Source organism: Kitasatospora sp. NPDC088264 (assembly GCF_040685715.1).
GTDB lineage: Bacteria > Actinomycetota > Actinomycetes > Streptomycetales > Streptomycetaceae > Kitasatospora.
The window spans coordinates 1-180,178 of record NZ_JBFBIR010000010.1 but is presented as its reverse complement, the minus strand read 5'-3'; the positions used below and the strand labels follow the sequence as shown (position 1 = coordinate 180,178).

The following is a 180,178-nucleotide window of genomic DNA, read 5'->3' as shown; positions in this document are numbered from 1 at the left end:
GGCCCAGAGGTGGTTCATCATGCCGGAGCGCTGGACCATCGCGCCCTTGGGCTTGCCGGTGGAGCCGGAGGTGAACATCACGTACGCCAGGTCCAATTCACCTCCGACAGAGGTGAGTTCGGCGCCGCTGCTGGAGTCGGACGGGTCGGTCAGCGGCAGGGCGGTGGCCGCCCCGGCGGTGAGCTCGGCGGCCTGCGCCTCGTACCCGGCGCCGACCAGCAGGTGGCGGGCGCCGCCGTCCTCCAGCAGCCCGGTGTTGCGGGCGGCCGGGGCGGCCGGGTCGAGCGGCAGGTAGGCGCCGCCGGCGGCCTGGACGGCCAGCACGCCGGTGACGAAGGGGACGCCGGGCTCGGCGAACATCGCGACCACCGAACCGGTGCCGACCCCGGAGGCGGTCAGCCGGGCGGCCAGGCCCGCCGCGCGGGCGACCAGTTCGCGGTAGTCGATCCGCTCGGCGCCGTCGGCCACGGCCACCGCGTCGGGCGTACCGGCCGCGACGGCGCGGACCCGCTCGACCAGGCCCTGGTCGGCGGCGGTGGCCGGATCCCAGGCGCCGAGCAGCCCGAGCGGTTCGCCGGTCGCGCCCAGGCCCACCTGGCCGAGCGGACGGTCCGCGGGCATGGTGGCGAGGGCGCCGAGGAAGGTCTCGAACCGGGCGAGGTGGGTGGCGAGTTCGGCCGGCTCGTACAGCTCGGGGTTGCCGTCGAGGTGGATCTCGACGGTGCCGTCGTCCGCGTTCAGGACCGTCATGATCAGGTCCTTGACGATGCCGGTGGACAGGTTGACCACGACCCCGCGGCAGTCGCCGAAGGCCAGTTCGGGGTCCTGGTTGAGCACGTTGATGAACGGGCCGAAGGCGCGCTGGTCGTCGATCCGCAGGCCGATGTCGCGGCGGACCCTGTCCCCGCGGTAGCGCTGGTGCTTCAGCGTGCCGGCGACCTCGACCCAGGCCGCGCGCAGCAGTTCGGTGCGGGTCATCTCCGGGCGCACCCGGACGGCCAGCGGCAGGTAGTTGGCGAGCATGCCGGGGATCTCGCGGCTGACCGCGCCGACCCGGCCGGTGACCGGCAGGGTGAGCAGCGGCGCCGGGACCCCGGTGACGCGCTGGGTGTAGGCGGCCATCGCGGCGACCATCAGGACCGGCATGGTGACCTTGCCGTCCTGGGCGAGGGCGTGCAGCGCGGCCGTGGTCGCGGGGGAGAGCCGGGCGGTCTCGCGCAGCGCGACCCGGCCGGGGGCCGGCTCCTGCTCGGAGAGCGAGACCAGCTCGGGCACCGCGCCGTGCCGGTCGGAGGTGAGGCGGTCCGTCCAGTAGGCGCGGTCCTTCTCGACCATCGACGAGTCGAGGTACTTGCGCTCGGCGTCCAGCAGCCGGTGGAAGGCCGGCATGGCGTCGGCGTCCAGCTCGGCCGGGCCCTCGCCGGCGGCCAGCCGGGTGTAGGCGCTGGACAGCTTGGGGTAGAGCAGCGAGCGGCTGAAGCCGTCCGCGAGGATGTGGTGCATGCACAGGTAGAGCAGGTGGTGCTCCGGGGCCAGCTTGATCAGCGCGCCGCGGAACAGCGGGAAGTCGGTGACCTTCATCGGGTCGGCGTGGTCGGCCCGCATCCACCGCTCGGCGGCCTCCGACGGCTCCGCCTCGCCGCTGAAGTCCAGCGTCTTGAGCGGGAGCTGGGCGAGCGGGCGGATGATCTGGCCGGGGGCGCCGTCCTCCTCGACGAACTGCACCCGCAGTCCCTCGGCCTCGTGGCCGAGGCGTTGCAGCGCCCGTCCGAGCAGCTCGGCGTCGAGCGGTCCGCGCAGATCGATGTAGTCCGCCATGTTGTAGGCCAGCGGCCCGGCGGCGAACTGCTCGTCGAACCAGATCTCGGCCTGTGCCGCGGTGAGCGGAAGGACAGCGTTCCGGTTTGTCGTCACTGCTTTGCTCTCCGTCATTCTCAGCCTCAGCCCCGCCTTGAAAACTCTCGACCCTCTGACCCCGCAGGCCCCGGCCCCGCAGGCCCCGACCCCGCCGGTCCGGTCAGCCGGACACCGTCTGGAGCCCGGCGGCGACGCCCGCCCCGAGGCCCCGGTGCTCGACCCCGGGCAGCAGGCCCTCCGGGCCGACCGAACCGCGCACCCACTCGTCGTGGTAGATGGTGTCCATGTAGCGCTCGCCCAGGTCCGGCGAGATGGTCACGGCGGTCACCCGCTCGCGCACGCCGCCCGCGCCGTCGCCGTAGTGCTCGTTCAGCCAGCGCAGCGCGCCGCTGACGGCCGTCCCGGTGGAGCCGCCGAACAGGAAGCCGCCGCGCATCAGTTCGCGGCAGGTCCGGACGGTGTCGGTCTCCTCGACGTGGACCGCCCGCTCCACCAGCGACTCGTCCAGCAGCGCGGGCCGCACGCTGGTGCCCAGGCCCGGGATGTGCCGGGTGGCCGGCGGGGCGCCGAAGGTGACCGAGCCGACGCTGTCGACCGGGACGACCCGCACCGAGGGGCGCCGCTCGCGGAAGTACCGGGCGCAGCCCATCAGCGTGCCGGTCGTGCCCGCGCCGATGAACAGCACGTTCAGGTCCGGGAACTGGCGGGCGATGGCCGGCGCGGTGGTCCGGTAGTGCGCCATCCAGTTGCCCGGGCTCAGGTACTGGTTGAGCCAGACCCGCTTCTCGTCGGCGGCGAGCAGCGCCTTGACGTGGCGGATCCGCGCACCGAGGAAGCCCTCGGTCTCGTGCGGCTCGGTGATCAGGTGCACCTCGGCGCCGTACGACTCCATGGTGCGGCGGGTGACCTCGTTGCAACGAGAGTCGGTGACGCAGATGAACTTGTAGCCGCGGCTGGCGGCGAGCACGCTCAGGGCGACGCCCATGTTCCCGGACGAGGATTCCACCAGGGTCGAGCCGGGGCCGAGGACGCCCGCCGCCTCGGCCTGCGCGACCATTTCCCGGGCCGCTTTCAGCTTGATGGACCCGGCGAAGTTGAACCCTTCGACTTTCAGGAAGAGACGGTGCCCGAAGAACGGCTGCAGATTCACGAAGAGGTCGCTGACCTCGAATTCGTGCGACGCGGAAATGACCGGCACTGGAGACTCCTGGCCTTCGGTAACGAATTAGCCTCGGCGGCAAGCCTCCCGCCGGGCGCTGACGAGGGGCTGACGGACTGCTGACGGGGTCGGCGACCAGGGTTTCGGACCCGCCCGGAGGCGCGCGTCAGCCGTCCGTCAGTTGCCGGTCAGTTGCTCGTCAGCGCCATCGGAAAGCGTTTGTTATTCCGCACTTGCAGGCCTTCCACGAGGAGCCCGGTTTGAATCGGCCGTCCGCCATCAGTGAAGTCCTTCCGCTCTCGCCGCTGCAACAGGGACTGCTCTTTCTCTCGGAGTACGACCGTGAGGGGACGGACGTCTACACCATTCAGCTGGTCCTCGACCTGGACGAGCTGACCGACGCCGATGCCGCCGCGCTGCGCACCGCGGCGGGCCTGCTCCTGGAACGGCACCCCAACCTGAAGGCCTGCTTCCGGCACCGCAGGAACGGCGAGGCGATCCAGGTGATCCCCACGTCGGTCGAACTGCCGTGGCGCGAGGTCGCGGTGGCGGTCGGCGCGGCCGGGCCGGAGGCGGAGTTCGACCGGCTCGCCGAGGAGGACCGGCTGCGCCGCTTCGACCTCGCCCGCCCGCCGCTCCAGCGGCTCACCCTGGCCCGCGCCGAGGGCGGGCGCTGCCGGCTGGTCTGGACCGTCCACCACATCCTGGTGGACGGCTGGTCGATGGTCTCGCTGATCGGCGAACTCGCCGCGCTCGCCGAGGAGCTGAAGGCCGGCGGCGCCCCCGCCAGGCAGCCGCAGGCCGGCGCGGCCCGCTACCAGGCGCACCTGGCCTGGCTGGGCGCGCAGGACAAGGAGGCCGCCCGGCAGGCCTGGACCGCCGCCCTGGCCGGGGTCGTCGACCCGACCCGGCTGGTGCCGGCCGGCCGCGACCGGGCCGCCGGCGCGGCCGCGCTGCCGCAGGCCGTCCCGCTGGAGCTGACCCCCGAGGTCTCCGCCGCGCTGACCGGCTTCGCCCGCTCGCGCGGCCTGACCGTCAACGCGGTGGTGCAGGGCTGCTGGGCGCTGCTGCTGTCCCGGCTGACCGGCCAGGACACCGTGCTGTTCGGCGCGGTCACCTCCGGCCGGCCGGCCGAGGTCCCGGACGTCGAGCGGATGGTGGGCCTGTTCGCCAACACGCTCCCGGTCCGGGTGGACGTCGACCCGGCCCGCACCCCGGCCGAGCTCTTCGCCGACGTGCAGCGGTCGCAGACCGCGCTGCTGGCGCACGAGCACCTGACCCTGGCGGAGGTCCAGCAGCTCACCGCCGTGCGCGGCGAACTCTTCGACACCGCCCTGATGTTCCAGAACTACCCGATGGGCGGCCTGCCGCTGGTCACCGGCACCGGCCCCCGGGTGACCGGCGCCGACGTCCGCTCCGCCACCCACTTCCCGGTCACCCTCACGGTCTTCCCCGGCACCCCGTTCGGCCTGGCCGTCAACCACGTGCCCGCGCTGGTCACCCGGGCCGAGGCCGAACTGGTCGGGCGGCGCTTCGCCCGGCTGCTGGCCGCCGCCGTCGCCCGGCCCGACGAGCCGTGCGGCCGGCTGGACGTCCTGGACGAGGCCGAGCGCGCCGAGATCACCGAGGCCCGCAACGCCACCGGGGCGCCGCTGCCCGGCGACTGGCTGGCCCCGCTGCTGGCCGCCCGGGCCGCCCGCACCCCGGACGCGCCCGCCGTGCGCTGCGGCGAGGAGCGCCTGACCTACCGCGAACTGCACGCCCGCGCCGACGCGCTGGCGCACGCCCTGCACGCCGCCGGGGCCGGCCCGGAGCAGGTGGTGGCGATCGCGCTGGACCGCTCCTGCGACCTGGTGGTGGCCGCCCTGGCCGTCCTCAAGTCCGGCGCGGCCTACCTGCCGCTGGACCCGGACTACCCGGCCGACCGGCTGCGCTACATGCTCGCCGACGCCGCCCCGGTGGTCACCCTCACCCACCGCCGGGTGCGCGAACTCCTCGCCGCCGAAGCCGCCGTAGCCGCCGAAGGCGAGATGAGCACCGGCGAGCTGTGGGTGCTGGACGGCCCGGACGCCGCGACCGGTGCGCCCGGGCAGCGCGTACCGGGCACGGCCCCGCGCGCCGACCACCCCGCGTACGTGATCTACACCTCGGGCTCCACCGGCCGCCCCAAGGGAGTCGTGGTGCCGCACCGGGCGCTGGTCAACCTGGTCGAGGACATGGTCGCCCGCTTCGAAGTGACCACCGAGGACCGCTTCCTCGCCGTCACCACCTTCGGCTTCGACATCGCCAACCTGGAGCTGTTCGTCCCGCTCGCCGCCGGCGCCGAACTGCTGGTCGCCGACCGCGAGACGGTCCGCGACCCGGCCGCCCTGGCGGACGCCGTCACCGGCCTGGACGCCACCCTGCTACAGGCCACCCCTAGCCTCTGGCAGTCGCTCGCCGCCGACCACGCCCCCCGGCTGGCCGGCCTGCGCGCCCTGGTCGGCGGCGAGGCGCTGCCCGAGCCGCTGGCCCGCACCCTCACCGCGCACTGCGCGTCCGTGACCAACGTGTACGGCCCGACCGAGACCACCATCTGGTCCACCGCCGCGCCGCTGACCGCCGCCGAGGCCGGGCCGCCGCCGATCGGCGGCCCGATCGCCAACACCCGGGTGTACGTCCTGGACGGCGCGCTGCGCCCCGTCCCCGACGGCACCTTCGGCGACCTCTACCTCGCCGGCACCGGCCTGGCCCGCGGCTACCTGGGCCGCCCCGGCCTGAGCGCCGAGCGCTTCGTCGCCGACCCGTACGGCCCGAGCGGCGCGCGGATGTACCGCACCGGCGACATCGTCCGCTGGGACGCCGCCGGCACCGCCCTGGAGTACGCGGGGCGCAGCGACCACCAGGTGAAGATCCGTGGCTACCGCATCGAGCTCGGCGAGATCGAGTCCGTGCTCGCGGCGCAGCCCGGAGTGACGCGGGCCGTCGTCACGGCCCGCACCGACCGGGCGGGGGACGCCCGCCTGGTCGCCTATGTCGTACCGGCAGGGATCGACCGCGACCGCTTGCGGGAGCGGGCGTCATCGGTGCTGCCCACGCACATGATCCCTGCCGTGTACGTTCCCCTGGACGACCTGCCGCTGACCCCCAACGGCAAGGTCGACCGCAAGGCCCTGCCCGCCCCGCCGGACGAGCGGGCGGGCACCGGACGCGAGCCCGCGGGGGAGCGCGAGGAACTGCTCTGCGCGGTCTTCGCGGAGGCCCTCGGGCTCGACCGGGTCGGCGCCGACGACGACTTCTTCGAACTCGGCGGCCACTCGCTGTCCGCGACCAGGGTCGCCAACCGGCTGCGTGCCGCGCTCGGCGTGGACGTCCCGGTGCGGACCCTGTTCGACGCCCGGACGGCCGAGGCGCTGGCCCGCGCCCTCGACCCGGACGCGGCGGCGGTCGCCGAGGCGGCGGAGCCGGCCCCCCGGCGCCCCGCGCTGCGCGCCGTCCCGAACCGGCCGTCCTCGGTGCCGCTCTCGCACGCCCAGGAGCGGCTCTGGTTCCTGGACAAGATGGACGGGCCCACCGGCAGCTACAACATCCCGCTGGCGGTCCGCCTCACCGGCCCGCTGGACGCCGCCGCGCTGGCCGCCGCCGTCCGGGACGTGGTGGCCCGGCACGAGAGCCTGCGCACCGTCTTCGCCGAGGCCGACGGGCTGCCGTCGCAACTGGTGCTCTCCGCCGAGGAGGCGGAGCGGGCCGGCGCCCCGCTGGTCGTCGTGGACCTCTCCGGGGCGGCGCCGGGCGCGCTGGAGGCGGCGCTGGCCGCCGAGGCCGTCCACCCCTTCGAGCTGTCCGCCCAGGTGCCGCTGCGGGCCCGGCTGTTCACCCTCGGCCGGGACAGCCACGCGCTGGCCCTGACGGTGCACCACATCGCCGCCGACGGCTGGTCGCTCGGCCCGCTCGCCCGCGACCTCTCCGACGCCTACCGGGCCCGGCTGGACGGCGCCGGGCCGCGCTGGGCGCCGCTGCCGGTGCAGTACGCCGACCACGCGCTCTGGCAGCGCGAACTGCTCGGCTCCAAGGACGACCCGGACAGCCTGGCCAGCGCCGAACTCGCGCACTGGCGCGAGGCGCTGGCGGGCATCCCGGAGGAGCTGGACCTGCCCACCGACTTCCCCCGCCCGGCCCGCGCCGGGCACCGCGGCGCCGAGGTCGAGTGCACGGTGCCCGCCGAGACCCACGCCCGGCTCGCCGAACTCGCCCGGCGCGGCGGCGCGAGCCTGTTCATGGCCGTCCAGGCGGGCCTGGCCGCACTGCTCACCCGGCTGGGCGCGGGCACCGACATCCCGCTCGGCAGCCCGGTGGCCGGGCGCACCGACGACGCGGTCCGCGACCTGGTCGGCTTCTTCGTCAACACCGTGGTGCTGCGCACCGACACCTCGGGCGACCCGGCGTTCACCGCCCTGCTCGGGCGGGTCCGGGAGACCGACCTGACCGCCTACGGGCACGCCGAACTGCCCTTCGAGCACCTGGTGGAGGAGCTCAACCCGGTCCGCTCGATGGGCCGGCAGCCGCTCTTCCAGGTGATCCTGGCCTTCGAGAACAGTTCCGACCCGCTGCCCGAGATGCCCGGCCTGAGCGCCGAGGTGCTGCCGATCGGCAGCACGACGGCCAAGTTCGACCTGTCCTTCCAGGTGCTGGAGCGGACCGGTCCGGACGGCGCCCCGGCCGGTCTGGACATCCGCCTGGAGTACCGCGAGGACCTGTTCACCGGGGCGACGGCGGCCCGCCTCGCCCGGGCCCTGGCCACCCTGCTCGACTCCGCAGCCCGCACCCCCGACGCGCCGCTCAGCGCCCTCGACCTGCTCACCGCCGAGGAGCGCCGCGTCCTGCTGGAGGAGTGGGCCGGCCCGACCGCCCCGTTCACCCCGGTCACCCTGACCGCCCTGTTCGAGGGCCTGGCGGCCGCCGACCCGGACCACCCCGCGCTGATCGGCCCGGACGGCGTGCCGGCCGGCCCGGCGACGATGCGGCTGTCCTACGCGGCGCTCAACGAGCGGGCCAACCGGCTCGCCCACCTGCTGCTGGAGCGCGGGGTCGGGCCGGGCGACGTGGTCGCGCTGGCGATGCCGCGCTCCGCGCCGCTGGTGGTCGCGCTGCTGGCGGTGCTCAAGACCGGCGCCGCCTACCTGCCGGTCGACCCGCAGTACCCGGCCGAGCGGATCGCCTACATGCTCGACGACGCGGCGCCCGCCCAGGTGCTGACCGTCGAGGCGGTCGCCGACCGGATCCCGGGGCTGCCCGAGGGTGTCGTCCCGCTGGTCCTGGACTCCCTGCGCACCCGGTCCGACCTGACCGGCCGGCCCGACCGCAACCCCGTCGACGCCGACCGCACCCGGCCGCTCCTCCCGCAGGACGTCGCCTACGTGATCTACACCTCGGGCTCCACCGGCCGCCCCAAGGGCGTCGCGGTGCCGCACCTGGGGGCGGCCAACCTGGCCGCCAACCACCAGGCGCGGATGGGCGCGGGGCCGGACACCCGGGTGCTCCAGTTCGCCTCGTTCAGCTTCGACGCCACCGTCTGGGAGCTCGGCGTCTCGCTGTACTCGGGCGGCACCCTGGTGGTCGCCACCGACGAGAGCCGGGTCTCCGGCGAGGTGCTGGGCGCGCTGCTCGCCGAGCACCAGGTCAACCACGTGGTGCTGCCGCCCACCGTGGTGGCCGGCCTGCCCGAGGACGTGGTGCTGCCCGAGGGCCTGCACCTGCTGGTCGGCGGCGAGGCCTGCTCGGCCGCGCTGGTCGACCGGTTCGCCCCGCTGACCGAGTTCCGCAACGCCTACGGCCCGACCGAGGCCTCGGTCTGCGCCACCTGGAGCGACCCGCTGCGCGCCGGCGGCGGCCGCCCGCCGATCGGCCGCCCGCTGGACAACCACCGGCTGTACGTCCTGGACGACGCCCTCGCGCCCGCGCCGGTCGGCGTCACCGGCGAGCTGTACATCGCCGGCACCGGCCTGGCGCACGGCTACCTGCGCCGCCCGGTCACCACCGCCGAGCGCTTCGTCGCCGACCCGTACGGTCCGGCCGGCACCCGGATGTACCGCACCGGCGACCTGGCCCGCTGGCGGGCCGACGGCACGCTCGACTACGTCGGCCGGGTGGACCACCAGGTGAAGCTGCGCGGCTTCCGGATCGAGCTCGGCGAGATCGAGGCCGCGCTGGTGCGCCACCCGGTGGTCGTGCAGGCCGCGGTGCAGGTCGCGCCCTCGCCCACCGGCGTGCCCCAGCTGACCGGGTACGTGGTGCCGCTGCCCGGCGTCGCCGCCGTCGACGTGCCGGTGCTGCGCGCGTTCGTCGCCGAGTCGCTGCCCGCGCACATGGTGCCCGCGGCGCTGGTGACGCTGTCCGCGCTGCCGCTGACCGCGAACGGCAAGCTCGACACCCGCGCCCTGCCGGCGCCCGGTGCCGCGCCCGCCGCCGCGCAGACCCCGGTGCGGCGCCCGGGCACGCCGGCCGAGGAGGTCATCGCCGGGGTCTTCGGCGAGATCCTCGGCCTCGACCAGGTCGGCGCCGACGGGGACTTCTTCGACCTCGGCGGCGACAGCCTGCGCTCGGTGCAGATCGTCAGCCGGGCCGCGAAGGCCGGGCTCACGCTCTCGCTGGCCGACGTCTTCACCCACAAGACGGTGGCGGCCCTCGCCGCCGCCGCCCGGCCCGCCACCTCGCAGCGGCTCCCCGCGACGGTGCTGGAGCCGGTGCTGCCGATCCGGCCGGGCGGCACCGCCGAGCCGCTGTTCTGCGTGCACGGCGGGGTCGGCTTCGGCCTGCCGTACGCGGAGCTGGCCCCGCACCTCGACCCGGCCCGGCCGGTGTACGCGCTGCAGTCCGACGGCGTCGCCGCGCCCGAGGGGGAGTGGGAACGGCCGCAGGGCGTACGGGAGCTGGCGGCCACGTACCTGGCGAGGATCCGCCGGGTGCAGCCGCACGGCCCGTACCACCTGCTGGGCTGGTCCTTCGGCGGGTTGGTCGCGCACGAGATGGCGGTGCAGCTCCAGGCGGCGGGCGAGCGGGTGGCCTTCCTGGCGGCGTTGGACGTCTTCCCGGTGCTGCCGGGCGACCACAACCCGACCGACGAGGAGATCCGCGGGGCCTTCCTCGCCCACCACGCCACCGGGGCGGGCATCGACGACGGGGAGCTGCGCCGGCTGATGGCGGTGATGCGCCACCACACGGACATCGCCCGGGAGTTCACCCCCGGCCGGTTCGACGGCTCGCTGCTGCTGTTCGCCGCTGCCGACGAGGTGCAGGGCGCCCCCGCCGCCGAGCTCGCCGACCGCTGGCGCGCGCACCTGACCGGCGCGCTGACGGTGTACGACGTCGCCTGCGGCCACGAGGAGATGCTCGGCCGGGAGGCGGCCGGCCGGATCGGCGCGGTGGCCGACGCCGCGCTGCGCCGGTCCTGAACGACCGGACGGCCGGGCCCGGAATCCGGGCCCGGCCGTCACGGGGCCGCCGGCGGCGCCCCAGGAGGGGAGCCGCCGGCGTGCCGGGGCGAACTGCCCTCGCCCCGACGGGACTTACAGCGAGGGGTCCTGCATCAGGATCGCCTGATAGAGGTGGTGGAGACGACGACTCGGTTTGAGCCCCAACTCGTCGTCGAGCCACTTCCGGGTGCGGTGGAAGATGTCGACGGCCTCCGACTGCCGGCCGCACCGGTAGAGGGCGATCATCAACTGCTCGCTGAACCGCTCGCGTTCCGGGTACTGGGCGAGCAACTGCTTCAGCTCGGCCACCACCGCCCCCGCCTCGCCCGCTTGCAGCTGCGCCGAGATGAGGTCCTCCCGCGCGGTCTTGCGCTGCTCGTCCAGACGCAGCGCGACGGCCCGGCACCAGGGCCCGTCGCTCGTGTCGAGCAGGGCCGGTCCGCGCCACATCGCGAGCGACTTGCGGAGCGTGTCCATCGCTTCGTACGGCCGGTCGCTGACCAGCCCCGCGCCTTTCTCCGCCGTCCGCAGGAATCGGTACGCGTCGACCGCGTCCTCCGAGACGTTGAGCATGTAACCGTTGTCAACCGTGCGGATGAGTTCCTGGTCCGGCCCCTCCAGACCAAGTTCCGCCAACGACTTGCGCATGCGTTTGACATTGGCCTGCAAGGCGTTGCGCGCGTTCTTGAGCGGCGCTTCCCCCCACAGCTCGTCGATCAGTTCGTCGAACGCGACCACCTGGCCGGCGTTGAGCGCCAGCATGGTGAGCATCACGCGATTCTTCTTCGCCCGTAGACCTACGGTGCGCTGACCGTCGCCGATCAATAGTGGGCCTAATATGGAGATGTACACCAAATTCCCCGTCCCTAGCGGTGAACTCCAGCCACAAGCCTTTCTCCTGTGACCTCGGCCCGGCCACCGCCAACAGTGGTCGACGTGTTTGGGGTGGCCTGACAAAGGGGAAAAGCCTGGGTATCATTCGCGCTGGTCAAGTATCGGACACGCCTGGGTCGTCCGGCCATGTACCTTCGTACATGAGTTGATGAACCTGCGCCACCAACCCCACCTGAAGCCGCGACTCCACTCCCAGTTTCGCGAGGATGTTGGCGACGTGCGCCTTCACCGTGCGCTCCGTGACGTGCAGTCGGGCGGCGATGCCGCGGTTGGAGTGTCCGGCACCGATCAGGTCGAAGACCTGCCGTTCCCGTCCGGACAGCGTCCCGACCCGGGTGAGTTCGTTGCGCCAGCGCGCCGAGGCGAGGCTGCCGTCACTGTGCATGGCCACCCCCCTGACCGCCCCCTGCTTCCCCGTGGTGCGTCCGGCGGCAGTTGCGCCCCCCCGTCACCGGGAAGGTCGTTCACGTGCCGACGAACGCGCATGCGATTCTACAACTCCCGTAACAAACCACCACGGGACAGTCGGCGTCAAACCCCTTGCCACGACTGGTTGTGGCCGGTGCCTGCACGAAACGCACACGAAAAGGGCCGGGGAAGGGGCTAAGCCCTTCCCCGGCCGTCGAGTTGGACGGGTCCCGTGTTACGGGAGGGTCGTGCGCGCCGCCGAGGCCGCCGCCGCCGCGGCCACGATGGCCGGCATCCGCGGGGTCCGGGTCGTGGTCTGGCGCGCGAGCCGCGAGGGCCAGAAGGTCTTCCAGCCGAGCAGGGTGACCACGGCCGGCAGGACGACGATCCGGATCACCGTCGCGTCGAGCAGCACCGCGCAGGCCATGCCCACCCCCATCTGCTTCATCTCGATGAAGTTCAGCGAGGCCAGCAGGGCGAACACGCAGACCATCACCACCGCGGCGCTGGTCACCACGCCCGCCGTGCGGGTGATGCCCTGCTCGACCGCCTCCTTCACGGAGAGCCCGCCGCGCGCCGCCTCCCGGATCCGGCTGACCACGAAGACGTGGTAGTCCATCGACAGGCCGAGCAGGATCACGAAGAGCATCAGCGGCAGCCAGGCCACCACCCGGCCGGTGGACTCGAAGTGCAGCAGGTCCTCCGCCCAGGTGTGCTGGAAGATCAGCGCGAGCAGGCCGAAGGAGGCCGCCGCGGACAGCAGGTTGAGCACCACGGTGATCAGCGCGAGCATCACCGAGCGGAACGCGACGGTCATCACCAGGAAGGTCAGGACCAGGGCCACCCCGAGCACCCAGGGCATCTTGTGCATGACGTTCGCCCGGTAGTCGACGTCGAACGCGACGTCGCTGCCGCCGACCGCGAACTCGGCGCCCGCGACCGTGCCGAGGGTCTGCGGGGCGAGGTCCTGGCGCAGCCGGGCCAGCGAGGCGCGGGCCTGCGGGGAGCCGCTGTCGAAGTGGGTGCCGATCGCGATGGTGGCGACCGTGCCGTCGGGGGAGGTGCGGACGGTCGGCGCCGGGTTGTGCACGAAGAGGGCGTCCTGCGAGGCGCGTTCGACCAGCGCCTCCACCGCGCCGCCCAGTTCCGCCGTCCGGTCGGCCGGGACCTTCACCGCGACGGTGTGGGTGTCGGCCTGGCTCGGGAAGGAGTCGGTCAGCCGCTCGTTGGCCTGCATCGCCGGGATCGACCGGGGCAGGTCGTCGATCCCGGTGGCCTTGAGCTTCAGGCCGAGGGCGGGCAGCGCGAGGACGAGCAGCGCGCCGACTGAGAGCACCAGCGCGATCACCGGGTGGCGCAGGGCGGGCTTGAGCATGGTCGACCACAGCCGCGGCTTGACCCCGCCCTTCTGGGTGAGCCGCCACACCAGCGGGACCCGCGGCGCGTCCAGGTAGCGGCCGAACCGGGACAGCATGGCCGGCAGCACGGTCAGCGAGGAGGTGATCGCGATGGCGACCACCAGCACCGCACCGGTGGCCATCGACTCGAAGGCGATGTGCCCGGCGAGGTAGAGCGCCCCCATCGAGATCATGACGACCACGCCGGACACCAGCACCGAGTGCCCGGAGGTGGCGGCCGCGATCTCGATGGCGTCGATGTTGTTGGCGCCCAACGCCCGCTCCTCGCGCTGGCGCTTGAGGTAGAACAGCGAGTAGTCGACCCCGATGGCCATGCCCATCAGCACGATGACGTGCGTCACCGGCCCCGGGTCGGGCACCAGTTGGGAGGCCACCCCCCACAGGCCCAGCCCGGCGAGCACCGAGGACAGGCCGAGGACGACCGGGACGCTCGCGGCGACGATCGCGCCGAAGACGAAGACCATCACGAGCAGCGTCACCGGCAGGCTCAGCACGGTCGCCTTGCCGAGGTCCTTGCTCAGCATCTCGTTGAGCCCGGCCTTGATCGAGCCGGCGCCGACGAGTTCCATCCGCAGCTCGGTGTGCGACGCGTGGGTCCTCGCCACGGTGTCGATGAGCGGCTGCACCCGGTCGGCGGAGGTCTCCGGATCGCCGTCGAGGGTCACCGGGACGAGCAGGGCCGAGCCGTCCGGTGCGGGCACCGGGGCGTCGATCGAGCTGATGCCGGGGAGGGCCTTCAGGTCGCGGGTGGCGTCCGAGGCCGCGGACTGCGCCTGGACGGGGTCGAGCCGGCCGCCGCCCCACGGGGTGATGAGGACGTTCTCCACCGCGCGCTCCTGGAGGCCGCCGCTGCGGGCGATCGCGGCCGCCCGGCCGGACTGGCCGATGGCGAGGTCGGAGGTGGTGGCCTGCCGGGTGCCCGTGACGCCGCCGACCACGAGGGCCGCCACGACGAACGCCACCCAGAGCGCGATCGCCCACCAGGGGTGGACGGCGCTCCACCGAGCGGCCCTGGTGATCACGTTCCTGCCTTCCACGATCACGTTCCCCTCCTCAAAAGAAATGCCCGGATCAAGACACGGGCCTGACTTATGAGTCCGGCCGGTGCGGTGCGGCGTTCGCCTGCATCACTGAATCTAGTGACGCTTCGACGCATGATCACGGGTACAACTTCGACGATTGGAGGGGGAGTTTCTTCTACTTGACAGCCGACCCGAGAGGGCTGCCGCCGGATTCCCCGGGCGGAATTTGATACCACATCCGCCGGGACACGTTAAAGGGCCCGTCGCCGATCAGTGCGACGGACCCCGCGTATTCCTCGGGCAGCGGCAGGTCGGTGACTCTCCACGGCCCGGGCAACGGCCCGGAGCGTGCGTACACGGTGGCTTCCGGTCCGTCGTGGGCGACCGGGATCCCCATGCCCTGGGTGAGTCTGGCGCCCGAGGCCTTCACGCACGCCTCCTTCCTGGTCCACAGCCGGGTGAAGGCGTCGGGCCCGTCCCGGGCGACCAGCTCCCGTTCGTCCGGGGGGAAGAAGCGACCGGCCAGCCGGGCGGTGTCCAGCTCGGCACGGGCCAGCTCGACGTCCACGCCGACCGGCCGTGATGCCAGGGCGAGCAGGGCGATCTCGCCCGAGTGGGACAGGTTGAAGTGCAGGCCCGGCGCGTCCTCGACGGCCGGCTTCCCCCACGGGCCGCGGCTGAAGCGCAGCCCGGCCGGGTGGCGGCCGAGACGCTCGCCGAGGACGATCCGGGTGGCGGCGTGCGCGAGCACGAAGCGGCGCCGCAGCCCGGGCAGCTGTCCGCTCCGGGCGCGGGCCCGCTCCTGCTCGTCGAGCAGTTCCTCCAGGTGCGGCGGGTACCCGTCCGGGGCGCCCCGGACGGCCTCGCCGCCCGGCCGGTCCGGGTGCTCGCCACCGGTCAGCGGAATCTGCCAGATCTCGACCGTGTCCCGACCGACCGGTTGTTCTGTCCCGTTCAGAACCGGCCCACCTTTCCGGTGTGCAGCCCCTGGAACAGATTCAGCTTCTGGATGTTCCGTGTCCCCTCCATGAACTCCACGCCCCGTGCGTCCCGGGCGAGTTTGTCGAGGAGCGGGTGGTCCAGCCGCGCGCCGGGCCCGAAGAAACCCGGCGCGCGCATCGTGACGTCCTCGGCGAGTTCGCAGGCGCGGGCCTTCGCGGCCGAGGAGAGGTGCCCGGCGGCCGGCCTGCGGTCCACCGCGAGGGCCGCCCGGTAGGTCAACTGGCGGGCCGCGTCGATGCGCTGGCCGAGCGACTCGAACAGCTCGCGCTCCGCGCCGCGCAGTTCCCGGCGGTTCTCGGCGACGTAGTCGTGGGCGGCCCGGGCGATACCGAGGGCGATCGCGGCCACGCTCGGGCGGAGCTGGTTGAAGACCGAGACGATGCTCCACATCCCCCGCCGGGTCGGCGGCAGGTGGGCGCCGAGCACCCGTTCGGCGGGCACGTGCACCCCGTCGAGGGTGATCCGGGTCAGCTGGACGCCGCGCAGGCCGAGGGTGGGCAGCGGCTCCGCCCGGAAGCCGGGGTCGGCGGTGTCCACCAGGACGGCCAGCACGCCGAGCCGCTCGGTGCCCGCGACCCGCGCGAACACGGCGCCCAGGTCGGCCCGGGCGGCGTTGCCGACGTAGCGCTTCTCGCCGTCCAGGACGTACGAGCCGTCGCCCACCGGGGTCAGCGTGGTGGTCATCTCGCCGATGGCCGAGCCGCGGTCGGGCTCGGTGAGGCCGAAGCAGGTCCAGCGGGGGCGTTCGGCGAGCCGGCCGTACACCCAGTCCTTCTGCGCCTGGCTGCCGAGCACGCTCAGCAGCACCCCGCACATCGAGGCGCCGGGCGCGCCCAGCATCATTCCGGCGTCGCCGCGCGCCAGTTCCTCGCTCACCAGGACCCGCTCCAGGGTGGCCAGGCCGTGCGCGGGGCCGGCACCGGCCTCGGCGGACGCCCGGTCCCACTCCGGCGGCACCTGGTGGCCGGCCAGGAAGCGCACGGCGGGCAGGTCCAGGAAGCGGTGGACGGCGTCCGGGTCCCGGTCGAGGTCGAGCGCGCCCGCCCGCAGGTCTTCGGCCCACCGCCGCACGTACCGGTGCGTGGTTTCCAGCGGGCCGGGCAGGCTGATCACACGTTCCCCTTCCGGGAGTCGACGTTCTGTGCCGTGTCCCCGGCCGGCCCCGGCCAGCCGCAGTACACGTCGGCGAGGAGCTCGGAGGCGTACGCCGCCCGGCCCGGCCCCTCGGCGGTGAAACCGTACGCCCCGAGCAGCCGCAGCAGCGCGCGGTCGGCCTGGGTGATCTGGGCCTGGAGGCGGGCGAGGGCCGGGCCGTCCAGGGGGTGGGCGGGGGCCGACGGGGAGTCGTCCGGCCCCTCGGCGAGGTCGTCGAGGACGCCCTCGATCTCCAGGTGGTCGATCAGCACGTCGGCGAGCGCGCCCTTGACCAGCTGTTGCAGCAGCAGCGAGGAACCCTCGACCTGGCGGCCCGCGAGGTAGGCCAGGCAGGCCTCCCGCAGCCGCTCGGACGCGCCGAGCCGCAGCCAGGCGAGGCCGGTGCCCCAGTCGTGGGCGTCGGGGCCGGCGGGGGCCCGATCGCCGCCGGCGGGGCCCAGGACGGCCAGGCCGGGCACCGGATCCCGGCCCCCGTCCCCGTCCTCGTCGTCGCCGAACTCGGAGTACTCGCCGAGGAGTTCGCGCGGGACCACGGCGTGCCCGCGCGGCCCGCGCGGTGCCACCCCGGGGGACAGCGCGCGGGAGAGCAGGGTCAGTGCGGGGACGAGGCCGTCGTTGCGCGCGCTCGTCCGGGCCTCCTGCCAGTGCTCGCGCACCTCGGCCGGAACCGTCATCGGACCCCCAACTCCCCCGTGTCGAGTGTGCAGTAGGCCAGGAATCCGCGTTCCCGGTCGTAGTCGGCCACCACCACCGGGCGGTCCCGGTCGGCGGCGGCGAGCAGGGCGGCCCAGCCGCCGGTGGCGGGCTGTCCGGCCGCCACCTTGGTCCACGGACCGCCGTGTGTCGGAAGTTCAGCACAGCCGTCGGACAGGCCGGAGCCGGTGACCAGCGCGGCCGAGGTGTCCCAGCCGGCGAACAGCCCCGGCTCCGGGAGGCCCTGGGCCGCGCCGCCCAGCGGCGCGTCGCCGCCGTCCCAGTGGATCAGCAGCGCGACCGCGGCGTCCGCGTGGACGGCGCTCTGCCCCGTCGCGGGCAGCGGGAACGGCTGGGTGCCCTGGTCCACGACCAGCAGCAGCAGCCGCGACCAGCCGCACCGCCGGGCGTACTCCACGGCGACCCGCAGCGCGCTGAACGGCGCCAGGACGCCCTGGTCGGACAGGGCGAAGGCGAGCGGCTCGCCCGGCAGCCGCCCCTTCACGCAGGAGGCGACCAGCTCGGCGTGGTCGAAGTCCGGTGCGGAGTAGGCGACCACCACCACCTCGGGGCACTCCGCGGCGGTCAGCGGGCCCAGCGCGTCGAGCGCGCCGTGGGCCAGCTCCACCGAGGTGCGCCGCCCCGAGGCGGCGAACTGCTCGCGGTCGAAGTCCGCGCCGTAGAGCGCCCCGAGCTCGCGGTAGAAGTCCTCCCGCGCGGCCTCCGGCCGGTACGGCGCGCCAGGCCCCGGCGGGGTGTGGGCGCCGGCCCGGATCAGCCGCGGCAGGACCGCCGCCGGGGCCGGGCCGGGCGTGCCGGGCGGGCCGTCCGCGCCGGCCGGGGCCGGACGCCGCACGGGCGCAGTCGCGCGGAACATGCTTAGGCGCTCGCTTCCGCGGCGACGAAGCCGGCCAGCGAGCCCACGGTCTCGAAGTGGGTCATGTCCAGCTCGTCGGCGTCGAACTGCACGTCGAGGATCTCCTCGATGGTGATGAGCAGTTCGAGCGCGCTGCTGGAGTCCAGGCCCAGCTCGTCGAAGAGGCGGACGCCCGGGTCGGCGCCGGAGACGTCCTTGTTGAGGACCTCCGACAGGCCCTTGCGGACGGCGTCGACGTACTTCACGTCGGCCACGGTGTTGGCGGTGTCGCTCATGGTGTTCTCCTCGGGCTGGTCCCGGCCGTGGGTCGGCCGGTCGGTGGTCAGTTCTGGTCGTCGCCGGGGGCCGCGTACAGCCGCTGGCGGCCGAGCATGGCCTCGACGTCGTCGCGCTCCCGGATCAGGTGCGCCCGCCCGTCCAGGACGAGCACCTCCGCCGGGTAGCCGTGGCTGAGGAAGTGCACCGGCGAGGCCGTCGGCCCGTACGCGCCGGAGCGCTGCACCCCGATCAGCTCGCCGGCCCGCAGCGCCGGCATCGGCACCTTCTTGCCGATGACGTCGTTGGGCGTGCAGAGCGGGCCGGTGATGTGCCAGGGCTCGGTGGCCGGCTCGTCCAGCCGCTCCAGCGCGGCCATCGGGAAGTTGCGCTTCACGTACGAGCCGATGCCGACGGCCGCCATGTGGTGGTTGGTGCCGCCGTCGGTGACCGCGAAGTTCTCGCCCATCGAGGTCTTGGTGTAGCGCACCCGGGTGACGTAGGTGCCGGACGCGGCGACCAGGAAGCGGCCCAGCTCCATGATCATGCGGGTGTCCGGGTGCCGGGTGCGGAAGTCCGCGATCAGCGGGTTGAGCCCGGCGGTCAGCTCGGCGACGTCGAGGTCCTTCTCGTTGTCGAAGTAGGCGATGCCGAGGCCGCCGCCGACGTCGACCGTCTCCAGCGGGAAGCCCAGCTCGGTGGAGAGGCGCTCGGCCAGCTCCAGGATCCGCCGGGTGTTCTCGACGACGGACTCCTCGATCAGGATGCGGGTGCCCAGGTACACCTGGACGCCCATCAGCCGGATGTTGGGGTAGCGGCCGGCGAGGTCCTTGCCCTCGGCCAGCAGCAGCTCCTCGTCGGTGCCGAACTGGCGCGGCTTGCCGCCCATGGTCAGGCCCGAACCCTTCACCGAGAAGCTCGGGTTGACCCGCAGCGCGACCCGGGCGGTGATCCCGCGCTCGCGGGCCACCTCGTCGATCAGGTCCAGCTCGCCGATCGACTCGCAGACGATCGCGTGGATGTCCTCGTCCAGGCAGGCCGCCACCTCGCCGCGGCTCTTGCCCGGGCCGAGGAAGATGATGTCGCGCGGCTCGACCCCGGCCCGGCGGGCGGTGACCAGCTCCGTCAGCGAGGACACCTCGGCGCGCGAGCCCAGGCTGTGCAGCAGCGCGCAGACGGAGATGTTGGGGTTCGCCTTGAGCGAGTAGAAGACCTCCAGCGCCGGGTGCAGCGCCTCGCGCAGCCCCTGGAAGCGGGTGGTGATCTCCTCGCCGTCGTACAGGTAGAGCGGGGTGCCGAACTCCTCGGCGAGCTCGGTGATCCCGAGGCCCTGCACCTCGAATGCGACGCTCACGGTCAGCTCCGTTCCGGGTAGGCCGCGAGGCGGCGGGTGATGTCGGTGTCGAGCGCCTCGATCTCCTCGTCGGAGGCACCGACGAGCACGCCGTACAGCCGGCCCTCGAAGCCGTCCGCTTCGGTGTCGGCGGCGGTGCCCGCGGCGGCGTTCACCGTGGCGTAGTTGTTCACGAACAGGCCGCGCGGGCGCGGTCCCCGCTCGGTCAGCAGCAGCCCGTCCAGCACCTCGGCCAGTTCGGCGAAGGGCAGCGGGCGGGTCAGCCGCAGCGGGAAGTGCCGGGCGACGGCGACCTCGTCGGCCCCGGCCAGGCCGCCCTCGTGCACCACGTTCTGGTACGTGGACATGTTGTTGCGGGCGTTGATCTCGATGACCGGGTACAGGCCCTCGTCCGGGTCGACCATCGCGTCGACGCCGACCACGCCGTAGTAGCCGTCGGCGGCGAGCCGCTCGCCGAGCCGCAGCGCCGTCGCCCCGATCTCGGCGACCTGCCCGTCGGTCAGCCGGGCCGGGATCCGGTGGCCCTTGTGGACGCCGCCCTCGGTCAGCAGCTCCTTGACGAAGTCGAAGTGCGTGGAGCCGTCCCGGCCCACCGTGAACTGGTAGTTGAGGTCGCAGCGCTTGGCGACCCACTCCTCGATCACCAGCGCGGTGCGCGGGGCCCCGCCCGCGGCCTTGGCGGCGCGCTCGGCCTGCTGGACCGCCATCCGGTGCAGCCGGCCCAGCCGGGCCTCGGAGTCCAGCACGACGATGCCCTTGCCGGACACGCCGAACGCGTCCTTCAGCACCACCTTGCGGCCCGCCGCCAGCAGTTCACCGGCCGCGGCCACCGCCTCGGCCAGCTCCTCCAGCGTCTCGCAGGCCCAGCCGCGGGCCTGGCGGATGCCCAGCTCGTCGGAGAGCCGGCGGCTGTACACCTTGCTGTTGACCCGCTTGCAGACCGCGGCGGTCGGCGCGCCCAGCCGCAGCCCGGTGCGCTCGGCCAGCTCCTCCTCGACGGTGGAGATGCCGTGCGCGGTCAGCCGGGCGCCCTCGGCGGCGACGGCGGACAGCGCGCGCAGCAGCTCGGGGTCGGCGAGGGCGTCCTCGCTGACGGTGCGCTGCGGGTCCTGGCCGGCCACCACGTGCACGGTGGGCAGCTCCAGGCCGAGGCCCTCCAGGTAGCCGCGGTAGCCCTCGTCCAGGGCGGTCTTCAGCACGACGTGGTCGTCCTTGCCGCCGAGCAGCAGCGCGAACTCGTCCATGCGGTTCACCACCGCACTGCCCGCGTGCGAGGCGACCCGGGGCAGCGCGGGCTCGCCGAGCGCCCAGTGGTTCTCCACCTCGAAGTTGCCCAGGAACACCAGCGGGGTGTCCGCGGACCCGGTCACGGCGCGCTTGAGGCGCGCGCTGAAGCCGGAGGACGGTAGATGCATGTCGACCTCGTCATTTCTCGTGTGCGCTCGGGCGCGGTGCGGCGGGTGCGCGGGTACTGCGGTGCTGCGGTGGTGCGGGTGCGCCGGTACTGCGGGGGCCGGCCGATCCGGTGGGCGGCCGTCAGTGCTCCAGGACCATCGCGGCGAAGGTCGCCCCGAGCCCCACGCTGGTCATCAGGTAGCGGTCGCCGGGGCGCAGCCGCCCCAGCTCGGTGGCCTTCTGCAGGTTGATGAAGGGGTCGGCGCAGAAGCAGTGCCCGGTCTCGCCGACCAGGTCGAGGAAGACCTTGTCGAGCGGCAGCCCGAGCGCCTTGCAGACGCCGATCCACGACAGCCGGTTGACGTTGTGCGGCAGCACGAGCGCCAGCTCGTCGAGGCCGCAGCCGGCCTCCTCCAGGGCGGCGCCGATCACCTCGCACAGGCCGGGCCCGTACAGGTCCTGGAACTCCTTGGCGGCGGCGTCGCCCATGATGAACTCGTCGCCGAACTGGGTGTGGGTGCGCGTCGCGTAGCCGAGCATCCGGTCGGAGCCGGCACGGTCCGCGCTCACCAGGAAGGCCACGGTGCCCTCGCCCATGACGGTGACGTCCGGGATGGACTGCGTCCGGGTGGTGCACGCCTTCTCCCCGGCCAGGACCAGGGCGAGCGCGTTCGGATCCGGGTCGGCGGCCAGCAGGGTGCCCGCCAGGTCCAGCGCGAGCAGCCCGGAGGCGCAGGCGTGGTGCGAGACGACGAAGCCGGCGGCGTGCTCCAGGCCGAGCTCGACCTGGATCGGTCGGAGCGAGGTCATCGGGTACGGCAGCGGCGACGGCATCGTGCGGGCCTGGAGGACGTACTTGACGCGCTGTTCCTGCCCGCGCAGCTCCACCAGCTTGGTCGCGGCGCGCAGCAGCAGCTCGGTCTCGGTGGCCGCGGGGTCGCGGCACACCTCGGAGAGCCCGTAGAAGCGCTGGTAGCGCCGGAGCTGCACATCCGTCAGCTGGAGTTCCTGTTGGAAGCGCGCGATCGGGATGGTGTCGGGAAGACAGCTGGAGACTGCCGTGATCGACGTCATGCCAACTACAGTCGCCTGGAGCGCTGACGCTTAGCTGACGCTGCGCTGACCACCGCCGGCGGGGCCGGGGCGCGCTCCCCGTGGACGCCGGGGAGGTCCGGCCCGCAGGCGTGGTCGACCGTCCCGTACCGCCGGGCGGAAACGACCGGAGGGGTGGGCCTTTCGGCACACCCCTCCGGATCGGATCAGGTCCTACTCGTCGTCGGCCCCGCCGAGGTCGCCGAGGTCGGTGCCGTCCGGGGTGCCGCTGATCGCGTACCCCTGGCGGCGTGCCTCGTAGCAGGCCACCGTCGCGGCCGCCGACACGTTCAGCGAGCCGACCCGGCCCAGCTGCGGCACGAACACCACCTGGTCGCAGAGCGCCAGCGCGTCGGGGGTGATCCCGCGGTCCTCGTGCCCCAGTACGAAGGCCACCGCCGGGGTCAGTTCGGCGGCGAACATCGGCACCGCCTCGTCCGCCAGCTCCAGGCCGACCACCTTGAAGCCGTCCGCCTTCGCCGCCGCGACCGCCTCCGCGACCGTCGGGAAGTGCTCCACCTTCAGGTACTTGTCGGTGCCCATCGCGGCCTTCTGCGCGCCCGAGGAGCGCACCGACGGGGTCTCCCCGGCCAGGTACAGCTTCTCGGCGCCCATCGCGGCCCCGGTCCGGACCACCGAGCCGACGTTGAACGGCGACTGCAGGTTCTCCAGGATCATCGCGAGCCGGAACTCGTTGCTGCGCCGCCACGAGCGGTGCAGTCGCTTCAGTTCGGTCCCGCGCAACTGCTTCACGACGACGTTCCCCGTCCACTCTCCGTGCCCTCGCCCGGCTCCGGGCGGGGTCGTGCTTCCAGAATCCGGAACCCGTTGACCGACGCGACCCGGGTGGTCGGGTAGCCCTGCTCGTTCAGCCACTTCTGCAGCGAGTCCGAGCCCAGGTGCTTCTGCACCACCAGGAACGCCGAGCCGTCCGGGGTCAGCCGGCCGAGCCAGTGCGTGAGCAGCCGGCGCAGCGCGGCCTTGCCGATCCGGATCGGCGGGTTGGAGTAGATGGTGGCGAACCGCACGTCCTGCGGGACGTCCTCGGGCAGCGCGGCCTGGACGTTGCCCAGCCGCAGCGCCTCGGCGTTCAGCCGCACCAGTTCCAGCGCGCGCTCGTTCACGTCCACCGCCCAGACCGGCAGCCGCCTGCGCCGGCTCGCCCAGGTCAGCGCGATCGGGCCGTAGCCGCAGCCGACGTCCAGGATCGGGCCGCGCACCCGCGGCTGCGGGGCGTGCTCCAGCAGGATCCGGGTGCCCGGGTCGAGCCGGCCGCGCGAGAACACTCCGGTGTCGGTGGTCAGTTCGAGGGTGAGGTCCGGCAGGGAGACCGTGATCGGCCGGCGCTCGCTGGCGACCTCGGGTGCACCGGTGAAGTAGTGCGAGCCGGACATGATTTCCCCGTCGTTCGTAAGGGCCTCGGGGCCACCGGGTGGGTGTGGGTAAGCCCTTGGTACGGCACCGATCGTACCCCCGGTGGCCTGCGGCGCGTTCCGTGCCGGCCGGCGGCCCGGGCGCCGCGGGGCCGCCGCGGCGCAATCGCGCCCGGCCGCCCGGCGACGGATACTGCCAGTACCGCCCCCGCGCCCGTGGGAGCCTCCGGACAGTGCCTCCGAACAGTGAGGACGGACGCCATGCCGCAGAATCACGAGGACTACCTGATCGACGAGGCCGTCGAGACCGTCGAACCCGACGACGAGGCACCCGAGGGCGACGAGTACGACGAGGTGGCCGAACGCCGGGCCGTCGGAGCCGACCCGGCCACCGATGTCGCCGACGCCGCCGAGCAGAGCCGCGTCGTCCAGCTCGACGAGGACGAGTACCGCGAGTAGCCGCCGCCGGGCCCGGTCCGGGGCGCCGTCCGGGGTGCGCGCGCTGTCCGGGGCCCTACAGCGCCCGGCGGCGCTGCAGCCAGGTCATCGCCGCCCAGCCCGGCAGCACCGGCAGGATCAGCGTCAGCAGGCGGTACGTCGCCACCGCCGCCAGCGCGCCGCCCTTCTCCATCGACGCGGTCTGCTGCAGCAGCGCGATCAGCGCCCCGTCCACCGCGCCGGCCCCGCCCGGGGTGGGCGCCACGTTGCCCGCCGCGTTGCCCACCAGGAACACCACCGCCACCGAGGCGAAGGACGGCTCCCGGCCGATCGCCCGGGTGCAGCAGTACAGGCAGCCGATCAGGCAGATCGACACCAGCAGCTGCCCGGTCAGTCCCACCGCCAGCCGGGCCGGGCTGCGCAGCAGGTCCAGCAGCCGCGGCAGCACCTCGGTGGTCAGCGGCCGCAGCCGCGCCGCCAGCCAGCGCCGGGCCGGCGGCACCGCCGACACCACCGCCAGCAGCGCCGCCGCCCCCGCCAGCCCGCCCACCACGGCGGGCAGCGCGTCCAGCTCCGAACCGCCCGGTTGCAGGTCCAGCAGGTAGACGAAGGCGCCCAGCTGGAGCAGGTGCAGCACCAGGCCGATCAACTGCCCCACCCCGACGCTGGACAGCGCCTGCGCGGTCGGGATCCCGGCCCGCTGCAACAGCCGGGTGTTCAGCGCGATCCCGCCGACGCCCCCGGGCGACACCAGCTTCACGAACGCCCCGGCCAGCTGCGCCAGCACCGCGTTGCGGAAGTCCAGCCGCTCCGGCACGAACCCGACGAACCCCATCGCCGCCGTCACGTGGCTCAGCGCCGCCGCCAGCAGCGCCAGCGCCAGCCACGCCGGATCGGCGTCGGCCACCGCCGAGATCGGGTTGTCCTCGGCCGCGAACAGCTGCGGGATCAGCAGCCACCCGGCCACCACCCCGCCCACCACCGCCAGCAGGGTCCGCGGCCGCAGCCGCTCCAACCGCACCGGCCGCACCTCCGCCTGCGGCCTGGTCCGCAGCACCTCCGCCCGGATCTCCTCCAGCAGCCCGCCCCCGCCGGCGGCGGCCTCGTCGGGCCCGGGGCCTGCCGGGCCGTCCGTGCGGGCGGCGGCGGTCGGGCGGGCGGTGTGCTTGAGGGCGTGGCGGGTGGTGCGGGCGAGCGCGATGGGCTGGAGGAGGGGGAGGGCGGCCTCGACGGTGTCGGCGCCGAGGACGGTGACAGCGGTGTGGACGGAGCGGGCCGCGCCGGCCCGCAGGGCGAGGGTGGTGAGCAGCTGGGCGATGTCGCAGCGCAGCACGAGTTCGCTGGCCGCGATGTCGCCGTCGGCGAAGTCGACCAGGTGCACCGCGCCGGTCGCGTCCACCAGCAGCGAGGACGGGACGAGCGCCCGGTGGGCGGTCTCCCGGCGCTGGAGGCGGGCGAGCTGCCGCCAGGCGTCGGCCAGCAGGTCGTCGGTGATCTCCTCGTCGGGGAGCCGGTCGAGGGTGCGTCCGGGGAGGTGTTCGTAGGCGATGAGGGCGGTGTCCTGGCCGAGGCCGGCGGTGGCGGCGATGCGGCGGGTGCGGACGCCGGCGGCGAGGGCCGCGTAGGTGACGAGCGCCTCGTGTTCGAGGCCGGCGCGGGGGGAGCGCAGGGCCCGGGGGTGGGGGGCGGTGCGCAGCCGCAGGCGGCGCCAGGCGCGCTGGACGGCGGCGGCGGTGACGGCTTGCCGGTCGAGGAGCTGGACGTCGAGGTCGGGCCGGTCGTCGGCTTGCCGGACCAGGTAGCGGTCGGGCCCGGCGGGGTGGGCCTCGGCCGGGTGCAGGCCGCTCTCGCGCAGGGCCCGGAGGATCTCGCCGGGCCTGGGCAGCGGGTCGGGGGTGCCGACGGCGTAGAGGGTGCCGTGGGCGCCGGTCCAGCCGATGAGCAGGCCGAGCAGCAGGGCGGTGGGGGTGGCGTACCCGCCGGCGAGTCCGGCGAGGCCGGAGAGGGCGAGGACGGCCCAGGGGGCCCGGTGTTCGCGGTTGCCGGAGGCGGTCATGAAGGCGAGGACGGGCGCGAGGTAGCCGTAGACGGGCTCGGTGTGGCCGAGGGCGCCGCCCGGTAGGGCCTGGGTGAGGGCGGCGAGCAGGGAGACGGGGGCTACGCCGTCGGCCCACAGGTCGAGGAGCAGGGTGGCGCCGTAGGCGAGGACGGCGGCGAGCAGGCCGTCGGAGACCTGCTGGAGGGCGCGTCGCCGGTCGGGGCCGAGGAGGCGGCGGGCGGCGAGGACGACGGGCACCAGCAGCACGGCGGCGGTGGTGAGGCCGCCGGCGAGGCCGGCGAGCGGCCGGGGCACCAGTTCGGCGGCCTCGGCCACGTCGGCGGCGATGCCGCCGGTGGTGGCCCGGGCGTAGTCGGCGAGCAGCAGGGTGAGGGCGATGGCGATGAGCCCGGTGAGCAGCCGGATCAGGGCGACGGGCTGCCGGATCCGGCCGGGTTCGGACACCGCCCGGGCCGGGCCCCGGCCGGCTCCGGCGCTCGCCGGTATGCCGGTGTCCGCCGGTGCGGGCGTGCCGGCGGTGTCGCCACCGCCGGTGTCGCCGTTCGTTCTCCCCGTCACGATCGCCACGGGTGGCATGCTCCCATGCCTCCCCCGATGGTGGAGCCGGAGCCCGGAAGCCGGCCCGGATCGGGGGAGTCCGAGGGAGGCCCTACGCCTGCCGGGTCGGCACGACGACCGTGTGGCTCAGGTTGACGTGCCGGGGGCGGCTGACGGTGTAGGCGATCAGGTCGGCGAGGTCCTCCGCGGTGAGTGCGGGGATGGCCGCGAACATCCCGCCGAGCTGTTCGCGCAGGGCGGGGTTGTCGATGTGGCCGCCGAGTTCGGTGTCGGTCAGGCCGGGCTCGATGGAGCTGACCCGGACGTCGCGGGGGCTGAGTTCGGAGCGCAGGGCGGCGGACAGCTGGGTGAGCGCGGCCTTGGTGGCGCTGTACACGGCGTAGTTGGGGAAGACGACGCGCGAGGCGATGGAGGAGACGTTGACCAGGTCGGCGGCCCGGCCGTCGGCGGCGGCCGCGGTGAGGTCGTCGGCGAAGGCGCGGATGATCCGCAGGGCGCCGGTGAGGTTGGTGTCGACCATGCGGGTCCACTCGTCGGTCCGGCCGTCGGCGAGGGGGTTGGGCAGCATCACGCCGGCGCTGTTGACCACCAGGTCGACCCGGCCGTAGGCGTCGTGGACGGCCTTGGCGGCGGCGTCGACGGAGGCCTGGTCGGTGATGTCGGCGGTGACGGCGAGGGCCTGGCCGCCGGCGGCGGTGAGCTCGGCCGCGAGGGTGTCGAGGCGGTCGGTGCGGCGGGCGAGCAGGGCGACCCGGGCGCCGTGGGCGGCGAGCAGGCGGGCGGTGGCCGCGCCCATGCCGCTGGCGGCTCCGGTGACGACGGCGGTGCGGGCGGCGAGGGCGGGGTAGCTCATCGGTGGCTCCTGGGCCTGGGAGGGTGGTGGGGCTGACGACGACAACTGTGTGCGGGCGGCGGAGGTTCGCCCAGGGCCGTGTGCGTCCCGGGTGCGGCCCTCCCGGGATCCGCGTTCCTGGGTACGGCGGTACCACCCTGGCGTCGGGAAGGCCGACCGGGCGCGCGGCGTGTCTTGAGGCCGGGGCCGGCCGGGCCGTCACTACCCTGCGGGCATGAGTGCCTGCGAAGACCTCGCCGCGGCCCCCCAGGACATCGAGCCCCTCCCCCCGGCCGACGGCTGCGCCGACTGCCTGGCCCAGGGGCGCCGGGACTGGGTGCACCTGCGGATCTGCCTGGACTGCGGCCACATCGGCTGCTGCGACTTCTCGCCGCAGCGGCACGCCACCGCGCACTTCCACAACACCTCGCATCCGGTGATCCGCTCGTACGAGCGGGGCGAGGACTGGCGCTGGTGCTTCGTCCACGAGGTCATGGGCTGAGGCCCGGCGCGGGGCGCGTCCCGCGGATCGGGCCGGTCCGGGGAAGCCGGGGCCCGTTTCCGGTGGCATCCGGGCGCAACCCGGATAAAATCCGGACATAACGCCCGCGCGGCCCCCGGCCCCTCCGGTCGACATCCGTCCCGCCGGTGACCGCCGAAGGGAGGCCGACGATGACCAGGCGAACACCGGGCAGCACTGCCCAGCTCCGCCGGGGCACCCAGGAACTGCTGGAGCGCCGCGGCATGGCGACCGCGCCCACCCGGCTGGTGCCGATGCTGCGCGCCGACGCCATGTCCTCCGCCACCGCCGGGTACGCCGCGCCCGACGCCTTCCGGCACGGCGGCCGCGATCAGGCGGCCTCGGCGGGGCACGCCGCCCCGTCGATGCACGCCGAGCTCAAGGGCCACCGGCACCGCGGAGCGGAGAAGCACTCCGCCCACTGAGCGGATCCGGGTCCGGGGGCGGGCGCCGCGTTCCGGCGCCCGCCCCCGACGCGTGCTCGGGGGGTGGTGTCCGGGGGTGGTGTCCGGGGGCGGTGTCCGGGGTGGTTCGCGGTCGGTGCGGGGGCGCGCCGGGGCGTTGTCAGTGGGCTGGAGTACCTTCGTGCCGTTCACCAGCACGGGGCGGGACGACGGGGGCGCACCATGGCCGACCTGATCACGGAGGAGCCGGTCGAGCTCCAGTTGGAGCGGTACCGGACGGAGCTGACGGGCTACTGCTACCGGATGCTCGGCTCGGTCTTCGAGGCCGAGGACGCGGTGCAGGAGACGATGGTCCGCGCCTGGCGCGGCCACCGCGGCTTCGAGGGCCGCGCCGCGCTGCGCTCCTGGCTGTACCGGATCGCCACCAACGTGTGCCTGGACGCGCTGAACGGCCGCAACAGCCGGGCCCGCCCGATGGACCTGGCCGGCCCGGTGACGGTGGCCACGGCGAGCGACACCCAGCTGCCCGAGGTGACGTGGATCGGCCCCGCGCCGGACGGCCGGGTGCTGCCCGAGACGGGTGACCCGGCCGAGGTGGCGGCCCAGCGCGAGTCGGTGAAGCTGGCCTTCGTCGCCGTGCTGCAGCGCCTCGCGCCCCGGCAGCGGGCCGTGCTGATCCTGCGCGAGGTGCTCGGCTGGAAGGCCGCCGAGGTGGCCGAACTGCTCGGCGTCACGGTGGCCTCGGTGAACAGCGCGCTGCAGCGGGCGCGCGCGGTGCTCGCCGGGGACGGCGCGGCCGCCCGCCCGGCCCCCGCGCTGGACGACGACCACCGCGCGCTGCTGGACCGCTACGTCCGCGCCTTCGAGGCGTACGACATGGACGGCCTCGCCGCGCTGCTGCACGAGGACGTCACGCTCAACATGCCGCCGTACGCGATGTGGCTGCGGGGGCGGGGCGAGATCCGGGCCTGGATGCTCGGCCCGGGCCACGGCTGCCGCGGCTCCCGGCTGGTCCCGGTGACGGCCAACGGCGCTCCGGCCTTCGCCCAGTACCGGCCGAGCCCGGCGGGCGGGCACGAGCCGTGGGCGCTGATCGTGCTGGAGGTGTCAGCGGGCCGGATCACCGGGTTCACCAACTTCCTGGACACCGACGTGCTCTTCCCGCTGTTCGGCCTCCCGCCCCGGCTGGCCGCCGACTAGGTCCTGTCCGGCCGCCGGAGGTCGAGGGGGTCCACGCCCCCCGGCAGCAGGGCCGCGAGCCCGCTGAACGCGAGCAGCTCCCGCAGCGGGCCGCTCGCGTTCACCAGCACCACGCCCACCCCGTGCCGCGCGGCGGCGAGCCGCAGCCGGGCGAGGGCGTCGACGACGGCCAGGTCGGGCGCGGTCAGCGCGTCCAGGTCGCAGGTCAGGGCGGGGGCGGGCGGGGGCTTCGGCGTGGTGTCCATACTGCTTGGACCGGCCCGGCGGCCCGGGCTCATCGGCTCCGGCGGAACTTCTCGGAACTTCCCGGAGCTCGACAGAACTCCGCAGAACTTCTCGAAAGAATTTCCGCGTGGAGCGATGAGTTTCGGTCGCGCCCTCGGTCTACTCCTGTGAAAGCGCCACCGTGGCGCCGCGATCACGAAGGACGACACCATGACCGAGAACCTGGGCGAGCTGACCATCACCCGCGAGCTGCCGGCCACCCCGGACGCCGTCTTCCGCGCCTACGTCGAGCCCGAGCAGTTCGTCCGCTTCTGGGGCCCGGTCGGCACCCACGTCGAGCTGGACACCGTGACCATCGAGCCGCGGGTGGGCGGGCGCTACGACAGCACCATGACCATCGACGCGACCGGCGACGCGTACCCGATGTGCGCCAAGATCACCGAGATCCGCCCGGGCGAGCTGATCGCCCTGGTCGAGGAGAGCGTGGGCCTGCGCTCCACGATGACCTTCAAGGACCTCGGCGACGGCCGCACCGAGGTGGTCCTGCACCAGACCGAGGTGCCGGCGATGTACTGCGGTCCGGAGGCCCGGGCGGGCCTCAACTCCAGCTTCGACCGCCTGGTCGAGCACCTCGCCGCCCAGCGCTGAACTGACGGTCCCGGGCGGGTCGGTGGCAGAGTGGGCGGTGCAGAACCACCGTGCCCCAGGAGGATCGCAGTGACGGCTGAGCCCTTGAAGTCCCGCGAGGAATGGTTGGCGTCCCTGCCCAGGATCTACGCGGCGGCGGGCTGCCTGCTGCGGGACGAGTCCGGCCGGATCCTGATCGTGAAGGCCGGGTACCGCGAGCACTGGCAGTTCCCGGGCGGCACGATCGACCTCGGCGAGGGCCCGGTGGAGTGCGCCTCGCGGGAGCTGCTGGAGGAGACCGGCATCGTCAGGGCGACCGGGGAGCTACTGGCCATCTCCTGGACCCACCCCTCGTCCGAACTCGACCACCCGGCGCAGCATTTGATGTTCGACTTCGGCACCGTCCCGGACGGCACCCCCGTGACCGTCCCGGCCGGCGAACTGGACCGGCACCAGTGGGCCACCGTCGAGGAGGCGCTGGAACTCCTCGGCCCGGCCCGCTCGCTCCGGCTGCGGGCGGCGCTGGAGTCGGCCGCCGACGGCCGGGTGCGGATCGTCGCCACGCCCGTCTCCGGCTTCTGAGTCCCGCCCGAGCCCAACCGACCGGCCCCGGGCGGGAGTTCCGCCCGGGGCCGGGCCCCGTCTCACGCCTGCTCGGCGTTCCGGGCGGCGATGATGGCCTTGACGGCCTCGGAGGTGAAGGTCTCCGCCTCGGACTTCTCGACGCCGAGCCCGGCGAGCACGCCCGAGCCGTTCTCCAGTTCCAGCAGGGCGAGCAGGATGTGCTCGGTGCCGACGAAGTTGTGCCCGAGCTTCAGCGCCTCACGGAAGGTCAGTTCCAGCGCCTTCTTGCCCTGCGCGTCGTACGGGATCAGCGCGGGCACCTGCTCGGCGGCGGCCGGCAGGACGGCGGCGGTCGCCTCCCGGACGGCCTCCGGGGTGACGCCCTGGGCGGCGAGCGCCTTGAGCCCGATGCCCTCCGGTTCGGCGAGCAGGCCGAGCAGGAGGTGTTCGGCGGTGATCTCGGCGTTGCCGGCCGCCCTGGCCTCCTCCTGCGAGGCCATCACGACGCTCCGGGCCCGGTCGGTGAACCGGGCGAAGCCCTGGCTGGGGTCGAGGTCGGCGGGGGTGCCCGGGTCCTTGGGGACGAACCGCTTCTGGGCGGCCTGCTTGCTGACGCCCATGCTGCGGCCGATGTCGGTCCAGGAGGCGCCGGAGCGGCGGGCCTGGTCGACGAAGTGGCCGATCAGGTGGTCGGCGAGGTCGCCGAGGTGGTCGGCGGCGATGACCGCGTCGGACAACTGGTCGAGCGCGTCGGGGTGGACCTTCTTGATCGCGGCGATCAGGTCGTCGAGGCGCAGCGGAGTGGTGTTGGGAACGACGGGATTCTCCATGCGTCAACCGTAGGTTGTCGATCCTGGGCCGTCAACCATCGGTTGACGATACGCGCGAGTAGTCTTCGGCGGCCCCTGCGGGACGGAGGCGTCCGATGGGCGGGTCGAGGATCCCGGCCCTGCCCGAGGCCGGGCTGTCTCGCGAACTCAAGCTCCAGGTGGTCGAGTTGCAGGAGCCGGCCTGGCCCGGTGGCCGCTACGCGGCGGGCAGCAGCCGGGCCCGGACGGCGGTGACCTCGGCGGGGGTGGCCCCGGCGGCGAGCAGGTAGCCCGCCGGGTCGAGGCCCTCCAGCGCGCCCGCGAGGACGGCTTCGGCGGTGGTGCCGGCCTCGGCGAGCACCGCGTCGATCCGGTGGTACTGGTCCGGCAGGCCCAGCATCCCGTACAGCGGGCGGACGTTGGGGCCGCTGAGCTGGTAGTCCTCGACGATCGCGGCCCGTTCGACGCCGGCCAGGGCGAGCAGCAGCAGGGCCGCCAGGCCGGTGCGGTCGCGGCCGGCGCCGCAGTGCACGACCAGGCCGCCGGGGCGGGCGCCGGCGATGGCGGCGATCAGTGCGGCGGCGGCGTGCGGGCAGTGGTCCAGGTAGGGGCGGAGCGCGAGCGGGGTGCCGTCCAGCCGGCCGTAGGCCTCCCACCAGGCGGGGCCGGCGAGTTCGTCCAGCGGGACGCGGATCAGCTCGACGCCCTCGGGGAGCGGGAGGAGCGGCTTGTACTCCTCGGCGTTGCGCAGGTCGACCACGGTGCGGACACCGTGGTCGAGGAGGGCGTCCCAGCCCTCGGCGGTGAGGCGGTCCAGGTTGTCCGCCCGGACTATCGCCCCGCGGGCGGTCGGTCGGCCGGAGGCGGTGGGCAGTCCGCCCAGGTCGCGGACGTTCAGGCAGCCGTCCCACACGAGGGTGCGGTCCTCGGTGGTGGTCAGCGCGTGCGTCCGGCTCATGGGGGCCCCGTTTCCTCGACCGGGGGTCCCGTTACCCCCTCGTTATGAAGGACTCCCGGGAGATCCGGATGGTTCCGTGCTGTTCGGATCGCCGACACCCGGCGTTGGGGCCGGTTCGGGCGCCGTCCGGGGGCGGTGATGCTCCCCCGGGCGGCAGGTGGACGGCAGGCGGTGTCAGACGGCGGTCGGGGCTTCGGTCTCGGCCGCGACCAGCTTCTCCATCGGATCGGCCGCGATCCGACCGAGCATCGCGCCGGCCGCGATCGCGCCGATCATGAACACGGTGGACAGCCAGGCCATGGTCGCCACCGGCAGGGTGAAGGCGCCGACCACCCGGGCGACGCACTCGGCCAGCAGCGCGGTGCCCCAGGCGCCCGCGAACACCCGCTCGTGGCGCTGGAAGGCCCGGGAGCCGGCCGCCCGGCCCTCGACCAGCCGCTGCCAGGCGGCGGCCCGGTCGCGCTTGCCCTTGGTGAGGAAGGGCATCAGCACCGGGGTCATCACCGACCGGCCGACCAGCGCCGAGAACAGGATGGCCAGCGCCACGGTGCCGCTCAGCCCGCCGTCCTTGGCGATCATCAGCCGGGCGTCGCCGGTGACGAAGGTGAGCGCCAGGCCCGCCAGGTTCACGGTCAGCATCAGCGCGGCCCACAGGTTGAGCCTGCGCTCGCGCAGCAGGCCGAGCACGGTCCGGGCGGCCGGGATGGCGCTGCTCCACGCCAGCGCGGCGAACACGCTCAGGCCGCCGGCCGAGTGCAGCAGGTAGTAGCCGGCCAGCGGGGCGACCACGTCGATGGCGAGCGGGCGGAGCCCGGAGGCCGACGGGTTCGGGGTCGTGTCGGTCCCGGTGGTGGCGGCGGCGGTGGCGGTGGTGACGGTTCGGCTCACGGCGGGTTCCTTCCCTGCTGGTGGCCGCGGGCCGCTGCCCGCGTCGTGCCTCCAGTGTTTCCGTCCGACCCTCCGTCAGAGCAGTGCCGTCCGTTGCGGGATCCGCGTGACAGCTGTCATGGTGCGGGCCGTGACAGCCGCTCCGACCTGCGACTTCTCCCGGCTCGCGGGGTCGCGTTCGCCCGGATGGCCCATGATGTGGCGGGTGCAGAGTGCAGAGCGCCCCGGAGCGGGCACCGGCAGCCCCGTCGGCCGGTCCGGACCAGTCCCTTCCGCCGGCCCGCCAGCGGGCCGGGCCCCCTCTCCCGCCGATCTGACCGAGGCCGTCCGGGCCGCCCAGGTCGGGGACGAGGAGGCGTTCCGGTTGCTGTTCCGGACCGTCCAGCCGGGCCTGCTGCGCTACCTGCGGGTCCTGGTCGGCGGTCGCCCCGAGGACGCCCAGGACGCCGAGGACATCGCCTCCGAGACCTGGCTTCAGATCGCCCGCGACCTGGGCGGCTTCTCCGGTGACGGGGACGGCTTCCGCGGCTGGGCCGCCACCGTCGCGCGCCACCGCGCGCTCGACCACCTGCGCGCCCGGCGCCGCCGCCCGGTCGCCGACCTGCCCTTCGAGTACCTGGCCGGGCTGGCTGCCGGGGACGACACCGCGGGCGCCGCGCTGGCCACCGTCGGCACCGCCGACGCGCTGGCGCTGATCTCCCGGCTGCCGCGCGACCAGGCCGAGGCCGTCCTGCTGCGGGTGGTCATGGAACTGGACGCCGAGAGCGCCGCCCGGGTGCTCGGCAAGCGGGCCGGCAGCGTCCGGATGGCCGCCCACCGGGGGCTGCGGAAACTGGCCACGCTGCTGGAGCAGTCCTTCGCGGCCGGGGTCGGGATCCCCGCCGCGCGCGAGGCCGAACCGGCGGTGCGACGGCCCGGCCGGACCGGCCGGCGCCGTACCGAGGAACCCGTCGAGGAACCCGTCGAAGAAACCGCGGGGAAGGCGGCCGGGAAGCCCACGGGGAAACCTGCGGGAAAGCCTGCGGGAAAAAGTTCTCCGCAAGGTGTGACAGAACGCCGGGCCGCGACGCTGAAGGACATGAGATGAGCACCAACCGATCCCGTCGGATCGACCGTGACGCTGCCGAGCATCTGCTCGGCGGTGCCGTGGGCGGCCCGCCGGCCGGGCAGGACGCCTCGCTCACCGGACCGGACGGCGGTCCCGGGCCGCTCGCCCGGATCCTCGCCGCGGCCGCCGCCCCGGCGACGGCCGACGAACTGGCCGGGGAGCAGGCCGCCCTGACCGCGTTCCGGGAGGCGCGTCTCACGTCCGACCTCGTAGTGACCACACCCGTCCGGAGACGATCGATGGCAACCGCCACGTTGGCCAGGGCCTTCAGCACGAAGGCCACTGCCGCCGTGCTCGGCGCCACCGCGCTGTGCGGGGTCGCGGTCGCCGCCGGCACCGGCAACCTGCCGTCCCCGCTGGGCGGCGGGTCCGGCGCGCCCGAGCACGCGCTCGCCGCCGCGGGCGGGCCCTCCGGCAGTGCGCCCGGCACCGCGTCCGCCGATGCGTCGGCCGGTTCGTCCGCCACCTCGCCCGACAGTGCCGCGCCCGGCACCCCGTCCGTCCGCCCGTCCGGCGGCGGCTCCGCCTCGGGCGGTCCGCAGTTGGTCGGACCGTCCACCGCCCCGAAGCCCGGCACCCCCTCCGCCGATACCGACGGCGACGGCGACGTCGAGGGGCACGGCGCCCGGCCGCTCGCGCCCGGACTGGTCGCCCTCTGCCACGGCTTCGCCGACTGGTCGGGCCGGGGCGAGCGCTCACCGGCCACCGAGCCGCGGTTCGGCCCGCTGGTCACGGCGGCCGGCGGGGCGGAGAAGGTGGCGGACTACTGCGCGGAGGTGCTCGGCGACGAGGACGACCACCCGGGTGCCGCCGCGCAGCCCCACGACCCCGGCCGGACCACCCCCGGCCCCGGTGCGGGCGCGGGCAAGGGGAACACCGAGGACGGCCGGGGCAACGGCCAGGACAAGAACAAGAACAAGGGCAACGGCCAGGAGAAGGGCCAGGACAAGGGCAACGGCGGCAACGGGGCCAGGCCCGGCCGGTCCGGCGTGACCGTCCCGGCGCCGCCGGCCGCGCCGCCCCTGCCCGACGTCCGTCCGAGCAGGACCGACCGTTCCGACGACAGCCAGTCGGGCCGGAGGTAACCCAGGAACTCCGGGTGGGCGGCGAGCGACTCCCCCCGGGCTCGCCGCCCACCCGGACCGCACCACCCGCAGGACCGCACCACCCGCAGGACCCGCAGGACCGCACCACCCGCAGTACCGCTCGTCAGTACCACCCGAAGACCCCGGGTGGCCGGTCGGCTCCCCGTGCCGTCCGGCCGCCCGGCCCCGGCCGGCCCGGCAGGCGCCCACCCCGGACGCGCCGCCGGCCCGGTCGGCCTGGAACGTGCGGCCCGCCCTCCCGCAGTCAGGGCGGGTCGCACCCCCGCGCCGGCGGCCGGGGGACCGCTGCCCGGTCCCCCGACCGCCTCCCCGCCCCAGGCGGTGCGGTCCGGCGGTGCGGCTATCGTGCACAGGTGCACGAGGCGGCCCGGAACACCGGGCACGGCACGTGAGGGGAGTTCCAGGTGATCGGACGGGCGCTGAACGGGCGTTACGAACTCGTCGAGATACTCGGCGTCGGCGGCATGGCCACCGTCTGGCGCGGGCTGGACCACGTGCTGGGCCGCCAGGTGGCCGTCAAGGTCCTCAACGGGGGACTCGCCGACGACCCCCGCTTCGCCGAGCGGTTCAGCCGCGAGGCGCAGCACGCGGCCATGCTGGTGCACCCGAGGATCGTCATGGTCTTCGACTCGGGCGTCGACCAGGGCACGCCGTTCATCGTCATGGAGCTCGTCCACGGCCGTTCGCTCGCCGCCGTGCTGGTGCAGCAGCCGGGCCTGCCGGTGGAACGCGCCGTCGGCATCGCGGCGGCGGTCTGCGAGGCGCTGGCCGTCGCGCACGCGGCCGGGCTGGTCCACCGGGACATCAAGCCCGGAAACATCATGATCACCGACGACGGCGGGGTGAAGGTCGTCGACTTCGGCATCGCCCGGGCCGGTTCGTCCAGCAACCTGACCCAGACGGCGAGCGTGCTCGGTACGGCCGCCTACCTGTCGCCCGAGCAGGCCACCGCCTCGCCCCTGGACGGCCGCACCGACCTCTACGCGGTCGGTTGCGTGCTCACCGAAATGCTCACCGGCGAGACCCCGTTCACCGCCGAGACCCCGGTGGCGATCGCCTTCAAGCACGTCAGCGAGCAGCCCCTGCCGCCGTCCTACCGCCGCCCCGGCCTGCCGCCCGCGCTGGACGCGGCCGTGCTGCGCCTGCTCGCCAAGAACCCCGCCGACCGGCCGGCGGACGCCGTCGCGGCGCGGGCCGAACTCCTCTCCACCATCCCCGGGTTGGCGGTCGGCGACCCGACGGCGGAACTCCTCGCCACCGCCGCCGCCACCCAACTGCTGCCGCCCGTAAGGCCGGTGAACCCCAACCAGCAGCACACCACCCTGCTCCCGCCGCAGGCCCCGGCCGCCACCTCGCTGATGGCACCCGTCCCGCAGGCCCCGCCGGCCACTTCGCTGATGGCGCCCGTCCGGCAGGGCCCGCCCGCGCCCGCGGGCCGCAGCCGCCGCCGCGGCAGGCCCCTCGTCCTCGGCGCACTGGGCGTGGCCGCACTCGCCGGCGTCACCGCCCTGGCCGTCGCCGCCCTGGACGAGCCCGCCGGCAACGCCGCCGCCCCCGCTCCCACCAAGCCGCCGGCGGCCACCGCCCCCAGCACCCCGGCTGCCGCGCCCAGCACCCCGGCCCGCGCGTCCACCCCCGCGGCGACCCCGACGCCCACCACCGCGGCCCCCACCACCCCGGCCGGCCTCCCCACGGCCCCCAACCCGGCCGTCCCCCGCAACCAGGGGCCGGCCCTCCAGCTCAACGCCTTCCGCCAGGCCGTCGTCCAGACCCAGGTCGGGGGCAAGGAGCACGACCGCCAGGCGGAGCTGCTGCGCATCCTCGACGACGCCTCCGCCCGCCTCAACGAGGGCAATCCGGACGACGCGGCCCAGGAGCTCAAGGACGCCCAGAAGGTGATCCGCGACCTGGCCAAGAAGCACGCCATCGACGGCCCCACCAACGCCAACTGGAACGCCCGCCTCGGCGCCCTGCTGATCACCCTGCACGCCACGGCCGCCGACAACCAGGACTGGTGACCGCGGGGCCTCAGGTCCGGTCCGACGGTGGTGCGGCGGTTCAGCGCGCGGCTGCGGGCCGCTCGGCCGCCCAGGCGAACCCGTCCGGGTCGGTGAAGGTTCCGGCGGTGCCGCCGATCACGAGCCGGTGCGATCCGCTGCCGTCGGGGGAGACGCCGGCGTCCTTGGCGAGGGCCCGGCGCTTGTACAGCGCGAGCTTGACCGGGCTCGACCCGGTGGCGAACTCGACGTACACCGGCCCGAAGCTCTTCGCCACGGTGAGGCCGCGGTCGACGTAGAACCGCTTGCTCGCGGAGACGTCCGCGACTCCCAGCAGGAGCACGAGCTGGTCGATCTGTCGGGTGGCCGGGCCGGTGTCCTTCTTCGCGGAGGTCGCGATCTTCCAGATCGTCCCGTCCGGGGCCTGGACGACGCCGCCGTAGCCCCAGAGCGACTTCGCGGCGGGTTTGAGGGCGGTGGCGCCGGCGTCGAGGGCGGCGTCGACGAAGCCGTTGACGGTGGCGGGCCGGGACACCGTGAGCGACAGCGTGAACCCGCGGAAGCCGGTGGTCGGTTCCTGCGAGGCCCGCAGGCGCAGCTGCGTGTCCAGGCCGAAGGCGGTGGTGTAGAAGCTGCGGGCGGCCGTGGGGTCGGCCACGTCGAGGATGAGGGAGTCGATGGAAGTCATGTCCTCCACGCTAGGTGCGGCCCGGCGGCCGGGGCTTCTCGAATTCTGACCGGTCCGGCGGCCCGTCGCGCGCGGCGCCGGTAGTCGTCGGGCGGCATGCCGACCAGTTCGGTGAAGCGGGTGCGGAAGGCGTCCGGCGAGGTGCAGCCGACCGCGCGGCGGACCGCGGTGACGCCGAGGCCGCCGCAGCGCAGGAACGCGGCCGCGCGCTCGACACGGCGCGCCGTCAGGTAGCCGTACGGCGAGTCGCCGTAGGCCAGCCGGAACTCGCGGCTGAGCTGCCCGGCCGCCAGGCCGGCGTCGCGCGCGAGCGCCAGGACGTCCAGTGGCCGCGCGTACTCGCGGTCGATCCGGTCCCGGACGCGGCGCAGCCGCGCGAGGTCTTTCAGGCGCTGCGCCGCCGCGCGGGCGCTGGCCCACGAGGGGTGACACACGGGAGGACTCCTCTCACCGGGCCCGACTCCGGCCGTCGCGGCCGTGGCGGCCGTGGCGGCCGTGGCGGCCGTCAGGGACCGCGCCGCCCGCACGGTCGGCGCTCGGCCGGTCGGCTCAGCGCAGCTCCTGGATGCGGATCAGGTTGCCGGCGGGGTCGCGGAAGGCGCAGTCGCGCATGCCGTACGGCTGCTCGGTCGGCTCCTGGACGACCTCGGCGCCGCCGGCCTGCACCGCCCGGAAGGTGCCGTCGAGGTCCCGGGTGGCCAGCAGGATCCAGCCGTAGGTGCCCTTGGCCATCATCTCGGCGATGGTGCGGCGCTCGTCCTCGGTGACCCCGGGGTCGACGGCCGGCGGCGCCAGGAGGATGGAGGTGTCGGGCCGGTCGGCGGGGCCGACGGTGATCCAGCGCATCTTGCCCTGCCCGACGTCGCCGCGGACCTCGAAGCCGAGGACGTCGCGGTAGAAGACCAGGGACGCGTCCGGGTCGTCGTGCGGGAGGACGCTGGTGTGAATGGTGATGTCCATGGCGCCGATGCTAGGTGTGGCCGCGCGGGCGTGCTTCTCGAATCCTGACCGATCGGGCGTGGCCGTCCACAGCCTGTGGACAACGTCACGGCTTGCGGTGGCTACGGGTCTCGACGTTCGCCCGGATCGCCCGCGACAGCGTCCCCGCCGCCGTGGCGAGGAAGACGAACGTGTACCCGATCTGCAGGATCACCACGAGGCGAGGGGCCTGACCGGTCGGGGTGATGTCGCCGTAGCCGACGGTGGCCAGGGTGACGACGGTGAAGTACAGGGCGTCGAGCCGGGTGACCAGCCCCTCGAAATCGCCCGGACGGGCGGCCATGACGTAGTAGGTCGCGGAGAAGATGGTCATCGCGAGGAAGATCAGGAACGACAGCCAGACCACCGGGCGCTTCGCGTCGCCCCGCAGCACGGCGGTGGTCTTCGCCAGCAGCAGGCCGCTCAGGCCGACCAGCGCGGCGGCGAACACGAGCCAGCTGAGGACGGGGTGCTGGTAGCCGAGCAGGCGCAGGGGGAGGGCCCAGTACGCGAGGATCAGCGCGGTGCAGGCGCTCAGCAGCCAGAGCGCGGACCGCGGGTCGACCCGGCCCTGCGGTGGTGGTGGCTGGCTTCCGGACATCGCGTCCAGCCTGCGGCCGCGCCGGGCCGGCCGCGTCCCGGGCTGGGCCGTTCGGGCCGGACCGTCCGCCGCCGTTCCACCGGCCGTAGCACCGGCCCCCGCTGACCGCCCCTCAGGCGGAGGCCGGGGTTCCTCCGTCCGGTCGGCCGGGTTCGTCCAGCAGCTCCAGCAGGGCCAGGACGGCGACCAGCGCGAGTGCCAGGCAGAGCGTCACCAGCACCGTCGGATAGCTCCACAGCACGAACGCCAGCGCCGCGCCCGCGACCGCCGCCCAGCCCAGCCAGGCCTTCCAGCGGTGGACGAACCGCCCGACCGGCCCGAGCCGCAGCCCGGCCCGTTCGGCGGTGCTCCGGGCCGCGCCGAGCCCGGCGTGCCAGCCGCTGCGCGCGGTGCGGGCCCAGCGACCGCCGCCGCTGATCCAGGCGCCGAGCGCGACGACCAGGCCGAGCGCGATCACCACCCGGACGGCGGAGCGCAGGTAGCGCACCAGCGCGTCGTACACCGCCTGGGCGGCCGCCTGGTCCACCCCGGCGGGGAGCCCGTCCAGGTAGACGGCTCGGAACACGCTCAGCCCGATGCCCAGCAGCAGCGCCCCGGCGGCCATCCCCAGCGCCGCCGTGACCGCCGCCCGGCGCCGCCGGACCGCGAGCAGCACCCCGCCGACCGCGCAGACCAGCGTGAGCACCGGCATCCAGAAGCCGGCCAGGTCCAACAGCCGCAGGCCGGTGCGGACCTTGGGGATGGCGTCGGACTGCACCAGCGTGAACGAGGTGTGGATCTCCGGGATCCTCGCGGCCGGCGCGAGCCCGTTGTCGACCAGCGCGGTCTTCACCCGGGCGATCACCGGGGCGAGGTCGAGCACCACGGTGTCGTTCCTGACCTCGACGGCGCCGCCGCCCTGCCCGGTCAGCATCCGGTCGATCGCGGTGTGCGCCTGCCGGTTGACGTCCGTCCAGAGGGTGGCGAAGGCGTCGCTGTCCACCACCCGCTGGACCTGGTCGCGGACGAAGCCGGTGAGCCCGTCGGTGAGGGCCTGGCCGATGCCGTTCAGCAGCGCGCCGAGCTTGGGCCGGTCGTCGGGGGCGATGTTGTTGAGCAGCGAGTCGACCGGGATCCGCGCCACGACCTCGTCGGTGACCCGGTTGGTGACGGCCGCCCTGACGGCCGGGTCCCGGGCCAGCGGCGCCATGGTCGCGACGTACCGGTCGGTGTCGCCGATCTCCGACCTCGCCCACACCGCGACGGCGCTCAGCGGGGTCAGCACGCAGGCCAGCAGGATCAGCAGGACGGCGACGAGGGAGCGCACCCGGTGGCGGTCCGGGCGGGTCGCCAACTGCCGGGTGAGCTGCGCCTGGTGGGCCTCGGCGGCGCTCAGGCGGGCCCGCAGGTCGGCCAGCTCGTCGGGCGACCCGGCGGGCGGTTCACCCGGGGGTCCGGCGGGGGGTCCGCCTGGCGGTCCGGCGGGTGTTCCGGCGGGCGGCTCGTCGCCCGGCTCGTCGGTGGGCATGCCGCGACTCCGTTCCTCCGTTGGGTGCATACCAGGAGATAACGGATCAGATCGGACGGCCAGCCGGGAGGGCCGTGAGCAGCCCGGATGCAGCAGAAGCCCCCGGCACCGTCATCGGACGGTACCGGGGGCTTCCGGAGGAGAGCGGGACTCAGACGGCCGTCTCGGGCCGCTTCGTCTCGGTGGCCTTGGTCACGTTGGTCGGCGTGACGGCCGGCGGGGTCGTGGCGGCCGGCTGCGGGGCGGCGGTGCTCTGCGCGGTGCCGGCGCTCTGCGCGGCGTCCGCCGGGGCTTCGTCCTCGCGCAGCGCCTTCGTCTCCGCCTTCAGGATGCGCATCGACTTGCCGAGGCCGCGGGCCATCTCCGGCAGCTTCTTCGACCCGAACAGCAGGATGACGATCGCCAGCACCACCAGGAGGTGCCAGGGCTCAAGACCGTTCCGCAGCATCCCTGGCCACCGGTCCCTTCTTGTCTAGAGTCAAGGGTGGGCGAGCGCCCGTGCTGGCCAGTATGCCTGGCGACGACGGCGAACGGATACACCGGCCGGGAAACGCTGGCCAAAAAGCAGGTGCCGTTCGAGCGGAACGCGAGCGCCCGCGGCGGCGGCCGGAGCCGGCCCGGTCCGGCTCGCGCACCCGTGACCAGCCCGCACGGCACCGCACCGCGCAGCACCTGCCTCTCCGACCCCTCCAGCCCCTTCGGTTCCGTCGCCGGGGTCCGCAGCCGGCAACCGCCCGATCGGCGGCGGCTCAGTACACGAAGGGCACGAGTCGCTTCGACGTCCGCCGGTATTCCGCGTACTCCGGCCCGAAGGCGGCCAGCAGCAGCCGCTCCTCGGCGGTGATCCGCCAGCCGTACGCGCCGAGCAGCAGCGCCGGCACCAGCAGGGCCGCCGGCCAGCTGCCCAGGCCGAGCGCGTAGCCCGTCCAGACCAGCAGACTGCCGGCGTAGCCGGGGTGGCGGATCTGCCGGTACGGGCCGCTGCGGACGACGCGCTGGGTGTCCACGGTGCGCAGGGTGCGGGTGTAGTAGCGGCCCAGGGTGCGCATGCCCCAGGCCCGCAGGGCCAGCCCGGCGGCGATCAGCGCGATCCCGAACCAGCGGGCCCAGAGCGGAAGTTCGCCGATCCCGGCGCGGCCGAACAGCACCACGACCAGCACCGCGGCGGCGTAGCAGGCGAGCAGCAGCCGGGTCGAGCCGCGGTCGCGGCCGTCCGCGCGCCAGGTGCCGGCGGCGGAGTCCTCGCGGCGGCGCAGCATCAGCTCGTAGCCGACCCAGCAGAGCATGCCGAGGAGGGAGAGCAGGGTCGTCAGGGACATGCGGCGGCTCCCGGCGGATAGGAGATGCGGGCCAAGTACCCCTTCACGGTCCTCCCCGGGGGCCGCCGACGCACGCCCCCGGGGGTGGACGCCCCGGCCTCCACCCCCAGGTGGACCGTCCGGCCCGCCCGTTGACGAGGCCCGTTCGTTGCCGCCTGCGATCTGCGGCCGTGCCGCCGACCCTGGCACGCCGATGGACGTTACAACCGCTACCTTGACGCCATGGGCGAGCCAGTGATCGAGTCGATGGCCGAGGTCCGGGGCCACCTCGCGGACGTGATCGACCGGGCACGACGTGACGGAACTCCGACGATCATCACGAGGCGCGGCCGGCAGGAGGCGGTGGTGATCGACATCGCCGAGTGCTGGCGCCTGCGGGAAGTCGCCGACCAGGCCGAGGACGAGTGGCTGAACCGCCTCGCGGCCGAGGCCGAGGCCGAGGCCGAGGGCCTCGAAGGCTCCGTCTCGCTGGAGGGGATGGCCGCCCTGCTCCGCGATCACCACGGCCGAGCCTGAGGGGCTGCTCCGTGCTCACCGGGTGCTGTACACCGTCGAGGGCGGGGTGCTGATCGTCTGGGTCATGGCGGTCGGCAACCGTCGTGAGGTCTACCGGCACCGGTAGGGGCCGGTGGGAACGGCGGAGAGCCCCCGTCCGAGGGGGCGGGGGCTCTCGATGACTCGCGTGGATCGGGCCGGGTGGGTCAGGCGGTGACGGCCTCGGGGGCCGGGGCGGCGGCGGGGAGGTGGCGCATCAGGCGGTAGGCCAGCAGGGCGGTGCCGAGGGCGAAGACCAGGCCGACCACCGCGGCGACGTGCAGGCCGTCGGTGAAGGCGGCCCGGGCGGTCTCCAACAGGTCCGTGCCGATCCGGCCGGGCAGGTGGCCGGCGACGGTGACCGCGCCGCCGAGGGTGTCCTGGGCGGCCCGGGCGGCCTCGCCGTCGACGCCCGTGGGGAGGGCGCCGTCCAGCTGGTGGCGGTAGACGGCGGCGCCGGCCGCGCCGAGCAGGGCGATGCCGAGCGAGCTGCCGAGTTCGACGGCGGTCTCGGAGGTGGCGGAGGCGGCCCCGGCCTGCTCGGCGGGGGCGGCGGAGACGACCATTTCGGCGGTCATGGTCATGGTGCCGACGGTGCCGGCGGCGAGGACGCCCGCCGCGACGAGGATGAGCGCCAGCGGGGAGTGCGCGCCGACCTGGGTCATCATTGCGAAGCCCGCCGCTCCGACCAGGAACCCGCCGCCCATCAGGGCCGCCGGGCGGACCTTGCCGGCCAGCGCGGAGCTGGTGCCGACGGCCGCGCCGACGCCGACGCTGGGCACCAGCGACCAGAGCGAGGCGGTGAGCGGGCTCATGCCCTTGACCAGTTGCAGGTACTGCGAGGTGAAGAGGGAGAAGCCCATCATCGCGAACATCGCGATGGTGTTGACGCTGATCGCGCCGCTGAAGGTGCGGATCCGGAACAGGCCGAGGTCGATCAGCGGGTCGGCGGCGGTGCGCTGGCGCCATACGAACGCGGCGGCCAGCAGCAGGCCGGCCGGGACGGCGAGGGCGGGCAGCGGGCTCCAGCCGTCCACGGCGAGGGTCTTGACGCCGTAGACCAGCGGCAGGATCGCGGCCATCGAGAGCGCGGCGCCTGGCAGGTCGAAGCGGCCGGTGCGGGCGGTGGAGCGGTACTCGGGGAGCAGGACGGGCGCGGCGAGCAGCACCAGGGCCATCACCGGGACGGCGAGCAGGAACGCGGAGCCCCACCAGAAGTGGTCGAGCAGCAGGCCGCCGGCGACCGGGCCGAGGGTGGCGCCGGCGGTGAGGACGCCGCCCCAGGCGCCGAGGGCGATCTGCCGCTGCTTGGGGTCGTGGAACATGTTGCGGACCAGCGCGAGCGTCGAGGGCATCACGGTGGCCCCGGCGACGCCGAGCAGGGCGCGGGCGGCGATCAGCTGGCCGGCGGTGTCGGCCCGGGCGGCCAGCAGCGAGGCGCCGATGAAGCCGGCGGCGCCGATCATCAGCAGCCGGCGGCGGCCGATCCGGTCGCCCAGCGAGCCCATGGTGATGAGCAGCCCGGCGAGCAGGAACGAGTACACGTCCATGATCCACAGCTGCTGGGTGCCGCTGGGCGCCAGCGTGGTGGAGATGAAGGGGACGGCGAAGAAGAGCACGCCCATGTCCATGGCGAGGACGAGGGTCGGGAGCAGGAGGACGGCCAGGCCGATCCATTCGCGACGGCCTGCGCGGCCGGTGGTTGCGGTCATGGGGAAGACGGTACGGACGTGTCAGACGCCTGTCTAGTACGTATGTGTAAATCGCTCGTGCGAGACGTCAGTGCGAGACATTCGTGCAAGACATCTGTGCAGCCCTTCCGTAGGATTCGGGGCATGGGAAACCGCGAAGACCTGATGGCCGGCGCCAAGCGCTGCCTGTACGAGAAGGGGTACGGGCGCACCACCGCCCGTGACGTCGCGACCGCCTCGGGCGTCAGCCTGGCCGCGATCGGCTACCACTTCGGTTCGAAGGACGCGCTGCTCAACGCGGCGATGATCGAGGCGATCGGGGAGATGGGGGCGGCCCTGGGCGCGGTGGTGGACGCCGCCAACCGGGTGTCCGGCGACCCGGAGGAGCGCTTCGCCGCGGTCTGGGACGGCCTCAGGACCGTCTTCACCGAGCACCGCGGGCTCTGGGCGGCCCAGTTCGAGGCGCTCGCCCAGGCCGCGCACGCGCCCGAGCTGGCGCACGCCTTCGCGGAGGCGCAGAAGGAGGGCCGGCTCGGTCTCGCCGCGCTGTTCCAGGGGCTGCCCGAAGTGCCGGACACCGAGGAGGAGGTCGTCCGCGGCTCCTTCTACCAGACCCTGCTGGCCGGGTACGCCGCCCAGTGGCTGGCCGCCCCCGAACTGGCGCCGAACGGGCGGGACTTCCTGCGCGGGCTGCGGCTGGTCAGCGGAAGCGTGTTCGGCCCCGCGGTGCCGTCACCGCCCGCCACCGCCCGCTGACGGCGGCCGGCCGTCGCCCGTCGCCCGCTACCGCTCGCTGACCGCTGCCGCCCGCGCCGCCCCGCTAGGCGGTGACCACCGTCAGCAGCACCACCGAGTCGACGTGGGCCAGCAGCCCGTGCCGTTCCTGGGGCACCGGCTCCAGGCGTCCGACCGGCAGCTCCTGGTGCCGGCCGGCGATGGTCAGCGAGACCCGGCCGCGCAGCACCTGGACGCTGCCGGCGGTCGGCGGGGTGTGCTCGTCCAGCGAGGTGCCCGCGGTCAGCGCGATCACGGTCTGCCGCAGGACGCCGTCGTGGAGCACCAGGTGGGCGCTGCGCCCGTGCGGGCTCTCGGCCGCCCGGGCGGCGTGCTCCACGGCGAGCTGTTCGAGATCGGGCATCGCGCGTCCTCCTGACCCGGCGTGCCGGGCCGACCCCGGGCGCCCGGACCGGCGCCGTGTGCCCAGGTTCGCGGACGCGCTCGGCTCGCGCACCCGGAGCCGTTCGACGTGCAGCCCCCGGCGAGTGCCCGCATCGTGGAGGCATGGCGATCAACGAGACAGTCTCCGGTGGGTTCCAGGTCAACCGCTCGCTGCTGGCCGGCGGCGCGCTGCTCACCGGTATCGGCGCCGTGCTCGGCGTGGCCGGGGCGGCGATGGTGTGCGCGGCGCTGGCCACGGCCGGCCGCAGCTGGGTGCGCAGCCTGGAGACCGCGCCGGCCGCGTTCGCCCAGCGGGCGCTGCGCGAGGCGAAGGTGGCGTCCAGCGCGGGCTGGGAGGCCTGGCGCGCGGAGCACGGTTCGCCCAACTGAGCGCACCCGTCGACCTGAGCCGCACCCGCGCCCGTCCGGGTGCGGCGGGCCGCCATGGGGGTGCGGCCCGCCGCGGCTGTGGACCCGCCTAGAGGCCGAGGGACTTGGCGATGATGCTGCGCATGACCTCGCTGGTGCCGCCGTAGATCCGGAACACCCGGTTGTCGGTGTAGAGCCGGGCGATCGGGTACTCCAGGATGTAGCCGTAACCGCCGTGCAGCTGAAGGCACTTGTCGATGACGGTGGAGGCCGACTCGGTGCAGAACAGCTTCGCGGCGGCCGCGTCGGCGACGGTCAGCTCCCCCTGCTGGTACAGCTCCAGCGCGCGGTCCACCATCGACTGCTGCGCCACCACCTGGGCCTCGCAGTCGGCCAGGGTGAACTTGGTGTTCTGGAACTCGGCCACCGCTTTGCCGAACACCTTGCGGTCCTTGACGTACTGGAGCGTGAACCGCACCGCCGCGGCCGCCGACGCGTACGCGCTGACGGCGATGGCCAGCCGCTCCTGCACCAGGTTGTGGGTCAGGTAGGAGAAGGCCCGGCCCTCCTCGCCGAGCAGGTTCTCCACCGGCACCCTGACGTCGCTGAACGCCAGTTCGGCGGTGTCCGAGGTGCGCAGGCCGATCTTCTGCAGCTTGCGGCCGACCGTGTAGCCGGGGGAGGTGGTGTCCACGCAGAGGATGGACAGGCCGGCCCGGCGGTTGTCCGGGTCGTACGGGGCGGTGCGGCAGACCACCAGGACGAGGTCGGCCAGCACGCCGCCGGTGATGAAGGTCTTGGCGCCGTTCAGGACGTAGTGGGTGCCGTCCTCGGAGAGCTTCGCGGTGGTGGCGATGCCCGCGAGGTCGGAGCCGGCGCCCGGCTCGGTCATCGCGATGGCGGTCATGATGTCGCCGGAGACGAAGCCGGGCAGCCAGCGCCGCTTCTGCTCCTCGGTGGCGTACTCCAGCAGGTAGGGCAGGACCAGCGCGGTGTGCACGCCCGAGGAGCCGAAGCTCACGCCCGCCCGGGCGGTCTCCTCGGTGATCACCGTCTGGTACTTGAAGCCGCTCTCGCCCGCGCCGCCGTACTCCTCCGGCACCTCGATGCCGTAGACGCCGAGCGCGCCGAGCTGCCGGTAGAAGTCGCGCGGCGGGTGGCCGTCGGCCTCCCAGCTCTCGTAGACCGGGACGACCTCGTTGGCGATGAAGTCCCGGATGGTCTCCCGGAAGGCCTCGTGGTCCTCGTTGAACACGGTGCGGCGCACGGCGGCGCTCCCTTCGGTGGTGACCGGCTGCGGGCGCCGGCGGGGGCTGAACGTGCCAGGTGATGGCCTCACAAGTTAATCCCGGGTAGCTTCGGCTGTCCAGGGTCGACGGCACCGGAAAAGGCTGGTGGCCACCGGCGGTCGGCGCCCTCAAGTGAATCCTTGCTAGCCTTCGGGCGGCAGTCCGGAGCGCGGGAGGGGGGCTCGCCATGGTGGTCCGACGACCTCCCGGGCGGCGCGCCCAGATCCTCGCCGTGGCGGCCGACCGGTTCCACCGCAGCGGCTACCACCAGGTCTCCATGACCGAGGTCGCCGCCGGGGTCGGCATCACCGCGCCCGCCCTCTACCGGCACTTCCGAGGCAAGCCCGAACTGCTCGACCGCGCCGTCCGGCTGGGGCTGGACGCGCTGGCCTGCGGGCTGCGCGGGGCCCGCACCGCCGGCGACCTCGGCGCCGCGCTGGCCGCCGTCGCGGTCGGACACCGCCCGCTCGGCACCCTGGTGCAGCGTGACGCCAGGCTGCTGCCGCCGGCCCGGCGGGCGGCGCTGCGCCGCGAACTGCGCGCCGACGTCGCGCTGATGACCGCCGTGCTGCGCGCCGGACGGCCGGAACTTCCGCTGCCGGACGCCGAGTTGCTCTGCTGGTCGGCGCTCTCGGCCTGCACCGGGCTCTCCTACCAGTCGGCCGCGCCGCAGCCGCGCCGCGCCGAGGCGGTGCTGCGCGAACTCGTCGCCGCCGTCCTCGCGGCCTCCCCGGGCGGTGCCGCCGCCCACCCGGATCCCGCTGTCCACCCAGGTCCCGCTGTCGCCCCCGCTCCCGTCCCCGCCGCCGATCCCGTCGCCCCGGGGTCGCCGGAGCCCAGGCCGCAGGCGCGCCGCGAGGAGCTGCTCGCGGCGGCCGTCCGGCTCTTCCACCAGCGCGGCTTCGACAACGTCAGCACCGACCAACTCGGCGCCGCCGTCGGCATCTCCGGCCCCAGTGTCTACCGGCACTTCGACAGCAAGGCCCAGTTGCTCGCCGCCTCGCTGGTGCGCAGCCGCGAACGGCTCTGGCAGGAGGTGGACGGCGCGTTCGCCGCCGCCGCCGGGCCGGAGGCGGCGCTGGCGGCCGGCCTGGGTGCGTACGTCGGCTTCGCGCTGCGCAACGGCGACTACCTGGGCGCGATGCTCAGCGAGACGGAGCGGCTGGCCCCGCCGGACCGCCGGGTCGCGGTGGACTTCCGGCGCGACTTCCTGCGCACCTGGGTCGGCCTGCTGCGGCGGGTCCGGCCCGAGTACGACGCGGTCGAGGCCCGGATCCGGGTCCACGCCCTGTTCGCGCTGGTCAACGACGGGGTGCGGAACCGCCCGCACAGCGCCCGCCCGGACCTCGGGAACTGCCTGCTGCACCTCGGCCGGGCCGTCCTCGGACTGCCCGGAACGGACGGCGGCCGGGTGCCCGCCCCGCGTTGACGGGGCGGGCACCCGGCCCGGAGGGTGTGGCTGCGCCCGGGGCCGGACAGGACCTAGCCGACGGCGCCCGGGAAGAAGGCCCGGGCGTCGAGGTTGCCGTTGCCCTGCAGAGCGCCGATGTTGCCGCCGTTGCCGGTCGCGGCGAGGCCGTTGTTCTGGTTGCTCGCGCCCGAGCCGGTGGCCGTCTGCTGGGTGACGACCACGTTGCCGTGGACGTTGCCGATGACGTTGGCGGAGCCGGTGTTGCTCACGACGCTGCTGTTGGAGTGGTCGATGGCACCGGCGCCGTTGTCGGCGTGGGCGCTGGCGGCGCCGAAGCCGACGAGGAGGAACGCCCCGAGGGCGGTGGCGGCGGCTGCGCGGATACGGGACACGGTGGTCTCCCTGAGCTGGGGGTGCGAAATGTGGCGCGATCCGGAGTGGCCGCTCCGTGGCGCCGTTGCCTGACGTCGCACGTTCAGCATTCACCAGCAGCGTGGACGAACTCCACCAAACAGGTGGCAATTCCCCCGATGGTGTCATGGTGACGCCGTATCCGGAGATAGCCCGACGGTTGCGACGGCGGCATCTCCACTCCTCAAAACTGCTGGTGGAGATGGAAGTTGACGTGCAAGGCGGCAAGGCCGGACAACCCTGAGCTGTCAACGCGGAGTTGACCGAGTTTTCTCAGGGAGAAAGAAATGGTGGCCGGATAGTCGCACTGGCACACTGGGGACCCATGTCTGAAGGTGCCCCGCCCGAGCCCGCCCCCGCCGAGGATCTGCGTACGACCGAGGTCGATCTCGGCGGACTGGTGAACGTCCTCGCCACCCACCTCTACTCCACCCCGCTGGTCGCTCTGCGCGAACTCGTCCAGAACGCCCACGACTCGCACACCCGCCGACTCCTGGAGGACCCGGACGGCGACCACCGCCCGCTGATCCGGGTGCGCGGCGACGCCGCCCGGCGGACCGTCTCCATCGAGGACACCGGCGCCGGCCTCACCGAGCCGGAGATCCACGCCTACCTCGCCACCGTCGGCACCGGCTACACCCGGATGCTGCGCGACCTCACCGGCAACCAGGAGCTGATCGGCGCCTTCGGCCTCGGCTTCCTCTCCGCCTTCTCGGTGGCCGACGAGGTCGCCGTCACCACCACCTCGCACCGCGAACCGCACCTCGGCCACCGCTACCGCAGCCGGGGCGGCGAGCAGTACCAGGTCGACCCGGTGCCCGCCCGGCCCCGCCCCGGCACGGTCGTCGAGCTGACCCTCAAGGCCGAACACGCCCACCTCGCCGACGAGGACGCGCTGCGCGACGTGCTCGGCCGGTACTGCGTGCTGCTGCCGATCCCGGTCCACGTCGGCGACGACGAGCAGCCCGTCAACAACGTCGAGGTGCCCTGGCGCCACAGCGTGCCGGGTGACCAGCACGCCGCCCGGATGCGCTTCGCCACCGCCTTCGGCCGCCGCTTCGAGCCGCTCACCGCCTTCCCCGTCCACCCGGCCGAGGGCGGCACCGGGGGAGGGGCCGCGGGCGGCACCGACGCGGTCGGCCTGCTCTGGGTCCAGGACGGCGGCACTTACGGCAGCAGCGACAACCGCGACCTCGCCGTCTACCTGCGCGGCATGCTGCTCGCCGAGGACGCCCGCGACCTGCTGCCCAGCTGGGCCGGGTTCATCGGCGGCGTGGTCGAGTCCAGCCGGCTCACCCCCACCGCCAGCCGCGAGGACCTCCAGCGCGACGACCACTACCGCGCACTCCAGCGCGCCCTCACCGACGCCATCGTCGACGGCCTGTACGAGACCGCCCGGCTGCGGCCCGCCGCCTGGCGCCGCATCCTCACCCGGCACGGCCAGGACCTGCTCGGCGCCGCGCTCTGCGACGAGCGGCTGTTCACCCTGCTCGCCGACGACGTCCCCGTCCCCACCTCCCAGGGCGACCTCACCGCCGGCGCGCTGCGGGCCGCGGGCGGGGGCGCGGTGCACGTCGCGCTCGGCAGCGGCGGCGGCTTCGAGGAGATGCTGTACCGGGCGATGCGGGTGCCGATCGCCCGCGGCGACCGCTACGCCGTCCTGCCCTTCCTGCGCCGCTACGCCCAGCTGCGCGGCTGCCGCCTGGTCGAGCTGGGCAGCGAGCACGGCGACCGCGAGCTGTTCCGCGACCCGGAGCGCCCGCTGCCGGCCGGCGAGGCGGCCTGGCTGGCCGGCGCCCTCGCGGACGAGGGCGAGCAGCTCGTCCCGGCCCGGTTCGACCCGCCCGGCCTGCCGCTGGTCCTGGTGCCGGACCGCGAGGCCGAGCTGAAGGCCCGGATCGAGGACGACCAGGCCGACGCCCGGATCCCGTCCGCGGCGCTGCGGCTGGCCCGGGCGTTCACCGCCCGCACCGACGGCGAGGTCAGGGCCCGCCTCTACCTCAACCTGTCCTGCCCGGCCGTGCTGGACCTGCTCGCCGCCTACCGCGCCGGGCACACCGGCAGCGCCACGGCGGCGGGGCTGCTCCGCTCGCTCAAGGTGATCATGGCAGCCGCCTCGGCGGGCCCGGCCGGCTCGTCCGGAGGCGACCTCACCGCCGCGCTGTCCGGCGTCGGCACCGCGGTCTCGGCGCTGACCGCCGCCGTCCCGGCCGGCCTGCCGGGCGTCCCGGACACCCTCGGCGCCCTCCCGGACGAGGCGTGACGGACGGATTGTCAGTGGTCCGCGGTAGACATCACATCAGCACCACGCAGGGGGACACCACATGAGTACCGACATCTGGGCCTGGGTCCACGACGCCCACCGCCAGCTGGCCGAGGCCGGCCACCGGCGGCTGGCCGACGCCATCTACGAGCTGCCCGGCCACGCCAACGAGGGCCGCAACGACCAGGTGGACGCCGTCTACCCGGAGGCGCTGGCCGCCTCCCGGGCGCTCGGCCTGCCCTGGGTCGAGGTCTACCTGCGGCACTGGCGGATGCAGAACCTGCTGAACAAGCGCCACCAGGGCGAGCAGGCCCTGCCCGAGGCGGTCGACCTGCTGGAGTTCGCCCACCGCGAGGAGACGGCGGGCTGCCCGCAGTCCGTCTGCGTGGTGCAGGACTTCGCGATCTGCCACGCCCGGGTCGACGGCCCCGGCTACGTGCCGGAGCGGCTGGCGGTGCTCGGCGAGACGCTGGAGCGGATCGAGCCCGGCCGCGCCTGCTTCGACTGCCTCTCCCGCGAGTACTCCGACGCGCTGGAGGACGACGGCCGCCACACCGAGGCGCTCGCCCACCTGGACACCGCCGCCACCCGGATCCAGGCGGCCGGCGAGCGGCTCTCGCTGCACTTCCACCACGCCAGGGCCGGCACCCTGCACCGGCTCGGCCGGCACCAGGAGGTGCTCGCGCTGCTCGACACCGCCGAGCAGGCCGAGCGCTCCCGCGGCCACGAGATCGACGAGAGCGACCGGCTCTGGGGCGGCCTGCTGCGGGCCCGCGCGCTGGCCTCGCTCGGTCGGACGGAGGAGGCGCTGGCGCTGCTGCCCGACCGGGAGGCCGCCGAGCGCCACGCCGACCTGCGGGACGGCTGGACGCACACGGTCGAGCTGCTGGTCGCGGCCGGCGCCTGGGAGAACGACGCCGAGCTGGGCGCCGCCGTGGCCGGCTGGGTCGGCTACCTGGACGGCACCGGCTCGCACCGCCCGTGCGTGGACCTGCTGCTGGCGGCGGGTCGGCTCGCCCTCGCCCGCGGCGCCCGGACGGTGGCGCTGACCCTCGCCGCGACCGGGGAGCGCAAGCTCGCCCAGCTGCGCCGCACCGACGGCGTGGCCGCGGAGGTCGCCGCGCTGCGGGCGGCCGCCGAGGCGCTGCCGGAGCCCGAGCTGCCCGTCCCGCCCGGCGAGCTGGCGGCGCACCTGGCCGAGGTCGGTGTGCCCTACGAGACCGGCGCCGACCTGCTCTCCGTCGCCCTGGACCAGTACCGGGGCGAGCCGGCCGGTGCCACCGAACTGGCCGTCAACCTGGCCGCGGTGCTCGGCAGCCTCGGCCACGCCCGGGCCGCCGGCGACCTGCTCTGGCACTGGCTCGACACCGCCCCGACCGACGAGGTGCTGATCGGCATGCTCGGCTCCGCCCTGATCGACGCGGGGGACGGCGAGGGCGTCCGCCGCCTCGCCGACCGGCTGGCCGACGACAGCCCGGAGGACGGGCACTGGATACGCGCCCGCTGGGCCGCCGCCGAGGGCCGCTGGGCCGAGGTGCTGGAGCAGTGCGAGGCGATCCTGGCCCTGGACGCCGGCCGGATCAACACCCGCCGGCTGGCCGCCGGCGCCGCCACCGAGCTGGGCGACCACGCCACCGCGCAGCGGCTGTACCAGGAGCTCCTGGAGCACGCGCTGCCCGCCGAGGCCGCCCCGGAGGAGGAGCGCCACCGCACCGTCCAGGAGTCCGACCTCTGGCACCTGATCACGGCGGCCACCGCCAACCGGGACTGGGCCGCGGTCCGTTCCGCCGGCGCGCTGCTCGGCATCGAGTTCGACGAGCCCGAGGGGCCGGTGGACGAGGAGTGGCAGCTGGTCACCGTCCGGGCCACCCGCACCAACGGCGCCACCGCCGACCTGCCCGCCGTCCGCACCGGTCCGGCCACCGCCCGGATCCTGCCGGTGCTCGGCGAAGACCTGACGCTCAACCACGGCGACGTGGTGGTCTTCGCCCCGGCGCTGCTGGAGCCGCCGCCGGCCGAGGACGCCCCCGAGGAGGAGCGGCGCGGCTGGCGCCCGGTGTTCGAGCTGCTCACCCTGCTCGACCCGGCGGGGTACACCACGTACTGGATCGACGGCGGCTGGCCCGGCGACGAGCCGTGGGCGGCGCTGCGCGAGAGCCTCCAGCAGGCCGGCTACGCGGTCTGGGCGTACAGCGGGGAGCAGTACCGCATCACCGACCCGGCCGACGAGGACGGCACGCTGCCCGGCGTGTACGCCGCCCTCGGGGTGCCGCCGACGGCCTCCGCCGCCGAGGCCGACGCGCTGCTGCACCGGCTCACCGGGGACTGGGCGCACCCGCTCGCCTGGCTCGACCTGGCCAAGGCGGCGGGCGCGGACGCCGCCCGGCACGAGGAGGTCGTCGAGCGCTACGGCCTCTGACCCGGTCTGGCCCCGGCCGCCGGCCGCCGGCCCCGGTCTGGTCCGGCCCCGGCCCGGTCCGGGCACGCGCGCCACGGGGGCGGGGCGCGCGTGCCCGGACCGGGAACCATCCCGGGATCTGTCGAGTCTTGGTAAATGCTTTACCATTTCATTGCCAAGACTCGACCCCCAGGAGTGTCCGCCCGTGACCAGCCTCGCCCTCGGCCCGTCCTGGCTCGATCCGACCAACCTGATCTCCGCCTTCGGTCTGATCGGCATCCTGGCCATCGTCTTCGCCGAGTCCGGCCTGCTGATCGGCTTCTTCCTGCCGGGGGACTCGCTGCTGTTCACCACCGGCCTGCTGGTGGCCGGCGGCACCTACCTGCACCAGCCGCTCTGGCTGGTCTGCGCGCTGATCGTGGCCGCCGCGGTGGCGGGGGACCAGGTCGGCTACCTGTTCGGCCGCAAGGTCGGGCCGAGCCTGTTCCGCCGCGCCGACTCCCGGCTCTTCAAGCAGGAGAACGTGGAGAAGGCCGCCGCCTTCTTCGACCGGCACGGTCCCAAGGCGATCGTGCTGGCCCGCTTCGTGCCGATCGTGCGCACCTTCACCCCGATCGTCGCTGGGGTGAGCAGGATGAACTACCGCACCTTCGTGGTCTTCAACCTCGTCGGCGGCGTGCTGTGGGGCGCCGGTGTCACCGTGCTCGGCTACTTCCTGGGCCAGATCCCGTTCGTCCGGGAGAACATCGAGGCGATCCTGGTCGGCATCGTGCTGGTCTCGGTGGTCCCGGTGGCGGTCGAACTGCTGCGGGCCCGCCGTTCCGGCGCGGCGTCCGCCGACCGCCACCGCGCCGGGTAGGCGTCCGCGGCCCCCGCCGGGGTACGCCACGTACATGTGCGTCCGGCAGTTCGATCAGGCAAGGTGTAACCCGAGATCGAACGGTGGCCGACGGCCACCAGGGGCGGCAAGGAGCGGAAGTGCCTAAGCGGGGCCGACCGGGCGCAGGCAAGCGGGCGAGGGGAGGCCGGGCGGTCCGTCAGACCCGGCGGACGCCGCCGGTACGGCCGGTGAACCCCGCCGAGGCGCCGCCCACCGAGGGCCTGCTGGGCCATCCGGCCCCGACCGTCGAGCCCGCCACCGTCGTCCCCTTCGTCCCGCCGATCACGGAGACCAGGGGCCTGCTGTCCCCGGAGCCGGAGCCGGAGCCGGCCCCCGAGTCCGGGGCGCCCGCCGGGTCCGGGCCGCACCCCGCGCTCGGGCCGCACCCCGTGCCCGGGCAGGCGCCCGGCCCGGAGGACGCGCGCCCGGCCCGCCGCCGATCGGTCGCCGAGGACACCCTCACCCCCGAGGAGTGGCGGGCCGCCGGCTACACCCCGCCGATGGGCATCCCGGTCCCGGAGCTGACCGCCGGTGCCCCCGGCGAGGCGCCCTGGCCGGACCGGATGCGCACCCTGCTGCGCATGCCGATGTCCGAGCGCCCCGCCTTCGAACGGACCGCCCGCGAGCTGCACCCCTCCGCGGGTGCGACCCGCAACGTCCCCCGCATCCTCGACCTGACGCTGCGCATCGGCGAGCTGCTGCTCGCCAGCGGCGAGGCCGCCGAGGACGTCGAGGCGGCGATGCTCGGCATCGCGCACGCCTACCGGCTGGACCGCTGCGAGCCGCAGGTGACCTTCACCCTGATCGGCATCTCGCACCAGCCCTCGCTGGTCGAGCCGCCGATCACCGCCGACCGGGTGGTGCGCCGCCGCACCTCCGACTACACCCGGCTGAACGCGGTCTACGAGCTGGTCGCGGACATCACCGCGGAGAAGGTCACGGTCAACGACGCCTACCGCCGGCTCGCCCTGATCCGCCGCAACCGGCACCCGTACCCGGGCTGGATGCTCGCGCTGACCACGGGTCTGCTGGCCGGCGCGGCCACCTTCCTGGTCGGCGGGCGGATCGACGACAAGGCCTGGCTGGTGTTCGCCAGCGCCTTCGTCGCGGCCGTCCTCGGCGACCGGCTGGCCTCCACGCTGGCCCGGCGCCGGCTGCCGGAGTTCTACCAGTTCGTGGCAGCCGCGATGCCGGCCGCCGCCTCCGGGATCATCCTGTCCTTCAACGACTGGGGCCTGCGCGGCTCGGTGGTGATCACCGGTGGCCTGTTCGCGCTGCTGCCCGGCCGGGCGCTGGTCGCCGCCGTCCAGGACGGCCTGACCGGCTTCTACATCACCGCCGCGGCCCGCCTGCTGGAGGTGATCTACCTGGTCGCGGGCATCGTGATCGGCGTGATGCTGATCCTCTACCTGGGGGTCGGCTTCGAGGCGAAGCTGCGGCCGGACGAGAGCCTGGCGGGCGTCACCTACCCGCCGGTCCAGATGATCGCCGCGATGCTGCTGACCCTGGCCTTCGCCACGCTGCTGCAGACCGACCGCCGCTCGCTCGCGCTGGTCACCCTGAACAGCGGCATCGGCTGGGCCAGCTACGGCGTGCTGGCGTACAACGCGGGCATCTCCCCGATCGTGGCGACGGGGGTGGCGGCCGGCCTGGTCGGCCTGTTCGGCCAGCTGATGGCGCGCTACCGCAACGGCTCCGCGCTGCCGTACGTGACCGCCGCGATCGGCCCGCTGATGCCCGGTTCGGCGCTCTACCTGGGGATGCTGTCCTTCGCCCAGGGCCACGCCAGCGCGGGCCTGGTGTCCGTCTCCCGGGCGGCGGCGATCGCGATGGCGCTGGCGATCGGGGTGAACCTCGGCGGTGAGATCGCCCGGATGTTCATGAAGCTGCCGGTCGGCGGCGAGCGCCCGTCGCTGTACCCGGTCGTGCCGCGCCGGGCGGCCAAACGCACTCGCGGGTTCTGACCGCGCGTTGGACCGGTGTTGGGCTCCGGGCCATGTCACGGCAGGCCGCACGCAGGACCAGGAACGAAGGTAAGACGCATGACCACACTGCTGGACGGCTACCGCGAGCACATCGTCGCCGCGCACAAACAGCCGTTGTTCCTGCTGCTGGTCGGCTTCATCACCTCCTTCGTGTGCATCCGGTTCAGCGTCCGGATGATCCGCGCCGAGGTGCGGTGGTGGTTCGGCAACGTCACCCCCGGCGGCCTGCACATCCATCACATGGTGTTCGGCCTGGGATTCCTGCTGGTCGGCGGCGTCGGGGTGTTCGCCACGTACGGCGGGCACCCGTGGATCGACTGGTTCGGGCTGGTCTTCGGCATCGGCTGCGGTCTGGTGCTGGACGAGTTCGCGCTGATCCTGCACCTGGACGACGTGTACTGGAGCGAGCAGGGCCGCAAGTCGGTGGACGCGGTGATCTTCGGGATCCTGTTCACCGCCCTCCTGCTGGTCGGGTACGTGCCGCTCGGCGTGGTGCCCAGCCAGGAGACCAGGTGGGGCCTGATCACGGTGATCTCGGTGAACGCCCTGGCCTCGGTGATCACCCTGATCAAGGGCAAGATGTGGACCGGCCTGCTCGGCATCATGGTCCCCGGCCTGTCCTGGATCGGGGCGATCCGGCTGGCCCGCCCGAGCAGCCCGTGGGCCCGCTGGCGGTATGCCACGCGCCCGCGCCGCCGGGCGCGTGCGCTCCGGCGCGAGCGCCTGCTGCACCGGCGTGCGGACCGGGCCCGTACCTGGCTTTTCGACCTGATCGCCGGCGCTCCCGACAAGGTGCCCGCGAACCACCCCGCCGCCCACCGGGTGGCCGAGCGGATGTCCGCCCGGGCCACCGCCCACCTCGACGCGCACGCCGCCCGGGCGCTGGCCCGGCGTCAGGCGCGGCTGGCGGACCGCCGCTCGGCGGCCGCCGCCGGGGCCGGGGCGGCGAACTCCCCGGCGGCGGGTGGGCCGTACGGCGCGGGCGGCCCCGGCGCGGGCCCGTCCCTCGGGGCGCAGCAGCGCCGTCGCGCGATCCGGGCGGGGCGCAATCGGACGTACGCGGTTCGTCCGACCGGGGTGGAGCACCGGTCCGGGCGACACCCCCACCTGCGGCCGCACACCCGCCGGATCCACCGGTAGTTCGCAGACCCTGTGCGCCCGGCTGAAGGTGACTTGTGGTCAGATCATCTGATGGTCACCCGCCCGGCGGAGTGCGTCCGAGGTGTGAAAAGCGCCGGAGTTGAGAACATGATCGGCGAGTGACCGTTCTGTCATGTGATGGGATGATTCGTCGGACCTGCTCCGCCCGGCCGCCCCGCCCGAGCGCCGCGGACCGTCCGCCGCCGTCCCCTCCGGACCCGTGAGAAGGGGATGTCTCGTGGCGCGCAGGCTCCTGCCGACCCTCCTGTTGTCCCTCACCGCCCTGCTCGGGTTGCTCCCCGCAGCCCAGGCGGCCCCGGCGGACCCCGAACCGGCCGCCGGCCCCGCCCGGACGGAGGACCCGTACCCGACCACCGGGGAGATCGACCGGGCCCGTGCCGAGGCCGAGCGCACCGCCGCCTCCGTCACCGCCATCGAAGCCGGCCTCGCCGCCGCCCGGACCGAACTCGACCAGGCCGGCCGCAGCGCCGAACAGGCCGTCGAGGCCTACAACGGCGCCCAGCTCGCCCTCGTCCGGGCCCGCGCCGACGAGACCGCTGCCGCCCGGAGCGCCACCGCCGCCGAGGCCGACCGCACCGCGGCCGCCGAGGACGCCGCCCAGCTCGCCGCCGAAACGTACCGCCAGGGCGCGGGCGCCGCACTCTCCGCCCTCAACGCCCTGCTCGGCGCCCACGGCCCGCGCGAAGCCGGCGACCGCGCCGCCGTGATCGGCGTCGCCAGCGAGCGCACCCGGCAGATCCTCGACGCCGCCACCTCCACCGCCGCCGCCGCGACCCGCGCCTCCGCCGCCGCCCGCGCCGCCACCGAGACCGCCGAGAAGGCCGCCGCCGAGGTCGGCGCCGCCAGGGCCAGGGCCGAGGCCCGGCTCGCGGCCCAGCAGGAGGCGGTCACCGCCGCCGACCGCCACCGCGAACAACTGCTCACCGACCTGGCCGCCGCCCGGCACACCACCGTCGACCTGGAACGCCGGCGCAGCGAGGCCCTGGAGGCGATCGCCGCCCGCGAGGCCGAGGCCGCCGCCCGCGCCGCCGCCGAGAAGGCCGCCGCCGAAGCGGCCGCCGCGGCCGAGGCCGCTGCCAAGGCCACCCCGGCCGCACCTCCCGCCGCCGGCGGCGCGTGGTCCGCCGAGGGCGCCGCCGCCGCCATCGCCTTCGCCCGCTCCAAGATCGGCCTGCCCTACATCTGGGGCGGCGAGGGCCCGGCCGGCTACGACTGCTCCGGGCTCACCATGATGGCCTGGCGCGAGGGCGGCAAACAGCTCAACCACTTCGCCGCCGACCAGTACGCCCAGAGCACCCCGGTCAGCTACCGCCAGCTGCGCCCCGGCGACCTCGTGTTCTGGACGGACACCGGCCGCGCCGTCGACATCCACCACGTCGGCCTCTACATCGGCGACGACCAGATGATCGAGGCCCCCCGCGTCGGCAGGCCGGTCAAACAGGCCAGCCTCTGGATCATGGGCACCCCCGACTTCTACGCCCGCCCGTAGCACCCGGCCCGCTTCTACGCCCGCCCGTAGCGCCCGGCCCGCTTCCGCGCCCGCCCGCAGGGCCCGATGTGCGCGTCCGGCTCGCGTCGGGGCTGTCGGCGGCGGGCGCTAGCGTGGCCGCGTCGATCACTCGGGAGGAGACGCGATGAGGCTGCGGGACGTCGAGGCGGGGGACGTCGGGGCGTACGTCCGGATGCGGTGCGACGCGGTGATGATGGCCCAGCTGGGCGGGCCGCTGCCGGAGGCGCGGGTGCGGGAGCGGCTGCGCAAGGACGTCGTGGAGGTCGCCGAGGACCGTTCGTGGATCAAGGTGATCGTCCCGGACGGCGCCGGGCCGGAGGTGGTGGCCGGCTCCGTCACGCTCTGGTCGCACGAGGAGGACGGCGCCGCCGTGGCCGAGATCGGCTGGATGGTGCTGCCCGAGTTCCAGGGGCGCGGCCTCGCCAAGGCGGCCGTCCGGGAGCTGCTGGACGCGGCCGCCCGGGACGGCCGGTGGGGCCCGGTGCACGCCTTCCCGGCGACGGCCAACGGCCCGTCCAACGGGATCTGCCGGGCGCTCGGCTTCCGGCTGCTCGGCGAGCTGGACGTCGACTTCGCCGACCGAGTCCTGCACTGCAACCACTGGGTGGTGGTGCCGGGGGAGCACCACGCATCGGGCACGGAATAAATGGGATGCCGCCCGAAAGCGGCGCCCGTACGGTGGCCCGATGGGCAACACAACCGATGACGGGGCCGTCGACATCGTGAACGGCCTCCAGATCCGCGCGATCGCCGAGAGCGAGGTGGCCGCGTGGGACCGGGCGCTCGCTCTGGGCTTCCTGCGTTCGCACGCGGAGAGCACGGCCGACTTCCGCCGCCTGCAGTGGGAGCCGGGCCGGATGCTGGCCGGCTTCGACGGCGACCGCTGCATCGCCACCTTCCGCAGCTTCGACGTCGAGCTGACCGTCCCGGGCGGGGCCACCGTCCGGGCCGACGCCGTCACCGCCGTGACGGTCAGCACCACCCACCGCCGCCGCGGCCTGCTCGGCACGTTGATGCGCCGCGACCTCGCGGCCGCCGCCGAGCGGGGTTCGGCGGTCGCCATCCTGATCGCCGCCGAGTACAACATCTACGGCCGCTACGGCTTCGGCCCGGCCACCCGCGGCCACGGCTGGAACATCGACCTGCACCGCACCCGCGGTCTGCGCGACGGCCTGCCCACCGTGCCCGGCGGGCGGATCGACTTCGTGACCATGGCGCAGGCCCGCGAGCTGGGCCCCGACCTGCACGAGCGCTGGCGGCGCACCCAGCCGGGCGCGATCGCCCGCGACGAGCTGTGGTGGAAGCGGAACACCGGCGAACTCAAGGTGCCGGGGAACGAGTTCAAGGAGCCGTTCGCGGCCGTCCACCGGGACGCCGACGGTACGGTCACCGGCCTGGTGGCCTACCGGGTCGACGACACCTGGGACGGCAGCTACCCGAACTGCACCCTGACCGTGGCCGACTTCCTCGCCCTCGACCGGGCGACCGCCGCCGAACTGTGGCGCTTCGTCCTCTCCGTCGACTGGGTGCGCAAGGTCGTCGCGGAGAACATCGGCCCGGACGACCCGCTGCCGCTGCTGCTCCAGGACCCGCGCGCCGCCACCCCGTACGTGGACAACGCCGACTTCACCTGGCTGCGGGTGCTGGACGTGGCGGCCGCGTTCGACGCCCGGACGTACGGCGCGCCCGGCCGGGTGGTCCTGGAGGTCGAGGACCGGCTCGGCTACGCCTCCGGCCGCTGGGCGATCGAGGTCGCCGCGGACGGCACCGGCCGCTGCACCCGGACCACGGACGACGCCGACCTCGCCCTGGACGCCTCCGAGCTGGCGTCGCTCTACCTGGGCGGCGAGACGGCACCCCGGCTGCTCGCGGCCGGCCTGCTCACCGAACTGCGCCCCGGCGCGGCGGCCGCCGCCGACCTGCTGCTGCGCACGCCGCTGCAGCCCTGGAACCCGGACGGCTTCTGAGTGACCGCCACGCCGAGGGCCGGATCGCACCGCTGCGGTCCGGCCCTCGACGCGTCCGAGCTGCCCTCGGGCGGGTTACTTGACGGCGGTTTTCCCGATGGTGGGCAGGATGAAATCCTGAATGAGGCCCTTGGCATCGCGGACGATCGGGCGGAACACCCGATAACGCGAGAGGTTGATCACCCGGGCCGCCATGGGAGTGGACCGGCGGACGAATTCCCGCGTCCGCTCGGTGTCCTCGGTCCGGTCGAAGACCCAGTAGAGCACCACGACCATCAGGTGCAGCCAGAGGACGTCGGGCAGCAGCTCGCCCAGTTCGGCGTCCAGCTTGGGGGCCAGCTCCGAGCCCTGCAACACGTCGCGGAACAGTTCCACGGCGGTCGCTCGCGCCGGGTGGGACTCGTTGGAGAACGGGCTCAGCGAGCTGGTGGGGTCGGCGGCCGTGCGGAAGAACTGCGCGGCGAACTCGTGGTACGGCGCGGCCGTGTCGAGCCAGGAGGTCAGCGCGATTTCCAGGCGCTCGGCAAAGTTCCGCGTATGGGCCATGCGGTTCCTGGCATCCGCCGCATGGTCGTACGTCATTCGGTCATAGAACCCTTGAATCAGGAATTCCTTCGCCGAGAAATAGTAGTAAGCATTGCCGACCGAGACGCCCGCCTCGGTGGCGATCGCGCGCATGGTGGTCTTCTCGTAGCCGCGCTCCTGGAAGAGCCGCATCGCGGTCTCCAGGATCAGTGCCCGGGTCTGCTCGCTCTTGTCGGTCTTCGGCTGCGCCCGGCCGCCGGGCATGGGCCCGCTGTCGGCCGCACCGCTCGTGCCGTCCGTTCGGTTCGTCGCTGCCAGGTCGTCCACGGGCACGAGCCTAACCGGAGACGAAGCTCCGACCCGTGTCGGTGGACGCGGCACCGGGCGTCCCCTCCGTGCTCGGTGCCACATCCACCACCCCCGCCATTTCGAACGCGTTCAAAATGATGTGAGCACTGTAGAGGTTTCGCTTGAACATGTTCAACTCCAATCTGTGGGAGGCTCGTCACATGATCAGTCCCGTGCAGACCACCATCCGGCGCGGCGGAGCGCAGGACGCCGCGGCCGTCGCCGACCTGCACGCCCACAGCTGGAGCACCGCCTACCGCGGGATCGTCCCCGCGGACGCACTCGGCGACGGGCTGCCCGTCCAGCGGCGCGAGCTGTGGGAGCTGCGGTTGACCGTCAACTACGGCGATCCGGCCGCCGAGCCCGAACTGCTGATCGCTGAACAGGCCGGGGAGGCGGTCGGGTTCATCTACCTCGTCCCGCAGCCGGACGGCCGGGTACTGGTCGACAACCTGCACGTCCGCCCCGGGCGGACCGGCGGCGGCGTCGGCCGCGCGCTGTTCGCCGCGGCCCGCGCCCACGTCGCCGAACGGCACCCCGGGGCCGAGCTGTACCTGGAGGTGCTGCGCGACAACGTCCGCGCGATCGCCTTCTACGAGCGCGAGGGCGGCGTGCGGACGCGGGTGCAGGAGGGTGTGTTCCCGGGCGGGTACGTGCTGCCCGAGTGCGTGTACAGCTGGTCCGCCGAGAGCCTCGCGGCGCAGGCGATGTCAGCGCAGGCGGCGCCGGCTCAGCCGACGTCGTAGACCGTCACCGGCACCCCTCGCTCCACCAGCCGCGCGGACACCAGCGGTTCGACCCGCTCCCAGCGCCCGCCGGCCAGCCCGCAGCCGATCCGCGGCATGTGGACGGAGGCGCCGAGTTCCCGCGCGTGGTCGCCCAGCGCGGCCAGCGCGGTGTCGATCGCCTCGTACCGGACCGGCACCCCGGTGGAGCGCCCCGTCCGGATGCCGCGCTGGCCGACCAGGTTGGCCACCCAGACGTACGGCTCGACCCGCACCAGTTGTAGGGCGCCGAGCCCGAAGTCGTTCCCCGCCCGCTCCCGGTGCCAGCGCCGGAACGCGGCCTCGGGCTCGGGCCAGCGTCCGGACAGCGCGAGCACGAAGCCCTTGCCCCAGCCGCCGAGGTCGTTGCAGACGTGCGCGATCACCTTCACGCCCTTGCCCCAGCCGCCGAGGTCGTTGCAGACGTGCGCGATCACCTTCACGCCCTTGCCCTGCGGCGCGGTGGCATCGCCCCGGACATAGGTGATTTCCGCCATGCCTCGAACGCTAGACCGAGGCTCTGACAGTCCGCTCGGCATTTTCCGCAGGGGCCCCGGCGGCGGGTGCCGCCCCGACCCCGCCGGCGCGCAGGTGCCGCCGCCCGGCCAGGGCGATCAGCAGGGCGAGCGCGGCGGCGCAGGCCGGCAGCGCGTAGCCGGTGCCGGGGGCGGCGTGCTCGGCGACCGCGCCGGCGAGCGCCGCGCCGCCCGAGATGCCGACCACGATGCCGGACACCGCGACCGCCATCCCCTCGTTGAACTGCCGCCCCGGCAGCAGCTCCTGGACCAGCGTCATGCCGGTCACCATGGTCGGCGCGGTGGCCGTGCCGGCCGCGAACAGCGCGACCCCGAGCAGGCCGAGCCCGGACCCGCCCAGCCCGGCGGCGAGCGGCAGCAGCAGCACCCCGGCCATCGCCGCGGCCCCGGACAGGAAGCGCACCCCGGTCGCCCGACGCGGCGTCAGCAGTCCGAACAGCAGCCCGGCCAGGCAGGATCCGCCCGCGACCAGGGCCAGCAGCGCGCCCGCCGCCGCCTTGTGCCCGAGCGCGTCGGCGTACGCGACGGTGGTGATCTCGGTCGAGCCGAAGACGACGCCGGTGGCGAGGAAGGCGAGCAGCAGCACCCGCAGCCCGGGCACCCGCAGCGGCGAGCCGTGGCGGTCGCCCTCCGAGCGGGCGGGCAACGGTGGTTCGGTGCGCCGCTGGGCCGCGAACAGGAGGGCGCCGGTGGTGCCGAGCGCCCCGGCGGCGAGCAGTCCGGCCTCCGGGGCGACCGCCGTGCAGAGCGTCATGGCGAGGACGGGCCCGGCCGTGAAGCAGAGTTCGTCCAGGGCCTGTTCGAGGGAGTTGGCCAGGTGCCGGGCGGCCGGGTCGGCCCGGTACAGGTGTGCCCAGCGGGCCCGGGCCATGCCGCCGAGGTTGGGCGCGGCCGCGCCGGCCGCCCAGCAGGCGTAGAGCGTCCAGTCGGGTGCGCCGAGCCGGAGGCAGAGCAGCAGGGCGGCGAGCGGGGCGGCGTTGTAGAGCGCGGCCGGTACGGTCACCCGCGCCTGCCCGTACCGGTCCACCAGCCGACCGAGCAGCGGCATCCCGATCGCGCCGGTGATCAGCCCGGCCGCCGAGACGGTGCCGGCCAGCGCGTAGGAGCCGCGCCGTTCGGCGAGCAGCACGACCAGCGAGACGCCGTTCATCGACAACGCGAGCCGGCCGAGCAGCCCGGCGAGGGTGAAGGCGGCTGCGCCGGGGGCCGCGAACAGCCGCCGGTAGGAGGTGAGGAGGGCGCGCGAGGGCATCGGGCTCCTGGGGAGGGTGAGGGGGGTGCCCATCAGCCTCCCGTCGGTGCCCGGCGGCGGTCCAACACCTGTTCCGTCGCATTCACAGCAGGTTGTTGTTAATCTGCCGCCCATGCCCCGTGACCTGCACCCCCGACTGCTCCGCGGCTTCGTCGCGACCGCCGAGAGCCTGCACTTCGGCCGGGCCGCCGGGCGGCTGCACGTCGCCCAGCAGGCGCTCAGCCGGGACATCCGGACCTTGGAAGGGCTGCTCGGCGACGCGCTGTTCACCCGCACCACCCGCAGCGTCGAACTCACCCCGGCCGGGCAGCGGTTGTTGCCCCGGGCGCGTCGGCTCCTCGCCCTGCACGACGAGATCCTGGCGGGCGCCGCGGCCCGGCCGCTGCTGCTGGACCTCAACAGCGACGTCACCGGCCCGGACCTCACCGCCGACCGGGTGCTCGAACGCGCCCGCGCCGCCTGGCCGGAGGGCGAACTGCTGGCCCGCTTCCACGGCGGCCTCGCCGCGGCCGCCGCCGAACTGCTGGCCCACCGGCTGGACGTGTCCTTCGGCCGGTTCGCCGGACTGCCCGCCCCGCTGCGCGACCAACTCGCCCAGCGGCCGGTCCGGTTGGAGCGGATCTCGGTGATGATGGCGGACACCCACCCGCTGGCCGGCCGTCCGGTGCTGCGGGTCGCCGAGCTGACCGGGCATCCCGTCGACGTCTGCGCCGGCAACCCGGCCACCACCGAGTGGGCCGATCTCGGCGTCCGCCTGCTGCGCGAGCACGGCCTGACGCCGGCCGCGCCGTACGTGCCGCCGGTGGGCGTGGACGAGACGGCCCGCTACCTGGCCCGGCACGGCGATCCGATGCTGACCACCGTCGGCGGGCCGAGGATTCCGGGGGTGGTGAACGTGCCGCTGGTGGAGCCGGTGCCGCTGAGCCTGGTCAGCCTGGTGCACCGGCCCGGCGAGCGCCACCCGGGGCTGGCCGCACTGGGCGCCGCGGCCGCCGGGCTCGGTGCGGCCGAGGGCTGGCTGCGCCGGCCGGCGGGCAGCTGGCTACCGGTGGCGGACGCGGCGCTGCTCGGGTGAGACCGGGCCGCCGGGACCAGCCGCCGGAAACCGTGGGACGCGACACCGCCCCTGCCGTCGGGGGTCGGCAGGGGCGGCGGGTGGGCGGACCGGGCCGCGCGGCGGGTCCGGTGGCCCGGGTGGCAGCCGTGGACGGCCGGGTCAGGCCGCCTTGACGGCGGAGATGTCGAAGCTGAGCTTGACCTTCTCGCTGATCAGCACGCCGCCGGTCTCCAGGGCCGCGTTGTAGGTCAGGCCGAACTCGGTGCGGTCGAGGACGGCGCTGCCCTCGAAGCCGACCCGCTCGGCGCCGTAGGCGTCGGTGGCGCTGCCGGTGTACTCCAGGTCCAGGACCACCGGGCGGGTGGTGTCCTTGATGGTCAGCTCGCCGCTCATCCGGTACGTGTCGCCGCGCAGCCGTTCGGCCGAGGTGCTGCGGAAGCGGATCTCCGGGTAGGTGTCGGCGGCGAAGAAGTCGCCGGTGCGCAGGTGCTCGTCGCGCTGGGCCTGGTTGGTGTCGATGCTGGCGACCTTGATCACCAGGTCGGCGGAGGAGTTGCCCGGGGTGCTGCCGTCCAGGTGCAGCTTGCCGTCGTACTCGGTGAAGCGGCCCTTGACGTTCGTCACCATGGCGTGGCGCACCGAGAAGGCGACCTCGCTGTGCGTGGTGTCGATGGTCCAGTCGCCGGTCAGGTGGGCGAGGTCCGGGCCGGTCGGGGTCTCGGCGACGGCGGTGGGGGTGGCGGTCTTGGTGCGGTTGAACAGGCCCATGGCTCCTCCTCGGGTCCGAAGCCATTTGTTTAGGCTTCAACTTGTTGGTTTCAGCGTAGGCCGCTTTCGTTCAAATTTCAACCACAGCCCTCGGCGTTTCGCGAAAGACTTGGCGGAGCGGCACTGTCGGACCGCCCGGTTAGGCTGCGAAGGACGGTTCCGCCGACCGGAAGGCCTCCCGCATGTTCGTCCTGCACGCGCTCTGGCGGGCGGGCGGACGGCTGGCCCTGTGGGCCGAGGACGCCCGCGCCCATCCGGGCGCCGCCGAGCCCCGCCCCGGCCGGGCGGCCCCGCGCGCCCACCCCTACGCCTGCCCGGCCGGCGAACTCGCCGCCGTCCTCGGCGGCATCGGGCCCGGCCTCGGCTGGCTCGCCGGCCAGGCCCCCGAGCGCTGGGCCACCCTGCTGCTGCCCACCACCGGCGCCCTGCCCGCGCCCTCGCCGGACCTGCCGGTCACCCCGGTCCGGGGCGCGGCGGTCCTGGCGCCCTGGCGCGTCCCCGCGCTGCTCTTCGACACCGGGGCGGCCGCCCAACTGCTCGGCGAGGTCTTCGACCCGCACTGGGCCGTCACCAGCACCGATCTGCCCGGTACCGGGCGCGTAGAGGTCGTCCAGGGCCCCTCGCTGCGCTGGCTGACCGGCGTGCACGACCTCGCCTGGCGAACGGTCGGCCGGGGCCGGGTGCTGCCGCTGCCCGTCCTGGCGGACGGCCGTCCGCAGGCCCGTTGGCGGCCCGACCCCACCCCGGCGGGCCGCCGGGAGGCCGCCGCACTGGCGGACGGCTGCCCGCCCGTCCTGCTGGGGGAGTGGCCGGCCGGCGCCGCCGGCACCGGCGAGGCCCTGCTGGACGCCGCGCTGGGCGCGCTGGTGGACGCCGAGGCCCGGGCCGCCCTGGCCGGCACGCCCCCGTTGGGCCCGGGCGGTGCCCGGACCGGCGACGCCCGAACCGGTGGCGCTCCGGCGCCCGCCCCGACGGCCGCCGCGCTGGGAGCCGACGCCCCGACGGCCGCTGCGATGGGGACCGCCGCGGTGGGGGCCGCCGCCGAACGCTGGCTGCACGCCCTGACCACCCCGGACGGCGGCCTCGCGAACGTCCAGTCCGAGGGCTTCGCCGAACTGCGCCGCCGGCTCGCCGCCTGGTACGCCGCCGCCGAGCCCACCGCGCCCGCGCTCCGGCTCTGCTTCCGCCTGCTGGAGCCGCTCGGTCCCGACCCGGACGACCCCGAGGGCCGGCCCTCCGACGACGCCTGGCAACTGGAGTTCCTGCTCCAGGCCGTCGACGAGCCCTCCCTGCTGGTCCGCGCCGCCGACCTGCACGAAGGCGGCGCCGCCCACGCCGCGCTGGCCCGCAAGGCGCCGGACCCGGCCGACGTCCTGGTCACCGAGCTCGCCCGCGCGGCCCACCGCTGGCCGGCCCTGGACGGCCTGCGGCACCGCTCCCGCCCGGCCGCCCTGCCGCTCGACCGGGCCGGCGCGCTGGACTTCCTGCGCACCGCCGCGCCCGCCCTCGCCGAGGGCGGCTTCGGCGTGCTGCTGCCCGCCTGGTGGCGCCGCCGGCCCAGGCTCGGGCTCGCCCTGCGGGCCACCACCCCGCCCGCGCCGGGCTCGCTCGCCGTCGCCTCCCAGGTGGACCGGGACGCCGTGGTCGCCTTCCGCTGGCAGGCCGCGCTCGGCCCGGAGGGGGCGCCGCTGACCGAGCAGGAACTGGCCGAACTCGCCGCCGCCAAGCAGGGGTTGGTCCGGGTCCGCGGCACCTGGCTGGAGGCCGACCCGGAGCAGATCGCCGCCGCGCTCGCCTTCCTCGCCGACCGGCGCGACGGCGTGCTGGCCACCGCCGACCTGCTGCGGCTGGCCCTCGATCCGGAGGCGACCGTCGCCGGGCTGCCCGTCACCGCCGTCCGCGCGGACGGCCCGCTCGGCGACCTGCTGGCCGGGCGCGCCGCCCCGGCCCCCGCCTCCGTGCTGCCGCCCGACTTCCGGGCCACCCTGCGCCCCTACCAGGAGCGCGGCCTGGCCTGGCTGCGGGCGATGGCCGGGCTCGGCCTCGGGGCCGTGCTGGCCGACGACATGGGCCTCGGCAAGACTGTCCAGACCCTCGCCCTGCTGGCCACCGAGCAGGCCGAGGGGGCGGTCGGCCCCACCCTGCTGGTCTGCCCGATGTCCCTGGTCGGCAACTGGCAGCGCGAGGCCGAGCGCTTCGCCCCCGCGCTGCGGCGCCACGTCCACCACGGCTCCGGCCGCCTCGGCGCCGACCGACTCGCCGAAGCCGTACGGGGTGCGGACCTCGTCATCACCACCTACGGGCTGGTCCAGCGCGACCTCGCCGCGCTGCGGGCGATCCGCTGGCGCCGGGTGGTCGCCGACGAGGCGCAGTACGTCAAGAACGCCGGCACCGCACAGTCCCGGGCCGTCCGCGCGCTGCCCGTCACCCGCCACCGGATCGCCCTGACCGGCACCCCGGTGGAGAACCGGCTCGCCGAACTGCACGCCGTCCTGGACTTCGCCAATCCCGGGCTGCTCGGCCCGGCCGAGCGCTTCAAGGAGCGCTACGCGATCCCGGTCGAACTGCACCGCAGCCCCGAGCGCACCGCCGAACTCCAGCGCCGTACCGCCCCGTTCGTGCTGCGCCGGCTCAAGTCCGACCCGGCGGTGGCCGCCGAGCTGCCGGCCAAGCAGGAGATGACCGTCTGGTGCAGCCTCACCGCCGAGCAGGCGGGCCTCTACCAGGCCGTGGTGGCCGACCTGCTGCAGCGGGTCGAGGGGATCCGGGGCGTGGAGCGGCGCGGCACCGTGCTGGCCGCGATCGGCAAGCTCAAGCAGGTGTGCAACCACCCGGCCCAACTGCTGCACGACGGCTCGGCGTTGGGCGATCGCTCGGGCAAGGTGGCCCGGCTGGCGGAGCTGCTGGAGGAGGCGCTGGCCGAGGGCGACCGGACGCTGGTCTTCACCCAGTACGCCGAGTTCGGCACGATGCTCCGCCCGTACCTGGCCCGCCGGCTCGGGGAGGAGGTGCTCTACCTGCACGGCGGCGTCCCCCGGGCCCGCCGCGAGGAGATGGTCGAGTGCTTCCAGTCCCCGGACGGGCCAAGGGTGTTCCTGCTCTCGCTGCGGGCCGGCGGCACCGGCCTCAACCTGACCGCCGCCAACCAGGTGATCCACCTGGACCGCTGGTGGAACCCGGCGGTCGAGGAGCAGGCCACGGACCGCGCGTTCCGGATCGGCCAGCGCCGGGACGTCCAGGTCCGCCGACTGGTCTGCGTCGGCACCGTCGAGGAGCGGATCGACGAACTCCTCGCCGCCAAGCGCTCGTTGGCCGCAGCGGTGGTGGGGGAGGGGGAGCGCTGGCTCACCGACCTGCCGGTCGAGGCGCTGCGTGAACTGGTCGCGCTCACCCGTGAGGACGCCGTCGCCGAGGAGGACGCATGACACCCGACCGCCCCGCCCCCGTCCCGCCGGGGAACGCCTCCGCCGGGAACGCCCCCGCCGTGAATGCCCCCGCCGTGAACGCCCAACCCGTGAACGCCCCCGCCGGTAACGCCCCCGCCGTGAACGTCGCCGCCTACTGGGGCGGCGGCTTCACCCTGCGCCCGGCCCCGCCCGGGCCCGAGGACGAGCCCGACGAGCCCTCGCTGCGCCGTCTCGGCCGCTCCGGCGTCACCGTGCGCGGCCGCGACCTCGCCACCCTGCTCGCCCCCGCGTACGAGGCGTTCCGCGGCTGACGAGGCCTCGGCTCGCCGCGGCCCGTGCGGTAGCGTCGGAGCGGTGACCGACACTCTCACCGACCCCGCCCTCGACGACTTCGAGCGGCACCGCCGGATGATCTTCGGTATCGCCTACCGGATGCTCGGCAGCGTCGCCGACGCCGAGGACCTGGTCCAGGACACCTGGCTGCGCTGGAGCGGGGTCACCGGCCCGGTCGCCAACCCGGGCGGCTACCTGGCCCGGACGGTCACCAACCTCGCGCTCAACCGGCTCGACTCGGCCGCCGTCCGCCGCGAGGCCTACGTCGGCCCCTGGCTGCCCGAGCCGCTGGTCGCCGAACCGGACGCGACCGCCGACGTCGAGCGTGCCGAGACGGTCTCGTTCGCCCTGCTGGTGGTGCTGGAGAGCCTGTCCCCGCTGGAGCGGGCCGTCTTCGTCCTCAAGGAGGCCTTCGGCTTCTCCTACCGGGAGATCGCCGAGGCGCTGGAGCGCACCGAGGCCGCCTGCCGGCAGGTCGGCAGCCGGGCCAAGGCGCACGTCCGGGCCCGCCGGCCGCGCTACGACGCCCCGCCGGAGCTGCGCCGCCGCGCCACCGACGAGTTCCTCGCGGCCTGCGTCGGCGGCGACCTCAACCGGATGCTGGACCTGCTCGCCCCCGACGTCACCTCCTGGACCGACGGCGGCGGCGTGGTCCGCGCCGCGCTGCGCCCGGTCACCGGCGCCGGCAACGTCGCCCGCTTCCTGCTCGGGGTGCTCGGCCAACTGGGCGAGGGCGTCGAGCTCCGGCCGGTCCTGGTCAACGGCCAGCCCGGGCTGCTGGTCACCCAGGACGGCGCGATCGACGCCGTCTCGGTGTTCGACTTCGCCGAGGGGCCCGACGGTCGGCCCCGGATCGCCGAGCTGCGCATCGTCCGCAACCCGTCGAAGCTCGCCCACCTCACCGGCCGGGCTTGACCCTCGACCTGGTCGAGCCCGCAGAGTCACCGGCATGGAGAGCGAGCTGCACAGCATCGGCGAGCTGGCCCGCGCCAGCGGTCTGGGCGTCGGCACCCTGCGCTACTACGACGGCGCCGAGGTGCTCACCCCCGCCTGGGTCGACCCGCAGACGGGCTACCGCTGGTACCGGCCCGGGCAACTCGCCGACGCCCGCCTGCTGGCCCGGCTGCGCCGGGTCGGCCTGCCGCTGGCCGGCATCCGCGCCGTGCTCGGCGCGGCGCCCGGCTCCGGCGAGGCCGCGCGGGTGCTCGACGCGCACCTGCGCCGGCTGGAGGACGGCCTCGCCGACGCCCGCCGCGAGCTCTCCCTGATCCGCGTGATGATCGACCAGAGGGAGCAACCGATGAGCACCACCCCCGCCGAAGTCCGCTTCACCGTCCCCGCCGAGGAACTGGCCGCCGCACTGGACGCGGTCCGCTTCGCCGTCGGCGGCGACCCCGGAACCCCGGCGCTCGCCGGGGTGCTGTTCGAACCGGACGGCCCGGTGCTGCGCCTGGTCGCCACCGACCGCTACCGGATGGCGCTCGCCGAGGTGCCCGCCACCACGGCGCCCGCCCGGCCGGACGGCGGCACGATCGTCCCCACCGCCCTGGTCGACGCCCTGCGCGCGCTGCTCGGCGCGGGCGCGGGCGCGGCCGAGGTCACGGTGACCCTCGGCGGCGGCCTGGTCCGGGCCGAGACCGGCGGCCACCGGATCGAGGGCGCCGCCCTGGACTTCGACTACCCCGACCACCGGGTGCTGACCCGGCTCGAACCGGAGCACCGGATCGACCTGTCCGCCGCCGAACTGCGCGGCGCCGTCGAGACCGGCGCCACCCGCACCCTGCCCTCCGGCCCGAACGGCGCGGACTGCGTGGTCACCGTCCTCACCCTCACGGCGGACGGCCGCCTGGCGGTGGCCGGTGCCGAGCCCGGCCCCGAATCCGCGTCCGGAGACCTGAGGGTGGCGGTCAACCGCGACTTCCTGCTGGACGCCCTGCGGGTCGGCCGGCCCGAGCAACTGGTGCTCGAACTCGGCGGCCCGATCGCCCCCTTGGCGATCCGCACGCCGGGCCGGGAGGGCACCTTCTCGCTCCTGATGCCGGTCCGCGTCCCCGACCTCGGCTGAGCCCGCCCGCCGTTTGCTGTTGTTAACATCCTGCTTGCATCTGCAAGCAGGATGTTGCAGTCTGCTGGCATGGCCTCACTGAACGTCGGCTCGCTGGGCGAGTACATCCGCGAGCAGCGCCGGAACGCGCAGTACTCACTGCGCCAGCTGGCGGAGGCCGCAGGCGTGTCGAACCCGTACCTCAGCCAGATCGAGCGCGGGTTGCGCAAGCCGAGCGCGGAGATCCTGCAGCAGATCGCGAAGGCGCTGCGGATCTCGGCGGAGACGCTGTACGTCCAGGCCGGGATCCTGGAGGAGCGGCGTGGTGAGGGCCTGGAGCTGCGGGCCTCGATCCTGGCCGATCCGCTGGTCAACGAGCAGCAGAAGCAGGCGTTGCTCGCGGTCTACGACGCCTTCCTGAAGGAGAACGCCGTCCAGCGGGGCGCGGTGGCCGAGCGGTCGCCCGCGGCCGGCACCGGCACCGGCGTTCCACCAGCCTCCGGCCCGACGACCGACGGCTCAGCCACCCAGAACATCCACCGGGAGGACCGGTAAGCATGCCGATCACCGACGAGATCAAGAAGACCCTGAGCGACCCGACCCCGCTGTACGCCATCGCCGGCGCCGGGGATCTCGCGTACGAGAAGCTGCGCGAGGTGCCGGGCCGGGTGGAGGCGCTCACCGCGGACCGCAAGGGCGCGCAGGAGAAGGCCACCGCCCGGTTCCAGGAGGCGCAGACGAAGCTGGCCGAGGCGCAGGCCAAGGTCACCGAGACCGTCACGACGCTCCCCGTCGACCTGCGGACCCTCCAGGAGCGGGCGCAGGGCTTCGCCCTCCAGCAGGTCGGCCGCGCGGTCGAGCTGGCGGTGAAGGCCAAGGAGACGTACGACGAGCTGGCCGAGCGCGGCAAGGTCGTGGTGGATCGGGCCCGCCCGGGCGCGCCCGCCGAGCCGGGGCAGCCGGCCGGGGAATCGGAGCTCGCCCGGGCGTCCGAGCCGGTCGAGGCCGAGCTGGTCGAGGACGACACCGACACTGACACCCCGGCCGCCGACGCCCGGCCCGCCCCGAAGAAGGCCGCCCGCGCCCGGAAGGCCACCGACCGCGCGGAGTGAGGGTAGGGCCGCCGGACGGGCACATCCGGTGACCGCAGGACGTTGACAGGAGAGCGGACGGTCGACCGTGCCAGGATGGGCGGTGGCCGGAGCGCCGGAGGCGAGAGACAGAGGAGAGCGTGATGGGCGGAGTGGCCCAGATTCTGGACTTGGCCTATCTGAACCCGATCTGGTGGCTGTCCGTCGCCATCCTGGGTTTCAAGCTGTTCGCCCTGGGCGACGCGGTCACCCGCCGTGAGGACGCCTACCGGGCGGCGGACAAGAAGACCAAGCCGTTCTGGCTGGCGATCCTGGCGATCGCCTTCGGCTGGGACCTGCTGTTCGGGGTGAACTTCTTCACCGGCATCGGGACGCTCGCCGGGCTGGTCGCGTCGATCGTCTACATGGTGGACGTGCGTCCGGCGATCCGGGAGCTGACCGGTGGTGGCGGCCGTGGCGGCCGCAGCAACACCGGTCCGTACGGCCCCTGGTAGGCCGCGCGATCGGGCGACGACCAGGCAACGGCGAGGCCCGGGCGGGGAGTTCACCCGCCCGGGCCTCGCCGTATCCAGCCGGCTCAGCCGAGGATCAGCTGCACCGGGTTGCGTTCCAGCAGCAGCACCGCGACGTCGTCCGTCAGCGCGCCGCCGTTCAACTCCTCGACCTCGGCGATGGCGCTGTCGACGAGCCGGCCCCGGGTGAGCCCGGCGGACTGGTGGTCGCCGATGAGGTCGGCCAGGCCGTCCTGGCCGAGACGGCGGGAGCCGGCCCCGACCCGGCCCTCGATCAGCCCGTCGGTGTAGAGCAACAACCGCCAGCCGGGCTGGAGTTCGAGCTGGTGGGCGGGCCACGCGGCCTGCCCGTCGTGGCACGGCAGCAGGCCGAGCGCCGGACCGGCGAGGTCGGCGGGCAGGGTGACCGGCTGGTGGTCGCGGCCGAGCAGCAGCGGCGCCGGGTGCCCGGCGAGGTAGAGCCGGGCAGGCTCGCCGGCGCCGAGCGAGTCGAGGCCGCCGCTGGCGCCGCCCGGCTCGATGACGAGCATGCAGAGCGTCGCGAAGATCTCGTCGCTGCGCCGCTCGTGTTCCAGCACGTGCTGGAGGGTGGTCAGCAGGGCCTCGCCGGTGAGGCCCGCGAAGACGAGGGTGCGCCACGCTATCCGGAGGGCGACGCCGAGCGCGGCCTCGTCCGGGCCGTGGCCGCAGACGTCGCCGATCACGACGTGGACGGTGCCGTCGTCGGTGCGGACGGCGTCGTAGAAGTCGCCGCCGAGCAGGGCGCGGCGGCGGCCCGGGCGGTAGCGCCGGGTGAAGGAGAGGCCCGCGCCGTCGAGCAGCGGGGTGGGCAGCAGGTGGCGTTGGAGCCGGGCGTTCTCCTGGCCGCGCAGTTCGGCCTCGACGAGGCGGCGCTGCGACTCGTCGGCGCGCTTGCGCTCGACGGCGTAGCGCAGGGCGCGGCCCAGCAGCGGGCCGTCCGTCGCGTGCTTGATCAGGAAGTCCTGGGCGCCCGCGGCGACGGCGGCGGCGCCCAGTTCGGCGCCGGCCGCGTCGGTGAGTACCACGACCGCGGTGTGCGGGGCGCGGCGGAGCAGTTCGTGCAGGCCTTCGAGGCCGTCGGAGTCGTCGGACGGGTGCGGCAGGTCGGCGGGGGCGGCGAGGTCGAGCAGCACGCAGCTGAACTCGCTGCCGCGGGAGCGCCCGCGCCGGGTGCCGGACGGGGACACGGCGAGCAGTTCGGTGGCCTGTTCCAGCCCGCGGGCCCAGTGGATCTCGATCGAGGTGCCGCTGTCGGCGACCGCCGCCTTGATCAGCTGGGCGTCGGAGGCGTCGTCCTCGATCACCAGCAGTTTGAGCGGAGCGGTGCTGCTGGCGGCCACCGCGGCGGGGGCGTCGGCGGGGGCCGAGGTGTGTCCGGTCTGGTGCCGGGGGTGCGGTATCGGGGGAGCGGCCGTCACCGGGCCGGCCGGCGTCGGGCCGGTCAGGGCCGGGCGGTTGCGGGCATGGTCAACGGGGGCGCCGGCCTGGGCGCCCGACAGGCTCGTGGCACCAGGTGCCCGCCCGTCTCCCGTTGCGGGCATCGGTGGTTCCTCCCTTTCCCCGAGTGCGTAACGGTCAGCGCCCGTCCGCAGTGCCCGCCTGGCACCGTGCGCCGGGGAACTTCTCGCGACCATAACGTGATCTCCGGGGATTTCTCTGGCCGACCGGCGCCGTTGTGGTTTTTGCCACGCCGGTGGCGGTGCGGTGATCTGACTCGGACGACGGCTGGGATCCCCGCGTCGGCGGGGAAGGAGGGGGGACGGGCGAGGGTGACGCGGATCACCCTGGTCGAGGGTGACGTCGGGGGCCGCAGGTGGACGCCGTGGCGCCGGGCGGCGACGGCGCACGGGCGGGTCGTCCGGCGGCGTCCATCGTGACGTGATGGGGCGTCAACACGCCAGTGGTATTCGATAACTCGTTCGAGTGAATGCGGCGAGTCGCTCACCCGCACCGGCCCCGGTCCGTGCCGGGCCGGCGGCTCCGGCCGCGCGACCCGCTACGGCGCGAGCGCGCTCCAGGGCACCGTGACCTCGCCCTGCCGCCACCGTCCGCGCGCGTCCACCAGCGGCCAGTCGCCCGCCAGCGCCGTGCAGGCCGCCACCCAGCGCTGCCGCGCCCCGAACGCCCCGTACGGCGCGGCCGCCGCCCAGACCCGGTCGAAGTCGGCCAGGAAGGCGTGCACCGGTCGGCCCGGCACGTTGTGGTGGATCAGCGCCTTCGGCAGCCGTTCGGCCAGGTCGGAGGGCTGGCCGAGGCCGCCCAGCCGGGCCGCGAAGGTCACCGTCCGGGGCCCCTCCGGGCCGAGCGCGACCCAGACGTGCCGCCGTCCGATCTCGTCGCAGGTGCCCTCCACCAGCAGCCCGTCCGGAGCCAGCCGGGCGCAGAGCCGCTCCCAGACCCCGGCCACCGCCGACTCGTCGTACTGCCGCAGCACGTTGGCGGCCCGGATCAGCTGGGCCGGCGCGCCGCCGTCCAGCGGAACCTCGAAGCCGCCGCGCCGGAAGGTGAGCAGTGGCGGTTCGGCGTACGGCAGCGCGGCCGTGACCCGCTCCGGCTCGATCTCGATCCCGACCACCCGGACGTCCGGGCGCACCGTGCGCAGCCGCCCGGCCAGTTCGACGGCCGTCCACGGCGCGGCGCCGTAGCCGAGGTCGACCGCCACCGGCGGGCGGCCACCGGCGCGCAGCGTGCGGCCGAGGGTGTGGGCGATCCAGCGGTCCATCCGCCGCAGCCGATTGGTGTTGGTGGTGCCCCGGGTGACCGTCCCCACCGGCCGTCCGGTCCGCCCACGGGTGGGTGCGGTCGCGGAGTCGAAGGAGGCAGCCATGCCTGGAAGGGTAGTCGGGTCCGCGTCGGCACCGCTGTGACCTGGGACGTCACCCCGTCCGACATCTCGTCCGGCATCTCGTCCGCCGGACCGGGAATGCCGGACGCGGGCCGGGTGGTTGGCTGTCTGGTGGTGATGTGTGCCCGGGACGGGGCAGCGCACACCGGACAGCGGGCGGCCCGTGCGCGGGCCGCCGAGACGGGCCGCACAGAGGAGGCTTCAGCCAGGTGATCCAGCACCCCGTCCGTTCGGTACGCCGTGCCCAGCCCGCCGCGCCCGCGCGGGGCCGGCTCCAGTCGCTCGTCCCGGGCCGCCGCCGCCCGCGCCGGATAGCGATGCTGAGTGTCCACACCTCGCCGCTGCACCAGCCCGGCACGGGGGACGCCGGCGGGATGAACGTCTACATCGTCGAGCTGGCCAAGCGCCTGGCCGCGCTCAACATCGAGGTCGAGGTGTTCACCCGGGCGATCTGCTCGGACGACGCCCCCACCGTCGAGCTGGCCCCCGGCGTGCTGGTCCGGCACGTCACCGCCGGCCCGTACGAGGGCCTGCTGAAGGAGGACCTGCCCGCCCAGCTGTGCGCCTTCACCCACGGGGTGCTGCGGACGGAGGCGGGCCACCGCCCCGGCCACTACGACCTGGTGCACTCGCACTACTGGCTCTCCGGGCAGGTCGGCTGGCTGGCCGCGCAGCGCTGGGGGGTGCCGCTGGTGCACACCATGCACACCATGGCGAAGGTGAAGAACGCCGCGCTGGCCGAGGGTGACACGCCCGAGCCCGCGGCCCGGGTGATCGGCGAGACCCAGGTGGTCGAGGCGGCCGACCGGCTGATCGCCAACACCACCGAGGAGGCCGCCGAGCTGGCGCTGCACTACGCTGCCCGGCCGGACCAGCTGGCCGTCGTCCACCCCGGCGTCAACCTGGACGTCTTCCGCCCCGGCGGGGCGTCGGCGCGGGCCGCCGCCCGGGCCCGGCTGGGCCTGCCGCAGGACGCCGCGGTGCTGCTCTTCGCGGGCCGGATCCAGCCGCTGAAGGCCCCGGACGTGCTGCTGCGGGCGGTCGCCGAGCTGCTGGCGCGCCGCCCGGGGCTGCGCGAGCACCTGCTGGTGCCGGTGGTCGGCGGTCCGTCCGGCACCGGACTGGCCCGGCCGGAGAGCCTGCACAAGCTCGCCGCCCAGCTGGGCATCGGCGACGTGGTGCGGTTCCATCCGCCGGTCGGCCAGGCCGAGCTCGCGCAGTGGTACCACGCGGCGACGGCGCTGGTGATGCCCTCGTACAGCGAGTCCTTCGGGCTGGTCGCTCTGGAGGCGCAGGCCTGCGGCACCCCGGTGGTGGCGGCCTCGGTCGGCGGCCTGCCGGTCGCGGTGCGGGACGGCGAGACGGGCACGCTGGTGCACGGCCACGACCCGGCGGCCTGGGCGCACGCGCTGGAGCCGTACGTCACCGACCGGGGCCTGGTCGCCCGGCGCGGCGCGGCGGCGGCCCGGCACGCGGCCGGCTTCGGCTGGGACACCGCCGCGGCCGGCACCGCCGAGGTGTACGCCGGAAGCCTGGCCCGCCCGGCCGGCCGCTTGGCCGCCGCCCGGCGGCGGCTGGCCTGACCGCGGCCTGACCGCGGCCGGACCACGAGCCGACTGCGGCCCGACTGCGGCGGCCGGGGGCACGCACCGCTGGTGCGCGCCCCCGGTACCGCCGAGTAACGTCACCCCCATGGCAATCCGCACCAAGGACGAGGCCCTGACCCTCCTGCGCACCGCCCTGGACGACGCCGGAGCGGCCTGGGAGCCCGCCGCCACCGACCCGTACACGCTGGTGGTGACGCTCCCGGGCACCCGCAAGCTGAGCACCGCCTGCGCGCTGCGGGTCGGCGACCACACCCTGTCGGTGAACGCCTTCGTGATCCGCCGACCGGACGAGAACCACGAGGCCGTCTACCGCTGGCTGCTGGAGCGCAACACCCGGCTGTACGGCGTCGCGTACGCGATCGACCCGCTCGGCGACGTCTACCTGGCCGGCCGCCTGCCCCTGGAGGCGCTCACCCCGGACGCCGTGGACCGGCTGCTCGGGACGGTGCTGGAGAACGCCGACGAGCCGTTCAACACCCTGCTGGAGCTGGGCTTCGCCTCGGCGATCCGGCGCGAGTGGGAGTGGCGGACCAAGCGCGGGGAGTCCACCCGCAACCTGGCCGCCTTCGCCCACCTGGCCGCCCCGGCGGCCGACTGACCCGGCAGCGGGGCCGACGCCCTCAGATGCCCGCCGGAGCCTTCTTCTCCGCGGCGGGCTCCGTCACCTCGGTCACCGGCACCTCCGTCACCTCGGTCACCTCGGTCACCGCGACCTCGGTCACCGCGACCTCCGGCACCGCCCCGGCGCGGCCCGCCGTCGCGTCCGTGCGCCGCCCGAGCACCACGTGCCCGGCCGCCGCGACCGTGCCGCAGACCCCGCACACGATCCAGAGCACCGCGGAGCCGGCGTGCTGCAGCAGCAGACCGCCGATCGCCGGGCCGAGGAACGAGGCGAGCGACCAGGAGAGCGAGTAGACGCCCTGGTAGCGGCCGCGCGCGTGGGTCGGCGCCAGTTCGGCGACCAGTCCCATGATGGTCGGCGCGTTCAGGACCTCGCCGACCGTCCAGACCGCCACCGAGAGGGCGAACAGCCACGCGGACGACCCGGCCAGCGCCGCCAGCCCGAAGCCCCAGCCCGTGATCAGGCAGCTGGCTATCAGCATGGCGGTCCGGGAGCGGGCCTCCATCCACCGGGTGAGCGGGATCTGGAGCACCACGATCAGCAGCCCGTTCAGGCCGATGACCAGCCCGTACTCGGTGGAGCTGATGCCCGCGGCACCCATGTCGACGGCCAGGGTGGTGCTGCCCTGCTGGAGGATCAGGGCGAGCAGCAGGTTGAGCCCGACGACGGCCATGAACCGCCCGTCCCGGAACACCGCGCCGAGGCCGACCGTCGGCTCGTCCGTCCCCTTCCCGTGCTGCGGCGAGTCCTGCGGCTTGGTCTCGGGGATTCGGATGAAGATCACCACCGCGCACACCAGCGTGGAGAGCGCGTCGAGCAGGAAGAGCGTGAGGTAGCCGTGGGTGGCGATCAGGCCGGCCACGGCGGCGGAGAGGCCGAAGCCGATGTTGATCGCCCAGTAGTTCAGCGAGTACGCGCGGACCCGGTCCTCGGCCGGGACGAGGTCGGCGATGATCGCCGAGGTCGCGGGCCGGGTGGCGTTGTTGCAGAGGCCGACCAGGAAGGCCACCGTGGCGATCGCCACCTGGCCGTCCGTGAAGCCGAGTACGGCGGTGAACAGTGCGGTGCCGAGCTGGGCGGCGACCAGGGTCGGGCGCCGGCCGATCCGGTCGGTCAGCACGCCGGCGCCGATCGCGGCGACGGCCGAGCCGAGGCCGTAGAGGGAGGCCACCAGGCCCGCGTAGGAGGCCGAGTACCCCCGGTTGGTGGTCAGGTAGAGCGCGAGGAAGGTGAGCACGAAAGCGCCCAGCTTGTTCACCAGCGTGCTCACCCAGAGCCACCAGAACTCCCGTGGCAGCCCGCCCACCGTCTCCTGTATCAGCCTTCGGATCCGGGGGTTGGTGATCAGGGCGACGGGCATGTGGGGGGCTCCCGGGGCAGGTGTCCGCCGAGCGGCACGGGCAGGTCCGGTCAGCCGACGTATGTAAGTGTCAGATGGGCGGTGCACACATTACACATCTGTCGTAGGTCCGGACCAGCGCTTTTCCTGCCTCCACTAAGCTGGGGGCCATGGCTGACACGACGTACCGACTCATCCTGCTCCGCCACGGCGAGAGCCAGTGGAACCAGAAGAACCTGTTCACCGGTTGGGTCGACGTCGACCTCAACGAGAAGGGCGAGAAGGAGGCCGCGCGCGGTGGCGAGCTCCTGGCCGCCGAGGGCCTGTTCCCGGACGTGCTGCACACCTCGCTGCTCCGCCGTGCGATCCGCACCTCGCAGATCGCCCTGGACAGGGCCGACCGCCACTGGATCCCGGTCAGCCGCAGCTGGCGCCTGAACGAGCGACACTACGGTGCGCTCCAGGGCAAGGACAAGGCCCAGACCCTGGCCGAGTTCGGCGAGGAGCAGTTCCAGCTGTGGCGCCGCTCGTACGACACCCCGCCGCCGGTGCTGGCCGATGACGCCGAGTACTCGCAGGCCGGTGACGCCCGCTACGCGGACATCCCGAGCGAGCTGCGTCCGCGCACCGAGTGCCTGAAGGACGTCGTCGACCGGATGCTCCCGTACTGGTACGACGCCATCGTCCCGGACCTCGCCGCCGGCAAGACCGTCCTGGTCACCGCCCACGGCAACAGCCTGCGCGCGCTGGTCAAGCACCTCGACGGCATCTCCGACGAGGCCATCGCGGGCCTGAACATCCCGACCGGCATCCCGCTCGTGTACGAGCTCGACGCCGATTTCAAGCCCGTCACCAAGGGCGGCCGCTACCTCGACGCCGACGCCGCCGCCGCGGCCATCGAGGCGGTCAAGAACCAGGGCAAGAAGTAACCCGCCTGGCGAAACGGCCCCGCCTCCCGGTTCGCCGGGGGCGGGGCCTTCGTCGTTCAACCGGCCTGTGCGGAAGTCGAGTTGAGTCCGGATTCGGCGGCCGGATCCGGGCTCGTCCCAATAGTGGTTCAGACCATTGACGGGTGGCGGAGTCCGCTCCTACGGTGAGGGCGCCGGACTGCCGCAGGCATGCCAAGGATCTCCCCGTCCCGGCCGCCGCACCCCCACGCGCGCGAGTCTGCGTCCCGGCGCACTCTCCATCCACCCCCACGGAGGAGCATCATGCGCACACGTCACATCGTCGGGGCGGTGGTCGCCGCCCTCGCGGTGCCGCTCACCCTCGCCGTCCCGGCGCAGTCCCACGGGTACATCTCGACGCCGCCCAGCAGGGCCGCGCTCTGCGGAGCGGGCGGGGTGTCGTGGGACTGCGGCGACATCCAGTGGGAGCCGCAGAGCGTCGAGGGCCCCAAGGGCTTCCCGAACGCCGGGCCCGCCGACGGCACCATCTGCGCCGGCGGCAACTCCCGCTTCGCCGAGCTGGACGACCCGCACGGCGGTGCCTGGCCGACCACCGCGGTGACGGCGGGGCAGCAGCTCACCTTCACCTGGACGTTCACCGCCCGGCACGCGACCACCGACTTCCGCTACTACCTGACCAAGCCGGGCTACGACGCGAGCCAGCCGGTCACCCGGGACAGCCTGGACCTGACGCCCTTCCTGATCGCCCCGTACGGCGGGAAGCAGGTGCCCAGCACGCTCAGCCACACCGCGACCGTCCCGAGCGGGCGCACCGGCCACCAGGTCGTGGTCGCGGTCTGGACGATCGCCGACACCGGGAACGCCTTCTACTCCTGCACCGACGTCCAGTTCTGACGCCCGGGGCGGCACGGTGACGCCGTGCCGCGGACCCGCGGCACCAGGACGCGCAACGAGGTGCACGGCCGACGGAAGGCCGTGCACCTCGGGAACTCCTCGGCGGCGGACCGCTCAGTGGCCGCCGCAGCAGCCGCCGTCCGCGCCGCCGCACTGGCAGGGCGCGCCGGACTGGCAGCCGCAGCCGCAGCCGGGGCCGCAGCCGCAGCCGGCCGCGAGGACGGGCAGGAGCTTCGGGGTGGGCGGCTCGACGGTTTCGTGGGCGCGTGCCGGTCGGGTGGGGTTGGCCTTCATCGAGCTGTTCCCTCCTAGTGACGGGCACAGTCCTGTGCCCCCAACGTCGAGTGAAGCCGCCGATCGGAGGGAGCGTCAACAGGCGCGCAGTGGTGGGATGTACGGGGCGTCGTGCGCCCCCACCACCCCTGTCGCAGGTTTACTCACCCCGCGAGGGGAGCGGCCGCCCCTTGAAGCCCCGAGCCCGAGCCCGAGCCCGAGCCCGATCCCGATCCCGATATGCCGAGCCCCGAGACGCCGAGCCCCGAGGCGGCCGCACCGCACCCGCACGAGGTCACTCCGCCGCCGCGGCCTCCGAGGCGGCCACGAACTCGGCCACGTGCTCGCCCGTCACCAGGTACACCACGCGCTTGGCGACCGACACCGCGTGGTCCGCGAAGCGCTCGTAGTAGCGGCCGACCAGGGTGATGTCGACGGCGGTCTCGATGCCGTGGTGCCAGCGGTCGTCGATCAGGTGCGACAGCAGCTCGCGGTGCAGGGAGTCGATGGCGTCGTCGTCCTGCTCCAGCTCCAGTGCCTTGTCGACGTCCTTGGTGGCGATCACCAGGCCGGTCTTGGCCACCAGGCGCTGGGCGAGCTGGCCCATCTCCAGGACGGTGGAGTGCAGGTCGCCGGGCACGGCGGAGTCGGGGTAGCGCATCCGCGCGACCTTGGCGACGTGCCGGGCGAGGTCGCCGCAGCGCTCCAGGTCGGAGCTCATCCGCAGCGAGGTGACGACGATGCGCAGGTCGGTGGCGACCGGCTGCTGGCGGGCGAGCAGGTCGATCGCGCGGTTCTCCAGCTCGTGGTGGAGGTCGTTGATCTTCTCGTCGGCGGCGATCACGCTCTCCGCCAGCGCCAGGTCCGCGTCCAGGAGTGCGGTGGTGGCCCGGCCCAGGGCCGAGCCGACCAGTCGGGCCATCTCGACCAGGCTGTCGCCGATCGCATCGAGTTCCTCGTGGTACGCGTCGCGCATGCTCTCTCCTCAGTAGCTGTGTCGGTGGCGGTGCCGACCGGCCGGCCCGTCCGACGATCGTCTTGTCGTCCGGGTGACCGCTGCTGGTGGCGCGAATCGTACGCGCACACCTGAGGCGACGGCCGGTGGTTCGGCCCGCCGCCCACTCCCACACGGGCTGCATGGCCAACTCTGGGCCGTCCGGGCGACGATGCACGGCCGGTGTGGTGAATCAGCGGCCACGTGAAGGTGAATTCTCGGCAACGCGTGGCCGATGCCTTGATCGGGCCCTTGGGGAGTGGCCTGGCCGTGCGCTTACGCTGGCCACATGGACGTGAACGTGGCCGCCGCCGCTGCCTGCGCCATAGCCGGGCTCGGCGTCGGCCTCACGGCCTCCATCGCCTTCCGTTGGAGCGAGCGCGAGCAGGCCAGGGGCAGGTACGGCGGCACCAGCAGCAGACACCACGGTCGGCACCAGGGCCTGGGCGCCGGCACCCCGGAGCCCCCGCTGCCGCCGGGGGTGGACACCGTCCTCTCCGTCCTCCGCTCCTGCGCGATCGTGCTGGGCGAGGGCGACGAGGTGGTCAAGGCCAGCTCCGCGGCGTACGCGATGGGACTGGTGCGCGGCGGCGCGGTCGCCGTGGACCAGATGCTCTCGCTGGCGCGCGCCACCCGCCGGGACGGCGAGATCCGCCAGGTCGAGTTGGAGGTGCCCCGCCCTGGCGTGGCCCGTGCGGGCGAGCCGCTCGCGGTCTCCGTCCGGGTCGCCCCGCTGGGCTCCCGGCTGGTGCTGGTGCTGGTCGAGGACCAGACCGAGCGCCGCCGGGTGGAGGCGGTCCGCCGGGACTTCGTGGCCAACGTCAGCCACGAGCTGAAGACCCCGGTGGGTGCCCTGTCGCTGCTCTCCGAGGCGGTCGCCGACGCGTCCGACGACCCGGAGGCGGTGCAGCGCTTCGCCGGCCGGATGCAGATCGAGGCAACCAGGCTGGCCAGCCTGGTCCAGGAGATCATCGACCTCTCCCGGGTGCAGGACGACCGGCTGATGGTGGACCCGGAGCCCGTCGCGGTGGACGAGCTGATCGCCGAGGCGATCGACCGCTGCCGCCAGCAGGCCGCCGCCAAGCAGATCCTGATCACGGCCGGCGGCATCGCCGGGCTCTACCTGCACGGCAACCGCGGCCAGCTCGCCGCGGCGCTCGGCAACCTGGTCGAGAACGCCGTCAACTACAGTCCTCCCCGTACCCGGGTGGCGATCGCCACCCGCCGGATCTCCAGCGCCGCGGCGCTCGGGGAGGCGGACGGCGAGCTGATCGAGATCTCGGTCACCGACCAGGGCATCGGCATCTCGGAGAAGGACCGCGAGCGCGTCTTCGAGCGCTTCTACCGGGTCGATCCGGCCCGCTCCCGGGCGACCGGCGGAACCGGCCTCGGCCTGTCCATCGTCAAGCACGTCGCCGCCTCGCACGGCGGCACGGTCTCGGTGTGGAGCGTCGAGGGCCAGGGTTCGACCTTCACCATCCGCCTGCCCGCCGGGCAGGCGCCCGAGGCCGAGGACGGCGACGACCTCGACGACACCGGCGACCTCGGCACCCGCGGTGCCACCGGCGGCCGTGGCGCCGCCGCCGCGCCCACCAGAACCCTCACCACGGACCGGACGGCCACCACAGGCCGCACGGACCGTCCGCTCCCCACGGGGGAGCGGGAACACCCCCTGTCAGACGCAACCCCCCAGCTTGCCCCGGAGGCCTGATCGTGACCCGAGTACTGGTGGTCGAGGACGAGGAGTCGTTCAGCGACGCCCTGTCGTACATGCTCCGCAAGGAGGGCTTCGAGGTGGCCGTCGCCGCCACCGGCCCCGACGCCCTGGAGCAGTTCGAGCGCAACGGCGCCGACCTCGTCCTGCTCGACCTGATGCTGCCGGGCCTGCCGGGCACCGAGGTCTGCCGTCAGCTGCGGGTGCGCTCCAACGTGCCGGTGATCATGGTCACCGCCAAGGACAGCGAGATCGACAAGGTGGTCGGTCTGGAAATAGGTGCGGACGACTACGTCACCAAGCCCTACTCCACCCGTGAGCTGGTCGCCCGGATCCGGGCGGTGCTGCGCCGCCGCGGCGAGGACGGCGGTGCCGGCGAGAACGGCGGCGGCCCGGGCGCCCTGGAGGCGGGCCCGGTCCGGATGGACGTCGACCGGCACGTGGTGACCGTGGACGGCGCCAAGGTCGACCTCCCGCTGAAGGAGTTCGACCTGCTGGAGATGCTGCTGCGCAACGCGGGCCGGGTGCTCACCCGCATGCAGCTGATCGACCGGGTGTGGGGCGCGGACTACGTCGGCGACACCAAGACCCTGGACGTCCACGTGAAGCGCCTGCGGGCCAAGATCGAGCCGGACCCGGGCGCCCCGCGCTACCTGGTCACGGTCCGCGGCCTGGGCTACAAGTTCGAGCCGTAAACCGCGGGCGCGGACAGACGCGGAAGGCCCCCGCCGGCAGTTGCCGGAGGGGGCCTTCGCGTTGGTGTCCGGCGGGCCCGGGAGGGCCCGCCGGACACCGGGTGGTGCGTCAGTGGGCGCCGGCGGACTGGGTGGCACCCGGGGTGGCGGCACCGGACGGCGTGGCCGCACCGGTGGTGGCCGGGGCGGCCGGGGTGGTGGTGCCGGCGGCCGGGGTGGTCGCGGCGGTGGTGGCGCCCTTGGTGGGCGCGGCGGCCGGGGCCGACGTCGGGCCGAAGCCCTTGTAGAGGCCCTTGTTCGGGCTCACGCCGGCCTGGGCGTCGACCTTCTGGCCGTCCTTGAAGGTGAACGAGGTGGGGACGAAGCCGCCGACCTGGACGCCGACCGAGGCGACCTTGGCGGACGGGTTGCCCTCGCCACCGATCGCCACGGCGCCGCCGGCCGGGACGACGATGGTGGACAGCGGGGCGCCCGCGGCGTCGGAGAACGCGGCGGTGGCACCGTTGCCGACGGTGACGGACTGCAGCTCCGCCGGGGTGCTGCCCGTGTTGGCGATGTTGACGGTCACGTTGGCGGGACCGTTGTGCTCGCCCGAGGACTCGTCCCCGGTGACGACCACGATGTTGTTCAGCCGAAGGTTCGTTCCGAGGGTTGCCGCCGCGTTGTCGGGCTTGACCTGCAGCGTGTCCGGCGTGTTGCCGGCGGCGCAGGACGACAGCGAGGCGATGGCGATGGCGGCGATGGCGGCGATGCTGCCGCGTCGAAGGCTGCGGCTCACGGCGGCGGCTTCTCCTAAGTCAACGTGTCGATAGGTCAGGCCTCAGATTATCGACCTCACTTATGCGCTCCTCACGGGGTGGTCCCCGTGTCGCACTCCCGGGGTTCGCGGGGCGGCCGTCCGGCCGCACTTGTGGCGTGTCCGGGTCACCCTCGGGACAAGCTTCGACCAAGATCGAATAACGATGTGGATACGGCCCGATAAACGGTGAAAACCCAAGATCCAATCATGGTTTCCCGGGTGTTGCGCAAGGTTTCGCCGAACGCTGGAACCGCCTCCGACCTGCGGGAAGCCTCCCTCGAACACCGGTCGCAGCACGTCATGGGGGTCCTTGTCAAGCCCCGAGACCGGCCCTGACCTGCGAAAACGCCCTTCGGGTGCGCTGAAAAGCGTGTTATTCTGGAAAGCCACGGAAGGGGTCCTGTCACATGACGTTCAAGGTTGGCGACACGGTGGTCTACCCCCATCACGGGGCCGCGCTGATCGAGGCCATCGAAATTCGCCAGATCAAAGGTGTGGACAAGACCTACCTGGTGCTCAAGGTGCAGCAGGGAGACCTGACGCTCCGCGTGCCCGCTGAGAACGCGGAGTTCGTCGGCGTGCGCGATGTAGTCGGCCAGGAGGGTCTGGACCGGGTCTTCGAGGTGCTGCGCGCACCGTACACCGAAGAGCCGACCAACTGGTCCCGTCGCTACAAGGCGAACCTGGAGAAGCTCGCCTCTGGCGACGTTATCAAGGTCGCCGAGGTTGTGCGCGACCTCTGGCGCCGTGAGCGCGAGCGCGGCCTCTCGGCCGGCGAGAAGCGGATGCTCGCGAAGGCGCGCCAGATCCTCGTCAGCGAGCTCGCGCTGGCGGAGAACACCAACGAGGACAAGGCGGAGACGCTGCTCGACGAGGTGCTGGCCTCGTAGCGCAGTCGGGCTGCCGCCCACCGCTCACAGCGCCCGGTGTCGGCGCGCCGCTCCCAGGACCAAGCGTCCCGGGGTGGTGCAGTGGCACTTCGGGCGCTGAGGCGTGTCCGGACGACGCCCCCGCCCCGAGCCGGTCCAGGCCCGGCAAGACCGTTTTCCGTCCTGCAAGACCGATTCTGCGGGATTGTGCGGCGGACGGTTGGACCGTAATTCTTCGGAAGGGGCCCGTAGCGCCCGCCGGGCACGCCAAGGCCATACCCACTTCTCCGAAGGAGTGAAACCTGAACGCCTCAGCAGCAGTCGCAGCAGCAGTGGTGCCCGCCGCCGGACGCGGTGAGCGGCTGGGGCCCGGTGCCCCGAAGGCCCTGCGGGAACTGGGCGGCGTGCCGCTCCTGGTGCACGCCGTGCGGGCGCTGGCCCGCAGTCGGGCGGTCGGCCTGGTCGTGGTCGCCGCGCCCGCCGACGGGGTGGCCGAGGTGGTCGCCCTGCTGGACAGCCACGGGCTGGACGGCAAGGACATCCGGGTGGTCGCCGGTGGCGCCACCCGCCAGGAATCGGTCCGGCTCGGCCTGGCCGCGATCCCGGCCGAGGTGGAGATCGTCCTGGTGCACGACGCGGCCCGCCCGCTCGTCCCGGTCGAGGTGGTGGACGCGGTGGCGGCCGCCGTCCGGGCCGGGGCCGGGGCGGTGGTGCCCGCGGTGCCGCTGGCCGACACGGTGAAGCGGGTCGAGCCGAGCCCGGGCCGCCCCGAGCCGGTGCTCGACACGCCCGACCGGGCCACCCTGCGCGCGGTCCAGACCCCGCAGGGCTTCGACCGGGCCACCCTGGTCGGGGTGCACGCCAAGGCGCTGGCCGAGGAGGCCGCGGGCGCCGACGGCGCGCCGCCGGTCACCGACGACGCGGGCCTGGTGGAGCGCTACGGCGGCCAGGTCGTCGTGGTGCCCGGCCACGAGGAGGCGTTCAAGGTCACCCGTCCACTGGACCTCGTGCTCGCCGAGGCCGTACTCGCCCGCCGGAGGGCCGCCGATGCCTACTGACCCGCTGACGCCCGCCGCCCAGGCCCCGGCCCCCGTGCTGCCGCGCGTGGGCATCGGCACCGACGTGCACGCCTTCGAGGCCGGCCGCCCGCTCTGGGTGGCCGGACTGGAGTGGCCGGACGCCGGGGTCGGGCTCTCCGGGCACTCGGACGCTGACGTCGCCGCGCACGCGGCCTGCGACGCGCTGTTCTCGGCCGCTGGGATCGGCGACCTGGGCGCGCACTTCGGCACCGACCGGCCGGAGTGGGCCGGCGCCTCCGGGGTGAAGCTGCTCGGTGAGGCGGCCCGGCTGGTGCGCGCCGAGGGCTTCGAGATCGGCAACATCGCGGTCCAGGTGGTCGGCGTCCGGCCGAAGATCGGCAAGCGGCGGGCCGAGGCGCAGGCCGCGCTGTCGGCCGCGGCCGGTGCGCCGGTGTCGGTGTCCGGCACCACAACGGACGGCCTGGGCCTGACCGGTCGGGCCGAGGGGCTGGCCGCGATCGCCACGGCCCTGGTGTACGAACGGCGTTGAGCCGGGCGCGGTCAGCAGGGCAGGAATAGGCGGGTCCTGACGAGTGTTCACCCGGCGTGGCGGTGGATCGGTCGGTAGTGTGCGGTTTCGGGCCCGGGCGGGGCTTCCCCTCGGGCCGTACCGCCGACGATGAGAAGAGGTTCTCGATGGGCGTCGAACTCTCTGGCCCCGCCAAGGAATTGCTCGACCGCAAGAGTTTCGCCGTGGTGTCCACGATCCAGCCCGACGGCAGCCCCCAGTCCTCGGTCGTCTGGGTCACGCGGGACGGCGACGACATCCTGTTCTCCACCGTCCAGGGCCGCCGCAAGCACCTCAATCTGGTGCGGGACCCGCGCATCTCGCTCGTGGTCAACCCGCCGGAGAACCCGTACGAGTACGTCGAGGTGCGCGGCTCGGCGACGATGACCACCGAGGGCGGCCGGGAGCTGATCAACGAACTGTCCCGCAAGTACCGCGGCGAGGAGTACGGGTTCGACGGCCCGGACGACGTCCGGGTGGTCGTCCGGCTCAGCCCGCGCAAGGTGGTCGGCAACATCTGACCGGCCCGCGCGGCCCGTGGTTCCCCGGGAGTGCGGCATATCATTCCCGGGGAATGTCGCGGGGCACCCCCTCCTGCCCACTACGCTTGACGCTGTGAGCATTCGCCTGTACGACACCAGCACCCGCCAGGTACGCGACTTCGTCCCGCTTGTACCGGGTTGTGTCTCGATCTACCTGTGCGGCGCTACCGTCCAGTCGGCGCCTCATATCGGGCACATCCGGTCCGGTCTCAACTTCGACATCATGCAGCGGTGGTTCGCCTACCGCGGCTACCAGGTCACCTTCGCCCGGAACGTCACCGACATCGACGACAAGGTGATCGCCAAGGAGCGCGAGTTCGGTATCCCGTGGTGGCAGATCGCCTACGAGAACGAGCGGGCGTTCAACGACGGTTACACCGCGCTCGGCTGCCTGCCGCCGACCGTCGAGCCGCGGGCCACCGGGCACATCCCCGAGATGGTCGAGATGATGCGGGGGCTCATCGAGAAGGGCCACGCCTACGCGGCCGACGGCAACGTCTACTTCGACGTGAAGTCGTACCCGGACTACCTCGCGCTCTCCAACCAGAAGCTGGCCGACCTGCGCCAGCCCGAGGGCGAGGGCGAGACCGGCAAGCGGGACCAGCGCGACTTCGCGATGTGGAAGGCAGCCAAGCCGGGCGAGCCGAGCTGGGAGACCCCGTGGGGCCGCGGCCGGCCGGGCTGGCACCTGGAGTGCTCGGCGATGGTCCACAAGTACCTCGGCCCGGCCTTCGACATCCACGGCGGCGGGCTGGACCTGATCTTCCCGCACCACGAGAACGAGATCGCCCAGTCCAAGGCCTACGGCGACGCCTTCGCCAGCTTCTGGGTGCACAACGCCTGGGTCACCATGGCCGGCGAGAAGATGAGCAAGTCGCTGGGCAACTCGGTGCTGGTCTCCGAGATGGTCCAGCGCTGGCGTCCGATCGTGCTCCGCTACTACCTCGGCACCCCGCACTACCGCTCGATGATCGAGTACAGCGAGGACGCCCTGCGCGAGGCCGAGGCCGGGTTCGGCCGGATCGAGGGCTTCATCCAGCGCACCGTCGAGCGCTGCGGGGCGGTCGACGCCGCCCCCGAGGTGCCGCCGGCCTTCGCCGAGGCGATGGACGACGACCTGGGCGTTCCGCAGGCGCTCGCCGTCGTGCACACCGCCGTCCGCCAGGGCAACAGCGCCCTGAACGCGGACGACAAGGAGAACGCGGTGGCGCGTCTGGCCGAGGTCCGTGCGATGCTCGGAGTGCTGGGTCTCGACCCGCTCGCCCCGCAGTGGGCCGGGTCGGAGCGCGGCGAGCCTGGGACAATGAAGAGCATGCACGGTGTGGTCGACTCGCTGGTCCGCCTGGTCCTGGACCAGCGGCAGGCGGCGCGTCAGCGCAAGGACTTCGCCACCGCGGACGCCATCCGCGACCAGCTCGGCCTGGCCGGGCTGGTGATCGAGGACACCCCGTCCGGCCCGCGCTGGACGATCAACAGCCAGTAACCCCATCTGACGATCGGGGTGAGGGTGGGCCGTACCGGACCGGTGCGGCCCTCCCGCATGACGTAGCGCATGCAGTCGGCCGCCGCCGGACAGAACGGGGCGGCCGGGCATGCCGGACAGACAGGAAGTACAGCCATGGCCGGCAACAGCCAGCGCAGGAACCGCCGCAACCCCGGGTCGAAGAAGGGCGCGTCTGTCGGTACCGGCGGCCACAGCCGGAAGGGGCTCCAGGGCAAGGGCCCGACCCCGCCCGGAGCGGAGCGCAAGGGCCACCCGAAGCAGCGCGCCGCCAACGCCGCGGTCAAGCGCGAGCGGGACGCCAAGGCCCGCGCCGGCATGCGCCGCGCCGGCGGCGCCGGTCGCGGTGGCCGGGGCGGCGCGGGCAGCGCCGAGCTCGTCTTCGGCCGCAACTCGGTCGTCGAGGCCCTTCAGGGCGGCGTCCCGGCCACCGCGCTGTACGTCCAGCAGTTCGTCGACACCGACGACCGCGTCCGCGAGGCCTTCCAGGCCGCCAACGACCGTGGCATCCCGCTGATGGAGGCCCCGCGCCCGCAGCTGGACCAGATGACCGGCGGGCTCAACCACCAGGGCCTCGTGCTCCAGGTGCCGCCGTACGAGTACGCGCACCCCGACGACCTGCTGGTCGAGGCCTCCGACTCGGGCCAGGACGCGCTGATCATCGCGCTGGACGGCGTCACCGACTCGCGCAACCTCGGCGCCGTGGTCCGCTCCGCCGCCGCCTTCGGCGCGCACGGCGTGGTCATCCCCGAGCGCCGCGCGGCCGGCATGACCGCCGGTGCCTGGAAGACCTCCTCCGGCGCCGCCGCCCGTCTGCCCGTCGCCCGGGCCACCAACCTCACCCGCACCCTGGAGGCCTACCAGAAGGCCGGCCTCATGGTGGTCGGCCTGGCCGCCGACGGCGAGGCCGAGCTGGGCGACCTGGAGCTGCTGACCGGCCCGGTGGTGATCGTCGCGGGCAGCGAGGGCAAGGGTCTGTCCCGGCTGGTCTCGGAGACCTGCGACATGCGGGTGCGGATCCCGATGTCCGGGCTGACCGAGTCGCTGAACGCCGGTGTCGCGGCGGGCATCGTGCTCTACGAGGCCGCGCGGCTGCGCGCCAAGCGCTGAGCACAGTCGGTGTGCGGGGCGCAGGGGAACTTCTGAATTCTCCGCAATCCGAGTGAAAAGCGATCGGGCCCGACCAGGCCCGATCGCTTTTCTCATGATCATTTCAAGTATGCGCCGGACATCCACTCGGGAGAGTGTCCTAAGCGGTGGTCACCCGGTTAGACGGGCGTGGACACCAGAACACCTCGGCGCCCCCTGTTCGGCGGCGGCAGCACCGGGATAGACGCGGGCCCCGGCCTTGACACGGTCAAGGTGCCGTCCGACCCCGCGCGCCTCAGCATCACCCAGGCGAGCTTCCGGCTCCGGCTCGGCGCCCCGGTGGCGCCGCTGATCGAGGCCCCGGCCGGACTGCTGTCCACCGGCGCCGCGTTCGGCGACCCGTACGCCGACCAGGGCCTGATCCGCCGTCCGCTGGTCACCCCGCAGGTCGTGGTGCCCGCCTCCGCCGTCCCGGCGCTCGCGGGGGCCGCCGGGGGCGGTGCGCCGCGCCGCAAGGGCCGGGTCACCGCCGTCACCTGGACCGGGCAGGCGCCCCCCGGGGACCTCGCGGCCACCCAGCTGCTGGACGCCGTCCGGCTCACCGGCTCCGGACCCGACGGCGGCGGCCCGGGCGTGTCGGACACCCGGGTGATCCCGTCCTACTCGGGCGCCCGGACCGTCCCGCGCCAGCCCCGGGAGGGTGCCGGCACCGCCACCGACGCGGGCATCGGCCCGGTCGGCGCACCGCAGGGCTGGACCCCGAGCGGCGAGCTCCCCGAGGTCTCCGCGACGGCCGCCGAGGGCAAGCAGCCCTGGTACCCCGGCCGCCGGGTCGACCTCGGCCTGGTCCTGCTGCCGCTGCGCGCCGTCCTCGGCTCGCTGTCCGTCTACGCCGGGTTCAGCAAGCTCTGCGACCCGGTCTACTTCGACGGCGGCGAGCGCGGCTCGATGATGCGCTGGCTCGCCTCGCTGCACCCCTGGAAGGTCGCCGAACCGCTGCTGGCCTTCGCCATGGCGCACCCGGTCGGTGCCGGCCTGGTGGTGTCGTTCACCCAGGTCGTGGTCGGCGTGCTGACCGTCCTCGGCCTCTGGCAGCGGCTCGCGGCCGGGGCGGCGATGCTCCTCTCCGCCGCGCTGCTGTTCACCGTCAGCTGGCGGGCCGTGCCGGTCTACGACACCCCCGACCTGATCTTCCTGGCGGCCTGGAGCCCGCTGCTGATCGCCGGAGCGCCGTTCGCCTCCCTGGACGGGCGGCTCAACCTGGAGGCCTGGCGGCGCTACGGCGCCGACGCGCCCGCCGCGCTGCGCCGCCGGGTGCTGCGCCGCGGCACGGTGGTCACCACGGTCGTGGTCGGGGCGACCCTGCTGCTCGGCTCGATGCTCGGCGCGGCGGTGCGGACCGGGGCCCGGACGCACCAGGCACCGGCCCGTCCGGCCACCGACTACGGCACGCCGGTCTGGCCCAGCGGCGCCCCGACCGGCACCCCGGGCGGCCAGGGCTCGTCCACCTCGCCCTCGCCCGCCCCGCGCCCGGCCACCCCCACGCCGAGCCCGACCACCCCGCCCTCCTCCGCCCCGGCAACCCGCCCGGGCAGCCCGACGCCGAGCGGCAAGGGGCACTCCACCAAGGCGGAGACCGGGGCCGGCACGACCCCGACCCCCGCCGCGCCGTCCGCCGCCGCGTCGTCGGCCGGTTCCTCGCCCGCCCAGCGCAGCACCCCGGCCCCCGCCGGCTCGGGGGCGGCGTCCAAGCCCAGCCCGAGCTCGGGGGCGAGCCCCGGGCTGCTCGGCGGGGTGCTGGGCAGCGGCCCGCTCGCTGACCTGTCCGGCGGCGCCCGCTCCTCCCACCCGGGGGCGCCCACGTCCACCTGACGGCCCGTGGACGCGATCGGCCGGGTGCTCCTTGGCGGAGCACCCGGCCGATCGTCGTGCGCAGGGGGCTGAGGTGCTGGGGCGCGGGTGCTGGGGCGCGAGGCTGGGGGGCGGCGGTTACTGCGGTGTGCGGCCGGCCCCGGAGGCGAGCTCCTTGGCCGCCTCGGTGAGGTCCTTCGCGGTGTCGATGGCGCGCCAGTACACGCCCTGCGGCAGCTGGTAGCCCGCCAGCCGCTTGCTGCGCGCCAGCTGCGGGAACGTGGTGCGCTCGTGGTCGCCCACGTCCGGCAGCAGCTCGGCGAACTCCGGGCTGAACACGTACAGCCCGGCGTTGATCAGGAACGGCGAGGGCGGCGCCTCGATGAAGTCCAGCACGTTGCCGAACTGGTCGGTCTCCACCGCCCCCCACGGGATCCGCGGTCGGGCCAGCGCGAGCGTCGCGACGGCGTCCCGCTCGTGGTGGAAGGCGGCCATGTCGCGCAGGCTGAACCGGGTCCAGATGTCGCCGTTGGTGGCGTACCAGGGCTCGTCCGGGCGGGGCAGCGCCTTGGCCGCGTACTTGAGGCCGCCGCCGCGTCCGAGCGGCTCCTCCTCGACCACCGTGCGCACGCGCAGCGGCAGATCCGCCTTGTCGAGCCACTCCTCCAGCACGGCGGCGAGGTGCCCGCAGGAGACCACCACGTCGGTGGCGCCCTCGGAGGCCAGCCAGGCCAGCTGGTGGCCGAGGATCGGCGTGCCCGTCCCGGGGATCTCGACCAGCGGCTTCGGGCGGTCGTCCGTGTAGGGCCGCAGCCGCGAGCCCTGGCCGCCGGCCAGGATCACGGCCTGGGTGACGGGCGTCGTGGTCGGCCGGGACGGGTGGGTCGGCGGGGACGCGAGGTCGGCGGTGGGGCCGGAGTCAGCGGTCATGCCTGAAGAATAGGGCGCCCACCGGGGGTGGGAACCCGAGGCCGCGGGCGCCGTCGGCCCGCGGCTGCCGGTGGGCCCGACGGCCTCGTCGGCCCGCGGCCGAGGGGGTCAGCCGGCGATGCCCGCCGCGAACGACCCGTCGCAGACCGGGCGGGCGAAGGACCGGGCCCGCTGGACGTCGCCCTGGTACTTGCGCACCGCCGCCTTGCCCAGCTCTCCGGCGAGCGAGGTGCAGTACGGCGTCAGCGACGGCTGTTCGCGCATCGAGCGCTCCAGCAGGTCCAGCGCGGCGGACGGGTTCTTGGCCCGCAGCTCGTCCAGCAGCACCACCCGCAGCGACTCCTGCGGGGCGAGCCCGTCCGGGGACGTGCCCGCGGTGGCGGTGGCGGAACGCCCGATCCCGGTGCCGTCACCACTGGACGCCGCCACGACCTGCTGGTCGAGGTTGGTCGGCGGGGCCCATGGCACCCGGGTCACGGCGAGGGTGCCGGTGGTCACCAGGACGACCGGCAGGGTCAGGGCGACGGTCTGGCCGATACGGCGTACAAGCTGCTTCACCCTCAGGAGAGTAGCGGTGGGTACGGGCCGGATCGCCCTCCGTGACACCATCGAGTGACACCGTGTCCGGGTTCGTCCCCCCACCGTGTTGACGTGGGGGTGTACGGACGGAGCCCGCCGGACCAGGAATGGTCCGACGGGCTCCGTCGTGCCGGCTTGCCCTGCCGGCCGACCGACCGGCAGGGCGCGCCGTGCTCAGCTGCTCAGACGGGCGCCCGAGCTGGTCGAGAACACGTGGGTCTCGTTGGCGATCGGCACGACGTGGATCGTCTCGCCACGGGCCGGGATCTGCCGGCCGTGCACGCGGACGACCAGCTCCTTGTCCTCGCCGCCGATCTTGGTGGTGCCGTACACGAAGCCGTCGGAGCCGAGCTCCTCGACGACGTTCACCGTCACCGCGACACCCTCGATGCCGCCCGCCGGGACGATCTCGAAGTGCTCCGGGCGGATGCCGACCGTCACCGACTTGTCGGTGCCGGCGCCGGCCAGGTCGTCGCGCGAGACGTTGACCACCGAGCCGCCGAACTTCACGCCGCCGTCCACCAGCGGGACCTCGACCAGGTTCATCGCGGGCGAGCCGATGAAGCCGGCCACGAACAGGTTGGAGGGTCGGTCGTACATGTTGCGCGGGGTGTCGACCTGCTGGAGCACGCCGCCCTTGAGCACCGCGACCCGGTCGCCCATGGTGAGCGCCTCGGTCTGGTCGTGGGTGACGTACACCGTCGTGATGCCCAGGCGGCGCTGGAGGCCGGCGATCTGGGTACGGGTCGAGACGCGCAGCTTCGCGTCCAGGTTCGACAGCGGCTCGTCCATCAGGAAGACCTGCGGCTGGCGCACGATCGCGCGGCCCATCGCGACACGCTGCCGCTGACCACCCGACAGCGCCTTCGGCTTGCGGTCCAGGTACTCCGTCAGGTCGAGGATCTTCGCGGCCTCCTCGACCTTGGTGCGGATCTCCGCCTTGTTCACGCCGGCGATCTTGAGCGCGAAGCCCATGTTCTCGGCGACGGTCATGTGCGGGTACAGCGCGTAGTTCTGGAACACCATGGCGATGTCCCGGTCCTTCGGCGGCAGGTGCGTGACGTCCCGGTCACCGATCCGGATGGAGCCGCTGTTGACGTCCTCCAGGCCGGCCAGCATGCGCAGGCTGGTCGACTTGCCGCAGCCCGAGGGGCCGACCAGCACGAGGAACTCGCCGTCCGCGATCTCCAGGTCCAGCGCGTCCACCGAGGGCTTGTCCGCCCCGGGGTAGACGCGGGTCGCCTGGTCGTACGTGACAGAAGCCATGGTTGTTCTCTCCTTCACCGGCAGGAACGTGCCGGACGATCCGAGTAAAGGGGCGTTCGTTCGCCTCCGTCAGCCCGCCCAGTGGTCTGAACCACCTCACGAACCGACTCCGGGCGACGCTACCTGCGCCTCCGCCGCTTGTCAGCCCCCAGCCCGCCCGATTTCGGCATCGGTTCCATCACGCCCACCCAGCCCGCCAACCCCCGGATATCCCCCCACCCCACCTGCCGGGCCCGGTAGACTGCCCCCGGTGCCGCCGTGATCCCTCGCGGACGGTCACCGTGCCTCCTTAGCTCAGCTGGCCAGAGCACCGCTCTTGTAAAGCGGGGGTCGTCGGTTCGAACCCGACAGGGGGCTCCGCTTCCGTCGCAGGTCAGAGACCTGCGAAAGGGAGAATTGGTCTAGACAAAACCCCCTCCAGGGGCTCCTGGAGGGGGTTTTGGCGTTCGGTGGGGACAAGGTGGGGACACGCTGTCAGGCGACATCTTCCATGGGGACAGACGGGGGGATGCGGCCGCTTGCGGAGCCCGTCGTCGGGGCGGCTTCGGGGGTGCCTGCTGGCTGCTCGTCGGTCGGATCGGTGCCTCGCACGACCGCCACGATGGACGCGGCCACCTTCGGGATCAGCGTGCCGGAGCCGGGTGCCAGGGCTCGCAGCATCTCCATCACGGAGTTGAGGACTTCATCGCCAGATGCTTCGGGGAGAGCCGTCGTGCTTGCGCGGGGAACGACGGCAAGGGGGGCCTCGGCGTTGGCGCGGTCGAACTGCGGCATCAGAGCGGTGTAGGTGTTGGCGGTGAGGTTGTAGGAGGAGTGGCCCAGGAGGGCCTGGATCGCCTTCATGGCGAGGCCGGCCGCCAGCGACAGCGACGCTGCCAGCGCCCGGAGGTCCTTGAGGTTGATCGGCAGCAGGTCGTACTTCTCGATGAGGCGGTCGAAGATCTGCGAGACGGTGTCGGGGTGGTAGGGCGTGCCGTCCTCCTGCGTGAAGACCTTCCCGGAGTTCGTCCACGCCTTCGCTTCCTCCCTCTCCCATTCCTCCCGCTCCGCCTGCTGGCGCTGCCTCCAGGCGAGCAGCAGTCGCCATGTCTCGGAGTCGAGGGTGATGGTGCGGTCGCCGCTCTCGCTCTTGGGGGTGTCCTCCCAGACCTCGACTGAGTCGGTGACGAGCTGCTCGATGATGTTGATGGTGCCGTGCACTTCGAGGTCGGTTTCGGCCCAGCCGAGCCCGAGTGCTTCCCCGCGTCGGGGCCCCCGGAAGGCCATGAGGTGGAAGAACGGGTAGAGGCGGTGGCCGGTGACCAGGTCGAGGAAGTGGCCAGCCTGCTCGGGCGTCCAGACCATGACGGGGCCGGGTATTTTGCCGGTTTCCCGATAGGCCTTTTCTCGGGCCGCGGTCCAGACGAGCGGCTTGGGCCGGATGTACTTGGGGAGGACGATGCCGACGGTGAAGTTCTCGGCGATCAGGCCCTCGGCCATTGCGGCCTTGAAGGCGCCGCTGAGGGTGTTCTTGAGCTTCAGCTGGGTTCCTGGCCCGGTGATGTAACGCGGCTTCGCACGAGCGGCCTTCAGCTCCGCCTGCGCGGCCTTCCAGGTGGCCCGCAGGGCTGGGTCCTTCCGGGGCCCGCCGGCCTTCCATGCTGCGTGGGCCGCGCGCTCCGCGACCAGGGCCGCGTCTGCCGCGTCCTGGTTCTTCTTGTGCACGGCGTTCTGCTCGGCGATGCCGCGGAACATCGCCTTGACGGGGGCGATGCTCATGTCCCGCATCTTGAGCTTGCCGAAGTAGGGGATGTAGACCCGCTCGATGTAGTCCCCGTAGTCGTTGTGGGTGGACCGTTTCAGGTCGGTGCGCTCGGCGTGGTAGCGGCGCAGGAAGTCCTCGACGGTCTCGTCGGAGAGGACGTCCACGCCATCGTGGGCGAGGAGCCACAGCTTGGTGGCCTCCTCCTCGGCCTTGGTCTTCGACACGAAGCCGCCCTTGCGGGGGCGCCGGCGCTTCCCGTCGGGCCCTGGCGGCAGTTCGACGTAGTAGTACCAGGAGCCGTGGTCCCGCTTGCGGAGTTCGGGGCAGCTGTCGCCGAGTACACGGAGCTTGGGCTGCCCGTCGGCGGCGAACTCTGGCTTGCCCGCGTCATCGGTCGCTGGACCCTTGCAGCCGCACCGGCGGTAGGTGGAGCCCTTGAAGACCGGCTTCCCCTTGGCCACTTGTTCTCTCCTGCGCTGTCGGTCGTGATGCTTCTGTCCGTTGGGATCACCGGTGACGCGTGATCCAGTTCCTTGCTCACGGTTGATCACTACGTTGCGCGGGTTGTAAGACAGCTCTGTATGCTGCGAGGACGCTGGCGTGGGGGAGACAACGGCGGATTGAGATGACCGAGAGCGGCGTGAAGCGTGTCCAGTCGAGGGACACCGCGCAGGGCATGAGCGAGGCCGAGCTGCTGGCGTTGCCGACGGCGGTGAGCGTTCAGGTCGCTGCGCGCGCGTTGAACATCGGGGTGAACAAGGCCTACGAGTTGATCAAGGCAGGTGAGTTCCCCGTTCGGCTGCTGACGCTCGGGCAGACCATCAAGGTCCCGACGGCGGAGTTGCGGACCTACCTCGGGGTTGAGATGAACGCGACGGTTGTGCGCGAAACTGCTTCCTGATGTGTCACGATCTGTCTCGACAGGTGTAACTACTTTCCTTGCAGCCGTGTAACCTACCTTGGCTGGCAGGGTGCGCGCCGAGGTTCGGCGATGGGCCTGAAGGGACGATCATGCCGAGGCTGTTTGGGTTCGCCGATGCGGCGCGGAAGCGGTTGAACGGCGACGAGGCGGCGGCGTTGGCGAACGCCGCCAGCCGCCGCCTCGCCGACCAGTCGTGGCCGCAGATCGCCGACTGGGTGTACGAGCAAGGCCACCGGTCGACGATGGGCGGCCGGATGAGACCCGCAGTCCTGGCGGAGATCCTGGCGAACCCAGCGGTCGCCGGCCTCGCCCGGGACGAGAACGGCGCGCTCGTCGACGTCGGTGAGCCGCGGGCGATCTCACCCGAGACCTTCGTGGAGCTGGAGAAGCACAACCAGGCGAAGCGCCCGACGGACAGAGCCGAAGGCCGCGATTACCTGCTGACCGGCGAGGACGCGGTCGAGTTCGTGTGTGGGCTGTGCGGGACGGCGATCAGCGCGGCCCCGTCCAACAACGGCTCTAGGGGCTACCGCTGCGCACCGAGCACACGACAACACCCCGGCGGCTGCGGCAAGGTCAGACTCTCCGCCGACCTGGGGGAGCCCTACATCGTTGAGCACGTCCTCGCCGAACTCATGAAGCCCGAGGTCCGGTCGCTCATCGAACGGGTCCGGGACACCCTGCTTGCCGAGCGTCCCTCGATCGAGCAGCGCCTGGCCGAGAACCGGTCCGCCCGCCGCTCCCTGGAGACCCGGTACGGCAAGTCCCCTGTCCTACGTGAAGCCGCAGACGACGCCGTGCCGGCCACCGTCGAAGAGGCCCGACGCGAGCTTGTTACCCGCCTCCACGCGGCGCAGCGCGACCTCGACCAGCGGATCGAGGTGGACGCCGCGCGCCTGCGCTTCCTCAACCAGTTGGTCTTCCTGCCCCGAGCCGAGGTGCCCGATCTCATACGGTGGTGGCAGCACGCGCCGATGCGTTCCAAGCGCGCGATTATCGGGGCGATGCTCAGCCGGATCGCCATCTATCCCGCCGGCCGGGGCTCGCGCACCGTCGACGGCGACAGGGTCGCTCTCGACTGGCGGGTGTGGGATGAGCCCGCCGCCCCGCAGGCGTGACCATCGCGGGACGGCTCCGCGCTACCGGTGGACCGCAGCCCGGCGGCTGCCCACCAGCGTGACACACAGGCCAGCCGCGACGAGCAGGACGCCGATACCGGCGAGCGGCGAAGAGATCGCCTTCTCCGTGCCCAACTCCCAGGGGTGGGACAGCTGGTAGGCGATCAGGTAGCCGCCCTTGCTGACGGTGTAGGCGACGCTGGAAGCGCCGCCGAGCGCGACCAGGGCCAGGCCCACGCCGGCCATCCGGCGGCCGCGCCACGAGTGCACGGCCATGCCGGCCGACAGTACGGCGATCTCCAGGCTGGCGACCGCGGTGAACGCCAGGTAGGTCAGCAGGTAGGCGACGATGTGCGGCTCGCCCGCGCTGTCGGTCGTGAATTCCAGGCCGTCGTCGTTCGTCGCCCTGAACTGAAGGGTGAGGGCGACGATCACGCAGGTCACCAGGGCGATCCGGGCCCAGACGCCGCTGGAGATGTAGGGCCGCTCGTACATCCAGTCCACGATCATGATCTGGAGGCACGCGCAGAAGACGATCGCGCAGAGGTGAGCGACGAGCTTCGCACCGGCCAGGACGCCGGTCGCCTCGTTGAGGGCATCCGCGACGGAGGGCACGGCGCTGAGCGAGCCGATGGAGCAGACTCCCATGGCGACGACGCGTGCCCAGCGGGCCACCTGGTAGGTGGGTTCGCTGCGGCGCCTGTAGGCGTACCGGATGCAGAGGGCGGCCCCGAGTGCGGTGGCCGCTGCGCAGACGCCGAAGATCAGCCCGTCCACGGAGTCATCTTCCTTCCAGATCATCGGCCGCCCGCTGGGCGGCCTCGGCGAACGAGAGCCGACGTCTGGGACGGCCCCAGCGCGGTTGATCGACTCCGGTCGGCGGAACCGGGACCTCGGGCACGGACTCCGGCAGCCCCCGTTCCCGTCGGATGCTCTTCACCGCTGCCACGATTCGAGCCATGTCCTCTATCCCCAGGCCGTCCATGTGCCTCACGGCTTCACAGGCTGCCTCGTGTTCGTGGAGGACGCGCAGAGCCGTCAGGTCGTTCCAGCCCGGGAGGAAGAAGGCGGTGGGAGCATCGAGTGCCCGCCCCAGTGCGGTGAGCGTAGCCGAGGTCGGGTTCACGTTCTTGCCGTTTATCAGGTCGTTTGTCTGGGTGTGTGAGATTGCCGGACGCAGGTGGCCCGGCTCGGTCGACCAGTTCGAGACGTCGCGGGCGCTGGGGATGTGGCCGTCGGGGGAGCGGTGCAGGCGTAGCAGGAGTAACAACTTGTCGGCCAGGGTCGGTTCGGCCGGGTCGTGATCCAGCGCCATGGTCTTCCCTGTCCCCCCGCCCGTGCGTGCACGTCAACTCCCCAGTGTCGGCGGTGATTGCCGACGTGTGGTCACTTTATGCGTTTAACTTGACACTTCTTTCACGTCTCTGCAAGATCCTTAAGGTGGGGAGGCGTGGCGGCGCAGGGTGGGTCGCTGCGCGCCGTGGGATGCCGGCGCCCGGCCACAGGCGGTCGGCTTGTTGGGGAGGGTGATCTCTCGTGGTGGAGCTGGACGCCGAGCGGATTCGGGAACTTGCGCGTGAGCGGCCCAACGTACTGACCGGAGGCGGCGGGGACGCGTGGCCGGCGGTGCGCGGCATCATCGACGCCCTGGTGGTGGCGCCCCCGGGGCCTCACCTTGAGGTGGGAGATCCGAAGTAGGCCCTTCTGTCCGTGAAGATAGGTGACACGACTGAACTAAGCGTGCTAGCTTCCAACTGCCGGCCCCGCCGCACCTCGCAGGCGGGGGTGGCCAGCAGTGCCGCGCCATCAGCTCTCCTCGCGGGCGGTCGACCCCCCGCGCCCCGCCTGCGAGGAGCCCACCGCGCCAACGCGGATCGGCCGATGGCGCGGCGCCGCACTTGTCGACCCCAGGCCCGCCCCCGGATCAATCGAGGGCGGGCCTTCTCATTCGTAGACGCATGAGGGGCCCAATGGTTGTGCATTCAACTGGCATTGACGACCCGGATTTCTACGCGCGCCTGCTGCGGGAGCGGTACGGCCCGCTCGCCCGGATCCTCGCGGAAGCGCACCCCGTGGGACTGCCGCCCGCCCCGGTCCGGCGCCCCGGATCGACGGCCGTCGGGGTCGACCCCGACGCGGAGGTGCACCGGGCGGTCCTGGAGGCGGCGCTGCGGGCCCGATGCCGGGCCGCGGTCGCCGGACGTCGCCACCCGCCGGCCCCGGAGCTGCCGGAGGCCTGGAGTCGGGCGTGCCCGTCGTGTCGTCGGGTCGTCGTGGGCGGAGCTGACGCCTACCGGCGGCATTGCGAGGGCGACGAATGCGAAATGCGCCATTAATTCAAAGAATGTAATTCTTGAATTCCTTTTCCTTTCCTTCTTGCATTAGAGGTGAATGCGACTAAGATATAAGTATCAAGTTGAAAGCCGCCGGAAATCCCGGGGCGGAGAGAGGGAGCAGGAAATGTTCAAGCAGATCGAAATCGACCAGATCATGGCGAACCCGGAGCAGCCCCGCAAGTTCTTCGACGAGGCGGCGCACCAGGAGCTGGTCGCATCGATCAAGCAGGTCGGCATCCTCCAGCCGGTCGCCGTCCGCCCGGTCGAGGGTAAGGACGTTCCCTACCTGCTCATCATGGGCGAGCGGCGCTGGCGGGCCGCCAAGGAGGCCGGCCTGACCGATGTCCCGGCCAGGGTCATCGAGAACATGAACGACGTCGAGGCGTACATCCTCTCCATCACGGAGAACGTCGTCCGCGCCGACATGACCATCCTGGAGGAGGCCGGTGCCTACGCCGACCTCGCCGCGCTCGGCTGGGACGCGGTGAAGATCGGCGCGCAGTTCGGCAAGACCGAGACCCACATCAAGTGGCGGCTCGGCCTGCTCACCCTGCGCCCCGAGGTCGCTGCGATGGTCGAGAAGGGGGAGATCAAGCCGAACTTGGCCTGGCACATCGCGCAGCTGTCCCCGCAGCACCAGATCATCGCCGCCAACCGTTACGTCCGCGGTGACTTCGACAGCGAGGCAGACGCTGCGAACTACGCCCAGGGCCTCAAGATGGCGGAACAGCAGACCTCGCTGATCACCGAGGAGGGCCCGTCGCTGAAGGACCAGGAGAAGCAGAAGAAGGAGAAGGCAAAGGCGGCCGACAAGCTCTCCAAGGTGGAGGCGATCATGCCGCTCCTGGACGAGCTGACCAAGCACAAGCCCGAGGAGCTGGCACAGATTCTCGGCGGCGATCTCGCCCGGTACGTGCGCGAGATCGACAAGCTCGCCAACAGGGTGACCCTCGCCCGCCGGATCCTGCGGCAGGCCAACGGCATCCACGAGGCCGTGAAGACCGTTGCCGAGACCAGGGCGGCGGAGAAGGCGGTCGCCCCGGCGGCCAAGGCGGCGGAGCCCAAGACCCCCGCCCCGCGCACCCGCAAGGCGGCCGTGGCGCCGAAGCCCAAGGCGGCGACCGAGCCCAAGGCGGCCACGAAGGCGTCCGAGCCGGCCAAGGCGTGACCGCCGGAGGGCGGGCGGCCCGGAGTCGCCCACCCTCCCCGTCCCGGAAATCCCAACCGGAAGGGGTGGCCCACCGCCACGGCGGCGGGCCACCCCTTCCCCCCCATCGGAAGGAAGCCCCAGCATGGCAATCACGTTGTTCACCGCCCGGTTCCAGGAGTACCGGCCCGAGCAAGGGGTGCCGGTGCGCATCACCCGCGGTGCCCCGCGGTTCCGGCTGCCCTACCAGCTCCTCCACACCGTGGCGGAGCTGGCGCCGGCCGCGGCCTACTTCACCAAGCCCCGGCCGGAGTTCACGGCCGCCTACCAGGCGGACCTGGCGGCGCTCGGCGCGCACCGCATCGCCGAGCGGCTGGGCGCCATCGCGGAGCAGGCGGGGGAGCAGCGCCTGGTGCTCCTGTGCTTCGAGGACTTGGCCAAGCCGGACCTCTGGTGCCACCGGCGGATCTTCGCGGACTGGTGGCGGGAAGCCACGGGGGATCAGGTGCGTGAGCTTGGCCCGATGGCTGGCCCCAGCCCGTACGAGCAGGGCACGCTCCTGTGAGCGGCCGCCCGAGCTGGCTGCACCTCACGCCCGAGGACTTCGGGTACGAGACGGAGCCCGAGCAGGGCGTGCTCCTGTCGGGCGATGAGACCGACACGGTCGGCACCGCTCCTCTTCCGGGAGTCGGCGACGATCACGAGATAGGTTGCACGGTTCGAATCTAGCTTGATCGAAGTGTGCTAGGTTCCACACAGCGCCCGGCCCGGACCCCACCCCCGGACCGGGCGCTTCCACGTTCACTCCCGGGAGGACCGCATGTTCCAGGGCACGATCCCCGGCCCGATGCGCTCGATCGTGCGCGAGACCGCCCAGCAGTGGCCGGTCGGCCCGGTCTACATCCCCTGCTGCGGCAACTTCACCATCGAGCGGTCCCTTGCCGGCATGGGCTTCGCCCTCCACTCCTCCGACGTCTCCATCTACACCACCGCCATCGGCCGGTGGCTCACCGGACAGCCCGTCGGCATCCGGCTCCGCGACGAGTCCCGCGACCAACTCGGCTGGCTCGCCGACTCGTTGGACGACGGCGTCGGCACCGTTGCCACCCTGATGCTCGGCACCCGCTTCCTCGCCTCCGTCGACCGAGACGGCCTGTGGCACCAGCGGGTCGTCCACTCCTACCGGGAGCAGTGGCAGGCCAAGCACACCGAGACCACCGAGAAGCTGGGCCGCACCGACCTCCAACTCACCTCCTACCAGGCCGAAGACGTCCGGTCCTGGCTCCAGACGGTCCCCAGCGATGCCCCGGTGTGCAGCTTCCCTCCCTTCTACGGCGGCGGCTACGAGAAGCTCTACGAGCCCCTGAACACCCACTTCGACTGGGACGCCCCCGAGTACTCCCCCCTCTCGGACGCCGACGTGGTCAGCGTGCTCGGCGCGATCACCGACCGGCCGTACTGGCTGACCGCCTCCAACCACGACGTCGAGGAGCTGCGCCCGCACCTCCGCGGGGTCATCAAGGCCACCCCCCGCGCCGCGCCGTTCTACGTCTACGCCTCCAAGGCGCCGACCCGGATCGTCGCGCCCCGCCAGCCGATCGAGCCCGTCACCGTGCCTCGTCTCCGCAAGGGCGAGCAGATCGAGGGGCCGCTGACGCTGTCGCTCTTGAAGCCGGGCCAGTTCAACGCGCTGCGCTCCCGCTACCTCAACCCCCGGATCGCGCCCGGCGCCGCGAACCTCGCCGTCGCGGTGAAGGCGGCCGGCCGGATCATCGGCGTGTTCGCGATGTCCCCCAGCACCTACACCCCCGACGAGGTGTACCTGTTGTCCGACTTCGCCGTGGCGCCCACCGACTACCCCCGCCTGTCCAAGCTGATCGTCCTCGCCGCGACCAGCGCCGAGGCGCAGCTCCTCTGCCAGCGCGCCTTCTCCCGGCGCGTCCGAGCCATGGCCACCACCGCGTTCAGCAACAACCCGGTGTCGATGAAGTACCGCGGGCTGCTGCGCCTCACCAAGCGCAGCCCGGCGACCGACGACGCCTGGAAGTTCCAGCTCCAGTACCAGGGCGCGATGGGTGAGCACGATCTCGCCGCCGCGTACACCACCTGGACCACCAGGTGGGGCAACCCCACCTCCAAGCCCCCGGAGGCCACACCGTGACGATCCTGCCCGGCCAGACCTACGCCGCCTGCCACCCGCTCGACGAAGGCCGCCGCATCCGGATCACCCACCACACCCCCGTCGACGCCCGCGCCGACGTCGTGGACGCCGACACCGGGCAGCGCCCGCGCCGGATCAGGACCACCGTCCTCCACCCCACCTCCACCACCCGGACCGGGAAGCCCCGCCGGACCGGCTACGCCCTGGAGAGCGCCCAGTGACTGAGCAGCAGCTTGCCCGCCCCGTCTACGTCGAGGGGGACCCGCGGGACCTGACGCTCCTCGACGTCAACGCGCGGTTCATGCCGCACGAGCAGTTCCGGCAGCTGGTCGACAACATCAAGCGGGACGGCTGCCTCACCTCCACCCCCCTCGTCTGGAACGACGCCGGCCAGCGGATCGTCCTGTCCGGCAACCACCGCGTCGCGGCGAGCATCGAGGCCGACCTGCGGCGCATCGGCTGGCTGGAGATCACCGAGCCCCTGCCCCGCCAGCGGCAGATCGCCCTCCAGCTCTCCCACAACGCCATCGTCGGCCAGGACGACCCGGCGATCCTCAAGGAGCTGTACGAGGAACTGGAAGCGGTGGAGTGGCGGCAGTACAGCGGCCTGGACGACAAGGCGCTCGACCTGCTGGAGAAGGTCGACGTTGCTGGTCTCGGCGAAGCCAACCTCGACTTCGCGTCCGTGCAGATCATGTTCCTGCCCGACGAGCTGGAACGAGCCGAAGCCGCCTTCGACGCCGCCCGGTCCACGGCGAGCGCCGACCAGCGGTGGCTGGCCGGCCTCTCCCAGTACGAGCCCACGCTCGACGCCCTGGAAACCGCCCGCGCCGCCTACAAGATCGGCAACAGCGCGACCGCCCTCGGCGTGATCCTCTCGGTGTTCGAGCGGCACCTGGCCGAGCTCGCGGACGGCTGGTTCGACGCCGCCACCGGCGAGCCGACCCGAGCCGGCAACGCCCCGGTGGAGACCGTCGTCGGCACCCGCGAGCTGCCGGTCGAGACAGCCGCCGCGCTGCGCCGAGCCATCGACCGGCTGATCGCGGACGGCAGCGTGCCCGAGGCCGAACCGTGGAGGGCCCTCGACATCCTGGCCGCCGACCCGCGCCCGGCCGAGACCCAGTAGACCGACCCGGAGGTGAGCGGTGGCCGCGAACACGGCAGAGCCCTGGGAGCGGCAGGACGGCGAGTCGGCCCAGGCGTTCGAGGCGTTCGCCACGTACCGGGACATGGGGCCCGCACGGAGTACGGCGAAAGTGGCGCGGGAGTTGGGCAAGTCCGGCAGCCTCACCGACCGCTGGTCACGCTCCTACGCCTGGGTCCTGCGCGCCTCCGCCTGGGATCGGGAACAAGACCGGGTCTTCCTCGCTGAGCAGCGCCAGGCCCGCCGCGACCTGGCCCGCCGGCACGCCCGCCTCGCCCAGGCGTTCCTGTCCAAGGCCGTCGCCCGCCTCCAGACCCTCGACCCACGCGAGCTGTCGCCCGGCGATCTGCTGCGCTACTTCCAGGTCGCCGCCGACATCGAGCGCCGCGCCATCGGCGACGAACCCGCTGCCCTCCCGGAGCAGCCGGACACCGACGGCCTGGACGCCGCCGAGCTCACCGACGAGGAACGCCGAGCCCGCATGGACCAGCTACGCCGCGAGCTCGAACGACGCATCGCCGTCGAGGAGGACAGCTCGTGACCCGCCGCCGGAACCCGGCCTCCCGCTCCAGCGGGTGGGCTCGACGTCGTGGCGTGGAAGCCCTCGCCAACCCGGCCGTGATGAGCCTCCGGCAGCTCCAGGCGGAGGTCGCCGCCCTGGCCCGCGCCGACGACACATCCCGACGCCGCTGGGCCTGCGACCGGCCGGACTGCGACGGCCTCCCCCACCCGGGCTGGCTCCACAACCACGCCCGCGCGTCCCAGCACGTGCCGTCGTGGGCATGGACGGTGTGGATGCTGCTCACCGGCCGAGGCTGGGGCAAGACCCGCACTGCGGCCGAGGCGGTCAGGGAGTGGGCGAAGACGCCCGGGCTCCAGATCGCGGTGATCGCCAAGAACGCGACGCTCGTCCGCGACATCTGCTTCGACTCCCCGAAGTCCGGGCTGCTGGCGATCATCCCGCCCGAGGACATCTCGAAGTACAACTCCAGCCTCGGTGAGACGACGATCAAGCTGAGGAACGGCACGATCATCCGGGGCTTCGGCGCCGAGACGCCGGACAACCTGCGTGGCTGGGCGTTCGACAAGGTGTGGTGCGACGAGTACGCCGCCTGGTCGCGGAACACCGCGCAGGAGGTCTACGACATGGCGTGGTTCTGTCTGCGCGAGGCCGATTCCCCGCAGATGCTGATCTCGACCACGCCGAAGCCGCTGCCGCACGTCAAGCGGCTGGTGGAGCGGGGCCGCCGCCAGGAGCAGAAGCACCGCGAAGGCGGCGACCGGCCGCGCGTGGTCCTCACCCGGGGCCACATGAGCGAGAACGACGCCAACCTGTCGTCCGCTGCCCGGGGCGAGCTGGAGGAGGAGTACGCCGGAACCCGCCAGGGTCGGCAGGAGCTGTCCGGCGAGCTGCTGGAGGACGTCGAAGGCGCCCTGTGGAAGGGGTGGATGTTCGAGGTCGAGGGCTTCCGGCTCCACGCCGAGAACGTCCCCGAACTCGACCGGGTGGTCGTTGCGATCGACCCGGCGACGAAGAGCCACGAGAACGCCGACCAGACCGCGTTCACCGTCGCCGGCCGCGGCATCCCGAACGTCTCGACTTACGGGGACAGCAGGCCGCACGCCTACCTGCTGCACGCCGAGCAGGGACGCCACACCCCGACGGCGTCGATGCGGCGAGCAGCCGAGCTGTACCACCAGCACCAGGCGGACTGCGTCGTCATCGAGGCGAACAACGGCGGCGACTACCTTCCGGCGCTGCTGATGGAGGTAGACCCGACCGTCAACTGGCGGATCGTGCACGCCACTCGCGGCAAGCGCGCCCGGTCGGCGCCGGTGGCCCAGGTGTACGAGCAGGCACGGGCGCACCACGTCGGACCGGTCCGGCTCTTCGCGGAGCTGGAGGAGCAGCAGACCACCTTCGTGGGCCTCGGTGAGACGGAGGACTCGCCCGACCTGTTGGACTCGTCGGTCTGGGCGGTGTGGGACCTCCTCCTCGACCCGGCCATGCCGCCGCCACGGAAGGCCGACGACCAGAGGCTGTCCGGGCGCCGCTGAATCACGATGCGCCCCGGTCCGGTCGGCGGATACCCTGCCGTCCAGCAGGGACGAGCGACAGGTGGGGAACATGCGCATCACGGCTCCGGAGGGGATGCCGCGCCCGGAGGGCGACGACGGGTTCGAGCTGCTGGAAACGGTATGGGCCTGGTTCTCCCACGACGGGCGGTGGCCTACTTACGACGACCTCGACCGCTCCCTGTACCAGAGGGGTATAGATACGGCGAAGGCGATACAACAGCTGCCTCCTGACCTGGTGTGGGGTATTGACGCAGGGGTGCGAGTCACGCCGCAGGACGAGCAGCTGGTGCAGCTCACCGCCGCCGGGCTGGCGAACTGTGCTGAGGCCGCTTCCGTGCTCAGGATCATGCTCCTGCTTCTCCAACAGGCCATCGAGATTGAGCGGGACTGGTGGCCAACAGGGGAGTGGGGGAAACAGCAGCCCAGCATCGACTTCGAGACCTTTGCGGCTGGACGGGATCCAAATCACCTCGACCGGCGCACACTCGGGCTTGCCGCGCAGGTCGCGTTCTCCGAACCGTGGGCGACCAGTATCTCTAGCGGTGCCCGTTCGAGCCGTTGGGGCGACCCAGACTCGTCCTCGTCCGAGCGGGCCCGGGAAGACTACTGGGAGCTGTCATTCGACAAGCGGGTCAGGAAGTTCGCGGGGATTGCCCGCAACGACCTGTCCGGGTACTGGAAGCTGCGTCAGCAGCTCATCGGCCGCCCGGAGGCCCTGACGGTCGAGGAAGCCGTCGGTACCACAGCAGTTGAGCCCGAACCCGAGCCGCTGCCCGTACTCGCCCTCAACTGCGCCCTGCACTCGGAGATCGCGGCGGTCTCTGCGGGCCTGATGGAGAAGGGCGAGTACGCCTTCGCGGTGCTGGCTGCTTATAAGGCGGTCGAGCACCGGGTCCAACAGCTGACCGGCCTGACGAGCAACGGCCACAACCTGATGGGTGCGGCGCTGAGTCCCCCGAACGTGAGGATCACCGTCACGCGGTCGACGGACGCAAACCTGGAGAGCGAGCAGCGCGGCATGGCCGCGATATTCAGCGGCGTGATGCAGGCACTCCGGAACCCCCGCGCCCACGGCCCAAACAAGGCCGACGAGCTTGCCGAGGCGGCAGAGACCCTGGTGCTCGCCAGCTGGCTGATGCGACGCCTCGACATCGCCGAGGCGGCCCAGGTGGCGGCCTCCAAACCGGTTGCACCGTAGAGCCGACCCGAGCGACCGGACGTTGGTAGCGTCGGGATCATGAAGTTGAGAGGGTGGCCCGTCACCGTAGCCGTAGCAGGGGTGCTGGCTGTCGGCGGTGGCGCGGTGTGGCTGATCTGGGCGGAGAGCGAACCGGCGGCGGCCGCGCCGGAGCCGGGCGCACCGGTGCGGGGCCTCCTCCTCGACTCGACCATGCCGACGCCGCGGAAGGCCGACGACCAGCGGCTGCCCGGACGCGTAGGTCGAGTGGCCAGCAGGGCTACAGAGACGCCTTCCGAACCTCGACAGCCTGGCCTTGGCGCAGGATGAAGGCAGGGTCGGTGTCGGCGGGGTAGCCCCTCAAAGGGCGCAGCCGGAGTCCGGTGTCCGTGATCGTCTTGACTACCTGGATCGTTAGCGCGTCTCCGAGGCGGTTGCTTGCGTTGACGACTCCCGGGATGGCGACGGTTACGAGCCGGTCTGAGTTCTCAAGCTCGATGTACCTGGCCAGATCGCCGAAGGGCGTGACGTCGCTGTTCAACGCCTCCGCGACTTCCTGGAAGGCCAGTTCGGCTTTAAGCATCTCCAGGACGATCGGCCGACTGAACGCGCGCTGAGCCCGCCGTGCGATCTCGTTGGCACTGGTGCCGTCAAGGAAGTCCTTCGCCATGGCTCGGGCGACGTCTCGGTTGGCCTGCGCAAGCCTCTTCAGCGCGGCGGTGGTCCTGTCTGGCATGTTGAGTCCCCCTCATAGCTCTCCGAAGATGCTCACTGATAAAGATTTTGATCGATCGCCTGATCAATGGATTGATCGGCGGAGTGTCGGTGGCCTGCGAGGATGCTTTAGTGCATTCGGCCGTGTCATCGCCAGCGCATGCACGAAAACTTGAGAGTTTTAGACACGTCCTCGGACTTGTCGCTAACGTAGTGCGTATCGTCCACTGCGGTCGTTTTGATCGGGAGTGGATCGGGGCGACCCGTGAGGGGTCGCCCCGTGCCCGCTGGGTAGGCGGAGGCCGAGGTCACCAGTGGTAGTGCGCCGTGATGGTTGCCAGGGCAGCGGCAAACTGCGCCAGGCGGACCAGGTGCACGAACCCCTGGTTGCCTCGGTCGGACCACGGTGGCGTTCGTAGCTTCCTGATCATGGCAGTCATGATCGCTTTGAACTCGCCCATGCTTCTCACCCCCTCTCGTCCTTGTGGATGTGCGAACGGGAGGGTGAAGTGACGGGCCGTCACCGCACCACGAGGCTATGGTGAGTTGCGTTTTTGCGTCGCCAGTTTGATGAAACCTGCGGATTGCCAATAGCCACTATGGGACCCTGCTCTGTTGCGGCCCGTCAGCTTCGCTCTTCGATCGCAAGGCCGCCGCTGGTAGCGTCGGGATCATGAAGCTGAGGGGGCGGTTCGCAGCCGCGGCCGCGGCAGGGGCGTTGATCGTCGGCGGTGGTGCACTGTGGCTGATCTGGCCGGAGAGCGAACCGGTGGCCGTCGCGCCGGAGCCCGGCACGCCAGTGTGGGACCGTTGGCAGCAGGAGTCCACGGCGGCCGGCCGCCTGGCTCAACTGGCCATCGTTCAGCGGGGTGAGGTCCGGTCCCGTGAGCTGTGCGCGGCCGAGTGGTCGAAGCTCCGCGACGACCAGCATCGCGCGTTGGACCGGAACGCCTTCGAGGCAGGCTGCGTCTTCTCCGCGCCGCAGCCGTAGCCGTCGACCGGACCGCGGCCGGTAGTCTGGCAGCGGCGTGGGGCCGACTGCCTGGAGGGCACTGTGGGCCTGCGCTCGATCTTGATCGATGGCTGGAGCTGGCTGAACTTCAAGGCCGTGATGCACGAGCCCCACCGGCCGGGGCGAGCGGTGTTCCCCGAGCTGGCGGCGACGTGGCTGCCGGAGGAGGACCTGCGGCGCCTGACCGCGTACAAGGTCTTGGCCGCTTACGACTCGAACCAGGCCGGGCAGATGGCCGCCGCGACGGGCGACGACGACGCCCTGGAGTGCCGGGAGTTGGGCGACCCGTCGAAGTTGGTGGAAACGGCGCTCGGGTACCTGTTGGGCTCGGAGCAGCACGTGGTGGTGGCCGGCGCTGAGCACGCGGACGACGACGATCCGCCTGCGGGTGCCGTCGAAGCAGCGGCGGTTCAGGCGCGTCTGAGGCAGTGGGCGGAGGACGAGTTGTTCGCTCTGCGGATGCAGCAGGCGGAGCGTACGGCGGTGCTCAGCGGCGACGCGGTGTACGTGCTGGCGTGGGAGGGGGACAAGTCCCGTCCTACGCTGCGCAGTTACGACCCGGGGTTCTACTTCCCGCAGTGGGATGACGATCAGGACAACGAGTTCCCGACGCGTGTCCACCTCGCGTGGGAGTTGCCCGAAGACCCCGCGCTCGGTCTGAAGGCGCGGCTTCGGAGGATCACGTGGGAGCTCGGGCCGATCGAGGCCGGCACGTCGCACACCGGCGTGCTGGAGCCCGCTGCCGGTGACCGGCTGGACACCGCGGGGCGGCCGGTGCGCACCTACCCGTGGGATCCCCAGCGCGCGTCTGGGGTGACGTGCTACCTGTCCGACGGCGAGTGGCTGCTGGAAGACCTCCGGCGCGGGAACACGGTGGACCGGCTCGACCGCTCGAAGGCGCGGTGGCGCACCCGGCCCGACGGCCAGATTCTCGACCGGCTGGATCTCCGCATCGACTTCATCCCGCTGGTGCACCTGACCAACACGATCCCGCACGGCGGCGACAGGTGGGGCCAGTCGATCCTGGCGAAGGTGTTGCAGGGCCTCGACGAACTGGCGGCCACGGACTCCGACTCGGCATCCGCGAGTGCCACGACCGGCACTCCAATCATCGGGCTCGCCGGGGCGCAACTGCCCCGGGACCGTGCCACCGGCCAGCCGGCTCCGGTCCAGGTCAGGGCGGGAGCGGTGTGGCAGCTCGGCGAGAGCGGTCGGATGGACGCCCTCGACACCTCCCCGCAGTTGGCCGAGCTGCGGGCCCGTAGCGAGCACCTGATGGATCGGATCGCCTCGGCGTCGCGGATCACGGCCGCCGGCCTCGGCACGCTCGACCCTTCGAGTGTCCCATCGGGCTACACCCTCCAGTTGGCGCTCGGACCGCTCGACTCGCTCGTCTCCTCCATGCGCCTGGCCCGCGCGCACAAGTACCGGCTGTTGCTGAAATTCGTGCAGCGTCTGTTCCAGGCGGGCCAGGCAGACGGATGGTCGGCAGGGGAGACGTCGTCGGCTCGGATCGTCTGGGGGCCCCACACCCCGACGGACCGTGCGGGTGTCCTGGACGAGGTGGTGAAGGGGTACGAGGGCGGGGTGCTCTCCCTGGAGACGGCCGTCCGGATGCTGATGGACGCCGGGTATCCGATCGAGGACGCGGCCGAAGAGGTCAAGCGAATCCAGACCCGGGCGTTCGATGCGGCTGCCCGACTCGCTGACGCGACCGGTGACAACGCGGCGGTCAGGAAGTACCTGGGGCTACCGGACGCCGGGCCGGAGATCCCGGTGGTGCCGCTGCCCGCCGTGGGGCCCGGAGCGGGGGCCTCAGGAGGAGCGGACAGCGGCGTCGCACCGGGGGCAGGCCAGTCGTGACCATCGAGGCGGGAACCAGCGTGACCCGGGCCCCCGCGGCTGCCACGGTTCGACGAGCATGCCGGAGGTGTCCAGGCCGCACGCGGTCAGCGGACCCGGATCTCGCGGAGCATCGGGGTCGCTTGGAGCCGCGTGAACAGCCCGGACGCCTTGCTGGTCGTCCGGCAGTTCCCCAGCGCCGATGATGCGGATGGCCAGCGACTCGTCGGGTTCGAGGAGGACTATCACGCTCATGGCCCCAGCGTGGGGGAGAGCGGTAGGTGCCGCACTCCGGCACGATCCGTGCGCGCCTAAGTAACCGGATGCCTCTGAGCTGCCGGAGTCCGCCGATGCCTGCCGTATCTTGCCTAACCTTGCCGAGTAACGCTAAGGTCGAGCCGAAGTCGTCGCGCAAGTGCGGAAGGGAGGGGCGATGTCGAAGAATGCGGAGTCGCCCAGCTGGCGCGATCCGGCGCTGGGGACGATGAAGCGAGTGGGCCTTTGGCTGTTCTCGGAGGTCGGAGAAGGCAACGACTTCACCTTGGAGGAACTGCAGGAAGCCCTCCCGGAGCCGCAGGTTTCCCGCCGCATGCGTGATCTCCGGAACTTCAACTGGGAGATCGAACCGCACGATCGCGTCGGCTCGCGGTCGTACCTGCTCCGGCGCGTTGGTATTCACGTCTGGGAGCCCGGGGCCACCCGCCAGGCGCGAACGGCGACGCTGACGCGCGCGCAGAGGATCGACATCCTTCAGCGCGACGGCTACAAGTGCACTACGTGCGGCATTGGCCCTGGGGAGATGTACCCCTCCTCCGATAGCCATGTGTTCGCCACTCTGGACGTCGCACGAGCAAGAGCCGTGACTGCGGAGGGCGCTGTTGTGGAGGTGCTGCGGACGCAGTGCGCGCGCTGCAACGTCGAAGGACACGCCGGGCGGCCGAATCCTCGAGACCCGCAGGACGTCCGTGAGGCGGTCGGCGGACTGTCTGCCGGTCAGCGTGCGCAGTTGCTTGTGTGGATCATGAACGACTCGCGCACACGGTCGGAGGTCGAGAAGGTTTGGGACCTCTATCGGACCCTTCCCGTGGCTGCGAAGCAAGACCTCGCAGCGTACCTGGGCCAGCTTGTGGAAGCTGAAGCCGCCACTGAATGAACACCCTAGGCTCCGCCAGCCCCTCACCATGCTTCCCGGCAACAGTTCCGGGGCTGGCGGCCGTCACATCCCTCATCGAGAAAGGTGACAGGTCCATCATGACCTACCTTCCCCGCAGGCTGTCCATGCCGGCTCCGCAGCTCCCGCCGCAGATGCTGGTCGTCGTTGTGCTTGCGGCTGGAGTCAGCCCGCAGCGTCTTACCGAGCTCGTAGTGGCTGCGACGACTCTGATGGGCGCATTTGCCTGGCAGTCCCGGGGCCGCCGGGCCTAGCTGGCGGGTGACGTAGTTACGTTCCGTGAAGGCGGCCGCGCTGATCTCAGCGCGGCCGCTTGCTGAACAGGGCAGGCTGCGGATGTGGCTTCTCGCTCGTGTTCACGCTGATCACTAGTCCGTGCCCTCGGCTCCATGGCCGCCCCGACGCTTGGGGAGACCGTGGAGCCGAGGCTTCGGTCTTACCAGGGCTAGACTGATCAACGGCGCGGGGGCGCTGCTCCGGAGGAATCCGTATGACTGCCCCCGCTCACCAGCCCGGCGCCGAGCCGTCGGTGCCTCCGCAGCCGCCGACTGCGGACCCCGGTAGCTCCCTCATCACACAGGACACGCTGTCCCGTCTCCTCGCACGGGAAAAGTCGCAGGGAGAGCGGTCCGCCGTCAGGAAGCTGACCGAAGGACTCGGCTTCACCGACGCGGCGTCGCTGACCGCGTGGGTGGAGGCCCAGCGCACAGCGCAGCAGGCTGCCCTCTCCGAGGTCGAGCGCCGGGAGCAGGCGGCAGAGCAGCGGGAGCGGGCGGCGGAGCAGCGGGAAGAGGCGGCGTTCGCGCGGCTGCGGTCTGCCGTACGGCAGACCGCGCTGGCGCGGCTCGGTGCGGTCGGGGACAACCTGTCGGACGCCGAGCGGCTTCTCGACGTTGCGGACGACGCGGACGAGCAGGCCGTTGCCGACGCCGTGGAGGCGCTGAAGACGCGTCGCCCGGAGCTCTTCGGCCCCGCCGCTCCGGCTCCGGCCGCCGCACCGCCGGCGCCGAGCGGTTCTCCGGCAGGCGGGCCCCCGCAGCGTGGCCAGGCCCCGTCGGGCGTGAACGCCGGGCTGGAGATGGCCAAGCGTCGCGGCTACATCCAGCCGCCTGCCTGAGCCGCTGCCCCGGCAGCGATCCGGCAACTGGGACCACGCCCCTCCTCGTGGACGGCGCCACCAACCGGTGAGTGCGAGGCCAACCGCCTTCCGGCTCCGAGGAGGGGCTTTGACGATCCAGCCGATCAGCAGCTCGGCGTCCTACACCGCCGACCGGTCGTGGCTCGCCGGCATGCACGGCACCGACAGCACCGAGACCATCACCTGCGACATCACCAAGTTCACCAAGGACGTCCACTACCAGGCGTCCACCGACTCGACCCAGCCGTACAGCCGGCTCCTGTCCGGAGTCCCGGTGGGCCGGGTCACCGCCTCCGGGCTCTTCGGTCCGTACGACCCCGCTGCGGCCGACGGCCGTCAGGTACTGGCGGGGCTGATCTTCGCGGAGACCCTGTTCGCGCCCACCCAGACGAAGGTCGCGGCCGCGTTGCTGTGGCACGGCACAGTCCGCACCGCCAAGGTGCCGGGCGGCGGCATCGACCCGAGCAAGATTGTTCCCTCGGCCGCCGCCGCGCAGATCCGCTTCGTCTGAAAGGGAGTTGAACGATGACCATCCAGGACCTGATCAAGGACGTCACGGCACACGACCTGACGGCGTTCGCGCGTGCGATCCCCACTCCGGCGGACTTCCTGCTGACCAACTCGGTCTTCCCCACGCTCGTCTCGCGCGAGGTGAAGTGGCGCCTCAAGCAGACCGGGCGGTACGTCAACACCGCGCGGTACCGGGCGTACGACGCCAGCGTTCCGTTCGCCGAGCGGCAGGCGTGGCAGTCCGGCCGTGAAGGCCTGTTGCCGCCGCTGGGCCAAAAGCTTTTGGTCGGTGAGCAGGAGCAGATCCTGCTGGAGCAGTCGCACGGCGCGGACCAGGACCGCCTGATCGAGCTGCTGTACGACGATGTGGAGCGGCACGTCGAGGCGATTCGATCGCGACTCGAACTCGCGGCCGGTGACGTCCTGCTGGACGGAAAGTTCACCCTGGCCGGTGAGAACGGGCTGACGCTGGAGGTCGACTGGGGCGTGCCGGCGGGGAACATGCCGGTAGCCGCGAAGCCTTGGTCCGACCCGACATCGGACCCGATCGCGGACGAGCTGGCCTGGATCCAGTACCTAGACGATCTGTCCGCGCCCGAGCCGGAGATGGTCCTCACCTCCCGCAAGGCGTTCAGCTTCCTTGCGAAGAACAACGCCTACCGGGCCGCGTACTACGGCTCCGTGAACCCGTCGAACACCCCGACGGCGACGCTCACCCCCGGGCAGGTCAACACGGTGCGCGCCAACTACAGCCTGCCGCCGATCACCTTCTACAAGGCGCAGGTGCGCGTGGACGGCACCCCGACGAGGGTCCTGCCCGAGGACCGGTGGATCATGCTCCCGCCCGACCGGACCAAGTGGGGCCAGCTCCAGTTCGGCGCCACGGCCGAGTCCCTGATCCTCTCCCGGGGCTCGAACCCGGAGATCGCCTCCGAGGATGCGCCCGGGATCATCATCACCCGCGGGGCGCAGGACGACCCGCCGCAGATCTGGACCAAGGGGGCGGCGGTGGGGATGCCCGTGCTCCACACCCCGGACGCCCACATCGTCGCGAAGGTGCTGTGATGGGTGCCCGCCTGGCCGCCGCCGTGCACCTGGACCACCCGGTCACCCACGAGCGCATCCATCTCCAGCCCGGCGACGAACCCGAGCCCGAGGTCGCGGCCCTCATCACCAATCCCGAGGCTTGGCTGCCCGACGACCCGGAGCCGGAGCCGGCGCCAGCCGCGAAGCGGAAGCCGAAGCCTCCCGCACCCGAACCGGCCGCGCAGTAACCTCGGCCACGCCGGCCCGGCCACCGAAACGACGAGCGGTGGCCGGGCCGGCGTGGCCCCGACCAAGGGATTGCCCGTGGACCACAGCGTCCTCGCCTGGCTGCTCTCCCAGCTCGGCCCCACGACCGACCAAGCCGACCTCGCCGCCCGGTACGCGCGCCTCGGCACAGCACGGGCCGTCGCCGCCGAGGTCCTGGCGGAACGCCGCTCCACGCTGCTCGCCGACCCGCTCCGTCTCACGGTGGACGGAGTCATCACCATGGACAACACCGGCAACCTCGCCGGGCTGGAGCGCCAGATCGCCGCCGTGCAGACGTCACCGGCGCCGGATGACCAGACGGCCGCAGCGGGCCACACCCTGTCCACAGCCCCGCTGCGCCCCACCCGCCGGCTGCGGTAGGAGCGGTGACCTACCCCTGGCCCCCTCTTGTCCCCGGAGACGCCGACGAGGTCGCGCGCCGGGTCGCGGCCGTCCTGGAGGACGCCTGGCAGCGGCTTGCCGATCGGCAAGCCGCCGTCCTCCGGGCTTTCGCGGAGAACTGGCGGACCCCGTACGTGATCGCCACGCTGGCCGAGTTCCAGACGGCGATCGCCGACTTCCACAGGGCGGTGGACACCGAAGCGCAGGCCTTCGTCCAGAGACAGCTGCCGCACCTGTACGAGCAGGGAGCGGAGCACGCCGCCGTGGTGGCCGGAGGCCGGTTCACCTGGACGCTCCTCCACGGCGACGCGCTCCAGGCACTGTCGGCGGACAGCTATGGCGACTTCCTGCGGCGCTCGCAAGAAGCGGGCCGGATGGCTGAGCAGTTCTACCGGGCGGCCCGCGCCGCTGCCCGGCGCGAACTTCCACAGCTCGCGGCCGGCAACGTCACCGCCCGCCAGGCCGCCCGCGCCCTGGCCGACCGGCTCGCCGCCGACCACCAGCTCAGCTACGTGATCTACCGCAACGGAGCCCGCGTACCAGTGCGGGCCTGGGCCGAAGCGGCGACGCTCGCGAAGTCCGCGGTCGCGTACAACGCCGGCACGCTGAACCGCGCCCGCGAAGTCGGCGTGTTGGTGGTCGAGGTCTTCGATGGAGCGGACTGCGGTTGGACGTCGCACCAGGACACCGACAAGGCGGCCCGCACTCTACGGTCCGTTGACGAGGCGGCGGAGCACCCGATCTCGCACCCGCGCTGTGCCCGCTCCTTCGGCCCCCGACCCGATGTCCACCCTGACACGCTGGTGTAGGAGCCTGTCGTCCGGCAGGAACCATGAGTCATTTGACGATTCAGGCGGTCTCGCCGAAATTGTTACTTGAGCTGCACGCGTTCAATGTCGCGTCCAGGTGGTATGCAAGAGGATGGGTGGACCCCGGCGGCTCTTTCGCCAGGGTCCACCCATCCGTCGTCCGTCCTTACGGCTGGACCGGGAACTCACCAGCCTTGACGGCGTCGAGGAAGTCCTGGAAGGCCGCAGGGGTGAACTCCAGGACCGGGCCGCGCCGGTGCTGCTTGGTGTCGCGCACCGGGATGGTCCCGAGCGGGGTCACTCCGACTTCGACGCAGTTGCCGTTCTCGCTGCTGCTGTAGCTGGACTTGGCCCAGCCGTAGCCCCCCTGGTCGAGGGTCGTGCCGTCGTGCATGGTCATCCTCTCGATTGTCCCCAACTCGCACCTTTGGTCAGGGTTTCCTGCAAGTATGACCGCGACGCCTGGGGGTCGAGGGCCTGGGACATCAGCAGCTCGAACTGGCGGCTGTGGCGGGCCAGCTTCGCCGGTTGGTCCTTGAACGTCAGGTCCTGCTCGACGTAGGCCACGCCGTCGCCCGGCAGGTCGCTGAACTGGTAGACGGCGAAAGGTCCGGTGGTTCCCACGTGGTAGCCGGAGCTATCCGTGAGGACCTGGAGCGTGATGTTGTCCAGCGCGCACACCTCGATCAGATGCTCGACCTGGGCGCGCATCAGGGCGGTGTTGCCGATGCGCATCCGCAGCGCGGCCTCACCGAGAATGCACCACGCCTTCGGCGGGTTCGCTCCGAACAGGACCTGTTTGCGCAGTTCGGCGCGCTCAAGAGCTATGTCGAGCGGCAGTGGAGTGTCCTCCTTCCACCGGAAACGGGCGCTGGCGATGACCGCCTCGGTGTAGTCCGCGGTCTGCAACAGGCCGGGGATGATGTTCGGCTCCCAGTTCTTGATGAGCCTGGAAAGCCTCTCGGCCTCGACGAGGGCGCCGAACGATGGGTGAACGTCGAGCGCCGACCACCAGCCGTGCTCCTTGCTCTCCCGGGCCATCGCCCTGAGCGAGTCGGCAGTGGCCTGGTCGAGCTTGAATTCCGCGACCCACGAATTGACGTCGTGGACCTTGATGATGTTCCGGCCGGTCTCCAGCCGACGGACGATCGCGGCCGACAGGCCAAGGGCATCCCCGAGCTGGTCACGGGTGAGCTTGTGCCGTTCGCGGATTCGGCGGAGTCGACCGCCGAGAAGGTGCCGGAGGAACGGCACGCCGGCGGGGCGTTCGTCCTGTTCTTCGGTCATGGCCTCTTCGTCCATGTCACACCCCTATCAGCTGTCACTGAGCATCCGTCAAGTCTGGTGCCTCGGGAGGGGGTCGTCAGCAGTCTATGACCGTCAATTGACGGTGGTGACACCTGTTGCATTTTCGTCCTGGGTGCGAGACTGTAGCAGCGCACTCACCGTTCGTGGCATGAGTCACACTCCCGGTGATGTGTTGCTCTTGCCGCGCCTTGCCCCGCGCCGGGCGCTCTGTTTGCACCGCGCCAGCCCACCTGGGCCGCTGCCGGATTCCACCCCCCAGCCGAACCCCGCTAGTACGGCCCGGAGGATCTGCCATGCACCGCGTCTTACAGATCAAGACCCCGCTGAGGACCGCCTCGGTGGGTGCCGTCCGCAACCTGATCCGCGCTTGGGTGAGGCGGCTGGACGGCGTCACCCTCGACGAAGACCGGGCCTACGGGCTGCTCGTGGCCTCGTCGGAGATCGTCACCAACGCCCTGAAGTACGGCCGTGAACACGCCGACGAGAACACCGATTTGTTCATCGACGGTTACATCGACACCCGGCGCCGCCGGGTGCGGGTCACCGTGACCGATCCCCGTCGGACGGTGCCGCAGATGGGCAGTCGCGCCCAGGACCTGAGCGCGACCGGGGGCCGAGGGATCACCGTCGTCGCAGGCTACGCGGACGACGTCGGGTGGTACCAGCGCCTTGACGCCAATGCCCAGCCCGTCGGCTGGTGCGTGTGGTTCGAACTCGACGTGCAGGTGGACACCGGCCTGGTCACCGCCACTGTGGCGGAAGTACAGCCGGAGCCCGCCATGCAGACCCTGATGCCGCAGCTGAAGGCCGTCCCCAGGCCCGCCCGCAGGGGCATGGCCAGGTGGCACTGGCTGTCCCGGCGCCGCAGGGAACGCACCGCCGCGTAGCCGGTGCCCGCATCTGGCCCGGATACCGGGTCTGTCGATCGACTCCCGTCTGGCCTTCGACGCTGCCCGTCGGCGGGCCAGACGGGTCCACGCCGTTCTGTCGGGGCAGCTACGGCCCACGTCCCACCGATGGGTCGTACAGCGGGGTCGACCAGCGATGGCCGGCCCCGGCGCCCGCATCGCCTTCCCCGGATCCCGCGCCGCGGAAGGCTGCTGCCCGGCCGTCCCAGCGTTCACCCCCGGCGGGGGGCGGCCGGGCAACTCCCTCTGAGCACAGGCACGTTGGAAGGACAGCAATCGTGACGAGTGCCCGGATCGCGCCGCACCTGCTTGGCAGGAACTGGCTCGCCGGCGTCAGCAGCAACCCGCACACGATCACGGACCGATGGCGCAGCGGCAGTGCCGCGCTGGTGCAGCTGTCGTGCCGGTTCGACGCGATCCTGGTGGCCGGCGCCGACCTGACCAGCGCGGTGGTCGCGGAGCTGCACACCAGCGGGGTGCCGCTCGGGCCGGTGCTGTACGACCACGGCGACCGGGTCAGCTTCTGGCTGGTGCCGGTCCGGCCCGGTCTGGTCTGGCAGATGAACGGCACGATGCTGCTCACCGGGCCCGCCGACGGCGGTGAGCCTCCCTCGCTGCTGATGCCGGCCCCGGTCGCGAGGCGGGTCGGGCAGCGGCAGTGGCTGGTGCCCCCAGACGGCAGCGGGCATCTCACCCGCCACGAGGACCTGGCCGTCGCGCTGCGCAGGGTGCGTCGTGGTCACCCGACTTCCGCGGCGTCGGGAGGCCCGCACGTGCCCGAGCCGGTTGCGGTCCGTGCCCAGGACCTTCCTCCAACTACCTGACAGAGGTCGACATGACACCCACCACCCCTGTGCGGACCGCTCTCACCCGGCAGGTGATCGCGGGCATGCGCTGGCTCGCCGCGCTCACCGGCGACCCGAACGGCACCTGGCTGGCGTGGGCGCAGGGCCACGCGGTCCCCGTCCCGCTCGGCACCGCCGCCGCCGTCGTGCGAATACCGGAGGAGCTGGGCCGTGCCGCCGTCGGCGTGCTGGCCGGACATGCCCCCGCTCTGGTCGGTCCGGTGCTGCTCGACCAGTGGGCCGGTGTCGTCGACGTCTTCGTGCCCGCGGCCTCGGCGGTGTGGCAGGGCGGGGACGTCCAGCAGATCGGCGGACGCCAGGAGCCGCAGTCGCGGATCATGTGCCCCTCGCCCGGGCGGACGGCCGTGGGGCGCAGCTGGCTGCACCTGCCGAGGGCGCTGCCCGACTGCCCCGTGGTGCTCACCGACTCGCACCGCCTGGCCAAGGCCTTGTCCGTGGCCCGCACGCGTCTGCCCGTGGCCCGGTGACAGGCCCGACCTGTGAGCTTCCCGCCGCCGACCGCTGCACGGTCGCGTGGTCGGCGGCGGGACACCACCAGGGCCGGGCCGCAGGCGGCCGATCCCCTTCCCCGCACTGATCCAGGGAGAACAGCAGTGACGACCGACGGTCCGCGCTTCGAGGTCCTCCAGTTATGGGCCGGGCCGAAGCTGGAGGGTGTGCCGTTCACGGACGGCGTGCCGCTGCTGCCCCTGGACGATGCGCTCGACCGCATCGCCGCCGAGCTGCCGCGACTTGGCGGCCCGTGCCTGAGTGACCCGTCAGTGGAACGGCTCGTGGAGGTCTTGGAGGACACCGCGCGCCGGCTGCGCCGGACCGACGGCAACGGACCGCGCCCGGTGCTGCTGTCCGTGCTGGCCCGCGAACTCGGGAAAGCCGATCAGGCACTGTGGCGGGGCGAGCACCGTGCGGCGCTGGACCGCGTGCGCCGGGTGTGCGTGATGATCGTGTGCCTGGACGAGATCGCCGCCCACGCCGCAGGGCCGTGCGCGCGTGCCGCAGCTGGGGACCTTCCCTGGAAGGCGTCGTGGTGATCAGCAACTCGATCTCCGGAGCCACGGTGTTGGGGGCGGCCGTACAGGCCCACACCGTCCACGGAGGCATCACCCTGCACACCCCGCCTCCGCCGCCGGTGCCACGCCAACTCCCGCGCCGCCGACCCTTGGTGGACCGGCATGACCTCACTGCCGCCCTTGCCGAAGTCCTGGACCGGGACGACCCGCTTCCGGTCCTGCTCACCGGGCCCGCCGGAATCGGCAAGACGGCCCTTGCCCTGCACGCGCTCCACGCGCGCGGCCACCCGCCCGGCGGGCAGCTCTTCGCCGACCTCGGCGCCCACACCACCGCCAGCCCCGCCCACCCCGGCGACGTCACCGCCCGCTGGCTGCGGGCCCTGGGCATCACCCAGCCGCCGCCGGACCCGGTGGAAGCCGCCGCGCTGCTGCGCTTCGCCCGTCGGATGTACGTGGGGAGCCCGTCCGATCTGAGGCGCGTCGCGGACGTCGCCGATCGGCTCCGAGTCACGCTCTGACTCCCGCTGTCCGGCCGGTGAAGCCGCTGCCGATCCCGACCATGGATTCGTCATCTACCCACGTCAGAAGGTGTGCTTTGACCCCAGAAGATAGCCGTGCTGCCGTCGTCGAGACGGCGTGGCGCCAAGGCCTTGACTCGCGCGGCGCGGTCCTCCTCCAAGAGGGCCTGAATCACACCTGGCGCCTGCTCCACAGCGGAGCCATCGCGAAGGTCTGGCGTCCGGGTACCGAGTCCGAGACGGCCTTCCGCGACGCGCGGATCTCGTTGTGGTTGCGGCGCAACGGTATCGGGGCCCCGCGCTCGGTCGGCAACTCGGCCTTCCCCGCCCCGTACTCCGGCGGCAGGTACCACCTCCAGGTGACGTACACCGAGGACCTGGGTGACCGCCGTCCGAGCATGGCCGTCCTCGCTGACGTCATGAGGCGCCTGCACCACCTGAAAGTGCCGCCCGGCCTGGGCCTTCGGAAGTTCAGCCCGGTGACGCGGCTGGCCCGCCGCATCACCGAGCTGCCGCCGGGCACGCTGGACCACGACCAGGAGCAGCACGTGCGGGGGCTGCTGGCCGACGCCCGAGTGGCCTGGCGTTCCGTGCCCTGGCCTGACCCCAGCGTGATCCACGGCGACCCTGGAACCAACAACTGCCTTCTGACGCGGAACGGTCCCGCGTTGATCGACTTCGAGAAGACTGAGGTCGGACCCGCGCTGTGGGACCAGGCCGTGTTCGCCTGGAGGTGCCATGCCTTCGGCAGGCCCGACAGCGAGTTCAAGGAGTTCGTCGACGTCTACGGCAGCGATGTCACCGAGCACGACGACGGCCGCACCTACCGCATATTGACGCCGATCTTCGCGATCAGCGCGTGGTGCTACGCGGCCGAGTCCGCCCAGATCGAGCCTGCGCTCCAGGCTGAGGCCGACCGCCGGCTGACCACCGTGCTCACCCGGCCGGCGTTCCCGTGGGGCTGGGAATCCGCTGCCGATGCTGCGGCGAAGGCGAAGGCTGCGCGCTGAACAACGGCCGCCCCGGTCTCCGAACCCTCACCCCTGCGAATGGACAGCCGACGTGATCGTTAACCGAAGCCCATCCAAGACGGTACGTGGTCGTGCCTGCTTGTCGTGCGGTGCCCGCGTGACCATTTCGACGGTTCAGAAGGAGGTGCTCCAGCTGATGGCGCTCGGGAAGTCGGACCCGCAGATCGGACGGCATCTCCGAGGGGGACGGGCCGAGAAGGTGCCGGGGAACGGTGACAAGGACCGCGGGGCCAATGTCGTTCGCACCATTCTCGATCGTCTCGATGCCTCGGGGCGTGTCCACGCGGTCGACATCGGCTGCCGACTCGGGCTGGTGGACCTGCCGGAAGGGATCTGTCCGCCGGAGCAGGGGATCCCTCCTCACCAACTGCAACCCGCCGTGCTGCTGGCAAGCGGCTTGCCATACAAGGAGATCGCCCGGCGGCTGGACCGCAGCCCGCTCACCGTGAAGTCGAACCTGCACCGCCTCTACGGCAGGCTCGGCGCCGAGAGCGGTGCGCACGCGGTATACACGCTGCACGCCCTGAAGGAGCTGCCGACGGACCACCCCTGCGAGTGCTCGAAGCCCTAGCAGGGGTGGAACGCCGGTTCACACCGGCCGGGCTCAGCCGCGAGCAGCCCGGGGCCGCATCTCGCCTAGGGCGAGGTCGAGCCGTGCGGAGGTGACGGACCCGGCGAGGAGGCGGGCCGACCGCGCGTAGTGGTCGGCTTCCTCGCGCGCTCCCTCCTGGTAGAGGACTGTGGCCAGGCGTGCGGTCACCATGGCCTTGACGCGCGCGCGGGCCGAATCGGTGTTCTGCTCGGCGGTACGGAGGGTGTTCACCAGCTCGGGGGAGCGGTGACCGGTCCTGACCGCCAGCCGGTACAGCGCGTATCCCGTGTCGCTGTTGACCTTCTCCTCGGTGATCGTCCAGGTCCATTTCGGGCCGCCGAAGAGGTCGGTGCACCCTGAGTGGATGGCCGCGGCGCTGTCCACATAGCGTCGGACCTGGCCTTCGTCGCCCTGGAGGGCGAACGCCTGGGCCTTGACCGCGTCGATCATGGCCAGTGCGGCGCGCGGCAAGGGGCTGCCGGCGGCCATGTCGGCCAGTGCCAGGGCGCTTTCGGCGTCGCGTTCCTGGATCTCCTGACGAGCGAAGTTGGTGGCGAGGTGGCAGAGCGCGTCCGCGTCCCCAGCTTCGCGGGCCGCGTCGATCCCGAGCTGGAACAGGGGACGGGAGTGTGCGGTGTGCCCGGCGTCGAAGGAGGCCCAGCCGGCGAGGTTCGCCAGGTTGGCGACGGCGGTGTTGAGCCGGGTGCGTACCTTGGGCTGCATGGACGACTTGCCCATGCCGAGCAGGCAGTCCAGCTCGCCAAGCGCGAAGTGGAGCGTTGCCGCCCCGCCGCGCAGGCGGTCGAGCGCGGCGAGGTCGTCCACCCGCTGTTCGACTGCGGCGAGGTCGCCCGTGCCGAGGCGGGCCGGCGGCGGCTGGTGGGCGGGGACGGGAACGAGGCCCGCGAGGGAGCCTGCGAGAAGGGTGCGGCGGCGCGACGTACTCACCTCATCGTGGATGAGCCGGGACTTCTTGGAGTAGAGCCCGATCTCGCTCGGATCGGCCACGCCGAGGACATGGCACAGGGCGTCCCGGACATCACGGCCGGGCCACGTAACGTCTCCCACTTCTAGTCGGCTCACCGCCTTCGCGTCAAAAGCCGGAATCCTCAGGGGTGTTTTGTTCGAATGTGGTTGACGAAACGCCAGATCGATTAGGCGTTTCTGCACCTTCTCTGCGAGCTGATTCTGCGTGATTCCCTTGATCATTCGGATGTGGCGCAGCTTCTCGTTGGTCATTCCAGCCCCCTGGAAGTCAACGGTCTAGGGCAGAAGGGCGGTCAGCGTAGCAGCCTCCGGCGGACCTGCGAACCGTCCGATCGTGGTCCCAAAGTGCGGACCAATCTGGGGTGTTGGAGCGTCGGGAGTTGAGCTTTCATGGCTTCTCCGGCCAGTGAGGCGAGGCCTCCCGTAGGGAAGTGACCGTAGGCCTTGGCCGGGGCTGGCCAACTAGGAACCTGATGCAGACCCCCACCTTTCGCCCGCACATGCGACGACATCGAAAGGCAGCGGCAATGGAACCCAAACACTCCCGCGCAGTCGAACTCTCGATCCAGGGGGCGTACCGGGTCGAGCCGATCGTCCATGAGGACGATCGCGGCACTTTCCGTGAACTGCACTCACCGCGAAGCGAGCCGGAAGGCTGTGCCCCGCTCCTCCTGGCTCAGGCGAACTGCTCGACGTCGGCCCTCGGCGCGCTGCGCGGCATCAGCTACACCGACGTCCCGCCCGGCCAGACCAAGATCGTGACCTGCGTGAAGGGCGCGGTTCTCGACGTCGTGGTCGACCTGCGCCAGGGATCGCCGACCTTCGGCCGATGGCACATCGAACAGCTCGACGAGCACAACCGACTCGCCCTGCGGATCGGCCCCGGTCTCGGCCACGGCTACCTGTCCCTCACCGACGGCGCCACCGTCCTGTACCTGCTCTCCACCGCCTACGACCCCCGGCACGAGCGGCGCGTCAACCCGCTCGACCCCGGCCTCGCCATTCCCTGGCCCGCCGGCATCACCCCCGTGCTGTCGCCCAAGGACTCCGCCGCGCCCGGCCTCCACGAGGCCCAGAGCACCGGCCTCCTGCCCGTGTTCGAGTCCCACCCCGCCAACCACTGACTCACTCGCCCAGCGCGCGAGCACTGCGACCATCCCACCCCCGACACGTCAAAGAGGTACATACGTTATGGAACGGATCCTCGTGACCGGCGGAGCCGGCTTCATCGGCTCCCACTTCGTCAACCGCCTCGTCCAGGCGTCCGACATCACCCACATCACCGTCCTGGACGCCCTCACCTACGCGGGCAACCGAGACAACCTGCGCGCCGCCCTCACCTCGCCGAAGGTCACCTTCGCCCACGGCGACATTCTCGACCGCGCCCTCGTCGACCACCTCATGGCCGAGCACGACGCCGTCGTGCACTTCGCCGCCGAGTCCCACGTCGACCGCTCCCTCGCCGACGCCGGCGGCTTCGTGCGCACCAACGTCCTCGGTACGCAGAACCTCCTCGACTCCGCCCGCCGCATCGGCATCCGCAAGTTCGTTCACGCCAGCACTGATGAGGTCTACGGCGGCCTGCCCAGCGGCTCGGCCATGGAGTACGACCAGCTGCGCCCCACCGTGCCCTATTCCGCCTCGAAGGCTGGAAGCGACCTGATCGCCGCGTCGTACTTCCACAGCTACGGGGTGCCCGTCTGCATCACCCGCTCCTCGAACAACTACGGGCCTCGCCAGTACCCCGAGAAGCTGATCCCGCTGTTCGTCAGTCGTCTCCTGAACGGCGAGCAGGTCACGATTCACGGCAACGGTGAGCACGTGCGCAACTGGCTGCATGTTGAGGACAACTGCCAGGGCGTCGAGCTGGTCCTGCGCCGTGGCATCCCCGGCGAGGTCTACAACCTGGGTGGCGGAACCGACCTGACGACCAACGAGCTTACGGCCATGCTCCTGCGGGAGACCGGTGCCACCTGGGACCGAGTGGTGTACGTGCCCGACCGGGCCGCCAACGACATCCGGTACTCCATGGACTGGAAGAAGATGGGACAGCTGGGCTACCAGCCCCAGCACCCGCTCGCCCAGGGCCTGGCCCAGACCGTCGACTGGTACCGGCGCAACCCCGCCTGGTGGACCGACCGGGCCGCGGCGTGAAGCCCCCGCGCACGCTCATTGGCGAGCCCGCCCGGCTGCTCGTCACCGGCGTCGGAGGCGCCCCCGGTCTCGACCTGGCGCTCACCCTCCTCAAGCTCGGCCACGAGGTGATCGGCACCGACTCCAACCCGCTGGCACCCGGGCTGCTGACCCCGGGCATCATCGCCCGCACCATCCACCGCGCCGACAACCCGCTGTTCGCCGCAGACCTGATGGAACTCGTCCACGATGTCGAGCCGGACGGACTGGTCTGCTGCGTCGAGAATGAGCTGCCGCAGCTGGTCCGGATGCGGCACCATCTCTCCCGCGCCGGTGTACGCACCTGGCTGCCCGACCAGAGCACCGCAGCCTTGGCGGGTGACAAACATGCCTTCTACCAGGCCATGTTGCGCGGCCGGGTGCCCACTCCGTCGACCTGGCTCCCCGAACAGATCGACGAGATCCCCGAGGGAGTCGACCTGGTCGTGAAGCCGCGCCTCGGCCAGGGCTCCAAGAACGTGTACTTCTGCCGAACCCGCGAGCAGGCCCGCGTGCTGTGCCAGCTGGTTCCGGAGCCGATCGTCCAACAGCGCATCGAGGGACGCGAGTTCTCCGCCGACTGCCTGGTGGACCGTTCCGGTCACGCCTCGGTGGTGCTTCGCCGCCGCCTGTACGTCCAGGCCGGCATGTCGATGGTCGCGGTGACGATCAAGGACGCGGAGGCTGTCAAGCGGGTTCGCGAGGCCATCGCCTCGATCCGTGCGACCGGCCCGGTGGACGTCCAGGGTTTCATCATCGAGGGCGCCGACCCCCGGGTTGTCATCACCGAGATCAACTCCCGGCTGGCCGCTGGGTTCCTGCTCTCCGAGGAGGCCGGGGCCGCGATCGTCGAACAGATGGTGAACGGCCTGCTCGGCCGGCCCATCGAGCACGACCGGCTCACCTACCGGCCCGACACGTACCTGACGAAGTACGTCGCCGTGATGTCCACCGAGCCGCGCACCGGCTCCGACCAAGCCTGACCAAGAGAGGCCTTGATGGAACCGACACCCCCCGGCGTCGAGCGCAACGCCGCGCCGATCGTCCACGGCGGCGAGATCGCCGCGTTGGAGGCCGTACTGTCCCGCGGACAGTGGGGCCACGGCCCGGCCACCGACCGGTTCGAGGCCGGCATCGCCGAACTGCTCGGAGTCCCGGACGCAGTCGCCGTGAACTCTGGCACCTCCGCGCTCCACCTCGCTCTGCGCTCGGTCGGCATCGGCCCCGGTGACGATGTGGTCGTACCCTCGCTGACCTTCGCCGCCAGCGTCCAGGCGATCGCCTTCGGTGGCGCCCGCCCGCGCTTCGCCGAGATCGACCCCGAGACCCTGGCCGTCACCCCGGACACCGTGATGGAGGCCATCACCCCGGACACCAAGGCCGTCATGCCCGTGCTGTACGGAGGCCGGGCCGTCGATCTCAGCCCGATCCGGGCCGCCCTGGCGAAGCGGGGAATCCAGGTTGTCGAGGACGCCGCGCACGCCTTCGGCTCCCGGGCCCCGGGTGGATGGATGGTCGGCGCCGACCCGGACACCGTGACGTGCTTCTCCTTCGACCCGATCAAGAACCTCACCACCGGACAGGGCGGAGCGATCGTCCCCCGTAGCCGCGCTGAGGCCGACAATCTGCGCAGCCTGCGGCTGTTCGGCATCGTCCAGTCCAGGGACACCAGGGCCGGCCTGACCACCTACGAGGTCCAGGGCGCCGGGATGCGCTTCGACATGTCGCAGCTGAACGCGGCGATCGGCCTCGTACAGCTGGAGCACTTCACCGGGGTCGCCACGATGCGCCAGCACCTGTGGCGCACCTACCAGGCCGAGCTGTCCGGCCTCGACGGCGTGCACCTGGTGGACGTGGACGTGGCCAACACGGTGCCGTTCAACTGCGTCGTGCGCCTGGACCGGGGCCGCGACGAGGTGTTCCACCGGCTGCGCACCGAGAACATCGGCGTGGCCGTGCACTACCCCCCCAACCACACCCAGCCCGGCTTCGCGGCCTGGCACCGCGACCTGCCGGTGACCGAGAGGGTCGCCGCACAGATCCTCGGCCTGCCCTTCCACCCTGCGATGACGTACGACAGCGTCCGGTTCGTTGTCACCGCCCTCGCCCGCGCCGTCAAGGAGACAGCATGACCACCGAAACCGTCCGCCACCCGCACCGACACCGGATCCTGGTGGTCTGCCTGGGCAACCACAATCGCTCGCCGATCGCGGCCGCGGTGCTCACTCAGATTGGCGGCGACAAGGTCGAGGTCCGGTCGGCCGGACTGCGGGAGCGCCACGTCGGTAACCCGCCGCACACCAACGCGGTCCGGGCCGCTGCTGAGGAGGGCTACGACATTCGGGATCACCGCGCGGTCAAGGTCAACGGCCACATGCTCGACTGGGCGGACGCCGTGATCGCGATGGACCGGGCAATCCTCGCCGAGCTGAAGGAGATGACGACCGGGCAACCGGCCGCCGAAAAGCTCGACCTGTTCATTCAGGGCGAGGACGTCCACGACCCCTGGCAGGACGCCTACCCGGTGTTCAAGGAGTGCGTGTCCACGATCCAGGCCGGCGCCGTCCGTCACCTGCTCGACCTGGGCTCCTAGGGTTCGATGACCGACAGCAGCACGTCCACCAGCCGATCGGCGGCATCGGGGCGGCCGTGCTCACCGGCCCGGCGCGCGATCGCGGCGCGGCGGGCCGGGTCGGTCAGCAGCGGACCGATCGCCTCACGCAAGGCATCCGGCGTGGCCCGTCCAAGGAGGGCGACCGCCGCGTCGGCGTCGGCCAGGTGTCGGGCGTTGTGCTCCTGCTCGTTCCCCGCAGACGTCGCCAGCGGGATGAACACTGCCGCCCGCCCGAGCGCGGTGAGTTCGGCCAGCGTCCCGGCGCCGGAACGAGAGATCACCACGTCGGCTAGCGCCAGGACGTCGGGCAGCTCCGGGCCGACGAATCCGGTCAGCAGGTACCGGCCGCGCAGGGGCTCGGGCAGCGAAGTGGCGCGGTCCCGCAGCGCCTCCTCGTTGGCGGGGCCGCACTGGTGGACCACGTTGGCGTGTCCGAGGAGCCACGGCAGGACGTCACTGACCAACTGGTTGATCTGCTGAGAACCCTGGGCGCCACCGGTGACGTACACGGTCGGTAGAGCCCGCTCGAACCCCCACAGGCCGAGTGCCTGGACGGCTTTATCAGGCTGCCCGGTCAGCACCTCGGGGCGCACCGGATTGCCGGTGACGACGGCGGTGGACCGGGCTGCCTCGGGCAGGTACTGCAACGTGGACTCGGAGGACACCGCGACGCGGGTCGCCATACGGGCCAGGGCCCGGTTGCCGAGCCCCAGCCGGACGGTCTGCTCGTGGACGACCAACGGCCGGTGACACATCCGGGCAGCCATGCCGACCGGCACCGCGACGTACCCGCCGGTGCCCAGCACCACGTCCGGCGCGAAGTCTGCGACGGCGGACCGGGCCTGGGCGACACCGAGCGGGACGCGCCCCATGTCCTTGATGTTGGAGGGCGACACCAGCTTGAGCGGATTGGAGCTGCGCCGGATCTTTCCGGTGGCGACGGTCTTGAAGGGGATGTTCTCGGCGGCGGCGACCTTGGCTTCGAGGCCGGCCGACGTGCCGATCCACAGCACGTCCACGGACCCGCCCGCCTCGGCGACCCGCGAACGCAGGGCACGGATCGCTGTGAGGGCCGGGTACGTGTGGCCGCCGGTTCCGCCACCCGTGACGATGAGGCGCAGAGGTCGGGAAAGGCGAGACACAAGCGAGCTGCTGTCGCGGTTCACGCCTGGAAGATATCAGTACAGGGGCAACGAAACTGACGGCTAGTCGGATGGCGATATGTGACCGCCTGTTCGATTCGAGGAGAAGTCGTCGAAGCAGAAGGTGCTGTCTGTCGGCCGCCCTAGGGTCGAGTCATGAGCACACCGCCGCCCTCGGGGCTTCTCCCAGCTGGCCTGTCCGCCCGCGTCGAGCGGCTTGTCCTGCGCGACGAGGTCGTGCGGATCAGCGAACCGGGCCCTCCGGTTCTCGATTCTGCCACCGGTCAGTACGTGCCCGGTCCGGAGGTCGTGCGCTACGAGGGTGCCGGCCTTCACCGCGCGTCCGATGGCCCGGGCGTGGTGGTTCGGCCGGAGGGCCGGCCGTACGTGGCGGCCGGTGACGGGCGCTACCTGCTGTTCACGCCCGTGAACGCGCCGGTTGCGGTCGAGGGCAACCGTGTCACGATCGTGCAGAGCCGGGACGCTGCGGCGGTCGGCCGCACGTTCCGGGTCCTCGACCCGGGCGAGAGCGGCGCCATGTCGGTGCTGCGGACGACGTGGATGCAGATCGAGCAGACGGCGGAGGTGCAGCTCGGGCACCCGGCCACTCGAAGCCCAGCAGCGCCCGTCCCCGAACCACCGCACATGGCCTGACCTGCTGTCTTGCTCGCCTCCTAGGGTCGGAGCATGGATCAGAGCACCAGCACGAGCCGCGTCCGGATCAGTCCTGACGGCGTGGTTGCCCGAATCGAGGTGGACGGCGTCGACGTCAGCCGCGACGTTCGGGCCTACAGCCTCCAGCAGCAGGCCGGCGAGCTGCCCGAGCTGGCGCTCCTGATCGCGCCGCACCACATCGACAGGTGGGAGGGCGCCGCGAGGGTCGTGATCGGTGAGGAACCTGAGCCGGGCCCGGCCGCCGCTGCGTTCCTCGCGGCTTTGGACGCAGGGGAGTTGGAGCGTGCGGTCCTCGACCGTCACGACCTGATGACCGAAGGCGCGCACGAGTTCACTGCGGCGCTCCTGGTCCAGCTCACCGAGTGGGCGCTCGGGAAGCGGAACGCGGGCGAGGTGACGGACTGATGGCGTCGCCGCTCAACCCGCACCCGAATGCCCACCCGAGCGCGGGCGCGTACAGCAACGGCGCGCAGATCGCGGCCGAGCTGGATGCCCGGGCCCTGGCCCTGCTGCCGATGGCGACGGCCGTGGTCCGCCATCACGCCATGCTGCTGGAGACGGCGATCAAGGCGAACGCCTCCGGGCGTCCTGGCCCGAACGCCCCGACCGGCGACTACCGCCGTTCCTGGACGCACGAGGTGCAGCAGACCGCGGCCGGAGTGGAAGCGGTCGTCGGGACCAACAAGCCGCAGGGCAGGCGCCTGGAGTTCGGCTTCGTCGGCCGGGACATCCTCGGCCGGGTGTTCAACCAGCGGCCGTACCCGCACGTCGGCCCGGCGGTCGAGCGCATCCGGCCAGCCTTCCTGGCGGCCATGGGCACCGTCGCGGACGGAGCCCGATGACCGACTCCCGCAGCCAGTTCGTCGCGGACCTCCACGAGGCGGTGGCCGGCGTCCTGCGCACGCACGGCGCGGGCCTGCTCTCACGTGCGGTGCTGCTGCTGGAGGTCTTCGACGAGACGACCGGAGAGATCGGCCTGTTCGTGGAGACGTCGCCGCCGGACATGGCTGCCTGGGACCGGGAGGGCATGGTGCGGTACGCGGCGCTGGACCTCGCCGGCGCGATCACCGCTTCCCGGGTCGCCGACGTGCAGCAGGGCGAGGACGAGTAGTGCCGGTTGTCGGGCGGGCGGTGTCGCTGGCCGTTCAGGCCGCGCTGGTGACCGGGACCGGCCGCAGCTGCGGGTACGGAGTCGTCCCCGCCGCGGGTGCGTCGCCGACCGGGGCGGCGATTCCGTACTGCGTGCTCTACCCGCTGGGCGGCACGAGCGACGGGCCGCCCTTCGGCGATGCCGACGCGGACGCGAGGCTGCTGTACCAGGTGACCAGCATCGGCCAGAGCGCCGAGCAGGCCGAGTGGATGGGCGACAAGGTGCGCTCGACGCTGCTCGGGCGAGCCGGGTCCGGCGGCTTCGCCGTGCCGATCGCTGCTGCGGGCCACGTGGTGATCGGCCGATCCCTCGACAATGCGGAGGGGATCACCCCCGAGGCGGGTGTATACAGTTACGTGGAGCGGTTCGTGCTGCACGTCACCACGCCAGGCAGCTGACCGGCACAACCTCACCGTGGAGACCACACGGACGCCCGGCCGACAGCACGGGCTGACTCCCACACCACCCGTCGCCGGGTGGCTGGTTGGGGGCAGGTCTCCGGTGCCCGGGACTGCCCCGGAAGGCGAGAGTCAGCGTGGCCTCCACGCAGCAGCGGTTCATGCGCCGCGGCACCACCCGGATCCACTACCTGAAGACCATCGCATCCCCCACCAACGTCCCGACCCGCGCGGAGCTGGGCGGCGCGGGAGCCACCGACCTGTCGCGGCTGGTGTCCGACATCGAGGGCTGGGCGTTGGAGAACAGCCCGATTGAAACCCCTGACCTCGGGAGCGTGTTCGCGTCGACCATTCCGGGTGAGGACAAGGCGGCGACCTCCAGCCTGACGTTCTACGAGGACTTGGCCAGCGAGGTCGTGGAGGGCCTGCTCAGCAAGGGGGTCACCGGCTACATCGTGATCCAGCGCAAGGGCGACGTGGCGGCCTCGCGGAGCATGGACATCTTCCCGGTGCGCGTGGCCTCCCGAGCGGCGAGTTACAGCACTGGAACTGAGCCGGCGAAGTTCAAGGTCGTCTTCGCCGTGACCGACATCCCGACCCTGGACGCCGCGATCCCGGCGGCGGGTGGCGCGTGATGGCGATTCAGCAGCAGCCTCCCGCCAGCGCGGTGGCGAAGGACCCGCACTGGGCGCGGAAGATGGCGCGGCTGCGCGCCCGCCCGCTCGCGGAACGCATCGCGGAGTTCTGCGACGACGACGACGCCAAGTCCCGGGTCACAACGGCGACGATCGAGCTGGCGACGGCTCGGGCTGCCGCTCGCACGGCGGCGGAAGACCAGGGCGTTCCGGACGGCGACCGGGACCGGTGGATCGAGGACCACGCCCTGGTGGTCATCGCGACGTCGGCGCTCGCCACGGCGAAGGCCGAACTCGAGGCCGTGACGATCAGCCTCACCTTCCGGGCGCTGCCGAGGCCGGTGTGGAAGGCGCTGCTCGAAGCACACGGTCCGACCGAGGAGCAGGCCGACCAGGGCATGGAGTATGACGTCGACACCTTTCCTGCCGCGTTGGTGGCCGCCTGCCACGTCGAACGGGACGAGAACGGCGTTGAGGTGGACGGCATGAGCGTGGCGGACGCCCAGGGCCTCCTCGACGAGTGGTCCGAGCCGGACGCTCGACTGCTGTTTACCGCCGCCCTCACCGTGAACCAGACGCTCCGGGGCGACCTGGGAAAAGGCTGACCGCAGACCGGCAACTGAGGCTGGAGCTGGAGCTGTGCGCGTCGTACGGCATTCCGCACAGCCAGTTCCTTGGCGTCGGCCGCGGCCGGTGGACGTCCCTGGACCGGGAGAAGGCGCTGGCCTACCTGGAGTTCAGCCGGGCCGTCTGCGACGGGTGCGGCACGCGGGCTGACGAGTGGGACGAGCAGCACCACGGTGACCGGTTCGCCTACGTCGCCGAGACGTACCGCTGCCCGGGGTGCGAGCTGATCGCCATGGAACAGGAACAGGTCCCCGAGGGACCGGACGGGCGCGGGGTCAAGATCGGGCTTCGGCCCAGACAGGAATGATCGGTCGTGGGCGGCGCCTACAACCTCTACGTGGCGCTCCAGGCGTCCCTCGGGGGCCTGATCACCGGGCTTCGAGGCGGAGCGCAGCAGCTCCGTGCCTTCGACGGCCAGCTGAGCGGCACGCGTGCCGCTCTGGAGCGGGTTGAAGCTGCGGCACAGGCACTCGGCCGGGCCCAGGCCGCTGCTGCGGCGGAGGCCACCCGCGCGCAGGCGGTGGTCCGGGAGTCCGTCGAGCGGTCGGCGGCAGCCCAGAACGCGGCTGCGGTCGCCGCCGAGCGGGCCGGCCGCGCGCAAGCAGTAGCTGCCCAGAGCGCGGCGCGCGCCCAGGCGGAGCACACGGCAGCGGTCGAGGCGACGGCACGTGCTGCACGGGCCCAGGAGATCGCACAGACGATGGCGGCCCGCGCGCAGGCCACGAACGGAGCCGGCGCAGCGGCGGCGCAGAACACGGCGGCTGCCGCGACGGCTGCCGCGACCCGGGCTCTGGAAGCGCAGACCGTCCAGGCGGCCCGTGCGGCAACCGCGCAGGAGGCGGCCGGCCGTGCGGCCCTTGTCGCCCAGAGGTTCAGCGCCGCCGCAGCCGAGGCCGAGACGGCGGCAGCAGCCGCGGTCGCCGGTCGGGCGGCGGCCGAGGAGGCGGCAGCACGGCGTACGGCGGCGTCGCTGGCAGCCGTCGGACGGGCCGAGGCGGAGGTGGCGGCAGCCGGGACGGCTGCGGCCAGTGCGCGCGCGGACCGACTCGCCAAGGGCGCTCTGCTTCTCACCGCGATCCTGACCGTGGGCAGCGGCGCAGCGATCGATCTTGAGAAGCACATGGCGAACGTGATGACGATCTCGCAGCAGATCGACAGCAGTAACGTTTCCGCCTTCACCGACGAGATCGTCAAGCTCTCCACCCGCCTGCCGCAGACGGCGTCCCAGCTCGCCGAGGGGCTCTACCAGGTGATCAGCACCGGATACGACGGGGCGCAGGCCATGTCGATCCTGGAGGTCGCCGCCACCGGTGCGTCTGCGGGCATGACGACGACCGAGGTGTCCGCCCGTGCGCTGCTCGGCGTGATGAAGGCCTACGGGCTGCCGGTGAGTGCGGCGTCGGACGTCATGGACGTGATGTTCAAGACGGTCGACTTGGGCGTCATCTCCTTCGAAGAGTTGGCCCAGCAGCTCGGCGACGTGGTGCCGATGGCTGCGGCGGCCGGCGTGCGCTTCGACGACCTCAGCGCGGCGCTCGCCGCGATCACGCTGGCCGGCATCCCGGCCGCTGAGTCCGCCACGGCGCTGAACATGTTGATGACCCGGATGATGAAGCCCACGCAGGAGCTGCGGGACGCCGTCCGGGGACTCGGGTACGAGTCGACGGCCAGCGCCGTCGCGCAGGACGGCCTGTACGTCGTCCTCAACCGCCTCAACGGCGTCACCAAGGGCAACGCCGAGGCGATCACCGTGATGTTCAAGGACATCAGGGCGGTCAGGGCGATGCTGGCACTGGCGGCGGCCGACGGGGCGAACTACGCGTCCACGTACTCGGCCATCGCGAACGAGGTAGAGCGGGCCGGGGCAACCCAGCGTGCCTACGCCATCCAGACCCAGACCGTCTCCGGCCAGTGGACGCTCTTCCGCAACGAAGCGACGGCGCTCGGGATGGACCTGTCGCAAGCTCTCCTGCCGACCCTGCAAGCCCTCGGCAGCATCCTGCACACGGTGCTCGGGTCGGTCAACGACCTGCCGGGGCCCGTGAAGGACGCCGCCGAGATCCTGATCGGCCTGTCCGCCGCAGGACTTCTTGTACGGGCTGCCTTCGTGAAGGCGGCCCCGGCGGTCACGGCCTTCCGCACCGCGCTGGCCGAAGCCCAGGCGGGCGGCGCGGTCTTCCCCGCCGTGCTCCGTGGGGCGGGCCTCGCGGTCGGCGGCCTCACCGCTCTCCTGACGGTGGGCATTGGCGTGTACGCGGCCTACACCGCCGGCAAGCAGCGCGCGAAGGACGCGACGGAGGAGCTGGTCTCGGCCCTCAAGGCGGAGCGCAGCGAGGGCGAGAAAGGCAGCGGCATCCGGAAGCTGGCGGAGCAGCTGACCAGCGGCGACGACGCGGCGAAGCTCCGGCGCGGCGGTCTCGACCTCGCCGAGGCCGTGGACGCCGTGGCGTCCGGCGGCGCGAAGCTGGAGGCCTTGAAGAAGCAGCTCGAACAGAGCGAGTCGAGCCTGTCGAAGGACATCCTCGATCGCAAGGTCGCGGGCAACGAGGCGGGGAAGTACGACGCGGCGAAGAAGATCCTGACCGAGAAGCGGAAGGTCTGGGAGGAGGCCGTCCAGAAGGAAGCCGACCTGGCGGAGACGATGAACATCGTCAACAGCAAGATCAGCCGGGCGGTCCAGGGCAACGCCAAGGCGTGGTCGCTGGAGGACCTGGCCCCGCTCGACAAGAAGGGCGTGCCGGCCTACACCGACCAGATGAAGGCCCTCGCCAAGGCCGTCGGCGACGTGGTCCAGCCGACCGAGGCGTGGAAGACCGCGCAGGAACGGGCGGGCTCGGCCGCGAAGTTGAGCAGCCAGCAGATCGACCTCACCAAGGCGTCCGTCGGCGAGTACACCACCGCGCTCAGCAAGCAGGTGAAGGCCTCGCAGGAGTTCCAGGGTGACCTGGACGAGCTTGCGCGCCGCGGCTACGGCCCGCTCGCCGACCACCTGCGGTCCCTCGGGGACGCCTCCGCCGGCATGACCCACACCCTGGTGGAGAACCTGCGGGCCGGCAAGCAGGGCGCCGCCGACCAGCTGAGCGGCCTGGTGCAGGTGACGAAGACGAAGCTGGACGACTACATGGCGGAGCTGCGCCGTCAGCTGGAGGCGCAGCGCAGCTTCCAGGCGAACCTCAGCGAACTCGCCCTGGCGGGGTACGGCGACCTCACCAGCCACTTCGCCGAGCTCGGCGTCAGCGCGGCGCCCATGCTCGACGAGCTGGTGAAGCAGCTCAAGGACGGGAAGACCAAGGTCGCCGACGAGCTCCAGTCGATCCTGACGGAGGACGCGGCCCGCTCGCAGGCCACGTTCCAGTCCGGTCTGGAGCAGCTGCCAGCCATCGCCGCGCGCTACGGCCAGGACGTCGCGCGCGCCTGGGCGAAGGCCTCCGAGACCAACGACGTCGCCGCGTTCGGCAAGGTCCTCCAGACCATGGCGGTGCAGGACATGACGAAGGCCGTGAAGGACGCCACGGCGGCGTCCGGCGAGCAGATGGCGATCGGCCTCGACCTCGTCACGAAGATCGCTCAGGCCAAGGGCACCGACGCGGCCGGCGCGTTCGCCAATGCGCTGCTGGCCGGAGACATCGACCGGGCCATGAACAGCCTGAAGGCCACATGGGGAGCCAACCAGCCGATCTCCCCGCCCGACCTGACCGCCGTCGTCGGCGCCTTCAAGACCGCGGGCCAGCAGGCGAACGGCGAGTGGACGGGCATGCTCGACCTGATCGCCCAGGTCTCCAAGACCAAGGGCACCGCCGCCGCTCAGGCGCTGACCCAGGCGCTGATGAGCGGCGACATGACCAAGGTCCAGGCGACCCTCGACTCGATCGGGGCATCGGTGCGCGCCATCCCCGGCTCGAAGAGCATCAACGTGAACGTCAACGCGCCGCAGAGCGTCAACATCCCGGTGAAGTTCAGCTACGACGGCTACAACTCCGACGGCACCCCGCACATCCCCGGCATGGGCCGGTGGGCGAACGGCGGCATCGTCGACTTCTACGCGAACGGGGCGCTGCGCCCGCCGAGCGGGGAGCGGCACATCGCGCACATCGCCCCGGCCGGCTCCTGGCGGGTCTTCGGCGAGCCGGAGACAGGCGGGGAGGCGTACCTGCCGCTCAGCCCCGCCAAGCGGGAACGCTCGAAGCTGATCCTCAACGAGGTCGCGGGGCGCTTCGGAGCCACCGTGCTGTACGGCGCCGGGCGGCTGAACCCCGTCGGCTATGGGAGGGACACCGCCTGGACCGGTTCGTCGTCCGGGCCGGCTGCGGTGAAGCTGGTTCCCGCCCGCTCCGCGACCACAAACGTCGTCGTGCGCGACAACGTCCCGGCGCCGCTGGTCGGCTCGATATCGGTCACCGTCACGGGCAGCAACAACCTCAGCGGCGAACAGGTTGCCGAGGCTGTGATGCGCAAGGTCCGCCACATCCAGCGGGGAGGGCGCGTCTGATGGCCATCGACACCGCGCAGCTGGCCGACTGGCAGATCGACCTCGGAGGCATCCTGATCGGACACGGCACCACCGTGCTCATTCGGGACATCGAGGGCATTGGCACCCCGGACCGGCGCGCCGGAGACCGGCCCATCCCCGGCGAGGACGGTAACTACCCGGGCCGGGACACCTACGCGCCGCGCACCCTGCGCATCGCCGCCGGCATCCGCACCCCCGGTCGCCCCGATGCGGCGCTCGACCAGTTCGCCGCGCTGGAGCAGGCCGCTGACACACAGGTGCGCCTCACTCCGGGCGCCACCGATGTGCTGCGCATCCGCAGGCCCGGACAGCCGGTGCGCCGCCTGTACGGGCGGCTGGCCGGCGTCGAGGCGGTCAGCCTCGTCGACGCCGTGTTCGGCTGGGTCCCCGTACAGATCACGTACGTCGGTCTGGACCCGGCCTGGTACGCCGACACCCCGTCCGGAGTGCTGCTGCACCTGGACGTCGACCCCCAGCGCAAGGACGGCTTCGAAGCGCCGCTGCGGGCCCCGATGACGACCGGCACCGCCAACCCGGCCGCCCGGCCCGGCTGGGCGCCCAACGCCGGCAACCGGCCCGCCTGGCCGACCCTGCGCATCACCGGGCCCGTGGTCAACCCGAGGGTCTGGCTCGAAGGCGTCCCGGGCGCCGTCCTCGACTTCGACCTCGCGCTCGGCGACGGCGAGTGGATCGACATCGAGACCCGACCCGGCACCCGCTGGGTACTGCGCAACGGCGGCCAGGGCTCAGCGGCCGGCGCACTGCGCCGCGCCTCGCGCCTCGACGCCTTCCAGATCCCGCCCGGCCGCACCGAGGTCCGCTGGACCGCCCAGGACGCCACCAACACCGCCCGCCTGTCCGTGACGTGGCGAGACGCCCACTCCTCCCTGTAAGGACCCCTGACGATGACGCTCATCCAGCCGCCCCTGATGGTCACCGGCGCCGTACACCCCGCCCGCGCCCTGCGCATGATGGTCCGCGATCTGTCCCGAGGCTCCCAAGGGGTGACCGAGGGCGGCGATCTCAAGGTTCGCCAGACCGCCACCCCCGGCCCGGGGGTGCGGGTCGGCGCCGGCTCCGCGATCGTGCTCGGCGCGGCGTTCGGCCAGGGCTCTTACACCCAGTACAACGTGGGCGACCACCTGGTTCCGATCGCGCCCACCGGCGGCACCGGCCGAACCGACCTGCTGGTCCTGCGGGTTGAGGACCCCGACTTCGAAGGGACGCGCGACCCGGTGAAGGAGGACATCGGCTATTTCCATGTCATACCCGGCGTCTCGGCGACGGCCAGCGCGCCGCCGGGTATGACCGCGCTCCCGCTCGCCCGCATCACGATCCCGCCGAACTGCCAGACCGTCACGGACGCGATGATTACCGACCTGCGGAAGGTCGCCAACCCGCGAAGTGAGCACCAGGTCCGGGTTATCGGTTCCTTCGGGTACTCGGCTATCGGCAGCCAGACCAATGTGTGGCAGGAGTGGCCGGCCTCCGCTGGGGCCCAGGTCAGCATCGACGTGCCCGCGTGGGCGACGTCCGCGTACGTGGTGACGGAACTGAACGGCCTGCGCATCACCGACAGCGTCAATATCGGGTTTCGGCAGATGATCGCAGGCGTCGCAGGCAACGTGGACATCGTCGACGCCGACGCCGTCTCCTACATGGGACGTACCCGCTCCAAGATGGTCGACCAGTACTGGTGGCGCCCGGAGCAGCGCGGCACCAGCCAGACGCTCATGGTGCAGGCCGCGCGCTACGCCAAGGAGGGCGACATCGACGTCAACGGCAACACCACCATGCACGTTGAGGTCGACTTCGTCGAAGGCGTCTACTGATGCCCGGCCCCGACTACCGGTACTTCACGACGGATGCCCTCACGGGGGAGGTCCTGGCTCATGATCTGCCGTTGTCCGGCGTCGAGTTCGGGCCCGAGCTGAACGGGGCCGGGTCGATGCGCGGTCTGCTCGCGCCGCGGTACGCACGCCTCGCGCCCACCCAGGCCGAGGCTGGCACGGTGCTGTTGTGGGCCGAGCGCGACCAGCGGCTCCTGTGGGGCGGCCTGATCTGGCGCGCGAAGCCGGAGGACGACCGGCTTCCCCTGGAAGCCGCCGGGTTCGGCTCCTACCCGGGCAGCCGGCACGACCTGCACGGCAACCTCGGCGGCCGTGGGCCCTACCCCGGTACCGACCCGTGCACGGTAATCCGTGACGTCTGGGCGTACCTGCAAGAGCAGCCGGACGGCGACCTCGGTGTGAGCGTCGATCTGCCGCCGGGGGGATGTCCGGCGCGCCTGGGCGACGCCGAGCACCCCTACACCACCAAGGAGTGGGAGGCACCGCCGCTGTCGAACGTGATCAGGGATGCCACCGCGTTGGACGGCGGACCGGAGTGGACCGAGACTGTCGGCTGGGACGGCGAGCGGCCCGACCGGCGCATCACCGTGGCCTGGCCGCGCCTGGGTACCCGCCGTGAGGACCTGCACTTCGCGAACGGCGTCAACATCGTCCAGCCCGTGCCGATCACCAGCAGCGGCGACGACTACGCACAGGTGATCCTGGCCCTCGGCGCCGGCGAGGGCTCCGCGAAGGTGCGCACCGTCGACGCGGTCCGCAACAACCGACTGCGTCTGGAGCACGTCCTCGACCGGCCCTCCATCACCGACCCCACGATCCTGGCCCAGCTGGCCCGCGCAGAGCGGGCCCGCCGCCAGCAGACCGCCCAGGTGGACGAGATCACCGTCGTCGACCACCCTGCGGCGCCGATCGGTTCCTGGGCCGTCGGCGACGACGTTCAAGTCTCCGTTCACGACCAGTGGACCTCCTTCGACGGCTGGTGCCGCGTCACCGGCTACACGATCCGCCCCGCCGAGGGCGACCAGCCCGAGACCGCCACCCTGCGCCTCACCCGCGCCTACACCACCGGAGTCTGACCATGCCCAACGCCCTGGACGAACTCGCAGCCCGCATAGCCAAGTTGGAAGCAGCGGTGCCCGAGCTGGCACGCTCCAGCCGCCTGGCCCACAGCAGCATCGATGACGGCGCGCTCACCGTCACCTCGGCCGGGAAGCTGCGCGCCGTGATCGGACAGCAGCCGGACGGCACCACCGCCGTCGCCATCGTCAACGGCCCTGCCCCCGCCGCCCCTGGGACGCCGACCGTCACCAGCATTCTGGGAGGCATAGCCGTCGCCTGGACTGGAGACTGGGCAAAAGGCGGAACGTGCCCGGCCAATTTCGCCCGCGTCCAGGTCCACCTCCTGCCCGACGCGAAGGCGCAGCCCGACATCCGCAATCCGCACGCCGCCATCGAGTCCCCGGCCGGCGGCACCGTGCTCCTCGGCCTGGCCTCCTACGACCCGGTGACTGTTCGCTTGGTTGCCGTCAACACCTCCGGAACACCGAGCACCCCGTCTGCGCCGGTCCAGGGATCGGCACGGCGTCTTGTCGGAGGCGACGTCGAACCCAAGGTCCTCACGGCCGCCCAGATCGATGTCGACAGCCTACGTGCGGGCATCCTCACCGCCGGCTCCGTTACTGCCGACATGCTCAAGGCCGATGCGATCGACGGCAAGACCATCAAGGGGGTCACCGTCACCGGCGGCATCCTTCAGACCGCCGGGTCCGGCCGCCGGGTTCTGCTGACGCCGACCGACCCGGTCGACGGTAGCGGGGCGCCGTCCGCTCTGCTGTACTCCGGCGCCACGGCAGAGCAAGAGCCGGCCCGCCTCACCGCCGAGGTCCGCACCACGCCGGACGGCGCCGTCCCGATGACGCGGCTGACCGGCCCCCAGCTCACCAAGGACGGCAACCACACCCCGCGACTGTGGCTTAACTCCGGTGCACCCGGGACGGGTTACCCGGCCCGAGGCGGTTGGGCGCTCGGCGTCGCCGGTGAGTACGGGATCGCCGGCGAAGCCGTGATCGGGGGAGCGGCCGGCGACGCGACGAACGCCGCCTCCGTCGAGATGAGCGTGCGGCGCAGCACCGGCGGATACAAGACCGCCCTCACCCACCTGAACCCCGAGGCCTGGTTCACGCAACTGGCCGACCAGGTCGCGGCGATGTATCTCAACAAGGACGGCCTGACCGTCCGGGCCCTGCTCGGTGAGGTGCTGCTCCAGACCGGCAGCGGCCTGAGGGTGCAGGGCGGCGACGTCGTCGTCACCGACGGAGTCGTCCGGGCCGACTCGGCGGCGTGGAAGGCACCGACGTTCCAGAACGGCTGCACCTCGCTGGACGGCTGGCGGTCGGTGGGCGTGAAGCGGATGCCCGACGGCACCGTGATGCTGCGCGGAGTCGCCGCCGTTCCCGCCGGATTCCAGGGCGGGACCGTCGCCGTCATCGACGACGCCGCGCTCCAGCCGAAGGTGGGCGAGGTGTTCACGCTGGCCGCCTCGAACCCCCCGACGGCGACGCTGTTCCTCCAGCCGAGCGGAGCCCTCGAAGTGTGGACCGCGACCGGTGCGTTCGGAGGCTGGATCAGCTTCAGCGGGGTGCGATGGTCCTGCGTCGACTGACCGCCTGCCGGGGGTGCCATAGGATGATCATCGGTGCGGGGGCGCCACGTTGGAGCATGCAGTGAGTGTCCCGCCGACCGCCGAGCCCACTCTGTGGGAGCTTCAGCGCGCGCTGATCCAGCTGCGCGAGGACCAGCGTGAACACCTCGTCGGCCTTCGCGACGACCTGCGTGCCGACCTCCAGGTCCTGGCTGGCCGTATTGAGCAAGCCGTGACCAAGGACGTCTACCTGGCTGACCAGCGGCTAGTCGATCAGCGACTCGCCGTCGTGGAGCGGGACCTCGCCGCCGAGGTAAGGGCCAGGGAGTCGGCGGAGGCTGCGACGGCGACTGCCCGGCGCTGGCTCGTCGGCGCGTTCGTGGCCCCGCTCGTTGTGGCCGCGATCCAGTTGTGGCTGGCGTCCAAGGGCGGCAGCCCGTAGGCCGCACGCCATCAGCACTACCGAAACCCATGCAGGCGCGGGGGAGAAGCAGGAACGCGCATGCAGCTCGTCACCCGGGACCAGCTCGGCTGGCCCGCGTCCGCCGCGCCCGACCAGTCGACCACTCAGGGCGTCAAAGTCCACTACGAGGGCACGTTCGTGTCGCCCGACCTCCTCGCCGACCACAACCGATGCGTCCAGGAGGTCAAGGCGATTCGCAGCAGCCACCTCGCGAACACCCAGGAGAACTACTCGGACATCGCTTACAACTACCTGGCTTGCCCCCACGGCGTGCTCTTCGAGGGGCGCGGCATCGGGCGGCGGACGGGCGCCAACGGCAGCCAGCCACTGAACCGGGCGCACTACGCGATCTGCGCCCTGCTGGGCAGCGAAGGTCTGACCGAGCCGAACGACGCCATGCTGGGCGCCCTCCGAGACGGCATCGACCTGCTCCAGGCCCACGGCGCCGGGGGCCAGATCCGGGGCCATCGCGACGGGTACGCCACCTCGTGCCCCGGGGACGCCCTCTACCGCTGGGTACAGGCTGGCGCCCCCCGGCCCGGCGGCGGCACTGCGACGCCCCCGCCCGACCCGAACGCGGACCAGCCCGCCCGCTACCAGACCAGCATCGGCGGTCTGGCGTACGGCTTCGGCGCCTACGGTGACCAGGTCACCGAGGTGGGCGACGCCCTGGTGGTACACGGGTTCGCCAGCCACTACGAGTCCGGCCCGGGGCCGCGCTGGACCGATGCGGACACCCTCAACTACGCGGACTACCAGCACAGTCTGGGCCTGAGCGGTTCGGACGCGGACGGCGTTCCCGGACCGGACTCGCTGCGCCGCCTGCTCGGCCGCCTCCCGGGTGAGCAGCCGCCGTTCCCGGGCGCGGCCTACTTCCGCCCCGGCCAGTCCAACGACTACGTCCGCCAGCTCGGCGAGCGCCTGGTCGCCAAGGGCTACGGCGAGGCCTACACCGTCGGCCCGGGCCCGACCTGGGGCGAAGCGGACCGGCGCAACGTCGAGGCGTTCCAGCGCGCACAGGGATGGGGCGGGACCGACGCGGACGGCTACCCCGGGCCTGAGACCTGGCGACGCCTGTGGTCCTGACGACACCCACTACGAAGGAGAACACCGTGAACGTCTACGTGTCCCTGCTGCGAACCGGCGTCCCGGCGCTGGTGGGCTGGCTCGTGGCACTCGCCGGCCGCTACGGCCTCGACCTCGACCCGGGCGCCGTGGCCGGCGTCCTGGCCCCGGCCTCGGGGTTCCTGTACTACGCGATCTTCCGGTTCGCGGAGGAGCACATCAGCCCGCAGTTCGGCTGGCTCCTCGGCTACGCCCGACCGCCGCAGTACGAAGCGGGGAAGGCGGCGCTGCCCGGTGTCCGCTGAGGTGCCGCAGGTCGTGAAGCGTCCAGCGGCGTGAAATTGTGAGGCCCCCGCACCTGCACAGGACGGGGGCCTCACGGGCCTCTTGGAAGACCGGTGATCACGATAGCAGCGGGTGCTCGGCTGTCAGACGCCTAAAGTGGTCCTCTCGGCAGGAGACTCGGAGGGCGACGGTGGTGGGACGCGGCAAGCCGCACCTGGTGGGTACGCAGGAGTTCGCGGCGTTGTACGGCGTGAAGGAGCAGATGCCCCGCCAGTGGGTGCACCGCGGCTCGCTCGCTCCGGAGACGGCGATCGTGGTCTCGGGCCAGATGTACTGGCCGCTGGGGTTCGCCGTCGAGTTCGGCAGGACCGGGCGGGGGAAGACGCTCGACGAGGAGGTCCTGGCCCGGCTGGAGCGGGAGCAGGGCCCGGGCTGGATGCCGGCGGTGCGCGAGGATCTGCCGCCGATCGTCGGCCAGCAGGAGATCGTGGAGCTCTTCCACCTGCCGTCGCAGCCGACGTTGGTCGCGGCGATCGAGAGCGGCCGGTTCGCTGCCCCGGACTGGCGCCTGGGCGGGTCTGGTGGGTTGTGGCTGCTGGAGACCGTCCTCGGCGCCGTTGCCGAGTTGCAGGAGACAGCGCGGACGTTGCCGTGGGAGCCGGACCCGGAGGTGGTGAAGGCCCTGCGCGAGGGGCAGTACGCCGGCCCCGGCGCCGTGGTCCTCCCTCGGGGACGGGGCGCCAAAAAATAGGGACATTAGTGTACTTAGAGGCTATTTGCGACTAAGATATAAGTACCCCGCAAGGGGGATTTGCATCCGAGTCGAGAGGAATGCCCGAATGGCACACTTTGAGATCGACGGCGACCAAGCGGTCCTGAGGGTTGACCGCTGGGAGCTTGCCGCCATCGGTGACGCGGTCCAGGTGGCCGCTGAGGACCCCCGGATGGGCGCGTTCATCGACCGCCTGTCGGAGTGCCTGGATGCTGCCACCTACGCGCTCCCGCCGGAGCCCTGTGTCTGCGGCAGCCTGCATCACCCGGAGGACGACTGTGGCTGATTGGGATTGATCTTCGCGCACTCCACCCTCAAGATAGGTTGCACGACTGATGTCGGCGACCTAGGGGGTGGGGTATGCGCGTCGACCAGGACGAGATCCCCGGGCTGTGGATCGAGGAGATCCAGCAGCCCGAGGACCTGTCCGACGCCACGATCCAGCAGCGGTTCGAGAGCTTCCACGAACTCAACCCGTGGGTTCTCGACGCCCTTGAGCACCTGACCGCCGACTGCGTGAGCAGGGGCTTTCCCCACGTCGGCATCGGGATGCTGTTCGAAATCCTGCGATGGCGCTACGGGCTGCACACCCGTGGCGATGTCTTCCGCCTCAACAACAACTACCGCTCCAGGTACGCGCGTTTGCTCATCGAGCGCCACCCGGAGTGGGCCTCCGTGTTCGAAGTCCGCGCCCTGCGTGCGGCCTGAACCACACCTCTTGGAGACCACCGTGAGCGCATCAGCGCCCAAGGCGCCGGCACCGGCCGGCCCGAAGCTCAAGACACGACGCCCCACCGGCATCGTCCCGTGGCCGTTCATCTTGATCGAAGGCGAGGAGAAGGCGGGCAAGACGTATTCGGCCGCCGAGTTCTCCGCCTCCGACAAGATCGGCCAGATGTACTGGATCGACCTGGGCGAGGGCTCGGCCGACGAGTACGCCGCCATCCCCGGCAGTGACTACCTGGTCATCGAGCACGACGGTACTTACCGGGACATCCTGGAGCAGATAGAAGCCGTGCACGCCGAGGCTCGCCGCGCGGCCCTCGCCGGGGAGCCGCCCGTCGTCCTGACCATCGACAGCGGCTCCGCGCTGTGGCGGATGCTCACCAACTGGACCCACGAACGGGCCCGGCGTACCAACAAGAACAAGGCGTTGTTGCGGTCCGACCCCGACGCGGCGATCGACATCGGCATGAACCTGTGGAACGACAGCATTGAACGCTGGACCCGGGTCATATGGCTGCTGCAAACCCTGCCCGGCATCGCCGTCCTCTTGGCTCGCGGGAAGCAGACCAGCGCCGTGGACGACAACGGCACGCCGATCAAGAACAAGACGGAGTGGCGGGTCCAAGCCCAGAAGGACACGGGCTTCGACTCCACGGTCTGGGTCCGCCTGCGCCGGGACGAGGACCCGCAGATCATCGCGTCTCGCTCCCTGAGGCTGAGGGTCAACAAGCGGGAGCCGCTCCAGCTGCGCGAGTTCTCGATCGAAACGCTGGTCTTCGACATGCTCGGCTGCTCCCAGGAATCCCAGCCGAGGGTCATGCCCGCGCTCGCCGGCGACCGCGTCCAGCCGTGGCTGGAGCGGATCGCCACAGTCACCAGCCGGGATGAGCTGGCCGGCATGTGGAAGTACGTGGGTGGAGACGACGTCCAGCTGTCGCGCCACGAAGTGCTGACGGTTCGCGCGGAGATCGAGCGCCGGGCAGCCGAGATCGACAACCCGCAGGAGGAGATGGGCAGTTCGGCGGGCAGCGACGCGGAGAAGCTGCGCGCAGCGGCCGAGCGCAAGGCCGCCGCCGGGGCCGAGGCCTCTGCGGAGGTGGCCGCATGAGCGCCAAGCCGATCAGCGAGGCCCGCCTCGCGGCGATCCGGGCGATGGACCTGGCCGTGCTGTTCCCCGAGTCCGGGGCGTGGGACGCGGCGACGACCTCGGTCGTCGCCAGCCTCGTCCCTGACCTGGAGCGTGTCCTGCACGAGCTGCTGGACGAGATCGACGCGCTGGACGACGAGCTGCTGGAGGCCGACGCTGAGAACGACCGGCTCACGTCCTCCCTCAAGCGGCCTCGCCGACGGACGGCCGAGGCCGGTGTGCGCGTGCGCCCGGCCTCCGGCGGCCGGTGGAAGGTGCTCTGGCGCGAGGACGGCAAGCGCCGGTCCCGGACGATAGGCGGCAGCGGGAACCAGGCCGACGACCGGCGCGACGCCGAGGCCTTCGCCGCGTACGTGCGCAGCTTCCTGGAGGTCGGCCGATGACCGCCCCGACGGCCCCCCTCCAGGGTGCAGCCCCTGGCTCCCCGTCCATCTGGACGGCCGCGCACAACGCCGACCGACGGCGCCCACGGTCCCGGCAGACCGAACTCGGAGCCTCCGACACGGTCTGCTCCCGTCGCGCGGCGTACATCGTCACCGGCGCCGCACGCACCGACACCCACGAGGGCAAGGCCGCGATCCTCGGCACCTACATCCACGCCGGCCTGCTGGAGGACGCGCGCAAGGAGTTCGGCTGGCAGGTGGAACGGACGGTCGTGGGCGACAACGTGCGCGGTCACGTCGATGCCGTTCAACTGGACGAAGCCACGGCGGCCCGACTGCCGAAGGCGCTGCGTCCCAGCGTTCCGGCCGCGGTCTGCACCGTCGAGGACGTGAAGACGAAGTCCGTGTGGAAGTGGGACCACGTGCTGCGGTACGGGGCGACGAAGGCCGAGCTGCGGCAGGTCTACCTCTACGCCGCGATCCTGCGCAAGCACGGCTTCGCGGACGTGCGGGGACAGAAGGCGCTCGCCCGGCTCGGCCCGATCGACGTCCAGCGCATCCGCTTCCGGTTCGTGTGCAGGGACGACGGCGCAGAGCACGTACAGGAGTTCGACTTCGACGAGCTGGAGGCGAGCGCGGCGCTGTTCTGGGTTGACCGCGTACTCGAGGTCGAAGACCCCGAGGAGCTGCCGCGCGACCACGATGGCCCAGGGCTGGCGGCGGTGTGCGACTACTGCCCCTGGCTCACGGCGTGCTGGGGGCAGACCGGGCCGGGTATCCCGGTTCAGACGCTGCTGGTCAAGGACGACGACGACCGGGCGCAGGCCCTGGCCGACTACGTCCGAGGGCACGAGCAGGAGAGCGCGGGCAAGAAGGTGAAGGCGTTCGCCCGCGCCAAGCTCGACCAGACCAAGGCCGACACCTACGGCGCCAACACGCTGTCCTGGAGCGGCGGGAACCCGGTCAAGCGACCCGACGTGCAGGCCATGGTCGACCTGTACGACGACGCCGGCGTGACCGTGCCGATGGTGCCGAACCTGGACGTGATGGTCGCCTTCCTCAAACAGGAGGGCATCGCCGTCCCGATGAAGGACACCGGCGCGAAGACCGCCAGGTCCATCAACGTCCGTCCGGCACGCACCTGATACCAGCGCACCGCCCTGGGGCCTGCGCGGTGCGGGCCCCAGGGCTGCTCTGGATGCCATTCGAGGGGAACTGTGAGCATCCACCTGTTTGTCGTTGCCGGATACCTGGAGGAGGAGGTGGTGGGCGGGAAGGCCCACAAGCTGGTGCTCCAGAAGCTCGCCGACTCGGCGGACGACCAGACCCGGATATCGGCCCCTGGCCTCACCCGCCTGATGGCCTGGGCCATGGTCGGGGAGAAGACCGCGGTGAGGATCATCACCGATCTGATCGGTCGCGGCCTGGTCGAGCGGGTGAAGGTCGGCAGGGCGGGACAACGCGCCGAGTACCGGGTCTTCCCCCTCGGTGTGCCGCCGATTCCGAGCACGGAGGAGCTGGAGGCCCGCCGTGCGGCCAGGGAGAGCGCCCCGAAGAACTCGCGGCTGGCACGGGCCTCCGTGCCGAGGAAGAAGCCGGACGCCCCCGCCCGGACGCACGCCGACGTCCAGGCGCGGGCGCACGGCCGGGAAGCGTCGACGCCCGCGCCGGGCCCGGAAGTCCCTGGGTCGCCGAACGGGAACCCCGAGGCCGGCGGTTCCCGACGCCGAAAGGGCCGAGCAGCCGGGTTGCCGAAGGGAAACCCTGGCGAGGCAGGGTTTCCGGATGGGAACCCTGCCACCAAGACGCCCGGGGTTCCCGATGGGCAACCCCCGGGGTTTCCTCCGGGTGACCCCGGGGGTTCCCCGACGGAAACCCCTGTTCTTCCTGTTCCGTCCTCTCCTCTTCCTTTCCCCCCTACCCCCGCGGCTGACGTCGCAGGGGAGTCCGCTGCGCAACCTCGTCAAGGGCAGGGCTCCGGGTGCCCGAAGCACACGCGCCCGGCGGCGAACTGCCGGAGCTGTGGAACGAGCCCCCGGGCCCGGCGCGAGGCGCAGCGCCGGGCGATGGCCGAGGCCGACCGGCGGGACGCCGAGGACTGGGTGCGGGCGTTCGCCGACGAGCAGCGCGAGCGGCGGCAGCGGATCGACTCCGAACCGGTCGCCGTGGCGGAGGCGTTCAAGGCGGCGAAGGACATCGCCCGGGCGGCCCGCACCCGCGCGAAACCTTGATCAACAACCATTGACCCAGGTCGCTTTGCGACTAAGATATAAGTAACGGATTCAACGGGAATCCCTGACACATCGGAGAGTCGAGTGAGCGTCATTCGAATCCCCCGCCGCTACCTGGTGGAGGTCGTGACCATCAACTGCCCCTGCGGCACCTGCGAGCAGGCCAGCCTGCCGGACCCGCTGCCGCTGTCCGAGGCGGCCGCCGAACTCGTCCGCACCGCGTACGAGCTGGCTACGCCCGGGGGTGTGGTCTCCCTGGCGATGCGGGACGGCCTGCCCGTCGCCACCTGCTCGTTCGACGGCAGCACGATCATCCTGGAGGTCCGCCTGCGGGTGACCTCCGGCCCCGCCCAGATCGCGCTCCTGCCGTTCTAGAGATAGGTGGCACGACTCAAGTGGTTCAACCTCTTGGAGACCTGATGTCGCACAACGCGAAACTCGCACCCCTGCCCGACCACTACCGAGTGCACGACGCGCTCTGGCAGAGGCTCTACGCCAACTACGCCCCCCTGATCACCCCGCTGCGCGAGAAGGGCTGGGTGACCGACGTGGAGCTGTCCGAGGGCGCTCACTTCATCCGCGCCACCCTCGGCGACGGCACCGAGCTGCACATCGGTACCGCCGACGGCCTGCCCCTCGACCCGCGCGAGGTGGCCGGCTGGCTGATGATCCGCCAGCCCGAGGGCGCCAACGGGCCGATCACCGTGCTCTACAACTCGACCCGCGACGGCGCGCACCGAAGCAACGGCGGTGCCATCGACCCGGTGCTCGCCCGGATCGCCCGGCTGCGCCCCGCCGGCCGGACCTATCGGGTGCTCAGCACGATCTACACCCCGTTCGGCTCGCAGACGGACACGCATCCCTGCGCGAACCCCGTCGAGGCGAACGAGGTGTTCGACGCCCACAGCGAGAGCTTCACGGCCGAGCTGTGGACGCGGATCTACGCGCCGACCTGGCCGCCGGCCGAGGGCCCGGAGCCCCAGCCCGCCCTCCGCCTGTCCGTCTGGGCCCTCGGCCCTGACATCGCCGTCCTGCGGATCGCCGCAGTCTGACCCCCTCGGCGCCGGGCCGCGCGACGGCCCGGCGCCCCTCTTGGAGACCCAATGAACCTCGCACCCCTGCCCAGTGGTCGGGACACCGATCCCACCTGGCGCCTCGTCCACTACCGGTACACACACCTGATCACCCCGCTGCGCGCCCGCGGCCTCGTGGTGGACATCAAGAACGCCGCCAAGGGAAACCGGCGCATCACCGCCGCCCTGCCGGACGGCAGCCGGCTCACCATCACCACCGAGACCGGCCTCCCGCTGCACCCCGAGAACGTCCTGAACTGGCTCGTCCAGCACGAGCCGAAGAGCGAGCGGGCGCCCGTCCTCGTCTACGACTCCACGCCGAGCGGGACCGCCCGACAGGCCAGCGCCATCCTGTCCCCGCTGCTGGTCGCAACGGACCGATACCTCGCCCAGAACGGTCTCATCGAACCGCCGTCCGCCGGACACCCGGTAGTCCTCCACTCCAGCGGCGCCGCCGACGCTCGCTTCGGCGACGTGGCCGACTACGGGCAGTACGCCGACCTGGCCTCTGCCCTCCACGCGCACCGAAGCCACAGTGACAAGCTGCGCCGCGACGGCTGGGCCCGGCTGTGGGCACACCCCAGCGCGGACTGGCCCCGGACGCTCTGGAGCCGGGGAACGGCCATCTTCCACACCTGGATCGACCTGGCCGAGCTGAACCGGTCCGGGCCCGCCGTGACCGGCCGGGAGGGCGCGGAGTGATCTCCCTCGGCTTACTCGCCGCCGGCCTCCTGGCCCTCGGCCTGCTCACCGCCGCCGCCATCGAACAGCGCGCTTGGGAGCGCCGCACCGCACGCCGAGGCGCCCACCGTCGCACCGCCCGCTGACTCACCGCCCGGCCCGCCGCCCTTCAGCGGGCCGGGCCTACCTGGAGACCTCTCATGGACGACATCAAGCAGTTCGACGGCGACGCCGTCGCTCACACCCCCAGCTACCAGCACCCCGCCCTGCGCAGCCTGCCCAGCGACATCCTCTGGGTCGTACCCGAACTCGGCCCCCAGTGGTCGGAGGCCGGAACGCGCACGCGGCGGCACGCGCTGCCCGCACCGCTGACCCGCGCCATGGCCTACGCCCAGCAGTCGCTTGCCCGCGCGATCGGCCGTGACCGCGAGACGGACGGGAGGCCGGCGGCCTGCCGCTGCCTGTTCGAGCACCCGGCCACCCGGGTGGCCGTCGACGAACTGACCGCCCGCGCCGAGGCCGCCCGCCAGTCCGGCGAGGACCGCGGACAGCAGATGCACCTGCTCCTCCTCGCCCGCGCCGCGAACTGCCCGTCCCTGCGCTGACCCACCCGCTGGCCCGCCCGCCCGGGTGGGCGGGCCAGCCCATGCCTCTTGGAACCCCATGTCTCTCACCTTCACCGACCTGTTCTGCGGGGCCGGCGGGAGCAGCACCGGCCTCGTCGAGGCCGGCTTCTCGCTAGTCCTGGCCATCAACCACTGGCGCACCGCCCTGGAAACCCACGCGGCGAACCACCGCCTCGCCGATCACCTGCTCACCGACACCAGCGGCCTCGACATGCGGCGCCTGCCGAAGACCGACGTCCTCTGGGCGAGTCCCATCTGCACCGAGATATCGCCCGCCGGCGGGCGCCGCCGCATACCCGAAGGGCAGCTCCTCCTCCTGGAGGACGGCCCCGTCGACGCGGAAGCGTTCGTCCGGACCAGGGTCACCGCCACCGACGTCATCCGAGCGGTGGAAGTCCACCGCTACTCGGCCGTCGTGGTCGAGAACGTCACCGAATTCGCGACCGACTGGCCGTTGTTCAAGTGGTGGCTGGACGGCATGACCCTCCTCGGCTACAACCACCAGATCGTCTCGGCCAGTTCGGCGCACCTCGGAGGGCCCGGCAACCTGCCCGCGCCGCAGTGGCGCGACAGGCTGTACATCGTCTTCACCCGCAAGGGCATCCGCCTGCCGGACCTCACGGTCAGCCCGCGCGCGCACTGCTTCGGCTGCGGCACCGACGTGGACGCCGTCCAGACCTGGCGCAACGGTCGCACGATCGGCAAGTACCGCTCCCAGTACGACTTCCGCTGCCCGAACACCACGTGCCGCCACGCGATCGTCGAACCGTACGTGCGCCCGGCCGCCGACGTCATCGACTGGTCCAACCTCGGTGGGCGGATCGGGGACCGGCCCCGGCCGCTCGCCGCGAAGACCATCGAGCGCATCCGCCGGGGGCTGGAGTTGTTCCCGGACCGGGCCTCGGTGCTCACCCTCAACCACGGCGGCCACGACGGCCGGGCGACGGCCGCAGGCGAGGTGCCGCTGCCCGTGCGCTGCGCCAAGCAGGGCGAAGGCCTGCTCGTGCCCGTCGGTGGCACCTGGGCGGACAGCCCCGAGAGCACGGCCGAGCCGATGCGCACCAGGATGACGCGTGAGACCGAGGCGCTGGTGACGGTGCCACCCTTCGTCGTGGACATGCGCCGCAACGGCACGGCGCGATCCCTGGGCGAACCGTTGTCCACCATCGCCACCGCCCGCCACCACGGCCTGACCGTTCCCGGCGCGACCCGGCAGATTGCCCGCGACCGGGCCCGCAACACCCTGGTCATCCCGTACCGCCGCGCCGCGGTGAAGACGGCGGCTGAGCCGGTGCACACCCTCTCCACCCGTGACTCCGCCGGCCTCGCCTCGCTCGCCGAAGCCGTCGAGGACTGCCACTTCCGCATGCTCCAGCCTGAAGAGCAGCTCGGGGCGCAGCGGTTCCCCAGCGAGTACATCGTCAAGGGCACCAAGGGCGAGCGGACCAAGCAGGCCGGGAACGCGGTCTCCGTCAACGCCGCGGCGTTCATCGGCAACCGGCTGATGGAGGTCCTGAGCTGACCTCCGTGACCGCCGCCGAAACGAACTGGACCGACCGGGCACCCTGCCGGGGCGACCTGCGCTTCGCCCCCGCCGACGGGCCGGCCGCCAGTCGCTTCGCCATGCTCGCCGACGTGTTCGAGCTCCTGGCGCTGTGCCGGGACTGCCCGTTCCGCTCCGAATGCATCGCCCGCGTCGCGCCGAGCCAGAGCGGTTTCGACGGGGTGTGCGGCGGTCACCTCTGGCTCGACGGACGGGCGATCGCCTCCGCACACGGAATCGGCCCCGCGCCAGAGGAGCCCCCTCTCCGGGCCGCGTGCGGCACCCCGGCCGGAGCCCGCTCCCACTCCCGGCACGGCGAACGAGCCTGCTCGGCGTGCCGCCAGGCGCAGCGCGACTACCAGCGCGAACGCCGCCGCCGTCGCAGGGCACAGGAAGCGGCGAAATTCACAGTGCCCGGAAAGTCGAATTAATTATTGAATTACCTATGGCTAGCTATTGAATAGGCGGTTATTGCGACTAAGATATAAGTATGGAATTCGGGAAAAGCCCGGATCGGAGAAAGGAAGCGGAAATGGCCTGCCCGTGCGAATGCAACCGAGGCGGATTCTGCGGCGGCTGCGGCCACGCCGGCTGCGGCGGACGTCGCCCCCGCCCCAAGCGCCACTGACCAGCAGGCGCCCCGGCGAAAGCCGGGGCGCCCCCCACCCAACCCCTCCGCCCCGGCCACCGGCCGGGGCGGAGCCATAAGCGAAGGACGAACACCATGAACACCCGCCCCAGCGCGGTCCAGTGCCTGGCCGAACAGCTCAACCTGCCCGCCGAAGTCGTGGGGATCGGCTACCGGACGATCCGCGAAGCCCTCAAGGCCCACCGGAACCAGCACCACCCCACCCTCAGCCCCGAGGCGTACCTGCGGATGGCATTCGCCGACGGATACGCCGTCACCCTGATCGCCGCCGCCTCGTTCCGACTCCTCCGCCGCGACGCCGACGCCCAACTCGTGGAAGCCGTCCACGACGCCGCGCACCCCAGCACGCCGCACACCGCGCCGTCCGCAGGATGCGCGCCCGAGGACGCCGACCACCCCCAGGTCCAGGCCGCCGTCGCGATCCTCACCGCCGCAGGCCTGCCCCCGATCGACTCCCCGCGCGGGCACGGCTTCCAGGTCCTCCCCGCGGATGCCGAACTCCCCGGATGGGTGTTCATCGCCCCTGACCGCGACGCCCCGATACGGCCCGGCTTCGCCGGCGGAACCAGCGGCTACGAGAACGTCCTGCGCCTCGCCGGTTGGCTCACCCGCGCCGACGCCGAGACGGGCCTCCTCGGGGCATGCCCGCGCGAACACGTCCAGGCCGCTCTGGCCGCCCGAGACGGGGACGAACACCGCCCCGCCTGACCCGCCGCACCACCAGCCCGGAAGCCGGGGGCTGTCCGCATGCAGCCCCCGGCGCCCCAGAGATAGGTGACACGACTTAAGGCGCCAGAAAGGATGAACATGACCCTCTTGCCCGGCGTCGCCCCGCTCGTCGTACCCCGCCCCCTGCCCGCCTGGGTCCAGGCGGCACAGCAAGCCGCCGCCGAACCCCCCGAGCCCAAGACCCGCACCGGCCAGCACCGGCGCGCGCCCTTCGCCAGCCACCGTGAGATCGCCACCCGCCTCGCGGAGGACGTCACCAACGCCTGGTTCAGGGCGCGAGGCGGCTCCCAACACGCCATACCCATCGGCGTCGTCGCCGCGCTCGCCCTGGTCGCTCCAGCCGAAGAAGACGGGCCCGACCTCGGAGACCAGATCCTCGAACTCAGCCCCGACGAACTCGCGGTGATGCTGCGCCGAATCTGGGCCCACCACTGGTTCAGCGAGCCCTTCCTGATCGAGCGCACCCGCCCACTCCACGACTGGCTCAACGAGGAAGAGCCCGACCCCGATCTCGTCCACGCGGCCCACCAGGTCGCCCACGCCGCGATCAACAGCGGACTGCTCGACGTCACCGGCCACAAGGACCCCGGCCACCGCTCGGACACCGACGTCCTCTCCCGCCTCATCATGGACATGCACAGCAAGGCCAAGCGCCTCGCCGACGGCGAGTTCCACACACCCGAAGCGGTGTGCGACCTCATGGCCAGCGTGATCATCAACGCCCACGACCTCAAGCCGGGCGCGAGCATCCACGACCCGGCCGCAGGCTCCGGCGCCATGCTCCGGGCCGCCGCCAACCACCTGCGCGACACCGGCCTCAACTCTGCCGACCACCACTGGTACGCCAACGACATCGACGAACTGGCCGTCGCCTGCTGCGCGGTCAACTCCATCGTCTGGGGCCTCGGGCCCAACGTCGTCGTCGCCAAGGCCAACTCGCTCACCGAACCCGACTGGCCCACCCGCGCCCGCGCCGAGCGCGCCGCGATCATCGCCCACCGCAACCGCGTCTTCCAGCAGGCCGCCACCGAAGCCGCGCAGCGCAAGGCGCTGCGCCTCCTCACCAACCTCACCCAACCCCTGGAAAGGACCGCATGACCAGCCCATCCGCCCGCACCTTCGCGGAGCAGCTCGCCGCCGAACTCCCCGACTGGAACACGAACTACAACATCAGCGGCTACAACGGCGCCATCTACCTCACCCACCCCGACGGCCACCGCCTCGGCCTGCGCATCCAGACGCACGGCCACCGCCTTCAGACCTGGATCACCGCCGGCCCCCTGCCCGAGCTGCCGGCCGCAGCCACCCCGTCCGAAGCCGCCAAGGCCCAGACCGCCCAGGACGCGCGACTGCCGTCCGGCCGCACCTGGCACGCCGTCCTCAACCTCGGCACCACCATCAACCCGCACAAGGCGCTGCTCACCCTCGCCACCAAGCACCTGATCCGCGCCCTCACCGTCAAGCCCAAGTACGCCGCCACCGCCCCCAAGTGGCGCGAGAAGCAGCCGCTTCCCTCGGCGCGCTTGACGCGCCTGCCCAAGCCCACCACCCGAAAGGACGACACCAAGTGACCAACCAGGTAACCGCCCGACTCCGCGGACCGGCCGACCTCGCCGAGTCCATCCCCTACAACCTCGGCTTCCAGCCGGAGAACAGCATCGTCCTCGCCGGAATCGACGGCGACGGCTGCATGGCGGGACTCATCAGGATGGCCCTCCCCGAGTCCGGCGACGTCGAGCAGGCCGCCGACGAGGCCATGGCGGCACTCATCAGCGTCTATGTCGGCCACGGCGTCGACCTGCACCGGATCGCCATCGCGCTCTACCGCGACCCGGCCGCCGACACCGATCGCTCGATCATCGTCGACGCCCTCGCACCTCTTGCCGAGTCGCTGACCAAAGCCGCCGAGGAAGACGCAATAGGCGTTATGGAGGCCCTGCTTGTCTCCGACGGTGCCTGGAGCTCCTTCTTCTGCACCAAGCCGGACTGCTGCCAGACGAAGGGGACTCCGGTGCGCGGCATGGACAACCCCGGGCCGGTCGGCACCGCGCTGATCGTCGCGGGTCGCACCGTCGCCTCCGGCCGCTCCGCCCTCGAAGCGAAGATACGGCCGGCGGGCGGCACCGACACCACAAGCTTCCACGCGGCACTGAGTACAGCCGAGGCCAACCCTCTGCCCGAGATGGCACGGTACGACCTCCTACACCGATGCCTGGCCTGCGCTGCCTCCGGAGACAGGCCCAGCGAGGAGGAGGCAGCCCAGCTCATCGTCGCCCTGACCGACCGGGAGTTTCGAGACCTGGCGCTGTCCTACTCCGAGCCCGCGGAACGTTCGGCCGCCGTACGCCTCTGGCAAGACCTCGCCGCGCGCATCGGCAAGCCACGTCGGCACCTTGCCGCCGCCCCCCTGGTCCTCCTCACATGGAACTCCTGGCTCTACGAGTCCCCCGCCATGGCGATGGTTGCGCTGCGCGAGGCGCAGGCCGTGGACCCGATGTACGAGATGGCCAACAGGCTGGAGGAACTGTTCATGATCAACGCCGACCCCGCCGGCGTTCAGGACGTGCTCCGGGAGGTTCGGACGGAGTGGGAGTTCGACCGGGGGGTGGTTGGACGCGACCAAGCGGACTGGCAAGCGCCTAAGATGGGCGAAGGCTCCGACCCGCAGTAGGCGGGCGACAACGGCTCCGCCCCGAGCACTGGGGGCGGAGCCGTTTTGCTCCGGAATGGTGAAGCCCTGGTCGCGCGTTCGCGGACCAGAGCCGACCTGGGGGTGAGTGCCACGGAGGTCTGAAAGCGCCTCGCAGGGTGTCCCCGTGGGGACGTGGTGGGGACACAAGGACCGTGAAGCCTCGTGAGAGGCAGTGACCCGATGGGTGGTCACATACCCTCTGACCTGCGGCGGAGGGGAAGAGTGGGACGTCGGGGGATGGACCGTGAGACCTTCCGAGGCTCTTGTAAAGCGGGGGTCGTCGGTTCGAACCCGACAGGGGGCTCGCGTAGGAAGCAATGCGACCGGTGCCCGAAGGGCCGGCTCGCCGGAGTGATCCGGCGGAGCCGGCCCTTCGTCGTTGCCGGGGCGTGCCGCAGGCCGTGGGGTGGTGCGTGGCGGTCGATCAGGTGGGTTCGGGTGCGGATTCGCCCGGTTCGCCGGATTCGGTGGGTTCGTTCGAGTCATCGGATTCCTCCGATTCCTCCGGTTCGTTCGGCGGGCCGGAAAGGGCGGTCTCGCCGCTTTTCCGCCAGGTTGCCGTCACCTTCAGGCTGGCCTTTCCGTCGACTCCCGTCACCGCGCTCACGAGGACTCCCGTCTTGACGGAGAGCTCGATTCCGAATTCGAGCGTGAATTCGTCGGGGGCGGCCGCCCGCAGGCCGGATCGCACGTTGCCGACCACGGTCTGGAGGGTGCTCGCGAGGTCGTCCAGCTGGTAGCTGGGGCGGCGCAGGGCGACGTCCCTGGGCCCGCGCTGCTCCTCGATGCGGGCCCAGAATGTCCCCTCGGGCGTCACTACTTGGACAAGCTCCGACATTTCTCCTCCAAGGGGTGCCGTTGCCGGGGTCGAATTGCCGGAAAACCGGTGACCGGCCCGGGCCGTGGGCCTATCCTTCTTCTTCGCGAGGGGAACTGTATCGGGCGCCGAGGGGTGGCAGGCCATGGATATGGGACAGCGGGCGGCGGGTACCGAACGCATCTACCTCTCCGATGTGGAGCCGCACGCGGCGGCGCCGATCGACCGGGCCTCGGACCTGCGGTCGCGGGTCCTGCTGCATGTCCTCTTCGCCGACACCCTGCTGATCGGCGACTCGCAGGGCCTCAACAACAGGTACTTCCGGGCACTCGTCGACGCCGAGGAGGCGCGGAAGGTCCGCTGGTCCCCGGGTACGGCGGCGCTCTCGGACTTCGGCGCCCTCCTGGAGGCAGGCCGGCTGCGGGTCGCGCTGCGGGCGGGCGGGACCCTGCACCGGATCAGCGACGGCCACCGGGCCGAGGGCGTGGAGAACGCGCCCGACGTCCCCTACGTGGAGCGGCTGACCGGGGTGTCGTCCGCGCACACGGTGCCGTACGACGGGTCGGCCGTCGCCGCCGCGTTCAAGTCCGGTGTCCTGACGCGGATCGAGGCCGCCGAGCGGGACTTCGCCGGGAGCGCGCGGGAGGCCCTCGAAGCCGCTCGCGCCTGGGTCTCCGAGCAGGATCCGCTGCTCTACAAGCAACTCCGGGACTGGCTGGCCGACTACCGGAGCGCGCGCCCGGGGGGCAGCGCCGAACTCGTCCTCGTGCTCCAGTCGGTGGACGACTGGGCCGGCGAGTCCTACCGGCGGGCGCTGCCGCAGGCCCTGGGCGTCGGCATGGCCGGCCCGCGCGACGGCGAGGGCACCATCCCGGTCTTCCGGAGCCGGCGACTCGTCGAGTACGCGGGGTTCCCGGCGGTGATGCTCGACAACCTGCTGCTGTCCCAACTTCCGGTGGAGGTGGTGTTCGAGGCGATCGAGCAGCCCTCCCGGGTGGCCCTGGTCGCGGAGTTGGGGCGGCTGCGCCGGGGGATCCAGCCGGACACGGCGGTGCTGCGTTCGGCGGTCGACGAGTTCAGCTCGTGGACGCTGGAGGCGTTCGAGCGCACCTTCCGCCGTGTCGGGGGTCTGGCGTGGGAGCACTTGCGGGGTGAGGTCCGGCTGATGCGCTTCGGGCTGGACGAGGACCCGGTCGCCGGTCGGCTGGGGGCCGGCCTGGAGGTGGTCTCCCCGGCGACCGACGGCGTTCGCGACCTGTCGCTCCACGTGGTGAACGGCCCGGGTGCGGCGGGCCCGGACCCGCAGCGCCGGGCCCAGCCGCGGCCGTTGCGCGAGCTCGACCCCTTCGAGCGGGTGGTCACCCTCTGACGGTCCCGGTCTGCGGGTCGGGGTGGGCCTGGAGGAGGGCGAAGGCGGCCAGGGTGACGCCGCAGGTGATCCGGCCCTGCCGCAGCCAGCGCGCCATCAGGTCGGGGGAGACCCAGACCGGGTCGGTCACCGATTCCATGGCCTCCGGACGGGCGGTGGCGGTGCCTCCGGGGAGCACGGTGGCGCGGCAGACGTGGATGCCGTTCTCGATCAGGCCGGTGTCCGCGTGGATCAGGCCGAGGCTCTCCACGGTGGAGGCGATGAGGCCGGTCTCCTCCCTGAGCTCGCGCGCGGCGGCCTCCTCCGGGGGTTCGCCGGGCTCGCAGCCGCCGCGCGGGAACTCCAGCGAGGCGGCGCCGACCGGGTAGCGGTAGGAGGGCACCAGCGCGATGCCGTCGGGGCCGGTCGCCACCACGACGACGCCGGTCTGCGACCACTGCCACCGGAGGTAGTTGCCGGCCGTGCCGCCCGGGGCGACGACCTCGTCGTTGTAGAGCCGGCCGAAGCGGTTCCCGAAGACCTCGACGGCCTGGCGGCGTCGGATCGGGGCGGGCGCGGCGAGGTCCTGAGAGTCCGTGGGCATCATGCTCCTACCTGCCGTCGTAGGGCCGCAGGTGGCGACGGCCTCACCTGCCATGATTGCCCATGGTCGCCAGCTGCTCCACCCAGTGTGCGCGCTCGTCGGTGAACTCGGTTATCTCCGAGGAGAGTTGGACCAGCATCCGGAGCGAGGACCGTTGTGCGGCGAGCCGTTGCCGGTCGCCGGGCGGAAGGGCGGCGCGCAGCTGTGCGGCTTCCCGCAGCGCGCGGTACGCCTCGTCGTCCCGTCCGGCCCGGACGAGGCTGATCGCCTGCCGGTGCAACGCCTCCGGGAGCCTGGCCAGGTAGCGGCCGGGCTGCTGGTCGGCGAGCTCGCGCAGCAGCGCGAGCGCCCGGTAGCCGGCCGCCACCGCCTCGACGGGCCGGCCGGCCAGTTGCCCGCACCGGGCGAGGAGTTGGAGGCAGGTCAGCAGGGTGTCGTCCTGCCGGGCCCCCGGTTCGGCCTCCTCGCACAGCTCGACGCCGTGTGCGGCCGCGTCGAGGGCGGCGCTCACCTGGCCGTCCTCCATCCGCACCAGGGCCAGGGTGCTCAGCACCGTCGCGGTGTCCAGGAGGTACGTCTGGCGCAGGGTGTCGTCCCCGTCCGCCCCGGCGAGGAGTTCCTCGTAGTGGGCGACGGCCGACCTGGCGTGTTCGAGCGCCGGTTCGGTCCGGTGGGCGCGGTGCAGCAGGAGGCTCACGTTGTGGAGCGCCCTCGCGTACTCGGGGAGGTGGCGTCCGGTCTGCCGGACGAGGTCCCGGCTGAGGCGGACGGCCTGCTGGGCGGCGGTCAGCGCCGAGTCGCCGGGGCGGACGCCGTCCGCGCCGAGTCCGCCGGGGGCCGGTCCGCCCGGGGCCGGTCCGTCCGAGGCCGGTCCGCCCGGGGCCGGTCCGCCCGGGGCCGGTCCGTCCGAGGCCGGTCCGCCCGGGGCCGGTCCGCCCGGGGCCGGTCCGTCCGCGGCCGGTCCGTCCGCGGCGGTCTCGTCGAGCCGGAGGCTGTAGCTGATGAGGCGGCGCAGCCTGCGCAGCTGGTCCTCCTCGCCGAATTCGGGGTCCGGCTGGTCCAGCAGGCGCTTCAGGACCAGCGCCGCCACCGGCGACATGCTGGAGGGGTAGCCGGGCAGCCGGCTCTCGACGGCGGCGAGGACGTCCGGTCCGCACGCCCGTACGGCGGGCAGCATGAGGGCCGCCAGCGGTTCGGCGTGCGGCAGTACGGCGCCGTTGGCGGCCAGGGCCGGCAGGAGCGCGTCGGGCCGCTCGGCGATGCTCCGGGCCAGTGCGGCGTCCAGGGCCGGGTGGGCGGGGTGGTCCACGACCCGCCCCACCCCGGTGCAGCCGCGGGCGCGGGCGAGGATCTCCACGGTCTCGGTGGCCGCCGCGATCCGCTGCTGCGGCGAGGCGGGGTGCGGCGGGTCCAGCAGGGCGAGCAGGTACTCCTCGGAGCGTCCCGAGCTCTCCGGCGTACTCAGCACCCGTCGGACCAGGATCTCGCCGATCCGGCTCGGGCCGACGGGGGCGACCAGGCCGTCCTCGGCCGGGTAGAGCATGCGCAGGAGGGCGTTGACGACGTTCATGTTGAGGGGCGGATGGTGGGGGAACGCCTCGGCCCGGACCCGTTCCAGCAGGGCGATCAGCCGGTCCGAGCGTCGCCCGGGGGCGAGCACCGGGACGAGGAGGAGCCCTTCCGCCAGGAGCCGGCCGGCCTCGCCGGCCAGGGCCGGCTCCGCGGGCAGCCACGCCGTGAGCTGCGCGTGCCAGACCCGGACCTCGTGGTCGCAGAGCCGTTCGAGCGGATCGCCGTGCCCGGACCAGCTGCTTCCCCGGGCGAGGGTGAGGACGGCGTCCAGCGCGAGTGCCAGCACGCCGAGCAGCGAGTCCTCCCGCCCGGCGCGCGACGGAAGGCTCCTCGGTACGGGCAGGCGGTCGTGGCCGAGTCGTCGGGCGAAGACCTCGAAGGCCGAGACGACCAGCGCGGCGGGTGAGGCGTCCCCGGTGGCGGTGGCGGTGGCGGAGGCGGAGGCGGAGGGGACGGAGGGGATCGTCCTGGGGAGTTCCACGACGCTGGCGTCGGCCAGTGCCCAGTCGTCGACGCCGCTCTGCAGCGCCCGCCAGAAGGGCTCGGCCGTGCGGGCGAGCAGCAGCAGGCGCAGCCGGGGCTGCTCGGGTCCGAACCGCGAGACGTGGTCCACCAGGGTGCGGATGTCCTCCAGCCGGGCCTGGGCGTAGTCGAAGACGGCGAGGACCGCCAGACCGTCGTCGAGGGCGGTGGTCAGCTCGTCCAGCCACCCCGCCCCCGCGAGGCTGCTGCGCTGTACGAAGCCCGCGAGCCAGCCGTCCTCGGCCATCAGCCGGCACAGTTCGGCGGCGAGCCTGGTCTTGCCGGAGCCGCCAGGCGCGTGGAGCAGGCGCAGCAGCAGCGGGGTCCCGTCGGCGCACCAGGCCCGCAGTTCGGCGAGTTCCGGGCGGTCCACGAAGGGCATCGCGCCCTGCGTCAGCAGCTGGGCGGGGGTCGGCCGGGGCGTCTGGCGGGGCCGGTGGTGTCCGTACGCCCCGAAGAGCCGGACCTGGCGCCCGGCCCGGTCCATCGCCAGGTCGTACCAGGCCGTGCCGGGCCGGTGGCCGAGTCCGTTGCGCCGGGCCAGTTCGGGGAAGCAGGTCCGCACCGCGTCGACGGGGACCATCCAGCCGCCCAGGACGGCCGTCTCGTCGCGGGAGGTCTTGAGCACTCCGCACACCCGCCCGGTGGCGGGGTCGAGCACGAGGCTGCCGCTGAACCCCTGGACGACCTGGTCGCTCTTGAGCCGGACGAAGTGGCCCGCTTCGCCGGAGCGGCCGACGACGGAGAGGCACAGGGTGTCCCGGTGGGTGCCGGCGTCCAGGGTCGCGTCGCTGAATCCGTGGACGATCACGTCCGAGCCGCCGGGGGGCAACTGATCGGCGAGCCAGACGCCCGCGGTGTCCAGCGGTTCGGGGAGCCGGAGCACCGCGAGGTCCGGGTACGCGTAGATGCCGCCGTCCGGGTCCTGCCGCGGTTCCCGGGCGACCACCTCGGCCCGGAGCGTGCGCCCGTGCACCGTCACCGCCGGGTGCGGGTCGGAGCGGACGACGTGGGCGCAGGTCAGCACGGTGTCGGGGGCGACCAGGAAGCCGGTGCCGGAGCTCTCCGCGGTCTCGATCAGCACCGCTTGTTCCGTGGCGAGTCGGCTGACGGCCTCCCGGCGCCGCCGGGTCTCGTTGTCGGGGATCACTCGGGGTCCCTTCGATCGGGGGTGCCAGGGTGTCGTGCCCGGCCGTCGGAATCCAGTGACGGAGGTGCGCCGGGACGTAGTTGACGCAGGGTCCAGCCGTGGGCGCCGGGGGTCAAGGGGGTGGTGTGGGCGGTGAGGAGTTCGGCGGCGCGGCGGTAGGAGAGGCGGGCGCGGCCGGTGTGGGGGCAGCGGTCGGGGGCGGGGGTGCCGGCGGGGGCGCGGCGGTCGGTGAGGAAGAGCGGGCCGGCGGTGCGGCCGGCGACGAGGAGGGGGAGCAGCCGGGCGGTGCCGCTCCGCCAGTGGACGGGGGTGCGGCCGGGCCGGTGGAGGGTGCGGTGCCGGGGCAGGTCGAGGTCGTCGGTGTCGAGGGCGAGGACGGTGTCGATGGCGGCGCCTGACTCGTGGAGCAGGTGCCAGAGCGACTGTTCGCGCAGGGGCGCGCGGAGGGTGAAGAGGGCGCGCAGGTCGTCGGGTGTCAGGGGAGTGACGGTCGGTCCGGGCCGCGGGCCGGGGTGCAGGTCGGTGGTGGGGTCGTCGTCGAGCCAGCGCTGGGCCCGCCACCAGGCCACGGCGGCGCGCAGGGTGGAGAGTTCGCGGTTGAGTGTGCGCGGGTCGGTGTCGGCGCGGCGGCGGTCGGCGGCGGTGCGCAGACGGCGGGCGGCGTCCGGGTGGTCGAGCAGGGCCAGCGGGAGGACGGGCGGCCGGGCGCGCCGCCGGTCGGGGCCGGTGGGGGCGGGGCGGTCGGCGAGGGCCCAGGCCCAGGTGTTCAGGGCGATCCGGTAGATCCGCCGGGAGCCTTCGGCGAGCCCGGAGGCGGCCAGGTAGCGCTCGACGGCGACGGCGTACTCGACCGGGGGGAGCTCTGCCATGGCGGGGCCTCTTCCGCAGTAAATCAACTCGGGTCGGACCCCTGAAGGCTATCTGCGAAGCGCAGTAAATCGCAGATGAACGGCCGTTTTTGAGGCCGTTTACTGCGGCAGTCGGCAGAGCGTGAAATATTGAGGCCAAAAGACTCAACTTTTCCCCGAAAACCCTTGAACGCCGTTCCCGTCCGGAGGCAGACTGCCGCCCATGGCAGTGGATGCGGAACGGATCCCGGCCCGCCGCCGGCGGCTGGGAGACCGGCTCGCCGTGCTGGGCGAGCGCGATTTCGCGTGGTTCTTCGTCGGCTACTCGACCTCCCTCCTCGGCTCCTCGATGGCGCCGGTGGCGGTGGCCTTCGCGGTGCTCGACGGCGGCGGCAGCGGAACCGACCTGGGGTGGGTGATGGCGGCCCGGATCCTGCCGGTGGTGCTGGTGCTGCTGGCCGGCGGGGTGATCGCGGACCGGTTCGGCAGCCGCCGGGTGATGCTGGGCGCGGACGTCCTGCGCGGGCTCGTCCAGGCGGTGTTCGCCGCGCTGCTGACGGCCGGGCGGGCGCCGGTCTGGGCGATGGTCGCGCTGGTGGCGGTGTGGGGGGTCGGGGAGGGGCTGTTCCTGCCGGCGCTCGGGGCGATCGTGCCCGGCCTGGTGCGCCGGAAGGAGCTCCTGGCCGACGCGAACACCCTGCTGGGGCTGGCCCGTTCGGTGGCCACGGTGGCCGGGCCCGCGACGGCCGGCCTGGTGACGGCGACGCAGGGCCCGGCGGTGGTCCTGCTGGCCGACGCGGTGACGTACGGCGTCGGCGCGTTCGCCCTGGCCAGGCTCCGGCTGCCCGACCGGGCGGCGAACGCGGCCGGAGGCGAGCAGTCGATGCTCGCCGAACTGCGGGCCGGCTGGTCGGAGTTCGCCTCCCGGCCGTGGTTCTGGATCACCACCGTCCAGATGGGCCTGTTCAACCTGCTGGTCTGGGCGCCGTTCCTGGTGCTCGGCCCGCTCACCGCGCAGCGGGACCTCGGCGGTGCCCGGGCCTGGGGTCTGGTGATGGGGGTGTACGGCGTCGGCGCGGTGCTGGGCGGGCTGGTGATGCTCGGGCGCCGGCCCGAGCGGCCGCTCGCGGTGGCCACCGTGGCCACGCTGGCCTGGGCGCTGCCCTCCGCCGCGCTCGCGGCCGGTGCGCCGCTGCCGTGGGTGGTGGCCGGCGCGCTGGTGGCGGGGGTCGGCTCGGCGGTCAGCGGGACGCTGCTCAGCACGACGATGCAGAGCTGGGTGCCGCCGGAGGTGCTCGGCCGGGTCAACTCCTTCGGGGCGCTCGGCGCGTTCGTGCTGGGGCCGCTCGGGCTGGCGGCGGCCGGACCGGCGGCGGACCGGATCGGCGTGGACAAGGTGCTGCTGCTCGGTGCGGTCTGGCAACTTGCGGCCGGTACGGTGGTGTTGGCGGTTCCGGCGGTTCGGAACCGCCGGTGGGAGGGGAGCCGGTACGGCGAGGACGGGCGTCACGGCGACCAGGAGGGCGCGCCCTGACCCGCGCTGGTCCGACCTTCCCGGGATCCGCCGACCACCCCCGAACGGCTCCGGGGCGCACCCCCGGCCCCGGTGCGGCCCACCGCGCCCGGCCGGCTCCGGAGCGCGACCAGGTCCGGCCGTCGCACCCCCGCCGCCCGCGGCGGGCGCCGCGGCCGGACCGGTCGTACCGTGGAGGGAGTGGGGGTGGACGGAGGAGGTTTGACCATGCCCGGTTCGCTCACCATCAGCCACCACGAGTCCGCGGCCACCCTGGACCGCACGGACGCCGATCGGCTCGCCACCGTACTGGCGGAGCTGGCGTACCTGCTGGAGATCCCGGGGCCGAACCGGATCAACGACGCGCAGCTCACCCTGCTGTGCGAGGGCCGGGCGCCGGACCGCGCCGAGCTGTCGCACTGGTCCCGGGCGCTCGCGGCCGAGCTGAAGGGGCGGCGCTGACGGCCCCGGTGCCCGCCGACGCCGGAGGCGCGCCGCCCCGCCCGCCGTACGATGGCGTGCGGGGCGGGCGGACGTCGTGCGCCCCGCGGGCGCCGGGGTGGCCGGCGGCCGGTCCGGCGGAGGGTGGGGGCCCGAGCGTGCCGCAGTCCTGGTCGATGTCCTGGCTGACCGTGGAGACGCCGCTGCCCAGCGGCCCGATGCACATCGCCGTGACGCCGCTGGGCGTGGCGGCGGCCGGGTACGGCGGGCGGGAAGGCGAACTGCCGCCGTGCACCGACGCGTCGAAGACCGCCGCCGTCCGGGACCGGATCGGCGCCTATCTGGCGGGCCGCAGCCGTGAGTTGGGCCTGCCGATCGACTGGAGCCTGAGCTCCGGCCCGCACCGCACCGTGCTGCGCACGCTCTGGCAGGAGGTGCCGTACGGCCGGACCATCACCTACGGCGAACTGGCGGCCCTCAGCGGGGTGTTCGAGGACGTGGCCGAGCCCGGTCTGGCGGCGCGGACGGTCGGCCAGATGATGGCCGCCAATCCCGTCGCCCTGCTGGTGCCCTGCCACCGGGTGGTGGCGGCGGACGGGATCGGCGGCTTCGGCGGCGGCCGGGTGGGGATCGACGTGAAGCGCTGGCTGCTCACCCTGGAGGGCGTGCTGGAGCCGACGCTCGACTGGAACGGCCCGCTGTAGCACCGGGGTTGCCGCCGGTTCGGCCGCGCCGAGCCGCGTGTCGCGGGTGAGCCCCGCACGAGCCGCCCGCCGTCGCGTCCGGGCTACCGCTGTCGGACGAGGGAGACCGGGGCGGGCGCCCGGCGCTGTAGCACCGGCTGGATGCCGGAGACCAGCGTGTACTCGACGCCGTGCACGTCCGGATCCACCCCGGTGGGCTCCGGCCGTTCGCCGAGCGCCAGCCGGACGGCGTCCCAGGGCAGATTGAGGCCGCACAGCCGCAGCTGGTGGAGCCCGGCGGCGGGCCGGGTGTTGACGTCGATCACCACCGGTCGCCCGACCAGTTCGCGGAACTGGATGTTGGACAGGTAGGCCATCCGGCCCGCCCCGACCAGGCGCCGGACCGGCTCCAGGTACCGCGGATCGGTGGTGAAGCCGCGGCGGCGGCCCGCCTTGGTGCGGCCGACCACGGTGAGCGGGTGGCCGGCCCGGTCGGCGAGGCAGTCCACCGAGACCTCCGGCCCGTCCAGGTAGGGCATCACCAGCAGGTCGACGGGCTCGTCCTGCTCGTCCTCCTCGTCCCCCGCGCCCGGTCGGGCGGACAGGGCGGCGGCCACCTGCTCGACCTGGACCCGGTGGTCCCAGCCGTGAAGCCGCCGCGGCCCGTACGGCTCCCGGGTGAGTACCCGGAAGCCCGCGCCGCCCGCGCCGGTGGTGGGTTTGAGGCAGGCGGTGTGCCCGGCGGCCTCGATCCGGTCGACGGCGTCGAGCAGTTCGTCGGCGGTGCGCACCCGCCACCAGGGCGGGGTGGGCAGTCCGGCGGCGGCGATCGCCCGGTAGCCGTCGGCCTTGCTGGTGTAGGTGGCGATGGCGGTGGCCGGCGGGCAGAGCAGGGTGGTGCCGATCGCCTCGAACTCCGGCCGGGCGAGGGCGATGGCGAGCTGGTGCAGCTGCGGGAGGAAGACGGTTATGGAGTGCCGGGCGCAGTAGTCGAGCGCGTAGCCGACGTAGGCGTCGGCGGGCAGGTCGGCGGGTTCCAGGGTGCCGTGGTCGGCGGCGGCGAGCACCGGGGAGTCGGGGTCGGCGTGGGTCGCGTGCACCGCCACCGGGCGAGGGGCGGTGCGGAGTTGTTCGATGAAGAAGACGTTCTCGGCGTAGGTGCGGTTGAGCCAGACACGGACGGGGGCTGTCAAGACTGCCTCCCAGGGCATGGGGTGACGAAGGGTCAGGGCTCGTGGTCGGCCGTGCTCGTCAACTGGCCTGGCGGCCCTGTGAGGTGGCACCCTAGCGGCCGGCTCCCCGGGCCCGGACGGGAGGGGCGTCGTGTGTGCGGGCGTCAAGGGGTGGCGACGGAGGGGGTGTCGATGGGGGAAGATGGGAGGCGGTATTCCCGATAAGTTCGAATAATCTGTCGAACAGATATCGATCGAGTGATCCAGTCGTACTATTTGTTCGGTTATCCCGAACCACTCGAATGAGTGATTGCGGCATGCACCCGAATGGGCCCACCATGAAGCTGCAACATGAATGCGCAAGGCGACACTTCATCGGGCATGCGAAGGGCTCCCCCTATGTCGACCGAAACCAATGCCGGTGTTCCCGCGCCCAGCGCGCAACCTGAGATCCGGCAGCAGCAGAGTCTGAGCACGGCGGGTGCGCGGAACCTCGCCACGACCACCAAGTCCGCGCCGCAGATGCAGGGCATCAGCCCGCGCTGGCTGCTCAGGACGCTGCCCTGGGTGCAGGTGTCCGGCGGTGCCTACCGGGTCAACCGCCGCCTGCGCTACTCGGTCGGCCGCGGTCGGGTGAGCTTCGTCAAGACCGGCTCCGAGGTGCGGATCGTCCCGCCGACGCTGGCCGAGGTGCCGGTGCTGCGCGGCTTCCAGGACGAGGCCGTCCTGACGGAGCTGGCCGGGCGCTTCGTCCAGCGGGAGTTCGCCGCCGGCGACGTACTGGTCTCCGCCGGTGCGACGATCAACGAGGTCTTCCTCATCGCGCACGGCAAGCTCGAACGGCTCGGCACCGGCAAGTACGGCGAGGAGACGGTGGTCGGCACCCTCGCCGACGGCGACCACCTCGGCGACGAGGCCCTCCAGCAGGAGGAGGGCACCTGGCCGTACACCGTCCGGGCCGCCACCTCCGGCACCGTGATGGCGCTCTCCTGGCCCGCCTTCCAGGAGCTCCACGACCGCTCCGAAGCCCTGCAACTGCAGGTCATCGAGTACCTGAACGGCTTCCAGCAGGCGCAGAACAAGCACGGCGAGGCCGCGATCGACCTCTCCGCCGGCCACCGGGGCGAGTACGAGCTGCCCGGCGCCTTCGTGGACTACGAGCTCAAGCCCCGCGAGTACGAGCTGAGCGTCGCGCAGACCATCCTCAAGGTCCACACCCGCGTCGCCGACCTCTACAACCAGCCGATGAACCAGACCGAGCACCAGCTCCGGCTGACCATCGAGGCGCTGCGCGAGCGCCAGGAGCACGAGCTCGTCAACAACCCCGAGTTCGGCCTGCTGGAGAACGCCGCGTACGACCAGCGGATCCAGACCCACTCCGGCCCGCCCACCCCGGACGACATGGACGAGCTGCTCAGCCGCCGACGCGGCACCAAGATGTTCCTCGCCCACCCCAAGGCCATCGCCGCCTTCGGCCGCGAGTGCAACAAGCGCGGCCTCGTCCCCGGCACGGTCGAGGTCGAGGGCAAGCACGTCACGGCCTGGCGCGGGGTGCCGGTCTTCCCGTGCAACAAGATCCCGATCGTCGGCGGGCACACCAGCTCGATCATGGCGCTGCGCGTCGGCGAGGACAACCAGGGCGTCGTCGGCCTGCACCAGACCGGAATTCCGGACGAGTACCAGCCGAGCCTTTCGGTGCGGTTCATGGGAATCGACGACAAGGCCATCATTTCCTACCTGGTCAGCGCCTATTACTCCGCCGCGATTCTCGTCCCGGACGCGGTCGGCGTCCTGGAGAACGTGGACGTCGCGCAGCGCTAGGCGCTGTCCGGGGCGCGGCTCCGTCATTCCGGCCGGGCGCGCGATATCCGGGCACGCGCCCAGGCCCCGGGGCCGGGCACCGACCGACCGGAGCCGGTCGGAATTCCACGCCGCCCGGTCGGGGCACCCACACCCCGGCCGGGCGGTGCGCCGCGGCACGTCCGGAAAGCGGGCCGGCCGCCGACTGGCCCGGCCGCCGACCGGGTCGGCCGACCCACGACCGGCACCTCACACCAGGCCGCCTCACCGCAGGCCGACAGGGGGAGAAACCCATGACGAGCTCCACACTGGAGCGGGACCACAAAGAGGGGAACGAGGCGGCGGACGTCCTCGCCCGGGCCCGCAACCTGGTCGATCCGGTCCTGCGGGCCGCCGTCGACTCACTGCCCGGCGCGATGCGCAAGGTCGCCGGCTACCACTTCGGCTGGTGGGAGGCGGACGGCTCGCCCGTCGAGGCCCCCTCCGGCAAGGCGATCCGGCCCGCCATGGTCCTCGCCGCCGCCCAGGCGCTCGGCGGCACGGCCGCCGAGGCCACCGCCGCGGCCGCCGCCGTCGAGCTGGTGCACAACTTCACGCTGCTCCACGACGACGTCATCGACCGGGACGAGACGCGCCGCCACCGGCCCACCGCCTGGCGGGTGTTCGGCACCACCGAGGCCATCCTGGCCGGGGACGCCATGCACTCGCTGGCACTGCGCCTGCTCGCCGAGGACGCCCACCCGGCCGCCCGCAGTTCGGTCCGCCGGCTCACCGACTGCGTGGTCGAGCTGTGCGAGGGCCAGCAGATCGACTGCGCCTTCGAGCAGCGCAGCGACGTCTCGCTCGCCGAGTGCCTGGCGATGGCGGAGGCCAAGACCGGAGCCCTGCTCGGCGCCGCCTGCGCGATGGGGGCCCTGTACGGCGGTGGGTCGGAGGAGGCCGTGCAGGCGATGGACGGCTTCGGCCGGGAGATCGGCCTGGCGTTCCAGCTGATCGACGACCTGATCGGCATCTGGGGCGATCCGGCGGTGACCGGCAAACCGGTGGGCGCGGACCTGGTCGCCCGGAAGAAGTCGCTGCCGGTGGTCGCGGCGCTGGGCTCCGGCACCCCCGAGGGGGCCCGGCTCGCCGGGCTGTACGCCCTCGAACGCCAGCTCAGCCCTGAGGAGTTGGCACAGTGCGCGGCGTCCGTCGAAGGCGCCGGCGGCCGCGGCTGGGCGCAGGGCGAGTCCTGCGAGCGGATGGCGGCGGCGGTGGCGCAGCTGGCCACGGCCGTCCCGGAGCCGTCGGCGGCCGACGAACTGCTGGTGCTGGCCGAACTGGTCACCCGCCGCAGCCACTGACCGGTCTCGTCTGACCGGTCTCGTCTGACCGGTCTCGTCCGACGGGGCTGGTCCAACCGGACTCGGCTGACCGGACTCGTCGGGAGCGGGAAGTCGGCCGGCCCGACTTCCCGCTCCGGGCCCGGAGCCGCAGCGCCGGTGGCCGGTGGCTGTCGGGCGCCCGGGAAGCGTCGGGCCACCCGACATGCTGACCCGCCCCGCCCCGCATAGCATCCCCTATGTACTCGTATGTCCAGAATTCCGGTGCGCGCCTGCGCCGCCGGCCTTCCGTGTACTGGGGAGAGCGACGAGCATGGCCAACCCGGCACTCGTGGACCCGGCCACGATCCGCGCGACCGCCGCCGAGGCCTGGATCCGTGGCTACCCGATCCTGCGGAACTATCGCACCCTGTACGCACAGGCACTGGACGACGCGGACCCGGGGTACGTCGGCGGCTTCGGCGTCTTCCGCCACCGCTCGCAGCCGTTCACCCCGGCCGACACCGACGTCGCCTCCCCCGACAACGACACACTGCACTCCTGGGCCTGGCTCGACCTGCGCGCCGAGCCGTGGGTGGTGTCCGTCCCGGCCGCGGACCGCTACTACGTCCTCCCGCTGCACGAACTCGACACCGTGTACGCCGGGTTCGTCGGTTCCCGGAGCACCGGCCAGGAGGCCGGCGACTACCTGGTGGCCGGCCCCGACTGGCAGGGCGAGCCCCCGCCCGGCGTCCGGGGAGTGCTCCGCACCGCCACCCGCCTGGTCGGCATCCTCGGCCGAACCCACCTCACCGGCGACACCCCCGCGGACGTCGCCGACCTGAAGGCCGTCCAGCAGCAGTACCGGCTGCGCCCGCTGCACGAGTACGCCGGCACCCCGGCGCCCGCCCCCGCGTCGGAGCCGGTCTGGCCGGTCTGGCGCGAGGAGGTGCTGGACACCGTCGAGTTCCTCAGCTTCCTCGACTTCCTGCTCGGCTTCTTCCCGCTCCGCGGGCCCGTCGAGCTGCCGCCCGCCGAGGTCGACCTGCGCGGCCGCCTCACCGACCTCGGCGTCGACGGGCGCGGCGAGTTCGAGCCCGCCACGCTGCCGATCGAGGTCCGGGCCGAGATCGAGCGCGGCATCGCGGACGGCCGCGCACGGCTGGAGCGCGCCGCCGCCGAATCCGAACCCACCAGCCCGGCCGCGCTCTTCGGCACCCGTGAGCGGATCGGCGGGGACTTCCTCCGACAGGCCCTCGGCGCCAGGCTCGGCCGCTACGGGCTGCCCACCGAGGAAACCTGGTGCGGCGGTTGGGCGGCGGACAGCGCGGGCAACCGGCCGCCGAACGCCAGCGACCGCGACTACGTCGTCCGCTTCGGCCCGGACGACCTGCCGCCGGCCCGGTACTTCTGGTCCGCCACCATGTACGCGCTCCCGGACCGCCTGCTGGTCGACAACACCCTGGACCGCTACGCGATCGGCGACCGCACCCCCGGCCTGGTCCGCGACCCGGACGGCGGACTCACCCTCCACGTCCGGCACAAGCGGCCCGCCGACGCCCAGCAATCCGCCAACTGGCTGCCCGCCCCGGACGGCCCGTTCACGGTCGTCGTCCGGCTCCACGGCCCGGACCGGTCCGTCCTCGACGGCCGCTGGCGCCTCCCGCCGCTCGACCCGAGCTGACCCGCAGCGCAGAAAAGCGCAGAAATCCGCACCGCAGAAATCCGCACCGCAGCGACCGCGCCGACCGGACGAAGGACACCCCGATGAACCACCCCGAGCTGGAGGCCCTGGCCGCCGACGCCTACGTCTACGGCTACCCGCTCGTCGCCGACCTCACCATGGTCGAGCGCTTCTCCAGGGGCGGCCTGGGCACCCTGCCGGCGGCGTCGTTCAACCACTTCAGCCACGCCACCCGGCTGGCCGGGCCCAAGGACCACTTCGTCTCGGTCAACAACGACACCCTCTACTCGATCGCCCAGCTCGACCTCTCCGAAGGCCCGCAGGTGCTGCGCGTCCCGGACACCGCGGGCGCCTACTACGTGCTGCAGGTCGTCGGCGCGTGGACGGACAACGTCGCCTACGTCGGCAGCCGAGCCACCGGCACCGGCGAGCAGACCTGGCTGATCGTCCCTCCCGGCTGGCACGGCACCCCGTCCGACCCGGCCCGGGTGATCGAGGCGCCGACCAGGGTGGCGACCGTCGTCGGCCGCTTCGCCTGCACCGGGCCGGACGACCTCCCCCGGGTCAAGGCCCTCCAGAAGGCCCTCACCCTGGAGCCGCTGGAGCCCGGCGGGCTGGTCGCCGGACTGCCCGAGCCCGATCCGGAGGTGCCCGAGCGGCTGGCCTTCTTCGAGCGGCTTCGGGTCTGGATGCAGGCCTTCCCGCCGGCCGGTCCGGACGTCGAGTACCAGCAGCGCTTCGCCCCGCTCGGCCTGCTCGACGAGGGCACCTCGCCGTACCGCGCGGCCGCCGCGGACTGGACCCTCGCGCTGGCCAAGGGCCTGGCCGCCGGCCGCGAACGGGTCGAGGACGCCACCCGCCCGCCCGAGGACCACCCGCCCGGCGAGTGGCGCTCGGCGCTCCACCTGTTCGACTACAACATCGACCACCTGGGCCCCGGCACCCTCGACGACCCCGAGTGGCGCATCCCCGACCGCCGCGCCGGCTACCTCAGCCGGGCCGCCGCCGCCCGGGCCGGCCTCTGGGGCAACCACGCCTACGAGGCCTCGTTCGCGATGACCTACGATGACTCCGGCGGCCGCCCGCTCAGCGGCGCGCACCGCTACACACTGCGGTTCGACCAGCCACCGCCCGCCGAGGCGTTCTGGTCCGTCACGATGTACGCGCTGCCGGACTACTACCTGGTGGACAACCCGATCGAGCGCTACGCGATCGGCGACCGCACCCCGGGCCTGGTGTACGGCGCGGACGGCTCGCTCACCCTGACGCTCCAGCACGAGCAGCCCGAGGACGAGGTGGAGGCGGCTAACTGGCTGCCCGCCCCGGTCGGCGAGTTCCGGCCGATCATCCGGCTCTACCAGCCGAAGCCGGCCGTGCTGGACGGCAGTTACCGGGTGCCGCCGATCGACCGGAGCTGACCGCCGTCGCCGCCGGGCGCGGACGTCGAGGGGGACACCGGCCGCTCAGTGCGGGGCCGGGGTCGCGGTGCCCGTCGCGGTGCCCGTCGGGGTGCCCGAGGGCGGTGGCGAGGACGGGTGCGCGGACGCCGACGCCGACGCCGACGCCGAGGACGACGCCGACGCCGACGACGAGGGAGCGCCGGCCGACGGCGACCCCGACGGGGACGGAGCCGCCGTGGCCGTCACCGACGGCTGCGGGGAACTGCTCGGCGGCGGGTCCGCCGTGGCCGACGCCGACGCCCCCGGTGCGGCGGGGGAGGAGGCCGAGCCGCCCCGGTTGTGCGGTCCGCCCTCCAGGGTGACGACCGCCTGCGAGGGCGGCAGCGCGATCCGGGCGGTCCAGTGCGCCGTGGGCGCGAGGTCCTCGTCCACGGTGACGGTCACGGTGATCCGCTGGCCCGGTGCGAGGGTGCCGGAGTCGCGGCTGAGCCGTAGCCAGGCGGCGTCCGTCACGGCGTGCCAGTGGATCTCGGTGGTGCCGGAGGTGAGGGTGAGGATGGTCCGGCTGCCGTACTCGGCGGCCTCGACGGTGAGCAGCCCGGCCGGGGCCGGTTCGCCTCCGCCCGGGCCGACCCCGGTCGCGGGTCCCCGCCCGACGGCGGGGGCGGGGGCGGCGACCAGGGCCGGACTGCCGATCGGGGTCGCCCCGCGGGCCGGTACCGGGACCGCCGGGCCCTGGAGGGTCAGCCGTGGAAAGGCGAGGGGCAACGTTTCTGCACCGATCACCCCGGCACCCACCGCCCCCGCACCCGCCAGCTCCATCCCCGGCACCCCCGGCAGCCCCGTGCCCGCCGGTGCGCCCGCCGTCGGCCACGGCTTCGACGGCTGCTGCCCGCCCGTCCGCCCGGCCTCCTCGACCCGCACCGTGGACACCGCGGCCGCCGTCCCCGCCCCGCTGCTCCGGTGCCCCGCCCACAGGGCGACCACCGGCGCCGCCAGGACGGCCGCGAGCACCCCGGTGGTCACCACCCGCCGACGCACCGCCAGTGCCCGGCCCGCGTCCGGCGCCCGGTGCCGGGGGAAGCCGCCCTGGTCGAACCGCAGCCCCGACTCGGCCGCCGGCACCGCCCCCGCCCGCCGCACCGCACCGACCGCCGACGGCAGGTGGCCGATCACCGACGGCAGGTGGGCCGCTCCGGCGCCCGGGGGTGCCGGAGCGGGAGCGGGAGCAGCCAGCAGCGGCAGCCCGGACATCCCCGCCGCGCCCTCCGTCGCCGCACCGGCCACCCGCCCCGCCGTCCCCCGGCAGGTCGGGCAGTCCACCACGTGCTGCACCAGCTCCCGGCGCAGCGCCGGGCCGAGCACCCAGTCCCGCCAGGACTCCGCCCCGGCCCCGCCGAGCCGGTCCAGCTCCGGGCAGCTGCCCACCCCGAGCACCAGCAACGCCGCCCTGGTCCTGGCCACCTCCGCCTCGGCGGCGGCGAGCAGCGCGCGGGTCCGCTCGAACGGCAGGCCCAGCACCGCCGCCACCTCGTGCGGGGTCAGCCGGTGCCGGACGGACAGCTCCAGCGCCTCGCGCTGCTCCGGGTCGGTGCCGGCCGCCTCCGGCCAGGCGAGCGAGGCCAGCTCGCGCCGCCGCCGGGCCGCCTCGGCCTCGGTCGGCTCCGCCGTGGCGTCCCGTCCGGCGCCGCCCGCGAGCCGCCGCAGGCAGCAGTACCGGGCCAGCGAGAACAGCCAGGCCCGGACCAGCCCGGGCTCGGTCAGCCGGGCGCCGTGCCGCCGTGCCAGTTCGCGGGCCTCGCGCAGGGCGCCGGTGGCCGCGTCGTGCTCGCACAGCACCGAGAGGCAGTAGGTGAACAGGCCGTCCACCTGCCGGTCGTACGCCGCCAGCACGGCGGCCGGCGGCCCTTCAGTACGCGTTGTCACCCGTCCGACGGTAGAGACGGCGGGCGGCGCACCCCGGCCGTTCGCCGTGTATGTACTTCTTTCGGGTAACAACATCGCCCATCTGTGTGGGTTTGGGCCCGGCTCCGGTGGAGCAAGGCGTTGTCGGACCCAGGCGCTACGGTGGGCCGCATGGCTGCCCGTACCAAGACCACCGCCAAGCCGCGCCCGGCGTACCGCTGCACCGAGTGCGGCAACCAGCTGCCCAAGTGGGTCGGCCGCTGCCCGGAGTGCAACGCCTGGGGCACGGTCGAGGAGTACGGCGCGGTGCCGATCCGGACGACCGCCGCGGGCCCGGTCAGCTCGCCGGCCCGTCCGATCGGCCAGGTGGACGGCCAGGTCGCGACGGCCCGCTCGACGGGCGTGCCGGAACTGGACAGGGTGCTCGGGGGCGGGCTGGTCCCCGGCGCGGTCGTCCTGCTGGCCGGCGAGCCCGGCGTCGGCAAGTCCACCCTGCTGCTGGACGTGGGGGGGCCGGGCGCCCCCCCCCCGCCCCCCCCCCACGACGGGACCCGCGGGGGGTGGGGCGGGGCGGGGGTGGGGGGCCCGCGGGGGGGGCCGGTTAGTGGGGGGTGCCGCCC

At 72.8% G+C, this 180,178-nt stretch carries 176 protein-coding genes and 1 tRNA gene; 118 read left to right on the top strand and 59 right to left on the bottom strand.

What is annotated here, in order from left to right; genetic code table 11:
• A partial coding sequence (locus AB0O82_RS11375; protein ID WP_363582484.1) for a condensation domain-containing protein occupies positions 1-1,914 on the bottom strand: 1,914 nt, incomplete at its 3' end.
• 103 nt (positions 1,915-2,017) lie between these two features.
• Positions 2,018-3,055, bottom strand: a complete 1,038-nt coding sequence (gene sbnA, locus AB0O82_RS11370) for a 2,3-diaminopropionate biosynthesis protein SbnA (RefSeq protein ID WP_363582482.1) — start codon at positions 3,053-3,055, stop codon at positions 2,018-2,020.
• 221 nt (positions 3,056-3,276) lie between these two features.
• Here sbnA and AB0O82_RS11365 point away from each other — a divergent pair, with 221 nt between their 5' ends.
• Positions 3,277-10,446 (top strand): amino acid adenylation domain-containing protein, encoded by a 7,170-nt coding sequence (locus AB0O82_RS11365; RefSeq protein ID WP_363582480.1) that lies wholly within the window; start codon positions 3,277-3,279, stop codon positions 10,444-10,446.
• 114 nt (positions 10,447-10,560) lie between these two features.
• Here the strand turns inward: AB0O82_RS11365 and AB0O82_RS11360 are convergent, their stop codons facing one another.
• From AB0O82_RS11360 to AB0O82_RS11300, 13 genes are all read right to left on the bottom strand, one after another.
• Positions 10,561-11,319 (bottom strand): AfsR/SARP family transcriptional regulator, encoded by a 759-nt coding sequence (locus tag AB0O82_RS11360; protein ID WP_363582478.1) that lies wholly within the window; start codon positions 11,317-11,319, stop codon positions 10,561-10,563.
• A gap of 136 nt (positions 11,320-11,455) precedes the next feature.
• Complete coding sequence (locus tag AB0O82_RS11355; RefSeq protein WP_107453059.1) at positions 11,456-11,746, bottom strand: helix-turn-helix transcriptional regulator; 291 nt, start codon at positions 11,744-11,746, stop codon at positions 11,456-11,458.
• A 258-nt stretch (positions 11,747-12,004) separates the two neighbouring features.
• Complete coding sequence (locus AB0O82_RS11350) at positions 12,005-14,230, bottom strand: MMPL family transporter (protein ID WP_363582476.1); 2,226 nt, start codon at positions 14,228-14,230, stop codon at positions 12,005-12,007.
• A 154-nt stretch (positions 14,231-14,384) separates the two neighbouring features.
• Complete coding sequence (locus AB0O82_RS11345; RefSeq protein ID WP_363582474.1) at positions 14,385-14,960, bottom strand: 4'-phosphopantetheinyl transferase superfamily protein; 576 nt, start codon at positions 14,958-14,960, stop codon at positions 14,385-14,387.
• Positions 14,961-15,163: 203 nt separating this feature from the next.
• A complete protein-coding gene (locus AB0O82_RS11340; RefSeq protein WP_363582472.1) occupies positions 15,164-16,324 on the bottom strand; it encodes an acyl-CoA dehydrogenase family protein in 1,161 nt (386 codons plus the stop codon).
• Positions 16,321-17,040 carry a hypothetical protein gene (locus AB0O82_RS11335; RefSeq protein ID WP_363582470.1) on the bottom strand — a complete coding sequence of 240 codons (720 nt, stop codon included), beginning with the start codon at positions 17,038-17,040 and terminating at the stop codon, positions 16,321-16,323. The genes AB0O82_RS11340 and AB0O82_RS11335 overlap by 4 nt, the downstream gene beginning before the upstream one ends.
• Entirely contained in the window at positions 17,037-17,936 is a 900-nt protein-coding gene (locus AB0O82_RS11330) for a hypothetical protein (protein ID WP_363582468.1), read from the bottom strand. Before AB0O82_RS11330 ends, AB0O82_RS11335 begins: the two co-directional genes overlap by 4 nt.
• 2 nt (positions 17,937-17,938) lie before the next feature.
• Positions 17,939-18,211: an acyl carrier protein gene (locus tag AB0O82_RS11325; protein WP_063348736.1), complete on the bottom strand. Its 273-nt coding sequence runs from the start codon at positions 18,209-18,211 to the stop codon at positions 17,939-17,941.
• Positions 18,212-18,258: 47 nt separating this feature from the next.
• Positions 18,259-19,545 (bottom strand): type III PLP-dependent enzyme, encoded by a 1,287-nt coding sequence (locus tag AB0O82_RS11320; RefSeq protein WP_363582466.1) that lies wholly within the window; start codon positions 19,543-19,545, stop codon positions 18,259-18,261.
• 2 nt (positions 19,546-19,547) lie between these two features.
• Positions 19,548-20,960: a hypothetical protein gene (locus tag AB0O82_RS11315; protein WP_363582464.1), complete on the bottom strand. Its 1,413-nt coding sequence runs from the start codon at positions 20,958-20,960 to the stop codon at positions 19,548-19,550.
• A 121-nt stretch (positions 20,961-21,081) separates the two neighbouring features.
• Positions 21,082-22,014 carry a 3-oxoacyl-[acyl-carrier-protein] synthase III C-terminal domain-containing protein gene (locus AB0O82_RS11310; protein WP_363582462.1) on the bottom strand — a complete coding sequence of 311 codons (933 nt, stop codon included), beginning with the start codon at positions 22,012-22,014 and terminating at the stop codon, positions 21,082-21,084.
• Positions 22,015-22,206: 192 nt separating this feature from the next.
• Positions 22,207-22,785, bottom strand: coding sequence for a TrmH family RNA methyltransferase (locus AB0O82_RS11305; protein ID WP_363582460.1), 579 nt, complete (start codon positions 22,783-22,785; stop codon positions 22,207-22,209).
• Complete coding sequence (locus AB0O82_RS11300) at positions 22,782-23,426, bottom strand: methyltransferase (protein ID WP_063348741.1); 645 nt, start codon at positions 23,424-23,426, stop codon at positions 22,782-22,784. The genes AB0O82_RS11305 and AB0O82_RS11300 overlap by 4 nt, the downstream gene beginning before the upstream one ends.
• A gap of 240 nt (positions 23,427-23,666) precedes the next feature.
• On the opposite strand from AB0O82_RS11300, the gene AB0O82_RS11295 reads away from it, so the two are divergent.
• Entirely contained in the window at positions 23,667-23,864 is a 198-nt protein-coding gene (locus AB0O82_RS11295) for a hypothetical protein (protein WP_363582458.1), read from the top strand.
• A 55-nt stretch (positions 23,865-23,919) separates the two neighbouring features.
• Here AB0O82_RS11295 and AB0O82_RS11290 read toward each other — a convergent pair whose 3' ends face one another.
• Complete coding sequence (locus AB0O82_RS11290) at positions 23,920-26,469, bottom strand: lysylphosphatidylglycerol synthase transmembrane domain-containing protein (RefSeq protein WP_363582456.1); 2,550 nt, start codon at positions 26,467-26,469, stop codon at positions 23,920-23,922.
• A gap of 82 nt (positions 26,470-26,551) precedes the next feature.
• On the bottom strand, positions 26,552-27,313 hold the full coding sequence (locus tag AB0O82_RS11285) for an SDR family oxidoreductase (protein ID WP_363582454.1): 762 nt from the start codon (positions 27,311-27,313) through the stop codon (positions 26,552-26,554).
• A gap of 214 nt (positions 27,314-27,527) precedes the next feature.
• On the opposite strand from AB0O82_RS11285, the gene AB0O82_RS11280 reads away from it, so the two are divergent.
• From AB0O82_RS11280 to AB0O82_RS11270, 3 genes are all read left to right on the top strand, one after another.
• Complete coding sequence (locus AB0O82_RS11280) at positions 27,528-27,794, top strand: UBP-type zinc finger domain-containing protein (protein ID WP_363582452.1); 267 nt, start codon at positions 27,528-27,530, stop codon at positions 27,792-27,794.
• 170 nt (positions 27,795-27,964) lie between these two features.
• A complete protein-coding gene (locus AB0O82_RS11275; RefSeq protein ID WP_363582450.1) occupies positions 27,965-28,237 on the top strand; it encodes a hypothetical protein in 273 nt (90 codons plus the stop codon).
• Between the two features lie 201 nt (positions 28,238-28,438).
• Positions 28,439-29,416 carry a sigma-70 family RNA polymerase sigma factor gene (locus AB0O82_RS11270; protein WP_363582448.1) on the top strand — a complete coding sequence of 326 codons (978 nt, stop codon included), beginning with the start codon at positions 28,439-28,441 and terminating at the stop codon, positions 29,414-29,416.
• On the opposite strand, the gene AB0O82_RS11265 is transcribed toward AB0O82_RS11270, so the two are convergent.
• The gene (locus AB0O82_RS11265) at positions 29,413-29,661 is read right to left on the bottom strand and encodes an STAS domain-containing protein (RefSeq protein ID WP_363582446.1); all 249 of its coding nucleotides are present in this window, start codon (positions 29,659-29,661) and stop codon (positions 29,413-29,415) included. The two genes, AB0O82_RS11270 and AB0O82_RS11265, sit on opposite strands and share 4 nt — an antisense overlap.
• Before the next feature lie 190 nt (positions 29,662-29,851).
• Here AB0O82_RS11265 and AB0O82_RS11260 point away from each other — a divergent pair, with 190 nt between their 5' ends.
• Positions 29,852-30,289 (top strand): SRPBCC domain-containing protein, encoded by a 438-nt coding sequence (locus tag AB0O82_RS11260; RefSeq protein WP_363582444.1) that lies wholly within the window; start codon positions 29,852-29,854, stop codon positions 30,287-30,289.
• 69 nt (positions 30,290-30,358) lie between these two features.
• A complete protein-coding gene (locus AB0O82_RS11255) occupies positions 30,359-30,850 on the top strand; it encodes an NUDIX hydrolase (RefSeq protein ID WP_363582442.1) in 492 nt (163 codons plus the stop codon).
• A gap of 62 nt (positions 30,851-30,912) precedes the next feature.
• Here AB0O82_RS11255 and AB0O82_RS11250 read toward each other — a convergent pair whose 3' ends face one another.
• The 3 genes from AB0O82_RS11250 to AB0O82_RS11240 all read right to left on the bottom strand — a co-directional run bounded on the left by AB0O82_RS11250 (position 30,913) and on the right by AB0O82_RS11240 (position 33,487).
• The gene (locus AB0O82_RS11250; RefSeq protein ID WP_363582440.1) at positions 30,913-31,662 is read right to left on the bottom strand and encodes a Clp protease N-terminal domain-containing protein; all 750 of its coding nucleotides are present in this window, start codon (positions 31,660-31,662) and stop codon (positions 30,913-30,915) included.
• A gap of 196 nt (positions 31,663-31,858) precedes the next feature.
• Complete coding sequence (locus AB0O82_RS11245) at positions 31,859-32,599, bottom strand: tyrosine-protein phosphatase (RefSeq protein WP_363582438.1); 741 nt, start codon at positions 32,597-32,599, stop codon at positions 31,859-31,861.
• A 174-nt stretch (positions 32,600-32,773) separates the two neighbouring features.
• Positions 32,774-33,487, bottom strand: a complete 714-nt coding sequence (locus AB0O82_RS11240; RefSeq protein WP_363582436.1) for a VC0807 family protein — start codon at positions 33,485-33,487, stop codon at positions 32,774-32,776.
• 313 nt (positions 33,488-33,800) lie between these two features.
• On the opposite strand from AB0O82_RS11240, the gene AB0O82_RS11235 reads away from it, so the two are divergent.
• The 3 genes from AB0O82_RS11235 to AB0O82_RS11225 all read left to right on the top strand — a co-directional run bounded on the left by AB0O82_RS11235 (position 33,801) and on the right by AB0O82_RS11225 (position 37,719).
• On the top strand, positions 33,801-34,574 hold the full coding sequence (locus AB0O82_RS11235) for an RNA polymerase sigma factor (protein ID WP_363582490.1): 774 nt from the start codon (positions 33,801-33,803) through the stop codon (positions 34,572-34,574).
• On the top strand, positions 34,571-35,680 hold the full coding sequence (locus tag AB0O82_RS11230) for a hypothetical protein (RefSeq protein ID WP_363582434.1): 1,110 nt from the start codon (positions 34,571-34,573) through the stop codon (positions 35,678-35,680). The genes AB0O82_RS11235 and AB0O82_RS11230 overlap by 4 nt, the downstream gene beginning before the upstream one ends.
• A 425-nt stretch (positions 35,681-36,105) precedes the next feature.
• Positions 36,106-37,719, top strand: a complete 1,614-nt coding sequence (locus tag AB0O82_RS11225; protein WP_363582432.1) for a protein kinase — start codon at positions 36,106-36,108, stop codon at positions 37,717-37,719.
• Between the two features lie 40 nt (positions 37,720-37,759).
• On the opposite strand, the gene AB0O82_RS11220 is transcribed toward AB0O82_RS11225, so the two are convergent.
• The 7 genes from AB0O82_RS11220 to AB0O82_RS11190 form a co-directional block, all read right to left on the bottom strand.
• Entirely contained in the window at positions 37,760-38,386 is a 627-nt protein-coding gene (locus AB0O82_RS11220) for a glyoxalase (protein WP_363582430.1), read from the bottom strand.
• A complete protein-coding gene (locus AB0O82_RS11215; protein WP_363582428.1) occupies positions 38,383-38,820 on the bottom strand; it encodes an AraC family transcriptional regulator in 438 nt (145 codons plus the stop codon). Before AB0O82_RS11215 ends, AB0O82_RS11220 begins: the two co-directional genes overlap by 4 nt.
• A 115-nt stretch (positions 38,821-38,935) precedes the next feature.
• The gene (locus AB0O82_RS11210) at positions 38,936-39,346 is read right to left on the bottom strand and encodes a VOC family protein (protein WP_363582426.1); all 411 of its coding nucleotides are present in this window, start codon (positions 39,344-39,346) and stop codon (positions 38,936-38,938) included.
• Between the two features lie 85 nt (positions 39,347-39,431).
• Positions 39,432-39,965: a potassium channel family protein gene (locus AB0O82_RS11205; RefSeq protein WP_363582424.1), complete on the bottom strand. Its 534-nt coding sequence runs from the start codon at positions 39,963-39,965 to the stop codon at positions 39,432-39,434.
• 112 nt (positions 39,966-40,077) lie between these two features.
• A complete protein-coding gene (locus AB0O82_RS11200; protein ID WP_363582422.1) occupies positions 40,078-41,472 on the bottom strand; it encodes a hypothetical protein in 1,395 nt (464 codons plus the stop codon).
• Positions 41,473-41,623: 151 nt separating this feature from the next.
• Positions 41,624-41,920 (bottom strand): Sec-independent protein translocase subunit TatA, encoded by a 297-nt coding sequence (gene tatA, locus AB0O82_RS11195; RefSeq protein WP_063348755.1) that lies wholly within the window; start codon positions 41,918-41,920, stop codon positions 41,624-41,626.
• A gap of 301 nt (positions 41,921-42,221) precedes the next feature.
• Positions 42,222-42,791 carry an isoprenylcysteine carboxylmethyltransferase family protein gene (locus AB0O82_RS11190; protein ID WP_363582420.1) on the bottom strand — a complete coding sequence of 190 codons (570 nt, stop codon included), beginning with the start codon at positions 42,789-42,791 and terminating at the stop codon, positions 42,222-42,224.
• Positions 42,792-43,013: 222 nt separating this feature from the next.
• On the opposite strand from AB0O82_RS11190, the gene AB0O82_RS11185 reads away from it, so the two are divergent.
• Complete coding sequence (locus AB0O82_RS11185; protein WP_363582418.1) at positions 43,014-43,307, top strand: type II toxin-antitoxin system prevent-host-death family antitoxin; 294 nt, start codon at positions 43,014-43,016, stop codon at positions 43,305-43,307.
• Between the two features lie 185 nt (positions 43,308-43,492).
• Here AB0O82_RS11185 and AB0O82_RS11180 read toward each other — a convergent pair whose 3' ends face one another.
• Positions 43,493-45,037, bottom strand: a complete 1,545-nt coding sequence (locus tag AB0O82_RS11180; RefSeq protein WP_363582416.1) for an MFS transporter — start codon at positions 45,035-45,037, stop codon at positions 43,493-43,495.
• 123 nt (positions 45,038-45,160) lie between these two features.
• Between AB0O82_RS11180 and AB0O82_RS11175 the strand changes: the two genes are divergently transcribed.
• Positions 45,161-45,772, top strand: a complete 612-nt coding sequence (locus AB0O82_RS11175; protein WP_363582414.1) for a TetR/AcrR family transcriptional regulator — start codon at positions 45,161-45,163, stop codon at positions 45,770-45,772.
• A 64-nt stretch (positions 45,773-45,836) separates the two neighbouring features.
• On the opposite strand, the gene AB0O82_RS11170 is transcribed toward AB0O82_RS11175, so the two are convergent.
• Positions 45,837-46,154, bottom strand: coding sequence for a cupin (locus tag AB0O82_RS11170; protein ID WP_363582412.1), 318 nt, complete (start codon positions 46,152-46,154; stop codon positions 45,837-45,839).
• A 143-nt stretch (positions 46,155-46,297) separates the two neighbouring features.
• On the opposite strand from AB0O82_RS11170, the gene AB0O82_RS11165 reads away from it, so the two are divergent.
• On the top strand, positions 46,298-46,564 hold the full coding sequence (locus tag AB0O82_RS11165) for a hypothetical protein (protein ID WP_063348761.1): 267 nt from the start codon (positions 46,298-46,300) through the stop codon (positions 46,562-46,564).
• 88 nt (positions 46,565-46,652) lie between these two features.
• Here the strand turns inward: AB0O82_RS11165 and AB0O82_RS11160 are convergent, their stop codons facing one another.
• Positions 46,653-47,810, bottom strand: coding sequence for an acyl-CoA dehydrogenase family protein (locus AB0O82_RS11160; protein ID WP_363582410.1), 1,158 nt, complete (start codon positions 47,808-47,810; stop codon positions 46,653-46,655).
• Between the two features lie 209 nt (positions 47,811-48,019).
• Between AB0O82_RS11160 and AB0O82_RS11155 the strand changes: the two genes are divergently transcribed.
• Entirely contained in the window at positions 48,020-49,261 is a 1,242-nt protein-coding gene (locus tag AB0O82_RS11155; protein ID WP_363582408.1) for a TetR/AcrR family transcriptional regulator, read from the top strand.
• A 53-nt stretch (positions 49,262-49,314) separates the two neighbouring features.
• Here the strand turns inward: AB0O82_RS11155 and AB0O82_RS11150 are convergent, their stop codons facing one another.
• Complete coding sequence (locus AB0O82_RS11150) at positions 49,315-49,635, bottom strand: hypothetical protein (RefSeq protein ID WP_363582406.1); 321 nt, start codon at positions 49,633-49,635, stop codon at positions 49,315-49,317.
• A gap of 344 nt (positions 49,636-49,979) precedes the next feature.
• On the opposite strand from AB0O82_RS11150, the gene AB0O82_RS11145 reads away from it, so the two are divergent.
• The 8 genes from AB0O82_RS11145 to AB0O82_RS11110 all read left to right on the top strand — a co-directional run bounded on the left by AB0O82_RS11145 (position 49,980) and on the right by AB0O82_RS11110 (position 61,818).
• A complete protein-coding gene (locus AB0O82_RS11145) occupies positions 49,980-51,917 on the top strand; it encodes an ATP-binding protein (RefSeq protein WP_363582404.1) in 1,938 nt (645 codons plus the stop codon).
• Between the two features lie 61 nt (positions 51,918-51,978).
• Complete coding sequence (locus AB0O82_RS11140) at positions 51,979-54,336, top strand: hypothetical protein (protein WP_363582402.1); 2,358 nt, start codon at positions 51,979-51,981, stop codon at positions 54,334-54,336.
• 184 nt (positions 54,337-54,520) lie between these two features.
• Entirely contained in the window at positions 54,521-55,174 is a 654-nt protein-coding gene (locus AB0O82_RS11135; protein ID WP_350878332.1) for a VTT domain-containing protein, read from the top strand.
• A 209-nt stretch (positions 55,175-55,383) separates the two neighbouring features.
• Entirely contained in the window at positions 55,384-57,159 is a 1,776-nt protein-coding gene (locus AB0O82_RS11130; protein WP_363582400.1) for a threonine/serine exporter family protein, read from the top strand.
• A gap of 78 nt (positions 57,160-57,237) precedes the next feature.
• Complete coding sequence (locus AB0O82_RS11125; RefSeq protein ID WP_363582398.1) at positions 57,238-58,320, top strand: hypothetical protein; 1,083 nt, start codon at positions 57,238-57,240, stop codon at positions 58,318-58,320.
• A gap of 238 nt (positions 58,321-58,558) precedes the next feature.
• A complete protein-coding gene (locus AB0O82_RS11120; RefSeq protein WP_363582396.1) occupies positions 58,559-59,830 on the top strand; it encodes a C40 family peptidase in 1,272 nt (423 codons plus the stop codon).
• A gap of 145 nt (positions 59,831-59,975) precedes the next feature.
• The gene (locus AB0O82_RS11115; protein WP_363582394.1) at positions 59,976-60,497 is read left to right on the top strand and encodes a GNAT family N-acetyltransferase; all 522 of its coding nucleotides are present in this window, start codon (positions 59,976-59,978) and stop codon (positions 60,495-60,497) included.
• Positions 60,498-60,537: 40 nt separating this feature from the next.
• Positions 60,538-61,818: a GNAT family N-acetyltransferase gene (locus tag AB0O82_RS11110; protein WP_363582392.1), complete on the top strand. Its 1,281-nt coding sequence runs from the start codon at positions 60,538-60,540 to the stop codon at positions 61,816-61,818.
• A gap of 75 nt (positions 61,819-61,893) precedes the next feature.
• On the opposite strand, the gene AB0O82_RS11105 is transcribed toward AB0O82_RS11110, so the two are convergent.
• Positions 61,894-62,670, bottom strand: a complete 777-nt coding sequence (locus tag AB0O82_RS11105; RefSeq protein ID WP_363582390.1) for a TetR family transcriptional regulator — start codon at positions 62,668-62,670, stop codon at positions 61,894-61,896.
• 194 nt (positions 62,671-62,864) lie between these two features.
• Between AB0O82_RS11105 and AB0O82_RS11100 the strand changes: the two genes are divergently transcribed.
• Positions 62,865-63,437 carry a GNAT family N-acetyltransferase gene (locus AB0O82_RS11100; RefSeq protein WP_363582388.1) on the top strand — a complete coding sequence of 191 codons (573 nt, stop codon included), beginning with the start codon at positions 62,865-62,867 and terminating at the stop codon, positions 63,435-63,437.
• Here AB0O82_RS11100 and AB0O82_RS11095 read toward each other — a convergent pair.
• Positions 63,422-63,952, bottom strand: coding sequence for a macro domain-containing protein (locus tag AB0O82_RS11095; protein ID WP_363582386.1), 531 nt, complete (start codon positions 63,950-63,952; stop codon positions 63,422-63,424). The two genes, AB0O82_RS11100 and AB0O82_RS11095, sit on opposite strands and share 16 nt — an antisense overlap.
• A gap of 10 nt (positions 63,953-63,962) precedes the next feature.
• The gene (locus AB0O82_RS11090) at positions 63,963-65,276 is read right to left on the bottom strand and encodes an MFS transporter (RefSeq protein ID WP_363582384.1); all 1,314 of its coding nucleotides are present in this window, start codon (positions 65,274-65,276) and stop codon (positions 63,963-63,965) included.
• Between the two features lie 79 nt (positions 65,277-65,355).
• On the opposite strand from AB0O82_RS11090, the gene AB0O82_RS11085 reads away from it, so the two are divergent.
• Complete coding sequence (locus tag AB0O82_RS11085) at positions 65,356-66,318, top strand: LysR family transcriptional regulator (protein ID WP_363582382.1); 963 nt, start codon at positions 65,356-65,358, stop codon at positions 66,316-66,318.
• A 141-nt stretch (positions 66,319-66,459) separates the two neighbouring features.
• Here AB0O82_RS11085 and AB0O82_RS11080 read toward each other — a convergent pair whose 3' ends face one another.
• Positions 66,460-67,068 carry a YceI family protein gene (locus AB0O82_RS11080; RefSeq protein ID WP_363582380.1) on the bottom strand — a complete coding sequence of 203 codons (609 nt, stop codon included), beginning with the start codon at positions 67,066-67,068 and terminating at the stop codon, positions 66,460-66,462.
• 182 nt (positions 67,069-67,250) lie between these two features.
• Between AB0O82_RS11080 and AB0O82_RS11075 the strand changes: the two genes are divergently transcribed.
• The 7 genes from AB0O82_RS11075 (at position 67,251) to AB0O82_RS11045 (ending at position 74,437) form a co-directional block, all read left to right on the top strand.
• Positions 67,251-70,493 (top strand): SNF2-related protein, encoded by a 3,243-nt coding sequence (locus AB0O82_RS11075; RefSeq protein WP_363582378.1) that lies wholly within the window; start codon positions 67,251-67,253, stop codon positions 70,491-70,493.
• A complete protein-coding gene (locus AB0O82_RS11070; RefSeq protein ID WP_363582376.1) occupies positions 70,490-70,786 on the top strand; it encodes a hypothetical protein in 297 nt (98 codons plus the stop codon). The genes AB0O82_RS11075 and AB0O82_RS11070 overlap by 4 nt, the downstream gene beginning before the upstream one ends.
• Before the next feature lie 43 nt (positions 70,787-70,829).
• On the top strand, positions 70,830-71,723 hold the full coding sequence (locus AB0O82_RS11065; protein ID WP_363582374.1) for an RNA polymerase sigma-70 factor: 894 nt from the start codon (positions 70,830-70,832) through the stop codon (positions 71,721-71,723).
• A gap of 34 nt (positions 71,724-71,757) precedes the next feature.
• Positions 71,758-72,873 (top strand): MerR family transcriptional regulator, encoded by a 1,116-nt coding sequence (locus AB0O82_RS11060; RefSeq protein WP_363582372.1) that lies wholly within the window; start codon positions 71,758-71,760, stop codon positions 72,871-72,873.
• Positions 72,874-72,942: 69 nt separating this feature from the next.
• Positions 72,943-73,407: a helix-turn-helix transcriptional regulator gene (locus tag AB0O82_RS11055; RefSeq protein ID WP_363582370.1), complete on the top strand. Its 465-nt coding sequence runs from the start codon at positions 72,943-72,945 to the stop codon at positions 73,405-73,407.
• A gap of 2 nt (positions 73,408-73,409) precedes the next feature.
• Positions 73,410-73,964 (top strand): hypothetical protein, encoded by a 555-nt coding sequence (locus tag AB0O82_RS11050; RefSeq protein ID WP_363582368.1) that lies wholly within the window; start codon positions 73,410-73,412, stop codon positions 73,962-73,964.
• Between the two features lie 122 nt (positions 73,965-74,086).
• A complete protein-coding gene (locus AB0O82_RS11045) occupies positions 74,087-74,437 on the top strand; it encodes a DUF2516 family protein (RefSeq protein ID WP_063348783.1) in 351 nt (116 codons plus the stop codon).
• A gap of 83 nt (positions 74,438-74,520) precedes the next feature.
• Here AB0O82_RS11045 and AB0O82_RS11040 read toward each other — a convergent pair whose 3' ends face one another.
• Both AB0O82_RS11040 and AB0O82_RS11035 read right to left on the bottom strand, forming a co-directional pair.
• On the bottom strand, positions 74,521-76,017 hold the full coding sequence (locus AB0O82_RS11040; protein ID WP_363582366.1) for a SpoIIE family protein phosphatase: 1,497 nt from the start codon (positions 76,015-76,017) through the stop codon (positions 74,521-74,523).
• 455 nt (positions 76,018-76,472) lie between these two features.
• Positions 76,473-77,303 carry a class I SAM-dependent methyltransferase gene (locus AB0O82_RS11035; RefSeq protein ID WP_363582364.1) on the bottom strand — a complete coding sequence of 277 codons (831 nt, stop codon included), beginning with the start codon at positions 77,301-77,303 and terminating at the stop codon, positions 76,473-76,475.
• Between the two features lie 227 nt (positions 77,304-77,530).
• Between AB0O82_RS11035 and mshA the strand changes: the two genes are divergently transcribed.
• Together mshA and AB0O82_RS11025 are read left to right on the top strand one after the other, a co-directional pair.
• Positions 77,531-78,904, top strand: a complete 1,374-nt coding sequence (gene mshA / locus AB0O82_RS11030; protein WP_363582362.1) for a D-inositol-3-phosphate glycosyltransferase — start codon at positions 77,531-77,533, stop codon at positions 78,902-78,904.
• 109 nt (positions 78,905-79,013) lie between these two features.
• Positions 79,014-79,526 carry a YbjN domain-containing protein gene (locus tag AB0O82_RS11025; RefSeq protein WP_363582360.1) on the top strand — a complete coding sequence of 171 codons (513 nt, stop codon included), beginning with the start codon at positions 79,014-79,016 and terminating at the stop codon, positions 79,524-79,526.
• Positions 79,527-79,548: 22 nt separating this feature from the next.
• Here AB0O82_RS11025 and AB0O82_RS11020 read toward each other — a convergent pair whose 3' ends face one another.
• On the bottom strand, positions 79,549-80,910 hold the full coding sequence (locus AB0O82_RS11020) for an MFS transporter (RefSeq protein ID WP_363582358.1): 1,362 nt from the start codon (positions 80,908-80,910) through the stop codon (positions 79,549-79,551).
• A 149-nt stretch (positions 80,911-81,059) separates the two neighbouring features.
• Here AB0O82_RS11020 and AB0O82_RS11015 point away from each other — a divergent pair, with 149 nt between their 5' ends.
• Together AB0O82_RS11015 and AB0O82_RS11010 are read left to right on the top strand one after the other, a co-directional pair.
• Positions 81,060-81,818 carry a phosphoglyceromutase gene (locus AB0O82_RS11015; protein ID WP_363582356.1) on the top strand — a complete coding sequence of 253 codons (759 nt, stop codon included), beginning with the start codon at positions 81,060-81,062 and terminating at the stop codon, positions 81,816-81,818.
• 282 nt (positions 81,819-82,100) lie between these two features.
• On the top strand, positions 82,101-82,691 hold the full coding sequence (locus tag AB0O82_RS11010; RefSeq protein ID WP_063348790.1) for a lytic polysaccharide monooxygenase: 591 nt from the start codon (positions 82,101-82,103) through the stop codon (positions 82,689-82,691).
• Between the two features lie 114 nt (positions 82,692-82,805).
• Here AB0O82_RS11010 and AB0O82_RS11005 read toward each other — a convergent pair whose 3' ends face one another.
• Positions 82,806-82,985: a hypothetical protein gene (locus AB0O82_RS11005; RefSeq protein WP_063348791.1), complete on the bottom strand. Its 180-nt coding sequence runs from the start codon at positions 82,983-82,985 to the stop codon at positions 82,806-82,808.
• A 274-nt stretch (positions 82,986-83,259) separates the two neighbouring features.
• Positions 83,260-83,940, bottom strand: a complete 681-nt coding sequence (phoU, locus tag AB0O82_RS11000; RefSeq protein WP_350878362.1) for a phosphate signaling complex protein PhoU — start codon at positions 83,938-83,940, stop codon at positions 83,260-83,262.
• Positions 83,941-84,247: 307 nt separating this feature from the next.
• Here phoU and AB0O82_RS10995 point away from each other — a divergent pair, with 307 nt between their 5' ends.
• Together AB0O82_RS10995 and AB0O82_RS10990 are read left to right on the top strand one after the other, a co-directional pair.
• On the top strand, positions 84,248-85,669 hold the full coding sequence (locus AB0O82_RS10995; protein ID WP_363582353.1) for an ATP-binding protein: 1,422 nt from the start codon (positions 84,248-84,250) through the stop codon (positions 85,667-85,669).
• A gap of 2 nt (positions 85,670-85,671) precedes the next feature.
• Positions 85,672-86,367: a response regulator transcription factor gene (locus AB0O82_RS10990; protein ID WP_030061050.1), complete on the top strand. Its 696-nt coding sequence runs from the start codon at positions 85,672-85,674 to the stop codon at positions 86,365-86,367.
• A gap of 109 nt (positions 86,368-86,476) precedes the next feature.
• On the opposite strand, the gene AB0O82_RS10985 is transcribed toward AB0O82_RS10990, so the two are convergent.
• Positions 86,477-87,145 carry a DUF461 domain-containing protein gene (locus tag AB0O82_RS10985; RefSeq protein ID WP_363582351.1) on the bottom strand — a complete coding sequence of 223 codons (669 nt, stop codon included), beginning with the start codon at positions 87,143-87,145 and terminating at the stop codon, positions 86,477-86,479.
• Positions 87,146-87,573: 428 nt separating this feature from the next.
• Between AB0O82_RS10985 and AB0O82_RS10980 the strand changes: the two genes are divergently transcribed.
• From AB0O82_RS10980 to AB0O82_RS10950, 7 genes are all read left to right on the top strand, one after another.
• Positions 87,574-88,056 carry a CarD family transcriptional regulator gene (locus tag AB0O82_RS10980; protein ID WP_030244332.1) on the top strand — a complete coding sequence of 161 codons (483 nt, stop codon included), beginning with the start codon at positions 87,574-87,576 and terminating at the stop codon, positions 88,054-88,056.
• 281 nt (positions 88,057-88,337) lie between these two features.
• Positions 88,338-89,093 carry a 2-C-methyl-D-erythritol 4-phosphate cytidylyltransferase gene (gene ispD / locus AB0O82_RS10975; protein WP_363582488.1) on the top strand — a complete coding sequence of 252 codons (756 nt, stop codon included), beginning with the start codon at positions 88,338-88,340 and terminating at the stop codon, positions 89,091-89,093.
• The gene (gene ispF, locus AB0O82_RS10970) at positions 89,083-89,604 is read left to right on the top strand and encodes a 2-C-methyl-D-erythritol 2,4-cyclodiphosphate synthase (RefSeq protein WP_363582349.1); all 522 of its coding nucleotides are present in this window, start codon (positions 89,083-89,085) and stop codon (positions 89,602-89,604) included. Before ispD ends, ispF begins: the two co-directional genes overlap by 11 nt.
• A 146-nt stretch (positions 89,605-89,750) precedes the next feature.
• The gene (locus AB0O82_RS10965) at positions 89,751-90,143 is read left to right on the top strand and encodes a PPOX class F420-dependent oxidoreductase (protein WP_063348796.1); all 393 of its coding nucleotides are present in this window, start codon (positions 89,751-89,753) and stop codon (positions 90,141-90,143) included.
• Positions 90,144-90,237: 94 nt separating this feature from the next.
• Complete coding sequence (gene cysS, locus AB0O82_RS10960; RefSeq protein ID WP_363582347.1) at positions 90,238-91,647, top strand: cysteine--tRNA ligase; 1,410 nt, start codon at positions 90,238-90,240, stop codon at positions 91,645-91,647.
• A 135-nt stretch (positions 91,648-91,782) separates the two neighbouring features.
• Positions 91,783-92,775 (top strand): 23S rRNA (guanosine(2251)-2'-O)-methyltransferase RlmB, encoded by a 993-nt coding sequence (gene rlmB / locus AB0O82_RS10955; RefSeq protein WP_363582345.1) that lies wholly within the window; start codon positions 91,783-91,785, stop codon positions 92,773-92,775.
• Between the two features lie 252 nt (positions 92,776-93,027).
• Positions 93,028-94,626, top strand: coding sequence for a DoxX family membrane protein (locus AB0O82_RS10950; protein WP_363582343.1), 1,599 nt, complete (start codon positions 93,028-93,030; stop codon positions 94,624-94,626).
• A gap of 117 nt (positions 94,627-94,743) precedes the next feature.
• Here the strand turns inward: AB0O82_RS10950 and AB0O82_RS10945 are convergent, their stop codons facing one another.
• The 3 genes from AB0O82_RS10945 to ugpC form a co-directional block, all read right to left on the bottom strand.
• Positions 94,744-95,535 carry a nucleotidyltransferase family protein gene (locus AB0O82_RS10945; protein ID WP_363582341.1) on the bottom strand — a complete coding sequence of 264 codons (792 nt, stop codon included), beginning with the start codon at positions 95,533-95,535 and terminating at the stop codon, positions 94,744-94,746.
• A gap of 108 nt (positions 95,536-95,643) precedes the next feature.
• A complete protein-coding gene (locus tag AB0O82_RS10940; RefSeq protein ID WP_363582339.1) occupies positions 95,644-96,093 on the bottom strand; it encodes a hypothetical protein in 450 nt (149 codons plus the stop codon).
• Positions 96,094-96,288: 195 nt separating this feature from the next.
• Complete coding sequence (gene ugpC / locus AB0O82_RS10935; RefSeq protein WP_363582337.1) at positions 96,289-97,380, bottom strand: sn-glycerol-3-phosphate ABC transporter ATP-binding protein UgpC; 1,092 nt, start codon at positions 97,378-97,380, stop codon at positions 96,289-96,291.
• A gap of 283 nt (positions 97,381-97,663) precedes the next feature.
• Here ugpC and AB0O82_RS10930 point away from each other — a divergent pair.
• Positions 97,664-97,737, top strand: a tRNA-Thr gene (locus tag AB0O82_RS10930).
• 117 nt (positions 97,738-97,854) lie between these two features.
• On the opposite strand, the gene AB0O82_RS10925 is transcribed toward AB0O82_RS10930, so the two are convergent.
• Complete coding sequence (locus AB0O82_RS10925; RefSeq protein ID WP_363582335.1) at positions 97,855-99,585, bottom strand: tyrosine-type recombinase/integrase; 1,731 nt, start codon at positions 99,583-99,585, stop codon at positions 97,855-97,857.
• Between the two features lie 164 nt (positions 99,586-99,749).
• Here AB0O82_RS10925 and AB0O82_RS10920 point away from each other — a divergent pair, with 164 nt between their 5' ends.
• The gene (locus AB0O82_RS10920; protein WP_363582333.1) at positions 99,750-100,025 is read left to right on the top strand and encodes a helix-turn-helix domain-containing protein; all 276 of its coding nucleotides are present in this window, start codon (positions 99,750-99,752) and stop codon (positions 100,023-100,025) included.
• Positions 100,026-100,135: 110 nt separating this feature from the next.
• Positions 100,136-101,164 carry a hypothetical protein gene (locus AB0O82_RS10915; protein WP_363582331.1) on the top strand — a complete coding sequence of 343 codons (1,029 nt, stop codon included), beginning with the start codon at positions 100,136-100,138 and terminating at the stop codon, positions 101,162-101,164.
• Positions 101,165-101,185: 21 nt separating this feature from the next.
• On the opposite strand, the gene AB0O82_RS10910 is transcribed toward AB0O82_RS10915, so the two are convergent.
• Together AB0O82_RS10910 and AB0O82_RS10905 are read right to left on the bottom strand one after the other, a co-directional pair.
• Complete coding sequence (locus tag AB0O82_RS10910; protein ID WP_363582329.1) at positions 101,186-101,941, bottom strand: hypothetical protein; 756 nt, start codon at positions 101,939-101,941, stop codon at positions 101,186-101,188.
• Positions 101,942-101,945: 4 nt separating this feature from the next.
• Positions 101,946-102,479: a hypothetical protein gene (locus AB0O82_RS10905; protein ID WP_363582327.1), complete on the bottom strand. Its 534-nt coding sequence runs from the start codon at positions 102,477-102,479 to the stop codon at positions 101,946-101,948.
• Between the two features lie 1,145 nt (positions 102,480-103,624).
• On the opposite strand from AB0O82_RS10905, the gene AB0O82_RS10900 reads away from it, so the two are divergent.
• The 8 genes from AB0O82_RS10900 (at position 103,625) to AB0O82_RS10865 (ending at position 111,229) form a co-directional block, all read left to right on the top strand.
• A complete protein-coding gene (locus AB0O82_RS10900) occupies positions 103,625-104,668 on the top strand; it encodes a ParB/RepB/Spo0J family partition protein (RefSeq protein WP_363582325.1) in 1,044 nt (347 codons plus the stop codon).
• A gap of 124 nt (positions 104,669-104,792) precedes the next feature.
• Entirely contained in the window at positions 104,793-105,212 is a 420-nt protein-coding gene (locus AB0O82_RS10895; protein ID WP_363582323.1) for a DUF488 family protein, read from the top strand.
• A gap of 255 nt (positions 105,213-105,467) precedes the next feature.
• On the top strand, positions 105,468-106,808 hold the full coding sequence (locus AB0O82_RS10890) for a hypothetical protein (protein ID WP_363582321.1): 1,341 nt from the start codon (positions 105,468-105,470) through the stop codon (positions 106,806-106,808).
• Positions 106,805-107,029, top strand: a complete 225-nt coding sequence (locus tag AB0O82_RS10885) for a hypothetical protein (RefSeq protein ID WP_363582319.1) — start codon at positions 106,805-106,807, stop codon at positions 107,027-107,029. The genes AB0O82_RS10890 and AB0O82_RS10885 overlap by 4 nt, the downstream gene beginning before the upstream one ends.
• Positions 107,026-107,934, top strand: a complete 909-nt coding sequence (locus tag AB0O82_RS10880; protein WP_363582317.1) for a hypothetical protein — start codon at positions 107,026-107,028, stop codon at positions 107,932-107,934. Before AB0O82_RS10885 ends, AB0O82_RS10880 begins: the two co-directional genes overlap by 4 nt.
• Before the next feature lie 19 nt (positions 107,935-107,953).
• Entirely contained in the window at positions 107,954-108,493 is a 540-nt protein-coding gene (locus AB0O82_RS10875; protein WP_363582315.1) for a hypothetical protein, read from the top strand.
• On the top strand, positions 108,490-110,010 hold the full coding sequence (locus tag AB0O82_RS10870) for a terminase family protein (RefSeq protein ID WP_363582313.1): 1,521 nt from the start codon (positions 108,490-108,492) through the stop codon (positions 110,008-110,010). Before AB0O82_RS10875 ends, AB0O82_RS10870 begins: the two co-directional genes overlap by 4 nt.
• A 70-nt stretch (positions 110,011-110,080) precedes the next feature.
• Positions 110,081-111,229, top strand: a complete 1,149-nt coding sequence (locus tag AB0O82_RS10865) for a TIGR02391 family protein (protein WP_363582311.1) — start codon at positions 110,081-110,083, stop codon at positions 111,227-111,229.
• Positions 111,230-111,488: 259 nt separating this feature from the next.
• On the opposite strand, the gene AB0O82_RS10860 is transcribed toward AB0O82_RS10865, so the two are convergent.
• Positions 111,489-111,944: a hypothetical protein gene (locus tag AB0O82_RS10860; RefSeq protein ID WP_363582309.1), complete on the bottom strand. Its 456-nt coding sequence runs from the start codon at positions 111,942-111,944 to the stop codon at positions 111,489-111,491.
• Positions 111,945-112,595: 651 nt separating this feature from the next.
• Here AB0O82_RS10860 and AB0O82_RS10855 point away from each other — a divergent pair.
• From AB0O82_RS10855 to AB0O82_RS10815, 9 genes are all read left to right on the top strand, one after another.
• Positions 112,596-112,913, top strand: coding sequence for a hypothetical protein (locus AB0O82_RS10855; RefSeq protein WP_363582307.1), 318 nt, complete (start codon positions 112,596-112,598; stop codon positions 112,911-112,913).
• A gap of 63 nt (positions 112,914-112,976) precedes the next feature.
• Complete coding sequence (locus AB0O82_RS10850; protein ID WP_363582305.1) at positions 112,977-114,797, top strand: hypothetical protein; 1,821 nt, start codon at positions 112,977-112,979, stop codon at positions 114,795-114,797.
• A gap of 412 nt (positions 114,798-115,209) precedes the next feature.
• Entirely contained in the window at positions 115,210-115,929 is a 720-nt protein-coding gene (locus AB0O82_RS10845; protein ID WP_363582303.1) for a hypothetical protein, read from the top strand.
• Positions 115,930-116,437: 508 nt separating this feature from the next.
• On the top strand, positions 116,438-117,064 hold the full coding sequence (locus tag AB0O82_RS10840) for a hypothetical protein (protein ID WP_363582301.1): 627 nt from the start codon (positions 116,438-116,440) through the stop codon (positions 117,062-117,064).
• A 109-nt stretch (positions 117,065-117,173) separates the two neighbouring features.
• On the top strand, positions 117,174-117,596 hold the full coding sequence (locus tag AB0O82_RS10835; RefSeq protein ID WP_363582299.1) for a head decoration protein: 423 nt from the start codon (positions 117,174-117,176) through the stop codon (positions 117,594-117,596).
• 14 nt (positions 117,597-117,610) lie between these two features.
• Positions 117,611-118,660 carry a major capsid protein gene (locus AB0O82_RS10830; protein WP_363582297.1) on the top strand — a complete coding sequence of 350 codons (1,050 nt, stop codon included), beginning with the start codon at positions 117,611-117,613 and terminating at the stop codon, positions 118,658-118,660.
• Positions 118,660-118,869, top strand: a complete 210-nt coding sequence (locus AB0O82_RS10825; protein WP_363582295.1) for a hypothetical protein — start codon at positions 118,660-118,662, stop codon at positions 118,867-118,869. Before AB0O82_RS10830 ends, AB0O82_RS10825 begins: the two co-directional genes overlap by 1 nt.
• Before the next feature lie 76 nt (positions 118,870-118,945).
• The gene (locus AB0O82_RS10820; protein ID WP_363582293.1) at positions 118,946-119,269 is read left to right on the top strand and encodes a hypothetical protein; all 324 of its coding nucleotides are present in this window, start codon (positions 118,946-118,948) and stop codon (positions 119,267-119,269) included.
• A gap of 5 nt (positions 119,270-119,274) precedes the next feature.
• Complete coding sequence (locus AB0O82_RS10815) at positions 119,275-120,099, top strand: hypothetical protein (protein ID WP_363582291.1); 825 nt, start codon at positions 119,275-119,277, stop codon at positions 120,097-120,099.
• A gap of 166 nt (positions 120,100-120,265) precedes the next feature.
• Here AB0O82_RS10815 and AB0O82_RS10810 read toward each other — a convergent pair whose 3' ends face one another.
• Both AB0O82_RS10810 and AB0O82_RS10805 read right to left on the bottom strand, forming a co-directional pair.
• Positions 120,266-120,499 (bottom strand): DUF397 domain-containing protein, encoded by a 234-nt coding sequence (locus tag AB0O82_RS10810; RefSeq protein ID WP_363582289.1) that lies wholly within the window; start codon positions 120,497-120,499, stop codon positions 120,266-120,268.
• Positions 120,496-121,386 (bottom strand): Scr1 family TA system antitoxin-like transcriptional regulator, encoded by an 891-nt coding sequence (locus AB0O82_RS10805; protein ID WP_363582287.1) that lies wholly within the window; start codon positions 121,384-121,386, stop codon positions 120,496-120,498. The genes AB0O82_RS10810 and AB0O82_RS10805 overlap by 4 nt, the downstream gene beginning before the upstream one ends.
• Positions 121,387-121,700: 314 nt before the next feature.
• Between AB0O82_RS10805 and AB0O82_RS10800 the strand changes: the two genes are divergently transcribed.
• The 7 genes from AB0O82_RS10800 (at position 121,701) to AB0O82_RS10770 (ending at position 126,311) form a co-directional block, all read left to right on the top strand.
• Positions 121,701-122,294: an ATP-binding protein gene (locus AB0O82_RS10800; RefSeq protein ID WP_363582285.1), complete on the top strand. Its 594-nt coding sequence runs from the start codon at positions 121,701-121,703 to the stop codon at positions 122,292-122,294.
• 299 nt (positions 122,295-122,593) lie between these two features.
• Positions 122,594-123,139: a hypothetical protein gene (locus AB0O82_RS10795; protein ID WP_363582283.1), complete on the top strand. Its 546-nt coding sequence runs from the start codon at positions 122,594-122,596 to the stop codon at positions 123,137-123,139.
• An 11-nt stretch (positions 123,140-123,150) separates the two neighbouring features.
• Positions 123,151-123,648 carry a hypothetical protein gene (locus tag AB0O82_RS10790; protein WP_363582281.1) on the top strand — a complete coding sequence of 166 codons (498 nt, stop codon included), beginning with the start codon at positions 123,151-123,153 and terminating at the stop codon, positions 123,646-123,648.
• A 126-nt stretch (positions 123,649-123,774) separates the two neighbouring features.
• A complete protein-coding gene (locus tag AB0O82_RS10785; protein WP_363582279.1) occupies positions 123,775-124,212 on the top strand; it encodes a hypothetical protein in 438 nt (145 codons plus the stop codon).
• A complete protein-coding gene (locus AB0O82_RS10780; RefSeq protein ID WP_363582277.1) occupies positions 124,206-124,709 on the top strand; it encodes a hypothetical protein in 504 nt (167 codons plus the stop codon). The genes AB0O82_RS10785 and AB0O82_RS10780 overlap by 7 nt, the downstream gene beginning before the upstream one ends.
• A 17-nt stretch (positions 124,710-124,726) precedes the next feature.
• On the top strand, positions 124,727-125,719 hold the full coding sequence (locus AB0O82_RS10775; RefSeq protein ID WP_363582275.1) for a phosphotransferase: 993 nt from the start codon (positions 124,727-124,729) through the stop codon (positions 125,717-125,719).
• Positions 125,720-125,837: 118 nt separating this feature from the next.
• Positions 125,838-126,311 (top strand): LuxR C-terminal-related transcriptional regulator, encoded by a 474-nt coding sequence (locus tag AB0O82_RS10770; RefSeq protein ID WP_363582273.1) that lies wholly within the window; start codon positions 125,838-125,840, stop codon positions 126,309-126,311.
• A gap of 33 nt (positions 126,312-126,344) precedes the next feature.
• Here the strand turns inward: AB0O82_RS10770 and AB0O82_RS10765 are convergent, their stop codons facing one another.
• A complete protein-coding gene (locus AB0O82_RS10765; protein WP_363582271.1) occupies positions 126,345-127,571 on the bottom strand; it encodes a hypothetical protein in 1,227 nt (408 codons plus the stop codon).
• Between the two features lie 275 nt (positions 127,572-127,846).
• On the opposite strand from AB0O82_RS10765, the gene rfbC reads away from it, so the two are divergent.
• The 5 genes from rfbC to AB0O82_RS10740 all read left to right on the top strand — a co-directional run bounded on the left by rfbC (position 127,847) and on the right by AB0O82_RS10740 (position 132,084).
• Positions 127,847-128,443 (top strand): dTDP-4-dehydrorhamnose 3,5-epimerase, encoded by a 597-nt coding sequence (gene rfbC, locus AB0O82_RS10760; protein ID WP_363582269.1) that lies wholly within the window; start codon positions 127,847-127,849, stop codon positions 128,441-128,443.
• 67 nt (positions 128,444-128,510) lie between these two features.
• Entirely contained in the window at positions 128,511-129,473 is a 963-nt protein-coding gene (gene rfbB, locus AB0O82_RS10755) for a dTDP-glucose 4,6-dehydratase (RefSeq protein WP_363582267.1), read from the top strand.
• Entirely contained in the window at positions 129,449-130,474 is a 1,026-nt protein-coding gene (locus AB0O82_RS10750; RefSeq protein WP_363582265.1) for an ATP-grasp domain-containing protein, read from the top strand. The genes rfbB and AB0O82_RS10750 overlap by 25 nt, the downstream gene beginning before the upstream one ends.
• Before the next feature lie 15 nt (positions 130,475-130,489).
• Positions 130,490-131,623 carry a DegT/DnrJ/EryC1/StrS family aminotransferase gene (locus tag AB0O82_RS10745; RefSeq protein WP_363582263.1) on the top strand — a complete coding sequence of 378 codons (1,134 nt, stop codon included), beginning with the start codon at positions 130,490-130,492 and terminating at the stop codon, positions 131,621-131,623.
• Positions 131,620-132,084, top strand: a complete 465-nt coding sequence (locus tag AB0O82_RS10740; protein ID WP_363582261.1) for a low molecular weight phosphotyrosine protein phosphatase — start codon at positions 131,620-131,622, stop codon at positions 132,082-132,084. Before AB0O82_RS10745 ends, AB0O82_RS10740 begins: the two co-directional genes overlap by 4 nt.
• Here AB0O82_RS10740 and AB0O82_RS10735 read toward each other — a convergent pair.
• Complete coding sequence (locus tag AB0O82_RS10735; protein ID WP_363582486.1) at positions 132,081-133,226, bottom strand: UDP-N-acetylglucosamine--N-acetylmuramyl-(pentapeptide) pyrophosphoryl-undecaprenol N-acetylglucosamine transferase; 1,146 nt, start codon at positions 133,224-133,226, stop codon at positions 132,081-132,083. The genes AB0O82_RS10740 and AB0O82_RS10735 overlap by 4 nt on opposite strands.
• A gap of 177 nt (positions 133,227-133,403) precedes the next feature.
• Here AB0O82_RS10735 and AB0O82_RS10730 point away from each other — a divergent pair, with 177 nt between their 5' ends.
• The 33 genes from AB0O82_RS10730 to AB0O82_RS10570 all read left to right on the top strand — a co-directional run bounded on the left by AB0O82_RS10730 (position 133,404) and on the right by AB0O82_RS10570 (position 160,777).
• Positions 133,404-133,901, top strand: coding sequence for a DUF6093 family protein (locus AB0O82_RS10730; protein ID WP_363582259.1), 498 nt, complete (start codon positions 133,404-133,406; stop codon positions 133,899-133,901).
• A 33-nt stretch (positions 133,902-133,934) separates the two neighbouring features.
• A complete protein-coding gene (locus AB0O82_RS10725) occupies positions 133,935-134,327 on the top strand; it encodes a hypothetical protein (RefSeq protein WP_363582257.1) in 393 nt (130 codons plus the stop codon).
• The gene (locus tag AB0O82_RS10720) at positions 134,327-134,764 is read left to right on the top strand and encodes an HK97 gp10 family phage protein (RefSeq protein ID WP_363582255.1); all 438 of its coding nucleotides are present in this window, start codon (positions 134,327-134,329) and stop codon (positions 134,762-134,764) included. Before AB0O82_RS10725 ends, AB0O82_RS10720 begins: the two co-directional genes overlap by 1 nt.
• Positions 134,761-135,033, top strand: coding sequence for a hypothetical protein (locus AB0O82_RS10715; protein ID WP_363582253.1), 273 nt, complete (start codon positions 134,761-134,763; stop codon positions 135,031-135,033). Before AB0O82_RS10720 ends, AB0O82_RS10715 begins: the two co-directional genes overlap by 4 nt.
• Entirely contained in the window at positions 135,033-135,470 is a 438-nt protein-coding gene (locus AB0O82_RS10710) for a hypothetical protein (protein ID WP_363582251.1), read from the top strand. Before AB0O82_RS10715 ends, AB0O82_RS10710 begins: the two co-directional genes overlap by 1 nt.
• A gap of 137 nt (positions 135,471-135,607) precedes the next feature.
• A complete protein-coding gene (locus tag AB0O82_RS10705) occupies positions 135,608-136,105 on the top strand; it encodes a hypothetical protein (RefSeq protein WP_363582249.1) in 498 nt (165 codons plus the stop codon).
• Positions 136,105-136,710 carry a hypothetical protein gene (locus tag AB0O82_RS10700; protein WP_363582247.1) on the top strand — a complete coding sequence of 202 codons (606 nt, stop codon included), beginning with the start codon at positions 136,105-136,107 and terminating at the stop codon, positions 136,708-136,710. The genes AB0O82_RS10705 and AB0O82_RS10700 overlap by 1 nt, the downstream gene beginning before the upstream one ends.
• A gap of 335 nt (positions 136,711-137,045) precedes the next feature.
• Positions 137,046-141,221: a phage tail tape measure protein gene (locus tag AB0O82_RS10695; RefSeq protein ID WP_363582245.1), complete on the top strand. Its 4,176-nt coding sequence runs from the start codon at positions 137,046-137,048 to the stop codon at positions 141,219-141,221.
• Positions 141,221-142,135: a hypothetical protein gene (locus tag AB0O82_RS10690; protein WP_363582243.1), complete on the top strand. Its 915-nt coding sequence runs from the start codon at positions 141,221-141,223 to the stop codon at positions 142,133-142,135. The genes AB0O82_RS10695 and AB0O82_RS10690 overlap by 1 nt, the downstream gene beginning before the upstream one ends.
• A 12-nt stretch (positions 142,136-142,147) precedes the next feature.
• A complete protein-coding gene (locus tag AB0O82_RS10685) occupies positions 142,148-143,074 on the top strand; it encodes a hypothetical protein (RefSeq protein ID WP_363582241.1) in 927 nt (308 codons plus the stop codon).
• A complete protein-coding gene (locus AB0O82_RS10680) occupies positions 143,074-144,168 on the top strand; it encodes a hypothetical protein (RefSeq protein ID WP_363582240.1) in 1,095 nt (364 codons plus the stop codon). The genes AB0O82_RS10685 and AB0O82_RS10680 overlap by 1 nt, the downstream gene beginning before the upstream one ends.
• 2 nt (positions 144,169-144,170) lie before the next feature.
• A complete protein-coding gene (locus AB0O82_RS10675) occupies positions 144,171-145,754 on the top strand; it encodes a hypothetical protein (protein ID WP_363582238.1) in 1,584 nt (527 codons plus the stop codon).
• 61 nt (positions 145,755-145,815) lie between these two features.
• Positions 145,816-146,175 carry a hypothetical protein gene (locus tag AB0O82_RS10670; RefSeq protein WP_363582236.1) on the top strand — a complete coding sequence of 120 codons (360 nt, stop codon included), beginning with the start codon at positions 145,816-145,818 and terminating at the stop codon, positions 146,173-146,175.
• Between the two features lie 60 nt (positions 146,176-146,235).
• Positions 146,236-147,282, top strand: coding sequence for a peptidoglycan-binding protein (locus AB0O82_RS10665; protein WP_363582234.1), 1,047 nt, complete (start codon positions 146,236-146,238; stop codon positions 147,280-147,282).
• A gap of 26 nt (positions 147,283-147,308) precedes the next feature.
• Positions 147,309-147,566 carry a hypothetical protein gene (locus AB0O82_RS10660; RefSeq protein ID WP_363582232.1) on the top strand — a complete coding sequence of 86 codons (258 nt, stop codon included), beginning with the start codon at positions 147,309-147,311 and terminating at the stop codon, positions 147,564-147,566.
• A 173-nt stretch (positions 147,567-147,739) separates the two neighbouring features.
• Positions 147,740-148,297 carry a hypothetical protein gene (locus AB0O82_RS10655; RefSeq protein WP_363582230.1) on the top strand — a complete coding sequence of 186 codons (558 nt, stop codon included), beginning with the start codon at positions 147,740-147,742 and terminating at the stop codon, positions 148,295-148,297.
• A gap of 88 nt (positions 148,298-148,385) precedes the next feature.
• Positions 148,386-148,604 carry a hypothetical protein gene (locus AB0O82_RS10650; protein ID WP_363582228.1) on the top strand — a complete coding sequence of 73 codons (219 nt, stop codon included), beginning with the start codon at positions 148,386-148,388 and terminating at the stop codon, positions 148,602-148,604.
• Between the two features lie 74 nt (positions 148,605-148,678).
• Positions 148,679-149,026: a hypothetical protein gene (locus AB0O82_RS10645; protein WP_363582226.1), complete on the top strand. Its 348-nt coding sequence runs from the start codon at positions 148,679-148,681 to the stop codon at positions 149,024-149,026.
• A 10-nt stretch (positions 149,027-149,036) separates the two neighbouring features.
• Positions 149,037-150,152, top strand: coding sequence for an AAA family ATPase (locus AB0O82_RS10640; RefSeq protein WP_363582224.1), 1,116 nt, complete (start codon positions 149,037-149,039; stop codon positions 150,150-150,152).
• Positions 150,149-150,574 carry a hypothetical protein gene (locus AB0O82_RS10635; RefSeq protein WP_363582222.1) on the top strand — a complete coding sequence of 142 codons (426 nt, stop codon included), beginning with the start codon at positions 150,149-150,151 and terminating at the stop codon, positions 150,572-150,574. The genes AB0O82_RS10640 and AB0O82_RS10635 overlap by 4 nt, the downstream gene beginning before the upstream one ends.
• Entirely contained in the window at positions 150,571-151,719 is a 1,149-nt protein-coding gene (locus AB0O82_RS10630) for a hypothetical protein (RefSeq protein WP_363582220.1), read from the top strand. The genes AB0O82_RS10635 and AB0O82_RS10630 overlap by 4 nt, the downstream gene beginning before the upstream one ends.
• Before the next feature lie 921 nt (positions 151,720-152,640).
• Positions 152,641-152,805 carry a hypothetical protein gene (locus AB0O82_RS10625; RefSeq protein ID WP_363582218.1) on the top strand — a complete coding sequence of 55 codons (165 nt, stop codon included), beginning with the start codon at positions 152,641-152,643 and terminating at the stop codon, positions 152,803-152,805.
• Between the two features lie 84 nt (positions 152,806-152,889).
• Complete coding sequence (locus AB0O82_RS10620) at positions 152,890-153,180, top strand: hypothetical protein (RefSeq protein ID WP_363582216.1); 291 nt, start codon at positions 152,890-152,892, stop codon at positions 153,178-153,180.
• Between the two features lie 44 nt (positions 153,181-153,224).
• Positions 153,225-153,857, top strand: a complete 633-nt coding sequence (locus AB0O82_RS10615) for a hypothetical protein (RefSeq protein ID WP_363582214.1) — start codon at positions 153,225-153,227, stop codon at positions 153,855-153,857.
• A 51-nt stretch (positions 153,858-153,908) separates the two neighbouring features.
• Positions 153,909-154,580 (top strand): hypothetical protein, encoded by a 672-nt coding sequence (locus AB0O82_RS10610; protein ID WP_363582212.1) that lies wholly within the window; start codon positions 153,909-153,911, stop codon positions 154,578-154,580.
• Positions 154,577-154,705 (top strand): hypothetical protein, encoded by a 129-nt coding sequence (locus AB0O82_RS10605; protein WP_363582210.1) that lies wholly within the window; start codon positions 154,577-154,579, stop codon positions 154,703-154,705. Before AB0O82_RS10610 ends, AB0O82_RS10605 begins: the two co-directional genes overlap by 4 nt.
• A gap of 54 nt (positions 154,706-154,759) precedes the next feature.
• Complete coding sequence (locus AB0O82_RS10600; protein ID WP_363582208.1) at positions 154,760-155,164, top strand: hypothetical protein; 405 nt, start codon at positions 154,760-154,762, stop codon at positions 155,162-155,164.
• A gap of 58 nt (positions 155,165-155,222) precedes the next feature.
• A complete protein-coding gene (locus AB0O82_RS10595) occupies positions 155,223-156,707 on the top strand; it encodes a DNA cytosine methyltransferase (RefSeq protein ID WP_363582206.1) in 1,485 nt (494 codons plus the stop codon).
• Between the two features lie 5 nt (positions 156,708-156,712).
• Positions 156,713-157,159, top strand: a complete 447-nt coding sequence (locus AB0O82_RS10590) for a hypothetical protein (RefSeq protein ID WP_363582204.1) — start codon at positions 156,713-156,715, stop codon at positions 157,157-157,159.
• A gap of 293 nt (positions 157,160-157,452) precedes the next feature.
• Positions 157,453-158,085 carry a hypothetical protein gene (locus AB0O82_RS10585; RefSeq protein WP_363582202.1) on the top strand — a complete coding sequence of 211 codons (633 nt, stop codon included), beginning with the start codon at positions 157,453-157,455 and terminating at the stop codon, positions 158,083-158,085.
• Between the two features lie 99 nt (positions 158,086-158,184).
• Positions 158,185-159,204: an N-6 DNA methylase gene (locus AB0O82_RS10580; RefSeq protein ID WP_363582200.1), complete on the top strand. Its 1,020-nt coding sequence runs from the start codon at positions 158,185-158,187 to the stop codon at positions 159,202-159,204.
• Positions 159,201-159,677, top strand: coding sequence for a hypothetical protein (locus tag AB0O82_RS10575; protein WP_363582198.1), 477 nt, complete (start codon positions 159,201-159,203; stop codon positions 159,675-159,677). The genes AB0O82_RS10580 and AB0O82_RS10575 overlap by 4 nt, the downstream gene beginning before the upstream one ends.
• Positions 159,674-160,777: a DUF4192 domain-containing protein gene (locus tag AB0O82_RS10570; RefSeq protein WP_363582196.1), complete on the top strand. Its 1,104-nt coding sequence runs from the start codon at positions 159,674-159,676 to the stop codon at positions 160,775-160,777. Before AB0O82_RS10575 ends, AB0O82_RS10570 begins: the two co-directional genes overlap by 4 nt.
• A gap of 445 nt (positions 160,778-161,222) precedes the next feature.
• On the opposite strand, the gene AB0O82_RS10565 is transcribed toward AB0O82_RS10570, so the two are convergent.
• Positions 161,223-161,636, bottom strand: a complete 414-nt coding sequence (locus tag AB0O82_RS10565; protein WP_363582194.1) for a CU044_2847 family protein — start codon at positions 161,634-161,636, stop codon at positions 161,223-161,225.
• Positions 161,637-161,760: 124 nt separating this feature from the next.
• Between AB0O82_RS10565 and AB0O82_RS10560 the strand changes: the two genes are divergently transcribed.
• Complete coding sequence (locus AB0O82_RS10560; protein WP_363582192.1) at positions 161,761-162,984, top strand: hypothetical protein; 1,224 nt, start codon at positions 161,761-161,763, stop codon at positions 162,982-162,984.
• Here the strand turns inward: AB0O82_RS10560 and AB0O82_RS10555 are convergent.
• The 3 genes from AB0O82_RS10555 to AB0O82_RS10545 are packed head-to-tail and all read right to left on the bottom strand — an operon-like array spanning position 162,974 to position 167,680.
• A complete protein-coding gene (locus tag AB0O82_RS10555; RefSeq protein ID WP_363582190.1) occupies positions 162,974-163,567 on the bottom strand; it encodes an NUDIX hydrolase in 594 nt (197 codons plus the stop codon). The genes AB0O82_RS10560 and AB0O82_RS10555 overlap by 11 nt on opposite strands.
• A 43-nt stretch (positions 163,568-163,610) precedes the next feature.
• A complete protein-coding gene (locus AB0O82_RS10550; protein ID WP_363582188.1) occupies positions 163,611-166,811 on the bottom strand; it encodes a trypsin-like peptidase domain-containing protein in 3,201 nt (1,066 codons plus the stop codon).
• On the bottom strand, positions 166,808-167,680 hold the full coding sequence (locus tag AB0O82_RS10545) for a hypothetical protein (protein WP_363582186.1): 873 nt from the start codon (positions 167,678-167,680) through the stop codon (positions 166,808-166,810). The genes AB0O82_RS10550 and AB0O82_RS10545 overlap by 4 nt, the downstream gene beginning before the upstream one ends.
• 202 nt (positions 167,681-167,882) lie before the next feature.
• Between AB0O82_RS10545 and AB0O82_RS10540 the strand changes: the two genes are divergently transcribed.
• The 3 genes from AB0O82_RS10540 to AB0O82_RS10530 all read left to right on the top strand — a co-directional run bounded on the left by AB0O82_RS10540 (position 167,883) and on the right by AB0O82_RS10530 (position 170,317).
• Positions 167,883-169,193 (top strand): MFS transporter, encoded by a 1,311-nt coding sequence (locus tag AB0O82_RS10540; RefSeq protein ID WP_363582184.1) that lies wholly within the window; start codon positions 167,883-167,885, stop codon positions 169,191-169,193.
• Positions 169,194-169,400: 207 nt separating this feature from the next.
• Positions 169,401-169,634, top strand: coding sequence for a hypothetical protein (locus AB0O82_RS10535; RefSeq protein WP_363582182.1), 234 nt, complete (start codon positions 169,401-169,403; stop codon positions 169,632-169,634).
• Between the two features lie 137 nt (positions 169,635-169,771).
• The gene (locus AB0O82_RS10530) at positions 169,772-170,317 is read left to right on the top strand and encodes a methylated-DNA--[protein]-cysteine S-methyltransferase (RefSeq protein ID WP_363582181.1); all 546 of its coding nucleotides are present in this window, start codon (positions 169,772-169,774) and stop codon (positions 170,315-170,317) included.
• Between the two features lie 83 nt (positions 170,318-170,400).
• On the opposite strand, the gene AB0O82_RS10525 is transcribed toward AB0O82_RS10530, so the two are convergent.
• On the bottom strand, positions 170,401-171,489 hold the full coding sequence (locus AB0O82_RS10525) for an ATP-grasp domain-containing protein (protein ID WP_363582179.1): 1,089 nt from the start codon (positions 171,487-171,489) through the stop codon (positions 170,401-170,403).
• 378 nt (positions 171,490-171,867) lie between these two features.
• On the opposite strand from AB0O82_RS10525, the gene AB0O82_RS10520 reads away from it, so the two are divergent.
• The 4 genes from AB0O82_RS10520 to AB0O82_RS10505 all read left to right on the top strand — a co-directional run bounded on the left by AB0O82_RS10520 (position 171,868) and on the right by AB0O82_RS10505 (position 177,671).
• Positions 171,868-173,289 (top strand): family 2B encapsulin nanocompartment shell protein, encoded by a 1,422-nt coding sequence (locus AB0O82_RS10520; RefSeq protein WP_363582177.1) that lies wholly within the window; start codon positions 171,868-171,870, stop codon positions 173,287-173,289.
• Between the two features lie 272 nt (positions 173,290-173,561).
• Positions 173,562-174,611: a family 2 encapsulin nanocompartment cargo protein polyprenyl transferase gene (locus AB0O82_RS10515; protein ID WP_363582175.1), complete on the top strand. Its 1,050-nt coding sequence runs from the start codon at positions 173,562-173,564 to the stop codon at positions 174,609-174,611.
• 292 nt (positions 174,612-174,903) lie between these two features.
• The gene (locus AB0O82_RS10510) at positions 174,904-176,253 is read left to right on the top strand and encodes a DUF1254 domain-containing protein (protein WP_363582173.1); all 1,350 of its coding nucleotides are present in this window, start codon (positions 174,904-174,906) and stop codon (positions 176,251-176,253) included.
• Between the two features lie 83 nt (positions 176,254-176,336).
• Entirely contained in the window at positions 176,337-177,671 is a 1,335-nt protein-coding gene (locus AB0O82_RS10505) for a DUF1254 domain-containing protein (RefSeq protein ID WP_363582171.1), read from the top strand.
• Positions 177,672-177,716: 45 nt separating this feature from the next.
• Here AB0O82_RS10505 and AB0O82_RS10500 read toward each other — a convergent pair whose 3' ends face one another.
• The gene (locus AB0O82_RS10500) at positions 177,717-179,579 is read right to left on the bottom strand and encodes a hypothetical protein (protein ID WP_363582169.1); all 1,863 of its coding nucleotides are present in this window, start codon (positions 179,577-179,579) and stop codon (positions 177,717-177,719) included.
• Between the two features lie 150 nt (positions 179,580-179,729).
• Here AB0O82_RS10500 and AB0O82_RS10495 point away from each other — a divergent pair.
• Positions 179,730-180,178 (top strand): ATPase domain-containing protein (locus tag AB0O82_RS10495; protein ID WP_363582167.1); only part of this gene is annotated, 449 nt, incomplete at its 3' end.

Coding starts and splice junctions, on each gene's coding strand:
- AB0O82_RS10575 (WP_363582198.1), top strand. CDS start 159,201: ATGACCAGCCCATCCGCCCGCACCTTCGCGGAGCAGCTCGCCGCCGAA.
- AB0O82_RS10625 (WP_363582218.1), top strand. CDS start 152,641: ATGGCCGAGGCCGACCGGCGGGACGCCGAGGACTGGGTGCGGGCGTTC.
- rfbC (WP_363582269.1), top strand. CDS start 127,847: ATGGAACCCAAACACTCCCGCGCAGTCGAACTCTCGATCCAGGGGGCG.
- AB0O82_RS10890 (WP_363582321.1), top strand. CDS start 105,468: ATGTTCCAGGGCACGATCCCCGGCCCGATGCGCTCGATCGTGCGCGAG.
- AB0O82_RS10865 (WP_363582311.1), top strand. CDS start 110,081: ATGCGCATCACGGCTCCGGAGGGGATGCCGCGCCCGGAGGGCGACGAC.
- AB0O82_RS10830 (WP_363582297.1), top strand. CDS start 117,611: ATGACCATCCAGGACCTGATCAAGGACGTCACGGCACACGACCTGACG.
- AB0O82_RS10610 (WP_363582212.1), top strand. CDS start 153,909: ATGAACCTCGCACCCCTGCCCAGTGGTCGGGACACCGATCCCACCTGG.
- AB0O82_RS10965 (WP_063348796.1), top strand. CDS start 89,751: ATGGGCGTCGAACTCTCTGGCCCCGCCAAGGAATTGCTCGACCGCAAG.
- AB0O82_RS11075 (WP_363582378.1), top strand. CDS start 67,251: ATGTTCGTCCTGCACGCGCTCTGGCGGGCGGGCGGACGGCTGGCCCTG.
- AB0O82_RS10730 (WP_363582259.1), top strand. CDS start 133,404: ATGAGCACACCGCCGCCCTCGGGGCTTCTCCCAGCTGGCCTGTCCGCC.
- AB0O82_RS11165 (WP_063348761.1), top strand. CDS start 46,298: ATGGCGATCAACGAGACAGTCTCCGGTGGGTTCCAGGTCAACCGCTCG.
- AB0O82_RS10505 (WP_363582171.1), top strand. CDS start 176,337: ATGAACCACCCCGAGCTGGAGGCCCTGGCCGCCGACGCCTACGTCTAC.
- AB0O82_RS11045 (WP_063348783.1), top strand. CDS start 74,087: ATGGGCGGAGTGGCCCAGATTCTGGACTTGGCCTATCTGAACCCGATC.
- AB0O82_RS10615 (WP_363582214.1), top strand. CDS start 153,225: ATGTCGCACAACGCGAAACTCGCACCCCTGCCCGACCACTACCGAGTG.
- AB0O82_RS11275 (WP_363582450.1), top strand. CDS start 27,965: ATGACCAGGCGAACACCGGGCAGCACTGCCCAGCTCCGCCGGGGCACC.
- AB0O82_RS11110 (WP_363582392.1), top strand. CDS start 60,538: ATGGGCAACACAACCGATGACGGGGCCGTCGACATCGTGAACGGCCTC.
- AB0O82_RS10580 (WP_363582200.1), top strand. CDS start 158,185: ATGACCCTCTTGCCCGGCGTCGCCCCGCTCGTCGTACCCCGCCCCCTG.
- AB0O82_RS10585 (WP_363582202.1), top strand. CDS start 157,453: ATGAACACCCGCCCCAGCGCGGTCCAGTGCCTGGCCGAACAGCTCAAC.
- AB0O82_RS11070 (WP_363582376.1), top strand. CDS start 70,490: ATGACACCCGACCGCCCCGCCCCCGTCCCGCCGGGGAACGCCTCCGCC.
- AB0O82_RS11270 (WP_363582448.1), top strand. CDS start 28,439: ATGGCCGACCTGATCACGGAGGAGCCGGTCGAGCTCCAGTTGGAGCGG.
- AB0O82_RS10565 (WP_363582194.1), bottom strand. CDS start 161,636: ATGTCGGAGCTTGTCCAAGTAGTGACGCCCGAGGGGACATTCTGGGCC.
- AB0O82_RS10650 (WP_363582228.1), top strand. CDS start 148,386: ATGGCACACTTTGAGATCGACGGCGACCAAGCGGTCCTGAGGGTTGAC.
- AB0O82_RS11170 (WP_363582412.1), bottom strand. CDS start 46,154: ATGCCCGATCTCGAACAGCTCGCCGTGGAGCACGCCGCCCGGGCGGCC.
- AB0O82_RS10680 (WP_363582240.1), top strand. CDS start 143,074: ATGCCCGGCCCCGACTACCGGTACTTCACGACGGATGCCCTCACGGGG.
- ispF (WP_363582349.1), top strand. CDS start 89,083: ATGCCTACTGACCCGCTGACGCCCGCCGCCCAGGCCCCGGCCCCCGTG.
- AB0O82_RS10675 (WP_363582238.1), top strand. CDS start 144,171: ATGCCCAACGCCCTGGACGAACTCGCAGCCCGCATAGCCAAGTTGGAA.
- AB0O82_RS10915 (WP_363582331.1), top strand. CDS start 100,136: ATGCCGAGGCTGTTTGGGTTCGCCGATGCGGCGCGGAAGCGGTTGAAC.
- AB0O82_RS11355 (WP_107453059.1), bottom strand. CDS start 11,746: ATGCACAGTGACGGCAGCCTCGCCTCGGCGCGCTGGCGCAACGAACTC.
- AB0O82_RS11230 (WP_363582434.1), top strand. CDS start 34,571: ATGAGCACCAACCGATCCCGTCGGATCGACCGTGACGCTGCCGAGCAT.
- AB0O82_RS10645 (WP_363582226.1), top strand. CDS start 148,679: ATGCGCGTCGACCAGGACGAGATCCCCGGGCTGTGGATCGAGGAGATC.
- AB0O82_RS11260 (WP_363582444.1), top strand. CDS start 29,852: ATGACCGAGAACCTGGGCGAGCTGACCATCACCCGCGAGCTGCCGGCC.
- AB0O82_RS10700 (WP_363582247.1), top strand. CDS start 136,105: ATGGCGATTCAGCAGCAGCCTCCCGCCAGCGCGGTGGCGAAGGACCCG.
- AB0O82_RS11155 (WP_363582408.1), top strand. CDS start 48,020: ATGGTGGTCCGACGACCTCCCGGGCGGCGCGCCCAGATCCTCGCCGTG.
- AB0O82_RS10790 (WP_363582281.1), top strand. CDS start 123,151: ATGACACCCACCACCCCTGTGCGGACCGCTCTCACCCGGCAGGTGATC.
- AB0O82_RS11265 (WP_363582446.1), bottom strand. CDS start 29,661: ATGGACACCACGCCGAAGCCCCCGCCCGCCCCCGCCCTGACCTGCGAC.
- rfbB (WP_363582267.1), top strand. CDS start 128,511: ATGGAACGGATCCTCGTGACCGGCGGAGCCGGCTTCATCGGCTCCCAC.
- AB0O82_RS10690 (WP_363582243.1), top strand. CDS start 141,221: ATGGCCATCGACACCGCGCAGCTGGCCGACTGGCAGATCGACCTCGGA.
- AB0O82_RS11050 (WP_363582368.1), top strand. CDS start 73,410: ATGCCGATCACCGACGAGATCAAGAAGACCCTGAGCGACCCGACCCCG.
- AB0O82_RS11005 (WP_063348791.1), bottom strand. CDS start 82,985: ATGAAGGCCAACCCCACCCGACCGGCACGCGCCCACGAAACCGTCGAG.
- AB0O82_RS11180 (WP_363582416.1), bottom strand. CDS start 45,037: ATGACCGCAACCACCGGCCGCGCAGGCCGTCGCGAATGGATCGGCCTG.
- AB0O82_RS10905 (WP_363582327.1), bottom strand. CDS start 102,479: ATGGCGCTGGATCACGACCCGGCCGAACCGACCCTGGCCGACAAGTTG.
- AB0O82_RS10595 (WP_363582206.1), top strand. CDS start 155,223: ATGTCTCTCACCTTCACCGACCTGTTCTGCGGGGCCGGCGGGAGCAGC.
- phoU (WP_350878362.1), bottom strand. CDS start 83,940: ATGCGCGACGCGTACCACGAGGAACTCGATGCGATCGGCGACAGCCTG.
- AB0O82_RS10860 (WP_363582309.1), bottom strand. CDS start 111,944: ATGCCAGACAGGACCACCGCCGCGCTGAAGAGGCTTGCGCAGGCCAAC.
- AB0O82_RS11200 (WP_363582422.1), bottom strand. CDS start 41,472: ATGCCCACCGACGAGCCGGGCGACGAGCCGCCCGCCGGAACACCCGCC.
- AB0O82_RS11185 (WP_363582418.1), top strand. CDS start 43,014: ATGGGCGAGCCAGTGATCGAGTCGATGGCCGAGGTCCGGGGCCACCTC.
- AB0O82_RS11035 (WP_363582364.1), bottom strand. CDS start 77,303: ATGGCTGCCTCCTTCGACTCCGCGACCGCACCCACCCGTGGGCGGACC.
- AB0O82_RS11115 (WP_363582394.1), top strand. CDS start 59,976: ATGAGGCTGCGGGACGTCGAGGCGGGGGACGTCGGGGCGTACGTCCGG.
- AB0O82_RS11055 (WP_363582370.1), top strand. CDS start 72,943: ATGGCCTCACTGAACGTCGGCTCGCTGGGCGAGTACATCCGCGAGCAG.
- AB0O82_RS10600 (WP_363582208.1), top strand. CDS start 154,760: ATGGACGACATCAAGCAGTTCGACGGCGACGCCGTCGCTCACACCCCC.
- AB0O82_RS10560 (WP_363582192.1), top strand. CDS start 161,761: ATGGATATGGGACAGCGGGCGGCGGGTACCGAACGCATCTACCTCTCC.
- AB0O82_RS10510 (WP_363582173.1), top strand. CDS start 174,904: ATGGCCAACCCGGCACTCGTGGACCCGGCCACGATCCGCGCGACCGCC.
- AB0O82_RS10725 (WP_363582257.1), top strand. CDS start 133,935: ATGGATCAGAGCACCAGCACGAGCCGCGTCCGGATCAGTCCTGACGGC.
- AB0O82_RS11295 (WP_363582458.1), top strand. CDS start 23,667: ATGCCGCAGAATCACGAGGACTACCTGATCGACGAGGCCGTCGAGACC.
- AB0O82_RS11140 (WP_363582402.1), top strand. CDS start 51,979: ATGAGTACCGACATCTGGGCCTGGGTCCACGACGCCCACCGCCAGCTG.
- AB0O82_RS10895 (WP_363582323.1), top strand. CDS start 104,793: ATGGCAATCACGTTGTTCACCGCCCGGTTCCAGGAGTACCGGCCCGAG.
- AB0O82_RS11245 (WP_363582438.1), bottom strand. CDS start 32,599: ATGAGCCGGACGCACGCGCTGACCACCACCGAGGACCGCACCCTCGTG.
- AB0O82_RS11085 (WP_363582382.1), top strand. CDS start 65,356: ATGCCCCGTGACCTGCACCCCCGACTGCTCCGCGGCTTCGTCGCGACC.
- AB0O82_RS11285 (WP_363582454.1), bottom strand. CDS start 27,313: ATGAGCTACCCCGCCCTCGCCGCCCGCACCGCCGTCGTCACCGGAGCC.
- ugpC (WP_363582337.1), bottom strand. CDS start 97,380: ATGGCTTCTGTCACGTACGACCAGGCGACCCGCGTCTACCCCGGGGCG.
- AB0O82_RS11190 (WP_363582420.1), bottom strand. CDS start 42,791: ATGTCCCTGACGACCCTGCTCTCCCTCCTCGGCATGCTCTGCTGGGTC.
- AB0O82_RS11250 (WP_363582440.1), bottom strand. CDS start 31,662: ATGGAGAATCCCGTCGTTCCCAACACCACTCCGCTGCGCCTCGACGAC.
- AB0O82_RS11010 (WP_063348790.1), top strand. CDS start 82,101: ATGCGCACACGTCACATCGTCGGGGCGGTGGTCGCCGCCCTCGCGGTG.
- AB0O82_RS10845 (WP_363582303.1), top strand. CDS start 115,210: ATGTCGAAGAATGCGGAGTCGCCCAGCTGGCGCGATCCGGCGCTGGGG.
- AB0O82_RS10920 (WP_363582333.1), top strand. CDS start 99,750: ATGACCGAGAGCGGCGTGAAGCGTGTCCAGTCGAGGGACACCGCGCAG.
- AB0O82_RS11090 (WP_363582384.1), bottom strand. CDS start 65,276: ATGGGCACCCCCCTCACCCTCCCCAGGAGCCCGATGCCCTCGCGCGCC.
- AB0O82_RS11210 (WP_363582426.1), bottom strand. CDS start 39,346: ATGGACATCACCATTCACACCAGCGTCCTCCCGCACGACGACCCGGAC.
- AB0O82_RS10720 (WP_363582255.1), top strand. CDS start 134,327: ATGGCGTCGCCGCTCAACCCGCACCCGAATGCCCACCCGAGCGCGGGC.
- AB0O82_RS11205 (WP_363582424.1), bottom strand. CDS start 39,965: ATGTCCGGAAGCCAGCCACCACCACCGCAGGGCCGGGTCGACCCGCGG.
- AB0O82_RS10805 (WP_363582287.1), bottom strand. CDS start 121,386: ATGACCGAAGAACAGGACGAACGCCCCGCCGGCGTGCCGTTCCTCCGG.
- AB0O82_RS10765 (WP_363582271.1), bottom strand. CDS start 127,571: ATGACCAACGAGAAGCTGCGCCACATCCGAATGATCAAGGGAATCACG.
- AB0O82_RS10635 (WP_363582222.1), top strand. CDS start 150,149: ATGAGCGCCAAGCCGATCAGCGAGGCCCGCCTCGCGGCGATCCGGGCG.
- AB0O82_RS10980 (WP_030244332.1), top strand. CDS start 87,574: ATGACGTTCAAGGTTGGCGACACGGTGGTCTACCCCCATCACGGGGCC.
- AB0O82_RS11325 (WP_063348736.1), bottom strand. CDS start 18,211: ATGAGCGACACCGCCAACACCGTGGCCGACGTGAAGTACGTCGACGCC.
- AB0O82_RS10995 (WP_363582353.1), top strand. CDS start 84,248: ATGGACGTGAACGTGGCCGCCGCCGCTGCCTGCGCCATAGCCGGGCTC.
- AB0O82_RS10900 (WP_363582325.1), top strand. CDS start 103,625: ATGTTCAAGCAGATCGAAATCGACCAGATCATGGCGAACCCGGAGCAG.
- AB0O82_RS10740 (WP_363582261.1), top strand. CDS start 131,620: ATGACCACCGAAACCGTCCGCCACCCGCACCGACACCGGATCCTGGTG.
- AB0O82_RS10945 (WP_363582341.1), bottom strand. CDS start 95,535: ATGACCGCTGACTCCGGCCCCACCGCCGACCTCGCGTCCCCGCCGACC.
- AB0O82_RS10745 (WP_363582263.1), top strand. CDS start 130,490: ATGGAACCGACACCCCCCGGCGTCGAGCGCAACGCCGCGCCGATCGTC.
- AB0O82_RS11125 (WP_363582398.1), top strand. CDS start 57,238: ATGACCACACTGCTGGACGGCTACCGCGAGCACATCGTCGCCGCGCAC.
- AB0O82_RS10555 (WP_363582190.1), bottom strand. CDS start 163,567: ATGCCCACGGACTCTCAGGACCTCGCCGCGCCCGCCCCGATCCGACGC.
- AB0O82_RS11335 (WP_363582470.1), bottom strand. CDS start 17,040: ATGACGGTTCCGGCCGAGGTGCGCGAGCACTGGCAGGAGGCCCGGACG.
- AB0O82_RS11145 (WP_363582404.1), top strand. CDS start 49,980: ATGTCTGAAGGTGCCCCGCCCGAGCCCGCCCCCGCCGAGGATCTGCGT.
- AB0O82_RS11300 (WP_063348741.1), bottom strand. CDS start 23,426: ATGTCCGGCTCGCACTACTTCACCGGTGCACCCGAGGTCGCCAGCGAG.
- AB0O82_RS11095 (WP_363582386.1), bottom strand. CDS start 63,952: ATGGCGGAAATCACCTATGTCCGGGGCGATGCCACCGCGCCGCAGGGC.
- AB0O82_RS10515 (WP_363582175.1), top strand. CDS start 173,562: ATGACGAGCTCCACACTGGAGCGGGACCACAAAGAGGGGAACGAGGCG.
- tatA (WP_063348755.1), bottom strand. CDS start 41,920: ATGCTGCGGAACGGTCTTGAGCCCTGGCACCTCCTGGTGGTGCTGGCG.
- AB0O82_RS11330 (WP_363582468.1), bottom strand. CDS start 17,936: ATGTTCCGCGCGACTGCGCCCGTGCGGCGTCCGGCCCCGGCCGGCGCG.
- AB0O82_RS11220 (WP_363582430.1), bottom strand. CDS start 38,386: ATGACTTCCATCGACTCCCTCATCCTCGACGTGGCCGACCCCACGGCC.
- AB0O82_RS10855 (WP_363582307.1), top strand. CDS start 112,596: ATGAAGCTGAGGGGGCGGTTCGCAGCCGCGGCCGCGGCAGGGGCGTTG.
- AB0O82_RS10535 (WP_363582182.1), top strand. CDS start 169,401: ATGCCCGGTTCGCTCACCATCAGCCACCACGAGTCCGCGGCCACCCTG.
- AB0O82_RS10630 (WP_363582220.1), top strand. CDS start 150,571: ATGACCGCCCCGACGGCCCCCCTCCAGGGTGCAGCCCCTGGCTCCCCG.
- AB0O82_RS11015 (WP_363582356.1), top strand. CDS start 81,060: ATGGCTGACACGACGTACCGACTCATCCTGCTCCGCCACGGCGAGAGC.
- AB0O82_RS10540 (WP_363582184.1), top strand. CDS start 167,883: ATGGCAGTGGATGCGGAACGGATCCCGGCCCGCCGCCGGCGGCTGGGA.
- AB0O82_RS10665 (WP_363582234.1), top strand. CDS start 146,236: ATGCAGCTCGTCACCCGGGACCAGCTCGGCTGGCCCGCGTCCGCCGCG.
- AB0O82_RS11280 (WP_363582452.1), top strand. CDS start 27,528: ATGAGTGCCTGCGAAGACCTCGCCGCGGCCCCCCAGGACATCGAGCCC.
- AB0O82_RS11025 (WP_363582360.1), top strand. CDS start 79,014: ATGGCAATCCGCACCAAGGACGAGGCCCTGACCCTCCTGCGCACCGCC.
- AB0O82_RS10800 (WP_363582285.1), top strand. CDS start 121,701: ATGCACCGCGTCTTACAGATCAAGACCCCGCTGAGGACCGCCTCGGTG.
- AB0O82_RS11315 (WP_363582464.1), bottom strand. CDS start 20,960: ATGCATCTACCGTCCTCCGGCTTCAGCGCGCGCCTCAAGCGCGCCGTG.
- AB0O82_RS10545 (WP_363582186.1), bottom strand. CDS start 167,680: ATGGCAGAGCTCCCCCCGGTCGAGTACGCCGTCGCCGTCGAGCGCTAC.
- AB0O82_RS11040 (WP_363582366.1), bottom strand. CDS start 76,017: ATGCCCGCAACGGGAGACGGGCGGGCACCTGGTGCCACGAGCCTGTCG.
- AB0O82_RS10825 (WP_363582295.1), top strand. CDS start 118,660: ATGGGTGCCCGCCTGGCCGCCGCCGTGCACCTGGACCACCCGGTCACC.
- AB0O82_RS11020 (WP_363582358.1), bottom strand. CDS start 80,910: ATGCCCGTCGCCCTGATCACCAACCCCCGGATCCGAAGGCTGATACAG.
- AB0O82_RS11310 (WP_363582462.1), bottom strand. CDS start 22,014: ATGACGTCGATCACGGCAGTCTCCAGCTGTCTTCCCGACACCATCCCG.
- rlmB (WP_363582345.1), top strand. CDS start 91,783: ATGGCCGGCAACAGCCAGCGCAGGAACCGCCGCAACCCCGGGTCGAAG.
- AB0O82_RS11060 (WP_363582372.1), top strand. CDS start 71,758: ATGGAGAGCGAGCTGCACAGCATCGGCGAGCTGGCCCGCGCCAGCGGT.
- AB0O82_RS10715 (WP_363582253.1), top strand. CDS start 134,761: ATGACCGACTCCCGCAGCCAGTTCGTCGCGGACCTCCACGAGGCGGTG.
- AB0O82_RS10840 (WP_363582301.1), top strand. CDS start 116,438: ATGACTGCCCCCGCTCACCAGCCCGGCGCCGAGCCGTCGGTGCCTCCG.
- AB0O82_RS10520 (WP_363582177.1), top strand. CDS start 171,868: ATGTCGACCGAAACCAATGCCGGTGTTCCCGCGCCCAGCGCGCAACCT.
- AB0O82_RS10810 (WP_363582289.1), bottom strand. CDS start 120,499: ATGACCATGCACGACGGCACGACCCTCGACCAGGGGGGCTACGGCTGG.
- AB0O82_RS10685 (WP_363582241.1), top strand. CDS start 142,148: ATGACGCTCATCCAGCCGCCCCTGATGGTCACCGGCGCCGTACACCCC.
- AB0O82_RS11175 (WP_363582414.1), top strand. CDS start 45,161: ATGGGAAACCGCGAAGACCTGATGGCCGGCGCCAAGCGCTGCCTGTAC.
- AB0O82_RS11080 (WP_363582380.1), bottom strand. CDS start 67,068: ATGGGCCTGTTCAACCGCACCAAGACCGCCACCCCCACCGCCGTCGCC.